Below are 230,686 nucleotides of genomic sequence, written 5' to 3'. Positions count from 1 at the left end.
GTGGGCCGCGCACCTCGATCCCGAGCTCGGCGGGCAGGGTTACGGGCAGCTCAAGCTCGGCCTGCTGCACGAGGTACTGGGGACCAGTGAGCTGGCCCCGTTCGTCTTCGGCTGCCAGGCCCCCGACTCGGGAAACGCCGAGCTGATCGCCGTCGCCGGCACGCCCGCGCAGCGCGAGCGGTGGATGCGCCCGCTGCTCGACGGCGAGCTGCTCAGCGCGTTCGCGATGACCGAGCAGGGCACCGGGTCCGACCCGCGCCAGCTCACGACGTCGGCGCGGCTGGAGGGCGGTGAGGAGGGCGGGGAGTGGGTGATCGAGGGCCGCAAATGGTGCGTCGGCAACGCCGGGCGCAGCGACTTCCACATCGTCATGGCGGTGACCGATCCCGACGCCGACCCCTACCACCGGATGTCGATGATCATCGTGCCGACGACTGCGCCCGGGATCGAGGTCCGCGAGCTCGGCCTGATGAACGACCCGAACCACGACATGCCGGTGTGGTCGCACGCCGAGGTCGGCTACCACGACGTGCGGGTGCCGGCCGAGAACCTGCTGGGTGGCCGCGGCGAGGCGTTCACGTTGGCGCAGAAGCGGCTGGGCCCCGGGCGCATCCACCACTGCATGCGCTGGATCGGGGTGTGCCGCCGCGCGTTCGACATGCTCTGCGAGCGCGCGGTCAGCGTCGACGTCCACGGCGGTCCGCTGGCCGACAAGCAGACCGTGCAGAACTGGGTGGCCGACAGCGCCGCCGCGATCGAGGCCGCGCGGCTGCTCACCCTCAAGGCCGCGTGGACGATCGACCAGGTCGGCGCCTCGGCGGCGCGCACCGAGATCGCCATGATCAAGTACTACGGGGCGGCGGTGCTGCACGACGTCATCGACCGCGCCATCCAGGTCCACGGGTCGCTGGGGTTCTCCACCGACATGCCACTCGAGCAGATGTACCGGTGGGCCCGCGCGGCCCGGATCTACGACGGCCCCGACGAGGTGCACCGGGTGACGGTGGCGCGCAGGCTGCTGCGGAACTACCGGCCGACGCTGCCGCCCACCGAGCACATCCCGACGCGCCGGGCCGCGGCGCTGGAGACCTTCCGCGAGCGGTTCGACGCCCAGGCGGTCCAGTGAGCGGCCGGTCTCCACTGCGCGGGCCCGCGAGCACGACGCCGACACCGCGCGAGCGCGGTGGCGCGGTGGCCGACGTCGCGGCGCCGCTGGCGCGCTGGCTCGACCGGCACGTCGGGGCCCAGGGGCCGTGGCGGAGCGCGCCGCTGGCCGGCGGGAACTCCAACGAGACGCACCTGCTGCGCGGCGGCGACGGGCGGCGCTACGTCCTGCGGCGCCCGCCGCGGGCGGCCGTGTCGTCGTCGGCACACGGCGTCGCGCGCGAGTTCCGGCTGCTCACGGCCCTGCACGGGACGGCGGTCCCGGTCCCGCGACCGATCGCGTTGTGCGAGGACCCGGCCGTGGCGGGCGCCCCGTTCCTGGTCATGGAGCACGTCGGGGACGCGCTGTCGGTCACCGACACCGTCCCGCCGGGCTGGGCGGCGCATCCGGGCGCGCTGACCGCCGCCGCCGACGACCTCGTCGACGCCCTCGCCGCCCTGCACCGCGTCGACCCGGCCGCGGTCGGGCTGACCGGATTCGGCAGGCCCGACGGTTTCCTGCGCCGCCAGCCGGGCCGCTGGTACGCGCAGTGGGAGCAGACCGCGTGCCGACCGTTGCCGGCGATGGGGCCGTTGGCCCGATGGTTGACCGATCGGCTGCCCGACGCCTCGCCGACCGGGTTGCTGCACGGGGACTTCCACCTGGACAACTGCCTGTTCGCCGCGGCCGCGCCGCGGTTGCGGGGCGTGATCGACTGGGAGCTGGCGACCGTCGGCGACCCGTTGCTGGACGTGGGGCTGTTGCTCGCGTTCTGGGGTGACCGGCCGTGCGCGACGGTCGCGATGCCCGCGGTGCAGGGCGTGTCGCGGCTGCCCGGAGCACCGCCGCGCGAGCATCTGCTCGACCGTTACGAGCGTGCGACGGGCCGGCCCGTCGGCGACCTCGCCTACTACCGGGTGCTGGCGCTCTACAAGCTCGCCGCGATCGTCGAGGGCGCTTACGCGCAGTACCGGTCGGGCGTGCTCGACACCCCGTACGCCGCCGCGCTGGAGCACGACGTGCCCGCGCTGCTCGACGAGGCGATGGCGTGTGCCGGACTGGCCGTCGGGCGTCGGTGAGCGGCCGCCTCGCGCGTTTGTGGAGAGCCACAACACCCCGACGACACGGCACTGTGACGGGCGTCGCCCGTCGACCATGCTCGGCGCGTCACCGACTCGATCCGCTGCGCGACGACGCGCACCGACGAGGGAGCCCCCCGTGAGAGACGGCTGCAACTTCGGCCTCTGGTACGACTTCCGCAATCCCGCCGCCTGGCGGCGTCCGTTCAGCTCGGTCTACCGCGAGTCGCTGGACCAGATCGCCTGGGCCGAGCGGCTCGGGCTGGACTCGGTCTGGCTGACCGAGCACCACTTCTGCGACGACGGCTACACGCCGTCGCCGTTCACCCTGGCCGGCGCCGTCGGTGAACGGACGTCGACGATGCGGATCGGGACCAACCTGATCGTGCTGCCGCTGCACGACCCCGTCCGGGTGGCCGAGGACGCCGCCACGGTCTCGTTGCTCACCGGTGGCCGGTTCGACCTGGGCGTCGGGCTCGGCTACTGGGGGCGGGAGTTCGCCGCGTTCGGCCGCGACCTGCGGCACCGGCCGAGCCTGTTCGAGGAGGGCATCGCACTCATCCGGCGCGCGTGGTCGGGTTCGGACGAGCCGTTCGAGGGCCGCCGCTTCAGCTTCCCCGGCGTGCCGGTGACCCCGGTGCCGGAGCAGACCCCGCGGCTGCTCATCGGCGCGATGGCCGATGTGGCGATCGACCGCGCCGCGCGCCTGGGCGACGGGTTCCTCAGCACCCAGAACCATCACCACCAGAGCTACGTCGACGCGCTGGCCCGGCACGACACCCCCGTCGAGCGTGGCCGGATCATGGCCGGCCAGTGGGCCGTCATCGCCGACGACCCGGAGCGCGAGTGGGCCCGCATCGGGCAGCACGCCCTCTACCAGCTCAACGAGTACATCGGCTGGGGTGCGTTCGGCCCGCCCGAGCAGGTCCCGACGTTCGCCGACGCGGACCAGATCGTCGCCGCGGGTGCCTACACGCTGTGGGACCCGGCCACCGCGGTCGACGAGCTGACCCGGATGCTGCTCGACCGTCCCGAGATCGACGACGTGCACTTCTGGGCCCAGCTGCCGGGGGAGAGCGTGGAGAGCGGCAACGCCCGGATCGAGCTGCTGGCCGAGAAGGTCGTCCCGCAGGTCCGGGAGCGGCTGGCCGCGGCCCGCGAGCCCGCGATCCGGTGAGCGGGCGAGCAGTGATGAGCGGGTGAGGGCCCCGATGACGCGGCACCCGCTGCTGATCACCGGTTTCCTCGACCGGGCGGAGCAGATGTTCGGTGGCACCGAGGTCGTCGGGTACGACGGCGGGCGGGAGGTGCACCGCAGCACCTACCGCGACCACGCCCGCCGGGTCCGGCGGCTGGCCGGAGCGCTGGTGGAGCTGGGCGTGCGGCCGGGGGACCGGGTCGCGACGTGCTGCTGGAACCACCACCGGCACCTGGAGCTGTACTCGGCGGTGCCGTTGGCCGGTGGTGTGCTGCACACCGTCAACCTCCGGCTCGGTCCCGACGAGATCGGCCATGTCGTCGGGCACGCCGAGGACACCGTGCTGGTCGTCGACACGTCGCTGCTCCCGCAGGTCGAGCGGGCCCGGCGGGCACGGCCGGAGATGCGTGTCGTCGTCACCGACGGCGACGCCGGACCCGGCACGCTGGCCTACGAGGATCTGGTGGCCGGCGGGGAGCCGGTCACCGGGCCACCGCCTGTCGCCGAGGACGACCTCGCCGCGCTCTGCTACACCTCCGGCACGACGGGCACCCCGAAGGGGGTCGGCTACAGCCACCGCGCGCTGTTCCTGCACACGTTCGCGGCGTGCCTGGCCGACGGGCACGCGATCAGCGAACGCGACACCGTGCTGCACGTCGTGCCGATGTTCCACGCCAACGCGTGGGGCATCCCGTTCGCGGCGCTGATGGCGGGCGCGACCCAGGTGCTGCCCGGCCCGCACCCGTCGGTGGCCGACCTCGCCGCGGCGATCACGGGCGAGCGGGTGACCTACACCGGGATGGTGCCGACCGTCGCGGTCGACCTGGTCGCGCACGCCCGGGCCACCGGCACCGACCTGCACGGCCTGCGCGCGCTCGTGCTCGGCGGCTCCCCGCCGTCCGACGAGCTGCTGCGCGCGCTCGACGCGCTGGGGGTGCCGACGTTCCAGGGCTGGGGGATGACCGAGATCTCGCCGATGGGCACGTTCTCCCGGCCGACCCCGGCGGCCGAGGCCGATCCCGCCGCCCGCCGGGCCGCCGTGCGCACCCAGGGCCGGCTGCTGCCGGGTCTGCAGTGGCGGCTCGTCGACCCCGACGCCCTGCCGACCGGGGACCTGCGCGACGTCCCGCACGACGGCGTCGCCACCGGCGAGCTGCTGCTGCGCGGGCCGTGGGTGGCCGACCGCTACTACCGCGACGAGCGACCCGAGTCGTTCGTCGACGGCTGGCTGCGGACCGGGGACGTCGCGACCATCGATCCCGACGGCTACCTGCGGATCGTCGACCGGGCCAAGGACCTGATCAAGAGCGGCGGCGAGTGGATCAGTTCGGCCGCGCTCGAGCAGGCGGTGCTCACCCACCCCGGGGTCCGCGAGGCCGCCGTCGTCGCGGTACCCCACGAGCGCTGGCAGGAACGGCCGCTGGCCGTCGTCGTCGCCGCGGCGGACACCGCCCCGACCGGGGAGGAGCTGCGGGCCCACCTGGCGGAGCAGGTGCCGCGCTGGTGGCTGCCCGAGCGCGTCGAGTTCGTCGCCGCGCTGCCGCGCACGAGCGTCGGCAAGATCGACAAGCGGGCGCTGCGGAGCCGGTTCGGCGCCGCGGCCCCCGAGCGACCCCCCGTCACCCGTCCAGTGAGGAGCTGACCATGGCCCATCTCGACGTCGAGGGATCCCACCGGATCTACTTCGAGCACCATTCCGGCACCGGCACCCCCGTCGTGCTCGTGCACGGCTGGGCGGTCAACGGGCGCTGCTGGGACACCGTCGCGCCGGCGCTGCGCAGCGCGGGGCACGAGGTCGTCGTGCTCGACCTGCGCTGCTGCGGCCGCTCCGACCTCGACTTCGCCGACGTGTCGATCGACGCGATGGCAGGTGACGTCGTCGCCGTGTGCGAGCACCTGGGGCTGGACCACCCGGTGGTCAACGGCTGGTCCCTCGGCGGTGCCGTCGCGGCGGCCGCCGTCGCGCGGCTCGGCGACGCCGCCGGCGGGCTGGTCCTCACCGGCGGCGCCACCCCGCGCTACACCGCGGCGCCGGACTGGCCCCACGGCGGGACCACCGACGACGTGGAGGGCGTGCTGGGGGCGGCCGCGGCGGACCGGGCGTCGACGTTCCGCGGGGTCACCCAGGCGGTCTGCGCCGTCCCGGTCGGCGACGACGTGAACAACTGGATGTGGGCCATGTTCATGGCGGCCGGGCCGCGGGTCGACGACTCGCTGCGCGACCTCGCCTCGACCGACCAGCGCGACCTGCTGCGCGGGCTGGCCGTTCCGGTGCTGCTGCTGCACGGCCGCCAGGACGCGTTCGTCCCGTTCGACGGCGCCGAGGCCGCCGCGGCGTTGATCCCCGACGCCCGGCTGGTCGCGTTCGACGCGAGCGGGCACGCGCCGTTCCTCGAGGAGCGCGACCGCTACCTGGTCGAGCTCCTCGGTCACCTCAAGCGATGACCTGGCTCGTCACGGGCGGGTCCCGCGGTATCGGCAAGGCCGTCGTCGACAAGGTCGCGAAGGCCGGCGGGCATGTCGCCGTGCTGGCCCGCGGACCCGCGACCACCCCGTACGCGGTGCCCGACCTCGTCCGGGAGATCCCGTGCGACGTCACCAGCAGCGAGGACGTGGCCGCGGCGGTCGCCCGCGTCGCCGACGAGCTGGGTGGCCCCGACGTGGTGGTGAACTGCGCGGGCGCGCACCGCGGCGGGCGGGTCTCCAGCCTCAGCCGGGAGGCGTGGGACGAGGTCGTGGCCACCAACCTGACCGGGGCCTTCGAGATCTGCCGCGCCGTGGTGGGGCGGCTGTCGCCGGGAGCGGCGATCGTCAACGTCGGCGCCGTCGTCGGGTTCCGCGGCTTCCCCGGCGACGCCGCCTACGGCGCGGCGAAGGCCGGGCTCAGCGGCCTGACCCAGGTGCTCGCGGTCGAGCTGGCGCCCGCGCAGGTGCGGGTCAACCTCGTCGTACCGGGTTTCGTGGAGACCGACATGACGGCGGGGCTGAGCGGACCGGCCCGCGAACGGATCCTCGCGGCCATCCCCGCGGGGCGGGTCGGCGATCCCGAGGAGATCGCCGACGTGGTCGTCGCCGTGGCCGGGGCGACCTACATGACCGGCGCCGTCGTCCCGGTCGACGGCGGCCTGCTGGCCTCGTTCGGCGGACTCGCCCGCTGACGCCGGTCCACGACACGTCAACGAAGAACTGTCACCCCAGCAAAGGAGAGTCATGGACGTCGGTGTGCTGCTCGTGTTCCAGAACTGGTTCGAGGACATGAGCGACGAGGAGGTCTTCACCAGCGACATGGAGCTCGGCGTGCTCGCCGAGCAGTACGGGTTCGACTCGGTGTGGTCGGCCGAGCACCACTTCGACGACTACTCGATGTGCCCGGACAACCTGCAGATCATGACCTACCTGGCGGCGCGAACGTCCCGGGTGAAACTGGGGACCGGGGCGGTCATCCTGCCCTGGAACGACCCGCTGCGGGTCGTCGAGAAGACCGTCATGCTCGACCACCTCTCCGGCGGCCGCGTGCTGCTCGGGATGGGCCGCGGCCTGGCGAAGATGGAGTACGAGGGCTTCAACACGCCGATGGACGAGGCCCGCCCTCGGTTCAACGAGGCCGCCGACGTCATCATCCGGGGGCTGCGCAACGGGCACGTCGAGAACGACGGGCCCATCTACAAGCAGGCCCGGGTGAACGTGCGGCCGGCGCCGAGCCCCGACCGCAGCTGGGACGGGCGGCTGTTCGGGGTCGCGATGTCCCCGGACTCGATCCCCGTCGTGGCCGACCTCGGCGCCCAGCTCATGACGTTCATGCAGTACGACACCGCGACCCATGCCGAGGCCGTCAACCGGTGGCGTGAGCTGCACCGCGCCAAGCACGGCACCGAGCCCGGCCCGCCGCTGCTGCAGGACTTCACCTACTGCCACGAGGACCCGGACGAGGCCAAGGCGGTCGCGACGGAGTACATCTCCAAGTACTTCCTGTCGGTGATCAAGCACTACGACTTCGCGGGCAAGCACTGGCGCGAGACCAAGGGCTACGAGACCTACCAGGTCGGCGCGGACATGATCCGCGAGGCCGGGATGGAGGTGGCGGCCAACGCCTATGTCGACGCCAACGTCTACGGCACGCCCGAGCAGATCATCGGCAAGTACGAGGAGCGTCGCGACGCCATGGGCGACTTCATGGCCAACCTCGCCTTCTCCTACGCCGGACTGCCCTACGACAAGGTGCACGCGAGCATGAAGCTGTTCGGCGAGAAGGTCGTGCCGCAGCTGCAGAAGATGAAGGCGCGCACCGGCGCCACGGTCTGAGCGGCGCGCGGTCGCCGGGACGGGCGCGGCACGGCGTTTCCGTCCCGGCGGCGCCGCAGGCAGACTGGATCGCGGCCGGTCCCCGGACGTCGGAGGTGGAGCGCGTGACGAGCTCGGTGGCACATCCGTCGGGGGTGGCATCGGCACGCACGCGCAGCCGGGAACGCGAGGTGATCGCCGCGTTCGCGGAGATCACCACCGAGGCGATCACCGCGCCCGGGCTGGAGGACCTGCTGCAGCTCATCGGCCGGCAGCTGTGCCGGTTGCTGGCCGTGCACCGCTGCTCGGTCTACCTGCGCCGGGGCGACCGGTTCACCGGCGCGGCCGGCCACTGCGAGATCGAGGGCGACATCTCCGCGGCCGTGCAGGCCCAGGAGGCCGGCATCGCCGGTGACGCGTTCAGCCAGGAGGTCATCGCGACCCGGCGCCCGGTGCTGATCAGCGACGTGCCCGCCGACCCGCGCCCCCACCGGCGCACGATGGAGCACTGGCGGGTGCGCGCGATGCTCGGCGTCCCGCTGGTGTTCGACGGCGACGTCATCGGGCTGATCTTCGTCGACAACGTCGAGGAGGAGCACACCTACTCCGACGACGACGTCGGGCTGGCCGAGCTGTTCGGCCGGCTCGCCGCGATCTTCATCCGGCAGGCGGTGCTCAACAGCCGGCTCGCCGCCAAGGCCGCCGAGGTGGTGCGGCAGAAGAACGTCCTCGGCTACCTGGCGACGGTCCACCACAAGCTCACCGATGCCGTCCTCGAGGGCGCGGACATCGGCGCCGTCGTCACCATGCTCAGCGAGCTGGCCGCCAAACCGGTGGTGCTCTACGACGACGCGTTCGGCGTGCTGGCGTGGGCGGCGCCGGCGGCGCTGCGGATGACCGAGCCGCCCGTGCTCGACCGCCGCACGCGCGAACACCCGGCGGTGCGCACGGCGCTGACCGCACTGTCGGCGAGCCGGCCGTCGACGGTCGTGCCGATGTTGCCGGCCGTCGGGTTCGGCCGCCGCCACCAGCTGACCCGGTTGACGATCGAGGGCCGGCCGGGCGGCTATCTGGCCGTCGTCGAGGTCGGCCGTGGTCTCAGCGACCTGGACGCCAAGCTGGCCGAGAGCGGCGCGACGGTGCTGGCCCTGCAGATCCTCTCCGAGCGGCGCCAGATCGAGGCGGAGGGCCAGGCCCGCGACGACTTCCTGTCCGACCTGCTGCGCAGCACGCGCGACGAGGCGCAGCTGCTGCGCCGCGGGCCGCAGTTCGGCATCGACCTGTCCGAGCCGCACGTGATCGTCCGGCTCGCCGTGGGCGGGGGTGTCTCGCAGCTGAGCGCGTCGGCGGGACGAGGGCTGGTGGTGCGCCGCTTCGCCGCGGTGCTCGGCGGGGCCGAGCCGCCCGCGGTCGGGCTGCCCGGAGCGGTGGTCGTGCTCGTGCGGCTCGGGGGGCGGGCCGGCGGGCCGGCCGAGCTGCGCGACCACGTCGCGGAGGTCGTCGCGTCGCTGGGCCCGCAGCTCGACGTGCGGACCGCCGTCGTGTCGCGGGTCTGCAGGGCGGCGGCGGACTTCCCGCGGGCGCACCGCGAGCTGCGCGAGGTCGAGGAGCTCGCCGCGTCGTTCGGGTGGCGCGAGGGCGTGCGCACCGTCGACGAGCTGGGTCTGTTCCGGGTCGTGATGAACAGCGGGCAGGTGAAGGAGGCCCTGCGGTTCGCCCACGACCTGGTCGCGCCCGTGCGCGCCCACGAGGCGGGCGACGGACCGCTGCTGACGACGTGGCGGGCGTTCGTGGCGGCCGAGGGCAAGGTGCAGGCCACGGCGAGGACGCTCGACGTCCACGAGAACACCGTCCGCTACCGGTTGGGCCGCGTCCGCGAGCTCACCGGCACCGACCCGGCCGACCTCGACGTGCTGCTCTCCGCGCGGCTGGCCTTCCAGGTCCTCGATCTCGCGGGCTGGTGAGCCTCAGACCGCCGGGCTGGTGGCCAGCACCCGCACCGCTTCGGCGACGGCCGCGCGCCGGGCCACCCGGACCGCGGCCTCGATGGGGCGCAACGCGTCCCGGCGGGCACCCGCAGCCGACGCCGACAGCGCGCCGCCCGGCTCGTCGACCGACGCCGCGGCGAGGATCGCGTCGACCTCGTCGGCGTGCTGCAGCACCCGCAGCGACTGTCCGGGCATCCCGTCGGGCCACAGCGAGCGGGGCCGGGACCGCAGCGCGGCGGCGATCTCCTCCCGCACCCCGGGCCGGTGCCGCGCGACGCCCAGCGAGGTCAGCACGGACGCGGACCGCCGCACCTGGTCGCGCAGGTCGAACTCGGCGTGGTTGAGCGGCACGTGCTCGGCGGGCGGGACGGGGTCGGGCACCGCGTGCACCGTCCAGCGCAGCACCCCGTCGGCGACCACGGACGGGACCGCGCCGAACCCGGCGTCGGGGAACAGCACGCCCTCGCCCGCGGCGAGCGCCGCGTCGGAGAAGCCGCCGGGGCCGGGCAGGCCGCGGATGTCGCCGGCGACGGGCAGCACGACGCGGGCCTGGCCGCGGGGGGCGGCGCGGCGCAGGGCGGCGAGCAGAAAGGTCACCGACGTGGCGGGGGAGCCGGGACCGGGCAGGTCCGTGGCGGCGGCCGCGGCGTCGTCGGCGGCGAGGACGTCGTGCGCGTCGGCCCAGGGCGCCAACGCGTCGAGCACGTCGTCGGGGGCCGCGGCACCGGCCAGCCAGGCCGATGCCCACACCGTCAGGGTCGCGGAAGCGCGGGACACGGGACTTAGGCTAACCAACGCGGACGGGCGACGACATGACTGCCGGGTGGGTGAACGGTGACCACCCGGGGTGACCGGACGGTTCCCGCCGGTCACGGCCGGTCGACCCGCGCGGCCGTCCCGGCCCCGGCGTGTCGGACCCCGCGGCGGCGGCGGACGCGGGGTACAACCTCGACGTGCCCCTGCGTTCACAGGACTACCGCGGCGCCTTCGGCAGCGACGGGACCCGCGCCACGGTGCGCCGTCGGGTGCCGGAGGTGCCGGCCGAGCCCGGGCTGGTCGTCGAGGACCCGGGCAGCGGGTTCTGCGGCGCCGTCGTGAAGGTCGACGTCCGTGAGGTGACGCTGGAGGACCGGCACGGCAGGCGCCGGGTGTTCCCGCTGCGGCCGGCGGCGTTCCTGTTCGAGGGTGCGCCCGCGACCCTGGTTGTGCCGAAGGCGGCCCCGAGGGGGCCCGGGCGGTCGGCGTCGGGGTCGGTGGCCGTCGCGAACCTGAAGGCGCGCACCGCCCGCGCGTCGCGCATCTGGGTCGAGGGCATCCACGACGCCACCCTGCTGGAGACGGTGTGGGGCCACGACCTGCGGGTCGAGGGCATCGTCGTCGAGCCGATGCACGGCATGGACGACCTCGCCGCGGCGGTCGCGGACTTCGGGCCCGCCCCGCACCGGCGGCTCGGCGTCCTGGTCGACCACCTGGTCGCCGGGTCGAAGGAGACGCGGGCGGCACAGGCGGTCGCGGGACCCGACGTGCTGGTCACCGGGCACCCGTTCGTGGACGTGTGGCAGGCGGTGAAGCCGTCGGTGGTCGGCATCCGGGAGTGGCCGGTGGTGCCGCGCGGCGTGGACTGGAAGACCGGTGTGTGCGCCGCGCTGGGCTGGGGTGAGCCCGCCGACGGCGCGCGGCGGGTGCTCGGGGCCGTGCGCAGCTTCCGGGACCTGGAGCCCGACCTGATCGGCGCCGTGGAGCATTTGATCGATTTCGTCACGGTCGCCGACTGATCTCTGGCAGGATCGGTGTCGTGGGCGCACTGATCTGGCTGATCGCCGGAGTCGCGCTGATCGCGGCGGAGGTGCTCAGCGGCGAGTTCTTCCTGCTGATGCTCGGCACCGGCGCGCTGGCGGCCGCGCTCGGCTCGCTGCTCGGTCTGTCGGTGCTGCCGGCGACGTTGGTGTTCGCGGCCGTGTCGGTGCTGCTGATCTTCGCGGTGCGCCCGGCGCTGCGGCGCCGGCTGGACCGGGCGATCGAGCACCACGCGACGAACACCGAGGCGCTCGTGGGCCGGCACGGCACCGTCGTGGCGGCGGTCCGGGGCGATCACACCGGTGGCCGCGTGAAGATCGGCGGCGACGTCTGGTCGGCGCAGGCCTACGACCACGAGCAGACGATCGAAGCCGGTGCGCGCGTGCGGATCATCGAGATCTCCGGCGCGACCGCGATGGTGCTCGCCGACGACTGAGCGCCGGGCGATACGGTGCGGCCCTTCAAGGTCGCTGGTGACCGTGGGCAGGGAGGGATCGGGGTGGATGGCACGGTGACGCTCGTCGTCGTACTGGTGATCGTGGTGCTGGTGGCGGTGACACTGATCAGGGCCGTGCAGATCATCCCGCAGGCCACCGCCGCCGTCATCGAGCGGCTCGGCCGCTACAAGGCCACCCAGCCCCCGGGGCTGACGTTCCTGGTGCCCTTCGTCGACCGCATCCGCGAGCGCATCGACCTGCGCGAGCAGGTCGTCTCGTTCCCGCCGCAGCCGGTGATCACCCAGGACAACCTGACGGTCAACATCGACACGGTCGTGTACTTCCAGGTCACCGACCCGCGCTCGGCGGTCTACGAGATCTCCGACTACATCGTCGGGGTCGAGCAGATCACCACGACGACGCTGCGCAACGTGGTCGGCGGCATGACGTTGGAGGAGACGCTGACCTCCCGCGACCAGATCAACACCCAGCTGCGGGGTGAGCTCGACGAGGCGACCGGCCGGTGGGGCATCCGCGTCGCGCGCGTGGAGATCAAGGCCATCGACCCGCCGCCGTCGATCCAGGAGTCGATGGAGCGGCAGATGAAGGCCGACCGCGAGAAGCGGGCCATGATCCTCACGGCAGAGGGCGAGCGGGAGTCGGCGATCCGGTCGGCCGAGGGCCAGAAGCAGTCGCAGATCCTCACCGCCGAGGGTGCCAAGCAGGCGGCGATCCTCAACGCGGAGGCCGACCGGCAGTCGCGCATCCTGCGGGCGCAGGGTGACCGGGCCGCGCGCTACCTGCAGGCGCAGGGCCAGGCCAAGGCCATCGAGAAGGTGTTCGCGGCGATCAAGGCGGGCAAGCCGACGCCGGAGCTGCTGGCCTACCAGTACCTGCAGACGCTGCCGCAGATGGCCCAGGGCGACGCCAACAAGGTGTGGCTGGTGCCCAGCGACTTCGGCAAGGCACTGGAGGGCTTCACGCGCATGCTCGGCGCGCCGGGCGAGGACGGGGTGTTCCGTTACCAGCCCAGCCCCGACGACGGGTCGGCCCCGACGAACCGCCCGGAGGACGACGACCCCGGCCTGGAGGGCTGGTTCGACACCCGCACCAGCCCGGAGATCGCCGCCGTCGTGGCCAACGCGGAGGCCCAGGCGCGCCAGGAGATCCCGCCGCTGGGCGCGGAGCCGCCGGCCATCGCCGCCGCCCAGCCCCAGCTGCCGCCGTCGCCCCCGCCCGGTCCCCGGCCGCCGCAGCAGGGTGCCGAGGCGCCGCAGGGCCGGCCGTCGCCGCAGCCGCGCCACGAGCAGCGTGCGCAGGAGTGGCCCGACAACGGGGAGAGCTCGGTGCCGACCCCGCCCGGCGGCTCCCCGGTGGTCCGCCCGGCCGAGCCGGGCCGCGAGCAGGGCGACGACGGCGGCCAGCAGCCCCCGCCCGGCTACCCGGCGCCGCCGCCCGCGCGCTGACCCCGGCCTCGCGGGTCAGGCGAGCGCGAACCCGAACGGCAGCTCGAGGCGGTGCGCGCGCAGCAGGTCGGCGTCGGCGAGCAGGTCGCGCGTCGGGCCGTCGGCCACGACGCGCCCGTCGTCGACGACGACGCTGCGCGGGCACAGCTGCAGCGCGTAGGGCAGGTCGTGGGTGACCATCAGCAGGGTCCGGTCCAGGCGCAACAAGGTCTCGGCCAGTTCCCTGCGCGCCACCGGGTCCAGGTTCGACGAGGGCTCGTCGAGCACCAGGATCTCCGGGTCGCAGGCCAGCACGGTCGCGAGGGCGACGCGTCGGCGCTGCCCGCCCGACAGGTGCAGCGGCGAGCGGTCGGCGTGGCCGGCCATGCCGACCTCGGCCAGCGCCGCGTCCACCCGTGCGGTGAGCTCGGCGCCGGTCACCCCGAAGTTCGCGGGGCCGAACGCGACGTCCTCGCGGACGGTCGGCATGAACAGCTGGTCGTCGGGGTCCTGGAAGACGATCCCGACGCGCCTGCGGATCTCCTGCAGGTTCGGCTTGCGCACCGGCAGCCCCCCGACGGCGACGGTCCCGGCCGTCGGGGTCAGGATCCCGTTGAGCTGCAGCACGAACGTCGTCTTGCCGGCGCCGTTGGGCCCGAGGAGGGCGACGCGTTCGCCGGGGTCGATGCGCAGGTCGACACCGCGCAGCGCCGGGGTCCCGTCGGGGTAGGCGAAGTCGAGGCCGGTGACCTCGAGCGACGCGGTCACGTCGTCACCAGCGCGGTCACGGCGACGGCCGCGGCGACGACCGGGACCGCCAGGCCGCGGGCCCAGTCGACCCGCGCCGCGGCGGCGGCACCCGCGGCCGGCAGGGTCCCCGTCCAGCCTCGGGCGAGCATCGCGAGGTGCACGCGCTCGCCGCGTTCGTAGGACCGGACGAACAGGCTGCCGATCCCGCGGGCGGTGGCGCCCGCCTGCCACAGGAACCGTGGGTCGTGGCCGCGGGCGATGCGCGCCACCCGCATCCGGCGTGCCTCGGCGGCGATGACGTCGGCGTAGCGCAGCATCAGCGTCGCGATCGTGACGACCAGCGCGGGCGCCCGCAGCCGCTGCAGGCCGAGCAGCAGGTCCCGCATCGGCGTCGTGGCGGCGAGGGTGAGCGAGGTGAGGACACCGAGGGTCCCCTTGGCGAGGATGTTCCAGGCGCCGAGCAACCCGGCGTGCGAGAGCGACAGGCCCGCCCACTCGATGCGCGGGTCGGGTCCGGTGAACGGCAGCAGCACCGCGAGCACGACGAACGGCGCCTCGATCAGGGCCCGTCGCGCCAGCCAGCCCGGCGGGATCCGGGCGGCCACCCACACCGCGACGAGCAGCAGCAGGTAGCCGGCGAAGGCGGGGAACGCCTCCCGCGGGGTCGCGACGACGCAGAGCACCGTCAGGAACGCCGCGACGATCTTCACCTGGGCCGGCAGCCGGTGCACGACCGAGGTGCCGGGCAGGTACAGCGGGTGGGAGTGGCCGGCGCCCATCAGTCGGACGGGCCGCGGCGCCGGCGCAGCAGCCGGAACAGACCACCGGCGAGGAGCACCGTGACCAGCACGCCCACGATCCCCGCGATCCCGACCGAGCCCGCCCCGCCGCCGACCGTGTAGTCGGCCAGCGGGCCGGAGCCGAGTGGGTGGTCGGTGGCGTGCTGGGCGACGCAGGTGCCGTCGAGCTGCTCCCCGGCCGGGGTCTCGGTGACCTCGCAGCCGTGCAGGGTGACCGTGTCGAGCCCGTCGGGGGCGGAGCTGGCGAGGTAGGACAGCCCGCCCGCGACGACGAGCGCGACGAGCAGGAACGCGACGAGGAAGCGCGAACGGCGGCGGCCGGCGGTGCTGGGGCGGCTCATGCGCCGCTCCCGTCGCCGCGGCCGGCCGGCTGCGTCACCGCGGCCGGCCGGGGCGCCGTGCGCAGCAGGTGGACGAGGTCGGGCCGGACGGCGGCGACGGCCCCGACGGTGACGGCGGTGATCACTCCCTCGCCGATCCCGATGAGCGCGTGCAGGCCGACCATGAGCGCGAACACGGTCCCCGTCGTGGCGCCCGCGGCGCCGCCGAGCGCGTACTGGGCGACGAACCCGAGCGAGGCGAGGACGGTGCCCGCGAACGCGGCGACGAACGCCGTCGCGAGCAGCCCACCGCGGCTGCGCACGGCGAACCGGCGCAGCGCGACGGCGACGCCCCAGCCCGCGAACACGCCGATCACCGCCATGTTGACGACGTTGGTGCCCAGCGCGGTGAGCCCGCCGTCGGCGAACAGCAGCGACTGCACGACCAGCACGATCGTGATGCACAGCGTCCCGACCCACGGCCCGACCAGGATCGCGACGAGCGCGCCGCCGAGCAGGTGCCCGCTCGCCCCGGGCAGGATCGGGAAGTTGATCATCTGGACGGCGAAGACGAACGCCGTGACGAGCCCGGCCATCGGCGCGGTGCGATCGTCGAGGTCGGCCCGGGCCCGCACCGCGGCCCAGCCGACGAACAGGATCGCGACGGCCCCGAACAGCAGTGACGTCGGGGCGTTCACGATCCCGTCGCTCATGTGCATGGCGACGTGCCTGCTCACCCGGTCTCCTCACGCGTGCAACGGTCCTGGGCGGACGGACGAATCCGTCGCGATGGACAGCGAAGCACGAACCGCGGCCTTGTCGCCAGTCATGTGCGAAAAGCGACGATGTGCGACAACCGCGGATGTGCAGGACGTGGGCGCGCGGGTCAGGCGGTGGCGATGGCCACGTACTTCGTCTCCAGGAACTCGTCGATGCCCACGGTGCCGCCCTCGCGCCCGAGCCCGGACTGCTTGATGCCGCCGAACGGCGCCGCCGGATTGGAGACGAGGCCGGTGTTGAGCCCGACCATGCCGGCCTCGAGCCGCTCGGACACCCGCAGCGCCCGGTCGAGGTCCTGGGTGAACACGTAGTCGACCAGGCCGAAGTCGGTGGCGTTGGCGTCGGCGAGGGCCTGCGCCTCGTCGTCGAACACGGTGATCGGGGCGACGGGTCCGAAGATCTCCTCGCTGTTGAGCCGCGAGTGCGCGGGCACCCCGGTGAGCACGGTCGGGCGGTAGAAGTAGCCGGGGCCGTCGGCGCGCTCCCCGCCGAGGACGACCTCCGCGCCGTGCGCCACAGCGTCGCCGACCAGGTCGACGATCTTGTCGCGGCCCTTGCCGTCGATCATCGGCCCGACCTGCACCCCGTCCTCGGTGCCGCGGCCGACGGTGAGCGCGCCCATCCGGTCGGCCAGCCGCCGGGAGAACTCGTCGGCGATGCCGCGCTGCACGAGGAAGCGGTTGGCCGCCGTGCAGGCCTCGCCCATGTTGCGCATCTTCGCCTGCATCGCACCCTCGACCGCGCGGTCGACGTCGGCGTCGTCGAACACGAGGAACGCGGCGTTGCCACCGAGCTCCATCGACGTGCGCAGCACCTTCGACGAGGCCTGCTCCAGCAGCAGCCGGCCGACCGCGGTCGACCCGGTGAACGACAGCTTGCGGGCCCGCCCGTCGCGCAGGACCGGTTCGACGACGTCGGCGGCGTCGGTCGTGGTGACGACGTTGAGCACGCCGTCGGGGAGCCCGACCTCCTGCAGGATCTGCGCGAGCGCCAGCATCGACAGCGGTGTCTGCGGGGCGGGCTTGACGACCATCGCGCACCCGGCCGCGATCGCGGGGGCGATCTTGCGGGTACCCATGGCGAGCGGAAAGTTCCACGGCGTGACGAACACGCTGACCCCGACGGCCTGGCGCATCACCAGGAACCGGTTGCGGCCGTCGGGGGACACGGCGAAGCCGCCGTCGACGCGCACGGCCTCCTCGGAGAACCAGCGCAGGAACTCGGCGGCGTAGGTGACCTCGCCGCGGGCCTCGGCGAGCGGCTTGCCCATCTCGAGGGTCATCAGCAGCGCCAGGTCCTCGACGCGGGCCAGCACCGCCTCGTAGGCGCGGCGCAGGATGTCGGACCGCTCGCGCGGGGCCATCGCGGCGAACGCCGGCTGCGCGCGGTCGGCGGCGGCGAGCGCAGCGAGGCCGTCGTCGCGACCGGCGTCGGCGACCTCGCACAGCGCCTTCTCCGTCGCCGGGTCCTCGACGACGGTGGTCGCGCCGGATCCCGCAGGGCGCCAGCTGCCGTCGATGAGCAGCTGGTGGGGCACGGAGTCGACGACGGACTGTTCACGATTCGGATCAGTCATGGCCGCGATGCTGCCATCGGCCCGGGGCCCGCGCAGGACGCGCGCTGAGCAGCGGCGGACGTCACACCCACCGCCCCTCTGCCGAACCGGGCGGACTCGGACACCATGGGCCCTGTGACGCAGACCCTGACGCGGTTGCCGGCAATGGTGCCGCCCGCGGCCGAGCTCCCCGCACGCACCGACGCGCTGCGCGCGCAGGTGCGGGAGTTCCTGGCCGCCGAGCGCGCCGCGGGCGCCTGGACGCCGAGATCGGACGTGTGGCTCTCCGGCTGGGACGAGGACTTCTCCCGGCGGCTGGCCGCGCGAGGCTGGCTGGGGATGACGATCCCCACCGCGTACGGCGGGCACGGCGCGTCCCCGCTCGACCGCTACGTCGTGACCGAGGAGCTGCTCGCGGCGGGCGCACCCGTTGCGGCGCACTGGGTCGCGGACCGCCAGATCGGTCCGTCGCTGCTGCGCTTCGGCACCGAGGAACAGCGCCGGCGGTTCCTGCCCGGCATCGCGGCCGGCGAGGTGTACTTCGGCATCGGCATGTCCGAGCCCGACTCGGGGTCCGACCTCGCGTCGGTGCGCAGCCGGGCGACCAAGGTCGACGGCGGCTGGTCGCTGTCGGGAACCAAGGTGTGGACCTCCGGCGGGCATCGCGCACACGCGTTCTTCGCACTGGTCCGGACCTCGCCGCCGGAGGAGGGCAAGCGGCACGCGGGCCTCTCACAGCTGATCGTCGACCTGCACGCCCCCGGCGTCACCGTGCGGCCCATCCCGCTGCTCACCGGCGCCCACCACTTCAACGAGGTGGTGTTCGACGAGGTCTTCGTGCCCGACGAGATGGTGCTGGGGGAGGTCGGCGCGGGCTGGGCGCAGGTCACCGGCGAGCTCGCGTTCGAGCGGTCGGGCCCCGAGCGGTTCCTCTCGACGTTCCCGCTGCTGCAGGCGCTCGTCGGCGAGCTGGCGGGTGCCGACCTCGGGGTCGCGGGACGCCGCGAGCTGGGCTCGCTCGTCGCGCGGCTGTGGTCGCTGCGCCGGATGTCGCTGGCCGTCGCGGGGTCGCTCGCGTCGGGGCAGGCCCCGGAGCTGGCGGCGGCCGTGGTCAAGGACCTCGGGACGCGGTTCGAGAACGAGATCATCGACGCGGCCCGGCTGCTGGTGACGGTGCCACCCGATCCCGGCGCGGACAGCGGGTTCGCGCGGCTGCTGGCCGACGCGGTGCTGCACGCCCCCGGCTTCACGCTGCGCGGGGGGACCAACGAGGTGTTGCGCGGCATCGTCGCGCGGGGACTGGGGCTGCGATGACCGACGTCCACGACGACCTGTCCGACGCGCTGCCCGAGGTCGACCCGGACCTGCTCGAGCTGGCCGGCTCGGTGTTCGCCGACGCCGACGCCACCGGCACCGGGCTCGACACGGCCCTCTGGGACAACCTGGAGCAGACCGGGCTCGCCCGGCTCGCCGTCGCCGAGGACGCGGGCGGCAGCGGCGGCACGCTGCTCGACCTCGCCGCCGTGCTCGTGGAGGCCGGGGCCTACGCGGCCCGGGTGCCACTGGCCGAGACCGATCTGGCGTGCCGCGCCGCGGCCGGGGCCGGGCTGGACGTCCCGGCCGGACCGTTGACCTTCGCCCTCGACCGCGCCGGCGCGCTGGCCGTCGCCGGGGACACGGTGTCCGGGACGCTCGCCCGGGTGCCGTGGGCGCGGTCGGCGGCGGCGGTCGTCGTGCTCACCGGCGGATCCGTCGTGGTGCTCGACCCGGCCGCGGCGACGGTCGTCGAGGGCACCAACGTCGCCGAGGAGCCGCGCGACACGCTCACCTGGGACGGTGCGCGAGCGGCCGTCGCCGCCGCGCCCGAGGGCGCCGCCGGGGAGTTCGCGCTGCGTGCCGCGCTGTGGCGGGCGACGTTGCTGGCCGGCGCCGCGCGGGGGGCGTTGGCCCGCTCGGTCGGCTACGCGGGCGAGCGGGAGCAGTTCGGCCGTCCGATCGGCCGGTTCCAGGCGATCCAGCAGCAGCTCGCGCTCGCCGCGGCCGAGGTCGCCGCGGGCGGGGCGGCAGCCGAGTCCGCCGCGCGCGTCGTCGTCCGCGACGGGATCGCCGCGCCGACCGCCGAGCTGGCCGTCGCCTCGGCGAAGGTCCGCACCGGTGAGGCCGCGACGGCCGTCGCGCGGATCGCGCACCAGGTCCACGGCGCCATCGGCTTCACCCGCGAGCACGACCTGCGGCTCACGACGACCCGGCTGTGGGCCTGGCGCGAGGAGGACGGCACCGACGGCCAGTGGGCGGCCCGCATCGGCGAGCTCGTGCTGGCCGCCGGGCCCGACGGGTTGTGGCCGCTGGTGACCGCCTGACCGTGGGAGCGGTCAGCGCTGCCGGTCGGCGGGCAGCTTCCGGAAGTCCCAGCTGGTGATCTTCTCCGGACGCAGCCGCAGCCAGGCGTGCCGGCCGTCGTGGTGGATCACCCCGCCGTGGTAGCGGTCGGCCATGAGCTGCTCGGGGCCGTCGAGCTCCGGGCACGGCTCACCGGTCCGGGGCGCCTCGCCGACGACCTCGACGCGCCCGCGCAGCTCGACCCCGCGCAGCTCGTTGTAGTCGTGCCCCGCGTCGACGACGGCCGCGATCCGCGGGTCGGCCATCAGGTCGGTCCAGCGCTGGCTGCGCGACAACGACGTCAGCCACAGCGCGCCGTCGTGCCAGGCGTACCAGAGCGGGGTGGCGTGCGGGCCGTTCGTGCCGTTGGTGGCGACGCGGCAGGTCCGCTGCTCGGCGAGGAACGCGTCGATCTCGTCGGGAGTCATGGCGATGGCGCGGGCGCGGCGTTGTTGCTTCACGATCACCGACGCTAGCCGGTCCCGGGCCTCGCGACGGGCGCAGGAAGACTGGCCCCGTGCACCCCGCGCTGGACGCCTTCCTCGCCGACCGGGACCGGCCCACGCCGTACCTCGTGCTCGACCCGGCCGTCGTCGCCCGACGCCACGCCGACGTCGTCGCCGCGTTCCCCGGTGCGGAGGTGCTCTACGCGGTCAAGGCGTGCCCGCACCCCGCGGTGCTGCGCACCCTCGTCGCGGCCGGTGCCGGGTTCGACGCCGCGAGCCCGGCCGAGGTCGACCTGTGCCTGGCGGCCGGGGCCGATCCCGCGCGAATCGGCCTGGGCAACCCGGTGCGCGGGGCCGCGGCCACGGCGGCCGCCCACCGGGCCGGGGTGCGCCGGTTCGTCACCGACAGCGTCGAGGACCTCGACGAGCTCGCCGCGCACGCGCCGGGTGCAGCCGTGCTGGTGCGGCTGCTCGTCGACGACTCGGGCTCGGCGACCCCCTTCTTCGGCAAGTTCGGCGCAACCCCGCAGGTGGCGACGGACCTGTTGCGCGCCTGCGCCTCCCGCGGCCTCGTCGCCGCAGGGGTGACGTTCCACGCCGGTTCGCAGCAGACCCGGCCGACGACCTACGCCGCCGGTGTCGCCGCCGCGCTGGCCGTCGCCCGGGACGCGGGGCTGCAGCATCCGGTGCTCGACGTCGGCGGCGGGCTGCCCGTCGCCTACCGGGCCGACGTGCCGTCGTTCACCGAGTTCGCCGCCGCGATCGGCGGTGTGGACGGCATCGACGCGGCGCAGCTCGTGCTGGAACCCGGCCGGGCGCTCGTCGCGGAGGCCGGGGTGCTGCGCACCAGCGTGCTGCGCGTGTCGCGGCGCCCGGGCGTCGACCACCGGCGCTGGGTGTACCTCGACGCCGGGCGCTACCAGGGGCTCGCCGAGACCGAGAACGAGGCGATCGGCTACCCGCTGCGGGTCCCCGGCCGGGACGGTCCCTGCGGGCCGGTGGTGCTCGCGGGCCCCACCTGCGACGGCGACGACGTCCTCTACCGCCGGACGCCGTACGCGCTGCCGCTGTCGCTGCGGGCGGGCGACCACGTCGACCTCCTGCACGCCGGTGCCTACACCGCCTCCTACGCGTCGGTCGGCTTCAACGGGTTCGGTCCGCTGCCGGTGCACATCGCCCCGGCCCACCCCTCCTGACCCGCCGCAGCCCCTGTGCCGGGCCCGAGGCCCGGCCCGGCCGCAACCTCACTGTCGTCGCCGGGCCGCGGGACGACAGCAGGGTTGCGCTCGACGTGGTGACCGCAGCCTCACCGCTGTGCGGGAGCCTCGGGGAGGGCGGCCCGGGGCTCATCTACTGTCCGGGGACGTGACCGGTCCGCCCGCACCCGTCGGCCTGCACGTCCTCGCCGACCTCGACCGTATCGACCCTGCGGTCCTCGACGACGCCGCCGGGCTGCGCACCGCGCTCGCCGACGCGCTCACCGCGGCCGGGGCGACGGTCCGGCAGGTCGTCGCCGAGGCGTTCGAGCCGCACGGGGTCACGGTCGTGGCGCTGCTGTCGGAGTCGCACGCGTCGGTGCACACCTGGCCCGAGCACGGCCGCGCGCTGGTCGACGTGTTCACCTGCGGCGACGCCGCCGATCCGGAACGTGCCGTCGCGCTGCTGGCGACGGCGCTCGGCGGGACCGTGCGCGAGTCGCGCACCGAGGCCCGCGGCGGCACCCCGCCGGTGCGCGAGCCGATCGCACCGGGCCTGACGCGGGTCTGGGACGTCGAACGCCCCGTCCACCGCGAGACGACCCCCTACCAGCGGATCCTGATCGCCGGGACGGCCCACGGCGTCACCCTCTTCTGCGACGACGAGCGGCAGAGCGCCGAGTCGACCCAGCTCGTCTACCACGAGGCCCTGTTCGTCCCGGCCGCCCTGCTGGCCCGTTCCCGGGCGCGGGTCCTCGTGATCGGGTCGAGCGAGGGCGTCGTCAGCGAGCTGGCCCTGGCCTGCGGGGCCGGCCACGTCGACCACGTCGATCTGGACGCGGCGGCCGTCCGCGCCTGCGCCACGCACCTGCCCTACGGATACGACGAGAAGGCGCTCGCCGCCGCCGAGGCGCACGACGGCCCGGTCCACGTGCACTACGCCGACGGTCTGCAGTGGGTGCGCGGCGAGGGCCCACGCTACGACGTGATCGTCGTCGACCTGCCCGACGAGCGGCCCGACGAGCCCGACAACCAGCTCAACCGGCTCTACGGACGCGACTTCCTCGCCGACTGCCGCGACCGGCTCGCCCCCGGCGGCGTCGTCGTCTCGCAGGCGGGCAACCCCGCGCTCTGGCGGGACGCGACGCTGCGCGCCGCCTGGGCCCGGTTCCACGAGGTGTTCGGCGACGTCGTCTACGTCGGCAGCGACGAGCACGAGTGGTCGTTCCTGCTCGGGCGGGCAGCCGGGGACGATGCCGTCGAAAGGATGCGCGCGGCGCTGCCCGGCCTGCCGTACCGACCGCTCAGCGTCGACGACGAGTTCCTGCGCTCCCGCACGGTGCCGCCGAGGCGGCTGCGGACCCGCTGAGCGCCACGAGCGGGGGAGGCCCCGGCGAGCGGCCTTCCGCGGGACCGCGCCGTGCGCCATGCTCGGTCCGCCCGGCCCGATTCGGGGCCCGCTCCCGGAGGTAGGTCGGACGTGCCCCGTCGCCACGTGTGGAGAGCTGTCGTCTCGTTCGCCGCCGCCGCGGGGATCGCGGCCGCCGGGTCGCTGCTGGCGGCGGCGCCCGCGCTCGCCGCCGAACCCGCGACCGCGGGCCGGTACGTGGCGCTGGGCGACTCCTACACGGCGGGCCCGCTCGTCCCGATCCAGACCGGGCGGCCTGCGGGGTGCCTGCGTTCGACGAACAACTACCCGGCGCTGGTGGCCCGCGCGCTGGCCGTCGCCACGGTGTCCGACGTCAGCTGCAGCGGCGCGACCACCGCGAACCTCGGCGGGCCGCAGCCGACCGGGCTGGGCACCAACGCGCCGCAGCTCGACGCACTGGGCCCCGACGTGTCGCTCGTGACGCTGGGCATCGGCGGCAACGACATCGGGTTCGTGTCGATCATCACCGACTGCGCGACGCGCTCACCGCTGCACCCCACGGGCGCCGCGTGCCGCGACCACTTCACCGCGGCCGACGGCACCGACGAGCTGGCTGCCCGGATCGACGCGACGGCACCGAAGATCGCGGCGGCGTTGGCGGACATCGAGGAGCGGGCGCCCGATGCGCACGTGCTCGTCGTCGGCTACCCGGCGCTGCTGCCCGACACCGGGCCCGGCTGCTTCCCGGTCGTCCCGTTCAGCCCGGGCGACGTCGCGTACCTGCGCGGCGTGGAGAAGGAGCTCAACGCGATGCTCGCCGCGCAGGCCGCGGCGGCGGGCGCGGACTACGTCGACACCTACACCCCGGGCGTCGGGCACGACATGTGCGCGCCGCAGGGCACGCGCTGGATCGAGGGCCTGGTCCCCACCTCACCGGCCGCGCCCGTGCACCCCAACGCCGCCGGCATGCGCGGCATGGCCGACGCGGTGCTCGGCGCGCTGTCCCCGCAGGCCCAGTCGGCGGCGTAGTCCCCGGCGGCACCGGCCCGGGTGTGGCCGCCGGTCACTTCTCCGCGTACGAGCCCACGACCCGGCCCGGGACGGGGATCCGGACCGGGGTGTCGCCGAAGAGCCGGCGGGTCGCGGTGTCGGCGGCGTCCTGCACGAGCCGCGCGGCGAGCCCGGCGCCGTCGGCCGGGCCGTGCAGGAGCACCTCGTCGTGCTGGAAGAAGACCAGCCGGGCCGGGTCACCGGCCGCGTGCAGTGCTGCGCGCAGCTCCGCGAGCAGGACGAGCGCCCACTCCGCGGCCGTGGCCTGCACGACGAAGTTGCGGGTGAACCGGCCCCGCGCCCGGGCCCGGGCGGGCTGTTCGTCGCCCGGCGCCGCCGGCGGGCACGTGCGGCCCAGCCACGACCGGACGATCCGACCCTCTTCGCCCGCCCGCGCGGCCGCCTCGACGACCTCGACGGCGGCGGGGAACCGGCGGCGCAGCAGGGCCAGGTGGGCGCCGGCGTCGCCGGAGGTCTGCCCGTAGATCGCCGACAGCACGGCGAGCTTGGCCTTGGCCCGGCCGTCCGGTCCGGCGCCGCCGAACAGCTCGTGCGCGAGGCCCGCGTACAGGTCGGAGTCCTGGTCGCGGCCACCGGCGCGGGCGAGCGCCGCGTCGCCTGCCATGGCGGCGAGGATGCGTGGTTCCAGCTGCGCGGCGTCGGCCACGACCAGCCGGTTGCCGGGATCGGCGCGGACAGCGGCGCGCACGGCCTTCGGGATCTGCAGCGCCCCGCCGCCGCGGGTGGCCCAGCGTCCGGACACGACGCCGCCGACGACGTACTCGGGACGGAACCGGCCGTCGTGCACCCAGGTCCGCAGCCACGCCCAGCCGTGCGCCGAGTGCAGCCGGGCCAGCTCCTTGTAGGCCAGCAGCGGCGCGACGGCCGGGTGGTCGACCTGTTTCAGCACCCAGGACCGGGTGCTGGGCAGCTCGACGCCCACGCGGCCGAACGCGCGCAGCACCTCTGCGGGGGAGTCGGGGTTGACCGGCCGGCCGAAGGCGGTCGCGATGTCGTCGGCGAGCGCGGCGAGTCGTCGCGGGCGCGCGGACCCGGCCGGGCGCGGGCCCAGCGCCGCGGTCAGCAGCGCGTCGTGCACCGCGGCGTCCCAGGGCAGCCCCTCGGCGCGCATCTCCTCGGCGACGATGCCGCCGGCCGACTCGGCGGCCGCGAGCAGCGCGAGCCGCGCGTCGGCCGCGAGGGTGCGGCGCTGCGCGGCGTGCACCGCGACCAGTGCGGCGAGTGTCTCCGGGCCGGTCGGGGCGGCGCTGCGGAACAGACCGGGCGGCTCGTCGTCGGCCTCCGGGGCGGGGTCCGGCTCCTCGGGCAGCCCGGCGAGTCGGGCGCTCGCGGCCGCGAGTCCGTGCGGGGCGCCGAACCGGCCGGCGGCGGCCACCAGCAGCCGCTCCACGAGTTCGACGTCGTGGGCACGAGCGACCCGCACACCCGCCGCGAGCAGTGCGCGGTAGGTCCGGGCGGTGCGCCACACCCAGCGTGGCGCGCCCTCGTCGAGTGCGGCCACCTCGGCCGGGGTGACGGGACCGGGCGGGTGCAGCGGTGCGTCCGTGTCGTCGAGGCGCTGGATGTGCAGCGGGCCGTCGGGATCGGCGTGGACCGCGACGCGGGGTGCCGGACGGTCGGCGGCCCGGTCGGCCCGGTCGGCGGTAGGAGACGACGGTTCGATGGGGCGACGGTAGCCGCGGGCGCCGACATCGCGACATCGTGGCCGTCGGACACCTGTCTAGGTGGCCGCCCGCGGTCCGACGGCGCGGTGCCGCGCCCGTGCCGGCAGCCCGGCCAGCAGGCCCCGCTGCGGGACGCCGTAGACGTCGACGCCCTGCGTCCCGAGCTCGGCGAGCACGTCCGCGGCGGCCAGCACCCCGGTGACGGCCGCGCGTTCCATCAACCCGCACACCAGCGGCGCCTCGACGAAGTCACCGGCGACCCGGACCCCGCGCGCGTCCGTGCGCACCCCGGGACGGGCGCCCGCGGACCCGGGCGGGAAGGCGGGCGCGGTCGCGTCGACCCGGTCGACGCGGTGCACCTGTGCGGTCCCGGCGGTCTCCGGCCACAGCGCCGCGAGCTCACCCAGCATCCGCTCCACCGCCGCGTCGGGCTCGGTGCAGGCGTAGGAGTGCAGCTCCAGCACGCAGCCGCCCGTCTCGCGGGCCCACTGCGCCGACGGTTCCTCCAGCCGCGAGTACACCGTCACCGAGTCCAGCGTCGGCTCCCCGCTGACGGCGTTGAACACCGCGCGGCCCGGGTCGACGTCGGCGGCGAGCCACACCCTGCTCACGACGAACGGCGGCGCCGTCGTCAGGCCCGCGGTCTGCGCGGCGAGCCGCGGCGCGACGCCGGTGAGCTCGGGTGAGGCGCCCACGACGGCGCGCAGCCCGCCCGGGTCGAGAGCCAGTACGACGTGGCGCGTCGTGCGGGTCGCGCCGTCGTCGAGGGTCAGCGCCCAGCCGGGGCCGTCGGGCCGAAGCGACCGCAGCGCGCAGCCGGTGCGGATCGTCGCGCCCCGGGCCCGCAGGTACTCCGCGAGGGGCGCCCAGATCGCGTGCAGGTGGTCGGTCCGCGGTGCGTCGAACCCGATGCCCGCGGGGTTTCCGAGGAAGTAGAAGTGGAACATCGCGACGAGCTCGGCGGCCGAGAGTCCATCCGGGTCGCAGAAGAAGGACCGCGCGAACGCCTCGAACAGCATCTCCCGTGCCCGGTCGGACACCCGCAGCCCGGCGAGGAAGTCCCCGGCGCTCATGGTGTCGAGCACCTCGGGCGTGCGGGCGCGGTCGAAGGTCAGCAGCTCGGTGCCCAGCGCGACGTCGGCGCCGAGCAGGTCGGCCACGGTCAGGCTCGACGAGCGCGCGAACAACGCCAGCAGGTTCAACGGCGGCGCGGCCGGCAGCCGGCCGAGGTCCTCGGGAGGGAACCGTCGCGAGATCACCGGGTAGCCCTTGACCGGGCGCAGGAACCCGAGCCCGGGATCGATGCGCCGCAACACGTCCCGCCACGTGTAGTAGTGCCGGAAGAACGCGTGGAAGCCGTGCTCGACGACCTGCTCGGTGCCGTCGGGCAGCGTGTGCGGCCACGCGCCCAGCCGACCGCCCAACGTCGCGGCCGCCTCGACGAGCGTCACCGCGACACCGCGCTCGGCGAGGATCGTCGCGGCGCTGACCCCCGCGACGCCGGCTCCGACGACGACGGCCTCGCTGCCGGGCGGGGCCTGCCGTGGCAGGGTGGGGTCGGCGGCCACGAGCAGTCGCGGCCGCATTCGCAGGGGAGCGGCGCGACCGCCGGGGGAGCCCACGCGTGCAGCGTAGAGCGACCCCGTCGGCCGTGCCCGGAGGCGCCGGTCGTGGGCCGGCCGAGGAGGTACGTCGATGACGGTGCAGGTCGGGCGGTACGGCGTCTGGCGACGCGCGAGCGACCTCGACGGGACGCTCGCGAAGCGGATCGAGGATCTCGGGTACGGCGCCATCTGGATCGGCGGCTCCCCACCGGCGGACCTCGCGATCGTCGACGAGCTGCTCGCCGCGACCGACCGCATCGCGATCGCGACGGGCATCGTGAACATGTGGAACAGCCCGGCCGACGAGGTCGCGCGCTCCTACCACCGGATCGCGAGCGCGCATCCCGACCGCTTCCTGCTCGGCGTGGGTATCGGGCACCCCGAGGCCACCGCGCAGTACGCGAAGCCCTTCGACACGATCGTCGGCTATCTCGACGCGCTCGACGCCGCGGACGTCCCGGTCGAGGCCCGCGTGCTCGCCGCGCTCGGGCCGAAGGTGCTGCGGGTCGCGGCCGAGCGCACCGCGGGCGCCCACCCGTACCTGACGACGCCCGAGCACACCCGCGAGGCGCGCGAGATCCTCGGTGCGGGCGTGCTGCTCGCGCCCGAGCACAAGGTCGTCATCGACACCGATCCCGAGCGGGCCCGCGAACTGGGGCGCCCCGCGGTCCGCAAGCCCTACCTGCGGCTGGTCAACTACCGCCGCAACCTGATGCGGCTGGGCTTCGACGAGCAGCAGCTGGACTCGGCGGCCGACGAGGTGGTCGACGCGGTCGTCGCGCACGGGGACGCGGCAGCGGTGGCGGCCCGGCTGCGTGAGCACATCGACGCCGGGGCCGATCACGTGTGCGCCCAGCTGCTCGTCCCGGCCGGCGCCGACCCGGTGCCCGGGCTGACGGAGCTGGCGAGGGCTCTCGGGCTCTGAGCCCGCCGCGTCAGGACCGGTCGGACGGGTACATCTGCGGGCTGGTGATGCCGCAGTGCGGGCAGCGCTCCAGCGCGACCCGCTCGTCGCCGACGCCGTCCGGTTCGCCTGCCGGCGCCGGCGTCCGCCCGGTCCTGACGAACAGGAACGCCACCAGCGCGGCCAGCACCAGCAGGGCGGCGCCGATCACGACGGTGACCCGGTACCCGGCCTCGAAGGCCACGGGATCGGTGTAGGCGTCGCCGGTGATGCCCGCCACGCCCGGGACCACCGCGACCGCGAGCAGGCCGGCCGCGCGCGCGACCGCGTTGTTCACGCCGGACGCGGCGCCCGCGTGCCGGTCGGACGCCGCGTCCAGCACCGTCGCGGTCAGCGGTGCCACCGTCAGCGACAGCCCGGCGCCGAAGACGACGACCGCGGGCGCGACGTCGGTGAGCCACGACGCGCCGGGCCCGATGCGCCCCATGAGCAGCAGCCCGCATGCCGACACCAGCGGGCCGACCGTCATCGGGATGCGCGCCCCGATCCGCTGCGCCAGCGCGCCGGCCCGCGCCGAGAACAGCAGCATCAGCACCGTGACGGGCAGCAGCGACGTCCCCGCCTGCAGCGGGCTGAACCCGCTCACGATCTGCAGGTTGAGCACCAGCATCACGAACACCGTGCCCAGCGCGGCGTAGATCAGCAGCGTCGCGACGTTGGCGGCGGTGAACACACGGTCGGCGAACAGCTCGGGCGGCACCAGCGGATGCCCGGACCGGCGCTCGACCAGGACGAACGCGCCGAGCGCGGCGACGCCGACCACCAGCCCCACGACCAGCGCCGGGGAGGTCCCGGAGCCGAGGCCGGTGAGCGACCACGTGAGGGCGCCGAGCCCGACCGCACCCAGCACCGTGCCGGCGACGTCGAGGTGCGGGGCGGCGGACGGGTCGCGGGTCTCGGGCACGTGCCGGACGGCCACGACGACCACCAGCACGGCGAGCGGCAGGTTGAGCAGGAACACCAGCCGCCAGTCGATGCCGACGAGCCAGCCGCCGAGGAAGGGCCCGACGGCGCCGGCGATGCCGCCCAGCCCGGACCACGCGCCGATCGCCGCCCCACGGTCGCGGCCGTGGAACGACGCGGAGAGGATCGCCAGGCTGCCCGGGGTGAGCAGCGCGCCGCCGACGCCCTGCAACGCCCGGGCCGCGATGAGGGTCTCGATGTTCGGCGCGAGACCGCAGGCCAGCGACGCCAGCGCGAACCAGACGACGCCGATCAGGAAGACCCGCTTGCGCCCGAACCGGTCACCGAGCGAACCGCCGAGCAGGATCAGCGAGGCCAGGGTCAGCGTGTAGGCGTTGACCGTCCACTGCAGACCGGTGAACCCGGCGCCGAAGTCGCGCCCGATCCGCTCGAGCGCGACGTTGACGACGGTGCCGTCGAGCATCGCCATGCCGGAGCCGAGCACCGTGGTGAGCAGTACCCAGCGCCCGGCGGGCGTACGGAGGCGCAGACCCTCGGGCGCGGGGACGGTCATGACGCTCCTGTCGGGACGGAGCCGGCGGACGCGGTCAGCGTAGGCCCGCCGGAAGGTTGCCTGCGGGCTCGTCGCCGGCCGGGCGATCTTGTGCGCCTGATATCACGCTCCGTGACCGAAATGGGCCGAGGACGGCGTTCCCGATCCCGACTCACCGGGTGAACGCGGTCATGTGGAACAGTCCGTGACGAGACCGTCACCGTGTGGCAGGACGGTCGTTGCACCGAGCACGGGTCTGACGGAGGTCGGCGATGGGCGAGCACAGGTGGCGCGGGTCGTCGCGGCCCACCGGAACCGGACCCGCCGGACCCGTGTCGACGGCCCGGCCCACCCGTGCGCGGCGCGCGATCGTCGCCGCGGCCCTCACGGTGGCGGCCGGGCTCGGGGGAGCGGGTGCCGCCCTCGCGGCGCCGTCGGACCCGCCCGCGGCGGCGCCGCCGACCGCCTCACCGTCCGCGCCGGCCGACGGCCGCGCTCTCCGCGCCGACCTGCCGCTCGTCGGGACCGCCCCGCACTCGGCGACGCGCGCTCCTGCCTCGACCCGGGCCGCCGACCCGGCCCCGACGACCGCCACCCGGTCGACCACCGCCCCGACGACCACCACCCGGTCGACCACCGCCCCGACCGGCCCCACCCCGACCGGCCCCACCCCGACGACCACGACCCGCACCACGGCCGCGCCGGCCCCGGTGCGGCCGGAGGGCGTCGCCGGGACGCCCTGCACCGCCACGGCCCGCGCGTGCGTCGACCTCGCGTCGCGGACCGCGTGGCTGCTCGACGGCGACCAGGTCGTCCGCGGCCCGGTGGCGGTCCAGCACGGCGGCCACGAGTACCCGACGCCGGTCGGGACGTTCACGGTGCAGTGGAAGGCCGAGCAGTACACCAGCCGCGAGTTCGGCTCGCCGATGCCGTACTCGGTGTTCTTCGCGCCGGGCGGCGTCGCGTTCCACGAGGGCCGCCAGGACACCCCGTCGGCGGGCTGCGTGAAGCTCGTCCACGACGACGCCGTCGCCTGGTTCTCCTACCTTCAGGTGGGCGACGAGGTGCAGATCCACTGACTGCGGCGCCCGCTGCGGCACGCAACCCGGCGGCGCCCGCGCGGCCCGCACGCGTCGTCGCGAAGATCCGGGCTCGCCCTCTCCGCTTTCGCTTCTACGCAGGGTAGAATCGCAGACGTGCCGAGTCTGGGTGAGTTGGAACGGGCCGTGATGGAGGTCCTCTGGGCCGCGTCCGGGCCCCAGACCGCGCGCGAGGTGCAGGAAGCCCTCGCCGAGCGGGACCTGGCGACGACGACGGTGCTGACGGTGCTCGGTAGGCTCGAACGCAAACAGCTGGTGACGCGCACCCGCGACGGGCGCGCGCATCACTACCAGCCGGTGGCGAGCCGGGAGGACCATGTGGCCGAGCTGATGCGCGACGCGCTGGACGCGGCGCCCGACCGGGGCGCGGCGCTGGCCCGTTTCCTGGGCTCCATCCCGCCCGACGAACGCGCCGCCCTGCGCGACCTGCTCGGCTGACGGCGCGCCGTCAGCCGACGTCCAGGCGTCATCGATGGAGCTGACCGCCCTCGGGCTCGTCGTGCTCGGGGTGCTGCTCGCCGAACCCGTGAGCCGCTCGCTCGCGTTGGCCCGCTGGCCGGCGCGCGACCCCGTGGGCGCGTTGCTGGTGTGGCAGGCGGTGGGGCTCGCGGGCGGGTTGTCGCTGCTGGGCGCGGGCCTGGTCTACGCGCTGGCGCCGCTCGGACAGAACCTGATCCCGGCGGTCGGCGGGCTGGTGCGGTCGATCGGCGGGGGCACGCTGCTGGTGGATCTCGGCGCGCCGCACCTCATCGCGCTCGTCGTGACGGTCCTGCTCGGCGCGCGCCTGCTCCTCGTCCTCATCAGCGTCACGGTCCGGACGCTGCGGGCGCGACGGCGCCACCGTGACCTGCTCGACGTCCTCGCGACGCCGTGGCCGGCCGCCCCCGGCACGCGGGTGCTCGACCACCCGATCCCCGTCGCCTACTGCCTGCCGGGGCGCAGCTCGAGGCTCGTCGTCTCGGCGGGTGTACTGGAACGGCTCGCGCCCGACGGGGTCCGCGCCGTGCTCGCCCACGAGCGGGCGCATCTGACCGAGCGGCACGATCTCGTCGTGCTGCCGTTCGTGGCGTGGGGGGCGACGGCCCCATTCGTGCGCGGCATGGTCTGCGCCCAGCTCGCGGTGGCGGCGCTGATCGAGATGCGCGCCGACGACGTCGCCGCCGGGTGCTCGGCCCAACGGGAGCTCGCCGGCGCGCTGCGTACCGTCGGCGGGTCGGCGCCGTCGGCCGCGTTGAGCTCGTTCACCTCGGCGGTCGACGCGCGGATCGCGCGGATCGCCGCACCGCCCGCCCCGCTGTCGCCGCTGGTGCGGGTCGGGATCCGGCTCGGCGCGGTCGCGCTCGTCGCGGTCCCGACGGTCCTGCTGCTCCAGTTCTGACCGCCGTCACCCCGGACCGCCGTCCCCGGAACCGCGCCGAACCGGCCCAGCAGTAGTCGTGAGTGGCGATGGCCGCCGTGGCGACCATCGCCACTCACGGACGAGCCCGACCTGCCCGCCCCGCCGGCTGCGAAGGCCGGCGTCGAGAGCCGGGGCTCAGCCCATCGACTTCGCGCCGTCGATCGTCTCGCGGATGATGTCGGCGTGCCCCGCGTGCTGCGCGGTCTCGGCGACGATGTGCATCAGCACCCGCCGGACCGACCAGCGCGCGCCCGGCTCGAACCAGGGCGCCTCGGGCAGCGGGTGCGACACGCCGAGGTCGGCCAGCGACGTCACGACCTCGGTGGTGCGGGCGGCGACCCGCTCGTACTCGGCGAGCACGCCCTCCACGGTCTCACCCGGCAGCAGCCGGAATGAGTTGGCGTGGCCCTCGTAGTCGGGCTCCCCGTCCTGCCGGGCCGGGCCGTCGAGGATGAAGTCGACCCAGCTGCTCTCGGTCGCCGCGACGTGCTTGACGAGCCCGACCAGACAGAGCTCCGACACCGTCGGGGTGGCCGTCACCTGCTCCTCGTCGAGCCCACGCAGCGTGTTGACCAGGAAGAAGCGGTGCTTGGCGAGAGTCTCGAGATAGTCCGCCCGTTCGTCGGTGCCGCTCTGCGAGCTGGTGGCCTCGGAGCTGGTGGTCGTGGCGTTCATCGGGGTTCCTCCGGAATGTCCGTCGGGCGTTCTCTCCTGGTGTCGAACCCGACGTTACGGAGGCTTGTGGCCAGATCCTGACCGCAACGAGAACGATCTTCGAGAGATCTCGCGCGCCGCCGCCGGAAGCGTGCGCGGCGTAGCGTGGAACGGTGCCCGTCACACCACCTTCCGATCTTCCCGACACCCTCGCCGCGCTGCGGGCCTCCGGCCACGTGCAGCGCGGCGTCAAGGCCGAGATCCGCGAGAACCTCCTCGCCGCGCTGCGCGAGGGCCGTGACCCCTGGCCCGGCATCGTCGGCTTCGAGTCGACCGTCCTCCCGCAGCTCGAACGCGCCCTGCTCGCCGGGCACGACGTCGTGCTGCTCGGCGAACGCGGCCAGGGCAAGACCCGCCTGCTTCGCTCGCTGACCGGTCTGCTCGACGAGTGGACCCCCGTCATCGCCGGCTCCGAGCTGGGCGAGCACCCCTACGAGCCCATCGCCCCGGAGTCGGTGCGTCGCGCCGCCGAGCTGGGCGACGCGCTTCCCGTCGCATGGCGACACCGCTCGGAGCGCTACACCGAGAAGCTCGCGACGCCCGACACCGCCGTCGCCGACCTGATCGGCGACGTCGACCCCGTCAAGGTCGCCGAGGGCCGCTCCCTCGGCGACCCGGAGACCATCCACTTCGGGCTGGTCCCGCGCGCGCACCGGGGCGTCGTCGCGATCAACGAGCTGCCCGACCTCGCCGAGCGCATCCAGGTCGCGCTGCTCAACGTCATGGAGGAGCGCGACATCCAGGTCCGCGGCTACACGCTGCGGCTGCCGCTCGACGTCCTGCTGGTCGCGTCCGCGAACCCGGAGGACTACACCAACCGCGGGCGGATCATCACCCCGCTCAAGGACCGTTTCGGCGCCGAGGTCCGCACGCACTACCCGCTCGAGGTGGCCGACGAGGTCGCGCTCGTGGAGCAGGAGGCCGAGCTGGTCGCCGACGTGCCACGCCACCTGATCGAGGTCGTCGCCCGGTTCACCCGGCACCTGCGCGAGGCCTCCGCGGTCGACCAGGCCTCCGGCGTCTCGGCCCGGTTCGCGGTCGCCGCCGCCGAGACCGTCGCGGCCGCGGCGCTGCGCCGTGCGGCGATCACGGGGGAGTCCCGCGCCGTCGCCCGGCCGGTCGACCTCGACTCGGTCCCGGCGGTGCTGCGCGGCAAGCTGGAGTTCGCGTCCGGCGAGGAGGGGCGCGAGGAGGAGATCCTCGAGCACCTGCTGCGCCGCGCCACCGCCGACACCGCACGGTTCGCGCTGCGCGGCGTGGACCTGTCCGAGCTGACCGACGCCGTCGGCACCCGCCCGGTCCGCACCGGCGAACGTGTCCCGGCCGCCGAGGTCGTGGCGGCGTTGCCGCAGGTCCCGGCGCTCACCGAGGTCGCGACCCGGCTCGGGGCGTCCGGCACCGAGGACCCGGGACCGATGGCCTCGGCCGCGGAGCTGGCGCTGGAGTACCTGTTCCTGACGCGCAAGCTCGCCAAGGACGAGTCCGACGACGGAGACACGGTCAGCTATGGCTGATGGGCCGGGCGGGAGAAGGCACCGTCGGCGGCGGCGCTACGCCTACGGGCCCTACGCCGGCGGGCCCGACCCGCTGGCGCCGCCGTTCGACATCCGGTCCGCGATGGACCAGATCGGCCGCGACGTCATGGAGGGCAGCTCGCCGCGCCAGGCCCTGCAGGAGCTGCTGCGACGGGGCATGGAGGGCCGCCGCGGTCTCGACGACCTGTCCCGCCAGGTGTGGCAGCGCCGGCGCGACCTGCAGCGCGACAACCGGCTCGACGGCACCCTGCAGCAGGTCCGTGAGCTGCTGGAACGGGCGATGAACGCCGAGCGCGACACCCTGTCCCGTGACGAGGACACCCCGACGTCCGAGGACGCGCGCTTCCGCGAGATGCAGCTCGACGCGCTGCCCACCGACACCGGCGGCGCGGTGCGGGAGCTCTCGGGGTACGACTGGCGCTCGTCGGAGGCCCGCGAGGCCTACGAGGAGATCCGCGACCTGCTCGGGCGCGAGATGCTCGACCAGCGCTTCGAGGGCATGAAGGAGGCGATGCAGAACGCGACGCCGGAGGACGTCGAGCGCATCCGCGAGATGCTCGACGACCTCAACTCGCTGCTGCAGAACCACGCGGAGGGTCGGGACACCACGCAGCAGTTCGCCGAGTTCATGCAGCGGCACGGCGAGTTCTTCCCCGAGAACCCGCAGAACACCGACGAGCTCGCCGACCTGCTCGCCGCCCGGGCCGCGGCGGCACAGCGGATGCTCAACTCGATGTCGGCCGAGCAGCGCGCCGAGCTGATGGAGCTGTCGCAGCAGGCGTTCGGCGACCCGCGGCTGGCCCAGGCGCTCGCGCAGCTCGACGCCAACCTGCAGGGCCTGCGGCCCGGCGAGGACTGGCAGGGCTCCGGACGGTTCCGTGGCGACAACCCGCTGGGCATGGGGGAGGCCACCCGGGCGCTGGAGGAGCTCGGCCGGCTCGACTCGCTCGCCGAGCAGCTCGCCCAGAGCTACCCCGGTGCCCGGATGGAGGACATCGACCTCGACGCCGTCGGCGAGCTTCTCGGCGACGAGGCCCGGGTGGACGCGCGGACGCTGGCCGAGCTGGAGCGCGAGCTGCAGCGCCAGGGCCTGTTCGAGCGGGCGCCCGACGGGTCGCTGCACCTCTCGCCCAAGGCGTTGCGCCGGCTCGGGGAGTCCGCGCTGCGCGACGTCGTCGACAAGATGGGGGCGCGCCGCGGGGAACGCGAGACCCGCCGCTCCGGCGCCGCGGGCGAGGCGACCGGGGCGACCCGGGCGTGGGCGTTCGGCGACACCGAGGCCTGGTCGGTGCCCCGCACCCTGCTCAACGCCCAGCTGCGGCAGGCGGGCGGGGACACCCGCACCCTCGACGTGAGCGACGTGGAGGTCGTCGAGACCGAGCAGCGGACCCGGGCCGCGGTGGCGCTGCTCGTCGACACCTCGTGGTCGATGGTGGCCGAGGGCCGGTGGGTGCCGATGAAGCGCACCGCGCTGGCGCTGCACCAGCTGATCTCGACGCGCTTCCGCGGCGACGACCTCGCGCTGGTCACGTTCGGGCGGCAGGCGCAGACCGTCGAGCTGGGCGAGCTCGTCGGGCTCGACGGCGTGTACGCGCAGGGCACCAACCTGCACCACGCGCTGCTGCTCGCGGGCCGGCACCTGCGCCGCCACCCCGACGCGATGCCCGTCGTGCTGGTGGTGACCGACGGCGAGCCGACGGCACACCTCGAACCCGACGGTGAGGCCTACTTCGACTACCCGCCGAGCCCGTACACGTTGCGCGCCACCGTGTCCGAGATCGACCGGCTCACCGGGCTCGGGGCCGCGTTCACATTCTTCGTGCTCGGCGACGACCCGCGGCTCGCCGCCTTCATGGACGACGTCGCGCGGCGCTGCGGCGGCCGTGTCGTCGCGCCGACGCTCGACGGGCTCGGCGCCGAGGTCGTGTCGGACTACCTACGGACCCGGCGGCGCTGAACCCAGGGCCGACGTTCGCACGGTGTCGCGTGCGAACGTCGGCTCGGATTCCGTCGGGCTTCGCGCCCCCGCCCAGCAGACCTGCAGCTCTGTTCAGCCGACAGCGGCCGCGAGCGCGTTCCGCAGGATCGCCGCACAGACCTCGTCGTTCTGAAGTGCTCCGTTGAAGCAGAGCGAGGCCGCGGCGAATGTCCACCCACCGCCAGGGTGGTCGAAACGGCACATCTGTGCACCGAACGGCTGCGTTCCCTCGGCGAACACCACGGCCATCCCCCCGTCGGGAACCCGATCGGTCTCCCACCCCGACGCGGCGATGTTCGTCGAGTACGTGCCGAACACCGCGCCGTTCGACACCCCCGTACCAGCGAGGAACGGATGATCGGCATCCGTGACCCGGTAGCCGGCGAAGGTCAGGAATCCGTCCGGGGCGAAGTCGACGCCGAGCACGTCGCTCTCCGGGCGTCCGTCCTCGGAGAGGATGTCGCGCGCGCCGTCAGCACGCCGGAAGGTCAGAGCGGTGCCGTCGGCCGACGGCACCACGCGTTCGTACAACCCGTTCCCGCCGGTGTAGACGAGTCGCCCTCCGCCAAGGGTGTAGTCGACGAACGCAGCGCGCATCGAATCCGACAGGTACTCGGGATGAGTGGAGAGCACGACGCCGCGGTAGGGCCGGAGGAGTTCGAGGCCCTCGACATGGACCTCGGCGTCGCTCACGCAGTCGTAGCCGACTCCCTCCTCGCTCATCCATCGGAGCAGCGCGAGGTCGGACTGAAGCAGGTGTGACACCGCCCCGGTCGGGTCGACCTCGGTAGCGGTCGACGGCCGGAGGAATGTCAGCGTCCGCCGGACACCGGCTTGTCCGTCGCTGTACTGGTCGTGACCGCCCCAGTAGTTGTAGGCGTTGTACGTGTACGTCGGGACGACGACGAGCAGGTCTTGGTGAGGCTGACTCGGTCGCACCACGAACACGGCATGCCTGCGGAGGTCCTGCGGTCCGATGAGCTCTACGTCGTAGACACCCGATGTCCAGGAGTCCCGGACCAGCGCGCTGACCGCCACGGGATAGCCACACCCGGTGGACCTGTACCCAGGCGGGAGGATCTGTGGGCCAGGTCCCGGGACGGTGGTGGCGACTCGCCGCACGACCTGTGGAGACGGTACGAGTCGTCGGATTCGGGTGTCGTACGAGTCGAACGACGTCGACACTGCCACCTCGAGGGTCTCGCCAGGGCCGACACACTGACGCATCGGGTAACCCTGTAAAGCGGCGGTCTCCTCGACGGTGAACCCCTGTCCGACCGGGACGCCGCCGGCGGGGGCCGCCCAGTTCGCCGTCACTCCTCCCTGGTCGACGGTCAGGTAGTTGAGCAGTCGGTACCAACGCAGGACGTGATCGAGGTCGGGCGTCGGCGAGGTGTCGAGCGCGACTGCGTAGATCTCGCCGTCGGCTCCCATCGTCCAGGTTCGCAACGACTCCGTCGCCCACCCTGTGCCGACGTCCGCGCGAATGCCGCCGCGCGCCCAGGCACCGGCGCCGTTCGTGCCGTCCCCCGCGAGATAACGCCACCAGGACAGGACCCCGGCGATCTCCGCTCCCATGATGACGCCGGACGGCGCGGCGACGAGCTGAGGAAATCTGTGGAACCCCGTGCCGATCTGCTGCGCCTGACCACCGAATGCCCACGATTCCGGCCCGCTGCTCCCGTCGCCGGCCTCGTAGCGGAGCCACCAGAGACTGCCGTCGGATTTCACTCCGTACAGCACGTCGTCGTAACCGCCCAGCACGCGCGGATAGTCACCGAAGCCGTCATGGATGACCGCGCCCGAAGCGGTGTGCCAGGTGCCGTCGCCACTGCCGCCGTCGGGATCAGCAAGATCGTATTGCCACCAGCGGAGAGTCCCGTCGCCCGAGACCGTGTACAGCTGCCCGGCCGACCCGGCGAGTACCGCGCGAAAGATGTGCCAGTCGGTGCCGATCTCGCGACCCACGCCGTTCGCCCAGCCCGTTCCCCCGGACGTCCAGCCGGCGTGTCGGTACCACCGCAGCGACCCGTCCGCCTGAATCGCGTAGATGACACCGTTACCCGCAGCGACGAGACGGACGAACCGCTGCGCAGGATCGAAGGTCATGATCGCTGCCTCCTCGCCACCCGATCATGCAGCGCGAGAGTCCCACGGCGAGCGACCGTCCGGTAGGGCTGAGCCGCCGACGCTCCCCGGCCTCGGCGCCGAGGTCGTGTCGGACTACCTACGGACCCGGCGGCGCTGACCCCGCCCGTGCCCGGCGGCGCTGCGGACCCGCGCGCCGTCGGGTACAGGTGGGGTCGTGGCTGTCTCCCCGACGGGTGTGTCCGTGGCCGCCGCCCGCCGGGCGCGGCTGGCCGTCGCGCTGACGTTCGCGGCCAACGGGTCGCTGTTCGGGTCGTGGGCACCGCGCGTCCCGGAGGTCAAGGCGCTGCTCGGGCTGTCTGACGGCGTCCTCGGGCTCGCGCTGCTCGCTCCCGGCGCCGGCTCGCTGATCACGCTGCCACTGGCCGGCGGGATCGCGGCGCGCTGGGGCAGCGGCCGGACGACGCGGTGGGCGCTGCCGCTGTTCTTCGCGTCGTCGCTGCTGATCGCGTGGGCCGCTCGTCCGGGTGGCAACGCCGCCGAACTGTTCGGTGCGCTGTTCGTCTTCGGCGCGGCGATGGGCGCGCTCGACGTGCTGATGAACGCCCAGGGCGTCACGGTCGAGCAGGCGTACGGCCGCTCGGTGCTGTCGTCGTTCCACGCGGTGTTCAGCCTGGGTGCGCTCGGCGGGACCGTGATCGGGAGCCTCGCCGCGGGCTGGCACATTCCGCTGGTGGCGCAGTTCGGGGTGCTCGGCGCGGCCTGGCTGGTCGTGGTGCTGCCCGTCGCGCGCGGGTTCCTGCCCGACCCCCCGGTCCCGGAGGACGCCGCGCCGACGCCGGTGTTCGCGCTGCCGCGCGGCCCGTTGGTCCCGCTGGCGATCGCGGCGTTCGCCGTGCTGCTCGCGGAGGGCTCGACGGCCGACTGGTCGGCGGTGCTGCTGCGCGACTCCCTCGGCGCCGGGCCGGCCGCCGCGGGGGCGGCCTTCGCCGCGTTCTCGGCGACGATGACCCTGGGCCGGCTCGTCGGCGACCGGGTGCTCACCCGGTTCGGGCGGCGGCGGGCGGTGCGGTTGTTCGCCGGGTTCGGCGCGACGGGCCTGGCCGCGGGGCTGCTCGTCGCGGAGCTCACGGCGGGTTCGTCGGTCGCCGTCGTCGCGGCGGTCGCGGGGTTCCTGCTGCTCGGCGCGGGCATCTCGATCACCTTCCCCGCCCTGCTCGCCGAGGCGGGCGTCACGGGCCCGCGGGCCGCGCCGGCGCTGGCAGCGGTGTCCTCGGGCGGGTACCTGGGGTTCCTGGTCGGGCCGACGGTGATCGGCGGGCTCGCGGAGCTGACGTCGCTCGGGGTGGCGATCTGGTTCGTCGCGCTGGTCGCGGCGGCGCCGGTGGTCCTGGTGCGCCGGCGGCGCGTCGCACCAGGATCGACGTCGTGACCGACGACCCGGGTTCCGACCGCCGCGCCTGCTGCGACGGCTGTGGCACCCCGTACGACCCGGCCGACCCGTCGGCGGCGCTGGCCTGGGCGCGCCAGTGCGACACCGACGGGACGGTCACCCGGCTCTGCCCGATGTGTGTCCGGGCCCACGCCCGCGACATCGAGGCCCGCCTGCCGGCGCAGTGGTGGACGCCGTGATCCCACGGGCCGCGGTGTTCCCCGGCGTGATCGAGCCGCTCCGTTCCCGGCGGCCCACCGCGTAAGTTGTCCTCATGCAACCCTGGGCTCCGGTCGACGTCCCCCGGCTCGAGGGCAGCGGCCCGCCGCTGCGCCTGCACGACACCTCCACCGGTCGGGTCCGGCCCACCGCTCCCGGGCCAGAGGCCACGATGTACGTCTGCGGCATCACCCCCTACGACGCCACCCATCTCGGCCATGCGGCCACCTATCTGGCCTTCGACCTGGTCAACCGCTACTGGCGCGATCTCGGCCACGACGTGCACTACGTCCAGAACGTCACCGACATCGACGACCCGCTGCTCGAGCGCGCCGCCCGCGACCAGGACGACTGGGTCGTCCTCGGGATGCGCGAGACGGCGCTGTTCCGCGAGGACATGGAGGCGCTGCGGGTCGTGCCGCCGCGGCACTACATCGGCGCGGTCGAGGCCATGGGCGAGATCGCGGAGTTCGTCGGCAAGCTGCTGGCCGGCGGCAGCGCCTACCGCATCGACGACCCCGAGTTCCCGGACGTCTACTTCGACAGCACGGCGAGCGGGCACTTCGGCTACGAGTCGAACTACGACGAGCAGACGATGATCGCCCTGTCGCGCGAGCGGGGCGGCGACCCCGACCGGCCGGGCAAGCGGCACCCCGCCGACGCACTGCTGTGGCGGATGGCCCGCGAGGGCGAGCCGTCGTGGGAGTCCGACCTCGGTGCGGGACGTCCCGGCTGGCACGTCGAGTGCGCGGCGATCGCGCTCAACCGCCTCGGCGACCAGATCGACCTCAACGGCGGCGGCTCCGACCTGATCTTCCCGCACCACGAGTTCGGCGCCGCGCACGCCGAGGCGCACACCGGCGTGCACCCGTTCGCCCGGCACTACGTGCACACCGGGATGATCGGCCTCGACGGCGAGAAGATGTCGAAGTCGCGCGGCAATCTGGTGTTCGTCTCCAAGCTCCGTGCCGACGACGTCGACCCGAACGCGGTGCGGCTCGCCCTGCTGTCCGGGCACTACCGCACCGACCGTGCCTGGACCGACGACCTGCTGGAGGCGGCGCAGCAGCGGCTCGCCCGCTGGCGCGAGGCGGTGACGCTCGACGCCGGACCCGACGCGACCGAGACCGTCGCGAACCTGCGCGCGCACCTGGCCGACGACCTCGACACCCCGCGCGCGCTCGCGGCCGTCGACGCGTGGGCCGGGGCCGCGCTGGAGCGCCGCGGCACCGACGCCGCCGCCCCGGCCACGATCCGCACGGCGGTCGACGCGCTGCTGGGCGTGAAGCTCTGAGGGGACCCCATGGCGCGCAACGTCCTCGGCGGTGAGCTGCAGACCTGCGGCACCGACCCGATGACCGGCTTCTACCGCACCGGCTGCTGCGACACCGGCGCGGAGGACGTGGGCGTGCACACGGTGTGCGCCCGCGTCACCGCCGAGTTCCTCGCGTTCAGCGCGCGGGCCGGCAACGACCTCTCGACGCCGCGGCCCGAGTGGGGCTTCGCCGGGCTGCGGCCGGGGGACCGGTGGTGCCTGTGCGCCGACCGCTGGGCCGAGGCCCACCGCGCAGGGGTGGCGCCGCCCGTCGTGCTGGAGGCGACGCACGCGCGCACCCTCGAATGGGTCGACCTCGCCGACCTGCAGGCGCACGCCGCGACCTGACCGGGCTCAGGCGGTCGTCGGTGCCGTCCCGGTGGGGCCGGTGCCCGTGCCGGGGCCGTCGCCGCCCCGGTCGGCGCGTGGCAGCGTGGGCGGGCCCACGAGCAGCAGCAACGCCGCCGGCACGAGGAACGCGACCGCCGCCTCGGCGTGGTAGATCGGCGTGACGACGACCGGTCCCAGCGCGGCGAAGGCGAACCGGAACGACTGCACCACCGACGTCGCGCCACCCTGGTTCGACCGCGACGAGCCCAGCGCCAGCGCGTTCACCCCGACCAGCACGAGCTGCGTCGCGACGCCGCCGAACGCCCACAGCAGCGCGACCAGCCACACGGCGGGGGAGAGCCCCACCCCGGCGACGACGAGCGCGCCGAGCACGACCCCGGACAGCACGCAGCGCCGCGGTCCGACCTTGTCGACGGCCGAGCCGATGACCCGCGCCGTGAGGATCCCCGCGACCCCGAGCGCGGTGAGCAGCAGCCCGCGGCCCGCCGCGCCGAGCCCGAACGCGTCCTCCAGACGGAGGGCGACGAGGAAGTTCAACCCCGCCACGCACCCCCAGCCGAGGCCGCCGACGAGACCGATGCGCAGCACGTACGGCCGCCATGCACTGCGCAGCCGCGGCCGGGCCCGCGTCGCCGGCCGGGCCGTGGGTGGCAGGCCGACGGCGGCCAGCAGCGCCGCCGCGACCGCGACACCGACGAAGGCCAACCGCCAGTCGAACTCGGCGGCGAGTCCACCCAGCAGCGGCGCCGACGTCTGGCCCGCCGCCTGCAGCGACCCGAACCAGCCCAGCGCCCTGCCGAGCGCCCCCGGTTTCACCGAGCCCGCGACGACGGCCAACAGCAGCGGCGTCGTGAACGCGTTCGCCGCGCCCTGCAGCACGCGCATCGCCAGGAACAGCGGCAGCCACGTCGCGAACACCGCCACCAGCGACGCCACGACGTAGACGAGGTAGGCGGTGAGCACGGCGCGCCGCCGTCCCCACCGCTCGCCGAGCGTGCCCGAGACCAGCATCAGGGCCGCGAACGGCACCAGGTAGGCGGTGACCGAGATCGACGCCGCGCTGGCGGAGATCCCGAAGTCCGCGCCCAGCTCGGGCAGCATCGACACGGTGATGCCGCCGCCGAAGGGGCCGAGGAACGCGCCCCCGAAGACCGCGGCCCGGGCGAGCCGCGCCCGCGGTCCCCGGGGCGGTCCCCCCGGCGTCGGCTGCGGGTGGGACCGTGAGTCGCAGGACGCGCCGGTCAGGAGCCCGAGCTCCCAGAACCGCGACGGCGCAGGTAGCGCTCGAAGTCGGCGGCGATCGCGTCGCCGCTGGCCTCCTCCAGGTCCGAGGCGGCGGCCTGCTCCTCCTCGGAGGCCTGCTCCTCGAGCTGGCGGACGTACTCGCGGACCTCGTCGTCGGCGTCGGCCATCTCCGAGACCGTCCGCTCCCACTCCTCGGCCTGCTCGGGGAGCCCGCCGAGCGGGACCTCGACGTCGAGGACCTCCTCGACGCGGTGCAGCAGCGCCACCGCGGCCTTGGGGACCCGCGCCTGCGAGACGTAATGGGGCACCGAGGCCCAGAACGACACCGCCGGCACCCCGGCCTCGACGCACGCCTGGTGGAAGACCCCGACGATGCCGGTGGGTCCCTCGTAGGACGACGGCTCGACCCGTAGCTCGCCCGCCGACCCGCGGTCGAAGGAGAACCCGCTGATCGGGGTCGGCCGGGTGTGCGGTGTCTCGGTCTGCATCGCGCCGAGCGTGATGACCTTCGTCACTCCGAGGGCCTCGACGTAGCCGAGCAGCTCGGCGCAGAACGAGCGCCAGCGCAGGTTCGGCTCGATGCCGTTGAGGAGGACCACGTGGCGGTCCGTCCCGGGCAGCGTCGCGACCGAGAGCCGCGTCGTCTGCCACTCGACACGTCTGCTCACGCCGTCGGAGAGCCGTACGAGGGGGCGTGTGACCTGGAAATCGTAATAGTCCTCGGGGTCGATCGAGTCCAACGGCGTGGCATCCCAGCTCAGCTCGAGGTGTTCCAGCGCCGTGCTGGCCGCCTCGCCGGCGTCGTTCCAGCCCTCGAACGCCGCGATCATCACCGGCTCGTTGAGCTCGGGGAGATCGGGCCGTGGGTCTCGGCCCGGCACGCGATCGGTCATCGGGCCAGCCTACGGCGGACGGGCGCGCGGCGACGGCCCCGGTCGCCCGGCGGCTAACCTTGTCGCCGTGCCCGAACTGAACCCCGATGGTCACGACACGTCGTTCCTCGACACGCTCGCTCGGCGTGTCGTCGTCGCCGACGGCGCGATGGGCACCATGTTGCAGGCCGCGGACCTGACGCTCGACGACTTCGCCGGTCTCGACGGCTGCAACGAGATCCTCAACGACACCCGGCCCGACGTCGTCCGCCGCATCCACACCGGCTACCTGGAGGCAGGGGCCGACGCCGTCGAGACCAACAGCTTCGGCGCGAACCTGCCCAACCTCGCCGAGTACGACATCGCCGAGCGCATCCGCGAGCTGGCGGAGAAGGGCGCGCGGCTGGCCCGCGAGGCCGCCGACGAGCTGTCGACGCCCGACCGGCCGCGCTACGTGCTGGGCTCGGTCGGGCCGGGCACCAAGCTGCCCACCCTCGGCCACGAGAGCTTCGCCCGGCTGCGCGACGCCTACACCGAGTGCGGCATCGGCCTGCTCGCGGGCGGCGCCGACGCGTTCGTCATCGAGACCTGTCAGGACCTGCTGCAGGTCAAGGCGGCCGTGCTCGGTGTGCGGCGCGCGATGGCGGCCGAGGGCCGCCGGATCCCGATCATCACCCAGGTCACCGTCGAGACCACGGGGACGATGCTGCTGGGCAGTGAGATCGGCGCGGCGCTGACCGCGATCGAGCCGCTCGGCGTCGACCTCATCGGGCTCAACTGCGCCACCGGCCCCGCCGAGATGAGCGAGCACCTGCGGACGCTGTCCAAGCACGCTCGCATCCCGCTGTCGGTCATGCCCAACGCCGGGCTGCCGCAGCTCGGGCCGAACGGCGCGGTCTACCCACTCTCGCCCGACGAGCTGGCCGAGGCGCTCTCGACGTTCGTGCGCGACTACGGGCTGCGGCTCGTCGGCGGCTGCTGCGGCACCACCCCCGACCACGTGCGTGCGGTGTCCGAGGCCGTCGCCGCGGTGACGCCCGCGGTGCGCGACCCCCGCCCCGAGCCGGGCGTGAGCTCGCTGTACGCCTCGGTGCCGTTCCGCCAGGACACGTCGGTGCTCATGGTGGGGGAGCGGACCAACGCCAACGGCTCCAAGGCCTTCCGCGAGGCGATGATCGAGGAGCGGTGGGAGGACTGCGTCGCGATCGCCCGCGAGCAGACCCGCGACGGCGCGCACATGCTCGACCTCAACGTCGACTACGTGGGTCGCGACGGTGTCGCCGACATGGCCGAGCTCGCCGGCAGGCTCGCGACCGCGTCGACCCTGCCGATCATGATCGACTCGACCGAGACCGAGGTCGTGCAGGCCGGGCTGGAGCACCTCGGCGGCCGCTGCATCGTCAACTCGGTCAACTACGAGGACGGCGACGGTCCCGGGTCGCGGTTCCAGCGCACGATGGCCGTCGTCCGCGAGCACGGTGCCGCCGTGGTCGCGCTCTGCATCGACGAGGAGGGGCAGGCCCGGACCGCGGAGTGGAAGGTCCGGGTGGCCGACCGGCTCATCCGGGACCTCACCGCCAACCACGGCATGCGCGTGGAGGACATCGTCGTCGACGCGCTGACGTTCCCGATCACGACGGGCCAGGAGGAGGTCCGCCGCGACGCCCTGGAGACGATCGAGGCGATCCGCGAGCTCAAGCGGCAGTACCCGACCGTGCAGACCACGCTCGGCATCTCCAACGTCTCGTTCGGGCTCAACGCCGCCGCCCGCCAGGTGCTGAACTCGGTGTTCCTGCACGAGTGCGTCACGGCCGGGCTCGACACGGCCATCGTGCACGCGTCGAAGATCCTGCCGATGTCGAAGATCCCCGACGAGCAGCGCTCGGTGGCACTCGACCTCGTCTACGACCGGCGCCGCGAGGGTTACGACCCGCTGGCGCGGTTCATGGAGCTGTTCGAGGGGGTCACGGCGTCGTCGGCGAAGGCCGGCCGCGCCGAGGAGCTCGCGGCGCTGCCGCTGTTCGAACGGCTGGAGCGGCGCATCGTCGACGGTGAGCGGGTCGGCCTGGAGGCCGACCTCGACGCCGCGCTCGAGGAGCGCCCGGCGCTGGAGATCATCAACGACGTCCTGCTGTCCGGCATGAAGACCGTCGGCGAGCTGTTCGGGTCGGGCCAGATGCAGCTGCCGTTCGTGCTGCAGAGCGCCGAGGTCATGAAGACCGCCGTCGCCCACCTCGAGCCGCACATGGAGAAGACCGACGCGGCGGGCAAGGGCACGATCGTGCTGGCCACGGTCAAGGGCGACGTGCACGACATCGGCAAGAACCTGGTCGACATCATCCTGAGCAACAACGGCTACACCGTGGTCAACCTGGGCATCAAGCAGCCCATCTCGACGATCCTGTCCGCCGCGCAGGAGCACGGAGCCCACGCCGTGGGCATGTCCGGGCTGCTGGTCAAGTCGACGGTGATCATGAAGGAGAACCTCGAGGAGATGAACTCCCGAGGGGTGGCCGAGCAGCTGCCGGTGCTGCTCGGCGGCGCCGCGCTGACCCGCTCCTACGTCGAGAACGACCTGGCCGAGCTCTACCGGGGCCGGGTCTCCTACGCCCGCGACGCGTTCGAGGGGCTGCGGCTCATGGACGCGACGATGGCCAGGGCCCGCGGGGACGCACCCGCCGTCGACCCGGCCGAGGAGCAGAAGATCGCCGAGCGCAAGGCCCGGCACGAGCGGTCCAAGCGGATCGCGGCCAAGCGCCGGGCCGCCGAGGCCGAGGCCGCGGGACCGCTGCCGGAGCGTTCGGACGTCGCCCTCGACAACCCGCTGCCGACGCCGCCGTTCTGGGGCACGCGCGTCGTCAAGGGCATCGCGGTCGCCGAGTACTCCGGGATGATCGACGAGCGCGCCCTGTTCCTGGGCCAGTGGGGGCTGCGCGGCGCCAAGGGCGGGTCGGGCCCCTCCTACGAGGAGCTCGTCGAGACCGAGGGCAGGCCGCGGCTGCGGTACTGGCTGGAGCGGCTCGCCACCGAGGGTGTGCTCGCCAACGCCGCCGTCGTCTACGGCTACTTCCCGGCCGTCGCGGTGCGCGACGAGCTCGTCGTGCTCACCGAGCCGCGAGCCGACGCGCCCGAGCGCCACCGCTTCGCCTTCCCGCGCCAGCGCCGCGACCGCCACCTGTGCCTGGCCGACTTCTGGCGCCCACGTGACCTCGCGATCGCCGCCGGTGAGATCGACGTGCTGCCGCTGCACCTGGTGACGATGGGCCAGCCCATCGCCGACTACGCCAACGAGCTGTTCGCCAAGGACTCCTACCGCGACTACCTCGAGGTCCACGGCCTGGGCGTGCAGCTCACCGAGGCGCTGGCCGAGTACTGGCACCGCCGGGTCCGCGAGGAGCTGACCTGGTCCACCGGCCGCACGCTGGCCGAGGACGACCCCGACGACGTCGAGGACTTCTTCAAGCTCGGCTACCGCGGCGCCCGCTACTCCCTCGGCTACGGCGCCTGCCCGAACCTCGAGGACCGCACGAAGATCGTCGAGATGCTCGAGCCGGGCCGGATCGGGGTCGGGCTGTCCGAGGAGCTGCAGCTGCATCCCGAGCAGTCCACCGACGCGCTCGTGGCCCACCACCCGGAGGCGAAGTACTTCAATGCGGGGTAGCACACCGGCCGCCGTCCTGTTCGACATGGACGGCACGCTGGTCGACTCCGAGAAGCTCTGGGACCGTTCGCTCGTCGACACCCTCGCCCGGCTGGGCGGGGGACCGCTGACCGACGAGGCCCGGCGGGAGACCGTCGGCGGGAACCTCGAGTTCAGCGTCCGCGTGCTGCTGCGCGAGGCCGGTGTCGAGGCCACGCCGGCGCAGGTGGCGGAGACGGCCGGGCACCTGGTCGCGCGGACCGAGGAGCTGTTCGTGCGGGGGCTGCCCTGGCGGCCGGGCGCCCGTGAGCTGCTCGCCGCCGTGCGGGCGGCCGGGCTGCCCGCGGCGCTGGTGACCAACACCGGCCGCCGGCTCACCGACCTCGCGCTGCGCACCATCGGCACCGAGTGGTTCGCGGCGACCGTCTGCGGCGACGAGGTCGAGCACGGCAAGCCGGCGCCCGACGTCTACCTGCGGGCGGCCGAGCTGCTCGGGGTGCCGATCACGGAGTGCCTGGCCGTCGAGGACTCCCCGACCGGGGCGCTGGCGGCAGCGACCGCGGGTGCGGCGGTACTCGTCGTTCCGTGCGAGGTGCCGGTGCCCGCCGCGCCCGGCCGCGTGCACCGCGACACCCTCGCCGGCCTCGACGTCGACGGGCTCGCCGCGGCGTTCCTCACCGTTCGTGTCGGCGCGGTCACCGGTGCGCGGTAACCGGTCGTCGATACCCTTCTGACCTGGGTGTCCCTCTCGTCGCTGTGCCATCCGGCGCAGCACGGCCCCCGGTGGAAGCACGACCCCGTCCCCGATTCGTGGGCCGTCACGACGACGGACGACACTGGACGGGGAAGGAGATACTCGACGTGAAGACATTCGACGGGCTCTTCGCCGAGCTCAGCGAGAAGGCGGTGTCCCGCCCCGAGGGCTCGGGCACGGTCGCGGCCCTGGACGCCGGAGTGCACGCACAGGGCAAGAAGCTGCTCGAGGAGGCCGGCGAGGTCTGGCTGGCCGCCGAGCACGAGTCCGACGACGCGCTGGCCGAGGAGATCTCCCAGCTGCTCTACCGGGCCCAGGTCATCATGATCGGGCGTGGGATCCGCCTCGAGCACGTCTACAAGTACCTGTGACCGACATTTGAGAACAGCCCGATCCGATGCAGCTCGAAAGTAGGAAAGCCATGCTCCGCGTCGCGCTCCCGAACAAGGGCACCCTCGCCGAGCCCGCGTCGACGATGATGCGTGAGGCCGGCTACCGGCAGCGCTCCGACTCCCGCGACCTCAGCATGATCGACGAGGAGAACCAGATCGAGTTCTTCTACCTGCGGCCGAAGGACATCGCCACCTACGTCGGCTCGGGCGACCTGCAGCTGGGGATCACCGGCCACGATCTCATGGAGGAGTCCGGCAGCCAGGTCCAGTCGGTGCTGGCGCTGGGGTTCGGCGCCTCGAAGTTCCGCTTCGCGGCCCCGGCCGACCGCGACTGGAAGATCGAGGACCTCGACGGCAAGACCATCGCGACGTCCTACCCGCGGCTGGTGCGCTCCCACCTCAGCGGCAAGCGGATCGGCGCGAACATCGTCAAGCTCGACGGCGCCGTGGAGATCTCGGTGCAGCTCGGCCTGGCCGACGCGATCGCCGACGTCGTGTCCTCGGGCCGCACGCTGCGCCAGCACGGCCTGAAGATCATCGGTGACCCGATCGCCGAGTCCGAGGCCACGCTCATCGAGCGCGAGCCGCGGCTCGACCGGCACGAGTCCGACGAGGTCAAGGGCCTCAAGAAGGTGTTCACCGAGCGGCTGCGCGGCGTCGTCTACGCCCGGCAGTACCTGATGCTCGACTACGACTGCCCCAAGGCCGTCCTCGAGCAGGCCACCGGGATCACCCCCGGCCTCCAGTCCCCGACGATCGCTCCGCTGGAGCGCGAAGGCTGGGTCGCCGTCCGGTCGATGGTCACCAAGAGCAGCGCGAACGCGATCATGGACAAGCTGGCCGCCATCGGCGCCCGCGCCATCCTCACCTCGGAGATCCGCTCCTGCCGAGCGGTCGACGGCCGCGACGTCTGAGCCGTCCCCGCCGGCCGGGACGGCTCAGCGGGGCGCGACCGTCAGGGCCTGCGCGACGCGCCCGGTGTGACCGGCCTCGTCGTGCAGCACCGCGGACACGGTTCCCGCACCCGCCGGGCCGATGACCGTGGTCGCGTCGACGCCGATCCACTCGCCCGTCGGCGGCCGGTGGACGTGCAGCGACAGCTCGGTGTTGAGGAACAGCCAGTCCCGCACGTCGAGCGCCGAGCCGATCCCGTTCGCTGAGTCGGCGGCCACGACCAGCCGTTGCAGCGGTGTCGGCTGCTCGCCCGCGACGAGCGGCACCCGCTGCCGGCACCACGCCGTGCCCGGCCCGGGCTCGCCGAGTCCGCCCGCGAGCATCCGCCAGTCGATGGTGTCGACGAACCCCGGCAACCAGCGGTCGGGGCGCTGCTCGTAGGGCGTCGCGGCCTCGGGTCCCGGGAGGTCGGGTGCGGCCCCGACCGTCACCTCCGAGGTGTCGGCCCGGACGTAGCGCCAGCCCCGGGCCTGCAGCACCGTCCGGCCCCCGGCGACGAGCTCGGCCTGCAGCAGCTCGATCCGTCTGCCCGGTCGCAGCACCTGGGTCGAGACCTCGACCTCGCCTGCCGGGATGGGGCCCAGCACCTCCGTCGTCAGCCGGGCCAGGCGCAACGGGACGTCGGGGTCGGGGGAGGGCCACCGCTCGATGGCGCGGGCCAGCAGCGCCGACGGCGGGCCTGCGTGCTGGGCGTCGGCGAACCAGGGGCCCGTCGTGGAGAAGGTCGCGCGGAACCGCCGGTCCTCGCCGTCGAGCGGGAGGTAGTAGGGCTCCCCACCGCTCTCGGTGCTGCTCTCGGTGTCGGTCACGTCCCGATCATGCCGAGTCGGCCGCGAACCCGACGCGGCCGGGTGGGGCGGCGCGGCCGGGCGCGCCGGCGGTCCGCGGGCGCGCCGGCAGGACACTCGGGGGTGCGCCGGTTGCGCGCGCTCGGGCAGGCTCCGACGGTCGGGCGGTCTCCGATGGTCGGGCGGAGCGCTCGACCCGGCCGGCGACGTGCCGACTCGCGTGGTCGCGCCCGACGCCGGTGGCGCCGGCTGCTCAGCCGTCGTCCGGGAGCGGTTCCTCGTCGGTGCTCGGCCAGCCCGGGTACGGCGGCGGGGTGCCGCCCCACTCCGGGCAACGTTCGCGGTGCCGGCAGAACCGGCACATGCCGCTGCGCCGGGGAGGGAAGTCGCCCTCGCGGCCGGCGGTCCGGATCGCCGTCCAGAGCGCGTCGAGCACCCGGGCGAAGCGGCGCAGCTCGTCGGCGTCGGGGGAGTAGCTCAGCCACTGGCCCGCGGGCAGGTAGAGCAGCCGGAGCTCGTCGGGGACGGTGCCCCGCAGCTGCAGCAGCGCCAGCGCGTAGAACTTCAGCTGGAACATCGCCGCGGCCTCGCCGCTCTCCTGCGGGATCCGCCCCGTCTTGTAGTCGACGACGCGCAGCCCGCCGCCGGGCAGCACGTCGATCCGGTCGACGAACCCGCGCAGCAGCAGCCCGCCCCCGGGGCCGCGCTCCGCACCGGACCCGGCGTCGGGTCCGGTCCCGGGTCCGGTCTCGGGTCCGGTCTCACGGCCGGGGAGGAGTGCGGGGCCCAGCTCGGTCTCGACGAGCAGCTCGACGGACTCGGCCTCGACGGCGGCCGGGTCCTCCAGCACGAAGTACGCCTCGACCAGGTCGTGGACCGACGCGAGCCAGCGCGCGAACCCCGCGTCGGCCGGGACCGGCCGGTCTTGGCCCTGCTCGGCCACCTGCTCGGAGCCGTCGGGCTCACGCGCGAGCGGCTCGCCCCCTGCAGCCGGGTCGACAGAGGCCGGGTCGGGTGTGGCGAACAGGGCGTCGGCCAGGCCGGGCGACGAGATGACGAGGTCGACCCAGGCGGGACCGACCATGGCCGTGGCGGCCTCCCGGGTGCGTTCGGCGGCGGGCAGCGCGAAGAGCCGCTCCAGCACAGCGTGCACGAGCGTCCCGCGGACCTGCGGCCGGCCGGGGAGCTCGGGCAACCGGTCGATCGCGCGGTAGCGGTACAGCAGCGGACAGGTCCGGAAGTCGACGGCGCGCGACGGCGACAGCGCGGGCCGGCGCCGCGGCCGCGGCTGCCCGGGGGCCGCCGCCGCGTCGCGCCGGGGGGCCGGGACGCGGGTGCGGGGCGCGGCCGGGCTGCCCGTCGTGCACACACCCGGCTCGGCCACATGAGCACCGTATGCGCACGCCCCGACACTCCCGGACGCCACCCGAGCACCGAAGGGCGGTGTGCCCACGTCGAGGCGGCTCGGGGGCGGCGGGTTCGCACCGGATAGCGTTGCGCCCCGTGCCCGACCCCGCCACCGACCTCGCACCCGAGGCCCTGCAGACCCCGCCGGACGTCCCGGCCACGCCGGATCGGCAGGCTCCGGACGCCGACGCCCTCCCCCGGCGCGGCGGCCCGTTCCGCCCCGGCGACCGGGTCCAGCTGACCGACCCGAAGGGGCGCAAGTACACCGTCCTGCTCGAGGAGGGCGGCCAGTACCACACCCATCGGGGAGGTCTCGCGCACGACGACCTGATCGGCAAACCCGAGGGCAGCGTCGTCGTCTCGCCGGTCGGCACCCCGTACCTGGCGCTGCGCCCGCTGCTGGCCGACTACGTGCTGTCGATGCCGCGCGGCGCCGCGGTGATCTACCCCAAGGACGCCGCCCAGATCCTGATGTGGGGCGACGTCTTCCCGGGCGCGCGGGTGCTCGAGGCGGGCGCCGGCTCGGGCGCGTTGACGTGTTCGCTGCTGCAGGCGGTCGGGCCCGCGGGCACCGTCACGTCGTACGAGATCCGCGAGGACCACCTGCGACACGCCGAGACGAACGTCGAGAAATTCTTCGGTGATCATCCACCCAACTGGAGCTTGCGTCTCGGCGATCTGAACGGTCACGACGGCGCCGCCGAGCCCGTCGACCGCGTCGTCCTCGACATGCTCGCGCCGTGGGACGTGCTGGAGACGGTGCGCTCCGCGCTGATCCCGGGCGGGGTGCTGGTCGGTTACGTGGCGACGACGACCCAGCTGTCCAAGCTGACGGAGACGCTGCGCGAGATGCAGTGCTGGACCGAGCCGCAGGCATGGGAATCGCTGGTGAGGCCGTGGCACGTGGTCGGCCTGGCGGTCCGTCCGGAGCACCGCATGATCGGTCACACAGCGTTCCTGGTGACGGCCCGCCGGCTCGCCGACGGCGTCGTCCCACCCCGCCCGCAGCGCAGACCGACCAGTCGCTGACGACGTTCGGACGAGCGTCGGGCGACTCCGCGGTTACCGAGCCGAGACGGGGGAACGGAGTCAAGGTGCCGACCGGCTGAGTGGCGGATCACCGATTCGCCGCAACACCCATACGGCGCTGCCCAGGTACCGTATGGAAACGGAACACGGAGGGAGGATGCCGTGAACCCCTTTGACGGTCCCGGCACGCACGGGGCGGGTGACCCGGGGAACCTGACCCCCGCTGAAGCCGCCGCGCAGATCCGATTCCTCGAGGAAGAGGTCGCGCTCCTGCGCCGGAAGCTCACCGAATCCCCGCGGCAGACCCGCGTGCTCGAGCAGCGGTTGGCCGAGTCGGCCAGCCGGCTCTCCCAGCTCAGCGCACGCAACGAGAAGCTGCAGGAGACCCTTCGCGAGGCACGGACCCAGCTCGTCGCGCTGCGCGAGGAGGTCGAACGGCTCGCACAGCCGCCGAGCGGCTACGGCGTCTTCCTGTCCCGCTACCCGGACGAGACCGTCGACGTGTTCACCTCGGGGCGCCGGATGCGCGTCGCGGTGTCGCCCGCCGTCGAGACCGCCGACCTGCAGGCGGGGCAGACGGTCCGGCTCAACGAGGCGCTCACCGTGGTCGAGGCGGGCGACTTCGAGCGCATCGGCGAGGTGTGCGCGCTGCGCGAGGTGCTCTCCGAGCCCACGGCCGACGGCCTGGCCGGGCGTGCGCTGGTCGTCGGCAACGCCGACGAGGAGCGGGTCGTGTGGCTGGCCGCGCCGCTGACGCTGGCCACCGACCACCCCGACTTCGTGCCGCTCAAGCCCGGCGACTCGCTGCTCGTCGACTCCAAGGCCGGTTACGCCTACGAGCGGGTGCCCAAGGCCGAGGTCGAGGACCTCGTGCTGGAGGAGGTGCCCGACGTCGCGTACGAGGACATCGGCGGTCTGTTCCGGCAGATCGAGATGATCCGCGACGCCGTCGAGCTGCCGTTCCTGCACGCCGAGCTGTTCCGGGAGTACGAGCTGCGCCCGCCCAAGGGCGTGCTGCTCTACGGGCCCCCCGGCTGCGGCAAGACGCTCATCGCCAAGGCGGTCGCCAACTCGCTGGCCAAGAAGATCGCGGCCCAGCGCGGCGACGACCCCGACGAGGGGCGGGCGTTCTTCCTCAACATCAAGGGCCCGGAGCTGCTCAACAAGTTCGTCGGCGAGACCGAGCGGCACATCCGGCTGATCTTCCAGCGGGCGCGGGAGAAGGCGTCGGCCGGCACCCCGGTCATCGTCTTCTTCGACGAGATGGACTCGATCTTCCGGACCCGCGGGTCGGGTGTCTCCTCCGACGTGGAGACGACGATCGTGCCGCAGCTGCTCGCGGAGATCGACGGCGTCGAGGGCCTCGAGAACGTCATCGTCATCGGCGCGTCGAACCGCGAGGACATGATCGACCCCGCGATCCTGCGGCCCGGCCGGCTGGACGTGAAGATCAAGGTCGAGCGGCCCGACGCCGAGGCGGCGCAGGACATCTTCTCGAAGTACCTCACCGACACCCTGCCGATCCACGTCGACGACGTCGGGGAGTTCGCGGGCAGCCGCAAGGCGACCGTCGACGCGATGATCCAGCGCGTCGTCGAGCGGATGTACGACGAGTCGGAGGAGAACCGCTTCCTCGAGGTCACCTACGCCAACGGTGACAAGGAGACCCTGTACTTCAAGGACTTCAACTCGGGCGCGATGATCCAGAACATCGTCGACCGGGCGAAGAAGTCGGCGATCAAGTCGGTGCTGGAGACGGGCCAGCCGGGCCTGCGGGTCCAGCACCTGCTCGACGCGATCGTCGACGAGTTCGCCGAGAACGAGGACCTGCCCAACACCACCAACCCGGACGACTGGGCGCGCATCTCGGGCAAGAAGGGCGAGCGGATCGTCTACATCCGCACGCTGGTCACCGGGAAGAACACCGAGACCGGGCGCGCGATCGACACGGCGTCGAACACCGGCCAGTACCTGTAGCCGCGGTTCGCGTCAGTACGTCCGCACCTGTCCGCGAGACGGGCCCGCCGGAGCGATCCGGCGGGCCCGTCCGCGCGGGTGGTCAGGCGACGCGCAGCAGCGTCAGGTCCGCGTCGACGTCGAGGGTCCGGGCCACGATCAGCCGGCCTGCGGGCACCCCCGCCGCACACCGGTCGACGACCATCCAGGCCCGGACCCGGGTCACGCCGCGGCCCGACTCGACGGCGGCGACCTCGACAGCAGTGGGTGTCTCGACGTCGCGCACCCGCAGCGTGCCGGGCGCCGTCGTCGTCCCGTCGGCGAGCTCGCCGGTCCAGGTCAGCTCCGGGAAGGTGGCGGCGTCGAGGAACCGGTGGCCGCGGACGTCGGCGTCACGGCGCCGGTTGCCGGTGGTGAACGACCCGGCGTCGGCGACGACACGTACCCGCGCGACGCCGTCGGTGACCACGGCCTCCCCGTCGAGCACGGCGAACGTGCCGGTGACCGTGACCATGCCGAACTCCCGGACCCGGAACGCGAGCGTGCTGCGCGTCGGTGCGATCCGGTGCCGGCCGGGGGCGACCCCGCGCACCCCCGAGCCGTCGTGGACCGTCGGTGCCGGGCGCGCGGTCACGACGACACCTCGAAGATCTCGACGTGGTCGGGGCCCGGGAGCAGGGCCGGGTCCTCGCCCGGCAGCAGCTCCATCGTCGTGATCCGGCGGAAGCCGCTCTCCAGTGCCGGTTGGTCGACGGTCATGACGACCACGACCTTGCGGCGGCGTTCGGGCTGCCACAGCCGCAGCACCCGGACGGTGCTCGTGGCGTGGGCGGCCATCTCCGGTCCGATCCGGTCCCGCTCCGCCCGGTCCGCCGCCTGCTTGACCGCGGGGGACATCGGCCCGGTGAACGTCACCACCGAGGCGATCGCGGCCTTCCCACCCGCCGGGCCGACGACGTCGTCGGCCTCGACGACGTAGGCCTCGGCGCCGGGGTCGCCCGCGGCGTCGTGCAGCCGCAGGACGACCTCGCGCGGTCCGGCGATCTGGCGCAGCGCGATCTCCTCGGCGGCCGGCGCCGGGGACGTCGCGGCGGGCGGGAGCATGGTGGCGAACATCGGCGACCTCCGGAGCGGTGGTGGACGGGGCCCTCGCCCCGCCGTCGGGAGCCACCGTCGCGCGGTCCGAGGCGATGCGGATCCGTGCCGCTACGGACGTCGCTACCGAACCGGCCCGTGCTCGGCCACCCACCCCGCCACCTGGGCCCGCCGGGCGAGGCCGAGCTTGCCCAGCACGTTGGCGACGTGCGACTCGACCGTCCGCTCGGACAGGACGAGCCGGCCGGCGATCTCGCGGTTCGTCCGGCCCTCGGCCAGCAGCGTGGTGATCTCGCGCTCGCGGGGGGTGAGCCCGGTGCGGTCCTGACGGGCCCGCCGGATCGTGACGAGGACGCCGTCGGCCCGGCACAGCTCCTCGGGCATGCCCAGCCGCCGGGCCGTCGCCGCGGCCCGCTCCGCATGCCCCGCCGCGGCGTCGAGCCTCGCGAGGTCGAGCCGCGCGGGGTCCTGGACGAGCAGGCCGGCCAGCGCGATCTCCGACATGGTCCGGTAGGGGAGCGCGCCCGCCCTGTCCTCGGCGACGACGGCGGCCTCGAGGTGGCGGATCGCCTCGTCGCGCGACCCGGCGGCGGCCGTCGCGACGCCGAGGACGCGGGAGACCGATCCGTCGCAGCGCACGGACCCCGAGCCACCCGCGATGAAGTAGCCCGCGTACGGCGCCAGCAGCCGGGCGCACACCGCCGCGACGTCGGTGTCGCCGAGGTCGGCGCCGAGCTGGGCGGTCGACGCGACGGTCGGGAGCCAACGTCCGTCGTGAGGGAGGTCCTCGAGCACCGGTCGCAGCCGGTCGAGCCAGTACCGGGCGCCGACGGTGTCGCCGACGGCGGCGAGCATGGAACCGGCGTGCGCCTGGAAGATCGGCATCGTTCCCGCGTGCCGGGCCGCGTCCTCGAGCGCGGGCACGAGCTCGCCGGCCCGTCCCTGCAGCCGGTGCAGCTCGGTGCGGAACGCGGTGTCGATCGCGACCGCGCTGCGGTCCTCGGTCCGGCGCGCCCAGTCCAGCGCGGTGTCGGCGGCCTCCTCGGCCTCGACGAATCGGCCCTGCAGCAGCGCGACGGCCGCGGTCATCCGGTGCCGGTGCCAGTGCGCCAGCGGCCAGCCGAGCTGCTCGGCGAGCACCGCCAGCCGGGCCAGCTCGCCGTCGACGGTCTCGATCGTCCCGAGCTGGAGGGCCGCGTCGATACGCCAGATCGAGCCCCACAGCCCGGCGTCGGCCGGGTGCGTGAGCCCGGCCATCCGACGGGCGATCTCGAGCCGCTCGGCGACGCCGTCGGGGCCGCTGGCGGCATGCTGGCGCGCCCGCAGCGCGTCGAAGAGGGCCAGCCCGTCGCCGCTGCGCTCGGCGAGCCGGAACGCCTCGGCCGGGTCGTCGCCGAGCTCGTCGAACCCGAGGACGTCGGCGGCGGCCAGCGCGCGCTGCGCGAGGACGCGGGCGCGCGTGGCGTCGTCGTCGGGGGTGTGGGCGGCGAGCGCGGACAGGGCGCGTCCGGCCAGCTCGAGGACCGTCGTGTTGACCGGCCCGCCCAGTCCCCTGACGACGAGGCTCGCCCGGGCGAGCACCGCCGCACGGGCCGGGCCGTCGAGCCCCGCGGCGAGGTCGGCCGCGGTCGTGCACCGGTGGTTCGCCGCCTCGGCGAGCCCCGCGGCGAACTCGGCCTCCGCGGCGGCCAGCAGCAGGGCGCACCGGTCGGCGTCGGCGACGCCGGGCAGCGCGAGCGCGGCGTCGAGGACCGCCGCGGCGCGGTCGGGGACGGCCCGGGAGCCGGCCGCGGCCGCGAGGCACGCCCGGACCGCGGCGGCCCGGGACGGCTCGTCGGTCGCCGATGCGAGCAGGTGCGTCACCGGCTCCCCGGGCATGGTGCCCGCGGCGACGGCGGCGGCCGCCGCCCGGTGCACCGCGACCCGGCGACCGGCGGGCAGCCCGGCGTAGACGGCGTCGCGCAACAGCGCGTGCGGGAAGGCGTGCCGGTCGGGTGCCGGTCCGCTCGCGACGAGCAGCCCGGCCCCGGCGGCCTCGTCCAGGGCGGCCAGCGCGTCGTCGGCACCGAGCCCGCACAGCGCGGCGAGCTCGGCACAGCCCACGGCGTCGCCGGCGACGGCGGCCGCCCCGACGGCCTCGCGGGCGGTGGGGGAGAGCCGCGAGAGCCGCTCGGCGGTGATGTCGGCGAGACTCGCGGGGATCCCGAGCGGCCAGCCGGGCCGGGCGGGCGGGCTGTCGGCGAGACCGGCCGCGCGGAGCGTCGCGACGAGCTCGCGGACGTGCAGCGGGACCCCGCCCGACAGCTCCAGCAGCACCGGCCGCCACCCGGGGTGTACGTCGGCGGCGACCGCGGCGATCTCGGCGCCGCTCCACGTCCGCAGGTCGAGCCGGCGAGCCCCGGCCCGGTCGAGCGCGACGAGACCGGCCCGCAGTGCGGGCGGCCGTTCGGTGCTGCGGTAGGTGCCGACGGCGAGCACGCCGGGGCGCCCGGTGACGTGGGCGAGCAACGCGAGGGTGGCCTCGTCGGCCCAGTGCAGGTCCTCCAGGACGACGACGGTCCCGCCGGGCCGGTCCTGCAGGCCGCGGGCGACGGTCTCGAAGGCGCGCAACCGCTGCCCGCGCAGCGCGGCGACGTCGCCGTCGGCCTCGGGGAGCGCGGCGAGGACGTCGTGCTCGGGGCGGCCGTGCAGCACCTGCCACCACGGCCACAACGGGGGCGTCCCGATCTCGGGCCCGGTCCGCCCGGTGAGGACGACCGTCCCGGCCTCGCGGGCCCAGCCCGCGACGGCGCCGGCGAGCGTCGTCTTGCCGATGCCCGGCTCGCCCGCGAGCAGCACGGTGGTGCCGATGCCGGCCCGGCAGTCGTCGAGCGCGGCCCTCAGCGCGGCGGTCTCGGACTCCCGGCCCACGAGCGGCACGCCCGGAAGTGTGGCAGGTGTCCGATCCGTTCACGACGGGCCGCGGCGGCCGGTCCTACCGTCGGCTCCCATGAGCATCTGCGCACGTCTGGACGTCGTCGGCATCGTCACCGCGGACATGGCCGCCGCGCTGGCCTTCTACCGGCTGCTCGGGGTCGCCGTCCCCGACGGCGCCGACGCCGAGCCGCACGTCGAGGTGGCCCTGCCCGGGGGCGTGCGGCTGGCGTTCGACTCCGAGGCGACGATCCGTTCGTTCCATCCCGACTGGGTTGCCCCCGCGTCGGGTGGTGGCCGGATCGGCCTGGCGTTCCTGCTCGACGACCCGGCCGCCGTCGACGCCGCCTACGCCGAGCTCACCGCAGCGGGGCACCGCGGGGAGCTGGCGCCGTTCGACGCGTTCTGGGGGCAGCGCTACGCCACCGTGCTCGACCCCGACGGCAACGGCGTCGACCTGTTCGCGCCGCTCCCGACGGTCGGCTGACCCCGGCGCCGGGAGTCCCGGCCCGGCAGCCGGGCCGTCCGCGGAGTCACCGGCGGAGTCACCGGCGCGGTGTGGGGTCCCCGGTCAGGGAGTCCGCCGCAACGCGCCGACGGTCGTGCCCGCGAGGTCGCGCACCTCGCGGTGCAGGTGCGGCTGGTCGGCGTAGCCCGCCGTGGCCGCCACGTCCGCGGGCGCCCGCCCCGCCGCCAGGAGGGCGACGGCGGCGCGGAAGCGCAGCACGCGGCGCAACGTCGCGGGCCCGTAGCCGAACGCGGCCCCGGCGCGGCGGTGCAGGGTGCGGACGGTCCACCCCAGGGCCTCGGCGGTGTCGGCGACCGAGCGGCCGGCGGCGATGTGCCGGGCGGCGACGCGGACGGCCGGGTCGGGGGCACCGCGGTCGGCCCGGAGATCGCGGGTGAGCCGGGCCAGCGCGCTCAGCGGGTCGGTCCCGGCCGCGACCCGCTCCGTCGTCCTGCGTGCCGCGAGCGGGTTGAGCTCGGTGAGCGGCACCCGCTGGTCGCGCAGCGCGGTGGCCGGTACGCCGAGCAGGGTGGGCGCGACCCCGGGGCGCAGGCGCAACCCTGCGGTGGCCGAGCCGGGGGAGCGGGTGACGGCGTGGGCGGCGGTGTCGGGCCCGGCGACGACGACGCACCCGTCGAGCCACACGAGGTCCATGCACCCGTCGGGCAGCACCGTGCCCGACGAGACCGCGGCGTCGGCGGGCACGTCGACCCGCCAGCCGCACTCGACCCCCGGACGCAGCGACGGCGGCGCCGGGACCTCGCGGTATCCGGTCACGTGTTGCTCCTATGTCAAGCGGCGACCGGTTGGGGACCGGTCGTTGTGCTTGTGGTGGTGTGCAGGAGGTTGAACACGACGCGGGCGAGGCGTCGTTTGAGGGCGCGCAGGGCTTCCATCTTCGTGTTCCCCATCTCGAGCCGTCGCTGGTAGTAGGTGCGGCCGGGAGTGTCGGGCAGGCGGGCCTGGGTGACCGCGATCCGGTGTAGCGCAGCGTTGAGCTGCCGGTTCCCGCCGCGGGCGAGGCGGTGACGGTTCGTGCGCCCCGACGATGCCGGTATCGGCGCCACGCCGGCGTGCATGGCGAAACAGGCCTCGGACCGAAACCGGGACATGTTCGCCACCTCACCAATGATTTTTGCCGCGGTCAGTCCGGCCACCCCGGGCACGGCCTGCAGCTGCGGCGCGACCTGCTCGACCAGCCGTGACAGCTCCCGCTCCAGCGCGTTGACCCGCACCGTGACCGCGCGGATGTCGGCCAGCAGCTCGGCGGCGATCCGCGCCACCATCTGCGACTGCGGCGCCGGAGGGTGCTGGCCCAGCCAGGCCAGCAACCGGTCCAGCACGCGCAGCCGGTCCAGGCCGCGGGAGGGAATGTCGAGGTCGGGGTCGAGCTCGTGCAGGTGCCAGCGCACCCGGTTCTGCATCCGGGTCCGCTCGGCGACGAGGTCCTCACGATGGTCGACCAGCAGCTTCAACTCCCGCGAGGTCCGGTCGTGCTCGGCGGCGGGCAGGTCGGGCTCGCGCAGCGCGGCGCGGGCGATGGCCAGCGCGTCGATCGGGTCGGACTTGCCCCGGGTGCGGGCAGCGGCCCGGGCTCCGGCCATCAGCTTGGGCGGGACCCGCACCACCCGCTCACCCGCGGACAGCAGCGCCCGTTCCAGCCGGGTCGAGACGTGGCGGCAGTCCTCGATCGCCCACATCCGCCCGCCCGGGTGGTGTGCCCGGGCCCAGCGCACCAAGGCGGCATGGCCGCGATCGCGGGCGGGTACGGTCTTCTGCCCGATCTCGCGGCCGATCTCGTCGACCGCGACCGTCGTGTGGGTGTCCTTGTGGACGTCGACTCCCAGCACCACCATGGGTGGCGTCACCTCTTCTCATCTCGGAGGGACGGCTGGGCCGGCCGGCGGACACGTCTCAGTGGGGGCGCGGCCACGCTCCTATCAAGTCACGCCGGTCGGCCCTGACCAGCGGTGATCGGCACAACGCATGCACTCCAACCCCACACAGGGGCGGCACCGACCGTAGGAGCCAGATCACCACCGGCCAGGATCCCAACCACCGCAACAGCGGCAATCCCACCCTGACACTGAGTCGACCGTAGCGGCAGGCACCGACACCGGCCGGCGCGTCGCGGGGGTGCGGAGCAGGGATCCGCGGCGACCGGACTTGACCCCCGCATGATGTATCTACAACACTGGAGCGGTGAGCAGCTCGTCGATCGAGGAGATCGTGCAGGACTGCCTGGCGGTCCGCGTCCGCCTGATCGGGCGGGCCGTGACGGCGCTCTACGACGGGGCGCTCGACGGCCACGGCGTGACCATCGCCCAGCTCAACCTCCTGGCCGCGCTCGGCCGGATCGGCCCCTGCCCGCCCGCGACGCTCGGCGCGACGCTGCAGCTGGAGCGGTCCACGGTCAGCAGGAACCTGGGACTGCTCATGCGGCACGGCTGGATCGAGGCCTGCTCGTCGGACGCGAAGGGCGTCCGTGAGGTCGCGATCACCCCGGCGGGCCGCGCCAAGATCGAGTCCGTGGTCCCCGCGTGGCGGCGCGCCCAGGAGCAGGCTGCGGAGCTGCTCGGGACGGCCGGCGTCCTGGCGATGCAGGAGATGGCGGCCGACCTGGGATACCCGCCGACCCGCTGACCCGCCGGGCGACAGCGGCGCACCGAGTCCTGCGCGCCGACCCGACGTCGCACGCACATGTTGTATATACACCAAGGAGGAGCTCATGATCACAACGTTCGCGGACAAAGTGGTTCTGGTGACGGGAGCATCGCGCGGGATCGGCCGGGCCGTCGCCCTCGCGTTCGCCCGGGAGGGCGCCACGCTCGTGCTCGCGGCCCGCTCGGCGGAAGGGCTCGCCCAGGTGGAGAGCGAGGTGCGCGCTCTCGGCGGCGAGGTGCTGTCGGTGCCGACCGACGTCACCGATCCCGCCGCGGCGGCAGCGCTGGTCGACTCCGCGCTGAGCCGCTTCGGCGGCGTCGACGTGCTGGTGAACAACGCCGGGATCGGGCGGGTCGGCGGCGTCGAGGACCCCGCCTTCGGCGACGACGTCCGACAGACGCTGCAGGCGAGCCTGTTCGGGACGATCGACCTCACGCGGTGCGTCCTGCCGAGCCTGCGGCGACGCGGGGGCACCGTGGTCACCATGTCGTCGGTGATGGGCCGCAAGGCTTTCGCGCGCTTCGGCTCGTACGCGATCGTGATGCACGCGGTCTCGGCGTACTCCGACAGCCTCCGCCAGGAGGTCGCCGGCGACGGCGTCCGGGTGTCGGTGATCCATCCGGCACTGACCGCCACGGACCTGCTGCGGGACGTTGCCGAGGCGGACCTGCCGGCCCCGTTCCGGCACATGACCCCGCTGCCGGCCGAGACCGTGGGGAACGCCGTGGTGGCGGCGGTGCGACACCGACGGCGACGGGTCGTGCTGCCACGGCGGGCGAACACGCTGCTGCTGGGCGAGGCGCTGTCGCCTCGGATCGGCGACGCGATCGCCAGGGCGCTCACGGTGCGGCCGGTCGCTGCTCTCCTCCGGATGAGCCGCGGAACGACCTACCACGAGACCGTGCTCGGGCAGCCGGCTCCGTAGCCGGGGATCCGGGGGCGAGACAGCGACGGCGGCGCCGGCCGCTCGCGGTCTCCGGTCAGGTCATGACCGTCGCCGCTGGCACCGACACCGCCGGAGCGCTGTGGGGAGGGACGTACGTGCCGGCGAACCGGCGCCGGGGCCGAGGCCCCGCGGGGAGCCCGATCAGGCGTTGCGGAGCACGGCCTCGATCTCGAGGCTGATCTGCACCTTCTCACCGACGACCACGCCGCCGCCGTCGAGCGGCATCGAGATGTCGACGCCGAAGTCGTTGCGGTTGATCGTGGTGGTGGCGGTGAAGCCGGCGCGGGTGCCGCCGTAGGCGTCCGGGCCGAAGCCGCCGACCTCGACGTCGAGGGTGACGGGCTTGGTGACGCCCTTGATGGTCAGGTCGCCGTCGACGAGCAGGCCCTCCCCGCCGGCACGCACCGCGGTGGAGCGGAAGGTCCACTGCGGGTGGGCGTCGGTCTCGAAGAAGTCGGCGGAGCGGATGTGCGCGTCGCGCTGCTCCTGGTTGGTGTCGATGGAGCTGGCGTCGATGGTGACGGAGACGCTGGAGGACTCGAGGGTCTCGCCCGTGGTGATCTCGCCGGTGAAGGCGCCGAAGCGGCCCTTGACCTTGCTGACCATCATGTGGCGGACGCTGAACGAGATGTCCGAGTGGGCGGTGTCGATGTCCCAGACACCCGCGATGTAACCGGGGATCTGAGTGGTGGCGGCGGTCATGTCGTCCTCCGTAAGATTGGTTGAGCGCTCATCTGTTGAGAGCTACGCTAGTACTCATCAGTTGATGGTTCAACCATAGAGGGAGTGACGTGGAGCACACACGCTGGCTCGACGACGACGAGCAACGGACCTGGCGTGCGTTCCTGTCCGCGACCCGCCTGGTGTTCGACCGCGTCGAGCGCCAGATGTCGCAGGACTCCGGGATGCCGCAGACCTACTACGAGCTGCTCGTCCGGCTGTCGGAGGCACCGGGCCGGACCCTGCGGATGAGCACGCTCGCCGACAACGCCCTGTCCTCGCGCAGCCGGCTCTCGCACGCGGTCGCCCGGCTGGAGGAGAACGGCTGGGTGCGCCGCTCGACCTGCGCGACCGACCGGCGCGGCGCCTTCGCCGAGCTCACCGACGAGGGCATGGCCGCGCTGGAGGCCGCGGCGCCCGGGCACGTCGAGACCGTCCGGGCCACCGTCTTCGACCCGCTCACCCGTGCCCAGCAGCACGCACTGCGGGAGGCGAGCGAGGCGCTGGTCGCGGCCCTGGCCCCGGGCCGGTGGCCGATGTCGGGCGACACGGGCGCGGTGCAGGCCCGGGCGCCGGAGCAGACCGCCCCGGAGCAGACCGCACCGGAGCAGGCGTGACGACCTCCGCTCCCGGCTACCGGGTGGTGTCGCGAGGGTCTCGCCGTCGCCCGGCGGTGTCCGCACCGGCCGCGTCATAGGGTGGACGTCATGGCAGACACCCATGTCGACGTCCTCGTCCTCGGCGCCGGTCCCGGCGGTTACGTCGCAGCGATCCGGGCCGCGCAGCTCGGCCGCAGCGTCGCCGTCGTGGAGGACCGCTACTGGGGCGGCGTCTGCCTGAACGTCGGCTGCATCCCGTCGAAGGCGTTGCTGCGCAACGCCGAGCTCGCCCACATCCTCACCCACGAGAAGAAGACGTTCGGCATCTCCGGGGACGTCTCGCTCGACTACGGCGTCGCGTTCGACCGCTCCCGCGTCGTGGCCGACGGCCGCGTCAAGGGCGTGCACTTCCTGATGAAGAAGAACAAGATCACCGAGATCGACGGGCGCGGCACGTTCGTCGACGGGCACACCGTCGAGGTCGCCCTCAACGACGGCGGGACGCAGACCGTCACCTTCGACGACGTCATCATCGCCGTCGGCACCGAGACCCGGCTGCTGCCCGGCACGTCGCTGTCGGACAAGGTCGTCACGTACGAGGAGCACATCGTCACGCGCGACCTGCCGCGCAGCGTGATCATCGCCGGGGCCGGCGCGATCGGGGTCGAGTTCGCCTACGTCATGGCCAACTACGGGGTCGACGTGACGATCGTCGAGTACCTCGACCGGCTGCTCCCGCTCGAGGACGCCGAGGTGTCCAAGGAGCTGGCCAAGCACTACCGCAAGCTCGGCGTCACCGTCCTGACCTCGACGAAGGTCGAGTCGATCGACGACTCCGGCGCGCAGGTGAGCGTCCGGGTCTCCGACGCGAAGGGCGAGCGCGAGCTCGTCGCCGACAAGGTCGTGCAGGCGATCGGGTTCAAGCCGCGCACCGAGGGCTACGGCCTGGAGAAGCTGGGCGTGCAGCTCACCGAGCGCGGTGCGATCGCCGTCGACGACTTCATGCGCACCAACGTCGAGCACGTCTACGCGATCGGCGACGTCACCGCGAAGCTGATGCTCGCGCACGTCGCGGAGGCCCAGGGCGTCGTCGCCGCCGAGACCATCGCGGGCGCCGAGACGATGGAGCTCGACTACGTGATGATGCCGCGGGCCACCTTCTGTCAGCCGCAGGTCGCGAGCTTCGGCTGGACCGAGGCGCAGGCCCGCGAGCTGGCCGACGAGAAGGGCTGGAAGGTCGTCGTCGCCAAGTTCCCGTTCACGGCGAACGGCAAGGCCCAGGGCCTGGGTGACGCGTCGGGCTTCGTCAAGCTGATCGCCGACGAGACCCACGGCGAGCTGCTCGGCGGGCACCTCATCGGCCCCGAGGTCACCGAGCTGCTCCCGGAGCTGACGCTGGCGCAGCGCTGGGACCTCACCTCGCACGAGCTCGCCCGCAACGTGCACGCCCACCCGACGCTGTCGGAGGCGCTGCAGGAAGCGATCCACGGCCTGGTCGGCCACATGATCAACTTCTGACCCACGGACCGGCTCGCCGGCCCAGCCACGTCTCGACGAGCACCCGGCTGTCGGGCGCGAACGGCCAGCCCGGATCGGCCAGCCGCGCCCGCAGCTCGGACAGGGGCATCCACCAGCCCGCGCTGACCTCCGACGGCTGGTGCACGACCGGGCCGTCCCAGCGCGCCTCGAACGCGAACAGGTGCGTCCGCAGCCCGTCGGGACCGCCCAGCCCCGGACCGGGTCCGGACTCCCAGGACGCCGACACCAACGGGGTCAGCGGCACGTCGCGGACACCGAGCTCCTCGCCGAGCTCGCGGACGGCCGTGGCCTCCGGCGTCTCGCCCGGACCGACGACGCCACCGGCGATGCAGTCGTGCATCCCCGGCATGACGAGCTTGGCCTCGGACCGGCGGTGGACGTAGACCCGGGCGCCGTCCCCGCTGCGCAGCACGACCCCGGCACTGGCGTGCCACAGCGACCTCGCGTAGACCTCACCGCGGACGGCGACCCCGACCTGGTGCCCGGCGGCGTCGTAGAGCGCGATGAGCTCGGCGGCGGGGTCGTCGGCAGGCACGTCGCCGAGTCTCGCAGGGCCGCGTGTGCCGCTCACCGCCCCCGGCACCCCGCGCACGCGGGATAGGCTCGTCACATGCACTCTCGTGTCGTCGCCGGGGCCGGTTCGTGACAGCCCGCCGCATCATGGGCACGGAGGTCGAGTACGGGATCTCCGTCCCGGGTGACCCGACCGCCAACCCCGTCATCACGTCCACGCAGGTCGTCCTCGCCTACGCCGCCGCACAGGACATCCCCCGCTCGCGCCGCGCCCGCTGGGACTACGAGGTCGAGTCGCCGCTGCGCGACGCGCGCGGGTTCGACCTGTCGGCGCCCACGCTGGCCCCGCAGAACGACTCCGAGCTCGACGACCTCGGCGCCGCCAACGTCATCCTCACCAACGGCGCCCGGCTCTACGTCGACCACGCGCACCCCGAGTTCTCCACGCCCGAGGTCACCACCCCGCGCGACGTCGTGGTGTGGGACAAGGCGGGGGAGCGGGTCATGGAGGAGGCGGCGATGCGCGCGGCCACCGTGCCCGGCGCCCCGCGGATCCAGCTGTACAAGAACAACATCGACGGCAAGGGCGCCAGCTACGGCACCCACGAGAACTACCTGATGTCGCGGCAGACGACGTTCCCGTCGATCGTGTCCGGCCTCACGCCGTTCTTCGTCTCGCGCCAGGTCGTGTGCGGGTCGGGCCGGGTGGGCATCGGCCCGTCGAGCGACGAGGTGGGCTACCAGCTCTCGCAGCGCGCCGACTACATCGAGGTCGAGGTCGGGCTGGAGACGACGCTCAAGCGCGGCATCATCAACACCCGCGACGAGCCGCACGCCGACGCCGACAAGTACCGCAGGCTGCACGTCATCATCGGCGACGCCAACATGAGCGAGTACTCCACGCTGCTCAAGGTCGGCACGACCGCGATCGTCCTCGACATGATCGAGAAGGGCGTGCGGTTCGACGACATGCGGCTCGCCGAGCCCGTCAAGGCGGTGCACCGGATCAGCCACGACCCGTCGCTGACCACCACCGTCGACCTGCTCGACGGCCGGAAGATGACCGGCCTGGACATCCAGCGCGTCTACTTCGACAAGGCCCGCGAGCACGTCGAGGCCCAGCAGGGCACCGACGTCGACCCGCACACCGCCGAGGTGCTGCAGCTGTGGGGCGTGGTCCTCGACGACCTGGCCCGCGACCCGATGAGCACAGCCGACCGGCTCGACTGGACGGCCAAGCTGCGGCTGCTGGAGGGCTACCGCGAGCGCGACGGCCTGGGCTGGAACGCCGGCCGGCTCGCGCTGGTCGACCTGCAGTACTCCGACGTGCGGATGGGCAAGGGCCTCTACAACCGGCTCGCCGCCCGCGGCTCGATCAAGCGGCTGGTCACCGAGGAGGAGATCACCGCGGCGATGCAGGCCCCGCCGGAGGACACCCGCGCCTACTTCCGGGGCCGCTGCCTCGAGCGCTACCCGGCCGAGGTGGCCGCGGCGTCGTGGGACTCGGTCATCTTCGACCTCGGCCGCGAGTCACTGGTCCGCATCCCGACGCTCGAGCCGCTGCGCGGCACCCGCCGGCACGTCGGCGAGCTGATCGACGGCTCGCGGACCGCCGAGGAGCTCGTCGAGGCCCTGACCCGCGGCTGACCGGGCGCCGGCAGGCCCGTCCCCCGACCCACCCGGAGGGTGGGACGCGCCGACCCGGCGCGGCCCGATCACGGGCGTGTCGGCGATCCGGTCGGTACTGTTGACGTACCGGACCCCGGTCCGGCGCAGCAGTTGGCGGCGTCCCCGGGACCCAGGCGCAAGGAGGAGACGGCCATGTCGCAGGAGCAGACCAAGCGTCAGGGCGGTGGCGGCGGAGACGACGAGGACGGCGCCGGCGCCGAAGCGGCGGGCCAGGAACGTCGCGAGAAGCTCGGCGAGGACGTCGACACCATCCTCGACGAGATCGACGACGTCCTGGAGGAGAACGCGGAGGAGTTCGTCCGCGCCTACGTCCAGAAGGGCGGCCAGTAGCCGCTCTCGTGGCCCCGGCCGGTGCGCGCCGGCCAGGCCGCGCGCAGTACCGTGCCGCCCGGTGGGCCGGTCAGTACAGGCCGGTTCGCCGGGCGGTGTGACGCCGCCACCGGGGCACACCCGCGGGGGACGTCACGATCAGGGACCGGGAGCCCGACGAGGGTTGCCGGCCGCACGAGGGAGAGGTACGCACCCGACCATGGACCACCGGTCGCCGTTCGACGCACGACACCCCGGCCTGCTCGACCCGTTCACCGCCCCGGCGACCGCGTCGTTCACCGACTACGTCGCCGCCACCGCGCCCCACCTGCTGCCCGGCCGGTCGACGCACGCGCAGGCGGCGGCGCACGGCGCCGCGGGCCTGGACGTCCCGCACGGCACCACGATCGTCGCACTCGTCTGCGCCGACGGCGTCGTCATCGCGGGCGACCGGCGCGCGACCGCGGGCAACGTCATCGCCCAGCGCGACATCGAGAAGGTCTTCGTCACCGACTCCTACTCGGCGGTCGGCATCGCCGGGTCGGCCGGTATCGCGCTGGAGATGGTGCGGCTGTTCACCGTCGACCTCGAGCACTACGAGAAGATCGAGGGCGTGCCGCTCTCGCTCGACGGCAAGGCCAACAAGCTCGCCGGGATGGTCCGGCAGAACCTCGGCGCCGCGATGCAGGGCTTCGTCGTCGTGCCGCTGTTCGTCGGCTACGACACCGACGCCCCGGACGCGTCGAAGGCCGGCCGCATCGTCACCTACGACCCCACCGGCGGCCGCTACGACGAGTGGCTCGGCTACTACTCGGTCGGCTCCGGGTCGGTCTTCGCGAAGTCGGCGCTGAAGAAGTTGCACGACCCCGCGAACGACCTGGCGACGACGATCCGCACGGCCGTCGAGGCGCTCTACGACGCCGCCGACGACGACACCGCCACCGGCGGCCCGGACATGGTGCGCCGCATCTACCCGATCGTCGTGAGCATCACCGCCGAGGGCGCCCAACGGCGTTCCGAGGAGGAGATCGCCGGCGTCGTCGACCAGGTGATCGCGGGCCGCACGGAGAAGCCGGGCGGCTGACCGTGGCCCCCGCTTCGACGCCCCCAGCCTCGACGCTCGCAGCCCTGTCTCCCGCCGGGGCCGCGCACGACCTCACGACCCTGGAGCGCTCCCCGTGACGATGCCGTTCTACTCCTCCGTCGACCAACTCCTGCGCGACCGCTCGGAGCTGGCGCGCAAGGGGATCGCCCGCGGGCGCAGCGTCGTCGTGCTGACCTACGCCGGCGGCGTGCTGTTCGTCGCGGAGAACCACTCGACCGCGCTGCACAAGGTCTCCGAGATCTACGACCGCATCGGCTTCGCCGCCGTCGGCCGCTACAACGAGTTCGAGAACCTGCGCACCGGCGGCATCCGCGCCGCCGACGTCCGCGGCTACTCCTACGACCGCCGCGACGTCACCGGCCGCTGGCTGGCCAACGTCTACGCGCAGACCCTCGGCACGATCTTCATCGAGCAGCAGAAGCCGTTCGAGGTCGAGCTGTGCGTCGCCGAGGTCGGTGAGGACACGGGGTCCGACCAGCTCTACCGCATCACCTACGACGGGTCGATCACCGACGAGCCGCGGTTCGTCGTGATGGGCGGTCAGACGGAGCCGATCAGCGCCAAGCTCGGCGAGACGTTCGAGCCGGGCCAGGAACTGGCCGACGCGATCGCCGTCGCCGTCGGCGGGTTGCAGGCCGTGGCCGCGCCGGGCAACGGCGCGGCCGCCGAGGAGCGCGTGCTCGGGGTCGGTGCGCTGGAGGTCGCCGTCCTCGACCGCGGCCGGCCGCGGCGTTCCTTCCGCCGGATCACCGGCAACGCGCTGCGCGAGCTGCTGCCCGCCGCCAATCGCGGGACCCAGGACGACGCGCCCGAGGTCGGCGGCGACGACGCCCCGGCCGCGTCCGGCGCCGAGCCCGACACGACCCCGGAGTCGTGACGTGCCCGCTCCCTTGACCTGAACCCGGGTCGAGGGAGCACGGTGGGGGCATGGCCGTCGAGCTGAACCACACGATCGTCCATGCGGGGGACCAGGACGCCGAGGCGGCGTTCGTCGCCGACGTGCTCGGGTTGCCCGCGCCGACCCGGTACGGGCCGTTCACCGTCGTCGCCGTCGCCAACGGTGTCAGCCTGGACTTCATGACCTCCGGCGAGACCACGGCACAGCACTACGCGTTCCTGATCAGCGAGCGCGAGTTCGACGAGGTCGCCGCCCGGCTCGCCGCGGGCGGCGTCGCCACCTGGGCCGATCCGTGGCATCGCAGGCCCGGGCACAACACCGACCACGGCGGGCGCGGCATGTACTTCGACTCGCCGAGCGGGCACGTCCTCGAGGTCCTGACGGCGCCGTATGCCTGATCGCCCGTGAGCGGCGGGCACCGCGCCGCCGCTGGGGCCGCCGCTGGGCTCGCCGACCGTCAGGAAGGGCACTTTCCCGCAACTGGGTTGCGGGAAAGTGCCGTTCCTGCACGATCCGGGCCCACGAAGGATCCGGGCCCGCGCAGGGTCAGGAGTAGGTGCGCAGCTCCACGCCGTTGCCATCGGGGTCGCGCAGGTAGATGCCCCGGCCCTGGCCGCGGGCACCGAACAGCGACCGCGGACCCTCGACGCCGTGCGCGGTCGCCAGCTCCGCGAGGTCGGCGCCCTCGACGACGAGCGCCATGTGGCCCATGTTCTCCCCGTCGCGCTCGCCGCGCTGCACGTCGACGATCGTGTCCGCGCTGACCCGCAGCGACGCGAACGGCACCTCGCCGCGCCGCCACTGCTCCAGCCGCAGGACCTCCAGCCCGAGCACGTCGCGGTACCAGGCGAGGAGCCGCTCGGGGTCGGGGGAGACGAGCACGACGTGGTCGAGGGCGGTGACGCGCACGCCGTTCACAGCACGATCCGCTCGTCCCCGGCGTAGACGTTGCACGTCTCGCCGCGCAGGAACCCGACGAGCGTCATGCCCGTCTCAAGGGCCAGCTCGACGGCCAGCGACGACGGCGCCGACACCGCCGTCATCATCGGCACCCCGGCCATCACCGCCTTCTGCACCAGCTCGAACGACGCCCGTCCCGACACCATCAGCACCGTCCCCGTCGCGGGGATGCGGCCGTCGAGCAGCGCACGCCCCAGCACCTTGTCGACGGCGTTGTGCCTACCGACGTCCTCCCGGGCCACGAGCAGCTCGCCGTCGGCGGTGAACAGGCCCGCGGCGTGCAGCCCACCGGTCGAGGAGAACACCTTCTGCGCCTCGCGCAGCGCGTCGGGCAGCGTGACGATCGTGCGGTAGTCGACGCGCACCGGGTCGGCGGCGGGGGGGAAGCGGGACTTCAGCTTCACCGCGTCGAGGGAGGCCTTCCCGCACACCCCGCACGACGACGTCGTGTAGAAGTTGCGCTCCAACGAGGTGTCCGGCGGTTCCACACCCGGCGCCAGCGCGACGTCGAGGACGTTGTAGGTGTTGCGGCCCTGGTCGTCGACCGAGTCGCAGTACCGCGCGGCCAGCAGGTCCTGCGGCGAACCGATCACGCCCTCGGTGAGCAGGAAGCCGTGCGCGAGCTCGACGTCGTGTCCCGGGGTGCGCATGGTGACCGACAACGGACTGCCGTCGACGCGGATCTCCAGCGGCTCCTCGGCGGCCAGCGCGTCCGGCCGGCGACGCTGCTGCCCGTCGGGCCCGATCCGCAGCACCGGTCGTCGCACCGTGACCCGACCCATGTCCACTCCCGTCCGGTGGACCTGCGCGGACCACCCACTGCCCAGCGTAGGAGCCCGCGGCCCGCCGTGTCGCGCCGGTGATCGACCGGAGCTCGCCCGGACGTCGCACGGAGACTCCGGCCGGCGGCGCGCGAGCCCGGCGCGCACGGCCACCGTCCCGGGTCACCGCGCCGCACACCCGCGAACGAGGACGGCGACACCGACTCCGGCGGCGCCGCCGCCTCGCTAGCATCGCCGCCCATGGGCATCGGCGGACCGGGGACCGCGCGGACCGCACGGACGGCGGGGATCGTGCTCGCGGGCGGACGGTCGTCGCGGATGGGGACGGCGAAGGCCGAGCTGGACTGGCACGGTGTCCCGCTGGTGGCCCGGGTCGCCGCGCTGGTGGCCCGGGGGGTCGGCGGGCCCGTCGTCGTGGTCCGCGCGCCGGCGCAGCCGCTGCCGCCGCTGCCCAGGCGGGTCGAGGTCGTCGAGGACCCCGTCGAGGGCCGCGGTCCGCTGCAGGGCATCGCCGTCGGGCTGGCGGCGCTCGCCGACCGCGCCGACGCCGCGTTCGTCACCGCCACCGACCTGCCGCTGCTGCACCCCGCCTACGTCCGCCGCGTGCTCGCGCTGCTCGGCGGGCCGGACGCGCCCGACGTCGTCGTCCCGCAGGTGCACGGCTTCCCCCAACCGCTCGCCGCCGCCTATCGCACCACGCTGTCGGCACTGGTCACGAGCCTGGTCGCCGACGGGGTGCTGCGCCCGCCCGACCTGTTCGAGCGTTGCCGCGTGCTCAGGCCCGACGAACCCGCGCTGCTCGCCGATCCGGTGCTCGCCCGGCTCGATCCCGATCTGGACTCGCTGCTCAACGTCAACACTCCGCAGGACTGGGCGGCGGCACTCGCCCGGCAGGCGCCGCGGGTCCCGGTCGCCGAGAGCGCAGCGGTACGCGCCCACACGCTGGGCGAGGCACGAGCCGCCCTGGCCGTCCGGGTGGGTACCGATGCGGCGGTCGTGCTCGCGGACGCGTGCCGGGCGAGCACCGCCGCCGACGACCCCGACACCCCGCTGGTCACCGGTGACGTCCTGGGCGTGCGGGCCGGACCCGGCCCGGCCCGCGTCGTCGCCGAGGACAAATCCGGCCGACCCGACTGACGACCGTCCGCTGCGGGCATATCGTTGAGGGGCCACCGTCGACCCGTGGAGGAACGATGCCTCGCCGTCCCCGTCACGTGCGGATCACCGAGCCCCTGGTGCGTGAGAACGGCGTACTGCGGCCGGCGACATGGGACGAAGCCCTCGACCGTGCCGCCGCCGGGTTCCGCGGCCGCACGCCCGACGAGTTCGGGATGTTCAGCTGCTCGAAGGCCACGAACGAGATGAACTACGCGGCCCAGAAGTTCGCCCGCGTGGTGATGGGCAGCAACAACGTCGACTCCTGCAACAGGACTTGACACGCTCCCAGCGTCGTCGGTCTGACGGCAGTCTTCGGTGCCGGCGGCGGCACCTCCGCCTACGTCGAGGCGGAACACGCCGACCTCCTCGTCCTGTGGGGCTCCAACGCGCGTGAGACCCACCCGATCTTCTTCCACCACGTCCTGCAGGGGCTGCGCAACGGCACCCGCCTGTACTCGGTCGACCCGCGGCGCACCTCCACCGCCCGCTGGGCCGACGGGTGGCTCGGGCTCGACGTCGGCACGGACATCGCGCTGGCCAACGCCATCGGCCGCGAGATCATCCACGCCGACCTGGTCAACCACGCGTTCATCGAGCGCGCGACCACGGGTTTCGACGACTACGCACGCACCGTCGAGCCGTACACGCTGGAGCGGGCCGAGCAGATCACCGGGGTCGACGCGGGGCTGATCCGCGAGCTCGCCCACGCCTACGCCCGCGCCGACCGCGCCCAGATCTGCTGGACGCTGGGCATCACCGAGCACCACAACGCCGCCGACTACGTGTTCGCGCTGATCAACCTCGCCCTCCTGACGGGCCACGTCGGCCGCTACGGCTCGGGGCTGGTACCGCTGCGCGGGCAGAACAACGTCCAGGGCGGCGGGGACATGGGCGCGATCCCGGCGAAGCTGCCCGGTGGCTACGACCTGGGCGACGAGACGGCCCGGGCCCGCTTCGAGGCCGCGTGGGGAGTGCCGGTCTCGCCGAGGCCCGGCATGCACCTGTCGCAGATGTTCGAGGCGATGGAGGCCGGCACCCTCAGGACGCTGTACTGCATCGGCGAGAACCCGGCCGAGTCCGAGGCCAACGCCGCGCACGCCCGGCACCTGCTCGAGTCGCTCGACCACCTGGTGGTGCAGGACATCTTCCGGACGGCGACGGCGGAGCTGGCCGACGTGGTGCTGCCCGCGGCGGCGGACTGGTGCGAGTACGAGGGCACCGTCACCAACAGCGAGCGGCGGGTGCAACGGGTCCGCAAGGCGATCGACCCGCCCGGCCAGGCCCGCCCCGACACCCACATCATCTGCGCGATCGCCGACCGCCTCGGCCACGACTGGGGCGAGCCGACGGCCGAGCAGGTGTGGGACGAGCTGCGGTCGCTGTCGCTGGACTGGCACCACGGCATGAGCTACGCCCGGCTGGACGAGCACGGCGGGCTGCAGTGGCCGTGCCCGACCCTCGACCACCCCGGCACGCCGCTGATGCACGCCCGGCTGTGGTCGGACGACCCGGCCGAGCTGGGCAGGCCCGCTCCGTTCACCGCGGTCGAGCACGTGCCACCCGTGGACGCGCTCGACGAGGACTTCCCGATCCGGCTCACGACGGTCCGGTTGCTCGACGCCTACAACTCCGGGGTGCAGAGCGGCGGGTACTCCTCGCCGATGCGCCGCCGGGAGTCGCTGCGGATCGACCGGGAGGACGCCGCGCGCCTCGGCATCGCCGACGGCGAGCGGGTGCGCGTCGTGTCGCGACGCGGCGCGGTCGAGGCGCCGGTGGCGCTGGACCCGTCGCTGCGGCCCGGGCTGGCGTCGTTCACCCCGCACTTCTCCGAGGAGGTCGACACCAACGTGCTGACCAACGACGCCTGGGACCCCAAGTCCGGGACCTCGGAGTTCAAGGCGACCGCGATCCGGATCGAGAAGCTTGCGGACTCCGGGGAGCCGCGGCTGCCCGCCGCCGGCAGCTGAGTAAGGAGGCACGTGGACCTGCGTCTGTCGGCGGCCGAGGCCACCGCGGAGGAACGGGCGGCCGTCGACGCCCTGCTGGACCCGCTGCTGGGCCCGCGTGAGGTCGACGACCGCGCCGGACCCGACTCCGGGCACGAGGCCCGCGGCCGCCGCCACCTGCTGCTGCCCGCCCTGCACGCGGTGTCCGACGCGGTCGGGTACCTGTCGGAGGGCGCGCTCAACCACGTCGCCACCCGGCTGTCGGTGCCGCCCGCCGACGTCTACGGCGTGGCCACGTTCTATGCGATGTTCACCGTCGAGCCGCGCGCGCGGCGGGTCGTGCACGTGTGCGACGACGTCGCCTGCGGGCCCGTGGGTGGGGAGGACCTGGCCGCGCGGCTGACGGCCGACCTCGGCCCCGAGGGCGTCGGCGAGGAGGCCTGCTGGGTACGCAGCCCCTGCCTCGGCCTGTGCGAACGCGCGCCCGCGGTCATGTTCCAGGTGGCGGGGGAGCCGGACTTCAGCCAGGCCCCCGCGCACGCCGACGACGTCGTCGCGGCCGCCCGCGGCGGCGCCACCGCGGTCGAGGCCGACGCGGCCTTCGCCGACCCCCGCGTGAGCGTCCCGCAGACCCGCGCGCCGCGCGGGGAGGGGCTGCGGCTGTTGCGGCGCATCGGTGTCGTCGACCCGGGCAGCCTCGACGACTACCGCGCCCACGGCGGCTACGAGGCCCTCCGCCGCGCCGTCGAGCTGGGCGCCTCCCGCGTCGTGCGGGAGCTGAAGGACTCGGCGCTGACCGGGCGCGGTGGTGCCGCGTTCCCCACCGGCGTCAAGTGGGAGGGCGTGGCCACCGCGCAGGTCCGCCCGCACTACCTGGTCTGCAACGCCGACGAGTCCGAGCCGGGCACGTTCAAGGACCGCGTGCTCATGGAGTACGACCCGTTCGGCCTGGTCGAGGCCATGACGATCGCCGGCTGGGCCACCGGCTGCGAACGGGGCTACCTCTACATCCGCGGCGAGTACCCGCTGGCCACGCGACGCCTGGAGCACGCGATCGAGGAGGCCCGCCGCCGCGGCTTCCTCGGCGCGGACGTGCTGGGCGAGGGCTTCACGTTCGACATCGAGCTGCGCCGCGGCGCGGGCGCCTACATCTGCGGCGAGGAGACGGCGCTGCTCAACTCGATCGAGGGGTTCCGCGGGGAGCCGCGCAACAAGCCGCCGTTCCCGAGTGTGTCGGGACTGTTCGGCAAACCCACGGTGATCAACAACGTCGAGACGCTGTACAACGTGTTGCAGGTCCTCGACGTCGGCGGCCCGGCATTCGCCTCGGTCGGCGCGGAGCGGTCCACCGGAACGAAGCTGTTCTGCGTCGCCGGCTCCGTCGCCGTCCCCGGCGTCTACGAGGTCGAGTTCGGCACCACGTTGCGGGAGCTGCTCACCCTCGCCGGCGGGCTGCGCGGCGAGCTGCGCACGATCCTGCTGGGCGGCGCGGCGGGCGGGTTCGTCATGCCCGACCAGCTCGACGTCCCGCTGACCCTGGAGGGCGCCCGCGAGATCGGCGCGACGCTCGGCTCGGGTGTGGTGCTCGCGTTCGACACCGACGCCGACCTGGTCGCGACCCTGCGCCGGATCGCCGCGTTCTTCCGCGACGAGTCCTGCGGGCAGTGCGTGCCGTGCCGGGTCGGGACGGTCCGCCAGGAGGAGGCGCTGGCTCGGCTGGAGCGCGGTGCCCCGCTCGGCGACCGTGAGACCGAGCTCGCCCTGCTCGACGACCTCGCCCGCGTCATGCGCGACGCGTCGATCTGCGGGCTGGGCCAGACCGCCCCGGCGGCGGTGCAGTCGGCGTTGTCGCTGCGGCTGCTGTCGTCGCCGGCCGATCCGTCCACCAACGGCCACAGGAGGGTCGGACCATGACAACCGCGCCGGTGATGCTGGGCGAGATCAAGCGGGTCGTCACGCTGACCGTCGACGGCCGCGAGGTCCGCGTCCCCGAGGGGTCGACGATCCTGCAGGCCATGAAGGCCGAGGGCACGCCCGAGCAGGCCGACACCCCGACCCTGTGCTGGGCACCGAACCTGACGCCGATCAACGCCTGCCGGGTGTGCGTCGTCGAGGTCGAGGGCTCGCGGGTGCTGGTGCCGTCGTGCGCGCGCACCGTCGAGGACGGCATGCAGGTGCGCACCGACAGCGAGAAGGTGCGGCACTCACGCAGGATGGTCCTGGAGCTGCTGGCGTCGTCGGTCGACATGAGCCAGGCCGGTGCCGACGTCGCCCGCTGGATGCAGGACTACGGCGTCGACGCCGACCGGTACGGCCCGCCCGCGCCGCCCGCCGCCGCGGGGGAGCGCGACCGCCGCCACGCCGGGCACCACCACGCCCCGGACGGCTCGCACGCCGAGACCGTCGCCCAGCCCGTCAAGGTCGACAACGACCTCTACGTGCGCGACTACTCCCGCTGCATCCTCTGCTACAAGTGCGTCAAGGCGTGCGGCACCGACGCCCAGTTCACCTTCGCGATCTCCGCGGCCGGCCGCGGGTTCGACGCCCGCATCGCCACCGAGTTCGACGCCGAGCTGCCCGACTCCGCGTGCGTCTACTGCGGCAACTGCATCGGGGTGTGCCCGACCGGGGCGTTGAAGTCGGTCCGCGAGCACGAGCTGCGTGAGGCCGATGACTGGGATCCCGAGGAGGAGACCGTCACGACGACGATCTGCTCGTTCTGCGGTGTCGGCTGCAACCTGGAGCTGCACGTGCAGCAGGGCTCGATCGTCAACGTCACCTCGCCGGCCGACCACTCGGTCACCCACGGCCACCTCTGCGTCAAGGGCCGGTTCGGGTTCCAGCACGTCCAGAACCTCTGAGAGCGCGGCCGGGATCTTCCGGGGCCCCGCGGGCACGGCAGGGTGGGTGGACGGCTGCCCCGAGGAGGGACGCATGACGCTCTACACCGACATCCCGACCCGATCCGAGATCGACGCCCTGGTGCAGGTGGACGAGGTTGCCGCCGTCTCGATCTACCTGGAGACCGCGCCCGAGTCCTCTGGGGACGCTGAGCGGATCGCGTACAAGAACGGGGTCCGGGAGGCGTTGGCCCAGCTGGGTGACGTGGACCGGAAGGACCACGAGGCGCTGGCGGAGCAGCTCGCCGTCCTGGAGGACGAGGACTCCGAGGACTTCTGGCGGCACCAGGCCCGCAGCCTGGCCGTGTTCGCGACGCCCACCTCGTTGCGCAGCTTCCGGCTGCCGAACCGGCTCGCACCACGGGCGGTCGGGGGGACCCGGTTCCTCGTCATGCCGCTCATGCGGGCCGTGACGTTCCCGCAGACGGCGTTCGTGCTGGCACTGGCGCAGGGGTCGGTCCGGCTGCTGGAGACCGTGCCCGACGCGCCGCCACGGGAGGTACGCGTCCCCGACATGCCCACCGACGTGGCGAGCGCGGTCGGCAAGTCGTCGATCAAGGACCGGGCGCCCATCCGCCGGCTGCAGGGCTCGGAGGGGCAGAAACTGCGGATGGCCCAATTCTCCCGGCTGGTCGACGCCGCGCTGCGCGAGGTGCTGCCGGGCCACGGGGTCCCGCTGGTCGTGGCCGCGACAGAACCGCTCGACAGCATCTTCCGCGCCCACTGCCGCTACCCGGACCTGGTGCCGCACAGCGTGCCCGGCAACCCGGAGGGGCGCGGCGACGGCGAGCTGGTCACCGAGGCGCGGACGGTCCTCGACGGCTGGTACGCCGACCGGCTGGAGCAGGAGAAGCGGACCTTCGCCGAACGCTCCGAGCAGGGCCGCACCTCGATCGACGTCGCCGAGCTGGCCCGCTTCGCGACCCGGGGCGCCGTGGAGACGCTGTTCGTCGACATCGACGCCGAGGTGCCCGGGCATGTCGACCCGCTCGGCGAGGTGACCTTCGCGGCGCCGGACACGGACGGCTCGAGCGGTGTGGTCGACGAGATCGCGCGGCGGGCGTGGCTCTCGGGCGCCCGGCTGCTGGCCGTGCGGCGCGAGGACGTCCCGCAGGGCGGGGACGTCGCTGCGACCCTCCGCTACGCCCCGCCGGCCTGAGTCCCGGCCGGCTACCCGAGGTAGGGACGGTCGCGTCCCGACCACTGCTCCTCGTCGCGCCGGTACACCGCGATCGGCTTGTCCGCGACGCGAAAGGTGTAGCGGCCCGCCTCCTCGACGACCTCGCCGTCGGTCGCGAGCATCCCGGGCACCCGCAGCTCGACGTCGAGATGGTCGACCTCCCGCTGCACGTAGACCCGGCTGTGCCCGAGCGCGCCCAGCATCAGCGCGAGGAAGGCGCGCAGCCGGGAGAACCGGACGTCGGCGCGGATCCAGCGGACGTCGAGCAGGCCGGAGTCCAGCGTCGGCCGCCACGCCGGGACCATGCCCCGCGGGTGGTACGGGCCGTTGCCGACGAAGAGGAACCAGACGGTGTGCCACCGGTCCTCGACCTTGACCTCGACCCGCTCCGAGCGGCGCAGCACCGTCAGCAGTGCTGCGACGAACGCAGGCCACTTCCCCCACCGCGGCTGCCACTTCTCGCGCAGCCGCACGAGCTCCGGGTAGGAGCCGATGCTGGCGGTGTTGAGGAACCAGCGGGTGCGGGTCACCTCGGAGCTGTAGGGGTCCTCGCCGCGGCCGGGGTGCGCCTCGACGAGCGCGAGGTCGACGGCGACGGCCTCGCCCGCCTGCGAGGCGTCGACGGCCTCTTGCAGGTCGTAGACGCCGACGTCGCGGGCGAAGTGGTTGAGCGTGCCCGCCGGGACCAGCACCAGCGGCAGCCCGTGCCGGTGCGCGACGGCGGCGACCGCGCCCACGGTCCCGTCGCCCCCGGCGACGCCGACCGCACGCACCCAGCCGTCGACCTGGGCGAGCGCGTCCTCGAGCTGGTCGCCGATGTCGAGGCCCGGCCGGACGCGCAGCACCCGCGCCTGCGGCAGCTCGGCCTCGATGTCGTCGCCCGGGTCGACGCCCTGCTCGCCCGCGTTCGGGTTGACGATCATGACCAGACCCCGGCCCGCCGGCAGCGGGTCGACGGTGTCGACCGGCCGGGCGCGGGCCTCGTCGCTGCGCCGCACCGGCCACCACCGTTGGGTGAGCAGCGCGACGCCGGATCCCAGCGCCGCGCCGGCCAGCACGTCGGAGGCCCAGTGCACCCCGACGTGCACCCGCGAGTACGCGACGGCCCCGGCGAGCGGCGCGACGGCCAGCCCGAGGCGGGGGCTCTCCAGCGCGACGGCGGTCGCGAACGCCGCCGCGGACGCCGCATGCCCTGACGGAAAGGAGGAGGACGTCGGCGGATCGTCGATGGTCTGGTAGGCGGGCAGCTCGCGTGCCGCCGGACGGCGCCGCGGCAGCAGCGGCTTGAGGACGGCGTTGGCGGTCAGGCTGGCCCCGGCGATGCCCAGGACGCCGCGGGTCGCGGCCTTACGACCCTTGCCCTTGCGTGCCGCGAGCACCGCACCGACCGCGAACCACAGCACGCTGTGGTTCGCCGCGGGCGACAACACCTTCATCGCGGTGTCCAGTGCGCCGGGCGGGCGCGCGGCGATACGCCGCGAGATGTCGCGGTCCCACACGTCGATCCGGCGTAACGGCCGGGTGCCCGCGACCTTCACCCGAGGGTCGACGCGCCGCAACCTGTCCCACACAGACGTGACCCTAGAGGCGCTTCTCCGCTTACGCTGAAGGGCATGCAGCGTCGGATCTACGGTGTCGAGACCGAGTTCGGGGTCACCTGCACCTTCCATGGCCAGCGCCGGCTCTCGCCGGACGAGGTCGCCCGCTATCTGTTCCGGCGCGTCGTGTCCTGGGGGAGGTCGTCCAACGTCTTCCTGCGCAACGGCGCGCGCCTCTACCTCGACGTCGGATCCCACCCCGAGTACGCCACCGCCGAGTGCGACTCGCTCACCCAGCTCGTCGCCCACGACAAGGCCGGCGAACGCATCCTCGAGGACCTGCTCGTCGACGCCGAGCGCCGGCTGGTCGACGAAGGCATCGGCGGCGACATCTACCTGTTCAAGAACAACACCGACTCCGCCGGCAACTCCTACGGCTGCCACGAGAACTACCTCGTCGCCCGCCAGGGCGAGTTCTCCCGGATCGCCGACGTGCTGTTGCCGTTCCTGGTCACGCGCCAGCTCATCTGCGGCGCCGGCAAGGTCCTGCAGACCCCGCGTGGCGCGGTGTACTGCCTGTCCCAGCGCGCCGAGCACATCTGGGAGGGCGTCTCCAGCGCCACCACCCGGTCCCGGCCGATCATCAACACCCGCGACGAGCCGCACGCGGACGCCGAGCGCTACCGCCGGCTGCACGTCATCGTCGGCGACTCCAACATGTCCGAGGTGACGACCCTGCTCAAGGTCGGCTCGGCCACGCTCGTGCTGGAGATGATCGAGGCAGGCGTCCAGTTCCGGGACTTCACCCTCGACAACCCGATCCGGGCGATCCGCGAGATCAGCCACGACCTCACCGGGCGGCGCACGGTCCGGCTCGCGGGGGGCCGGGAGGCCAGCGCGTTGGACATCCAGCGCGAGTACCACGCCAGGGCCGTCGAGCACCTGCAGGCCCGCGGCAGCGAGGACCGCACGATGGAGCGGGTCGTCGAGCTGTGGGGCCGGGTGCTCGACGCCGTCGAGACCCAGAACCTGTCGCTGATCGACCGCGAGATCGACTGGGCGATCAAGCACCGGCTCGTCGAGCGCTACCGGCAGCGGCACGACCTGGACCTCGCGCACGCCCGTATCGCGCAGCTCGACCTGGCCTACCACGACATCCGGCGCGGTCGCGGGCTGTTCGACCTCTTGCAGCGCAAGGGCACCGTCGAGCGGGTCACCGACGACGGCGAGATCGAGGCGGCCAAGGACACCCCGCCACAGACGACGCGCGCGAAGCTGCGCGGCGACTTCATCGCGGCGGCCCAGGCGGCCGGGCGCGACTTCACCGTCGACTGGGTGCACCTCAAGCTCAACGACCAGGCCCAGCGCACCGTGCTGTGCAAGGATCCCTTCCGGGCGGTCGACGAGCGCGTCGACCGGTTGATCGCGTCACTCTGAGCCGCGGCTCGTGAGTGGCGATGGTCGCCGTGGCGACCATCGCCACTCACGGGGAACCGGCCGGCGGCGCGCCACCGCAGGCACCGGGGCGGCTACCGGCATGATCTGCCGATGGTCGTCGAGGTGCTCGCCGTGGTCGTCGTCGCGCTGGTCGCGCTCCTGCACCTGTACATCCTGGTGCTGGAGATGTTCCTCTGGCGCACGCCCAGGGCCCGGGCGGCGTTCGGCACCACCCCGGAGTTCGCCGAGGCGACCGCGACGCTCGCGGCCAACCAGGGCCTCTACAACGGGTTCCTCGCGGCCGGGCTGATCTGGTCGCTGATCGCGGGCGGCGACCTCGGGCACGCCGTCGCCCTGTTCTTCATGGCGTGCGTGCTGGTCGCGGGCGTCTACGGCGGGCTCACCGCCTCGCGGCGCATCCTGTTCGTCCAGGCTGCGCCCGCGGCGGTCGGGATCGTGCTGCTGCTCCTGGCCTAATGGCCGACCCGAGCCCGCGGGCCCGTCACTCGACGCCGGGCATCATCTTCCGGCGCAGGTCGGCCAACATGTCCTGCACCGGCGCCGCCGCGGGCCCGGCGCTGTCGGGCGCCGAGCCGATGCCCATCGCCGTCAGCAGCTCCGACGCGGCCTTCGCCGGGTCGCCGTGCTCACCGAGCACCGGGTGCAGGCCCAGGTCGGCGAGGTGATGGAACACCAGGTTGACGACGCTCCACGGGTTGAAGGTCTCCTGGCCGTCCGCCTCGCTCATCGTGCTGCCTCGCTCCTGTGCTTCCGGGATCGTTCCGACGTGCGCCGGGTCACAGGGAGCCTTTCCCCGCACGGGCCGGGCGTCAAGGCGGCGCGGCGTCGCAACATGAGACACCGCCCGGGCCCGGCCCGCCCCCGCCCCACACGGGCGGGTGGTGTGCGACCGTTCCCGCCCTTCGCGGCATGCCCGCGGGGCCACGGCCGTACGATGCCGACGTGTCCGCCGCCCGCGCCGAGCGACTGGTCAACCTGGTCCTCTGCCTGCTCTCGACCCGGCAGTACCTGTCGGCCGAGCGGATCCGCGACACCGTCCCCGGCTACGCCGACGCGCCCAGCGACGAGGCCTTCTTCCGCATGTTCGAGCGCGACAAGACGGAGCTCCGCGAGCTCGGGATCCCGCTCGAGACCGGCCGCCGGTCGACGTTCGACACCACCGACGGCTACCGCATCGCCCGCCAGGACTACGAGCTCGGCGACATCGACCTCGACACCGAGGAGGCGGCGGCCGTCGCGCTCGCCGCCCGGCTGTGGGACTCCCCGGAGCTGGCGGGCGCCGCGCACGGCGCGCTGGTCAAGCTGCGGGCCGCGGGCGTCGACGTCGACGAGTCCGGCGGCCCTGTCCAGCCCCGGGTGCGGGCCACCGACGCGGCGTTCGCCCCGCTGATGGCCGCGGTGCAGGCCGGTCGCGTCGTCACGTTCGACCACCGCCGCGGCGGCCCGACCGGCGAGGTCGTGCGGCGCACCGTCGAGCCGTGGGGGATCGTGTCCTGGCGCGGTCGCTGGTACCTCGTCGGGCACGACCGCGACCGCGACGACGTCCGCTCGTTCCGGATCTCGCGCATCCTCGAACCGGTCACGGCGCTCGGACCGGCGGGCGCGGTGACCGTTCCTCCCGGCGTCGACCTGCTGGCCAAGGTCAAGGCCGGGTTCGCGGCGCCGCCCGTGGCCGGGACCGCCCGAATCTGGGTGTCGGCCGGGCACGCGCACGGGTTGCGCAGGCTGGGCCGGGTCGTCGCCGCCCGCGAGCTCGACGGGCAGCCGGGGGAGGAGCTCGAGCTGGAGCTGCGCAGCGTCGACATCGTGTCGCGCTGGCTCGCCGGGCACGGCCCCGACGTCGTCGTCCTCGACCCGCCCGAGCTGGCCGCGGCGGTCCGGCGGCGCTGGGCCGGGGCCGCGCGGGCCCACGGCGCCAGGGTCCCCGCCGCCGAGGCGGCGCACACGTGAGCGGGCGTGCCCCGTGAGCGGGATCGCCGAGCGGCTCCCGCGGCTGCTGTCGCTGGTCCCCTACCTGCTGGCGCGGCCGGGCATCCGGATCGCCGAGGCCGCCGCCGACTTCGGCACGACCGAACGCCAGCTGCGCCGCGACCTCGAGCTGCTGTGGATGTGCGGGCTGCCCGGCTACGGCCCCGGCGACCTCGTCGACCTCTCCTTCGCGGGCGACACCGTCACCGTCACCGAGGACGCCGGCATGCGCCGGCCGCTGCGGCTGACGACGGCCGAGGCCACGGCGCTGCTCGTCGCGCTGCGCTCGCTCGGTGACGTGCCGGGCATCGTCGACACCGCGGCGGTCCGGCGGGCCACGGCGAAGATCGAGCAGGCCGTCGGCGACGCGGGGCTGGCGGGCGTGGCGGTCGACCTCACCCCCGAGGAGCAGGCCACGACCGCCGCGGTGCGCGGCGCCCTCGAACGCGGCCACGCCATGCGGATGACGTACTACACCGCGGGTCGCGACGCCGTCTCCCGCCGCACCGTCGACCCGATGCGGCTGCTGCTCGTCGAGGGCCGCGGCTACCTCGAGGCCTGGTGCCGGCGCGCCGAGGGCGTCCGGATGTTCCGGCTCGACCGCGTCGAGGCCGTCGAGGAGCTCGACGAGCCCGCCGCGCCCCCGCCCGGCGCCGAGCCCACCGACGTGTCCCACGGCGTCTTCACCGCGCGCGAGGACCACCGCACCGCCGTTCTCGAGCTGCTGCCCGAGGCCCGCTGGCTCGCCGAGTACTACCCGGTCGAGGAGGTCGTCGAGGACCCGTCGGGCGACGGGCGGGCCACCGTCAGCCTGCGTTACGCCGACCCCGGCTGGCTCGTGCGGCTCGTCCTGGGCCTCGGGGGCGGCGCCCGCATCCTGGAGCCGCCGGAGCTCGCCCGGGCCGTGGCCGACCGGGCCGTGGCGGCGCTCGCCGCCGCCGAACCGACGAACGAAAGGTCCTGATGAACGCCTACGGGGTCGCCGGCATCGTCGCCGGCGCGGCGCTGCTGCTCCTGCTGCTCGTCGCGGTGCCGCTGCTGGTGCGGCTGCGCCGGCTGGCGCGCGAGGCCGGGTCGCTGCGCGCGGTCGTCGGCGCCGGGACCGGCGCGCTCGCCGCGCTCCGTACCACAGTGCGGACGGACAGGGGTGCGCCGAACGACTGAACCGGCCGCGTCCGGTACCGTTCCTGCTGGGGTCGGGCACGTCGGCCCCCACCACGGGACCAGAGTCGGAAGGACCCCTCATGGGCAGCCTCGGTGGCTGGGAGATCGTCATCATCATCGGTGTCCTGGTCCTGCTCTTCGGCGCGAAGAAGCTGCCGGACATGGCCCGGTCGGTCGGCCAGTCCGCGCGCGTGTTCAAGGGCGAGATGAAGGGCATGAAGAGCGACGACGAGGCCCGCGACGCGGGCGCCGCGCCGCAGACCCCGCCCGCCGCCCTGCCGCCCACCCCGCCGGCGGCCGCGCCGCAGGCGGAGAACCCCGCGCCGAGCAGCACCCAGGGGCGTCCCGACAGCACGAACTGACGCACCCCGGTGGCCGGCCTCCTGCCGCGGCGCCGTCGGAAGCTCAACCCCGACGGCACCATGACGCTCATCGAGCACCTCTACGAGCTACGCAACCGGCTCGCGATCGCGCTCATCGCCATCGCGGTCACCACGGTGTTCGGCTACATCTGGTTCGAGGTCGCGATGTTCGGCCTGCCCAGCCTCGGTGAGCTGCTCAAGACCCCGTACTGCTCCCTGCCCGCGTCCTCGCGGGCGGTGTTCACCGCCGACGGCTCCTGCACCCTGCTGGGTACCGGCCCGTTCGACCAGTTCACCCTGCGGCTCAAGGTCGGCGCCACGGCGGGCGTCGTGCTGGCCTGCCCGATCTGGCTGTACCAGCTGTGGGCGTTCATCACTCCCGGCCTGTACGCCAAGGAGCGCAAGTTCGCGCTGACGTTCGTCTCGGTCGCGGCCGTGCTGTTCCTCGCCGGTGCCGTGCTGGCGTTCTTCGTGGTCTCCCAGGGCCTGTCGTTCCTGCTGACGATCGGCAGCAACGTCCAGACCACCGCGCTGACCGGCGACGCCTACTTCGGCTTCGTCATCGCGCTGCTGCTCATCTTCGGGGTGAGCTTCGAGCTGCCCCTGCTCGTGGTGATGCTCAACCGGATCGGCGTCGTCAGCTACGACAAGCTCCGCAAGTGGCGCCGCGGGCTGATCTTCGGGCTGTTCGTCTTCGCCGCCATCGCCACACCCGGCCAGGACCCGATCTCGATGACGGCGCTCGCGCTCGCGCTCACCGTCCTGTTCGAGTTCGCGATCCAGCTCGCTCGGCTCAACGACCGCAAGAAGGCCAGGCTGCGGGCCGCGGAGGGCTGGGACAGCTGGGATCCCGACGAACCGTCGCCGATCGACACCACGCCCAGCCGGATCGAGCCGGCCGCACCCGTCGCCCCCTCGGCGCCGGTCACCTCCTCGGCGCCGGCGACGCCGGCCGCCCACCCGAAGAACGACCTCGACGACGTCACCTGACGCCGGTGCGCCGGCGCCGCGGCGACGCCGGTCGGCGCCCGCGCGGGGCGTCCGGGCGGTGGCCGGCCGGGGGATGTGACAGCCTGGTCGCGTGGCCAGCAGTCCTGCTGAGGCGTACGCCGCAGCGAAGTCCCGCGTCGCGCGGCCCCGGCTGACCGAGTTCGTCGCCGGGTTGTCCTTCGAACTCGACGGTTTCCAGCGCGCCGCGTGCGACGCGCTCGAGGACGGGCACGGCGTGCTCGTCTGCGCGCCGACCGGCGCCGGCAAGACCGTCGTCGGCGAGTTCGCCGTCCATCTGGCCCTCGCCCAGGGCCTGAAGTGCTTCTACACGACACCCATCAAGGCGCTGTCGAACCAGAAGTACGCCGACCTCGTCGCCCGGCACGGCGAGTCCGCCGTCGGGCTGCTCACCGGCGACACCTCGGTCAACGGCGACGCCCAGGTCGTCGTCATGACCACCGAGGTCCTGCGCAACATGATCTACGCCGGCTCGCGGCACCTCGACCAGCTCGGCTACGTCGTCATGGACGAGGTGCACTACCTCGCCGACCGCTTCCGTGGGGCGGTCTGGGAGGAGGTCATCCTCCAGCTCCCCGAGCACGTCGCGCTGGTCAGCCTGTCCGCGACGGTGTCCAACGCCGAGGAGTTCGGCGACTGGCTGGTCACCGTCCGCGGGGACACCACCGTCGTCGTCGACGAGCACCGGCCCGTGCCGCTGTGGCAGCACATGATGGTCGGCAACCGGCTGCTCGACCTGTTCGTGCAGAGCGGCGCCGCCGACGACCCCACCGCCGCCGAGCTGCGCGTCGACCCCGACCTCGTCCGCCAGACCCGCGAGCTCGACCGGCAGTCCTCGACGGCGGTGTGGGACCGGGGCCGTCGCGGCCGCCAGGGGTCCGCGCCGCGCCGCGTCGGGTTCCGGCCGCCGTCACGGGTCACCGTCATCGACCGGCTCGACCGCGACGGGCTCCTGCCCGCGATCACGTTCGTCTTCTCCCGCAACGGCTGCGACGCCGCGGTCGGGCAGTGCGTGCGGTCGGGGTTGCGGCTCACCACCGACGACGAGGTCGCCGAGATCCGGCGCATCGTCGAGAAGCACACCGGCGACCTCCCGCAGGGCGACCTCGGGGTCCTGGGCTACTGGGAGTGGCGCGAGGGCCTCGAACGCGGCATCGCCGCGCACCACGCCGGCCTGCTGCCCGCGTTCAAGGAGACCGTCGAGGAGCTGTTCGTCCGAGGTCTCGTGCGGTGCGTCTTCGCCACCGAGACCCTGGCGCTCGGCATCAACATGCCGGCCCGGACCGTCGTGCTCGAACGCCTCGTCAAGTACAACGGCGAGGCCCACGTCGAGCTGACACCGGGGGAGTACACGCAGCTCACCGGCCGGGCCGGCCGCCGCGGCATCGACGTCGAGGGCCACGCCGTCGTGGTGTGGCAGCCCGGCGTCGACCCGGAGCGCGTCGGCGGGCTCGCCTCCACCCGCACCTACCCGCTGCGCAGCTCGTTCCGGCCCGGCTACAACATGGCCGTCAACCTGCTCGCCCGGCTCGGGGCGCAGCGCTCGCGCGAGCTGCTGGAGATGTCGTTCGGGCAGTTCCAGGCCGACCGTTCCGTCGTCGGCATGGCCAGGCGCATCGAACGCAACGAGGAGACCCTCGCGGGGTACGCGTCGTCGATGGAGTGCCACCTCGGAGACTTCGCCGAGTACGCAGCGTTGCGGCGCAAGGTCTCCGACCGGGAGAAGGCCTTGTCGCGGCAGGGCGTGGCCGACCGGCGGACCGCGGCGGCGGAGTCGCTGCGGGCGCTGCGACCCGGCGACGTCATCGCCGTCCCCGGTGGCAAGCGGTCCGGGCTGGCGGTCGTCATCGACCCGGGCGTCGACGACGACGGCGACGTCCGGCCCCTCGTCGTGTCCGAGGACCGCTGGTCCGGGCGCCTGTCGGCTGCCGACTTCCCGACGCCCGTCGAGGCGCTGGGCCGGGTCAAACTGCCCCGCCACGTCGACCACCGGTCTCCCCGCGGCCGTCGCGACCTCGCGTCGTCGTTGCGCAACACCGGGATCCAGGCGCCGCCGCCGCAGCGCAGGCGTGGCCGGGGCAACGCCCACGACGATCCCGAGCTCGCGACGCTGCGCCGCGCCCTGCGCGCCCACCCCTGCCACGGCTGCGCCGACCGCGAGGCCCACGCCCGTTGGGGCGAGCGCTACCACCGGCTCGACCGCGACACCGAGCAGCTGCGGCAGAAGGTGCGCGCGACGACGCACTCGCTGGCCCGCCAGTTCGACCGGATCCGGGCGCTGCTCGACGAGCGCGGCTACGTGCGCGCCGACGCCGACGGGGAGAACGCCGTCACCGAGCACGGCGAACGGCTGGCCCGCCTGTGGGGGGAGTCCGATCTGCTCGCCGCCGAGTGCCTGCGCCACGGTGTGTGGGAGCGGCTGACCGCGCCCGAGCTCGCCGCCGTCGTGTCGGCGCTGGTCTACGAGTCGCGTCGGGACAACGGTCCGGTCCCGCGGGTTCCGGCCGGGGCGGTGTCGGAGGCCCTGGCCGACACGGTCCGGCTGTGGGCGGACCTGGAGTCCGACGAACGTCGTCACCGCATCGACCGCACCCGCGAGCCCGACCTCGGGTTCGCGTGGCCGGTGCACCGGTGGGCGCGCGGGGAGTCGCTGGCCCAGGTCCTCGCCGCGGCGGAGCAGAACGGTCACGAGCTCTCCGCGGGCGACTTCGTCCGCTGGTGCCGGCAGGTGCTCGACCTGCTCGACCAGATCGCCGGGGTCGTCGGCCGGTCGACGTCCTTCGGCCGGGTCGCGGTCGAGGCCGCCGCCGCGGTCCGGCGGGGCGTCGTCGCCGCGGGGGTGGCGTAGGCGGTGCGGCGCCGCACGACGACACCCGATCGGGCCGCCCGGTTCGCCCGGTCCGCCTGCCGGGGCACCGGTCCTTGTGCTTTGATCCCCGGGTCACGACGTGGCACGCCGGACCGGGTGACGGTGCCTGTCGCGCAGGTGTTCGGCGCGCGGACGGCTGCCCGACGGCGCAGTCGCAACGAGGAAGGTCTGCCATGAGCAACCCCCCGCACAGCGGCGACGACGCAGCGCGGGAGCGCGACGAGGCCGCCCGCGCCGCGGGCCCGCAGACGTCCTCGACCGACGCGTCGCAGACCGCGGGTTCGCAGACCGCGGGTTCGCAGACCGCGGGTTCGGAGGCCGCGGGTTCGGGGGCTCCTGGTTCGGGTGCTCCTGCCGGGGACTCGGACGCCGACGCGGGCGTCGACTCGCCGACGCTGCAGCAGGGCGTGCCGGCCGCGACGCCGTCGTCACCGGCCGACGTCGAGGCGACCGGCGAGACCGCGGCGCAGATCCCGGCGCAGGGCGGCGAAATCCTGCAGCCCGGAGCCTCCGCGCACCCGGGGGAGCCTGCGGCGGGATCGCCGCAGGCCGCGGTGCCACCGCAGGGCGCACCGGGACAGGCCGCCGCGCAGGCGCAGACGTGGGGCGCCCCGGCCGCGGACCAACCGGCGGCGCAGGCCCAGCCGCCGGCGCAGGGCCAGCCGCCGGCGCAGGGCCAGCCGCCGGCGCAGGGCCAGCCGCCGGCGCAGGGCCAGCCGCCGGCGCAGGGCCAGCCGCCGGCGCAGGGCCAGCCACAGGTTCAGGGCCAGGAGGCCGGTCCGTGGGGACAGCAGCAGCCGCCGACGCAGTGGGACCAGCAGCAGTGGGGGACGCAGCCGGGCTGGGGGCAGCAGCCGCCGCAGCAATGGTCCCCGCCGGCGCAGGACGCGCAGCCGGTGTGGGACCCGCAGCGCGGGCAATGGGTGCACCCGGCGTGGTTGCAGCAACAGCCCGCCCAGCCGTACCAGCAGCCCGCCCAGCCGTACCAGCAGCCCGGGACCGCTGCTCAGCAGCAGTACCCGCAGCAGAACCCGTACGCGCAGCCGGGCCAGTACCCGCAGCAGAACCCGCACCCGCAGGCAGGCCAGTACCCGCAGCAGGGGCAGTACGGGCAGCAAGGCGTCCCGACCGAACAGCAGACCGGCCAGCAGTGGGCTCAGCCACAGGCGGGAGGCTGGGCACAACCGGCTGCCGACCCGCAGCCGGCGACCGCGCCCGGTCGGACCGACACGAGCCCCGATCCGGCGACCACGTCCCCGGGGGCCGGCGAGAGCACGCCGGCCGCGTCGTCGGCACCGTCCGACCCGGGGTCGTCGTCGGGGGAGCAGGCCGGGACAACCGCGCAGTGGGGTCACGCGTCGGCCGACGCCGGCACCCAGTACGGCGGCGGTGCGTCACCGTGGGCGCCGGCGGCTGCGGCCGGGGGAGCCGCGGCGGCTGCGGCGGCCGACGGCGCGGACGACGCGACCGGCGCCCCGCCCGAACCGGCGGCCTCGTCGACCGACGGCGCCACGGGCGTCGACCGCGGCACGGGTGGCGAGAGCGGCCCGGGTGGCGAGAGCGGCGCGGGATTCGACAGCGCGGCGACGCAGCACCTGCCCTCGTCGGCAGCCGCACAGTGGGGGCAGCCGGCAGGGCACACCGGCGGCGAGCAGCCCACCGCCCAGTTCGCAGGCGGCGACCAGCAGTGGGGCGCCCAGCAGCAGGCGGCGTGGGGCGCCGCGCCCGGCCAGACCGACCCGTGGGCGCAGCAGAACCGACCGGGTGCCTGGGGAGCCGGTCAGGGCGAGGCCCCGCAGCAGGCCTGGTCGCAGGCGGGTGGCTCGGCCGCGGCGTGGGGCCAGCAGCCTCCGCAGCCGGGGCAGCAGTGGGGGCAGCAGCAGGGGGGCGGCACCGTCGAGACGCCACGCAAGCGGCGTGCGCTGCCCTGGATCCTCGTCGGTGCGCTGGTCGTCGTCGCCGCCGTCGCGGCGGTCCTGCTGTTCTGGAAGCCGGGCTTCGTCGTGACCCGCGTGTTCGACCAGACCGCGCTGCAGGCGGGCGTCGAGAAGGTGCTGACGACGGACTACGGCCACCAGGTCTCCGCCGTCAGTTGCCCCGCGAACCGCGAGGTCAAGAGCGGCGACACCTTCCAGTGCTCGGCGACCGTCGACGGCGAGCCGAACACGCAGGTCCCGATCCACGTGACCAGCAGCGAGGGGAACTACGAGGTCGGGCGGGTCTGACCGCCGGCGCCGCCCGCAACTGACCGCGGGCCCCGGGCCCGCGGGGAGCCCACGCGTGCGGCCCCCTGGGCCCACGAGCGCTGCCCGGTGCCGCGGGCGCAGGCGGGAGCTGCCGGGCGCGCCCGGGCGGCGTGGCGTGGTTCGTGCCGTGACGCAGGTCCGAGGGCCCGGGACTCCGGCGTCTGGATGTCCGGGCTGTCGACCGGCTGGCGGCTGTGACGCCGTGCAACGGCCGGCTGCCGAGGGCACGGCTGTGAACCGGCCGGGCCGCGGCGGGCGGCGCCGACCCCGAAGTCTCATCCCGGTGGGCCGCCGCGTGGGCCCGGCGCGACCCGTCAGCGGGCCAAAGCCGCCACCAGCCGATCGACGGACCCGGCCAGCCCCCACGTCGACGCCAGCTCCGCCAGTCGGGCCGGGTCGGCCGGTGCGCTCGGCAGCGTGTCGTCGCGGTCGAGCTCGACCGGCGCGTCCAGCGCGACCCGCACGACCGGCTCCACGACCGCCAGGTACGGCTTGGCCGCGGCCAGCTTCGACCGCACCGGCGGGCTCAGCCGCTTGTCCCCGGGGTCGTCGACCGCGTTGCGCAACTGGTCCCACGACTCGAACCGGCTGACGAGGGTCGCCGCCGTCTTCGCCCCCACCCCCGGCACGCCGGGCAACCCGTCGGACGGGTCGCCGCGCAGCATCGCCATCTCCGCGTAGGCCTCGCCCGCGCGGTCGACAGGGACGCCGTACTTCTCCGCGACCTCCTTCGGGCCGAGGGTCTCCGCCTTCGCGAGCCCACGCCCGACGTAGATCAGCCGGACCGGCGTCGGCTCCTCCCGCACGACCTGCATCAGGTCGCGGTCACCGCTCACGACCGACACCGCGTCGGTCCGCTCGCGCCCCGCGAGGGTGCCGATGACGTCGTCGGCCTCGTGGCCCACCGCACCGCCGGTGGCGATCCCCGCCGCGGCGAGCACCTCCAGCAGGATCGGGACCTGCGGCGCGAGCGTGTCGGGGACCTCCTCGGGGACGCCGTAGGGCACCGTGTCGCGCTCCGTGCCCGCGACCCGGTGCGCCTTGTACGAGGGCAGTGCGTCCACCCGGAACCTCGGCCGCCAGTCGAGGTCGAGGCACGCGACGAGACGGGTCGGGCGGCGCTCGGCGACCAGCCGGGCGACCATGTCGGTGAACCCGCGCACGGCGTTGACGGGTGTGCCGTCGGGGGCCGTGATCGACTCCGGCACGCCGTAATAGGCGCGGAAGTACATGCTCGCGGCGTCGAGGAGCATCAGCGTCGGTGGCGGCGTCACCCAGGCAGCTTGCCAGGCAGCCCGCCCGCGCCGCGCGCGACCGGCCGGACGCACCGGCGCCGGTGCAGCCGGGCCGGGGCCACGGACACATCGCCGACCGAACCGGCACGGCACACAGCAACACCGGCACCCGGCAACACCGGCACCCGGGCGCCGCGTCACGACCCACGGCCCGGCTCTGGTCCGCTCCGGGCCACCCCGGCATAGTCTGCGGGCATGACTCCGGCCGTACCCACCGAGCTGCTCGCCGACCGGCTCCGCCGCGCCGGCGAGGTCGCCGCCGAGCAGGGCGTCGACCTGCTGCTGATCACTCCCGGAACCGACCTGCGCTACCTGATCGGGGCCGGCGGCGAGTCCCACGAGCGGCTCACGTGCCTGGTCGTGCCCGCGGCCGGGCACCGCGCGCCGCCCGCGATCGTCGTGCCGCGTCTCGAGGCCCCCGGCTACGACGGGCTCCCGCTCGCGGACCTGGGCGTCGACGTCGTCACCTGGACAGATGGCGAGGACCCCTACCTGCTGGTCAGCGACCTGGCGGGCGGACCGACGCGGATCGCGGTCGCCGACACCATGCCCGCGGTGCACGTGTTCGGGGTCCGCGACGCGCTGCCCGACGTCACCCAGCGGCTCGCGGGACCCGTGATCCGCGAGCTGCGGATGCGCAAGGACGCCGCCGAGGTCGCGCAGTTGCGCGACGCCGGGGCCGCCATCGACCGGGTGCACGCCCGGATGGCGGAGTTTCTGAAGCCCGGCCGGACCGAGGCCGCGATCGGTGCGGACATCGCCGCGGCGATCGTCGAGGAGGGCCACTCCAGCGCGGCGTTCGTCATCGTCGGATCGGGGCCCAACGGCGCGAGCCCGCACCACGACGTGTCGGACCGGGTCGTCGAGCGCGGCGACGTCGTCGTCATCGACATCGGCGGCCCGCTGCCCGGCGGCTACTACTCCGACTCGACCCGCACCTACGCGGTGGGCACCGCACCGTCGGCCGAGATCGCCGAGACCTATGCGGTGCTGCAGGACGCCCAGGAGCGTTCCGTCGCCGCCGTGAAGCCCGGCGTGACCGCCGAGGAGGTCGACGCCGCCGCCCGTGAGCCGATCACCGCCGCCGGGTTCGGGGAGAAGTTCGTGCACCGCACCGGCCACGGCATCGGGCTCGACGTGCACGAGGACCCCTACATCGTCGGCGGGAACTCGCTGCCGCTCGAACCGGGTATGGCGTTCAGCGTCGAGCCCGGCATCTACGTCGACGGCGTGTGGGGCGCGCGGATCGAGGACATCGTCGTGGTCACCCAGGGCGGTTGCGAGCGGCTCAACGCCCGCCCGCGCGACCTGGTCGTGCTCGACTAAATGGCACGCCCCGGCCCCGGCCGGGACGGGCGCGCTCACGCCGTCACCGCCGGGACACTCGGGTGCAGCGTGCCGTCGGCCGTCGCGAGGCACACCGCCCGCGGCGCGCCGCCGCGCACGAACTCGCCCAGGCAACGTCCGATCTCCGCGTGCCCGGCGGCGCGGGGATGGAACGACTCCTGGAACAGGTGCCGGCCCGGCGCGTCGAGCCGGTCGTCGACGAGGGCACGCGCGTCGACGGTGAGCCGCCGCTGCCACTCCTCGGCCGGCGAGCTGCGGCTGCAGGCCTCCCGGCCCTCGGTGGCCCGGGACAGGTCGAGGAACCGGGCCCCGGCGCGGGCGGCGATCGGGGCGAGGGCCGCCGACAGCCGGGGGAACGCGACGGTCCGTGTCCAGCCCGCGTCGGGCCGGCTGAACGGGCAGCCGCGGGCGCCGTGCAGGGCATCCATCCGCTCGGTGACGGGTGAGCCGTAGGACAGCAGCACGAGCACGTAGTCGGCCTCGGTGTACCCGGCGCCGCGCATCGCCGCCCGCACGTCGGCGACCGCGCCCTCCACCTCCGGGACCATCGCCGCGACCCGCGCCTCCCACTTCCCGCCCACGGTCTCGCGGCACGGCCCGACCGTCGGGTCGACGAACGTCCGGATGCACGCCACGGCGACGTCGCCGAGCGCGGGGGCGTCGTTCGCGCCGACCTGCAGCGTCACCGTCCGCACCCGCTGCGTCGCGGCGAGCGCGGCCAGCCGGGCGGCCTGCGAGCCCTCGGTGTGGTGTGCGCCGGACCCGAACCGCACGTCCCGCGACGCCGCGCCCGAGCACGCCAGGTTCACCGACCGCTCGCCCAGTCCGGCGTGGTGCACGTAGGCGGCGGGGGAGCGGTGGCACCAGTCGCCGGCCTCCCCGCGGGTGCCGGGCTCGTAGTCGCCCGCGCCCTCGCCGGAGGCGGCGCTGTCGCCGAGCGCGACGACGGTCGAGGGTCCGGCCGGCGGTCCGGTACCCGGGGCGGCCGCCGCGGCCCGGCCGGCGAGGAGCACCCCGAGCACCGGCACGACGAGCAGTACGGCGAGCGTCGCGCCGCGTGGAAAGTTGATCACGTCCGGGGACGCTAACGCCGGGGACACCGTCGTCGGGGACGCCGACGCCGGTCTGTGGACACCCCGGTCACTTGTGGACAACCGCCTCGTCACCAGCCCGACCCCGAGCCGCGGGCCGGAGGTCCGGGGCAGGATCGGGGGCTTCCCCGAGGCCCCGGGCATCCCAGCGGGGCATCGTGGACGTCAGCGGCGAGAGACGCCGCACCTGGAAGGAGCCAGCCCGTGACGACCACCACCCTGACCCGCCCGGAGAACGGCCGGATGATCGCGGGAGTGTGCGCCGGACTCGCCGAACGGTTCGGCTGGAACGTGGGCACCGTCCGGCTGCTGTTCCTGCTGTCGTGCCTGCTGCCCGGGCCGCAGTTCGTCATCTACCTCGTGCTCTGGGTCCTCATCCCGCGCCGCGGCTGGTGAGAACCCGGTGGGCGGCTGCCGGGCCGCTCGTGCGCGGCTCGTGAGCCGTCCGTGCCGGCGCCGGTGGGGGCGGGCGCCGGCACCGGGGCACCCGTCGGGTAGACCTGGCGGGTGCCCCGCACCCTGCTCGTCGGCGTCCGGATCCTCGATCCGGGAGGCGCTGCCGTGGCCGGTCCGGCCGCGGTGGAGATCGACGGCGACGCCGTCACCTGGGTCGGGCCGGCGGCCGCGGCCGCCGCGCGCGCCCCCGGGGCGCAGGTCCTCGACCTCGACGGCACCACCCTCACCCCGACGTTCGTCGACGCCCACGTCCACGCCACCTCGTCGGGGCTGCTGATCGACGGGCTCGACCTCGGCGGCTCCCGCAGCGCCGAGGACTGCCTCGACGCCGTCGCCGGCTTCGCCCGCACCCACCCCGACGGCGTCATCTGGGGCCACGGCTGGGCCCAGGACGACTGGGTCGATCCCACGCCGCCGGGCCGGGCCGCGCTCGACCGCGCCACGGGCGGGCGGCCCGCGTACCTCACCCGGGTCGACGTCCACTCCGCGCTGGTGTCCTCGGCGCTGGTCGACCGGGCCCGCGACGCGGTCGGTGCCGCCGGCTGGTCGGCGGCCGGCCCGCTGACGGCCGAGGCACACCATCTCGTGCGGCGCGCGGCGCTCGGTGCGGTGACCCGCGACCAGCGCGACCGGGCCCAGCGGGCCTTCCTCGGCGCCGCGGCGCGGGCCGGTGTCGGCACCGTCCACGAGTGCGCCGGACCGCTCGTCTCCGGCCGCGAGGACCTCGCCGCGCTGCTCGTCCTGGACACCGGCGTCGACGTCGTCGGGTACTGGGGCGAGGCCGTCGACACCGCGCGGGACGCTCGCGCCCTGCTGGCCGCCACGGGCGCACGGGGACTGGCGGGGGACCTGTTCGTCGACGGGTCGATCGGCTCGCGGACCGCCGCGCTGCGGACGCCCTACACCGACGCGCCCGAGCACTGCGGACGCACCTATCTCACGCCGGAGGCCGTGACCGCCCACCTGGTCGCCTGCTCGACGGCCGGCGTGCAGGCCGGATTCCACGTCATCGGCGACGCCGCGGCCGACATCGTGTTCGACGCGCTCGCCGCCGCGGCACGGGCGGTGCCCGTCGAGATGGTGCGCGACGCCCGGCACCGCCTCGAACACCTGGAGATGCCCGACGCCGCGCGGCTCGGCCTGCTGGCGGAGCTCGGCGTCGTGGCGAGCGTGCAGCCCGCGTTCGACGCGGCGTGGGGCGGCCCCGCCGGCCTCTACTCGGCCCGGCTGGGTGCCGAGCGCGCGGCCCGGATGAACCCGTTCGCCGCGTTCGCGGCCGCGGGGGTGACGCTGGCGTTCGGCTCGGACTCGCCGGTCACCCCGCTCGACCCGTGGGGAGGGGTCCGTGCCGCGGTGGACCACGGCACGCCGGGGTACGGCGTCGACCCGGCGACGGCCCTCGCCGCGCACGTCACCGGCGGCCATCACGCCGCCCGCAGCACCGACCCGCTGGCGGGCCGGATCATCGCGGGCGCGCCGGCCGGCTACGCGGTGTGGGACGGCGATCCGCTCGCGGGCGCCGCGACGTGCCTGCGCACCGTCGTCCGCGGCCGGCTCCTGCACGACGCACACGGCCACGGCCGAGGACCCGGCGGACTCGCCGCCGCCGGGGGCTGACCTCACCCGCGCAGAAGTGGGGTGTGCCCCACTCCGGGGGCGCCGGGCGCTCTGGCATCATTCTTCCCGTGAACACGTGGACCAGCACCCGCCCCCAGGGCGTCTGCTGTCCGGGCTGTTGTCGCTGTCTCTGTCACAGCTGACCCCCGGACCAGTCCACCCTGCCGCCACCGCGGCACCTCACACCCTGCGAGCCTGCGATGATCCGCACCCCCGACCTCACCGGTCACACCGTTCTCGCCCTGCACGCCCACCCCGACGACGAGTCGATCTTCACCGGCATCACGCTGCGGCGCCTCGCCGACGCCGGCGCCCGCGTCGTGCTCGTCATGGCCACCAACGGCGACATGGGCGAGTCCCGGACCCCGCTGGGCGCAGGCGAGACCGTCGCCCGCCGCCGCGTCACCGAGCTCGAGGAGTCCGCCGCGCTGCTCGGGGTCGACCGCCTCGTGCTGCTCGGCCGCCGCGACTCCGGGCTGCCGGGCTGGGCCAGCGGCCGCCACCCGCTCGCGCTCGCGGCCGCCGAGCCGCTCGCGCTGGCCTCGCGCGTCGCCGAGGTGGCCGACGCCGAGGGTGCCGACACCCTGATCTACGACGACGAGTCCGGCATCTACGGCCACCCCGACCACCGGATGGCGCACACCGTCGGCGCCATCGCCGCCGAGCTCACCGGCGCCACCGGCTACCGGATGACCGTCGACCGCGAGCACCTGCACCTCGCCGCCCCCGACGGTCACCTGGTCCACGGCGCCGCGCGCTCCGCGCAGGTCGGCTTCGGTCGCACCACGGCCGAGATCACCCTCGCCGTCACCGGCGACCAGCGGCACCTCGACATCAAGCGCGCGGCGATCGCCGCGCACTCGTCGCAGATCGGTCCCGAGCACCTGCCGGCCGACCTCGCGCCCGCCTACGGCTACGAGTGGTTCGTCCGCAGCGGCCGCCCGGGCGTGCTCGACGCCCTCGGCAACGCCCACCTGCTCGCCGGCACGATGGCCGCGGCGGCCTGACCTCATCCGGACCCCATCACCGCGGGCCGTAGGCTCTGCGGGTGGCCGCACCCACCCTCGACGCCGGGACGGCACCCGAGCAGCCGACGCCGGCACGCGGACCCGCTCGCGCGGCGCTGCTGCTGCGGCTCGTCGTCGCCGCCGGGGCCGGCGCCCTGCTGTACGCGAGCTTCCCGCCGCGGACGGTGTGGTGGCTCGCCCCGATCGCGTTCGCCCTGCTGGGTGCCGTTCTGCGAGGCCGCCGGGCCCGGGCCGGGTTCGTGCTGGGCCTGGTGTTCGGTCTCGGTTTCCTGCTGCCGCTGCTGCACTGGACGGGGGGCTACGTCGGGGCGCTGCCGTGGGTCGCGCTGTCCGTCGCCGAGGCCGTCTTCATGGGAGCGGCCGCGGCGGGGATGGCCCGGGTTTCGCTGCTGCCGGCCGGGCCGCTCTGGGCGGCGGCGGTGTGGATCGCGGGCGAGGCCGTGCGCAGCCGGGTGCCGTTCGGCGGGTTCCCATGGGGGCGGATCGGGTTCGGCCAGCCCGACAGCCCGCTGCTGCCGGTCGCGTCGGTCGGCGGTGTGACCCTCCTCGGCTTCGTGACGGTCCTCGGGGGCCTCGCCATCGCCGACATCGCCCGCAGGCTCTCCGAACCCGGACGGCAACGGACCGCGGTGTGGCCGGCGTTGCTGCTCGTACTGGCGATCGCCTCCGGGCCGCTCGCGCTGCTGGCACCGGTCACCCGCACCGCCCCCGACACGACGACGACCATCGCCGCGGTCCAGGGCAACGTGCCGCGGCTGGGCCTGGACTTCAACTCGCAGCGGCGCGCCGTCCTCGACAACCACGTCCGGGTCACCGAGCAGTTGGCCGCCGACGTCGCCGCGGGCCGCCAACCGCAGCCCGACATCGTGGTGTGGCCGGAGAACTCCAGCGACATCGACCCGTTGCAGAACCCGGACGCGGCACTCGAGATCGACCAGGCGGCCGCCGCGATCAAGGCCCCGATCCTCGTCGGGGCGGTGCTGGTCAACCCCGACGGCCGGACGACCTCGAACTCCGCCCTGGTGTGGCAGCCGGGGCTGGGCGTCGTCGAGCGCACCGACAAGCGCCGGGTGATGCCGTTCGGCGAGTACATGCCGTGGCGCTCGTTCTTCCGGCTGTTCTCCTCCTACGTCGACCGCGCCGGGAACTTCGTGCCGGGGCAGGGCAACGGCGTGGTCGACATGGCAGGGGTGCAGGTGGGCGTCGCGATCTGCTGGGAGATCGCGTTCGACGACCTCGTCGACGACAGCGTCGAGGCGGGCGCGACGGTGCTCGCCGTCCCCAGCAACAACGCGACGTTCGGCCTCTCGGAGATGACGTTCCAGCAGCTGGCGATGTCGCGGGTGCGGGCGGTCGAGCACGACCGCTCGGTCATCGTGGCGACGACGTCGGGGGTCTCGGCGACGATCACGCCGAGCGGCACGGTCACGGCGTCGACCGGGCAGTTCGTGCCGGGCGTGCTGGTCGATCGAACCGACCTGAGGTCCACGACTACGCTGGCCACCCGGCTGCGGTCGGTGCCCGAGTGGACACTGACCGCCGTGGGCGTACTGGCGATCGGCGCCGCGGTGTTCCTCGCGCGGCGCCGTCGCCCGTTCGTGGCCGGCAGCACAGTGGCGGGAGAGCCGCACGACGCGGCCCCCGAGGCAGGAGAGGACGGACATGGCTGAGCCCGCGGGGCCGGTGCTCGTGGTGATCCCGACGTACCAGGAACGGGAGAACCTCGCCCCGATCGTGAAGCGGGTGCACGCGTCGGTCCCGGAGGCCGATGTGCTCGTCGTCGACGACGGCAGCCCCGACGGCACCGGCGAGCTGGCCGACGAGCTGGCCGCCGCCGACGAGCGCATCCGGGTGTTGCACCGCACCGAGAAGGCAGGCCTCGGCGCCGCCTACGTGGCCGGGTTCTCGCTGGCACTCGAAGGCCCGTACCAGGTGGTCGTCGAGATGGACGCCGACGGCTCGCACGCCCCCGAGGACCTGCCCGAGCTGCTGGAGGCCCTGGAGTCCGACGGCGGCGCCGACCTCGTGCTGGGCTCGCGCTACGTGCCGGGCGGGCGGGTGGTCAACTGGCCGGCGCACCGCCAGCTGCTCTCGCGCGGCGCCAACCTGTACGCACGGCTCGCCCTGGGCGCGCCCGTCAAGGACATCACCGGCGGGTTCCGCGCGTTCCGGCGCCAGGTCCTGGAGGACCTCGACATCACGACGGTCGCCTCGACCGGCTACTGCTTCCAGGTCGACATGGCGTGGCGCGCGCAGCAGGCGGGCTTCCGGATCCGCGAGGTGCCGATCACCTTCACCGAGCGCGAGCTGGGGGCGTCGAAGATGAGCGTCGAGGTGATGGCCGAGGCGCTGTGGCGGATCGCGGGCTGGGGCGTGTCGCACCGGCTGCGCCACGTCCGCCGCGCGCTGGCCCGCGCCTGACCCGGGCCGGACACGGAAACGCCGGAGCCGGGCCCCACGGGAGGTGGCCCGGCTCCGGCGTCACGCGGCGTCCGGTTCCTGCGACAGCCGCGGTACTACATCAGGCGATCTCGGCCCGCCGCTCGCGCAGCAGCTCGAGCCGCTCGGAGAGCAGCTCCTCGAGCTCACCCAGGGAACGGCGCTCGAGGAGCATGTCCCAGTGGGTGCGCGGCGGCTTCGACTTCTTCTGCTCGGGCTCGGCCCCATCGACCCGCTTACCGAGGCCACCCTGGGGGGACTCCCAGGTGGCGGGGGCCTCCGCGTCGTTGGCGAAGGGCACCTCGAACTCGTGACCGTTCGGCGACACATAGCGGACGATCTGCCGCGGCGCGAGATCGTGGTTGCGGTCGGTCTCGTAGCTGACGGCCCCGAGCCGGCTGCCACGGAGCACGCGGTCGGCCATGCGTCATCCTCCCGTCCTCAGCCGAGGGACTGCGTCCCTCGACGTTTGCGTACCTGCCACACGGTGTAACGTCGCCGGTACAGGCGTCATTCCCATTCGAGGGGCGCCCGACCAGGTGTCGGTCAATGTCGACCGTCGCCCGATGCGTGGCGCCCGACACGAGAGTGTTCACCATCCAGGCCTCTGACACACGTGGTTGTGACGCGTCAGCTACTTGTGACTTGACTCACCGCCGTTCTGTCACTTGTTCACACAGCCGAAAAGTCGCGTTACGCGTCGGCCGTCTCGGGCTCCGGGCGCTGGGCTCCGGTCCGCTCGGGCGGGTGCACCTTCCACATCGCGAGCAGGCCCGCGAGCAGCACGACGAGGATGCCGACGATGCCCGCGCGGTCGGAACCGAACCAGAACGTGAACGCGCCGACCAGCGTCGGCGCGAGGAACGAGACCGCGCGACCCGTCGTCGCGTAGAGGCCGAAGAGCTGGGCCTCGCGACCGGGCGGGGCCAGCAGCGCCATGTAGGTCCGGGCCGACGCCTGCGCCGGTCCGACGAACAGGCACAGCGCGAGCCCGAAGATCCAGAACATCGTCGGACCCGAGACCAGGCCGAGTGTCGTCCCGAAGACCAGCAGCCCGATGAGCGACCCGATGACGACGGCCTTCGGGCCGACCCGGTCGTCGATCCAGCCCGCGGTCAGGGCACCGATCGCCGACACGATGTTCGCCGCGACGCCGAAGATCAGCACGTCGCCCGGGTCGATGCCGTAGACCGTCACCGCCAGGACCGCGCCGAAGGTGAAGATCGCGGCGAGCCCGTCGCGGAACAACGCGCTGGCACCGAGGAAGTAGACGGTGTGCGGCGCGTGCCGGTACAGGTCGCGCAGGTCCAGGAACAGCCGCCTGTACGAGGCCACGACACCGAGCCGCACCTCGCGCGCCCGCGCCGGCGGCTCGGGGACGGTGAGGAACAGCGGGATCGCGAACAGCGCGAACCACGCGGCCGAGACGAGCGCGACGACCCGGATGTTGAGCCCGCCCCCGGTGCCGACGCCGAGCGCGCCGCCCTCGCCCGCGATCAGCCCGACGTAGACCAGCAGCAGGAGCACGATCCCGCCGAAGTAGCCCATCGACCAGCCGAACCCGGAGACCCGTCCGATGGTCGCCGGGGTGGAGACCTGGCGCAGCAGCGCGTTGTAGGACACCGACGCGAGCTCGAAGCACACCGAGCCGATCGACAGCAGGACCAGGCCGAGCCACAGGTAGTGGTAGTCGTCGCGGACGGCGAACATGGCCGCCATGGACGCGACCGTCACCGCCGTCCAGATACCCACCGACACCTTGCGCCGGCCGCCGTCGGCACGCTGTCCGATGACGGGGGCGAGCAGGGCGATGAACAGCCCGGAGATCCCCAACGACCAGCCCAGCCAGCTGTTCGCGCTGATCGATCCCGGCAGGTCCTTGCCGACGGAGTCGGTCAGGTAGACGGAGAAGACGAAGGTGAGGATCACCGCGTTGAACGCCGCGGACCCGGAGTCCCACAGCCCCCACGCCAGCACCCGGCGACGGGGCACCCGGACCGGCGCGGGCGGTTCCAGCGGGGCGGCGGTGCTCACGCGCGCAGCGTAGCGGCGCGACCGCCCGTGAGGTCCGGTTTCAGGCCGCCCACACGCCGCGGTCCTGCAGGACGTCGCGCAGCACGTCGGGACGGTCGGACAGCAGTCCGTCGACGCCCATGTCCAGCAGCTCGCCCATCTCGTCGGCGTCGTCGACCGTCCACACGTGCACCTCGCGATCGGCGGCGTGGGCGATCGCGAGCAGCGCGGCGTCGACGACGGTGAGCGCGCCGAACCGGCGGGGCAGCTGCGCGAGCCCGCCGACGACCGGCGGCAGCACCGGCATTCTGGCGAGCAGCGACAACGGGTCGGGCAGCGCGCCCAGCCAGGCCCGGCCGCGCAACCCGAACGCCGACAGCTGCGCCATCGACGTCAGCAGCTTGTCGCCGGCGGCGATCCTGGCCCGGCGCAGCCAGCGCTCGTCGAACGAGCCGAGGCAGACCCGGTGCCACGCGTCGGCCCGGTCGAGGACGTCGAGCGTGGGCAGCACCGCGGCCGCGGACTTGATCTCGATCGTGACCCGGGTCGTCGGCGGGAGCTCGGCGAGGACCCGGTCCAGTCGCGGCACCGGCTCCCGGCCCCCGACGCGGGCGCGGGCGATCTCGGCGGCCGGCAGCTCCGCGAGCAGCCCCGCCCCGTCGGTCGTGCGGTCCAGGGAGCGGTCGTGGTGGACCATGACGACGCCGTCGGCGCTGGCGTGCACGTCCATCTCGAGATAGCCGAACCCCTCGTCGACGGCACGGTGGAACGCCGCCAGCGTGTTCTCGCAGCCCGTCAGGTCGCCCAGGTGCCAGCCGCGGTGGGCGTACGCGCGGGGGAACGGCCCGTCGAAGTAGGGGTGACGCGTCACGACGTCAGCCTGCCAGCTCGGACCGATCAGCCGCGACGAGGAAGGCGTGGCCGTTCGGTGAACAGCAGCGGCGCCATCAGGTCACCGTGCTCGGCGATGCGCCCGGGCAGGTCGTCGAGGGTGAACACCAGGTCGTCGACGGTGCGGCAGGCCCGGACCTCGTCCCAGGTCACCGGCGTCGCGACGGTGGGGCGGGGCCGGCCGCGCAGTGAGTAGCTCGCGATCGTCGTCTTCGCGGGGTTGTTCTGGCTCCAGTCGACGAAGACCTTGCCGCGGCGGCGCGCCTTCGCCATCACGTCCGTGACCGTGCGGGGCGACTCCCCGGCCACCGTCGCAGCGATGTCGCGGGCGTACTCGGCGGTCCGCTCGGCCCGCGAGACGGTGACGGGCACGTACAGCTGCAGGCCCTTGCTGCCGCTGGTGCGCGGGTGGGCGCTGAGCCCGTCGGCGGCGAGCAGGTCGGCGATGCGCTCGGCGACGCGGCAGCAGTCGACGACGTTCGCCCCCTCGCCCGGGTCGAGGTCGAACACGACGAGGTCGGGCAGGCCGCGGCCGCCGCGCGGACCGACGCGCCACTGCGGGACGTGCAGCTCCAGCGCCGCGAGGTTCGCCGCCCACGCCAGGCCCTCGGCGTCGTCGAGCAGCGGGAAGTCGGCGGACTCCGACCGCCCGCCCGGCGTGCCGACGCGCGCGGTCCGGATCCAGCCCGGCGCGTGCCGGGAGACGTCCTTCTCGAAGAACGACGGCTTCTCGACGCCGTCGGGCCAGCGCACCATCGTGACGGGCCGGTCGCGCAGGTGCGGCAGCATCACCTCGGCGACGGCCAGGTAGTGGCCGAGGACCTGCGCCTTGGTCGTCCCGGTGAGCGGGTAGAGCACCTTGTCGGGGTTGGTCAGCCGCGCGCGGCCGACACCGTCGCGCCGCCCCGGCCGCGCGGCCGTCGCGGGGCGGTCCCGGCGGGCGGCGGGTGCGGGCGCCGTCGTCGCCACCTCGATCCAGTCGTCGCTGCGCCTGCCGGGCCGGTAGGGGGAGTCACCGCGCTTCGCGACGACGAACGGCAGGCCCTGCTCGGCGGCGGCGTCGACGACCGCCTGCCCGGCGTCGCGGTAGGCCGGGGCCGGGCGCCACGCGGGGCCGACGAGCTCGAGGCCCTCCAGCAGCGCCAGCCGGTCGGCGAACGGGACGTCGAGGGTGTCGCGCCCGTCGAGGTGCAGCAGGTCGCCGATCCAGAGCACGGCGTCGCGACGTGGGTTGCCGACGAGCTCCGCGTCGAGCAGCAGCGGGGTGGCCCCGACCGTCGGCCCGAACGCCCGCAGCGCCGGCACCTCCAGCTCGGCCCCGTCGGCGTCGGTGAACCGCGCGCGGCCGCCGTCGACCCGCACGACGACGCGTTCGCCGCCGAACCCGACCTGCAGCCACCAGCCGTCGCCGAGGGGGAGCGGACCGGGGGTGGCGAGCATCGGCAGCGTGTCGCGCGGCAGCGGGTCGCGCGCGGTGCCGGGATCCGAGCGCCGCAGGATCCAGCCGTCGCGACGCTCGCGGTCGCTGCGCACGAACACGAACCGGCCGCGGGCGCGCTGGCCCTGCAGGACGACGGCCACCTCCCGCGCCGACCACTTCTCGGTCCGGTAGGTCCCGGCGTCCCAGATCGTCATCGTGCCGGCGCCGTACTCGCCCGCCGGGATCTCGCCGGAGAAGTCGAGGTACTCCATCGGATGGTCCTCGGTGCGCACGGCGAGCCGGACCGTCTCCGTGTCGACCGGCAGGCCCTTCGGCACCGCCCACGAGACCAGCACGCCGTCGCGCTCCAGCCGGACGTCCCAGTGCAGCGCGCTCGCGTGGTGCTCCTGCACGACGAACCGGCCGCCGTCGTGGTCGGACCCGTCGGCCGCCGGATCGGTGTCGGGCACGGGCTCCGGGGTGCGCGACCGGTCGCGCTTGCGGCGGTACTCCTCCAGCGGCACGAGCGTCAGGCTAAGAGCCTTGTGTGACGGCGATCCGAATGCGAACATAGGCTTGCCTGACCGTCGCAAAGGATCACCTTCATGTATGTGTGTATCTGCGCAGCCGTCACCGAGACGGAGCTGCGGACGTGCATCGACAGCGGTGCGCGCACCGTCGACGAGGTCGGCGACGCCTGCGGTGCCGGCACCGGCTGCGGCGGGTGCGTCGACACGGTCGACGTCTTCCTGGCCGCCACGAGGTGCCCGTCGCACATCGCCGGTCTGCCGATGACGGCCTAGCAACGGTCGGAGAACCCGGCGAAGTTCGGAAAGGTGACCGAAATACAAGGTCAGCCTATGTTCTGGGTAGCCGGTCCTGCACGCTTCGTGTGATCGCGTGAACCACTAGCCTCACCCCCATGCGAGGCGACCCAGAGATCATTTCCCTGCTCAACGAGCAGCTCACGAGCGAGCTCACGGCCATCAACCAGTACTTCCTGCACGCGAAGATGCAGCAGAACTGGGGTCTCACGAAGCTCGCGTCGTACACGCGCGCCGAGTCGATCGACGAGATGCGGCACGCCGAGAAGATCACCGACCGGATCCTGTTCCTGGAGGGTCTGCCGAACTACCAGCGGCTCTTCCAGCTGCGGGTCGGCCAGACCGTCCGCGAGCAGCTGCAGTCCGACCTGGCGATCGAGCTCGAGGTGGTGGAACGCCTCCGCCCGGGCATCGCGCTGTGCCGGTCCAAGGGCGACATCACGACGGCGAACATCTTCGAGGAGATCCTCGCCGACGAGGAGCACCACATCGACTACATCGAGACCAACCTCGAGCTGATGGACAAGCTGGGCGAGCAGCTCTACCTCGCCCAGCTCGTCGACCAGCCGCCGACGCCGGGCTGATCCGGCCGGTCCTCGCGACCGTCGCCCGTCGGCACCACGCCGGCGGGCGACGCGGCACGTTCGAAGGTATGTTCGAACGATGAGCGACCGAACCCGCACCGAGACCGCCACCGGGACGACCACCACCGGGACCACCGCCGCCGGCCCGGCCGCGAAGGACCCCGACGAGTGGGCCACCGGCGACGAGCCGATCACCGGCCCGCAGCTGTCGTACCTGGAGACGTTGCTGCAGCAGGCCGGCCGGGAGCGCACCGACGACCTGGCCTCGCTGAGCAAGGCCGAGGCGTCGAAGCGCATCGACGAGCTGCAGGCGGTCACCGGCCGCGGCCGCTGACCGCCCGGCGCCGCGGACGCTTCGCACGGGCGGATCGTCGGCTTCGCGTGGCACGATCACATCCGTGACCGGCAGCCGCCCCACCGAGCCACAGCACCTGCAGGACCTCGTCCGGCTCCGTCGCGTCCGCGACCGCATCGACCGCGAGTACGCCCAGCCGCTCGACGTCGAGGCCCTGGCCCGCGGCGTGCACATGTCGGCGGGTCACCTCAGCCGCGGCTTCCGCGCGGCCTACGGCGAGTCCCCGTACTCCTACCTGATGACCCGCCGGATCGAGCGCGCGATGGCGCTGCTGCGCCGCGGAGACATGAGCGTCACGGAGGTGTGCTTCGCCGTCGGCTGCGCGTCGCTGGGCACGTTCAGCACCCGGTTCACCGAGCTCGTCGGTATGCCGCCGAGCGTCTACCGGCGCAGCCAGGCCGATGCCACGGCGGGAATGGTCCCGTGCGTCTCCAAGCAGGTCACCAGACCGGTCAGGAATCGAGAAGCGCCGGCTGCGGGCGCGCCCCTAGCGTGACCGGCATGGACATCACCATTCACTCCAGCTTCCTCCCGCACGACGACCCCGAGGCCGCGCTGGCCTTCTACCGCGACGCACTCGGGTTCGAGGTGCGCCTCGACGTCGGGTACGACGGCATGCGCTGGATCACCGTCGGGCCGGTCGGCCAGTCGACATCGATCGTGCTGTACCCGCCGCAGGCCAACCCCGGGCTGACCGACGACGAGAAGCGCACGATCGAGGAGATGATGGCCAAGGGCACCTTCGGGAGCGTGCTGCTGGCCACCAAGGACCTCGACAGCACGTTCGAGAAGGTGCAGGCGACCGACGCCGAGGTCGTCCAGGAGCCCACCGAGCAGCCCTACGGCGTGCGCGACTGCGCGTTCCGCGATCCCGCGGGCAACATGGTCCGGATCCAGGAGCTGCGCTGATCCCCGCGGCTCGCGTCCGACCACCGCGCGACCCCGCCGGCCCCTCGCCGACGGGGGTCGCGCCGCACGGCCGCGCCCCGTCACACCCGAGGGAGACACGATGAGCACCGCCACGCGACCGGGCACGACGACGCCCTCGCAGCACGCCGCCGACAGTCACGACCTCATCCGGGTCCACGGAGCGCGGGTCAACAACCTCAAGAACGTCAGCGTCGAGCTCCCCAAGCGCCGGCTGACGGTGTTCACGGGCGTCTCGGGCTCCGGGAAGAGCTCGCTGGTCTTCCACACGATCGCCGCCGAGTCCCAGCGGATGATCAACGAGACCTACAGTGCGTTCGTGCAGGGGTTCATGCCGACGCTCGCGCGCCCCGACGTCGACGTCCTGGACGGGCTCACCACGGCGATCATCGTCGACCAGCAGCGGATGGGCACCGACCCGCGCTCCACCGTCGGCACGGCCACCGATGCCAACGCCTTGCTGCGCATCCTGTTCAGCCGCCTCGGCGCCCCGCACATCGGCTCACCGCAGGCGTTCTCGTTCAACGTGGCCTCGATCAGCGGCGCGGGTGCCGTCACGATCGAGAAGGCGGGTCGCACGGTCAAGGAGCGCCGGGAGTTCAGCATCACCGGCGGCATGTGCCCGCGCTGCGAGGGCCGCGGGTCGATCAACGACATCGACCTCACCGCGCTCTACGACGAGACCAAGTCGCTCAACGAGGGCGCGGTCATGATCCCCGGCTACAGCATGGAGGGCTGGTACGGCCGCATCTTCCGCGGCTGCGGGTTCTTCGACGCCGACAAGCCGGTCGCGAAGTTCACCAAGCGCGAGCTCGCCGACCTGCTCTACAAGGAGCCCACCAAGATCAAGGTCGACGGCATCAACCTCACCTACTCGGGGCTCGTCCCGTCGATCCAGAAGTCCTATTTGTCCAAGGACATCGACGCGCTGCAGCCGCACATCCGTGCCTTCGTCGAGCGCGTCGCCACGTTCACGACCTGCCCGGAGTGCGACGGGTCCCGCCTTTCCGAGGCCGCCCGCTCCTCGAAGATCAAGGGCATCTCGATCGCCGACGCCTGCCGGATGCAGATCAGCGACCTCGCCGAGTGGGTCCGCGACCTCGACGAGCCGTCGGTCGCCCCGCTGCTGACGACGCTGCGCCACACCCTGGACTCCTTCGTCGACATCGGGCTCGGATACCTGTCGCTGGAGCGCCCGTCGGGCACCCTCTCCGGCGGCGAGGCCCAGCGCACCAAGATGATCCGGCATCTCGGCTCGTCGCTGACCGACGTCACCTACGTCTTCGACGAGCCCACGATCGGCCTGCACCCGCACGACATCGCGCGCATGAACGACCTACTGCTCCAGCTGCGCGACAAGGGCAACACGGTGCTGGTCGTCGAGCACAAGCCGGAGGCGATCGCGATCGCCGACCACGTCGTCGACCTCGGGCCGCTCGCGGGGAGTGCCGGTGGCGAGGTGGTGTTCGAGGGCAGCGTCGAGGAGCTGCGGGCCAGCGGCACGCTCACCGGACGCCACCTCGACGACCGTGCGACGCTCAAACCGTCGGTGCGGTCGTCGACGGGCGCCATCGAGGTCCGGGGCGCCACCACGCACAACCTGCAGGGTGTCGACGTCGACATCCCGACGGGCGTGCTCGTCGTCGTGACGGGTGTGGCGGGCTCGGGCAAGAGCTCGCTGATCCATGGCTCGGTCGTCGGTCGCGAGGGTGTCGTCGCGATCGACCAGGGCGCCATCCGCGGCTCGCGGCGCAGCAACCCGGCCACCTACACGGGCCTGCTGGAGCCGATCCGCAAGGCGTTCGCCAAGGCCAACGGGGTGAAGCCCGCGCTGTTCAGCGCCAACTCCGAAGGTGCCTGCCCGAACTGCAACGGCAACGGCGTCATCTACACCGACCTGGCGATGATGGCCGGCGTCGCGACGACCTGTGAGGTCTGCGAGGGCAAGCGCTTCGACGCCGCCGTGCTCGAGTACCACCTGGCCGGCAAGGACATCAGCGAGGTGCTCGCGATGTCGGTGGCCGAGGCGGTCGAGTTCTTCGCCGCGGGCGACGGGAAGGTTCCGGCCGCGCACCGGATCCTCGCGCGGCTCGCCGATGTGGGCCTGGGCTACCTGCGGATCGGGCAGCCGCTCACGACCCTGTCCGGCGGTGAGCGGCAGCGCCTCAAGCTGGCGACGCACATGGGGGAGAAGGGCGGCGTCTACGTCCTCGACGAGCCGACGACCGGCCTGCACCTCGCCGACGTCGAGCAGCTGCTCGGGCTGCTCGACCGGCTCGTCGACGACGGCAAGTCGGTGATCGTCATCGAGCACCACCAGGCCGTCATGGCGCACGCCGACTGGATCATCGACCTCGGTCCCGGTGCGGGCCACGACGGCGGCCGGGTCGTCTTCGAGGGCACCCCGGCCGATCTCGTCGCCGCCCGGTCGACCCTCACCGGCGAGCACCTGGCGGCCTACGTCGGCGCCTGAGCACCGGGAGTCAGGTCAGGACACCCGACCACGCTGAGCACGGTCCCGGGGCTCCGGTGCAGCGCCACCGGACCGCCGACGACCAGCGGGCCGACGAAGGAGGGCGGAACATGTTCATCGACCGCTCGACTTTCCGGCAGATGGAAGGGGCGGTCCGCACGGCCGCCGGAGACCGCACGATGCCCACTGGAGGCGACCATGCCCATCGCCGATCTGCCCACGGCGGACGTCCCCGTCCTCGACGACGACCCGTTCGACCTCGACGTCCTCCTCGATCCCTACGACTTCCACCGCCGGCTCCGCGACGCCGGGGGCGTGGTCCGCCTGTCCCGCTACGGGATCTACGCGTCGGGCCGGTTCGCCGAGGTCGACGCCGCGCTACGGGACTGGGCGTCGTTCGTCTCCGGCCGCGGCGCCGGGATGAGCGACTTCGCGCGCGAGAAGCCCTGGCGGCCGCCGAGCCTGCTGCTGGAGGCCGACCCACCGGACCACACGGTCGTGCGCAAGGCCATGAACGGTGTGCTGTCGCCCCGCTCGGTCCGCGCGTTGCGCGAATCCTTCCGTGCGCCGGCCGAGCAGCTCGTCGAGCAGCTGGTGGAGCGAGGCACCTTCGACGCCGTCACCGACCTCGCGTCCGTCTACCCGCTGCAGGTCTTTCCCGACGCGGTCGGGTTGGGCCCGGACGGGCGGGAGAACCTGCTGCCCTACGGCGGTCTCGCGTTCAACGCGTTCGGCCCGGACAACGAGCTGCGCCGCGCGGCCCTGGAGTCGGCGGCACCGGTGCAGGCGTGGGTGCTCGAGCAGTGCCGGCGGGAGAATCTCGCACCCGGTGGGCTCGGTGCGCGGATCTGGGAGGCCGCCGACCGCGGTGAGATCAGCCACGACCAGGCGCCGCTGTTGGTCCGATCGCTGCTGACCGCCGGGCTCGACACCACCGTCCACGGGCTCGGCAACACGCTCTACGCGTTGAGCAGGCACCGCGAGCAGTGGCGGCTCCTGCACGACGACCCGGCGCGCGCCAAGTTCGTCTTCGACGAGGCGCTGCGCTGGGAGTCGCCGGTGCAGACGTTCTTCCGGACCACGGTGCGGCCCACCGAGTTCGCCGGGACGACGATCCCCGAAGAGACGAAGGTCCTGCTGTTCCTCGGCGCCGCCAACCGCGATCCGCGGCGCTGGGGCCCGGACTCGGACAGCTTCGACATCGCCCGGCACGCGGCAGGCCACGTCGCGTTCGGTATGGGCGTGCACCGATGCGTGGGGCAACTGGTGGCCCGGCTGGAGGCCGAGCTGGTGATCGAGGCGCTGGCGCGGCGGGTGCGCACGCTCGAGCCCGCAGGGGACCCGGTTCCGACGCCGAACAACACCCTCAAGGGCTGGGCACGCGTGCCTGTCGCGGTGTCACCGGCGTGACCCCCCGCGCCGCCGGCCGGCGGGACCGGGCCGAGGAGGGCGGCGCGCTCGTCGACAAGCTCGACAAGGCAGCCGAGGCCGACCGCGCCCCGGGCCGCACCGGGCTCGACCGTTCCTGACGGGCGCCGTCAGCCGCCCCGGTGGCCCGTCCGGTAGCGGCCGGGGGTGGTTCCGACGACGCCCGTGAACGCGGCGATGAAGCTGCTGGGGTTCGACCAGCCGCAGGCGTGGGCGATGTGGTTGATGTCGTGGCCCTCGGCGAGCAGCACCAGGGCGTGGTGGACACGCAGCTGCGTGCGCCATTCGTAGAAGGTCATTCCCAGCTCGGAGCGGAACAGCCTGCTGAGGGTGCGACCGCCCGCCCCGACCGCCCTCCCCAGCTCGGCCAGCGTGGCGTCGTCCGACGGCGTCGCGTGCAGTATCCGGGCGACGGCGCGGAGCCGGTCGTCGTGCGGCTCCGGGAGGTGCAAGGGCTGCTCGTGCGAGTCACTCAGCTCGTCGACGAGGACCCGGAGGAGGCGGGCGCGCGCGGCGCGGCTGCGTCCACCGGGCGCGGTGCCGTCGAGGGCAGCACCGGCGCCGGCGGCGCCGGCGGCGCCGGCCTCGTGCGGACCGGTCAGGGCGAGCACGACCTCGCGGGCGAGACCGGAGGCGGCGAAGACGGCGGGCCGGTCCGGCACGAGCCGGGCCAAGGCGGGGGAGAGGAAGAGGATCCGCATGTCGGTGTCGCCGTGGGCGCGGTGCCGGTGGGCGGATCCGGCCGGGGTCCAGGCGATCCGGTTGGCGGGCACGATCGACGTGCCGCGCTCCGTGTGCACCGCGAGGACGCCGACGGCGGCGTAGACCAGATGCCCCCGTGCGTGGGATGCCACCGTGCTCGCACCGCCGGACGGCCAGAGATGCCGGCCACCCGACGGCCACACGTGCGACGTCGCAGCGGTCGACCGGGGTTGGCGGCGAACAGGCATCGGTTGGCAATGTAGCGGTGGGCCGCCACCCCGTCGTCGGCCGAGACTGCGTCCGTGCGGTGCAGCCCGCGGTCGCGCAGCGGCCTCGCTGCACGGCGTGGCATCGCGGCAGCCGTCCCGATGCCGTCACGACACAGGAGACACGCATGGCGACGTTCGTGCTCGTGCCCGGCGCCTGGAAGGGCTCGTGGTCGTACGAGGCGGTGGTCCCGCTGCTGGAGCGCGCGGGCCACACCGTCCACGCACTGACCCTGACCGGTCTGCGGCCCGACGACGACGGCCCCACGGTCGCGGCCGCCAACCTCGACACGCACGCCGACGACGTGGTGCGGCACCTCGATCGTCACGACATGACCGACGCGACGCTCGTCGGCCACAGCTACGCCGGCATGGTGATCGCCGCGGCCGCCGACCGTGCGGGCGGGCGAATCGCACGTCTTGTGCACCTCGACGCCTACGTCCCGCACGACGGCGAGTCGTGCTGGTCGTCGACCAACGACCACTTCCGGGAGCTGTTCGCCGACGGCGCCGGCGGCACCGGCTACACCGTGCGTCCGCCGGGCGGCGGCGACCCCCGCCGCCGTCCCCATCCGCTCGGCTCGTTCCTGCAGCGGGTCCGGCTCACGGGCGCGCACACCCAGGTGCCCCGTCGCGAGTTCGTCTACTGCGCGGGATGGGAGGACCCGACGCCGTTCGCCGAGCTCCGCGCCCGGCTCGGGGCCGATCCGGGGTGGCAGGTGCACGACCTTCCGACCGGCCACGACGCGATGCACGAGGCCCCCGAGGCGGTGGCGGCGCTGCTCATCGGGGGCGAGACGGCAACGGAGCTCCACGATCTCGTCCGGCAACGGCACCCGGCGTGACGGATGCCGGACAACCGGCGCGTCCGACCCCGGACCGTCCCGCCGGCCCCGGGAACGGGTGCCGGCCGGTCAGCCCGGTGCCCCGCCGCAGTCGGCGAGGACCTCGGCCAGGACCGTCGCCTGGCTCGTCGGGAGGTCCTTGCTCGCGGTCAGCAGTGTCACCGGACCGCGCGCGGCGACCTCGGCCAGGTGTCGCAGCGCGCGGCGCTGGTCCCCGGTGGTGAGCTCGGCGCGGTAGCGGCGCCGGAACTCGGCGAACTTCGCCGGGTCGTGGCCGTACCAACGGCGCAGGCCGGTCGACGGGGCGACGTCGCGGCACCATTCGTCGAGCCGGGCGTCGGCCCTGCCCAGGCCCCGGGGCCAGAGCCGGTCGACCAGCACGCGTGCGCCGTCGTGCTCGGTCGGCGGATCGTAGACGCGGCGCGTCCGGACCTGCGCCGGCCTGCGCAGCCGCCCGCCTTCGTTCTCCCAGGCCAGTTCAGCCGGCGTCACGGCACGGCCCGGTCCTCGGCGTTCCCGGACTCGGCCGGGAACGCCGACTGGGGCTGGCGCGACGAGACGGCCTTCAACGTCGCCTCGAGACCCGTCGCCGGGTCTGCGCCCCGACCGTCGGCAGGACCGGCGGTGGCGGCGTCGGCCGGGGTCGACCGTTCGAGAAACCGCAACAGCTCCACCGGGAACGGGAGGACCAGCGTGGAGTTCTTCTCCGCCGCCACCTCGACGACGGTCTGCAGCAGCCGCAGCTGCAGCGCGGCCGGGTGCGTGGTCATCACCTCGGCGGCCTCGGCGAGCTGGCGCGAGGCCTGCAGCTCGCCCTCGGCCGTGATCACCCGGGAGCGCCGCTCGCGTTCGGCCTCGGCCTGCCGGGACATCGACCGCTTCATCGACTCCGGCAGGACCACGTCCTTGATCTCCACGCGGTCGATGTGCACACCCCACCCGACCGCCGGATTGTCGATCATCAGTTCGAGGCCCTGGTTGAGCCGCTCCCTGTTCGACAGCAGGTCGTCCAGCTCGCTCTTGCCGATGATCGATCGCAGCGACGCCTGCGCCACCTGCAAGATCGCCGAGCTGTAGTCCTGCACGTCGACAGCCACCCGCATCGGGTCGACCACCCGGTAGTAGACGACGGCGTCGACCCGGACGGTGACGTTGTCGGAGGTGATGCCGTCCTGCGCGGGGATGGGCAGCGTGACCACCTGCAGGTTGACCTTCTGCAGGCGATCGGCGACCGGGACGAGGAGCGCGATCCCCGGGCCCAGCGGTTGCGGACGCACCCGGCCGAACCGGAAGACCACCCCCCGCTCGAACTCCTGCACCACCCGCACGCTCGTCGAGACGCCCAGCAGACACAGTGCTCCCACCGCGAGCACGATCCAGAGAACGACCATCAGATGCCTCCGATCAGGAGATTCGATGCCGCCCCGGGCGCGGCCGGGCGCCGGCACAGCCGGGTGGGGAGGACGTCACATGGGGTAGGACCCGATGAAGGCGTCCGGATAGCGCCAGGCCAGCCACACCAGCCCGGTGCTCAGCACCGCCGCCACGGCGCCGACGGGACTGCCGAGCACCAGCAGCAGCACCCCCAGCGTCACGGCCACGGTGAGTGCGATCCGGTTCCCGCGTCGTCGCCGGAAAGTCGACGACATCCGCTGCTGCCCGCGATCGAACCTCATGACGAACTCCGGGTCCTCCATCGAGAGGTTCCGTTCGAGCTCGTCCAGCGTGCGGTGGTCATGTTCGTCGAACACCACGCACCTCCTACTTCACAGGCACGTCCAGCACGTTATATCGTAGTACGATAGAAATCGCAAGAACGGTCTCTCGCGGCCCGGAACGCGGCCTGATCAGGAGGACCTTTGCCGCCACCGCCCTTGACCAAGCAGGACTTCGAAGCCCTGGCTCGGTTCCGCTTCGGTATCCGGCGCTACCTGCGGTTCAGCGAGGAGATCGTGCGCCGGCACGGCATCAGCCCGCAGCAGTACCAGCTACTCCTCGCGCTCAAGGGGTTTCCGGGGCGTGACTGGGCCACGGTCGGGGAGCTCGCCGAACGCCTGCAGCTGCGCCACCACAGCACCGTCGAGCTGGTGAACCGGGCCCAGGGACAGAAGCTTGTGCGGCGGGCCCCGGACCCGGACGACGCCCGCATGGTGCGGGTGGGCCTGACGTCGCAGGGGGAGCGAGCCCTCGCCGAACTGAGCGCCCTGCACCGCAGCGAGCTGGAGCGCATGGGCACCGTTCTCGCCCTGCCCAGCTGGGAGGCGCCGGAACCCGCCGAGCCGACGGGCCCATGAGCAACCGCCACACCCGCGGCACGTCGAGTACTCCTGCGTGGCGACCATCGCCACGCACGACCCCTTGTCGTGTGCAGCGCGCGCACGACGGCCGGATCGTCGGCGACCTGGCCGCCACGCCTCCGGGCCGGCGGCGAGCACGTCGTGCCGGCGGTGGCCGAACGGGCGGCTCGGGTCAGCCGACCGGCGTCCGGGCGCCGAGCCGGTCGAGCCACTCTGCGGTGTGCGCCGGATCCGAGAGCACGTGCCACATCGCGGCCGGGTCGTCGAAGTTGTCGATGAAGGCGTCGGCCACCTGCTGGTGGCGGGCCGCGGCGCCGAGCAGGTCCTGCGCTCTACGACGCGATCCCGGCCGCGGAGCGCAGCCTCTTGCACTCCACCGCCGCCCGGCAGCTCGCCGAGGCCGGGGTGCGGAGAGCGTCGCGCCGCACGCCCTGGCCGGGGAGCCCCGGGAGGACGGCGCGGTCGTCGACCTGCTGCGTCGGGCCGCGGCGCGCAGCCTCGACCGCGGGTGCTCGATCTGCTCGCCCGGTACGCGCCCGGCGTCCGCGAGCAAGGCCGCCCGTCCGGTCGTGGAATGGACCAACGCGTTCATGCAGCCCCCGCCGCCGCACGCCCAGGTCGAGCTCGGCGAGCGCGGCGGCGTCGCGCAGCGATGTCGCCGTGCCGAGCACAGCGACCGCGCGGGCCAGCCGGTATGGGCAGCCCTGCGCAGCCGGCGCCGGACGGACGCCGAGATCGATGGCGGCCCGCAGGGGCGCCACGGATGCGCTCGGCGGGGGAGGAGCCGCGGAACACCGGGTTGCTGGTCGAGCGGTGTCGGTAGTGCGATGTCGAGGCCTGTCAAGCAGACGCTGACGAACACCAGGCCAGTGACATGTGCAGGTTTTCTGTCGGCCCGGGAGTCGCGGGGGGAACGTTATGACAATGCGTGTCCTCGTCCCGAGGGCCAAGGGGGAGTAGGGATTGCCCCCGCGGGAACGGGGGCCCGCTCGCTGTCCCGCGGTTCGCGAAACGGGCAAAGTTCTTCTCATCGGACGGAGCGACACGAAAGTCTCTCCCCATACGAGAAGCGACGGAGCCCCCAAATGTTCAAGAGCACCTGCCCCTCCAAGTCCGGCCACGACAAGTGGAACGACGGCGGCGGCTACGGCGGCAAGAACCACGACAAGTACGACGACAAGTGGGGCGGCTACGGCGGCGGCAAGCACCACGACAAGTACGAGGACAAGTGGGGCTGCCACGACAGCAGGTCCGACCACTACGAGAACGACAAGTGGGACTGCGACTCGAAGTACGACCGCAACGACAAGTGGGACGACGACAAGTGGGGCTGCCACGACGACAAGTACTCCCACCGCAACAGCTGACCGGTCCTCTCGTGGGGGGAGGATCGATCAGGAAGCGGTTACGCGCCCGGGCGATGGGCCTCGCCCCGGGCGCGTACCCGTATGTGCGGCGCCACCGGCCAGACCCGGGCGGCCGCCGCCCGAAATCAGACGGCGAGCTGAGACGTCATCTCTGCCAGGCCCTTCTGCAGGGTCACGTCAGGCGTGTAACCCAGTTCGGTCCTCGCGGCGGTGATGTCGTAGGAACGGTCGCGGCCGGTCCAGCTGACGAGCCAGTTCGTCAGCGGGGGAGCCGTCTTTCGGCAGTCGTCGGCGACTGAATCCGAGCGCACCTCGGCGGACCTTCCCAGCTGGGCTCGGTGTTCGACGGATTGCTCCTTCATCGCGGCGGCGAACGCCGGACGTCCGGGTCCGGCGCAGCGGCCGCGACGCGATACGCGATCGTGAGGCCGACGACGTCGAGGGTCCGGACAGGGCGACTCGCCGGGCGGCGTGATCGCATGCGCATGACCCCGGGTGAGAGTCTCACCGTTGAGCAGTAGGGAGCTGAGGAGTGGCAGCACAGGGTTCGGCCGCACCGGGCGCGTTGACCGACGAGGACGTGGCGGCGGTACGCGACGACGTGTCAGCCGGGAAGACGGTGACGGTCTGGTTCACCGCTGCCGCTGTCGGGGTGCCGGCGGGCGGATCCGCCAAGGTCGTGGCCGTCGGTGACATCGCTGAGGGCGACTTCATTCAGGTCCGCCCCGCGGGCTCGCGTGACGCGCTGTTCTGCTCGCCGGGCGAGCTCACACGCAGTCGACCCGCCCGCAGGCCGGCATCGTCGCGGCAGCGCCGGGAGAAGGCACCGGACGAGGCGACGACACCCCAGGAACCACCGATGCTTCCCAGCAGCGCACGGCGGGCCGACAGGCCCTCGACATCGACGTCGAGGGCGCCGTCGGTGCCGGCGCCCGACGTTCCCGGGACGCCGGACGGCACGGTGGAGAGAGCCGCGAGGAAGCCCCGCGCTCGTCGGCGCGCCGAGCACCCAGGACCCTTGACCGTCAACCTGACCTCGACCGTCGAGGGTGAATGGACGGTCGAGGTGCTGGCAGGCACGAGGAAGATCGTGACGCCGACGCCGGTCCCGGCCACCGACGTTGCCGCCGTCTCTCGCTCCCTCCCGCCCGCGGTGGCCGAGGCGATGATGTCGGCGTTGGCGGAGGCTCGTCGGCAACAGGAGGAGCGGGTCGCGCACCTGCGCGCGGAGCTCGACGCCGCCCAACGAACGCTCGAGCAGTTCCGCGTCGACTGAGGACCCCACGGGATATCGCCCATGAACTCCCGCAACTTATGACAAGACGAGCCCGGGTCTCGACGGTCGCCGTAACCAGCCCGCGCGCCGCCCTCGCCGCACACATCGACCGTGGAGTGCTGCGTCAACGCAGGACGCCTCAGCGGCCACCGCGAGGGCGACACCCTCGAGCCGGCTGTCAGTGCATGGGGCGTCACGCCCAAGGGCGCGCCGACCTGCGGCCATCGCCATCGGCCGGGAGTTCTTGCATCAGATGCAGACTCCCGTGCGTTATCAGCCGATAATCGACGTTATGACAGATAGAGGGAGCATCATTGCATCGGATGCACGATGCGGGGCTCCTTCGCAGCCGCCCCAGGCCCGCAGCCGCGGCCAACGCGATCCTGCTCCGCGCTGCCAGCCCGGCCGCGGAAGTCCGCCGCCGCGCCCAGGATTCCAGCTGGGCTCGCTCATCGTCGGTCAGCTCGATCCGCGCCGGCTCCGGGCCCCGAGTCGAGATCTCAACCTGTACAGCATAGTTGACATTGACTAGTCATGCCTGGATAGTTGATTTCGGCTAGTCGAGGAGGGGTTGTGGCGCGGAAGCGGAAGGTCCGGAACTTACTGGGGCTCGCCGTGCTGGCGTACCTGCTGCAACGGCCGATGCACCCCTACGAGATCAGTCGCACGCTGCGCGACAACGGCGATGACCGCAGCATCAAGTTCAACCACGGCTCGCTCTACATGGTCGTCGGGCAGCTGGCGAAGGCGGGCTTCGTCGAGCCGCGGGAGACCAGTCGCGAGGGGCAGCTGCCCGAGCGCACCGTCTACGCGCTCACCGACTCCGGCCGCGCCGAGCTGCACGACTGGCTGGCCGATCTCGTCGCGGAGCCAGGGCACGAGTACCCGCAGTTCGTCGCGGCGCTCTCGCTGGTCGCGGCGCTGCCACCGGGCGAGGTCGTCGCACTGCTGGGGCGGCGTCGCGCGCGGCTCGCCGCCCTCCGCGCCGAGATCGTCGCGACGGTCGACGAGGCATCGGCTCGCGGCGTCCCGGAGCTCTTCCTGGTCGAGGAGCAGTACCGGCTGGCCTTGCTGGACGCCGAGGCGGCCTTCGTCGACGGGTTCGTCGCGCGCACCACCGATCCCGACTCCGGCTGGGGGCCGGAGTGGGCCCGGTTCCACCGCACCACCTTCGGACAGGGGGATCCCTCATGAACGACACCCGCACGGCTCTCGTCGTGGGCGGCGGCATCGCCGGCCCGGTAGCGGCGATGGCGCTGGCCAAGGCCGGCATCGAGGCCACGATCGTCGAGGCCTACCCCGGTGGCGCCGACGGCGTCGGCGGGGCCCTGGGCCTGGCGCCCAACGGGATCAACGCGCTGGCGGTCGTCGGCGTCGACGAGGCGGTCCGGGCGGCCGGGCAGCCGATGGTCGCCATGGTCCTGCAGAGCGGCACCGGCAAGCGGCTCGCCGAGCTGCGCACCGCGCCCGACCTGCCGACGCCGCAGTTCGTCAACCGCCACGATCTCTACCGCGCCCTGCACGACGAGGCCGAACGCCGAGGCGTCCGGGTGAGCTTCGGCAAGCGGCTCACCGGCCTGCACGACGACGGCGCCGCCGTCACCGCGCGGTTCGCCGACGGCACGACCGCCACCGCCGACGTACTGGTCGGCGCCGACGGCCTCCGCTCGGCGGTGCGCCCCCTGATCGACCCCGCCGCTCCGGGCCCCCGCAACTGCGGGCTGCTCAACGTCGGTGCCGCGGTGCCCGACACCGGGCTCGCCCCAACGGCCGGCGCGATGCACATGATCTTCGGGAGGCGGGCGTTCTTCGGCTACCAGGTCTTCGACGACGGCAGCGGCGGCTGGTTCGCCAACCTCCCCGACCAGCGCCGAATGACCGCCGCGCAGGCCCGCGAGCTGGGTGTCCCGCACTGGCGGAACGTGTTGCACACGGCATTCGCCGACGACCGCGGTCCGGCGCTCGACCTGGTCGACCGCACGGCCGACGACGACCTGCTACTGCTCGGCGCCACCGAGGACCTGCCCTCGGTCCCGACGTGGAGCCACGGTCGGGTCGTGCTCGTCGGCGACGCCGCACACGCGACGTCGCCCAGCTCGGGTCAGGGCGCGTCGCTGGCCGCGGAGAGTGCCGTCGAGCTGGCCCGTTGCCTGCGCGACCTACCGCACACCGAGGCCTTCGCCGCCTACGAGACGATCCGCCGGCCCCGGGTGGAGAAGATCATCGCGATGGCAGCACGGACCAACAGCGCGAAGGCAGCGGGACCGGTGGGCCGCGTGCTGCGCGACGCGCTGTTGCCCACGGTGATGCGCCGGTTCGTCACGCCGGAGAAGACGGCGTGGCGCGACGCATACCGAATCGACTGGGACACACCGGTCTCGACCGTCGCGGTCGCAGCCTGATCGCAGCATGCGTACTCCGAGCGGCGGAGACGACTCTGGCGCCGAGCATCGCCGCGAACACCAGGATGTTGCGGAGGCCGATGACCCGGCCGGCCGAGATCATCCCGGCCCGGTGTCCGACGAGGAGCACGACGACGGCGCCACAATTGCGACCACCATCTCGTCGAGCGCGCGGGCAGCAGCGTGCCGGCATCGCACTATCCGTCGAGGCTTCCGACCCCGCGGTCGACGCCGGCGATGGCGACATGGCCTCGAGCACGTCCATGCGTGATTTGACTGAACTCGCCCCTCGGCCCGGGTCGAGGTCAACGCCCCTTCCTGCGCACCGCGCGTAGTCGGAGCAGGATGGCCTGGTTCGCCGCACACGGAGCCATCGTCGAGCGAGTCCTCACCGACAACGCCAGGCCCATTGGGTCGGACGACGCTGGACCGAGACCTGCACCCCGCTCGGGATCAGGCGCCGGTTCACCCGCCGGCACTGCGCGCGGACGAACCGGAAAAGCTGCGGTTCATCCGGACCCTGCTCGACGAGTTCGCCAACGCCCGACCCTCGCTGTCCAACACCGGCCGGCTGTCGGCGATCATGAAATTCCCTGCTCGAGTGGGTGTCGCGATCACGTAATTCCCTACCGCGATCACGGAATTCCCGTGGGGACGACGTACGCGCTGCGGCGTGTTGTCGGGGGCCTGGTCCTCGCAGTGCCCAGCCTGCGCGGTCGACGTGTGTGTCGACGGCGAGGGACCCGCGATGGCGAGGAGAAGTTTCACCGTGATCGACGTGACCGAGATCTTGGTCCACTGGTATGCGGGGCGGCCAAAGACCGAGGTGGCCGCCTCGTTGGGGGTGGACCCAAAGACGGTGCGCAAGTATCTGGCCCCGGCCGAGGCCGCCGGGTTCGTCCCGGGCGGGCCGCCGGTGCCGTCCGCCGAGTGGGCTCGGCGGGTGCGGGAGTGGTTCCCGGAGCTGGTCGACACCACGTTGCGGCAGGTGTCCTGGCCACAGATCGAGCCCCACCGCGACTACATCGTCACCCAGCTCGAGGCGGCGGTGACGGTGGCGACGATTCACCAGCGGCTGCGTGACGAGCGGGGCCTGGAGGCGTCGGTGGCCAGCCTGCGCCGCTGGGTGCGGGCGAACCTGCCTGAAGAGTCCCGCCGGCAGCAGGTACGGGTGCTGCGCCCGGACGACGTGGTGCCAGGCTCGGAGGGCCAGGTCGACTACGGCAAGCTCGGGATGTGGATCGACCCGCAGTCCGGCCGTCGACGGGCGGTGTGGGCGTTCGTGCTGGTCCTGGCCTGCTCACGACACATGTTCGTGCGCCCGGTGCTGACCATGGACCAGCGGGAGTGGACCCGGGCCCACGTGGACGCGTTCGCATTCTTCGACGGTGCGCCGGCCCGGCTAGTGCCCGACAACCTCAAGACCGGGGTCGATCGTCCGGATCTCTACGACCCGCTGCTCAACCGGTCCTACGGGGAGCTCGCCGAGCACTACGGGGTGCTGATCGACCCGGCCCGGTCGCGCAAGCCGCGGGACAAGGCGCGGGTGGAGCGCCCGATGCCCTATGTCCGGGACAGCTTCTGGCGCGGCCGTGAGTTCGCCAGCCTGGCCCAGATGCAGGCCGCGGCGCTGCGCTGGTGTGTCGAGGTCGCCGGCACCCGGGCCTGCCGGCCGCTGGACGGAGCCGCGCCCGGGGCGGTGTTCGCGGCGGTCGAGCAGCCGGCGCTGCTGCCGTTGCCGCGTAGCGAGTTCGAACTCGCATCGTGGTCGCGGCCGAAGGTCGGCCCGGACATCCACGTCAAGGTCGGGAAGAAGACGCTCTACTCGGTGCCCTGGCGGCTGATCGGCGAGCACGTCGACGTCCGCGAGACCCCGACCACGGTGCAGATCTTCCACGACGGCGTGCTGGTCAAGACCCATGTCACCAAGCCGTGGGGACGACAGACCGACACGGCCGACTACCCGCCGGAGAAGATCGCGTTCCACATGCGCACTCCAACCTGGTGTCGAGACCGCGCCGCCGAGGTCGGCGACGCTTGCACCCGGGTGGTCGACGAGTTGCTGGAGGTCAACGCGCTGTTCCGGCTGCGCGCCGCGCAGGGGGTGCTCGGGCTGGCCGACCGCTACGGGCCGGCCCGTCTGGAAGCGGCCTGCGCCCGCGCGGTCGAGGTCGGTGACCCGACCTACCGCACCGTCAAGGGCATCCTGGCCGCGGGCACCGAGGCACGGGCCGTGGTCCGCGCCTCCGGGGACGGCGGCGCCGCCGCGCACCTGCATGGACCCGAGCGCCTGTTCGCCGACCCGCCGGACGTCGTCGCGTCCCCGGCGGACGTCGTCCCCTCGACCGCCACGTCCGCGAACGTCGTCCCCCTGTCCATCGCGTCCGTCCCTGGCACCAAGAGCTCACACCCGAAGGCGCGGCAGCGGTGAGCGCCGACGACGGACTGCGCGGGGCGCTGCGGGCGCTGAAGTTGTCCGGGATGCTCGACACCCTTGACGCCAGGTTGGCTCAGGCCCGCGCCGGCGAGCTCGGCCACCTGGACTTCCTCCAAGTCCTCTGCCAGGACGAGGTCGCCCGCCGCGACCAGGCCGCGTTCGCGCGCCGGCTGCGCCGGGCCCACTTCGAAGAACAGGTCACCCTGGAAGGCTTCGACTTCCACGCCAACCCGAAGCTGCCCGCCGCGCAGATCCGAGACCTGGCCGCGCTGCGCTGGCTCGACGCCGGCGAGTCGGTGATCCTCACCGGGCCGGTCGGAGTCGGCAAGACCTTCGTCGCACAGGCCCTCGGTCACCAGGCCATTCGCCACGGCGCCGACGTCCGGTTCGCTAAGACCAGCCGAGTCCTGGCCGAGCTCGCCGGCGGCCACGCCGATCACAGCTGGGCCCGCCGGCTGCGCGAGCTCGCCCGCCCCGCCGTGCTGATCCTCGACGACTTCGGCATGCGCGAACTCACCGCCGCCCAGGCCGACGACCTCTACGAGCTGATCAACGAACGCGCCGGACGGTCGCTGGTGCTGACGTCCAACCGCTCCCCGGTCGACTGGTATCCGCTGTTCCCGAACCCGGTCGTCGCCGAGTCCTTGCTCGACAGGTTGATCAACACCAGTCACCACATCCACATGAACGGCGCCAGCTACCGACCACGCAAGCGTCCCGGCCGTGTCCCGCTGGCCGCAGAGCAAGAAGCCGGGTAGAACACAACCACGGACCAGACCGCCTAGGGAATAACTTGATCACCGCCCTACGGAATTGCCTGATCGTCCACAGCCGGCTTGCCGCACTCGACAGCTGGGCTCAGGACTACCACAGTCGGCGAGCCCAGTCCGCCATCGGCGGCCTCCCACCGATCCCCGACTCGCCAGCCGCACTCGATCAACAACCTTGCGGGTCACCACACTTGACGAGCGTTGCGTGGAGCGGGGCGCGGCGGTTCGCCCACGGCCGGGCCTCCTCCAGCTGGGCGGCCAGGCGCAGGAGCGTCGCCTCGTCCCCGAACCGGCCCAGGAAGTGAACTCCGATCGGTAGGCCTGCAGCGTTCCAGCTGAGCGGCACCGACATCGCCGGGTTCCCGGTGATGTTCGCGACGACCAGCGGGTACGCCACCGTGCTGGCGCCGCGCTCGGCTGCACGCAACGGTTCCTCGCGCGTCGAGGTGATCTCGCCGAGCAGCGCGGGCGGCTCGGACATCGTGGGGGTGAGCCAGGCGTCGAAGCCGGTGAGGAACCGCGCGACGGCGCGGGCGAAGGCCTGGAGATCCGTCACCGCGAGGAGGTGGTCGGCCGCGCTGACCTGCCGGCCTCTCCCCCAGTAGGCGCGGGTCAGCGGGTCCAGCTCGTCGGGGCCGGGTCGGCGGCCGAGGCGGCGGGCCCAGTAACCGATGATCCATGCCGTCGCGCTGTCGAAGACGGTCCCGATCGCGGCCCCCACGGTCTCGTCGAGCCCGGGTAGGTCGGCCTCGACCACCTCGTGACCCAGCGAGGCGCACAGCGCGACCGCATCATCGAGCGCCGCGACGCAGTCGCGATGGCCAAGCGCTCCGCCCGGCGTCCGTGGGCTGTACGCGATGCGGAGCCTGCCGGGATCGGCGCCGACCTCCGCGAGCAACGGCCTGGCCAACGGCGGGGCCGGGTATGGATCGCCGAGCATGGGGCCCGCTGTGGCGTCGAGCAGCGTCGCGCTGTCGCGCACCGAGACCGTGAGCGCGTGCTCGACGGCCCATCCGCACACCGCGTCGCCGTACTCAGGGCCGAGAGGGACGCGGGCCCTGGTCGGTTTGAGCCCGAACAGCCCACATGCCGCAGCCGGGAATCGCAGCGAGCCGCCCAGGTCGTTGCCGTGCGCCATCGGTACCATCCCCGACGCGACGGCGGCGGCCGAACCGCCGCTCGACCCGCTCGTCGAGTATGCGGGGTCCCACGGGTTGCGGGTGGGGCCGTACAGGGCCGATTCGCACGTCGGGGCCATCCCGAACTCGGGCGTGCTGGTCCTGCCGAGCACCACGAGCCCGGCCCGCTGCAGCCGCGTGACCAGCTCGGAGGTGTAGCTGGAAACGTGGTCGCGCAGGAACAGCGAGCCCTCGTGGAACGGCGTGCCCTCGATCTCCACGACCAGGTCCTTGAGCAGGTACGGCACCCCCGCGAACGGCCCGCTGGGGACACCGGTCCGCACGGCGTCCCGCGCGTGCTCGAACATAGGGAGGGCCACGGCGTTGAGCTGCGGGTTCAGCCGCTCGATGCGCTCGATCGCCGCGTCGACGAGCTCCGCCGCCGACACCTCGCCGCTGTGCACGAGCTCGGCTTGTGCGGTGGCGTCGAGGCCGGCCAGGTCGGTGGCGAGAGTCATCGCAACACCGTCTTCCCGGCGACGGCGTAGTGGACCTCGCCCAGCGGCTGGATCCGCGGCTGCGGAAGTCCCGCTGCCGCGACGCCCGAGCGGAACTCGGGGCTGACGGCGAATCGTTCGAAGTCCGCCCTGCTCGGGCAGCCGTCATAGACGGTGATGCCGGACCCCGTGACGACGCAGGCGTGCAGGTCGAACATGTCGGGAGGGAAGCCCTCCTGCATCCGGTCGTAGGCCGGCACGAGCGTCGTCGGGTCGCCGTCGAAGTGGTAGGCGCTGAGGAACATGGTCTTTTCTCCTCCTTCGGTGGGTCCACCTGACGGGCGCGAGTTCCGGCCTAGCGGCCCGCGAGGTCCGATCTCGCGCCGCAGAGAGGACGGAACAGCGAACCGGAGGTGCACGATGAACACCGCAACCGAGGAACGGACACCCGACACCGTGGTCGGCCAGCTCGTGGACGAGCTGGCGGGCTCGCTGGGCGTGCTGCTCGTCGCGCTCGGCACGCGCGCGGGGCTGTGGAAGGAGCTGGCCGGCGCCGGGCCCATGACCGCGGCCGAGCTGGCCGGCCGCACCGGAGTCGCAGAGCCGCTGGTGCGTGAATGGTGCCGGGCGCAGGCCGCCGGGGGCTACTTGACCTACCAGCCGAAGGACGGGACGTTCATGCTGCCCGACGGGGTGGCGGGCGCGCTGCTGCGCGGACCCGGCCTCGCGATGGTGGATGCCTGCACCGACATGTTCCGCTCGATGGGCGCAGGCTTCGACGAGTTCGCCGCCGCGTTCGCGGCCGGCCGCGGCTTCGGCTGGCACCGCCACGACGCGCTGTTCTGGCACGGCAGCGACGCGCTGACCCGGGTCGCGCTGCCGCCGGAGCTGATCGGTGCCGCGCTCGATCAGCTGGGGTCCGTGACGGCCACGCTGGTCACCGGTGGCTCCGTCCTCGACGTCGGCGCGGGGTACGGCACGCCGACGCTCGCCGTCGCGGAGCACTTCCCTGCTGCGCGGGTGCTCGGCGTCGACTACCACGAGGCATCTGTGGCGCACGCACGCGCGACCGCAGCGGACGCCGGCATGGCCGACCGGGTGCGGTTCGAGGTAGGGACGGCCACCGACCTGCCCGGCGCCGACTACACGCTGGTCACGTTCTTCGACTCGCTGCACGATCTCGGCGATCCGGTCGGCGCGCTAGTCCAGGCCCGCGCCGCGCTGGCCCCCGACGGCGCGGTGATGCTCGTCGAGCCGCTCGCCGCCGACCGCGTAGAAGACAACCTGACGCCGTCCGGCCGGATGTTCTACGCGGTGTCCACGTTGATCTGCACACCCAACGCCGTCTCCCAGACCGCCGGCACCGGCGGTCCGGCGCCGCTGGGCACGCAGGCCGGCGAGGCACTGCTGCGCGAGACCGCGGCGGCCGCCGGGTTCACCCGCGTACGCAGGCTTCCCGTCGAGGCCCCGCTGAACCTGGTGCTGGAGCTGCGCCCCTGACCGGTCGATGATGGGCGTCCCATGGGGATCCTGCGGCCCACCCGGCTGGTCGGCCGGGACGCGGCACTGGCCACGACCGGTGCCGCGCTGGCGGACGCTCTCGATGGGGCTGGCGGGCTGCTGCTGGTGGCGGGCGAACCGGGCATCGGCAAGTCGGCCCTGCTCGCCGAGCAGGCGAGACGAGCCGTCACCACAGGGGTGCGGGTGCTGCGGGGTGTCGGCTGGGAGGGGGCCGGCGCGCCGCCGTACTGGCTGTGGACACAGGTGCTGCGCGATCTGGATCCCGCCGCGACCAGCGTCTTCGAGCACGCCACCGCCCGCGGCGACGCGGCGGAGGGCCGGTTCCGGCTCTTCGAGGCGGTGCGCACCGCGCTCGCGGCAGCTGCGCCGCTGCTCGTGGTGCTCGATGACCTGCAGTGGGTCGACGACGACGAGCTGCGCCTCCTGGAGCTGTTGAGCAGGGGGCTGTCCACCGACCGGGTGCTGCAGCTCGGCGCCTACCGCGATCGCGAGGCCGGTCCGTCGCTACGGGCGCTCGCCGCGTCCGCGCCTGCGTTGCCGCTCACCGGCCTCGACGCGGACGGCGTCGAGGCAGTGATGGCGGTGGTCGCCGGGCCCGTCCCGGACGCCGAGTTGGCCTCGGCGGTGCACGCGCTGTGCGGCGGCAACCCGTTCTTCGTCCGCGAGGTGACTCGGCTGCTGGTCGCGAGCGGGAGCTGGTCGGCGGTGGCCGTCGCCGAGGGGCACGCCGTTCCGGCCGCGGTCCGCGACGCGTTGCGGATGCGCCTGGCGCTGCTCTCCCCGGAATGCGTCGGCCTCCTGGAGCTGGCCGCCGTCGCCGGTCTCGACATCGACGCGGCGCTCCTGGCGGAGGTGGGTCCCGACGACCTGATGGCCGTCTCCGTCCTGCTGGAGGAGGCCGAGCACGCGAGGGTGCTCGTCGCGACCGACCGGCGGTGGCGGTTCGCGCACGACCTCTACCGTGAGACGGTGCTGGCCGACGTCGCGCCGGCCCGGCGCGCCGAACTGCACGGCGTCCTCGGAGGCGCCCTGCTCGCCCTCTCGGCAGGCGGGGCCGACCCGGCCGCCGTCGGCGGAGCTGCGCGGTTGGCCGCACACTTCGTCGCCGCCGGGCCCGCCGCCGCGCAACAGGCCCTGCACTGGTCGGTACTGGCGGCGCAGGAGGCGACGGCGCGACTGGGGCACTCGGACGCCGCCCGTCACTACACCACGGCGCTCGGCCTGCTGCGCGACGTCGAGGCCGACCCGGCCCGGCGCGTGGAGCTGCTGCTCGGGCTCGCCGACGCCCGGGCCCGCGCCGGCGAGCCCGACGCCACCCGCGAGGCCTACCTACGGGCCGCCGCCCTGGCCCGGCGCTGCGCCGATCCCGCCGCCCTCGCCGCGGCGGCATTGGGCATCGCCGCGCTCGGCGCGCGCTCCGGCACCGACGATCCGGTCGGGGTCGCGTTGTTGGAGGAGACCGCCGGACTGCTTGCGCACCGCGACGACGCCGCCTTGCGCTCCAGGGTGCTCTCCGCGCTCGCGCGCGCGGTGTTCCACAGCGCGCCGGAGCAGGCCCTCGCGCGCGCCGCCGCCGCCGCTGCCGAGGCGGTCGACGTCGCCGGCGGCGACCCGGCCGCGCTGGCCCACGCGCTGCTCGCCAGGCACGACGTCATGTGGGCTGCCGGCACCGGCTCGATGCGGCTGCCGATCCTCGATGAGCTACTCGCGGCGGCCGAGAGGGCGGCCGACCAGGATCTCGCCGCGGAGGCGGTGCTGCTACGAGCCGGCGCGCTGATCGAGCAGGGCAACCCCGACGGGGTTGCTGAGCTCGGTCGCTATGTGCGGCTCGCGGCGCGGCTCGGCCACGCCAGGGGTCGGTGGGGGGCGCTGAGCAGGCGAGCGACGCTCGCCGAGCTCTCAGGACGGGTGGAGGAGGCGACCGCGGCCTCGGCGGAGGCGCTGGAGCTGGGCAGGGCGATCGGGCTGCCTGACGCCGACGGCGTGTTCAGCACACTGCGCGGGTCGCTCTGGGCTCTCGGCGGCCCCCTCTCCCCGATCGCGGACTTCCTGCCGGCTGCCGACCCGCTGTGGCCGATGTACCCCCTAATGGAGGCGTGGCACCACGTCTCCTCGGGCGACCGCGCCGCGGCGGCTGCTGCCATCCGCGGGTTCTCCATGCGGGTGCTCCCCGATGCGTACGACCTGGAGATCGCAGCGGCCGCTGCCGTCGTGTTCTCCGCCGTCGGAAGCACAGAGCAGCGCGAATCGGTCCATCGCATGCTCGCTCCGCACTCCGGCCTGCACGTCGTCGTCGGGGGCTGCGCGGCCTACCACGGCGCCGTCGACCACCACCTGGGCACGCTCGAGGTTGCGCTCCGCCGGACCGCGGCGGCGACCGAGCACTTCACCAACGCGATCGCCCAGCACGACCGGCTCGGCACCGCGGCATGGGCGGAACTAAGCGCGACGGCGCTAGAGCAGCTGCGCCCCGCCGAGCCACCGCGCGACGCGTTCCGGCTGGTGGACAGCGTGTGGCGGCTCGCGTTCGACGGCCGTGAGGCGCACCTGCCCGACTCGAAGGGGCTCGGCGACATCGCGACCTTGCTCGCCGTCCCTGGCCGCCCGGTCCACGTGTTCACCCTGCTCGGCCGGGAAGCCCCCGCGACGGGCGCCGACCCCGTGCTCGACCGCCGAGCAGTCGCCGACTACCGGCGCCGGCTGGCCGAGCTCGACGCCGAGATCGCGGAGTCGGACGGCGACAATGCCGAACGGGCCTCCGCGGAACGCGAAGCGTTGATCGCCGAGCTGCGCGCCGCGACCGGGCTCGGCGGGCGAGCGCGCCGGCTCGGCGACGAGACCGAACGCGCACGCAAGACCGTGACCGCCCGCATCAGGGATGCGTTGCGCCGGATCGAGCGCGTCCACCCCGAGCTCGCCTCCCACCTGCGCGAGGGCGTGCACACCGGCACCACCTGCAGCTATGCGCCCGACACCCCGCGCCGGTGGACAGGCAGTACTTCCGGGGTCGCCGACTGACCTCGCCGCACCCCTGCCCGACCGGTCTCCTCACCCGAGTCGAAACCTTGAGGTAGTTCCAGTGGGCCTCCGGCAAGAGGTTCCGTGCACTGAACGGTCAGGTCATCTGCTGGACACGTAACAGGCCTGAGCGTCCACGGCTAGTGGCGGCAACGTCCATGCCTGCAGACGCCACGTGTTTCAGTACTGCGCTCCGGAACGGGCCGCCGTAGCGCGTGATAGGCAGCACAATCATGTAGATGATCAAGCGCGGCGTCGGTGTTTGCTCCCTGACGAACGGCCGCGGCTGGGGCACGGCGTCCGAACGTGAACCGGAGCGCACCCTGCGTGACCTTTCGTGGCGGCTACGCCAGCGTCGAGGGGGTGCCTCGCGACAACGGCGTCGTCGTCCTCGGCCACCCGGAGGACGATCCGGAAGGGCGCGGCGGACACCGCCGCAACGGCCGCGCTGCGGACCGCGTGACGGTCCGTCCGGAGGCCGCCGACCGTCTCGTCGGCAGCCTCCGGACCGGGTCGCCGCGGACGGAACCGGCCCGGAGGCGCGCTAGCCAGGCAGCGCTCCGAGCGCGACGAACCGATCCCGATCAGGCCCGGACGGCCGAAAGGCCCGGCCCTGCTGGTCCTCCCCCACCTCCGGCGGCCGCACGGCACTCGGGTGCGTGTCGCGCGGCGGGTCGGTCACCTGCGAGCGGGCGAGACGGCCACGGGCTCGCGGTGCGCCTCGTGGTGGTTGGCGTTCTTCGGAATCGCGAGGACCTCGCGGGTGCGGGCGTCGACGGCCGCGTCGGAGAGCACGCCGTTGGCCGCGAGCACCGTCTCCAACGCGGTCACCCAGTGCTCGTAGTAGCTCCACGGCTCGCCGGCTCCGCCCGCCTCCCACTGCTTGATCGCCTGGATCAGGGAGAGCTGGAACTCGCTCCACTCGTACTTGCCGTTGTGGTACGCCGCCACGGCCATCGCGAACGCGCGCAGCTCCCACGGCTCGGCGAACATGCGCTCGTCCGGCCCGCCGCCCGGCAGGTCGCAGACCAGTGCCTCCACCCGGCGCCGGGCGTCCCCGAGCTCGGTCGCGTCGGGTCGGGTCACGGCGTGCCCACCGGACCCACACCGATCATCGAGTCCCGGGTGACGAGGGCGGCGAGCTCGAACGCTCCGAGGCCCTCGGTCCCGGCCGGACGTTGCGGCAGCACCCAGTAGCGAAGTTCGGAGCTCGAGTCCCAGATCCGCACCTCGACGTCGTCCGGGATCGGGAAGCCGAAGTCCTCGGCGAGCACCTTCCGCGGCTCACGCACGATCCGCGAGCGGTACGCGGGGGCCTTGTACCAGTTCGGGGGAAGCCCGAGCACCGGCCACGGGTAACAGGAGCACAGTGTGCAGACGATGACGTTGTGGACGGTGTCGGTGTTCTCGACCACCACCATCTCCTCGCCCTGCAACCCGCCGATGCCCATCTCGGCACAGGCCGCGGACGCGTCGGCGAGGAGCCGCTGCTTGAACTCGGGGTCGGTCCAGGCGCGGGCGACGACCTGCGCGCCGAGCTGCGGGCCGACCTCGTTCTCGTAGATCTCGGCGAGGCGGTCGACCGCCTCGGTGGTCATGATCCCCTTCTCGATCAGCATGGCCTCCAGGGCCTTGACCCGAGCGGTGATCTCCTCCTGCGTGCGCAGGGGGGTGTCGGTGGGCTGAGCCATCGGAGGTCCTTTCAGGACGCAGTGGTGAGGTAGGGCTCCCACACGTCGAAGTAGACGGTGTTGTTCGGTTCGGCGGTGCCGGGGCCCCACAGCTCCTCGGCGGTGAAGCGCACCGTGTAGAGGTGCTCCGGGGCCTCGGGTCCGTCGTTGCCCGCACTGTCCGGGTAGATCGCCGCGCCGTGGGCCGCGGTGATTTCCCCGGTGCGCCCGCGGATGTAGCGGGCCCGGCGGGTGTGGCCGTAGGGGCTGTCGGCGATCACGGTCACCTTGTCACCCACCGCGAACCGCGCCTCCTTGTCGGTCGGACGGTTCGCGGGTGCCCCGCTCTTGACCACGGCGTCGACGAACGCGAGCAGGTCCGGGTCCTCGCGCTCGGGCAAGGGCGCGTCCGGATTGTCCAGGAAGAACTGGGTGCGCGCGTCCAGCTCGGCGGGGTCGATGACGCCCTTCTGCGCACCGCGGTCCTCGATGACGTGCACCCAGTGCTCGTAGTAGTTGGACAGCAGGTACTCGGCCGGATCCATCTTCTCGATGCTGTGCCGGAAGGAGTCGACGCCGAAGAAACCCGCCCGGAAGCAGTTGGAGAACATGGCAAACGCTGCCTTCTCCCACTCCGCGCGGAAGACCGGCTCGTTCTCGATGGTCTGGACCTTGCCCAGCCCGTCCGTGCCGCCGAGGTCGAAGACACCGTTCATGCGGACGCTCCCGTCGTGATCGGCGGCGCGGGGAAACCGCCCCGCGCCTGTTCGTAGGTGTGCGCGACCCGCAGCACGGTCGCGTCGTCGAAGTGTTTCCCGACGATCATCAGCCCGGCCGGGAGCCCGCCGACGAGCTCCGTGGGGACGCTGCAGGCCGGGTGGCCCGTGACGTCGAACGGGGCGGTGTTGGCGATCATCGACAGTGCGGTGTCGAGGTAGGTGCCCAGATCGGCGTCCGTCGCCGGGATCTCGCGCGCGGTGTAGGGCAAGGTCGGCATCACCAGCACGTCGTGCTCGGCCAGCGCCGCGTCGTAGGCTGCGCGCACCTCGGGAACGAGGTTCTGGGCCATCGCGTAGTAGGCACCGCCCGCCACGGCGAACGTGTGCCGGCCGGACATCGCGACGAGCTTGACCGTCTTGGACAGCTCGGCGCCACGTTCGGCGCGCCCGCGCCGGTAGTGCGCGATCAGTTCCGGATCGTAGAGCCCGGACCAGTTCATCCCGTAGGCGTTGCCGTCCACCATCTGGCGGGCGGCGCCCTCGGTCGCGATCACGTTCCAGACGTGCATCGCCTCGAGGTGCCACGGGATCGAAACCTCCTCCGCAGCGAGGCCCACCGAGCAGAGGACCTCGACGGCGGCCCGCACCGCAGCGTCCACCTCCGGATCAGAGTTCGGGTGTCCGAACCCCTCCGTGACGACGCCGATCCGCAGGCCCGCGGCGGACTCGGCCAGGGCGGCCGAGTAGTCGACCTTCTCCACCGACGTCGGCTGCCGCGGGTCCTGCCCGTCGGGACCGGCCAGGACGTCGAGCATCAGGGCGGCGTCGGCCACCGTGCGGGTGATCGGACCCAGATGGTCGATCGTCGTCTCGATCGGGAAGGCGCCGGTGTAGGGCACCAGCCCGAACGTCGGCTTGTGCCCGACGGTTCCGCAGAACGAACTGGGGATCCGCACCGAGCCGCCCTGGTCGCCGCCGAGCGCGAGATCGACCTCGCCGGTCGCGACCAGCGCCGCGCTGCCCGACGACGAACCACCGGCGTTGCGCGCAGGGTCCCACGGGTTGCGCACGGGATGCGGCTTCGAGGTGAAGCTGGCCCCGGAGAAGCAGAGGTCCTCGCAGACCGCCTTGCCGGTGATCACCGCGCCCGCGTCGAGCAGGCGCCGGACCGTGGTCGCGTCCCGGGTCGGCACGAAGCCCTCGACGGTGGCGGACCCGTTGGCCATCGGCACGCCGGCGACCGACACGTTGTCCTTGATCGCGACCGTCCGCCCGGCGAGCGGCCCGTCGGCGGCACCGCGGATCTCGGTGGTGACGGCCCAGGCGTTCAACGGGTGCTCGCCGGCCTGCCAGTCCCGCGTCGGGGCGGTCGGGGCGGAACGGCGGTAGATCGCCTCCACGGCGTCGGACGAGGCGAACGTCGCTGTGACAGCGGGCGCGAACTCGGCAAGTTCGGCATCCGAAAGGCCCAGGTCGGCGCCCAGTTCGGCGAGTCGCGCGAGATCAGGTGGGGGAACAGCCATGAGGCCTCCAACGGCGGAGAAGGGTGTCGGCAATCTATGGAGGCTCGGCCTGGTATGTCAACGATTCGCGACATGTTGACGCGTTACGGGGAGATGACCACCCGAAGATCGGTTCCGACTGCCTCGGCGACGTGGATTCGCTGACCGACGATCCCGTTGCCGTCGAGGGTGACCGTGCCGCGGGGCAGCTCGAAACGGACGTCGTGCATCGCGCGGGCGACGGCGTGCGGCTCGTCGGTGCCTGCCTGGGCCGCCGCGGCGAACCACATGTGGACGCCCTCGAACACGGACTCGCTCAAGGTCGACAGGGGCGGCGCCCATTGACCGAAACGCTCCCGGTAACGGTTGAGCAGCGCTGAGTTGCGCTCGGTGTCGAGCGACTCGACGTAGCCGGACACGGTGTGCAGGCCCGCCGTCGCCTCGGTGCCGATCCGGGCGAGTGTGGACTCGTCCATGGCCGGCGCGAGCGTGAGGCACCGCCGGTGCAGGCCGCGCTCGTAACACTCGCGTTGGAACGCCGCGGCGTCCGCGCCGACGAACGTGGACAGCAGGAGATCCGCGCCGGAGCGCTCGACGGCCTCGATGATCGCCGCGAAGTCACTGGTACCCAGAGGGGCCAGCCGCTCACCGACCAGACTGCCGCCGAGCTGGGGAAGTACCTCGCGGGCGACCGTGTGCGTGCTGCGCGGCCAGCAGTAGTCGTTGCCCGCGAGGAACCAGCGGCGCCCGCCCGCGGCCCGCATCATCGGGCCGGCAGCTGCGGCGAGCTGGTCGACCGGACGCTCGCCGAGCTGGACGCGCAGGGCCCCGGCGATGCCGCCTTCGTTCATCAGTGTCTGGATGAGCAGGACGTCGGCGTCGGCCATGGCCCGCGACACGGCGACGAAGGTGGCCGATGTCGTCGCGACCAAGATGGTGCGGCAGCCGGCGGCGACGAGCCGCCGAGCCTCGCGGGCGCCCGTGGCGGGATCGGTGGCGTCGTCGCCGATCACGAGGTCGACGGGGCGGCCGTGCAGCCCGCCGTCGGCGTTGATCTCCTCCAGCGCGAGCGCAGCCATGTTGTCCGAGGCCGCGGCGAAGAGGTTGCCGGGCCCGGACTTCGAGGTCAGCAGGCCGAGTGCGGGGTTCTCGCACGGGACGCTGCGCACCACGTGCCCGCGGCGCCGCAGCAGCCACTCCAATCCCTGCTGGTCGAGCTCGGACTGCAGCCGGACCCGGGTCCCGCTGCCGTGCGCGGAGAACCGCAACACCGTGCGGCCGCGCCAGGGTTGGTCGTGGACGATCTCGATCAGGCGGCCCGAGGTGACCGCGCCGATCCGGCCGAGGATCTCGACCGGCGCAGCATCCCCGTCGAGCGGCGCGCGCAGCGTCACCGCGACGCCGGGAGCGACCCGATCGCACACGGCGTCGAACACCCACCCAGCACCGGCACCGGCACCGAACAGAGCGAACACCACGCTCGGCGGCGCGGACACCTGTTCCTGCGCGGTCAACGTGAGGACGGACATCGGGCCCCCAGGGATGTGCGGGAACGACAGATTCTGCTGTCAGGGAGTGCCCGGATTGTGCACTGCGCGCCGACCATCCAGCTCGTCGTCCGGCACGGCGCCTCCCACCGACTGCAGGCCAGCCCGGAAGACGTTGTGGAGGAGGCTGAGGACGTCCCTGGCCGAGCCTGCGGAGTCGATCGAGTAGAAGCGGAAGCGTCCCTCGCGACGCTCGCTGACCAGGCCGGCGACACGCAGCACCTTGAGATGCATCGACACGGCGCTGCGCCCCACGCTGGTGATGCGGTCGGCGATCGCCCCCGCACTGCACTCGTCCTCTGCCGCGAGCACTCCGAGAATCTCCCGCCGGATGGGATCTGCGAGGGCGTCGAACGCCAGATTGGCATCCACGACGCCTCCCGATCTGTCACGCACGGTTGACACGATAGACGACGGCGTTCCTCCCAACACCTGAACATGTCAGCTAATATTGACGGAGACGGTCGCGGGTGATGGCGAGGCCGAGCGGACGCGGCGGAGCAGGCCCGACGGCCAACTGCCGCGCCGCTCCTCCGCGCGAGGGCGGGTCACCCACACGGCGACCGCCCTGCCGAGGGTCGCCCGGATCCGACGGTCCCGGGTCGTGCGTCCTCGTGGCTCGACCGGAAGCGGGGCCGAGCCACGTCGAACATGGTGCGAGCCGCCTCGGTGATCGGTGTGACGAGGTTGATCGGGTTGCCGTCGAGGTCCCGGACCAGCAGGGCCGGCAGGTCAGAGGCAAGCTGACCGCCGGGCCCCGGCCACCAGCGGATCGACGGCGAGCCGATCGTGCTGGGCCGCTACCGGATCGAGACCCGCGGGCGCTCACGGCAGCTCGTCCTCAGCTGCCGGACGGCGCGGCACAACCTCGTTTCCGCCTGCGGCGGTCTCGGTGACGAGCCAGTGGTGACCTCGGGGTGAGGACGAGATCGTCGGCGGCTAGGGCGTGTCCTGTAAGTCCGTGCGCAGCCACAACACCGCGGCGGCGATGACGATCTCCGCTCGGAAGCAGGCGGCGCGTTTGGCGTAGCGGGTGGCCAGGTCGCGGAACTGTTTGAGGCGGTTGAAGCAGCGCTCGACGACGTTGCGGCCGGCGTAAACGACCGGGTCGAACCCGGGAGGTCGTCCGCCGCGTGAGCCTTTCGCTGCGCGGCGGGCGATCTGGTCGGCGCGGTAGGACGCGCTCAATGAGCACGTGTCGTACGTGGACGGTCAGGCGGGCGTTACGACAAGCCACACCCCACTCGGGGGCTCTCCCTTGTTCAACTGTCCCGACCGTGTGTCGAGACGATCAGATCGTCACCAATCTCCTGGCCGGGTACACCTAGTAGCTACCCACCGCCGACCTGGCCAACAGCCTGAATAGCACCAGATCGAATACGAGCGACTACCGGCAGTGCGTAGGAGTGTGCCGGCGCGCTACCCGCTTGCTCCACCAGTCGAGGCGTCGGCGCCCGACGTCGATGCGGACGTCAGGCGGGCCGTCGCAGGAGGCGGGCGCCGCGGTGGAGTAGCCCGGTGGCCACCGCGACCCAGATGGCGAACGCGTCCCAGAACAGCACCAGCGCCACCGTGGTCAGGGCCGCCAGCGGCCAGCTCCGAGCCGTCGCGGACGAGGCGGCCGACAGCATGCCCAGCGGGAACACCGCCGCCCACCAGGTTCTGTCGTAGGTCAGGAAGCCGGGCAGCTTCCCCGCCGTCCACACCTGGGCGACCAACAGCGGCACGATCCACGCCAGCGCCGCCACCTGACCAACCACGGTGAGCCCGTGGGCCACCTCCGCGCCCGTGGTGATCCGGAGCGCGGCGAGCGCCTGCTGCACGTGGTCGCCGGTCAGGGCGCTGATCGCGAGCGCGCCCATCAACACCCAGCTGTCCGGGGTGACCTCCGCGGGCACGAAGGGTGTGGAGGTGAGCCTCCACCCGACCAGGGCGACGAGCAGCAGGTAGAGCAGTATCGCGAGTAGCCACAGTGCCGCGGCCGCGGCGAGCAGTACGGCGGCATGCAGGCGGACGGACAGGTCGGCGACGACGGTGGCCAGGCCCGCGGTGGCGACGGAGACCAGCAGCCACGCGCCGTGCACCTGGTCGCGCAACTCCCGCGGCCGTCGCGCGCGGACATCGCGCACGGCGAGTGGTAGCAGCACCAGCCAGGCCGCGAATCCCGCTCCCCCGAGGAGGTCCACCGCCCATGAGGGACCCCCGAAGAGCCCCTGCACCGCTGTGGCCAGCACCGTGGCCGCTGCCACGAAGGTGAACGCCCGCAGCACGACGTCCGGCGCCAGCGACTCCTGGCGCATCCTGCGGACACCGCCGCCGGCTCCGACCACAACCCACCCGAGCAGCCCGACGAACGCGGCCGCCGCGATCCCGAACAGGACGAGCGCGAGCGGACGTGCGGCGCAGCTGTTCGCCGCGACGGCGAGGATTCCTGTTGCCATCACCCCTGCGAACGCGTCCGGCGCGGGCCCGTGTCGCGTCATGTCATGAGCAACGACGGTGGCGCCGATTCCGACGAGCGAGCCACGGGCCGGACCGCGCGGCGTCGGCGAGCGGAGACCTCGGCGCTGCGGTTCCTCATGCCTTCGTCCTACCCCCTGCCCGGGCTTCACGGGGCGGCTCGGCGTCGCGGCCGACTATCAGCCGAATGTTCCGACCTGTGTCATCGTTCCGACGGTCGGAGCGAGCAGCTGAGGGCCCCCAGGGGCGCGTACCCGCGTCGAGGGTGCACTCACCAGCCACCGATCCAGCCGTCGAAGATTCCGTGGGGCTCGGCGGCGGGTTCGCTGGATCGTCCTTGCAGGAAGTCGAAGTCGCAGCCGGTGTCGGCCTGGGTGACCCGTTCGGCGTAGAGCGCGCCGTAGCCGCGCCGGTAGGCCACCCGGGCCGGTTCCCCGGCCCGGCGCCGGCGGCGGGTGTCGAGCTCGGCGTCGTCGACCTCCAGGTGCAGCACACCGGCGCGGGCGTCGAGCCGGATCACGTCACCGTCCTCGACCAGCGCGAGCGGGCCGCCGACCGCCGCCTCCGGGGCCACGTGCAGCACCGTGGTGCCGTAGGCCGTGCCACTCATCCGGGCGTCGGAGACCCGGACCATGTCGCGGACACCCTCGCGCAGCAGCTTCTGCGGGATCGGCAGCGCACCCCACTCGGGCATCCCCGGTCCCCCGACCGGCCCGGCGTTGCGCAGCACGAGGACGGTGTCGGCGGTGACCGGCAGGTCGGGATCATCGATGCGCGTGCGCAGGTCGTCCATGTCGTGGAAGACCAGCGCCGGCCCGGCGTGGACCAGCAGTTCCGGGCTGGCTGCGCTGCACTTCACGACGGCCCCGCCGGGGGCCAGGTTGCCCCGGACCACGGCCAGCCCGCCCGGTGGCTGCACCGGATCGCACAGCGGGCGGACCACCTCGCCGTCGACCGGCGGGGCGTCGGCCAGGTTCTGCCCCAGCGTCTGCCCGTTCACCGTCATCGCGTCCAGGCGCAGCAGCGGCGCGAGCTCGCCGAGCACGACGGGCAGCCCACCGATCTCGAACAGCTGCTCGACCAGGTGCTCCCCCGCCGGGCGCACGTTCGCGATCAACGGCACGGTCGCGGCGATGTCGTGGAAGTCCTGCAGCCCCAGCGAGACCTCGGCCCGCCCGGCCAGCGCGAGCAGGTGCAGGATCACGTTCGTCGACCCGCCCAGTGCGACCAGCACGGCGATCGCGTTGTGGAAGGCGTCCGCGGTGAGGATCTGCGACGGGCGCACACCCTGCTCGGCCAGGCGCACCGCGGTGCGCCCGCAGTCCTCGGCGACGTGGCTGCGCCGGGCGTCGGTGGCCGGGACCGCGCTCGCGCCGGGCAGGGTCATGCCCAGGGCCTCGACGACCGCCGAGACCGTCGAGGCCGTCCCCATCTCCGGGCAGTGCCCCACCGACGGGCCCGCCGAGGCCTCCAGGGCCTCGTACTCGGCCTGCGACATCCGGCCCGCGCGCACGTCGTCGACGTAGCCCCACAGGTCGGTGCCGACCCCGATCCGGCGCCCGCGGAAGGTCGCCGGGTTGGCCGGCCCACCCGGGACCACGATCGTCGGGACCTGCGCGCTGGCCGCGCCCATGAGCTGGGCGGGCATCGTCTTGTCGCACCCGCCGAGCATCACCACCGCGTCGAACGGGTAGGCGCGCAGCGACTCCTCGACGTCCATGGCCATCAGGTTGCGGAACAGCATCGTCGTGGGCTTCATCAGCTGCTCGCCCAGCGAGATCGTCGGGAACTCCACCGGCACCCCGCCGGCCTGCAGGACCCCGCGGCGCACACTGTCCGCGAGCGCCCGCAGGTGCAGGTTGCAGCTGATCAGCTCCGACCAGGAGTTGCAGATCCCGACCACCGGGCGCCCGTCGAAACTCGCCCGCGCGAACCCCGACGCCCGCATCGCGGTGCGGTGCACGAACCCGGGCACGTGCTCACCGGAGAACCAGCGGGCACTGCGCAGCTCGCCCATCAGCCCGCGGGCGGCGGGGAGATCCGCACACCGGAGTCCACGGTGGCGGCCAGCTCGCGCAGGATCGCGGCCTGCCGGACCTTGTGCACGACGAGCCGGTCGTGGAACTCGGCGTCGGTGTAGCCGTTGTACATGACCTCCTCGGACTCACCGGGTTCGATCTTGAAGTAGACCGGGGACGCGACCCGGGCGATGTCGGCCGCCTCCCACAGCCGGGTCATGCCGCCGAAGGAGTCGAAGGTGATCGCCCAGATGTCCAGCGGCACCGTGGCGACCGAGCGGATCGCGCTGAGCACGGGCCGGCTCAGGTCGCCCACCGGGTTCACGCTGTCGGCGCCCAGCTGCTCCAGCACCCGCACCGACGCCGGGTTGGCGTGCCCCGCGTAGACGGACACCTTGAAGAAGGCGTCCTCCGGGATGTCGCCGCGCGCACGCGCCGTGTTGAGCACGTCCAGCACGCCCTCGTCGATCACCAGCAGCCCGCGCAGTCCGGCGTCGAAGATCCGCAGGACGTCGTGCAGCAGGTACCGGATGTTGTCGACGCCACGGATCCTCTTGCCCGTGGTGATGCCCTCGCGGCTGGTCAGCTGCCGGCCGGAGTCCCAGCCCGCGCGCGGCCCGGGGCACGCCACGACCTCGATGCCGTTCTCCGCCGCGAGCTGCCCGAACGCACGCAACTCACCCTTGTCGAGCAGGGTCGCCCCACCACCGAAGCAGATGATCCGGTGGACGAAGACCTCGTGGCGCTTGGCCTCGGTCAGCAGCACCTCCAGGTTGGACAGCCGCTCGACGCCGGACACCTCGAGCCGGAACTGCCCGCCGTCGGCGAAGGTCCGCGCCGAGGTCGGCAGCTCGTGGTTGTCGCTGGTGGGCAGCCCTTGTGCCGCCAGGATGGACTCGGGGGTCACACTCGTGCTCATCTCACTCCTCGCTCACACCCTCACGGAGCCTGCTGGTCTCCGCCTCGTCCACCTGCCCGTCGCGCACGGCGACCCCGTAGACCTCCCGGGCCCGCCCGGGGGTGATCCAGCCCTCGCGCACGTCGTGGGCCACGCTCGCCGCGTCCCGCGTGCGAGGCGGGCCGTAGCCGCCGCCCCCGCAGCTCTCCGACACCACCGTCTCCCCCGGCGCCAGCTCGACCAGCCCGCTGACCGGTAGCTCCTGCAGCGTTCCGTCGGCCCGGCGCAGGAGCTGCCGAGCCACCGCGCCCGCGGTGCCACCCGCGGCCCCCGCGGCCGGATGCACCGCGCCGTCGCTGCCGTAGCTCACGGTCAACGGGGCCGTCGTCGGCCCGTACTCGACCAGCGCGCCCGGCGCGCCCCGGAACGCGCCCGCCCCTTCGGTGTCGGGGAGGATGCGCTGCTGCGCGACACGGATCGGATGGTGGATCTCGTCGATCTCCACACTGTCACGCAGCATCATCCCGGCGTTGCCCGCGTGCCCGAAGGTCAGCCAACCGTCCGCCCACGGAGACCCCGGCCCACCGGTCACCCCGGGGAACAGGATCTGGTTCACGAACGGGGTCCCGCCGGTGCGCGGGTCGACACCGGAGATCACCGCCCACGCCGGCGGCTGCACCAGCCCCGCCTCGGCCATCCCCACCCCCGGCCCGAGCTCGGCGATCGCGCGCTGCACCAGGTTCGTCACCCGGTCCGCGACATTCGTCGTCGCCACCGAGCAGCTGGCCGGGTGCCGAGGGATACCCACGACGCAGTTCTCCCGCAACAGCACCTCGACCCGCCGCAGGCTGCCCGCGTTCGCCGGCACCGACACCGGCAGCGAGTTGAACACCCCGACCAGCGCCGAGCTGGCCGACGTGCTCTCGGTCAGGTTCAGCCCACACGGCTGACAGTCCGGGTTGTCCCGCAGGTCCACGCTCACCCGGCCCGCGGCCGGGTCGACGTCCACGGTCACCGAGACCGGGACCCCGTCGGGCACCCCGGGGAACGGATCGTGCGCACCGCCCAGGGTGAGCCGCCCACCCGGCAGCCCCGCGATGGCCTCGGCGACCCGCTGCTCGGAGAAGTCGAACCACTCCCGCGCGTAGCGGTCCAGCTCGTCCCAGCCGACGTCGGCGGCGAGCTTCTCGACCTCCCGCTCCCCGATCCGCGCCGCCCCGACCATGGCCAGGTAGTCACCCCACCACTGGTCCGGCACCCGGATCCGCATCCGGCACATCCGGATCACGTCGTCGACGTCGGTGAACTCACGCTGCACCCGCACCGCGGGAAAGATCAGCGCACCCTCCTCGTAAACGTCGACGGCCGAGGTCGAGTACGTCGTCGGCGTCCCGTTACCGCAGTCGGCCTGATGCGCCTTCACCAGCACCGTGAACCGGTGCCGGCCCGCCGGGTCGACCACCGGCACGAGGATGCAGTGATCCGCGGCGTGGGAGTTGCCGTGATAGGGCGAGTTGTGCAGGTAGGCATCCCCGCGGCGCAGGTCCGGATGCTGCTGCGCGGTGTAGGCGGCCATGAGATCCGGGCCGCGCATGACGTGCACCGGCAACGACTCCGCCGTCGCGAGCAGCTGCGCGTCCCCGGTCAGCACGCAGCAGGAGAAGTCGCGGGCGGTGTTGATGACGCCGGACCGGGCAGTCCGCGCGAGGGTGTTCGCCATCGCCCGCACCACCTGCTCCATCCGGCTGGTCAGCACCGCCAGCTGCAGCCCGTCGAGGGTCCCCCCGGTCCCCTCGGCCCCCTGGGTCTTCTGGGTCTTCTGGGTCTTCTGGTTCTCCTGGGTCATCGGTCGGCTCCGTTCCGCCGCAGGATCAGCGCTCCGGTCGAGGCCCGGGTCGCGGTCGCGCCCGGGTCGACGACGACCACCGTCACCGGCGTCTCCACGATCGCGGGACCGGCGACCACCTCCCCCGCCGCGATGTCGTCATGCGCCCGGACCACGGCGTCGAACCGGCCGTGCCCCGGGAAGTGGACCGGCCGGCTGCGGGGTGCCCGCGACCGCGCGGGACCGCTCTCGACCTGACCCAGCGGGGTGCTGCGGGTGCGGCACGAGGCCCGGACCCGCCAGCCGACGACCTCCACGACCGAGGTGGGGTCGCTGATCGCGAACAGCTTCTCGTGCATCTTGTGGAAGGCGTCGGCGAGCGCCTCGACGTCCGCCGCGGTGGCGATCCGCAACGTCGGCAACGGCACCTCCACCTCCCACACCTGGTGCGGATAGCGGGCGTCGGCGAACAACCGCACGTCGGCGAGCTCGCCGGCCACCCCGGTCGAGGCGACGAACTCCCTCGCGCGCTGCACCAGCCCGTCGATCACCGCCCCGACCCGGTCGTGGTCGAACTCGTGCGTGCTCGCCGGACACGCCGCCGCGAAGTCCGACGAGAGATCCGAGATCGCCGCCCCCGCCGCGCTGAGCACGCTGCCGGTGTCCGGGATGACCGCCGCAGCACAGCGCAGCCGCGACGCGATGGCGACCGCGTTGAACCCGCCCGCCCCACCCCCGGCGACCAGCACCGCCGCGGCCGGATCGATACCCTGGGCCACCGTGGTGTCCTCGATCGCGCGCACCATGTGCTCGGTCGCCAACTCCATGACCGCCGCGGCGGCCTGCACCGTCGTGAACCCCAACGGCGCCGCGATCCGCTCCGCGATCGCCCGCTCGGCCGCCGCGATGTCCAGCGTCACCCGCCCGCCCAGGAAGTACCCCGGGTCCAGGTAGCCCAGCACCACGGCGGCGTCGGTGACCGTCGGTTCCGTGCCGCCCTGGCCGTAGCAGACCGGACCCGGCCGCGCCCCCGCACTACGCGGGCCGACGGTGAGCAGCCCGGACACAACCGCGGCGATACTCCCCCCGCCCGCCCCGACGCTCTTGATGTCGATCGAGGGCAACCCGGTCATGTGACTCAGATACGGCGCACCCAGCCACGACTCACGGGTGAACGACACGTCCCCGTCACGGACCACGCCGATGTCGTAGCTGGTGCCACCGGTGTCGGTGACCAACACCGTCTGATGCCCCGTCGTGCGGTCCACCACGTCGCGCCCGGCGATCGGCGCCATCGCCGGACCGGACCCGATCACGTGCACCGGCGCCGCCGCCACCGCCGCGGAGTCCATCACCCCACCCCCGGAGGTCACGATGAGCAGCCGGCCGACCAGCCCCTCCGCGCTCAGCCTGCGCTTCATGTCCTCCAGATAAGCGGTCATCAACGGCTTGAGCGACGCGTCGAGCACGGTGGAGCAGGCCCGCCGGTACTCCCGCACGATCGGGTTGAGCCGGTGCGAGAGCGTGTACGGCACACCGGGCGCGTGCTGCTCGACCAGCTCGCCGACCCGCACCTCGTGGGCGGGGTTCGCCACCGACCACAGCAGGCAGACCGCGATCGCCTCCACCCCGGCCGCCACGATCTCCCGCAACTGCGCGACCAGCGCCGCCTCGTCCAACGCCGTCACCACCGCGCCGTCCGCCCCGACCCGCTCGGTGACCTCCCAGGTCAGCGCGCGCGGCACCAGCGGAGCAGGGTACGGGCGGGTGAAATCGAACGGATCCACCCGCCCACCCTCACGGAACAACAAGACATCCGGGTGCCCACGCGTGGTCAGGAACGCCGTCCGGGCCGTCGTCCCGGTCAGGATCGCGTTCAGCGCGCGGGTGGTGCCGTGCACGAACGTGTCGGTGCCGGCCAGCAGGTCCCGTCGGCCGATGCCGATCTCCGCCGCCGCGAGGTCGACGGCGGCGAGGATGCCCTGGATCGGGTCGTCGACCACCGTGGGGCTCTTCACGATGTGGACCCGCTCGGTCCACCGGTCCTCCAGAACCAGATCGGTGAACGTCCCACCCATGTCGGTAGCGATGGTGTACCGGTCCCCGGCCATCAGTTGTCGTCCTCCCGAACGGGGGCAGGGATCTTGCCGAAGTCGAAGCTGATCGTGCGGTCCACGACGACGTGGTCGCCCGCGAGGCGCCCGAGCACGAGCGCGGCCCGCACGCCCGAGTAGGAGGGCTCCCGTTCGTAGGCCACGCAGACCTGCGTGCCGTCGGGCGGGAGGGGGCGCGCGGTGGCCGCGGTGAGTGCGACGCCTGTCCCCAGCCCGCGGCTGCCGACCAGGATCGCGGTGGGGTCGCCGTGCTCGTCGAGGTGCGCCAGCACACCGGCCTCCTCGTCCTGGACGAACGCGTCGACCTCGGCCGGGGTCATCCGGACGTCATGCCTGGGCATCGGTGGCCTCCAGCAGGGTCACGTCGGTCAGGGGCACCCGGAACCAGCGCCGCCGTCCGTTCAGCGACCAGATGGGGTCGCCGGGGACGGGTGCCGTCACCCCCGGGAGCAGGTAGGCGGGTTCAACGGTGGCGGGAGGCGGGTCCGCGTCCTCAGGGAGCAGTTCGGCCCGGCCGCGCACGAGCACACCGGGCGGGCGCGGCGCGCCTGCCCCGCACTCGACCACCACGACGGCGACCGCCGGGTGGCGGATCATGTTCCGCGCCTTCGCGGACTTGAGGTAGGTGTTCATCCAGAGCCCGTCCGCGCGGTGGAACACCGAGATCGGGTGCACGACGGCAGCGCCGGCCGCCGTCCGGGTCGCGAGGAAGCCGCGCGTGCCCGCCTGCAGGATCGCGTGCGCGCGATCCTGCGCCTCACGAGCCGTCCTGCTCGCCGCGCCGGTCATGACGGGTCCGCGAGGGTGACCGTGAAGGCGGCGAGATCGTCCTCGCGAGTCATCCGGTCGTACTCGACGACCGTGTACGGGCACTGGGTGACGACCCGGCCCGACGGCGCGCGGTAGTAGCGGCTGCCCTCGACCTGCCAGGCCCGCACCGCCCCGATGTCGGCCTGGACCTGCGCGTTGTACGCGGCGACGACCTCGGGCCGGACCTCCATCGCGCGCACATCGTTCTTGAGCACGTAGACCGTCTTGCCGACGATGTAGCGGGCCTGCGTCTCGAGCTTGTCGATGATCGAGCCGCCGTTGGTGTTGGGCCCGTAGAGCATGAACAGGTTGGGGAAGTTCTCGACGGTCATGCCCAGGTAGGCGTAGGCCCCCTCGGCCCACTGGTCGCGCAGCGCGGTCCCACCGCGGCCGACGACGTCGACGACCGAGAGGAACCTGTGGGCGTGGTAACCGGTGGCGAGCACGATGTGGTCTGCCGGGTGCTCCCGGCCGTCCGCGGTCCGGATCCCGTTCGCGGTGACCTCCGTGATCGGGCTGGTCACGAGCGTGACGTCCGGCCGGTTGAAGGCCTCGTAGAACTCCGAGGAGAGCAGCGGCCGCTGCGCGCCGAGCTGGGCGGTGGGGCGCAGGGCCTCCCGGACCGCGGGGTCTCGGACGGTGTCGAGGTTGGCGAGCGCCTTGGCCGCCTGCTCGGCCGTCTTGGCCTCGTTGTTCAGGTCGGCGAACAGCTCGTCCAGCTCGCGGGCGGCCTGCGCACGCCCCGCCTCGACGACCGACCGGTCCACACGGCGGCTGCGCTTGTCCTCCTCCGTGTAGCGGCCGTGGTCCTTCGGGAAGACCCAGTTCGACGTGCGCTGGAAGACGGTCAGGTGCCCGGTGTGCGGGGCGATGGTCGGTACGACCTGGGTGGCGCTGGCCGCGGTCCCGACGACCGACACGCGGCGGCCGGCGAGGAACCCGAGATCGGCGTCCGGCCACTCCGCGGTGTGGGTGACCGGCCCCGTGAAGGTGTCCAGGCCGGGGATGGCGGGCACGACGTGCTCGTTGAACATGCCCACCGCACCCACCAGGACCCGCGCGATCCAGCGCCCGCCCCGCGAGTCGACGATGGTCCAGCGGGCGCTCTCGTCGTCCCATCGTGCCGAGACCACATGGGTGTCGAGCCGGATCGCGTCCCGGACGCCGAACCGGTCGACGGCCGCCTCCAGGTACTCCACGATCTCCGCACGGGTGGCGAACGGTCGTTCCCACTCGTGGTCGAGGAAGAAGCTGTAGGAATACAGGTCGGTCGGGACGTCGCAGGACAGGCCTGGATAGCGGTTGTTGAACCAGGTCCCGCCGACGCCGGCGGACTTCTCCAGGACCACCACGTCCTCGATCCCGGCCTGGCGCAGCTGGATCGCGGTGCAGATCCCACCCGGCCCGGCACCGATCACGACCACGTCCGTACCGACCTCAACGGCCTCGCCGCTGTTCGCTCCCACGAGGGCGCCTCCTGCTCGTCCGGATTGAGAACGGACGATAGCTAGTCGGATTCAGTCACGTCAAGATTGGATCCAGATATGACGCCTTCGGATCGGCACGGCCCGCCCGGGTGCCCTTCGACGGCCCGACAGAACGGGCTCCGACGGGCATACGTCCTGAGTTGCCTTGATGTATCCACGACGCAACGTTTAGGATCCAGTCCGTGGGAGTCGTCGATCGAAAGGATGTCACGGCCGGCCGCGGCACGACAGCGCGGCGGGCGGACGATCACGACCTCGTCGACTCCCTGGTCGCGGTGCTCCAGGAGCGGATCAACGCCGGGCAGATCCCCGTGGGCAGCTGGCTGCGACAGGAGGCCCTGGCGAAGGACTTCGGCGTCAGCCGCATGCCGGTCCGCGAGGCCTTGCGGCAGCTGCAGGCACGGGGTGCCGTCGAGCTGATCGCGAACCGTGGCGCGCGGGTGCGGCTGCCCTCGACCCTCGACATCATCGAGGTCTACGAGCTGCACGCGATCCTGCAGGGGCACGCGGGCGCGGCGGCCGCGGAGCTGATCACCTCCGAGCAGCTCGACCGGCTCGCGGCGGCCGACGCGATGTTCCGCCGGGCGGTCGAGGAGCTGCGCACCGCGGACGGCGACACCTCGCCGGCCCAACAGCTGTGGCAGGAGGCGAACACCGACTTCCACCACGTGGTCATCGAGGCGGGCGGCAACAGGCACCTCTCCGTGGTGCTCGAGACCCTGCACCACAAGGTGCCCCACAATCTCACCTGGCTCGCCCTGGGCAACGACGTCCGCCGGCTCGAGAAGGACGCGGCGGAGCACGCCGGGATCCTCGAGGCCATCGGCCGCGGGGACGCCGCGACGACCCGTGCCCGGCTGACCGAACACGTCCGACGCGCGAGCGACCTGCTCGTCCGCAGGGTGGACGAGATCGGGCGGGCCGGTTCCGCGCGCCGCCGGTGAGGCCGGTCGGCGCCGCACTCCCCCTCTGAACAGTGCTGTCCACGGGTCGCCCGGTCCTAGACTCGGCATTCCGCGACACCGGCCGAGGGACGAGGGATGACGAAGATCCGCAGCAGGCAGCAGCTCGTCGAGGCGGCGGCCGAGGTGTTCGCCGACAAGGGCTACGCGGCGACCCGGATCGAGGACATCGCCGCCGCGCTCGGCGTCATGCAGGGCAGTCTCTACTACCACGTGGGCAGCAAGGCGGCACTGCACCGGCTGGTGGTGCTGCATCACCTCCGCCTGCTGACCGCGGGGCTCGACGCGATCGTCGCGTCCTCGGCCGAGCCCGCGCAGAAGCTCCGGTCGGCCATCCTGGGCCACCTCGCACACGCCGAGCAGCACCTGATCGAAGCCCCGGACTGGTTCAGCGACCCCACGCGCTCGGCGGACATCACCGAGGACGAGATCGCTGAGCACCGCGAGGCGGTGCTGCGCTACCGCGCCGGCTGGGCGGCGATCGTCGAGGAGGGCATGGCCCGTGGCGAGATCGCGGCGGGCACGGATGCGACGGCCGTCGCCATCTCACTCGTGAGCATGTGCGACTACGTGTCGTACTGGTTCCGACGCGACGGCGCCCGACGGATCGAGGAGGTCGCGGCGCTGCAGCACGAGATCGTCTGGTCGGGGATCTCCGCACCTCGCGTCGACGCGGACCGGCCCTCCACTTCTCGAGGCTGATTCGAATCGCGGCTATGCTGCAGCCGTCGCCAGCGAGGCGGGGGTGGGGGCGCAGACCGGATGACCAAGATCCGCAACCGGCAGCAGGTCGTCGACGCCGCCGCGAAGGTGTTCGCCGACAAGGGCTACGACAACGCCCGAATCGAGGACATCGCCAAGGAGCTCGGTGTCCTGCAGGGCAGTCTGTACTACCACGTCAGCAGCAAGGCGGCACTGCTCCGCCTCGTGACCCGCCAGCAGTTCACCGAGGTCGTGGTCACGCTGGAGAAGGTCGCGGCGGGCCGGGAAGCCGCGCGGGACAAGCTCAAGAAGGCCATCCGGGCACAGCAGCGCTACGTCGACCGGCACCGCACTGCCTCGCCCCGCTGGTTCACCGACGCGCACGACCCGCGCCGCACCGAGATCGAGGCGGAGGAGGACGCGCGCCTGCTCTCCCGCTACCGCGAGGCCTGGAAGTCGATCCTCAAGGACGGCATCGCCGCAGGTGACATCTCCCCGTCGATCGATCCCACGGTCACCGTGCTGACGTTGCTCGGCATGTGCATCGCCCCCGCGGCCTGGCCGCCGCCGGGGCCGGGCCGCGCCCCCGGCACGCTGGCCGCCCTCCAGCTCGACATGATCTGGTCGGGCCTGTCGGCCGGGCCCGCCGCGGACCCGGACGGCGTCGCTCCGGCCTGAGCGAGGAGGCGTCGGCCGGGGCCTCCGCGCTCCGCCGGACCGTGTCGGACTCCTGACCTCGACGTCGCTTGACCCGGTTCGTGTCGCATGCCATATTTCGAAGGCGATTCGAATTGATGGCGGGTAGGCCAACCCTGGCGTTCGGTACCCGTACGGCTCTGCCCGGAGTGGACGCGCCGCCGCTGACGGCCGGCGGTCCACGCCGTTCCCCGTCCCGCCCGCACTCCTCGGGCCCGGCGTCTTCCGTCGAGAGGATCAGCATGCCCACGCACGGTGTCCCCACGTCGAACGATCCACCGGCCGCACCGGACGGCGCCCTCACCGCGGGCGCGGTCGCCGCGGAGCCGCGCGGCTCGCTGACGACGCTCGTCCTGCTGGTGCTCGGCGTCTTCTCCTATCTCACGATGGAGATGATGGTCGCTCCGATCGTCCCGTTCGTGCAGCAGGAGCTCGGGATCACCCCGTCCCAGAGCGCCTGGATGCTGACGGGCCTGCTCGTCGTCGGCGCCGTCTGTCTCCCGCTGGCGACCCGGTACGCCGACATCGCCGACAAGAAGAAGGTCTTCCTGGTCGTCCTCGGACTCTCCGGGATCGGTGCGGCCATCGCCGCTCTCGCCACGACCGCTCCCCTCCTGATCGCCGGTCAGATGCTCCAGGGCGTCGGCGTCGCGGTCGTTCCGATCGCCATCGGCATCATGCGCGACAGCCAGCCCCTGAGCAGGGCCCGCACCGCCAACACGATCTTCGTCGTCAGCGGTGGCCTCGGTGCCGCGGTCGCATATGTGGCCGTCGGCCCGATCGTCACCCACCTGCACTACTCCTACATCTACTGGTTCCCGACGATCGTCATCGCCGCCGTGGTACTGGTCGGTCTGCGCGCTCTTCCCAGCTGCCCGCCGGTCGCCGGTGGCACGGTCGACTGGACCGGCGCGGTGCTCCTCGGCGCCGCCCTGGTCGCGCTGCTGCTCGGTCTGACGTTCCCCACCAGCCTGGGCTGGGGTTCTCCGCTCGTCCTGGGCCTGCTGGTGCTGACGATCGCGCTGCTCGCGGTGTTCGCGGTCGTCGAGCGCCGGCACCCGTCCCCGTTGGTCGACCTGCGCGGACTCGCCGAACGTGAGGTCCTCGGCGTCATGTCGATCAACACGGCGCACTCGATCGCCACCTTCGTGATGTACGTGATCCTGCCGACCCTCGCCCTGCTGCCGGTCGCGATCGGGTACGGCATGGGCGGCGACGCCTCGACCGCGGGCCTCGTCCTGCTCCCGTACGCCCTGCTGGTCGTCGTGGCCGGACCGACCGCACAGCGGCTCGAGCCGCTGCTGGGGCGCCGCGGCACCATGATTCTCGGTGCCGTACTGATCGTCGCCGCCGGTCTGGTGCTGCTCGGGATCGGCAGCGCGCCGTGGACGCCGTACCTCTGCTCCGCGTTGATGGGCCTCGGTCTGGGCATCGGGTTCACCCAGTCGCTCAACACGATCGTCCGGGTCGTGCCCGCGGAGCGCGTCGCCAGTGCCAGCGGCGCGGTCTACGTCGTCCGGTCGGTCGGCGGCGTGCTGGGCGGCCAGATCGCCGGGGCCATCCTCTCCGCAGGCCTGACCGCCGCCGGCGCGCCCTCGTGGGGCGCGATCCTCGCCAACGTCCTGCTCATCGTCGCGCTCGGCGTGGTCAGCATCGGCCTGAGCTACCTGCTGGCGAGCCGGCGTTCCACGGCGACGGCCGCGGCCGTCCTGACGCCTGCGCAGGCCTGACCCCTGCCGGGTCGGGGCCCGCTGTGCAGAGCGGCGTCGGGAAGGGTCCGTGCTTCCCGACGCCGTCGTGGACCCGCCGCCCCGCAGGAGACCTACCCGTGACGGGCGCCGGCCGGCCCGTCGCGGCTGCTCCACCGCACCCCGGCGCGCCGTGAGCCGCCGGATCCGCATCCCCGCCGGCGTCCGACCGGCGACACGAGAGGACGACACCACGATGGCCGACGACTTCCTGAGGGATGTGCTGGAGAAGCACATCGCGGAGGGCTCCGACAACACGATCTGGTGGGACGAGGAACGGATCCCGCTCCACACCATCGACCAACGCGTCACGGACGTGATGAGCCTGAAGGGACGCAAGGCGGTCGTGACCGGTGGTGCCGGGATCAACCTGGGACAGGCCATCGTGAACCGGCTCGCCGGGCTCGGCGCCGACGTCGCGATCGTCGACCAGGAACCGGAGAAGGCGGCGGCGCTGCAGGTGTCCTGGGGTCGTCGCCCCGGCCCCTCCGCCGAGGAGCTGGCCAAGACCGTCGCCGACCGTTGGGGCGTGGAGGCGGTCGGGATCTACGGGGACGCCCTCGACCCCACCGGGATCCGGGCGATCCTGGCGGAGGCGAACGAGCGGCTGGGCCGGATCGACATCCTGGTCAACAGCGCGGTGGCGACGTACGTGGGCGAACTGGCCACGGTCACCCCCGAGCAGATCGACAGCGCGATCGCAGGGACGCTGGCCGCGCCGATCCACTCGTGCCGCGCGGTCCTCGACTACATGATCCCCCAGCGCTACGGCCGCATCGTCAACATCGGTTCCGAGGCGAGCCGCACCGCCCTGCCCGACCTGGGCCTCTACGGCACGCTCAAGGCCGGCGTCGCCGAGTTCAACCGTCACCTCGGCAAGGAGGTCGCGAAGTACGGCGTGTTCGTGAACGGGGTCAACGCGGGCAGCATGTGGGGCCCGAACCGTGAGCTGCTGCCGGACACGTGGCAGACCCTCTACGACCACGGCCGGACCGCGATCCAGCGCTACCAGCTGCCGGAGGAGGTCGCCAACATGGTGGCGTTCCTGGCCTCGGACGCGGCCAGCTCGATCGTCGGCACCACCGTCGACGTCGGCGGTGGGATGTCGCTGTGACGACCTCCGGCGAGCTCCTCGACGAACCGCGGGGTCTCCACGCCTCCACCGGAGGCTCCGGACCGCGGACACGGTGAGCTCGCCGGACGGAGGTGCCGTGTCCGTCCGTCTGCCCTGCACGCCGCGACGCCGGCGGCGCAGGGCAGGCGGGCGGCGAGGCATCCCGCTCCCGACGTGTACCCCGACGTCGACACACAGTTCACCGGTGGGACGTCGGGGATCGCGGCCGCCGTGCGGGGCTCCCCGTCGCCGCGGAGGCGGTCGCGCCGGTGCGCGGGCGTACCCGCACGGCGATCCCGCGGACGGCGTCGCCGGTGCGGATGGCGACCCCGTCCGCGGGATCTCGGATCGGTCCTCGCCGGGGACGGTCAGCCGGCCCGCAGGACGCGGGCCAGCCACGCGGTGCGGCGCTCGACCGCCGCGACCGAGATCGCGGCGTCGGGCGCATAGATCTCGAAGCAGTGATAGGCGCCCGGCCACACGTGCAGCTCGGCGTCGCCACCGGCGGCCCAGATGCGGCCGGCGTAGCCCACGGCCTCGTCGCGGAAGGTGTCCACCGAGCCGACGTCGACGAACGCGGGGGGCAGGCCGGCGAGGTCGGTCGCCCGGGCCGGGGCGGAGTACGCCCCGACCGCCGGGCCGCCGCAGCGCGCGCCGAGCCGGGCGCGCCAGGCGGTGCGGTTGGCCGTGCGGTCCCAGACACCGACGCCGTCGAGCTGGCGGCTGGCCGGGGTGAGCTCCCGGTCGTCGAGCATCGGGCACAACAACAGCTGCCCGACGGCCCGGGGGCCACCGCGGTCGCGGGCCAGCAACGCGGTCCCGGCGGCGAGCCCGGCGCCGGCGCTGTGCCCGGCGAGCACGATCCGGGACGGGTCGATCGCCAGCTCCGCAGCGTGCTCGACGGTCCACACCAGACCCGCGTAGCAGTCCTCCACCGCCGCGGGATCCGGGTCGGCCGGAGCCAGCCGGTAGTCCACGGAGACGACGGGCACGCCGAACTCCCGCGCCCAGGCCAGCGGCAGGTCGAGGCCGAACCGGTGGTCGCCCAGGACGACCCCGCCCCCGTGGATCCAGTAGAGCGCCGCAGCACCGCGTGGGGTGCCCGGCGGGCGCGCCACGAGCAGCTCCAGGTCGGGGACGCCGCTGCGGGGCACCGTCACGGTCCGGATCGCGACGCCGTGCCGCTCGGCGATGACAGTGAGCGGCTCCGCGCCGGCGGCGACGGCCTCGCGCAGCGGGCCCAGCATCTCCGGGGTGACGGTCGTCGGGACGTCCGGGGTCGCCGCCAGGACGGCGGCGAGCTCGGCGTCGAGGGGTGGGTGCAGCGCCGAGGGAGCCCCGGTGGCGCCGTTCCCGCGCGGGCCGCCCGCGGTCGTACTGTCCACTGTCCTCATTCCGTCCGGTCCGCGTGTCGCGTCGTCCGCAGGAGTCCTGTCGGCCGACCACGACGGGGCCCGCGCACCTCGCACACCGTTCGACGACCGGTCACCCGAGCTCGAGCGGGCGACCGTCGGCGTCCAGGTCCTGGTCGAAAGGCAGCTGGAAGAGGCGGATGGCGTTGCCGCGCACGATTCGGTAGGTGACGGCCGGGTCCACGCCGGCGAACTGGTCGGCGAGGTGGCTGCGGGTGTGCGGGTACGGGCCGTCGCTGTGCGGGAAGTCGACCTCGAACATCAGGTTGTCGACGCCGATGTGCTCGGCGCTCGCGATCGCGTGCTTGTCGGCGAAGATGCAGCCCCACATGTTGCGCCGCACGTAGGTCGAGGGCTTCTCCTTGAGCTTCTCCTCCCCCAATGCCCAGGTGTGGTGGGCGTAGGCGTGGTCCATCCGCTCCATGGCGTAGGGGATCCAGCCGGCCTGCCCCTCGGAGTAGGCGAGCTTGAGGCGAGGGAACCGGTCGAGCACGCCGGAGAAGACGAAGTCCGCCATCGAGGCGTAGGAGTTCGCGAACTGCATGACCGGCAGCAGCAGCAGGGGGGCCCGCGGCGGGAGCGGCATCAGCAGTGACGACGAGCCGATGTGCATGCAGACCACCGTCTCGGTCTCCTCGCATGCGGCGAAGAACGGGTCCCAGTTGCCGCCGTGGATGTCCGGGTAGCCCAGGTGCCCCACGACCTCGCTGAAGGCGACCGCGTGCACACCACGGGACGCGTTGCGCCGGACCTCCTCCGCAGCCAGCCGGGCGTCCCAGAGCGGCACGACCGGGACCGGGACCAGCCGCCCGCCCGAGTCGCCGGCCCACTCCTCGACCTGCCAGTCGTTGTAGGCACGGATCAACGCCACACCCAGCTCGCGGTCGTTCTCGGTCTCCTCGCTGAACGCCTGCCCGCAGAACCGTGGGAACGAGGGGAAGCCGAGCGACGCCTCGACGCCCTGCTCGTCCATGGCCTGCATCCGGGCCTTCGGGTCGTAGCAGGCGGGGTCCATCTCGTCGAAGGTGACGGGCTCCTTGTCGCGCAGCTCGGCCGACGTCTCGACGTCCTTGAGCACGACGACCGCGCGCCGCGGCACGTACACGGACTTGCCGAACACCCAGACGTCGCTGGGCATGCCGTCGGGGTCCTCCTCGTAGCCGAAGAGGTCGGTGTCCATGCTGATCATCCGCCGCTCGACGCGCGGGGCCCCGTACCGGAACTTCGCCGGTAGCCACTGCTCGAACAGGTGCGCGGGCTCGACCAGGTGGTCGTCGACAGAGATGATCTTGGGAAGCTCGGACGAGCTCATCGGTTCCTCACCCTCGGGTAGTGCTGCCGGACGGGACGGTGCCGTCGGGAAGCGGTGATCCGTCGAAGACGAGGCCCCGGTAGCGGCCCTCGGCACGCCACTGCTCCACGATCCGCTCGAAGCGCCACACACCGGGCGCGTAGGGACCGTTGCGACGGAAGGCCTCGACGTTCGGGTTGCCTTCGTTGTTGTAGTAGCCCGGCGTGCAGGTGGCGAGGAACTCGCCGTTGCGACGGGCGGACTCGATCACGTGCTGTACCCAGTCCTCCTCGGCCTCCTGCTCGACGTCGACGGCCCCGGCGCCCGCGGCCCGCGTGGTCGCGACGACGTCCGCGATGTGTCGTGCCTGCACGTCCAGGAGGTGGGTCTGGTTCGAGGAGATTCCTGCCTGGTTGATGGCGACGATGAAGAAGTTCGGGAACCCGTGCGTCTGCATCCCGTAGAGCGTCGAGATGCCCGCGGAGAACTTCGCGCTCAGCGTGGCGCCGTGCCGCCCGACGACGTCGTAGCCGAGCCGCCGCGAGAACGGCACGCCGACGTGGAAGCCGCTGGCGAAGACGATGCAGTCGACCTCGTACTCGATACCGTTGGCGACGACGGCGGTCCCGGTGATCTTCTCGACGCCCTGGCCGTCGGTGTCCACCAACGTCACGTTGGGCCGGTTGAAGGTCGGCAGGTACTCGTCGTGGAAGGTCGGACGCTTGCACAGCGCCCGGTAGTACGGCTTGAGCGCCTCGGCGACCTCGGGGTCCTCGACGACCTCGTCGACCCGTGCCCGCACGGCCTCCATGACCTCGAAGTCCACGTCCTCGTCGAGCACCCCGCCGTGCAGCGCGCGGTTGCGGAAGATCCTGGTCCAGCCGTCGTTCACGAGATCCTCCCCGACCTCCTCCCCCGCGATGAACCCGGAGAAGTTGCGGACGCGCTCGCGCTGCCAGCCCGGCTCCAACGTCGCGACCCACCGCGGGTCCGTCGGCCGGTTGTCCCGGACGTTGACCGCGGAGGGCGTGCGTTGGAAGACGTAGAGGTGTTCCGCGCTCGCGCCGAGGTGCGGGACGGCCTGGATCGCCGTGGCGCCGGTGCCGATGATCGCGACCCTCTTGTCGGCCAACCCGGTGAGGTTCCCGTAGGCGTCCCCGCCGGTGTACGCGTAGTCCCACCGCGTCGTGTGGAAGGAGTGCCCCTCGAAGTTCTCGATCCCGGGGATACCCGGGAGCTTGGGCAGGTCCATCGATCCCGCGGTCATCACGACGAACCGGGCGCGGAACCGGTCACCCCGGTTGGTGGTCACGGTGTAGCGCTGCTCCGCCTCGTCCCAGCGCACGTCGACGACCCCGGTGTGCAGCAGGGCGTCCCGGTAGAGGTCGAAGTGCCGCGCGATCCGCCTGCAGTGCTCGTGGATCTCCGGGCCCTTGGCGTAGCGCTCGGTGGGGATGTACCCCGTCTCCTCCAGCAGCGGCAGGTAGATGTACGACTCGGTGTCGCACGCCGCGCCGGGGTACCGGTTCCAGTACCAGGTCCCGCCGACGTCACCGCCCTGCTCGATCAGCCGCACGGTCGCGACGCCGGCCGCCCGAAGCCGGGAGCTCACCAGCAGGCCGCCGAACCCGCCACCGATGACCGCGACCTCGACCGCGTCCGTGACGGGTTCGCGCTCGACCACTTCGGTGTACGGGTCGACCAGGTAGTGCTCGAGCTCGTCGGTGATCCGGCGGTACTGGGCGGATCCGTCGGGTCGCAGCCGCTTCTCGCGTTCCTGCCGGTACTTCTCACGCAGGGCGTCCGCATCGAAATCGGGATCGGTCCGGTACTGCTCAGTCACGAGGGGCGTCCTTTCGCCGCGCGGGCGGCGTCGGTGTCGCGCGGGGTGCCTGGCGCGCAGGATGTCGACGTACTTCGACGATGTCGGGGAGGCCGCCACGGCCCGGGTGGCGGGCGATCGGCGTCACCGGGCAGCGCCGAGGTCGAGCGGCTGCCAGCCGATGAGGGACCGGAGGAGCGCAGTCGCTTCCGGGTCGTCCGCCGGCGCGGGGTCACCGGTGCGCACGAAGGCCCCGAAGGCACCGCCATACCCCTCCCCCGACCTGTGCGGCGTACGGACCACCGCCGTCGAGAAGCGCTCGGCAGGTCGATCCTGGCCGCACCGCCAGACCGTCCACATCGTCAGCCCGGCGCCGCGCTCGGCGCAGGTGCTGCCGACCAGCACGTCGACGGAGGTCGGGGCGGTGTGCAGCAGCTCGGTCAGGTCGCCGAAGGGGAGGTCGTCGTGGGCCACCAGGCCGAACGGCAGGTGACCCTCCGGTTGGCCGAGCGCCGCCTCGGCCCGGACGATCGCCTCGGCGTCGATCTCGCGCAAATCCCCCCGCGCGGCAGGATCCGCCTCGAGGACGTCGAGGAACGCGGCACCGACCCGTGCAGCTTGCGCCGGGGTCTGGACCCGGATCGGCGGGGCGCCGACCGGCAGCACCAGCCGCCGCACGAGCGGGCTGGTGCGAGGCAGGCCGGCGAGCAGCGCGGCGGCGTGCGCGCCCTCCCCCCGCCCGGAGACCGTGATGGTCGTGGGGTCCCCACCGAACGCCCGGGCATGCGTCGCAACCCAGGTCAGGGCCTCCATCTGGTCCAGGAGTCCGAAGTTGCCGTTGCCGAACCCGTCCCGCAGCGCGGTGAGATCGAGATAGCCCAGCGCGCCGGTGCGGTGGCGCGGCGCGACCACGACGACCCCGTGCTCGGCTGCGAGGCCCGCGCAGAACCTGCGCGACCAGCCGTCATGAGCCCTCCGCTCGTCGTCGAGCCACACGAGCACCGGTCGATCTGCCGCGTCCACCGGGGTCCAGACGTCGAGCGTGAGCCGGGTGGCCTCGACGAACGCGGCACCGAGGCCACCTCGGAGGGAGCCACCGAGCGGCGACCACGAGTCGGAGCGCGGGCAGGGCGCCGGCGGGGCAAAGCGCAGGAAGCTCACCGGCGGAGCGGCGTACGGGAGCCCGCAGAACGCGCGGACCTGCGGGAACCTCCGGTGTCGCCTTCCCTGGACGGGCCCCTCGGACAGGGCCACCGTCGGTGTGGCGGTCAGGTACGGCACGGCGGCCTCCTTTCCGTCACCGAGCAGACGACGGGCGGATCCGCCTCGTCGGTCCCTCGAGCGACGACACCACGATAGCGATCGGATTCATTGATGTCTATATTGGATCCCATACGTGGCAACGCACTACCTCCCGCCCGAACCGCCGTGAGAAAGCGGGGGCTCCCCCCGATTCGTGGGAGCATACGGAGTGCCACCCCACTTGTCGAGACCGCCGTCACAGGCCTTTACGCCCGCACCCTCTGCCAGAGCGGGGCACCCCATTCGCGCCGGGCAGCAGGTGAAGACGGGCGGGTCGAGCAGGATCGCGCCGCGGAACCGGCCGCCGCGCTGCGGCGCTGCGCCGGATCGGCCGACTCCGCGCACGCGCTCGAACGCCGCTCGCCCGGGTCTCGTGCACTGCACGCCCACCCCTCGGGCCTACTCTCCGGCATCCCCTGGCCGGGGCCTGCCCCGGGGGCGCTCATTCCGAGGTCGCGGGGGTGCCGTCGGAGAGCAGGTCGATCCCGCCGGGTTCCCCGGCGCCCGACGGGTCGAGGGTCTCGCGGGGCGAGCCCCGGAGACAGGTCGCGGGGCGGCATCCCTTCCCCGCGCGCCCGGCCGGCCGGTCGCGGTCGCAACGAGGCCGCGAGCCCGCATGCGAAGCGGCGCAACGCCACGGCCCGGCCCACCCCCACGGCGCCGCGCCCAAGGCCCGACGCACCGCCCGCCCGCGGCGTCGGGCCGGAGTGCAGCCGGGCCGAACTCCTCCCCCGGCGGCGCCTCGATCGCGAGGAGCCACGCAGTCGCCCAGGACGAAGCTGCGGCCGATCGGCCGAGCGCCGGCGGTGTCGCGCGGCAGGTGCGGGCGCGACACCCGAGTGCAACCTGACGGTCGTGAACCGGCCGACACGCAGCACTGCGGTTGCGCCCCACATCCGGAGCGCAACCTGACCGTCGCGAACCGGCCGACACGCAGCACCGGGGTTGCGTCCCGCACTACGAGAGCAACCGTCCGGCGGCGTGGCAGCGGGTGCTCGCTGGTTGGTCGGGCGGCGAGGTTCGCCTCGACGGCCAGGCCCGGTACGGCAGCGTCCCGGTGGCGTCACTCCCCGCGCAGGTTCTCCGGCAGTGGGGCGTCGAGGGCGTGCATCCGCGGGAGCACCTCGGCGGCGAAGAGCCGCATCGAGCGCTCGGCGGTCTCCGCGGACATACCGCCGAACCGCGGGTTGACGATGAACTCGACCGCGCCGGTCTTCTGCTGGATGAACCGCAGCTTCTCGACGACCTGGTCCGGTGTGCCCCAGGCCTGCGGGCGCGCGGCGAACTCCAGCATCTGCGCGTCCTTCGCCGGGTCGGTGCCCGGGCCGAGGTAGGGCGGCACCGTCGCGTAGTGCTCGTAGCCCTTGACCCCGATGAACTGTGACGGGTCGTCGAGGCCGTACTGCTTGGCGCTGCTGTTGTAGCTCTCCAGCATGTGCTTCGACATGACCGCCCAGGCCTCCTCCTCGGTCTCGAAGCAGGCGAGCATCACCTGGACCGAGGGCTGGGTGGGTTCGAGACCGTTGGTTCGCCGGATCTTGTTGACCTGCTGGATGTCCTCGGCGTACTCGTCCCAGCTCTTCGTGTTCGTCATGATCACGCCGTTGCCGGAGTTCGCCACGATCGGCAGCGTCTCGGGGCTCTGCCAGGCGATACGCATCCGCTCGAGCAGCCGCTCGGGATTGCGGAACCCGGGCCGGATCGAGGTCTCGGGGATCTGGAAGTACTCACCCTCGAAGGAGAACCACTCGTTGGTCAGCGCCCGGCGCAGGATCTCCAGCGACTCGGCGAACCGGCCGCGAGCGTCCTTCATCGGCACCCGGAACCGGTCGAACTCGTGCTTGGCCGCACCCCGGCCGAGGCCGATCGTGAGCTGCCGACCCTGCAGCATGTTGTCGAGCACGCTGATCTGGTCGACGACCGCCAACGGGTCGTACCAGGGCAGGACGACGACGATCGAGCCGAACTCCAGCCGCGAGGTCTTCCCGGCCATGTAGGTGAGGTGCTGCAGCGCCCCGCCGGTCATCGCGTACGGGCTGAAGTGATGGTCGACGGCCCAGTAGGAGTCGAACCCGAGGGGCTCGACGAGCCCGGCGAGGTGGAGGTCCTCCTCGTAGATCTGCTGGTCGGTCACCGCCGGCGGGCCGGGCCGCCTCGACTTGAAACGGTCCCAGTCCGCGTAGTTCTGGAAGTAGAGATGGACACCGATCTTCATGGTCACTTCCTCGACGAGTCCGACGATGGGCCGCGGGCGGAGTGGTTGCCGAGGGCTCAGGCGCAGCAGCAACTCGAATCCGATTTGAATCTGGCCGAGCCAGCGTCGCAGGCGCCTGCATCCGCGTCAAGACCGTAACGGGGGACTACCCCACTTGACGGCGCCGCCGCTGCGGGTGTTCGATTCCGACTCGTCTTCGAACCTACTCCGGTTCGAAAAACTCGCTTCGACGCTGTCGTCCCAGAGGAGCCCGCGGTGCCCGACCAGACCCTGACGACCACGGCAGACCCGCTGATCGGTGGCCTGCGGTTCGCGGAGGCACCTCGCTGGCACGCGGGGTGGCTCTACTTCTCCGACATCTTCGCCCATCGCGTGCTGCGCGTCGACGAAGCCGGGACCCTGGAGACCGTTCACCAGTTCGACGACGGGGTGCGGCCGTGCGGCCTGGGCTTCCTCCCCGACGGCAGGCTGCTGATCGTGAACATGGCGCGCCCCGAGATCCTCCGGCTGGACGCGCCGGGACAGGTCGCCGTCCACGCCGATCTGTCCCACCTGGCCGTCGGCGGGCTCAACGACATGGTCGTCGACGACCGGGGCCGGGCCTACACGGGCTCGATGGGCACCCACGATCCCGCCGCCCCGCGCCCGGTCGATGCGGACGGCCGGGTCATCCTCGTCGATCCGGACGGGTCCGCGCGCGTCGTCGCGACCGAGGTCGACGACCCGAACGGCCCGGTCCTGCTGCCCGACGGCACCTACGTCGTCGCCTCGTTCCCGTCCGCGCAGCTGATCGGTTTCGACCGCGCCGCCGACGGCACACTGACGAACCGCCGGGTGTGGGCCGAGCTGGCCCCGGGCAGCGCCGACGGCATCGCCGCGGATGGCGCGGGCGCGATCTGGACGGCCTCGCCGTTGCAGGGCGTGGTCCGTCGGGTGCTGGAGGGCGGCGAGATCACCGACGTGGTCACGATCTCCGACGACGTCACCGCGAAGCTGCCGCTGGCGTGCGCCCTCGGCGGCCACGACGGGCGGACCCTGTTCGTGTTGTGCCTGCTCGGCGGGGTGGAGGCGATCGCCGCCGGCACGACCGGGTCCGTCGTCGAGACGGTCCGGGTCACCGTCCCCGTCCGGTAGGGAGACCACTGTGGAGTTCGGGCTCTACTTCGCCCAGCAGCTCCCCCGCCCCTGGGGGCGCGACGCCGAGCTGGACCTGTTCCAGGAGAGCCTCGACCAGGTCGAGCTGGCCGACCGCCTCGGGTACGGCTACGCCTGGGCCCCCGAGCAGCACTTCCTCGAGGAGTATTCGCACTCGTCGGCGCCCGAGCTGTTCCTGGCCGCCGCCGGCCAGCGGACCCGCACGATCCGGTTGGGCCACGCCGTCGTCCTGATGCCCCCGGGGTACAACGAACCGGCGCGGGTCGCCGAGCGGATCTCCACCCTCGACCTGCTCACCCGCGGGCGTGTCGAGTTCGGGATCGGGCACTCCAAGACCCGGGTCGAGCTGGAGGGCTTCGGCGTCGACCCGTTGCTGCGCCACGAGATGTCGCTGGAGGCCCTGGGTCAGGTCACGGAGATGATGGCCCGCGAGCCCTATCCCGGCCACGCCGGCACGCACTTCTCCATGCCGGCCCGCAACGTCGTGCCGAAACCCGTGCAACGGCCGCATCCGCCGCTCTGGATCGCCTGCTCGGACGACGAGACGGTCCGGCTCGCCGCCCGGCTGGGGATCGGTGCGTTGGCCCACTCGTTCTTCGACGCGGCCGAGGCGAAGGCTGTCGTCGAGGACTACATCGAGACGTTCAAGCGCGACTGCGTGCCGATCGGGCACACGGTGAACCCGCGGGTCGCCACGATGGTGCCCTTCCACTGCCATCTCGATCCCGAGGTCGCGCGCACCAGGGGTGAGCGGGCCGGGAGCTTCTTCACCTATGCGGTGCGCCATTACCACGTGTTCGGCCGGCATCGACCCGGCGTGACGAACGTGTGGGAGCGATCGGAGGTCGTCCGCGAGGAGCTGGGCGGGTCGATCCCGCACCGCGGCGGCCACGCCATCGGCTCCCCCGCCGAGCTCACCGAGCGGTTGCGCGAGTACCAGGAGGCCGGGATCGACCAGACGATCCTGCTCCACCAGTTCGGGCGGCTGCCCTACGACCAGGTCCGGGAGTCGCTGGAGTTGTTCGCCGCGGAGGTCATGCCCGCGTTCGCCGCCGCGCACGCGGCGATCCGGGCGCGGCGGGACGCGGAGCTGGCCCCCTACGTCGACGCGGCCCTGGCCCGGCGGGAGCGGGCGACGCCGGGAGCGGTCCCGCTCGTCGACGCGTACGGGTTGAGCCGGCCGCCGCTGGAGGATCCCGATGCCCATCCACCCCACGTCCGCGACATCCTGGGCGAGCTCGCGCGGATGGCGGCCGTGGCACGGCGCCTCGACTCCTGAGCGCGCCCTCAGCAGGGGTGGATGCCCGCCAGCGCGAGGCGCACCAGGCGTCGCGCGGTGGCGGAGTCCTTCTCGGTCGCCGTCCCGATCGCGTTCATCAGGGTCATCAGGTCCTGCCCGGTCACCCCGGGCCGCACGACTCCTGCCTCGGCGGCGCGGTCCACCAGGACCTGAAGCTCGTCGATCAGCCGGTCCGTCACACAGATGTCGTCCGCCGAGAGCCCGTCCCCGTCGGGGCCGGCGAGGGCGATCCCGAGGCCGCGGTTGTCCGCGATGTAGGCCGTGGTCTCCTCGATCCAGACGTCGAGCTCAGCGGCCGGGTCCACCCCCGGCTGAGCCGCGGCGTGGCCGCACAGCTGCTCGACGCCCTCCCGGTACACCGCCTCCAGCAGCAGGTGCCGGGAGGGGAAGTGCCGGTGCAGGGTCGCCGAGCCGAGACCCGCGCTGCGGGCGATCTCCTCGAGCGACGCCTGGGCGCCGTCCCGACGGATCAGCTCGGCGGCGGCCGCGATCAGCCGCTCGCGGTTGCGGCGGCCGTCCGCGCGCAGGGTCTTCGTCGCAGGCACGGCGCTCCTCTCCTCGACAAGCGGGGTGGCCCTCGATATCGTAGCCCCAAGCATAAACGGGGTGGTACCCCATTTATGATGATCGAGCACAGGAGCCCACTCATGAGTGAATTCGTACTGGTCACGGGCGCGACGGGGCAGCAGGGCGGCGCCGTGGCACGAGCCCTCGTCGCGGCCGGGACGCCGGTCCACGCCCTCGTCCGCGACCCGGACAGCCCCCGCGCCCGGGCGCTGACCGACCTCGGCGTCGAGCTGGTCCGCGGCGACCTGGACGAGCCGGAGTCGCTGAAGCCCGCCCTCGACGGTGCCCGCGGCCTGTTCTCGATCCAGAACCCGGACTTCACCGATCTGGCCGGGGACACCGAGATCGTCCGCGCCCGGGCCCTCGCCGCGGCCGCCGCGGCGGCGGACGTCCCGCAGATCGTCCACACCTCGGCCTCAGGGGCCACCCGCCTCATCGACGAGGAGCGCTGGGGCCCGTTCGTCCGACACGCGTTCCGGGTCAAGGCCCTCACCGAGGACGCGCTGCGCGAGGCGGGCGCAGCCTCGACCACGATCCTGCGCCCGTCGGCCTTCCTGGAGAACTTCCTGGCGCCGTCGTACTTCTACGCGCCGGGATCGAGCGAGAAGCTCCTCGTCGGCTACGACGTGGACGTCCCGCAGGCCTTCGTCGCGGTCTCCGACATCGGAGCGGCGGCGGCCGCCGCGTTCGCCGACCCGGACCGGTTCGACGCCGTCGAGCTGGAGCTGGCGAGCGAGCGGATCAGCCTGCGCGAGGCCGCCGCGACCCTGTCCCGGGTGTGGAAGCGGCCGCTGACGCTGCCGGAGAGCCGCGACGCGGCGATCGCGGACGGACTCGCCGAGGTCTTCCAGCAGTCGCAGGGCTACCTGAGTGCCCACCCCGCGCCGGCGTTCCCGGAGTACCAGCGTGTGTTCGGCCTGGAGCCGACATCCCTGGAGGAGTGGGCGCACCGCGTCGCCTGAGCCGGTTCCCGCGGACGGACACGTCGGCTCGGGAGCACGGCGGCCGGCTCGCGGACCGCCGCCGAGACGTCACACCCGGTTCGAGACAGCCGAACACGAGGGATCGACGAACACTACCGCGACCGTCCGCGGATCGCGGTCGCCGTCTCGTCCGGCCCGGCCGAACCGGGTCCGGTACCCGGGCCGAGGGCACGGAGGTGCACCGACGACTTCGACCGCCCACGAATTTGGTCGGCGGGCCCGAGACGAGACGCCGACCTGTTCCCGGGCGAGGTCCCCGAGGTCGAGGACCGCCCGGCGACGCCGTGTCCCCGGTCCGCCCCGCGGTACGGCGACACGTCGTTCGGGCACGGCGCGCTCAGCGGCCCGTCCATCTCGGAGACCGCTTCTCCAGGAAGGCGCGGGCCCCCTCGGCGGCGTCCGCGGAGGTGCGCACACTCATGGCGAGGTCCGCCTGCCGCGCGAACCCCGCGGCGTCGGCCGACCAGCCTGCCGCCAGCACCTGTTTCGTCGCGGCAACCGCGAGCGGCCCGTTCGCGGCGATCCGGGCCGCCAGATCGCGCGCGGTCGCCAGGGCCTCCCCCTCGGCGACGAGGCGGTTCACCATCCCGAAGCCGTGCGCGTCGACGGCGGAGAACCGGTCGCCGAGCAGCGCGATCTCCATCGCCCGATGGTGCGGGACCCGGCCGGACAGCCGCAGCAGTCCGCCGCCCGCCGCGATGAGTCCCCGCTTCACCTCCGGCAGCCCGAAGACCGCGGACCGAGCCGCGACCACGAGGTCGCAGGCCAGCACGATCTCCATGCCGCCACCCAGCGCGGGGCCCTCGACGGCGGCGATCAGCGGCGTCGTCGGCGGTCGTTCCACCAGCCCGGCGAAGCCGCGACCCTCGACGCTGGGCCGCTCGCCGGTGCCGAACGCCTTGAGATCCATCCCGGCGCAGAAGAAGCCGCCCGCGCCCGTGAGGATCCCGGCGCGCAGCTGCGGATCGGCGTCGAGCCGGTCCATCGCTGCGGCCACCCCCTCGGCCACGGCGCGGTTCACGGCGTTGCGGACCCGCGGCCGGTTGATCGTCACCACCAGCACGCCGTCGGCGGCCTCGACCAGCACCGCGTCCTCCGACGTCGACGAGCCGCTCATGCCCGGACCCCTCCCAGTACCGCGTCGGTGTGCTCGCCGAGCCGCGGCGTCGGGGTGGTGCCGGCGGGGACGAAGCCGCGGTACCGGGCGGGGGTCCGGACCGCGAGCTCGGTGCGGGCCCCCTCCCCCACCGTGACCGCCAGGGCCGCCTCGGTGAACGCCGCCGACCGGATCACGGACCTCCACGTACGGACCGGCGAGGCCATCACCCCCGCAGCGGTGAGGACCTGCACCCACTCGGCCACGGTGTGCCCGGCCAGTGCGTCCTCCAGCGCGGCGGCCAGCTCGACCGGGTGGCGCGCCCGTTCGACCTGGTCGACGAACCGGGGGTCGGTGCGCAGGTCGGGGCGACCGAGGGCCTCGGTGAGCAGCGTCCAGTGCCTGGGCACGTAGGCGAAGAGCATCAGCCACCCGTCCGCGGCGCGGAACGGACCGGACGGGGCGACGGCCAGCGACGCCCGCCCGGTCTCGGTCAGGTGGGCGTGTTCCGGCGCGGTGTGCAGCTGGCGCGTGATGTGCGGAGCCTGCAGGCTCACCGCGACGTCGTAGAGGGCGACCTCGACGACGTCGCCTTCTCCATGCCGCTCGCGGGCCAACAGCGCGGCCAGGATCGCCTGCGCCAGTACGTGCCCGGCGGCGGCGTCGACGACGGTGGGCGCCGGCAACAGGGGCCTGCCGTCAGCCCCGGTCAGGCCGGTGAGCAGGCCGGACTCGGCCTGGATGAGGGCGTCGATGCCCGGTCGCCGGTGCTGCTCGCCGTCGCCGGAGAAGGCGCACAACGAGGCGTGGACGAGCCGGGGGTTGCGCCGGCGCAGCACGTCCGCGCCCAGCCCGAGCCGGTCGAGGACGCCGGGACGGAAGCCCTGCACGAACACGTCCGCGGTATCGGCCAGTGCCAGCAGCCGCGTGACGTCGTCGGCGTTGCGCAGGTCGAGGACCACGGACTTCTTGCCGCGGTGATGGGGCAGGAAGTACGGCCGCAGCTCCTCCTGGCCCGGGATCGTGGAACGGATGTTGCGGCCGGCCTCACCGCCGGGCGGTTCGATCTTGACGACCTCGGCGCCGAGGTCGACGAGCACCTGCCCGGCGAGCGGGCCCGCGACGTTGGACGTCAGGTCGAGGACCCGCATCCCGGACATCGGGCGGCGGTCGGTCACGGTCCCTCCAGGGTGCCGACGGGGTACGACGCACCCTCGGCCGGGTGCGCGAAGGTGATCCGGACGGGCGATCCGGCCACGGGGGTCGCCGGTTCCGCCCCGGTGAGCCTGACCTGCAGCCACGGGCCCTCGGCCAGCTCGACGAGTGCGGTGCGGAACGGCAGCGAGTCGGCGAAGGCCGGATGTGGCGCGGCGTGCACGACGGCCCAGGACACGAGGACGCCGCGGCCCGCGGCGGGGACCCATTCCAGTGGGCCGCAACAGGTCGCGACCTCCGGTGGGTGCCAGGTGCCGCAGGAGACGCAGCGCGGGAGCAGCAGCCGGTCCCGGGCGGCGGCGGCGAAGAAGGGCGCGGTCGCGGAGTCGGCCTCGATGGCGGGTCCGGGGACGGTCATCGTCGCTCCTCCCGGGGGTGCGGGGACAGGATCACGGTCGAGTGGTGGTCGAGGATGCCGCCGTTGCCGCTGACCATGATCACGTCGCGACGGGAAACCTGGCGTTCGCCCGCGTGGCCGCGGGCCTGGGTCACGGCCTCGGTGAGCGGTGTCATGCCCCAGAGGTAGTAGCCGGAGAGCTGGCCGCCGCCGGTGTTCACGGGCAGCGGGCCACCGGGAGCGGTGTGGCCGGCGGCGACGAAGGGCCCGCCCTCGCCCTTGGCGCAGAAACCGTAGTCCTCCAACGTGACGACGACGGTGTAGGTGTAGCAGTCGTAGAGCTCGAGCAGGTCGACGTCGGCCACCCGCAGCCCCGCCCTGCGCAGTGCCTCCGGGCCGGCGGTCGCGGCGCCCGTCGTCAGGCCGAAGCCGGACCCGCGCGTGGCCGGCTGCCCCGGGTGTCCCTGCGCGAGGCCGAGGACGTGCACGGGTGGCTGAGCGAGGTCGGCCGCCCGATCCGCCCGGGTGACGACGACCGCGGCGCCACCGTTGGACACCAGGCAGCAGTCGAGCAGGTGCAGCGGTTCGGCGATCCACCGCGAGGCCTGGTGCTGTTCGAGGGTGAGCGGCTCGCGCTGCTGCGCAAGGGGGTTGAGCGCGGCCCACCTCCGCTGCGCGACGGCGACTGCGCCCAGCTGTTCGCTCGTGGTGCCGTAGGCCTGCATGTGCCGACGGGCGGCCAGCGCGTACTGGACCGTCGGGTTCCCGCCCGCGACCGTGCGCAGCGCGGCGGCGCCGCTCAGCGCGTACCGGCGACGACCGGCGTAGGCGGCCCCGGCCGACTCCCCCGCGCGGAGCGGGGCATCGGCGAAGACACAGGCCACGACGTCGGCGAGGCCGCACGTCACGGCCGCGGCGGCATGGCCGAGCATCGCCCCGGCGCTGGCGCCGAAGGCCTGCATCTCACTGAGCAGACGCAGGTCGCGCAGGCCGAGCCTGCGCTGCAGGGAGACGTCGACGTCTCGGGTCGTGCCCGAGCTGACCAGCAGCCCGTCAACGTCGGCGAGGGTGAGCCCGGCGTCCGCGACCGCGCGCCGCACCGCGTCCGCGACGAAGTCGGGGGCACTGCGGCCGTAGACCCGGCCGACGTCGGTGATCCCGAGGCCGACGATCGCGGCGTCCATCCGGGAGCCCTTCCGTTCTGTTTCATATTTGGAACACAGTGCTAAATTTGCAACGTGACTGTAGAAACGTCTCCGGACGGGCGTCAAGGCTCGCCCGCCGTCGACTCGGCCGCGCGAATCCTCGAGCTGCTCAGCCGCTACCGCACCCGGACCAGCACACTGTCCGAGATCGCAGCCGCGCTGGAGCTGCCGAAGAGCACGGTGCTGCGGATCCTGCGGACGTTGCAGGCGCACTCGCTCGTCCACCACGACGCGGAGACGCGCCGCTACCAGCTCGGGTTCTTCACCGCCGTCCTCGGGTCACGCGCCGCCGAGGGTCTGGACTCCTTCACCAGAACGCGCCCGTTCCTGACCGAGATCAGCGAGCGGACCGGCCTGACCGCGGCGCTCGTCCAGCGGGTGTCGGCGGACCGGCTGATGTACGTGGCCGAGCAGCACGGCGCCGGGCCGAGCACGGTGCACATCTCCGTCGGCAACCGGTTCCCGATGTTCGAGGTCTCCTTCGGCCGGTGGTGGGTCGCCTTCAGCACACCGGCGGAGCGGGAGGCGCTGGTCCCGGCCGCCCTGCCGGCGGTGACCGACCGCACCCCCACGGACCGGGAGGCCTACCTGCGCGACTGCGCCGCCCTCGGGTCACGCAGCGTGCTGGTGACCCGGGACGAGTACATCCCCGGCGTGTTCACCTCCTCATGCGCCGCCCTGGACCCGCGGGGACAGCTGGAGGGCGTGGTGGTCGCCCTCGGCTTCTCGCAGTCCGTGGACGGCCCCGCCGAGCAGGCCGTGCACACGGTGATGACCGACGTGGCCACTCGGCTCAACGCTCACATCTGACGTTCTGAATCCAATAATTACGATATCGGATCCCATCGTGTAGCCTGGAGTACACCGCGACCTCCGGGAGACCACATGCCTCAAGACCTGCCGTTCGCCGAGCTGGTGGTCGTCGATCTGAGCCAGGGCATCGCCGGCCCCCTCGCCACGATGATGCTCGCCCAGTACGGCGCCACCGTCATCAAGGTGGAACCGCCGGGCGGGGACTGGCTGCGTGCCCCCGCGCAGGTTCCGGGCGGCAACACCGGGGTCACGGTCTCGGGCAACATGGGCAAGCGCAGCATCTGCGTCGACCTCAAGTCGGCGCGCGGCGCGGAGATCCTGCGCCGGCTCGTCACCGGCGCCTCGGTGTTCGTCGAGTCCTTCCGTCCAGGGGTCGTCGGCCGGCTCGGCTTCTCCTACGACGACGTCACGGCGCTGAACCCGGAGATCGTCTACGCCTCCGTCTCCGGTTTCGGCCAGTCCGGCCCGCACGCCCACCGGCCCGCGATGGATCCCGTCCTGCAGGCCTACTCCGGACTCATGACCGAGCACGGGACCTTCCTCGACGGCCCGCACCGGCTGATCACGATCCCGGTGGACCTGACTGCGGCGCTGTTCACCTTCTCGGCCCTCTCGGCGGCGTTGTACGGCAAGCGGGTCCACGGCAAGGGCACCTACCTCGACCTGCACCTGCTGCAGGCCGCGGCCTGGCTGGACCTGCACGCGCTGCACGAACGGCTGCTCCACGACGGGCGGCTCGCTCCCCAGCCGACGATCTACGGCAACTACCGCACGGCCGACGGCGAGATCTTCCTCGCGGCCATGAACGAGACCGAGTGGGCACGCGTGCGCGCCGTCCTCGGGGACGACGAGCGCCTGCTGGCCGACCGCTTCCGCCCCTACGGGGCCCTGCGGGCCCCCGAGCCGCACACCGGCGCGTCGGCGGAGCTGCGCGCCCTGGTGGCCGAGCTGCTGCTCGCGGGGTCCACCGCGGACTGGGTGGAACGGTTCAACGCCCACCGGATCATGTGCGCGCCGGTCAACGACTCGGTGGGCTTCCTGCGGGAGCCGCACGTGGAGCAGCTCGGGCTCTTCGAGCACCTGACCCAGCCGGGCATCGACCGTCCCGTGCCGATCCCGGGCCTCCCCGGCCCGCTCCCGATCCGCGACGGCTCCCGGCGATCGGTGTCGCCGCTGGCCGGTGCCGACACCGCGGACGTGCTCGCCGAGTACGGGTTCTCCCCGGCGGAGGTCGACGAGCTGCTGGCGGCCGGGGTCGTCACCTCCTTCGCGCCCGCGACCGCCACCGCCGAGTAGGCGGCCGGGGCTCACGGGGCGAACACCACACCCGCCCCGTGCAGCCGGTCGATCTCGGCGGACGAACGGCCGCTGAGGCCGAGCAGCTCGCGGGCGCCCTCGCCCAGCGCAGGTGTGCGCGCGACGGCTGTGGCGGTGGGCCGCGCGGCGCCGGGCGGCCCGACGCGCAAGGGTGCCGCAGGGGCGTCCACGACCGAGCCGTCCGGGTGCCGCATCGGCACCACCCCCGCACGCTCCCGCACATGCGGCAGCTGCAGGCCCTGTGCCACGGTGAGTACCGGTGACACGCAGACGTCCTGGTCCGCGAAGAGTGCGAGCCACTCCGCCCGCGGCCGGGTCGCGAGCACACCGGCGACGACGCCGCGCAACCGGTCCTGACGGGAGCGGTCGTACTGCGCGCCCTCGTCGTCGATCCCGGTGAGCGCGCAGAACCGCCGCCAGAAGCGCTCCTCGAGCGCGGCCACCGCGAGCAGCTCACCGTCGGCGCAGGTGTACACGGCGTAGCAGGCGAGCTCGCCGTTGAGCATGCTGGTCCGGGGGCCGACGTCGAGGCCGAGCATGAGGGCCTGCGCCTGGGCGACGACCAGCGCGAACATCGCGCCGTCGAACAGCGAGGACTCGGCGACGAGCCCCGTCCGCGTCCGGCCCGCCTGGTGCACCCCGCTCACCGCGGCGAGCGCGGCCAGGCTCGCCGCCACCCAGTCCGCGACCTGCACCGGCGCCGGGGCCGGTCGATCCTGGCGAGCCATCGACAGCACCCCGGCCATCGCGGCGTAGTTCAGATCGTGGCCGGCGGTGGCGGACAACGGCCCGCCCGAGCCGTAGCCGGGCAGCGTGACGTAGCTCAGTGCGGGATTGCGCTCACGCAGTGCCTCGGCGCCCACGCCGAGCCGATCGGCCACCCCGGGTCGCATGCCCTCGACCACGACGTCCACCACGGAGGCCACGGCGAGGTAGGCCTCCCGGCCCTCCGGCCGACGGACGTCCACCGGGAAGCTCTTCTTGCCACGGTCGAACACGAGGTGGTTGACGCCGACCCCGCGCACCAGCGGCTCCATGGTCCGGGCGTTGTCGCTGCCGTCCACCGGCTCGACCTTCCAGACCTCGGCCCCCAGCTCGGCGAGCAGCCACGTGGTGATGCAGCCGACACCGATCCAGGAGAAGTCGAGCACCCGGACACCGGCGAGCGGACCGGCCACCACGGTCAGGGCACCAGCGACGTGCGGACGCCGTACGACTCCACCAGCCGCCCCGCCTCGTCCTGCTCGTAGAGCAGGGCCGACGAGTGCCGGAACACGACCTCGACCCGGTCCTCGGGACCGAACGGCCAGGCGCGTGCCTTGCCGGAGGCAACGATCCGGCTGTCCCCGACCTGCACGATCCAGTCGCTGCTGTCCCCGCTGTACACGACGTCGGTGACGACGCCCGGGAGCCGTCCGACGTCGGGATCCGCGGGGCCGGCACCGGGTGCGGCGAGGCCCACCTCGGTCGCACGCAGGTAGAGATCGAACCGGGTGCCCGGCAGCTCACCGGCGGCGGGCAGGTCGAGGCGGACGTCGCCGCCGCCGACCACCCAGCGCGCATCCGGGTCCCGGACCAGTTCCAGCCGGTTGCCGATGCCGAGGAACCGGGCGACGTAGGCGCTCGCGGGCCGGGAGAACAGGCTCGCCGGATCGGCCAGCTGCTCCACCTTGCCCTCCTTGAGGACGGCGACGACGGTGCCCAGCTGCATGGCCTCGGTCTGGTCGTGGGTGACGTAGAGCCCGGTGAACCCGAGCGTGCGGTGCAGGTCGCGCAGCTGGTGGCGCAGCTGCGCGCGCAGGCGGTAGTCGAGGTTGGACAGTGGCTCGTCGAACAGCATGAGCCCCGGGCGGGCCACGAGCGCGCGGGCGAGCGCGACGCGCTGCTGCTGCCCGCCGCTGATCGCGGACGGGAGACGTTCGGCCAGCATCTCGCACTCGACCAGCGCGAGCGCCTCACGTGCCTGCCGGCTGCGCTCCTGGCGCGCGATGCCCCGGACCCGCAACGGGTAGGCGACGTTCTGCTCGACGGTCATGTGCGGCCAGAGCGCGTAGTTCTGGAAGACCATGCCGATGTCCCGCTTGTGGGTGGGCACCTGGATGCGCCCGTCGCGCCCGAACATCAGCCGGCCGCCGATCTCGATCGTGCCGCCGTCCGGTGTCTCCAGACCGGCCACGCAGCGCAGGAGGGTGGTCTTGCCGCAGCCGCTCGGCCCGAGCAACACCACCAGCTGACCCTCCGCGACGGTGAGACTCAGGTCGTCCACGGCCCGCACCCCGGCGGAGCCGAACGTCTTCATCAGCCCGTCGATCCGTACTTCGCTCACTCGGTGCTCCAGGAGTGTGAGGGACCCCTGTGAGTGGGGACAGTCGCCTGGCGACCATCGCCACTCACAGGGGTTCAGATCTTGTCGACGGTGTTGCCGCCGGCGATGAGCCATGAGATGCCGATGCCGACCAGCGTCACCGCGAGCATGAGCAGTGACAGGACCGCCACGTTCGGCGCTGTGCCACTGACGGTCTCGTCGTAGAGCAGCGAGCCGATGACCCGCCGCGTCGGGGAGGTCACCATGAGGGACACGGTGAACTCGTGCGCGACGATGATCGTGATCAGCGCGGCGGACACTCCCAGCCCGCTGCGGATCAGCGGGAAGGTGATGCGCCATGCCGTGCTCAGCGAGCCGGCCCCGGAGACCCGCGAGGCCTCGGAGTACTCGGGCCCGATCGCCGTGAGGGCGGAGAGCTGCGGCCGGATCGCGAAGGGAATCGTCAGGGTCACGTAGGCGACGACGACCATCGCGGTGGTGCCGTACAGGGTGAACGGCGGCTCGGAGTAGGTGAAGAGGAACGCGAAGCCGAGCAGGGACACCGGCATGCAGAGCGCGATGCTGGCGAGGACGTCGATGGGCAGCCGGATCACGCCGGGCACCCGGGTGCGCCGCAGCAGCGCGACCGAGACGAGGTAGCTCAGCGGCAGGACCGCCACCAGCGTCAGCAGCAGCGCGGTGAGCGTCGTCGTAATCGCGTCGACCGTGTTCTGGTTGCCCCACACCGCCGCCCAGTTGTCCAGTGTGAACGTCGACGGGGTGATCCGGCCCGACCAGAACGGCGACAGGGAGACGGAGACGAGCGCGACGAGCGGCAGGACGACCGCGACGACGAGGTAGGTGACGATCGGGACGAGGGCCCAGCCCGAGGTCTTCAGCCCGACCTGGCGGGTGCGGGCCGAGACGGACACGTAGCGCCGTTCGTCACGCAGCGCGCGGCGTTGGATCAGGATCACGCCCAGCCCGATGACGAGCAGCGGGAACGCGAGCGCTCCGCCGAGGGCGTAGTCGACCGGGTAGTCGGCGGAGACCTTGTAGACGGCCGTGCTGACGACGTCGATGCGGTCCGGGGTGCCCAGCAGAAGCGGGACGGTGAACTGCCCGAGCGCCAGCAACAGCACGATCGCGGTGGAGTACACGAGCGCGGGCCGCATCATCGGGAGGGTGACCGTGCGGAACGTCCGCCACGGGGACGCGCCGCATGCCGCGGCCGCGGCCTCGAGCTCGGCACCGCGCTGCCGCAGGCTCGCGCTGACGAACATGAACACGAACGAGGTCAGGATCGTCCCGGCCATCAGGATGATGCCGGTCATGGAGTACACGTCCAGCGGCCCGCTGTCCCCCGAGCCGACGCCCCACTCCCGCAGGTACTGGTTGATGATCCCGGTTCGCGGCGACAGCAGGTAGGACCAGCCCTGGACGCTCGCGACCGAGGGCATCAGCAGTGGCACGACCGGCAGTACCGACATCACCTTGTACCACCGCGGCGGCACTCGCGTGATGCACCACGCGAGACCGGTCCCGGCCACCACCGCGACGATCGTCGAGCCGACCGCGATGATCACCGTGTTCAGATAGACGCGCCCGAGATCGCGGTAGCCGAGCAGCCGGTCCACCGCCCCGGACAGGTCCTCGGCGACCCGTGCCTCGAGCTTGATCAGGGGCCAGAGGATCAACGCGGCCATGAGGAGCGCGAGCAGCGCCCATCGTCGGCCTGCGGGTTTCGCCCGGGACCCGGCCGGCGTCTGCGCCGGCCCCGTCGCGGCGTTCCGTTCCTGCGTCAGCGTCACGTCTGGAGTCCTCACTCGCGGTTGCACGGACACGGACCGGCGGGCCGCGCGCGGACGCGTCCGTCCGCGGCCCGCCGGGTCCGCTCAGCCGAGCCGCATCTTCGCGTTCCAGAGGTCGGTCACCCAGGTCTTCTGCTCGGGGCTCAGCACCCCGTCGACGACCGTCGCGCCGTCCGGGATGGAGCGCATCGTCGCCGGGACGGTGCCCAGGTCGGCGAGGGCGAGGGGGGTGAGCAGCGAGCCGCTGCCGTTGAGCGCGATCTGGCCGGCGGGCGAGAGCAGCCAGTTCTGGAACACCTGGGCGGCGTTCGGGTGCTTGGCCCAGCCGACCACGGCCGCGGTCACCGGCGTCGAGATGACGGGGTCGAGGGTCACGAACTTGACCGGCGCACCCTTGGCCGCGAGCGCCTCGATCGTGCCCTTGATGCTGTAGGCACCGACGGCGACCTCACCGGAGGCGATGTCGGTGGCGATCGTGGAGGGCGTGGTGTACAGCCGGGGCTCGAGACCGGCGAGCTGAGCGACCGCGCCGTCCCCGCCCATCTCCTTGGCGGCGAAGTACCACCACTGCTCGGCGGCGGGCGAACCGGTGCCCGGGACGATCCCCAGCGCTCCCTTGAGCTGCGGCTGGAGCAGGTCCTTGTAGGTCGTCACCGAGGGGTTGCCGAGCTTCGCGAGCTGTTCGGTGTTGATCCCGGCACCCAGCGGGGTCGCGGCGACCAGGACGTAAGCGCCGTCGGCGTAGACGTGCTCGCTGCCCTTCCAGTACTTCTCCAGGGCCGGACCGGTGGAGGCGACCAGCGCCCCGCGGTTCGCCTCGAGCCAGGGCTTGGTGGAGACGGTGATGACGTCCGCACCGACCACGCCACCCCCCTTCTCGGCGTCGAGCTTGGTCGTGAGCTCGCCGGAGGTGTACTTGGAGACGACGAGCTTGATGTCGGGGTAGGCCTTCGCCCACGCGGCCTCGAACGCAGGGTTGACGCCGTCGGAGTTGCTGTAGAGGACGACCTGGCCCTCCTGACGGGCGGCGTCGACCACGGACTGCCATGCCGGTCCGCCGCCCTCGTTCGGGTCGATCGCGGATCCGGCCGTCTCGGCCTGGCCACCGCCGGACCCGCAGGCGGCGGCCAGCAGCAGTACTCCTGTGGCGAGGGCCGCCAGGACGGCGGACCCGCGCTTTCGGGGAGAGAGCCTCATTGCCGTCCTTCTCCTCATCTTCGGGGCACGGACGGCGGCTGCCGGCGACCGGATTCGCACCGATGATCGGTACGGGAGAACCGGACAGCGTGCAGCAACTCGTCCGTTGAGGTGGGGCGTGCTGACCGGCTGGGACACTGACGCTTCGCTGGTTACACTTGTCCCTGCAACGTAGCCAGAATCGTATCGAGCGGATACTTTTCCGTCAATATTGGATCCGAACTGAACACGGCCGGTAGCGCCCACAGCGGTTGCTGCAGGTGCCGTTCGCGCTGCGGCCTGCGCGGCCGGCGTTCCACGACGGGCTCGCCGCGACCCGGCCGGCCGCGTCGCGCAGAGCGGGGCGCCCTGGCTGTCAGCCGCGCAGGGCGGCCGCGAGCCACTCGAACGCCGGTGCGGCAGGCTGCCGGGCGGGCCACCCGTTGAGCACACCGAGCAGCACCCAGTAGCGCTCGACCCGACGGTCGGTGAACGTCTCGAGCCGGCCCGCGAGCGCGAGGCGCCCGGCCCGGTCGAGCCCGCCCGCGCCGACGCGGGCGAGTACCTCCTCGGCCGCCGCACTGCCCGCCACCACGCCCGCGGCGAGCGCCGCGCCGCAGTGCTCCACCACCAGTGCCGCGTCCGGCCCGGGGTCCTCGGGCACGGTCTGCGACGAGCCGACGACGGCCATCTCGCGCACCCGGGCACGGAAGGACTCGTCGCCGACGAGCTCGGCCAGCTGCACCCAGGCCTCGACCTGCTCGGTCGTCGGATCGTCGGGCAGCTCGGCGGGCAGACTGCGCATGGCGGTCGCGATGCCCGATCCGGGCGCGTCGGGATCCGTGCCGGCGAAGGTCGCGTCCACGAACTCGTCGATCAGCTGCTGCCGCTGCGCGGCGGACAGTGTGGCCAGGTCGTTCATCAGTGCCATCTCCCTCTCTGTGTGGTCGCCGCGCGCGAGCAGCGTGCAGATCGCACGCTGGGTCCGTAACGCGCGGATGCGGTCGTCGATCGCGCGGACGTGGGCGGCGGCGACCTCGTCGACGCCGCGGGTGCGGTCGAGCACCGCACGCACGGCATCGAGGCCCAGGCCGAGCTCGCGCAACGTGCGGACCAGGTCCAGCCTGGCCACCGCGGACGCGTCGTAGCGCCGGTAGCCGGCTGCCGAGCGGTCCGTCTCGGGCAGCACGCCCTCGTCGGACCAGAAGCGGATCGTGCGGGCGGACACGCCCGAGCGGCGCGCGAGCTCCCCGATGGTCAGGCCGGTCATGACGGGAAGCCTGAACCTTCCAGTGGGTGGAAGGTCAAGCCCGATCCGCAGCGGCGCCGTCGGTACCCCCGACGCCGGGCGTCCGGGTCGTCCTCGAGGACGTGGTGGTCGTGCGGCGCGAGCGACGGGGCCGCCGGACCGGGACCCACGAGCGAACGGGCCCGGTCGTGTCCCGGTTCGCCGATCCCGACCGCAGAGACACCGGAGATCGGGTGCGGCGGGCGCTACCTCCCGGGCGGAGCGAGATGAGCCAGGCAGGCGCCGGGTTCCTCGAAGGGCACCAGGCTCGTGACCGAGACCGGAGCCTTCAGCTCCGCGAGCGCGCCCTGCATCAGGCCCAGATGTACCCGGCAGACCAGATCACGCTGCGGAACGGCGAGCTCGAGGAACGGGCAGTGCCGCAGCCGCACGACGTCCGGCCAGTCGGCCGCGTCCACGCCGTCGGGCCGGGTGTGGACCGGTTCCGGGGCGAAGTCGAGGTCGCCGAGCATCGTGAGGAGCTGGGTCAGGGCTGCGTCCGGGCGAACCGCCCGCGCCGGAGCCGGCCGGGGAGCCAGGTAGGCGCCCCAGGCACGGCCCGCGGTCGTCGCCTCGTCGGCCGCATCCTCACCGCGGAGCTCGAGGTGGCTCAGCAGGATCTCCGCGAGCAACTGGTAGCGGCGGGCGGTGCCGCGGGCCTGTCCGGGCCGGGCCCGGTAGGTGTGGCGCGGGCGGCCGCGCCCGGCGGGAGCACCCGTCGCGCAGTCGAGCACACCGTCGGCGACCAGCGCGTCGAGGTGGAACCGTGCCGTGTTCGGGTGGATGCCGGCCGCGCGCGCGACCTCGCCCACCTCGACCGGTTCGAGGGCCTGCTGCACGATCTCCAGGATCTGCTCGCGGCGCTCACTCATCGGCCGCGGCCTCCGCCGGGTGCTCGGACAGGCCGCTCACCAGTACGGTGTCGGCCGCGAGGGGCCCCAGCTTCGCGGCCCCGCCCGGGCTGCCGAGCGGGGCGGCGCGCCCGGGAAGGGCCGTCGTGAAGAAGGCGGCGTTGTCCTCGAGGTGGGCAGCCCAGCGGTCGGGCAGGTCGTCCTCGTAGAAGATCGCCTCGACAGGGCACACCGGTTCGCAGGCCCCGCAGTCGACGCACTCGTCAGGATGGATGTAGAGGGACCGTCCGCCCTCGTAGATGCAGTCGACCGGGCACTCGTCGACACATGCCCGGTCCTTGACGTCGACACACGGCAGCGCGATCACGTAGGTCACAGGTCTCCTCCTCGCGACGTGCCCCATTAGACACGAAAAACTCTTGTAAAAATAGTTTCCTGTTGGTGGACTTCCTGGTGATGCCACCGGCGCACATCGACCGTCCGGGAACCGACAGCCGGAGGCGGGCAGACAGGAGCGCGACATGTCGTCAGCAACCGATATCCACATCCTGGGCACCGAAGACGACCCGGCACGGCGAGCACAGACGCTGCTCCTCGACCGCGACGCGGAGATGCTCGCCGACCTGGCGGCGAAGGTCGAGCTCGCCACCGGGTTCGGCCTCCCGTTGGCACGCAGGGAGGAGACCCAGGACTCACTGGTCGAGTTCTGCTCGTCCCGGCTGCGCCGGCACATGGAGGCGACCGATCGCGTCCTCTACGCGGTCGCCGCCGGTGCCGAGGAGACCCGGCTGCTCGTGCGGTCCCTGCGGCTGCAGCACGAGATGATCCGGAGTCGCGTCGCCCGCCTCGGCCGGGCGGACACGGCCGACGAGCTGAACGAGGCCGCCCATGCCGGGCTGACGCTGCTGCGGTGCTGCGCCGAGATCGAACGCCTCCTCCTGTTGCCGGCACTCGCCGAGCTGCCGGGAGTCGATCTCGCGGACCTGGCCGAGGACGTGGTCACTCTCCTGACGTGGGGGCACCTCGAGATTCCCGAGGTGCTCGACGTCCGCGAAATCCCCCACGGACGACGCCACCCCCGCATCTTCGGCATCTATGCCCGCCTCGCACCCGGAGAGTCGTTCGTCCTGGTCAACAACCACGATCCGAAGCCGCTGCACCGACAGTTCCAGGCCACCTATCCGGACCAGTTCGACTGGACCTACCTGGAATCCGGTCCCGCGCGGTGGCGTGTCCGGATCACCAGAACACTCCCGGAGGCCTGACCCTCCGTGAGGCCCCATCCCCGAACCGGGTCCCCGGGACCGAGCGCGTCCCCAGAAACGACCGGGTGCCGGCCATCCGCACGTCGAGGTCCTCGGACGGCACCGAGGCCCGCGACAGCGCGCGGTAGGCGTCCTGCACCGGAGGTACCTGCCCGCGGTGCCGGCCGCCGGCGTGGTCGTCGCTCACATCTACCGCGAAGAGGACCGCGCCGGTCCCCCGCGTCCGCGACACCGCCGTCCCGACGACTCGTGGATGCGGCAGCCGGGCTGCCCGAGCTCGGCAGTCCCACCACCGACCATGCCCGCGACGAGCCGCGGCGGGCAGGTCGCGGGTCCGCAACCTCGGCCGGGTCCGCGTTCCACCACTCGGTAGATCTCGCGCATCGTCCGCTCGGTCGGGGGCGCGCCGCGACGCGGGCCCGCCGGTAGGTAGGAGCGAGCCGGTCGGCGAGCTCGCCGCCGACGGCCTGGCCGGCTGCCGTCGGTGCGTCGTGCACGCCACCGTCTTCGGCCGCCGACTCTCGGCAGCGTACAGCGCGAGCCGCCCGGCCGATCCGGACGGCCACACCGCTCCCATAGCCCTGCCACCGCTGCGACGTTGCCGGGCTTCGGCAGGCAAGGCGCGGATTGTCGGTACGTCATCGCCCGTGCGCCGGCGCCGGTTCCGGGGCACCGTGGACGACGTCCAGGTCGGCTACTCCCGCATGCAACCCGACGCCCGACTCCGACGCGAGGCGCCGGGCCGCGACGCACGAAAGGAAACCCTCGTGACGGCCCAACGGCTGCCCCGGCTCGACCCCGACACGAACGGTCGCGTCGTGCGCGATCCTGGGACGGCTCGCGACCTGCCCGCAGCGGGGCGGCACAGCAGCCGGCCCACCCGGTTCGCGGCCGGCTGGAGGGCATGAGGTGGCAGTGATCCCGGCGCTGCTGCGGCTGCGCCTCGCCGTTCATGCCGACCTCGCGCACGCCGAGGCCGTCGCACTCGCCGCGATCGCGATCCACGTGCCGGCGAGCCTGGAACTCGACCTCATCCCTGCGCCCGACGCCCGTCCCGGGGTCGGCACGGGGTCGATGCGTGTCTGGACGTACTCGCTGCGGCTGCGCGCAGGATCGTTGCGGTCGGACGTCGGGCCGGAACAGCTCGTCGACGCCGCGGGGCATGCAGCCGACCAGGCTCTGCTCGCCGAGTACGGCGCACCCGCCGCGGCAAGCGCGGTACCGGTCCGCCCCGCCGGGCAACTCGCGATGTGCCGGCGCGCCGCGGTCGGGATCCCGGCCCGTCCCGGCATCGGCTGATCCGCCACCCCTGGTCCGCCCGCCAGCAGCAGGCGCCGCGGAGAGCGTGACGGCCACGGCGACACCGAGGACGGCGGCCAGCAGGAGCCGGACGAGCCACATCGGCATGCCGCTCCCCCTCTCCACGGTCCTCGACGTCCACCGGCCGGGTCGTGGTGCTCAGGTCGGGACGTGGGTGTCGGCGCCGCCATCGGGTCCAGCACCCGATCTCGGGCGCGCCCGTTCCCGTAGCCGGTCGCGCGGTCGCCCCCGAGGGCGCGACCGGCGTCAGGGCTCGACCAGCCCGGCCCTGATCGCGCACCTCGCCAGGTCCAGCCTGTGATGAACAGCGTCTCGGCGATCTCCTTCGACGAGTGGTCGGGATCGCCGTACAGCAGGCCACGGGGTTCGTCCGGAGCGATCCGGCAGCGCCCCCGCCGGTGCCGGGATCTCGCTGTTCAGCAACGGACTTCGCGCGTTGGACCAGGTCGAGCCCGGCGACGCGGTACGTGCGCTCGGCACACCTGGCCGTCCCGTCCGGGCTGCGCACGCCCGACGGGCGCTGGCTGCTCGGCGCCGCCGACGACACCGGACCGGAGTTCGTCGTCGTCCACCGCGCCGAGCTGCACCGCATCCTCACCACCGCCGCCCCGCCGGTTCGTCCGGCCACCGTCACGCGGGTCGACACGCCCGTCCACTCGGCGACGGTCGTGACCGACACCGGTGAGACCACCGAGTTCGACCTCGTGATCGGCGCCGACGGCGTCGGCAGTGCGATCAGACGTACCTGGCCGGAGGACCCCGGCATCCGCTATGCGGGCTACACCGACTGGCGCGGCGTGACCGACGGTCCGTTCGAGACCCCCGCGGCCGGGGAGACGCTCGGGCGTGGCGGGCGGTTCGGGATCGCCCCGATGCCCGACGGGCGCGTCTACTGGTACGCCACCGCGTCGGCACCGGCCGACTGGCGGGTGCCCGACGAGCGGGCCGAGCTGATCCGCCGGTTCGGTGGCCGGCACGAGCCGATCCCCGCGCTGGTGCACGCCGCCGCGCGGATGCCGTCCGCCGCAACGACATCCTCGACCTGGCCGCGCCGCTGTCCACACTGGTCCACGGCCGGGTCGCGCTCGGGGGCGACGCCGCGCACGCGATGACGCCCGACCTCGGGCAGGGCGGCAACCAGGCGCTGGAGGACGCCGTCACCCTCGCCGCGCTCGTGGCCCGCGAACCGGGGATCGACGCCGCGCTGGCCCGCTACGACACGACGCGGCGAGCACGAACGGCCAAGATCGCCCGCCGCTCACGGCAGATCGGCAGTGTCGCCCAGGCGCGCGGCCGGCTGACGGGGGTCGCCCGGGACACCGTGCTCCGCCTGACGCCCGCGACCCGGGTGGCCCGCGCCGCCGACCGGCTGCAGGCCTGGTGCCCGCCGTCCTGACCGCGCCGACGCCGCCTCACGCGCAGCCGGTGAGCGCCGCGGCCCGGATCGCGGGACGGTCCGGCTTGCCCTGCTCGGTGAGGGGGACACGGTCGACGGGCAGGACGTGCAGCGACCCCGCCACCTCCGGCCCGTGCGCGGCGGACACCGCGACACGACACGACTCGCCGTCGACGGTCATGCCCTGCCGAGCCTCGACCGCGGCGATGCGCACGTCCCGCTCCGGGTCGGTGACCAGTACCGCGTACCGCACCGACGGCAGCCGGCACAGCGTGTCCTGCAGGTCCACCGTGGCGACCCCGTCCGGCGCGCCGATGTCGGACTCGCGGCCGAGCACCCGCAGCATGCCCTCGGCGTCGAGCTCGCCGAGGTCCCCGGTGCGGTACCAGCCGTCGGCGTCGACAGGAACACCGCGCCGGCCCCGATCACGTGGGCCGCGTACCGCACGGCGAGCGCCTCCGGGCGGTTCGGGGCCAGCAGCGCGACGAGGTCACCGCGGCCGACGCCGAGGCGGTCGAGTGCCCGCGCCGTCCGCCGGATCGTGGCCAGCAGCTCGGAGCCGGTGGTGTCGACGTCGTCGCGGCGCAGCACGGCCCGCTCCCCCGCCGCCTCGAGCACGGCGACGAGGTCCTCGATGTACACGGTCACGGTGTCCTCCCGATGTCGGTGGCGACACCGTCGCAGGCGCGGCTCCAACTCCGGTCCAACCCGCGCGACCGCGGCTCGTCGGTACGCATCCGCTCGACGACGCCGGACGCCTCACCCCGTTGCAGCGGGAGGCGCTCGACAGGACGCGCGTCGGATCCCCCCCGCGGGCGGCTCCGGGACGTGCGGCGCCGCGGCCGGCGCACGGTGGCGCCGGCCGCGGCGGTGCGGCGTCGTCAGCCGGGGGTCGGGATGATGTTGTTGTTCATCTGGAAGAAGTTGTCCGGGTCGAGGTCGGCCTTGATCCGGCCGAGGCGACGCAGGTTGCGGCCGAACGCGGTGTCGGTGCCGGCCTGCAGGGGCTCGTCCTGCCTACCGGTGAAGTTCAGGAACACCCGGCCGTTGCCGTACTTCGTCATCTCCTCCCAGGCCGACCGGCCCCACGCGATCGCGGCCTCGTCCTGCTCCGGGTCGCTCCACATCGTGTCGAACGAGACCATCCACGGCGAGGTCCGTTCGGCGAACGCGGTGGCCTCCGGGTCCACGGCGTGTACGGCGCCGCCCAGCCGGAACGTGTTGACCAGGGTGATCGGACCGGGCCGGTCCGCCGCGCGCCGGGCGAGGGTGTCGATCGCGTCGTCGGAGAGCTCGTCGAGGTACTGGGACTTCCAGTAGGCCCGCAGCGCGCCCCGGGGGAAGAAGGGGTCGAACGAGGCCTGGACGACCGCGTAGGGCATCGGCTGGGACAGGTCGAACAACGGTGTGCCGAGCTCGCGCAGTGGCTGCAGCACCCGCATCCCCTCGTCCGGGTCGGGTCCGCAGTGGACCGCGGCGACGATCGCGACGGGCCGGTCGTGGATGATTTCGGGCATGCCGGGGGCCGCCGGGAAGGTCATCGTCACGACGAACGTGGTGACCTCGTCCGGTGCGGCGGCGGCGTACTCGCGCCAGCTGCGCTCGACCGTGCCGAGGTCCTCCAGGGGGTACATGACGCCGGCGAACGCGACGATCGGGCCGACCGGGTGCAGCCGAAACGTGAAGGAGGTGACGACGCCGAAGTTGCCGCCGCCGCCGCGGATCGCCCAGAACAGGTCGGCGTCGTCGGTCTCGGACGCGGTCCGCACGCTGCCGTCGGCACACACCACCTGTGCCTCGACGAGGTTGTCGCAGGACAGGCCGTACTTCGCGTTCAGGTGGCCGTAGCCGCCGCCCAGCGTCAACCCGGCGACCCCGGTCTCGGACACCCGCCCGAGCGGTGTCGCCAGTCCGAAGGCCTGGGTCTCCCGGTCGACGTCGCCGAGGAGCGCCCCGCCCTGCACCCTCGCCAGCCTGCGCTGCGGGTCGACCATCACGCCGCGCATGCCCGACAGGTCGATCAGCAGGCCGTCGGGGACGCTCGACAGCCCCGCGACGGAGTGGCCGCCCGCCCGGACGCCGACCAGCAGCCCCCGTTCGCGGGCGAAGCGCACCGCCTCGACGACGTCCGCGGTCCCGGTGCACCGCGCCGTCAGCGCGGCGGGGTCGCCGTACATGGCGTTCCACTCCGGGCACGGCTCGGGCGCACCCGGGTCGGTGCCGCCGAGCACGACGGTCCCGCGCAGGGCCGCGTCGAGCTCGTCGAGAACGTCGTCGGACAGGTGCTCGCGGGCACCGTCGGCCCGCAGGAGCGTGACGGTCATGGCGCACCTCTCAACCCGGCCGCCCCGTGGGCGGCCGCGTGACGTGCCGATCGCGGAAGCGAGCGGGTGGATGAAGGCACGGCCGTGGGCGGGCCAGGCTACCGTTCCCGGCACCGGGCCGAACGGGCCGATCGGCCCGGTTGTGCGGCGGCCCGCTGCGCCGGACGACGGCACAACCGGGTGGTGTGCGGTGACCGTCCCGGTCCATCCTGGGGTGATCGGGCACGGGGGGCCGACATGAGGGTCGTCATCGCGGGAGCCGGGATCGGTGGGCTGACCACCGCCCTGCGCCTGCACCGGGAAGGGATCGACTGCGACGTCTACGAGCAGGGCGAGCAGCTGCGCGAGCTCGGGGTCGGGATCAACGTGCTGCCGCACGCGGTCAAGGAGCTCGCGGCGCTGGGCCTGCTCGACCGGCTGGACGCGGTGGCGATCCGGACCACCGAGCTGTCCTACCGGCACCGGTTGGGGCAGGAGATCCTGCGCAGGCCCTGCGGGCTCGACGCGGGGTTCGCCCTTCCGCAGTTCTCGCTGCACCGGGGCCGGCTGCAGGGGGTGCTGCTGCGGGCGGTGCGCGAGCGGCTCGGTGCCGACGCGGTCCGGACCGGGCACCGGGTGGTCGGCGTCGAGCAGGACGCGGACGGGGTGCGGCTGCGGTTCGCCGGCCGGTCCGACGAGGCGGGCGGTGACGTCCTCGTCGCCGCCGACGGGATCCACTCGACGGTGCGGTCGCTGCTGTTCCCCGACGAGGGCCCGCCGCGGTGGAACGGCGTCATGATGTGGCGCGGCGCCACCGACTGGCCGGAGTTCGGGGCGGGCCGGTCCATGCTCGTAGCCGGCGGGACCGCGGCGAAGCTGGTCGTCTACCCGATCGGCGAAGGCCTGCGGCCGGGCACGAAGCTCACCAACTGGGCCATCTGCATCCGCACCGGCCGACCGGGTGACCCCCCGCCGGACCGGCAGGACTGGTCGCGCCCGGCCGACCGGGCCGACCTGGAACGGCACGTCGACCGCTTCCGCCTCCCGCACGTCGACCACGTCGGTCTCGTCCGGGCGACCCGCGAGGCCTTCGAGTTCCCCATGTGCGACCGCGACCCGCTGCCCCGCTGGACGCACGGGCGGGTGACCCTGCTCGGCGACGCCGCCCACCCGATGTACCCGATGGGCTCCAACGGCGCGGGCCAGGCCGTCCTCGACGCGGCCGCCCTGGGCGCGTGCCTCACCGGGCACGCCGACCCGCAGCGGGCACTCGCGGCGTACGAGGACGAACAGCTGGCCGCCACCGCCGAGGTGGTCCTGCGCAACCGGGTGGGCGGGCCGGAAGGCGTCATCGACGAGGTCGAGCGGCGCGCGCCCGACGGCTTCTCCCGGCTGGAGGACGTGATCGACGCCGCCGAGCTCGAGGCCGTCGTGACCGCCTACGCGCAGCTGACCGGCGCCTCCGCCGAGCAGGTCAACCGCTGACTCAGGCCCCCTCCACCGAGCCGGGCGGCAGGAACTGCACGTCGCACTCGGCGGACAGGCGCACCACCTCGTCCGGGTCGGTGAGGTCGTGGAGCTTGTCGAACAGCTCGGCGAGCCGGCCGGCCGGGCTCACCCAGAACAGCGCGCGGGTCGGTGCCTCGCCGCGGTTGTAGTAGGCGTGCGGGAGGTTGCGCGGCATCCGGACGGTGTCCCCGGGACCTGCCGTCTCCCACTGCCCGTCGAGGTAGAGGGTGAACACCCCGTCGAGGACGTAGATGTGCTCGTCCTGGGTGGGGTGCACGTGCGGTGGCACGCCGGTGCCGGGCGGGTCGAAGGTCTCGAACGCGAAGCTCGACTCACTGGCCGCCTTCATGAGGTAGGTGTGCCCGAGCACGTTCCACACCCGCTTCTGCATGCCCTCCTTCGCGAGCGTGATGCCCTTGGGCAGTGGGCCGAGCACGATCTCGTCGCCGAACATGACGCCTCCTGACGGCTGGTTCGCTGTCCGCTTGACACTGCGCACCCCGACTCCCCGCACTCTGCGCCATGGGGCCGCGGATGTACATGCGGACGCGAGCGGCCGGCCGCGTCCGCCCAACCGAAACGTAACGCGGCGCAACGTGCCGGCAACACCACGACACCCCTCGCGAAACACCCCGCCGCAACTCTCGTATCCGAAGTTCGTATACGAGATCGCCTCACCGCGAGTACCCGCGAAGGAGTGTCCACCATGACGGCGCACCCGCCCGGCACGACGGAAGACCCCACGGTCGTCGGAGGATTCGTTCCGGTCGTCGACGTCGACGGCCGTGACGGATCGCCCGCGCGCCGCCGCGAGATCGCCCGGGCCATCGACACCGCATGCCGCGAGTCCGGGTTCTTCGGGATCGTCGGGCACGGCGTGGATCTCTCGCTGATCCAGCGCATGCACGACGTCACCGTCGACCTCTTCTCCACCCCCGACGCGGAGAAGGCGGCCCTGCTGGTCCCCCCGGACGACCCGACGCTGCGCGGCATCTTCGCCCGCGCCGGTTCGGTCTCCGCCGCCGAGGACATCACGACCTCGCCGGACCTCTGCGAGCTGTTCACGATGAACCAGCTCGGCGAACCGGGTGTCGCCGAGGTCGCCGGCCTGGGTGACGCCTACGACGTCTGGTCGCGGCCCAACGTCTGGCCCGAGCGGCCGGCGGGGTTCAAGGAGACCTGGCTCGAGTACTACCGGCAGGTCTCCGACCTCTCCGCCGACCTCATGCGGCTCTGCGCCCTCGGGCTCGGGCTCGACGAGGAGTTCTTCACCCCCTTCGTCGACATCCACAGCTCGAACCTCACCGCGAACTGGTACCCGCCGGTCGACACCGACCCGCTGCCCGACCAGTACCGCAAGGGCCCGCACAGCGACTGGGGCACGCTGACGATCCTCTACCAGGACAACTGCGGCGGTCTGCAGGTCTTCGACAAGGCGGGCGACTGGATCGACGTCCCGGTCGTCGAGGGCGGGTTCGTCGTCAACATCGGCGACCTGATGGCCGTCTGGACCAACGACGAGTGGGTCTCCACCAAGCACCGGGTGCTGGCGCCGACCGGTGAGATGGCCCGCAAGCCCCGGGTGTCGCTGGCCTTCTTCCACCAGCCGAACTGGTCGGCCGACATCGAGTGCCTGCCGTCGTGCCAGGGGCCGGGCAAGCCCGCCAAGTACGCACCGACGACGTCGGGCGCCTACCTGCTGCAGAAGATGGAGAGCGCATTCGGATCCGCGGAGTGAGCGACATCCTGCAGCCGGGCGACGCCCACGGGGACGTGCTGCGGCTCGACCGCGTCACGAAGTCGTTCCCCGGGGTCCGTGCCCTGCGCGACGCGAGCTTCACGGTGGCCTCCGGCGAGGTGCACGCGCTGCTCGGCGAGAACGGAGCCGGCAAGTCGACGCTGATGAAGATCGCCTGCGGCGCACTGGCGCCCGACGCCGGCACCGTCCACATCGGCGGCGTCGCACTCGGCCGGCACACCCCGCAGGCGGCGCGGGCGCTGGGGCTGCGGGTCCTGCACCAGGAGCGCCAGATCGCGGCGCACCTGTCGGTCGCGGAGAACGTCCTGCTCGACCGGGTGCCCACCGGTCCGCTCGGGCTCGTCGGCAGGCGACGCACGGAGCGGGCCGCCCGCGCACTGCTCGACGAGCTGGGCATCGGCCTCGACCCGGGGCGCTCGGCGGCGGACCTGAACGCCGCCGAGGCGCAGCTCGTCGCGCTCGCGCGGGCCCTGTCCGCCGGCGCGACGGTGCTGGTCCTCGACGAGCCGACGGCGTCGCTGCAGGGCGACGAGGTGCGCGTGCTGTTCGACATCGTGCGCACGCTCGCCGGGCGCGGGGTGGGGATCGTGTTCATCTCCCACCACCTCGACGAGGTCTACGCGATCGCCGATCGCGTCACGGTGATGCGCGACGGGGCCGTCGCCGGCACGGTCCCCGCGGCCGGCACCCGCCCCGACCAGCTCACCGCCATGATCTTCGGCCAGTCCGTGGACGTGTCGCGGGCCGCGGTCCGCGCGGGCCTGCCCGTCGTCGTGCGCGGCGAGCCGCTGGTCGAGGTCGAGAACATCCACCTCGGCCGGACCGTCAACGGCGTGAGCCTGACGATGCACGCCGGCGAGGTCGTCGCGCTCACCGGTCCACTCGGCAGCGGCGCGTCCGAGGTGGCGCAGCTCGTCGCGGGTGCCCGCGGGCCGTCGGCCGGCCGGATCACCCACGCGACCGGTGCCGCGCGGACCCGCCCGCCCCGGACGCGGCGCGACCACGCGAGGTGCGGCGTGGCGTTCCTGCCGGCCGATCGCAAGCACGCGGGGGTGCTGCTGGAGCACTCGGTCACCGAGAACGTCGCGCTGGGCGACCGGGCGACGTCACGGCGTGTCCTGCTCCGGCGGCGCGAGGACCGGCGCCGGGCCGCCGAGCAGGTCCACCGGCTCGGCATCCGCGTCGCCGACGTCCGGCAGCGGGTGCAGACGCTCTCGGGCGGCAACCAGCAGAAGGTCGTCCTCGGCCGCTGGTTGGCGGTGCGCAGCAGGGTGCTCGTGCTCGACGAACCGACCGCCGGCGTCGACGTCGCGGCGAAGGTCGAGATCTACCGGCTGCTGCTGGCCGCCGCGGCCGACGGCGCCGCCGTCCTCATCGTCTCCTCCGACTTCGAGGAGATCCACGCACTCGCCGACCGGGTCCTGGTGGTGTGCGACGGCCGCGTCGTCGCCGAGCTCCCGGGCCACGAGGCCGACCCGCACCGGGTCATGCAGATCGAGATGGAGGGGCGGTCGGCATGACGGTCTCGGAAGAGCAGGTCACCGCAGGAGCACTCGCCGAGCCGCCCGCCGGTCCGCGCAGGTCGATCCTGACGCGGCGGGGCGGGCCGAACGACCTCCTGCGGTCGGCGCTGCCGCTGGTCGTCGTGATCATCGCGTTGTCGCTCTTCACGAACTCGCACAACGCGTCGTTCCTCACCGGCGACAACATCGACAACATCCTGGTGCAGAGCGCGGTGCTGGGCATCCTGGTGGTCGGGCAGACGTTCCTGATCATCGGCGGCGAGGTCGACCTGTCGGTCGGCAGCATGGTGTCGTTCACCAGCGTGCTCGGGGCCTGGATGTACACCCACGGCTGGTCGCCGGTGGTCGTCGCGGTGACGCTGCTGGTCGTCGGTACGGGGGTCGGGCTCCTGTGGGGCCTGCTGGTCGCCCACGTGGGCGTTCCCTCGTTCATCCTCACGGTCGGCGGGCTGGGCTTCTTCTCGTCGCTGGCGCTGATCCTGTCGCAGAACCGGCCGATCAGCGTGGCCAGCGTGCTGGGCAACCTCGGTTTCGCGACGTGGCTGGGCCTGCCCGCGCTCGCGGTGATCTTCCTCGCCGTCTGCGTGGTCGGTGCCGTCGTCCTGCACTCCACCCGGTTCGGCAGGCAGGTGTTCGCGGTGGGCTCCTCCGAGCAGACCGCCTTCCTCGCGGGCCTGCCCACCAAGCGGATCAAGGTGACGCTCTTCGTCGTCAACGGCCTGCTGGTCGGGCTGGCCGGCATCGTCCAGCTCGCGCGGCTCAGCGCGGGCGACCCCACCTCCGGCGCCGGGCTGGAGCTGTCCTGCATCGCCGCCGTGGTGCTCGGCGGAGCCGCCCTCACCGGCGGCCGTGGCTCGATGATCGGCGGGCTGCTCGGGACGCTGCTGTTCGGCGTCATCTCGGCCTCGCTGGTGTTCCTGAACATCGGCGGGTCGTGGAAGGACTTCGTCACCGGCGCCGTCCTGATCTTCGCCGTCACGATGGCCGCCGCGTCGTACAAGCGCGGCAGGCGCAGCACCGACACGGCGCGCACGAGACGGAGGTTGCTGTCCCCCGCGACCGGAAACAGCACGACGCGTACACCGCGCCGCTGACACCGCGCCGCGCAGCGGCGACCCGCACGCTCCCCGTCCTCGCGACGACCGAGGCACCACCCCACCCCGAAGGAGTTCGTCATGCCCATTCCCGGCCGCCGCACCGCGGGCCCGTCCGCTCTGCTCGCCGCCTCCCTCGAGCGCCGCAGGTTCCTGCGGCTCGGCGCCGCGGGCACCGCGCTGGGCGCGCTCGGGCTGACCGGCCTGGTCCAGGCCTGCGGTTCCCCGGACGGCCCGTCGACGGCGACCGGCAGCGGAGGCGGCGGCACGAAGGTCATCGGCATCTCGCTCAACGTCGCGAACGCCTACTCCTCCTACGTCGCCGAGGGCGTCTACCAGGCGCTGAAGGGCGGCGGCTACGACGCGCGGATCGCGGTCAACAACGCCAACAGCACCACGGAGCTCACGAGCATCCAGAACCTCGTGTCCGCGGGGATCGCCGGGCTCGTCGTCCTGCCGGTCAACGCCGACACCGCGGCCAACGCCGCCAAGCTGTGCGCGGGCAAGGGCATACCCTGCGGTATCGCCCAGTGGCCGACGAAGACCGCCGACGCTCCCGCCACGGCGATCGCCTGGGCCGACTGGACCCAGAAGGGCCGGGACATGGGCGAGTACATCAAGGCCCACGCCAGACCCGGGAAGCTGATCGTCGTCCAGGCGATCCTCGGTCAGCAGTACACCGAGCTCATCGACGCCGGCCTCGACGAGTCGCTCGCCGGCAGCGGCTTCACCGTCGCCGTGCGCGAGCAGGGCTTCTACGACCGCACGAAGGCCACGAACATCGTGCAGAGCGGCCTGCAGGCCCACCCGGACGCCACCGGGATCCTCACCTACGCCGCCTCCATGGGCGACGGCGTCGCGCAGTACCTGCAGTCGATCAAGAAGTCCGACGTCGTGCACGTCAGCAGCGACTGCGACGAGGAGATGCTGACCTGGCTCAGGACGCCCTACCTCGCGGCGACGTCGTTCCACTCCGCCGCGCAGAGCGGCCTGCTCGTCGCGCAGGCCGTGCGCACCAAGATCGAAGGAGGGTCACCGACCTTCCTCAACGAGTTGACATTGGCGACCGCCACGGGCGACAACATCGGTGACGTCATCGCCACGACGCCGTTCGAGTACCCGGAGTTCGCCGGAAAGGTGACCGTTCAGTGACCGCAGTACCCCAGCTCCGCCGGCAGTCGGACGTGTCGCGGTGACCGTCGTCGACATCGTCAAGCGCACGACCAGCAGCCCCGACGACACCGCACTCGTGAAGACCCTCGCCGACGCCGGCTACTCGACCGCGGACGTGGTGGCGCTCGTCGCGAAGACCGAGGGCAACGGCTGCGTCAACGACTTCAGCCGCACGCTGGCCGACCACACCTGGGACGCCGTGCTGCCCGCCGACGCCGTCACGGTGTTCTCGGGTGGGACCGAGGGCGTGCTGAGCCCCCACGCCTCCGCGTTCGTCGGCACCGACCGGCCCGCGGCCCCCGAGGGCGCGCTCGTCGCCGCCGTCGGCCGCACCGCGTCGATCCCGATCGCCGACCTCGGGCGCGCCGGACAGGTCCGGGCCGTCGCCGCCCGCGTCCGCGAGCTCTGTGCGGACGCCGCGCTCGAGCCGGGCGACGTCCACCTCGTCCTGGTCAAGTGCCCCCTGCTGACGACGGAGTCGATCAGCCGCTGCCTCGCCGACGGCGTCGAGCCCGCGACCCGTGACACGCTGCGTTCCATGGCGATGTCGCGGGCGGCGAGCGCGCTCGGTGTCGCCGTCGCACTCGGTGAGATCAGCGAGCCGGACGCGGCGGCGGCGCTGCGGGGCGAGGCCGACGTCTGGTCGTCGGTGGCGTCGATCAGCTCCGGCGCCGAGCTCGACGACTGCCACATCCTCGTCCTCGGGAACTCACCCGCGGCGCACGGTCCGCTGCGCGCCGTGCACGGTGTCATGCGCGACGCGATGGACGCCCGGACGGTCCTCGACCTGCTCGACCGGGTCAGCGCCGACGGGGGTGAGGTCGTGCAGGTCCTCGCGAAGGCCGAGGCCGACCCGTCGGGCTCGATCCGCGGCAGGCGCCACACCATGCTCACCGACTCCGACCTGTCCTCGACCCGGCACGCCCGCGCGGCCGTCGGGGGGCTGCTGGCAGGTCTCGTCGGCGACAGCGCCATCTACGTGTCCGGTGGCGCGGAGCACCAGGGCCCGCCCGGTGGCGGTCCGGTCACCGTCGTCTACCGGGTCGCGTCGTGATCGGGGACCGGCCTGCGGCGCCGCCGGCGGAGCCGGACGCGACGCACTCCCCCAAGCCGCTGCGCGACCTGATCGCCGACTCGATCCGCGAGCAGGTGATCACCGGTGCGATCAAGCCCGGACGGCGCATCCGCGAGGACGAGATCGCCCAGGATCACGGGGTGTCCCGGGTACCCGTGCGGGAGGCGCTGCAGAAGCTGGAGAGCGAGGGCTACCTGACCCTCACCCGGTACCGGGGCGCGACGGTGACCATGCCCTCGGCCGAGCGGGCCCTGCAGGCCATGGAGGTCCGGCGGGGGCTGGAGGTCATGGCCGCGCGGCTCGCGGCCCGCGCCCGCGGCGGGCCCGCCGCGGCCCAGCTGGTGCGGCTGGTCGAACGCGGCAGCCGGGCGGTCGACGAACGCCGCTACAAGGCCATCCCCGAGCTGGTCTCCCGGTTCCACGAGCTCGTCGCCGTGGCCAGCGGGAACCCCGAGATCGTCCAGATCCTCGCGCTCTACCGCGGCAAGGTGGACTGGATGTTCTCCGTCGACCTCGAGGACCGCGCGGAGGGCTCGTGGGACGACCACGCCGCGATCCTCGAGGCCATCCTCGCCGGCGACGAGGAGCTCGCCGGCAGGCGGATGGACGAGCACACCAGCAAGGACGAGGACGCGTGCCGCAGGCACGTGCACCAGGAGGGCACGGCCGCACCGGCGGCCGGCCGCCGGGCCCGCAGCACCAGGACGTCGACGGGAGGCCGATGATGACGACGCCGCACCAGATCGTTGCCGATCCCTACACCTGGCCCTACGACGGCGCGCTCGACGTCGCCCGCACGGCGCTGCTGTGCATCGACTGGCAGACCGACTTCTGCGGGCCCGGCGGCTACGTCGACGCGATGGGCTACGACCTGCAGCTGACCCGGGCCGGGCTGGCCCCGACGGTCGCCGTGCTGGAGGCGGCGCGCCGGGCCGGCATGCAGGTCGTCCACACCCGGGAAGGGCATGTGCCCGACCTGTCGGACTGCCCGCCGAACAAGCTCTGGCGGTCCCGCAGCATCGGCGCCGGCATCGGCGACCCCGGGCCGTGCGGCCGGATCCTGGTCCGCGGGGAGCCGGGCTGGGAGATCGTGCCGGAGGTCGCCCCCGTCGCCGGCGAGTGGGTGATCGACAAGCCCGGCAAGGGCGCCTTCTACGCCACCGACCTCGACCTGCGGCTGCGGACCGCGGGGATCACCCACCTGATCCTCACCGGCATCACCACCGACGTGTGCGTCCACACGACGATGCGCGAGGCCAACGACCGCGGGTACGAGTGCCTGCTGCTGCGCGACTGCACCGGCGCGACCGACGTCGGCAACTACGCCGCGGCCCTGCACATGGTCACGATGCAGGGCGGGGTCTTCGGGGCGGTCGCCGCCTCGGCCGACCTGCTCGCCGTGCTGGACCCGGCCGCGGACGGACCCGCGTGATCGGGACGGCCGACGTGGGCGACCCGGCCGTCACCAGCGAGGTGCTGGCCGTCTTCGAACGCTACGAGGACGCGCTGGTCGCCGGTGACGCGGCGACGCTCGACGCGATGTTCTGGGACAGCCCCGACACGATCCGGTTCGGTGTCGCCGACCGCCAGCGCGGGTTCGGCGAGCTGGCCGCCTGGCGGGCGACGCAGGGGCCACTGCCGGGCCGCGAACGCCGGCAGACCCACGTCGCGACGTTCGGGGCAGATCTCGCCGTGGTCACGACCCTGTTCTCCTATCCGGGGCGCCCTTTCGAGGGCAGGCAGTCCCAGACCTGGGTCCGGCTGGCCGAAGGGTGGCGCATCGTGTCGGCGCACGTGTCGGAGACGCCGGTCCCGCCGGATGCGCTCGATGGGTGAGGTCGTCGACCGGGCGCTGCGGGCGTTGAAGGCCGCCCACGGCGGCCCGCCGGAGGTCTGGATCACGCTGCGCGACGAGGACGCCGTCGTCCGCAGCGCCACCGAGGTGGAACGACGGGTGGCCGACGGGCAGCGGCTGCCGCTCGCGGGCATGACCGTCGCGGTGAAGGACAACATCGACGTCGCCGGCGTCGAGACGACGGCGGGGTGCCCGGCCTACGCGTACCTGCCCGCCGGCGACGCCCCCGCCGTGGCAGGGCTGGTCGCGGCCGGCGCCGTGGTGATCGGCAAGACGAACCTCGACCAGTTCGCCACGGGACTCGTCGGGACCCGGTCCCCGTACGGGGTCGTCCGCAACGCCGTCGACCCGCGGTACGTGTCGGGCGGCTCGAGCTCCGGGTCGGCCGTGGCGGTGGCCCTCGACCAGGTCGACGTGGCGCTCGGCACCGACACCGCGGGATCGGGCCGGGTGCCGGCGGCGTTCAACGGCATCGTCGGGCTCAAGCCCACCCGCGGGCTGCTCAGCACCCACGGGGTCGTCCCGGCCTGCGCCTCGCTCGACTGCGTGTCGGTCTTCGCCCGCTCCGTGCCCACCGCGCACGCCGCCGCCGTGGCCGCGTGGGCGGGCGACCCGTCCGCGGCCGATCCGGGGCGCCGGCCGCCGGCCCGGCCGCCGGGCCGCGTCCGCACCGTCGGCGTCCCGGACCCGGCCGAGCTCGACCTGTCCGACGAGTACCGCCCGGCGTGGGAGGCCACGGTCGAGCGGCTGCGGGCCGGCGGGGTCACCCTGCGGCCGCTCGCCATGGCCGACCTGCTCGCCGCCGGTGCCCTGCTGTACGAGGGCGGCCTGGTCGCGGAACGCTACGCCGCAGTCGGCGCCTTCCTGGCCGCCCACCCCCACGAGGTGGACCCGACGGTGCGCGCGATCATCGGCTCGGCCGCCGAGGTCCCGGCGCACCGGCTGGCCGCGGACCTGCACCGGCTGGTCGAGCTGCGGCGGCGGACCGCCGAGCAGTTCCGGAGGTTCGACGCGTTCGTGCTGCCCGCGACCCCGCTGCACCCGCTGATCGAGGAGGTGGCGGCGGATCCGGTGGGGGTCAACCAGCGGCTGGGAACCTACAACAACTTCTGCAACCTGCTCGACCTGTGCGCCCTCACCCTGCCGGCGGGACGCACCTCCGCCGGGCTGCCGTTCGGGGTGACCGTCTACGCCGGCGCGTTCGCCGACGCGGCGCTCGTGGAGTTCGGCAGCGCGTTCACCGGGGACGCGCCGGGTCCCTATCCCGTCCCGCCGCGCCCGCTGGGGACCCCGGACACGCCGCACCGGGTCGCGGTGGCCGGCGCGCACCTGCGGGGGCAGCCGCTGAACGGGCAGCTGCTGCAGCTCGGTGCCCGGTTCCTCGAGCAGACCACGACGGCGCCGAAGTACCGGCTCTACGCCCTGCCCACGGAACCCGCCAAGCCGGGACTGGTGGCGACCGACGACGGGGACGGCGTCGCCGTGGAGGTCGAGGTGTGGGCCATGAGCGACGCCGGCTTCGCGGACCTGGTCGCGAGCGTGCCGCCGCCGTTGGCGATCGGGCGCGTCGAGACCGCCGCGGGTGACGCGCTGCCCGGGTTCGTGTGCCAGGCCGGGCAGCGTCGCGGCGCCGACGACATCAGCGCGTACGGCGGATGGCGGGCGTACCTGCGGGGCGACCAGGGCTGAGGGCAGGGGCGACGCCGGGGCCGCACGCTCCACGCGGCCCGGCGCGCACGCGGCGGGCCGGACGCGGTCACGCCGACGTCGTGGCCGCCGCCGGTCCGTGCCGGGCCGCCGTTTCCGCGGCGGTCGCCGTCACCCCGCGGACGTGCGCACGACCGCCACCGGGCAGTGCGCCGTCCGCAGCAGGCTCCGGCACAGCCGGCCCGCCGGGCCGCCGAGGCTGCGGCGTCGCGGCTGCACCCCGACGACGAGCAGTGCCGCCCCCGAGGACGCGGTGACCAGCGCCGACTCGGCGTCGGCGGGATCGGCGACGTGCCGGATCGGCACCTGTGGGTCGCCGCCGGCGATGCGGTCGTCGGGTGGGACCGCGACGCAGCCGGCATGCACGACGAGCAGCCCGCTCCCCCGCCGCCGGGCTTCCTCGTAGGCGAAGGCCGTCGCCCGGCGGCCTGCGGCCGAGCCGTCGGCGGGCACCACGACCCCGGCGGTGTCGGCCCCGGCGCGGTCGGTTCGCGGCTCGATCTCGCCGCGGACCACGACGACCGGGCACAGCGCCGTCGCGGCCGTCGCGGCGGCGACCGACCCGAGCACGACGGTCCGCATCGGCCCCCGCCCGCGGGTGCCGACGACGACCAGCCCCGCCCACTCCGACTCCGCGTGCAGCGCCACCGGCGCCGAGCCGCCCCGCACCTGCCGGACGATCTCGACACCGGGCGCCACGTCCGCCGCGACGTCGGCCGCCTCGTCGAGCGACTCGACCGCGGCGCCCGCGATGGCGTCCCGGGCCCGCGACGGGCCGACCTGGTCGAGGCCCATCGGCTGGAAGACCGGCGCGACCGTGGCGATGACCAGCCGCAACGCCCCTCCGCGGCGGACGGCCTCGCGCGCACCCCAGCGGACGGCACGCAGCGCGGGCTCCGTCCCGTCCACCCCCACGACGACGGTCCGACGGATGTAGGCGATCAGCTCGCCCGCCACGACGTCAGAGCCCGTCCAGGACGCCGCGGACCCACGCCGGGGCGCGGTCCTCGGCGGGGGCGTCGCACCCGGAGACGTCGGCGTCGGCGCGCGGCACGTCGGCGCGCGCCCGCGTCCCCGGCGGGCGGCCGAGGGCGCGGTGGCGGACGAGGACGTCGGGCACGTCGTCATCGTGGCCCGTCGTCCCCCGCCGCGCACCCCCCGGACGGCCCTCATCCCGCGCGGCGGTCGAGCGTCTGCCGGACCCCCGGCACGTCGGCGATCATGGCGATGCCGAGCAGCAGGACACCGCACACGACCTGTTCGATCTTCAGCCACACGGGGAAGGCCCCCGGCACGGCCACGACGACGACGATCGCGACGACCATGATCGCGGTGACCAGCCGCAGCCGCAGGAGGGCCCGTCGGGATCCGGCCGCGGCGCGGCGGGCGAACGCGAACGTGAGCACCGCGCTCGCCGCGACGATGACGCCGCGGATCCACACCGCGGGGGTGACGGCAGCGGGGTCGTTGCGCAGCAGCACGATCGCCACCACGCCGGCCACGCTCAGGACCAGGTAGGCGGTCGCGAGGCGGACGGCGGTCCGCCATGCCGGGGTCGGGACGGCACGCTGCGCGGTGAGGTTCTCGCTCATGGTGGGCTCCTGTCGGCCGGGGGCTCTCCCCGTCGGTGACGACCCTGCGCCTCGGCACCGGTCGGCCACATCTGCGCGGAGTTCGATCTCCGCGGCAGGGCCGGGTGCACCCGTGGTCGGAGACCGGTCTCCACCGCAGGGTCGATGCCCGGCCGCACGCGCGGCCGTAGGGTCGGAGCGTGCCGACGACCGAGTCCGCCACCGCGCCGGCGGTGGCCCGGCTGCAGCAGGTCCGCGGGGGCCAGGAGGCGCTCGTCCGGCGCCTCACGCTGTTCGCGCCGGTGGTCCTGGTGCTGTTCGTCGTGGCCGCCTACTACGCCGCCCCGGGGCTGGGCCTGCGCGGACCTGCGCTGCTCGTCACGGTCTCGACCGCGCTGTTCGTCGTCGCGGTGCTGGGGCGCAACGCGACGACGGCGCGCTCGCCCGCGCACCTCGGCTTCGTCGGGGTGCTCGTCGCGACGTCGGTGGCGTTGATGTGCGTGCAGCCCGCGGGTCCCGGACCGGCGGGGATGCTGTTGGCGGTGCTGTGCGTCGCCCGGCTGCTGCCGGTCCGGGTCGGTGTGCCGGTGCTCGTCGTCGGGTTCGTCGGCCTGGAGGTCTTCGAGACCGTCACCGGCCAGCAGTACGTGACGATCCTCGTGCTCGGCTCGCTCGCCGCGCTGTACGGGCTGATGTACCTCGCCCACCGGCTCGTCGCGGCGAACCGGCAGGCCGAGCGGCTGCTCGCGGAGCTGCACGAGAGCCGGCTGGCGCAGGCGCAGGCGGCGGGTCTCGCGGAGCGGCAGCGGCTGGCCAGGGAGATGCACGACGTGCTCGCGCACTCGTTGTCCGGGCTGATGCTGCAGCTCGAGGGGGCCCGGATGCTCGTCGAGGGCGACCCGGCGGACCCGCGGCTGCGCGCGACCGTCGAGCGGGCCCATCACCTGTGCCGCACCGGGCTCGACGAGGCACGCCGCGCGATCGGCACCCTGCGCGACGACGACCTGCCCGGTCCCGAACGCCTACCGGCGCTGGCCGAGGCCTTCGGGCGCGACCACGGCGTCGCGTGCGACTACGTCGAGACGGGCACCCCGCAGGAGCTGGGGTCGCAGGCCCGGCTCGCGGTCTACCGCGTGGCCCAGGAGGCGTTGACCAACGTCGCCCGGCACGCCGCGCCCGACCGGGTCGAGATGCGACTGGACTGGACGGGCCGTGGCCGGGTCCGGCTGACGGTCGAGGACGTCGGGTCCGGGAACGCGGGCGGGTCCGGGGCCGCCGGCGGTGGCGGGTACGGGCTCACCGGGATGCGCGAGCGGGCCGAGCTGCTCGGCGGCACCCTCGACGCCGGGCCGACCGGCCACGGCTTCCGCGTCACGCTGGAGGTTCCCGTCGGCGCCGAGGTGGCCGCGTGAGCGGCGACGGTGGCGACGCGCGGCCGATCCGGGTCGTCGTCGCCGACGACCAGCGGGTCGTGCGCGAGGGGCTGACGATGGTCCTGGGGCTGATGCCGGAGCTGGAGGTCGTCGGGGCGGCGTCCGACGGCGCCGAGGCCGTGGCCCTCGCCGAGCGGCTGGACCCGGACGTCGTGCTGATGGACCTGCGGATGCCGCGCTGCGACGGCGTCGAGGCGACCCGGCTGCTGCGCGAACGCCGGCCGGGGGTGCGCGTCGTCGTGCTCACGACGTACTCCGACGACCGCTCGGTCCTCGACGCGCTGCGGGCCGGCGCCCGCGGCTACCTCACCAAGGACGCGGGCGGCCCGGAGATCCGCGAGGCGCTGCGCCGGGTCCTCGACGACCGGGCGGCGATCGACCCCGCGGTGCAGCACCATCTCCTGGAGGCGCTCGCGGGCGGCCGGCCCGAACCGGTTCCCGTTGCGCCGCAACGCCCGGCGGGGCTCACCGCGCGCGAGGCCGAGGTGCTGACGCTCGTCGCCGAAGGGTTGTCCAACGCCGAGATCGCGCGCCGGCTCGTCGTGTCGGAGGGCACGGTCAAGTCGCACATGAACCACCTGCTGGCCAAGATCGACGCCCGCGACCGGGCGCAGGCCGTGGCGTTCGCCTACCGCAACGGGCTCGTCGCACCCCCGACGGCTAGTTGGCGCGACGGCCCCATGCGGTGACCATCGGTGAGGTGGCCAGATCCGGGACCCGCCCGGCGACGACGTTGCCGAGGTGCTCGTCGATCTCGGCGGCGGTGGCGATGCCCCCCGCGACGAGCCGGTCGCGGATCTGCTCGACGGTGGCGACCTCGAGGGTGACGCAGGCCGGTCCGGTGATCGGGAAGTACGCGTCGGCCCCGACCTCGTGCAGGCCGTGTTCGCGCAGCAGCCGCGGGAGCGTCCGCCCGTAGGCGAGATCGGCGCCGCGGCCGGCCATCAGGGTGCGGAAGCCGTGCCGCAACCGGTTGGCCAGCTCCTGCTCGGGGCCGTACTCGTCGGGACACAGCAGCGGCTGCAGCCCGGGGTCGGCCTCCTCGAGCACCAGCACGCCGCCGGGGCGCAGCGCCGAGACCATCGAGGCGACCGCGCGGGCCCGCTGCGGGACGTGGGTCAGCACGAGCCGGGCGTGGACGAGGTCGAACCCCGTGCCCGGCGGCTCGTCGCGGCCGACGTCGTGGCGCAGCATCCGGACCGGCCCGTCCGGCGCGTCGAGGCCCGCGAGCCACGAGGTGTCGATGTCCGTCGCGACGACGAGCCCGGCCGCTCCGACGCGGGCGGCGAGCCCCGCGGGGACGCCCGGACCGCCGGCCCCGACCTCCCAGCAGCGGGCCCCGGGCCCGACGCCGAGCCGGTCGAGATGCCGGAACGTCGAGGGGTCGAACAGCTCCGCGAGCGCGTCGAACCGCGTCCCGGCCTGCGCGTGCGCGTTGGCCAGCAGGTAGCCCTCGTCGGACGGCACGTCCCGATCCTTGCGCACGCGGCTCGCCGGGACCCCGTTCCCGATCGACCCACCCTGTGACCCGAGTCACGTAGTTACTAGGAATTTCGTAGCGGCTCGGTTCCTTGGAGTCGACATGACCGCTCTTCAGGACATTCCTGCGCTCCCCGTCCTCGACGACGCCGCCCGTGCCCTGCTGTTCACCGAGGCCCGCACAGCGAACACGTTCGCGCCGGTCCCGGTGCCGGACGAGACCCTGACCGCGATCTGGGAGCTCGCGAAGTGGCCGCCGACCGCGGCGAACACCCAGCCGCTGCGCGTCACGTTCGTCCGCTCCGACGAGGGCAAGGCCCGGCTGGTGCCGCTGATGGCCGAGGGCAACCAGGAGAAGACCCGGACGGCCCCCGCCGTCGCGCTCCTGGCCGCCGACGTCGAGTTCCACGAGTTCACCGACCGGACGTTCCCGATCCGCCCCGAGCTGAAGGACAACTTCGACGCCGCGGGCGTCGAGGGCCGCGAGGCGATGGCCCGCTTCAACGCGACCCTACAGGCAGGCTACTTCCTGCTCGCGGCGCGCGCCCACGGGCTGGCCACCGGCCCGATGGCCGGGTTCGACGCCGACGCCGTCACCGAGGAGTTCTTCCCCGGTGGCCGCCACCGCGCCCTGCTCGTGGTCAACCTCGGCCTGCCCGGCGACAACCCGTGGTTCGACCGGCTCCCCCGGCTCCCCCACGACGACGTCATCTCCTGGGCCTGAGCCCACCACGCACGACGACGTCGGCGTCCGGGACCCGGCAGGCCGCGGCGGGGGCCTGGAGGTCAGCAGGAGCCGCCGGGTACCTCGGGGAGGTACTCGGCGGCCCACTGCGAGATCTGGTCGAGCGCGGGCATCAACGCCTCACCCCGCGGCGTGAGCGCGTAGGACACCGAGACCGGCGGGCCCTCGCTGACGGTCCGCACGATCAGCCCGGTGGCGGCGAGGTCGCCCAGGCGGTCGGACAGCACCGAGTCGCTGATCCCCACGACCTCCCGCGCCAGCTCCCGGAACCCGGCCGGACCGCTGCCCAGCGCCCGGAGCAGGATCGCGTTCCAGCGCTTGCCCAGGAAGGCGAACGCCCTGGTCAGCGACGCATCGGCGCGCACGCACGCGGCGTGGTCCACGTGCGTCGCGGAGAGGGGTGCGGCCGTCGCGCCGGCGCCCGGATGGTCGCTCATGTCCCTTCCCACGCTAGCACCGCCGCCCTCTCCGAGGCCGTGCGCGAAACCGTGAACCACCGGCCGGCGCACGACCCGTCCCGGTCAGCCCGATCCGGGGTCAGCCCCGCCCGGCCGGCCCGGTCCGACGAACGACTCCAGCCGGTCCACCAGCTCGACCGGCCGGCTGAGCGCAACCAGGTGCCCGCCCGGTATCTCGTCGAACGGCACACCGAGCCGCTGCGCGACCTGCGCGCGCTGGAAGTCCACGGGGAAGAACCGGTCGTCGCGGGCCTGCAGGAAGCGGGTCGGCACGTCGGGCCAGCGGTCGAGCGGCCACGCCGACGCGAACGGGGCGCCCGTCTGGTCCGGCTCGCCCCGGCGCACCGCCTCCGCGCGCACGTCCGCCGGCACGTCGTGCATGAAGGCCTCGAAGAGGTCCTCGATGTCCCAACCGTCACGACACGCCTGCGCGCGCCGGGCCTCGCGGAAACCCGAGGTCTCCCACCAGTCGCCGGGTACCTCCCCCGGCTGCGGGATCATGGCGTTGAGCAGGACGAGCAGGTCGACCCGCGTCCGCGCGCAGACCAGCGGCGCGGTCAGCCCGCCCATCGACTGCGCGACGACGAACGTCCGCCCGCCGCCGCCCGTCCGCTCGCGGTGCGCCGCGAGCGCGGCCACGACGACATCGGCGTACTCGTCGACGCCCGCCGACTCGTCGCCGGCCGGCAGGTCCACCGCGACCGCGGCGTACCCGCGCCGCTGCAGCTCGGGCACCACCAGGTGCCAATACCACGCCTCACCGCCCGCGCCCGGGACGAGCACCCAGGTGTCGGCCGGTCGGTCGGAGCCGGTCATACGGCTGCCCCCTTCGTCGCCACACCCATGTGACGACGAAGGGAGCCTTCGCTCATCGGTACCCGCGACGGTCGTCGGCCGGACCGCGGCCCGTCAGGCCGCCGTCATCGTCTTGACGGTCAGCTGCGGGCCGGGCGGGTTGCCCGCGCAGCCGGTCTGGTTGTTCATCGCCACGAACAGCGAGGCCGTCTCACCCGGCGGGTAGACGCGCAGGCCGCGCACCGGCGTCGGCTGGCAGACCGCCGCGTCGAAGTTCGCGACCTGGACGAACTGCACCTGCGCCTGCGCCGACCGTCCCGGTGCGATCGGGACCTCCGGTCCGCGCGGACCCGACATCTCCGCGGCGGGCCCGACCTGGTGGCCGTCGTCGCCCGCGACGTAGGAGACACCCGGGAACCCGGTGAGCTCGCAGGTCCGGTTGCCCTTGTTGGTGAAGATCAGCGGCTGGAACACCGAACCGGCCCCGGCGTCGCCCTGGCCGAGGGACAGGCTGAGCTCGCCGGCCGTGCAGCGCGGGACGCCGTTGCCACCACCACCCGTGCCGCCACCACTGCCGCCTGTGCCGCCGCCGGTGCCGGCCGGCGTCGCCGGCGCTGCCGTCGCGGCCGGCGCGCTCGTCGTCGCGGCCGGTGTCCCGCCGTTGACCTCGTCCGATCCACCCGAGCACCCGGCCAGCACGACCGCGGCCAGCAGTGCGGCCGCAGCGCCCCCGACGCGGACCCCGACGCGGCTCCCCCATGTGCGCGTGGACATCCCGATCACCCCCGTCTGATCGTGTCTTCCTCTGTGTAGACGTCAGGCGACGACGAGAGGTTGCTCTCACGCGCCGAACGGCGAGCTGATCTTTGCAGACCATGATCGACCGGACGCCGCCGGGTGTGGGACGCATCGCAGCGGCGGGCACCGCGCCCCGGCGGGGAGGAGGCCTAGTGTCGGTGCGTGCCGAACCGCCGCGTCGACCGCGCGCGACCGTGACGACGGGCCAACTGCTGCTCCTCGTCGCAGCCGGGTTCGGCGCCGGGCTGTCGGGCTCCATGGCGGGGCTCGCGTCGCTGTTCTCCTACCCGGCGCTGCTGGCCGTCGGGTTGCCCCCGACGACCGCGAACATGACCAACACCGTCGCGCTGCTCGCCAGCAGCGTCGGGTCGGTCGCGGGCTCGCGTCCCGAGCTCGCAGGGCAGGGCGCGCGGGTACGGCGGCTGGCGCCGCTGGTCGTCGTGGGCGGGGCGATCGGGGCGGCGATGCTGTTCCTCACCCCCGCCGGGAGCTTCGAGAAGATCGTGCCGTTCCTGGTGGGCGGGGCGTCGCTGGTGCTGCTGTGCCAGCCCCGCATCCGCGCCGCCGCGGCGAGGGAGGCCGACGGCGGGCCCACGCGCACCGGGCGGCTCCTCGTCCTCGGCGGGATCGGCCTCGTCGGGGTCTACGGCGGCTACTTCGGCGCGGCGGCCGGAGTGCTGCTGCTGGCGTTGCTCCTCATCGGCCTGCCCGTGTCGCTGCTGCAGGCCAACGGGCTGAAGAACGCCCTGCTGGGGCTCGCCAACGGCACGGCCGCGGTCGCGTTCGCCGTGGCGGGCGACGTCCGGTGGGCGGCGGTGGTGCCGCTCGCCGCCGGCGTGCTCGTGGGGTCGTGGCTGGGTCCGGCGATCGCCCGCCGGCTCCCGACGACGCTGTTGCGCACCGCGATCGGGCTCGCCGGCCTCGGCCTCGCCGTGAAGCTCGGGCTCGACGCGTTCTGAGACCGGGCCGTGCGGTCGCGGCCCGCGAAGCCCCGGCGCGGCCGAGCCACGGGTGCCGGGTCAGCGCCGCGCGGTGCCCGCCGTGACCGGGCCCTGGGCCGACGTGCCGTTGCGGCGCAGCCAGTCGTCGAGGTTGCGGTGGATCGTCGGCAGGTCGGGCCGTTTGCCGGCCTCGTTGCGCATCGCCGACTTCAGCAGCGACAGGTGGTGGCTGCGGCGCGGCAGGTGTGTCAGCTTCGCACCGGCCGCCGCGGCCCGCAGTCCCGAGACGGCGTCGGGGTGACCGCCGCGGGGCGGGAAACCCGCGAGCGCGTAGGACACCGTCGCGGCGAGCTGCCAGCAGTCCGACGCCGGAGTGGCCTTGCCGCCGCCCGCGACCTCCGGCGCCAGGTAGTCGGGGGTGCCGAGGACGTAGCCCGCCATCGTGAGCGTCGAGTCGCCCGTGCGCCGGGCGATGCCGAAGTCGATCAGATGCGCCACCCCGGCGGGATCGACGATGACGTTGCCCGGCTTGACGTCACGGTGCAGCACGCCGTGGGAGTGCGCGGCGTGCAGCGCGCCCGCGACCCCGGCCCACACGCGGGCGGCGGCGACGTCGTCGAGCGTGCCGTGCTGCTGGACCAGCTCGCCCAACGACATGCCCTGCACGTACTCCATGACGATGACCATGCCGTCGAGGCCCGCGAGCCCCGGGTCGCTGCGGGCGTGCACGAGATCGAGGATGCGCACGCAGTTGGGGTGTCGCACCGCGGCCAGGGCGGCGGCCTCGCGGCGGATCCGCTCCTCGGTCTCGGCGTCGGGCGCGTGCGCCGCCTTCAGCGCGACGGTGATCCCGAGCTTGGCGTCGCGGGCCAGCACGACCCGGCCGAACCCGCCCGCGCCGATGCGCCGGATCGGGCTGAACCGGGCGCCGCGGGCGGGGCCCGGTACGGCGGCGGCCGGGAAGGCGTTGCCCGGGACGGGTCCGGGGGTGGGCGCGACGAGCGTGCGCGGCGGCGGCACCCGCGACCCGGTCGGGGCGACGGGCGGCGGCACCGGGCGCGTGGGCGGGCGTTGCGGCGCGGCGACGGCGGCACGCGGCCCCGGCACGGGTCCCGACGCCGGAGCACCGGCAGGCGCGGGTTCGCGTCGGAACGCCGCCGACCGGTCGCGCCGCGACGTGCGGGCGGCCGGATCGAGCGAGCGGGCGACGACGTCGTGGCCCGGTTTCCCGGCCATCGCGGTGAGCACCACGCCGATCAGCGCGCCGGTCGCCATCCCGACCCACAGGTGCTCCGACGAACCGGCCGGGCTGCCGACGGTCACCAGGGCGAGGCCGATCAGCGGCACCCAGAAGAACCGGGCGGGCCACGACGGGCCGCGCCGCAGCGCGAGCCGGGCCTGGGCGGCGACGAACAACGTCGTGACGATCGGGACGAGGACCAGCAGCAGCACGGCGATCGCGAGGCGCACCGGATCGGACGGGTCGAACGCGTCGCCGACCGAGCCCCGGCCCAGGTAGGTGGACTGGGCACCCGCGACGCACACCGTGGTCCCCAGGGAGCGGACGGCGGTCGCCGACAGGCCGGGGACCGATCCGCCCGCGGCCGCCGCGGCGAAGACCTGGCCGACGGCCGAGAACACCAGCAGCGGCAGCACGCCGCAGGTGAGCACGCCGGCGGCGATGAGCCCGGTGGACTCGACGGGGCCGTAGCGCGACCCGATGCGCCGCCGCCAGAGCGCGACCGACACCGCTCCGACGGTCGGCAACAGGCCGACGCCGATGCCGAGCAGCGTCGTCGCCCACGCCCAGGAACCCGGGCAGACCTCCGGGCTGACGATCCGGCGCAGGCCGTCGAGCAGCCCGGCGAGCAGCGCAGCCACCGCGTCCACGACTCGTCGCCTCCCCCAGGTCCCGTCGAGACCACTATGTCAGGCGCGGACCGCCGCGCGCCGCAGCGCTCGCCACGCGACCGGGTGGCCGCGCCGGGACATTCGCCGGGCGGATCTCCTGGCCTGCAGGAACACCGAGCGGTGCCGCATCGTGCGACGGGCGGCCCCGACCTGACACCGGGCCGGTCACGAGGCAGCCTTGGAGGCTCCGACGACCCCGGCCGGAAGGATCCCTCCCGTGGGCCTGACCCGCACCACCGGTCCCCTGTCCCCCACCGCGCCCGCCACCGCGAACTACGTGATCGACGGGCCGCCGCACAAGCTGCTCGCGCATCCGTTCGGGCGCCGCGTCCGCGCGGTGCTCGGCGGCCGCACGGTCCTCGACACCCGTGACGGGCTGCTGCTGCACGAGACCGCGCTGCTGCCGGTGCTGTACGTGCCGTTCGCCGACATCGACGCGGCCGTGCTCGAACCGTCCGCGCACACGACGCACTGCCCGTTCAAGGGCGACGCCGCCTACCACTCGCTGCGGGTGGACGACCGGTTCGTCGAGAACGCCCTGTGGTCCTACCCCGACCCGAAGCCCGCCGCGGCGTGGCTCGCCGGGCACGCGGCGCTGTACTGGACGGCCGCCGACGCCTGGTACGACGAGGACGAGCAGGTCTACGCCCACCTCACCGACCCGTACACGCGCATCGACATCCGGCCGACGTCGCGGACCGTCGAGGTGCGCCACGGCGACACCGTCCTCGCGCGCAGCGAGCACCCGACGATGCTGGCCGAGACGGGGCTGCCGCACCGGTACTACCTGCAGGAGAGCGACGTCGCCGCCACGCTGGAGCCCAGCCCGACCCGCACCCGCTGCCCCTACAAGGGCGAGGCGGGCTACCGCTCGGTCCGCCTGCCCGACGGACGGCTGCTCGCCGACGCCGCATGGGTCTACCCCGAGCCGCTGCCCGAGGCGGCACGGATTGCCGGGCTGCTGTCGTTCGCGCACGACGAGCTGACCGTCCTGGTCGACGGCACCCCCGTCTGACGGCGGGGCTCAGACCCGGTCGGTGCCCGGGTTCGCCGCGTCGTCGACGAGCAGGGCCTCCAGGGCGGGCAACGCGTCGTGCACCGCGGCGAGCTGGGCGGCGTCGAGCCTGCCGAGGCGGCGGGCGACCAGCGCCGTGCGGTGGTTGCGCACCTCCTTGAGGACCTCGGCGCCCTTGGCCGACAAGGTGATCAGCACCCCGCGGGCGTCGTCGGGGTCGACCGTGCGCACGACGAGCCCCTGGTCGTCGAGGGCGGCCAGCACCCGGCTCATCGTCGGCGCGGTGACGGCCTCGCGGCGGGCCAGCTCGGAGAGCCGCAGCGGGCCCCGCTGCTCGACGGTGACCAGCGCGGACAGCTGCAACGGCGGCACCGACTCCCGGCCGTCGATACGGATGCGCCGGTTCAGCCGCCCGACGACGAGCCCCAGCCGCGCGGCCAGCGCGGTGTGCGTGTCGTCGTCGGGTGGGTCGTCGGCCATCCCGGGAGTCGCATGCGTCATACCCGGCACCTCCGGGCCCGCCACATCGGCACCGCCTTGCATCCACCCATCGTGCCAGCAGTGCCCCCGGACCCCGACGCGGGCTCGCCGGTCGCGACCGTCCGGACGTGCGATGACACCTCCGGACGGCGGCGGGCTGGGGTGTCAGACCTTGCGCAGCCGGATGCCGGTGACCGCGTGGTCGGGGCCCTTGCGCAGCACCAGGCTCGCCCGGCCCCGCGTCGGGAGGATGTTCTCCTCCAGGTTCGGCCCGTTGATCTCCGCCCAGATCGACTCGGCCCGCGCGACCGCAGCCGGGCGGTCGAGTGCGGCGTAGCGGCGGAAGTAGGACGCGGGATCACGGAACGCCGTCTCGCGCAGTTTCAGGAACCGGCTGACGTACCAGCTCCGGATGTCGTCGGTCGCCGCGTCGACGTAGACGGAGAAGTCGATGAAGTCGCTGACCGCCAGTGCCCCGCCGCGCGAGAGGCTCGGCTGCGCCGGCTGCAGCACGTTGAGGCCCTCGACGATCAGGATGTCGGGCCGGTGCACCACGAGCTGCTCGCCGGGCACGATGTCGTAGACCAGATGCGAGTACACCGGCGCGCGGACCTCGGCCTGTCCCGCCTTGATCTCGGTGATGAAGCGCAGCAGCGCGCGGCGGTCGTAGGACTCGGGAAAGCCCTTGCGCTGCATGAGACCCCGCCGTTCGAGCTCGGCGTTGGGGTGGAGGAAGCCGTCGGTCGTGACGAGCTCGACGCGGGGATGCTGCGGCCAGCGGGCGAGCAGCAGCCGTAGCAGGCGCGCCGTCGTCGACTTGCCCACCGACACCGACCCGGCGATCCCGATGACGAACGGGGTGCGTGCCGTCGTGCCGCCGAGGAAGTTGCGGTAGGCGCGGTAGAGCCGCCCGCCCTCCTGGACGTGCAGCGTGAGCAGCCGCGACAGCGGCAGGTACACCTCGCGGACGTCGTCGAGGTCGACGTGGTCGCCGAGACTGCGGACCTGCTCGAGCTCGTGCGCGGTCAGCGGCAGCGGTGTCGTCGCGCCGAGGCGCGCCCATGCCGCCCGGTCGAAGTCGACGAACGGGGACGCCGCGCCGTTGCGCGTGCCGGTGGCCCGGGTCACCGGAACACTGCCCTCTGCCGTCGTCGGCCGCACCACGTGGACATGGTGGTCCAACCTAGACGCCGACGTCGCGGCTCGGCCTCGTGAGATCGGTCGCACCGATCTCCGCGCGCCGCGCCGAAACCGCGCCGACACCCCCGCGCCGAAACCCCCGCGCCGACACCCCCGCGCCGACACCCCCGCCGCGCCGGAACAGCGCCGCGCCCGACACGGCGCGCGGACACCGCGGGTCCGGGCACGATGACGGGGTGACCCCCGTCGCGCTCGACCCGCAGGCCGTGCTCGCCCACCGGCTCGCCGTGCACGGGCTCACCTGGCGCACCGCCAGCCGGGTCGACGAGCTCGCCGTCTGCGACCTGGGCGTGCAGGACACCCCGCCCGGCGCGCTGCGCGCCGCGGTCTCGGCCCGGCTGGCGGTGCCGCTGCCGCCCGCCGCCGACGTCACCGCGGGCGGTGCGCTGACCCTGGTCTGGTCGTTCCGCGGGGCCCCGCACCTGCACCGCAGCGCCGACCTGCCGCTGCTCGCCGCGGTGGGCCGGCCCCGCGACGACGCCGACGCGATGGCGCGGCTGGCGTGGCAGCGCAGACGTCTCGCCGAGGCCGGGGTCACCGGCGAGGGCGCCTACCGGGAGGTGGCCGAGGCCGTCGCGGCGGTGCTCGCCGCGGAGGGGACCGTCACCAAGTCCCGGCTCAGCGCGCAGGTGACCACGCGGATCCGGCCGGCGCTCGCACCGTTCTGCCGGCCCTGCGACACCCGGCACGTCTCCGAGCAGCTGCTGCGCCTCGCCGCGCTGCCCGCGGGGATGCGGCTGGTGCCCGACAGCAGGCCGCTGACGTTCGAGGCGATCCCCGGCTGGGCGGGCCTGCCCGCCGCCACGGGGCCGACGGCTCCGCTGCAACGCACCTATCTGCGCCTCTTCCCCGGCGGTTCGCTCGCCGACGTCGCCGACTTCCTCGGGGTGGCCAAGCCCGTCGTCGCCGACGCGCCCGCCGCGGATCTCGTGGACGTCACCGTGGGCGGGCGGCCCGGGCTCGTGCGCGCCGAGGACCTCGACACCGTCCGCGCCGACGCCCCCGAGCCGGGGCTGCGGCTGCTCGCGCCCTCGGACCCGGTGCTGCAGGGCCGCGACCGCGCGCTGCTCGTCCCCGACCCCGACCACCGCAGCCGGCTGTGGCGCCCGCTCGGCAGCCCCGGGCTGCTGCTCGCCGGGACCGAGGCGGCCGGCGTGTGGCGGCCGCGGCAGAAGCGCACGCTGGAGATCGGCGTCACCGCGTTCCGGCGGCTCACCAGGGCCGAACGCACCGCGCTCGAGGAGGAGGCGCAGCGGCTGGCCGTCGTCCGCGGCAAGGCCGAGGCGACGGTCACCCTCGCCTGATCACCTGGGCGCCGTCGCGGGCGACGCCCTACACTCGGCGCCTCCGCACCCGCACGTGCGGCGGCCCGTCCGACAGTGTCCCGAGGAGCAGCAGTGCCCAGCGCACGGCCCGGTGACCCGGGCTGCGGTCGACCGCCACGCCCGCCCCGGAACCTCTCTCCCGCGTCCCCCGCCAGGAGCACCGTCCGATGACGGTCCTGCTGTCCGTGCTCGGCCTGGTCGCCGTGCTCGCGCTGACGTTCGGCACCGCCGTGGCCGTCGCGTCGGAGTTCTCGCTGACCGCGCTGGAGCGCAGCCAGATCGAGGCGCACGTCGCCGAGTCGGGCGATCGGCGCGCGATGGCGCTGCAGCGCGCGCACCGCGAGCTGTCGTTCCAGCTCTCGGGCAGCCAGCTGCTGATCACCGTGACGACGCTGGCCACCGGCTACATCGCCGAACCCGCGATCGCCGAGCTGATCCGGCCGGGCCTGGACGCCACCGGCATGTCGCCGGGCTGGTCCGCCGGTCTCGCCACGGCGCTCTCGCTGGTGCTGGCCACGACCCTGTCGATGGTCTTCGGCGAGCTGGTGCCCAAGAACATCGCGATCGCCCGCCCGCTGGTGACCGCGCGCGCGGTCGTGTGGGTGCTGGCCGGGTTCTCCGCGACGTTCCGCTGGCTGATCAACGGGCTCAACCGGACCGCCAACGGCGTCGTCCGCAAGCTCGGCGTGGAGCCCGCCGAGGAGCTGCGCTCGGCCCGGGCCCCGCACGAGCTCAGCTCGCTCGTGCGGGCCAGCGCCGCCCACGGCACCCTCGACGCCGGAACGGCGACGTTGCTGGACCGCTCGTTGCGGTTCACCGACCGGGTCGCCGAGGACCTGATGACCCCGCGCGTGCGGATGGAGGCCCTCGACGCCGACGACACCGTCGCCGACCTCGTCCTGCTGTCGCGGACCAGCGGCTTCTCCCGCTTCCCCGTCCGCGACGGCGACCCCGACACCGTCCTCGGGCTGGTCCACGTCAAGCAGGCCTTCGGGATACCGGCGGCCGAGCGCGTGCACACCGTCGTCCGCGACCTCGTCCAGCAGGCACCGACCGTCCCCGAGTCCCTCGACGGCGACGCGCTGCTGACCCGGCTGCGCACCGCCGGCCTGCAGATGGCCGTCGTCGTCGACGAGTACGGCGGCACGGCCGGGCTCGTGACGCTGGAGGACCTGGTCGAGGAGATCGTCGGGGACGTCCGCGACGAGCACGACCGGGCCGAGCAGCCGACGGTGCGCCCGCTCGGCCGCGACTCGTGGGTGGTCTCGGGCCTGCTGCGCGCCGACGAGGTCGCCGACGCCACCGGCTTCGACATGCCCGAGGGCGACTACGAGACGCTCGCCGGCCTGGTACTGGCCCGGCTCGGGCGGATCCCCGACGTCGGCGACGACCTCGTCGTCGACGGGTGGCGGCTGACCGTGATGCGCCGCGACCGGCACCGGATCGCCGAGCTGCGGCTGGCCCGCCGCCCGGCGGAGGCGGAGGCCGTCGATGGGCGGTGACCTCCTCGCGCTGCTCGCGGCCGTCCTGCTGCTGCTGGCCAACGCGTTCTTCGTCGGCGCCGAGTTCGCGCTGATCTCGGCCCGGCGCGACCGGCTGGAGGCCATGGCCCACGCGGGCGACGCCGCCGCGCGCACGGTGCTCGCGGCGAGCGCGGACCTGTCGCGGATGCTCGCGGCGTCGCAGCTGGGCATCACCATCGCCTCGCTGCTGCTCGGCCGCCTCGGCGAGCCCGCTGTCGCGCACCTGATCGAGCGCCCGTTCGACCTGCTCGGCCTGCCCGAGGGGCTGTTGCACCCGATCGCGTTCGCGTTGTCGCTGGCGATCGTCGTCGTCGCGCACATGGTGCTCGGCGAGATGGTGCCCAAGAACATCGCCATCGCCGGGCCCGAGCGGACCGCCGCGCTGCTCGTCCCGCCGTTCCTGGTGTGGACGCGCGTCGCGAGCCCGTTCGTCTCCGCCTTCAACTGGATGGCGAACTCGGTGCTGCGGCTGCTGCGCATCGAGCCGCGCGACGAGCTGGAGGCGGCCTTCACCAGCGGCGAGCTGGCCGAGATGATCTCCGACTCACGACGCGAGGGCCTGCTCGACGACGAGGAGTCCAGCCGCCTGGCCCGCACCCTGCACTCCGCCGAGGCCACGGTCGCCGACGTCGTCGTCCCGCTCGACGAGCTGGTCACGCTGTCGGCCAGGCCGACGGTGGGGGAGGTCGCCGCCGTCGTCGCCGAGACCGGGTACTCCCGCTTCCCGCTGCGCGCCGACGGCCGGCTCATCGGGTACCTGCACGTCAAGGACATCCTCGACGTCGTCGACGACCCGGCCGCCGTCGTCCCCGGCTCGCGGGTGCGCGGGCTGCCGGAGGTTCCCGCCGACGCCCGGCTCGACGAGGCGCTCGCCGCCCTGCGCAGCGCGCGCGCCCACCTCGCGCGGGCCGTCGACCCGCAGGGCAGCACCGTCGGCCTGGTGGCGATGGAGGACCTGGTGGAGGCCTACGTCGGGACGGTGCGCGACTCGACCCACACCGCGCCCGACCCGCAGGCCTGACCCCATGTCGTGACGTCTTGACCTCGACCTCGGTTCAGGTGCGACCGTGGCGGGCGTCATCCGCATCCACCCGCAGCGGATCCTCGCCTACGGCATCGAGGAGGGCGGCCCGGGCGCCCGCTGGGTCGCCCGCCCGGAGCCCGCCGCCGGGCCGGGTACCGTCGCCGGGTGACCGCAGCCCCGTCCGTCGCCACCGCGCGCGGCCCCGCCGTCGTGCTCGACGGCGGGCAGTGGCGCGAGCGGGCCCGGGCCCACCGCGAGCGGATGGCCCGCTGGACCGGACCGCACCGCGAGCGGCGCCGCCGCGGCGAGGCCCATCCGGTACTGGACTTCCTCTTCACCTACTACTCGCTGCGGCCCGCCCAGCTCGAACGCTGGGACCCCGGCCCCGGCGTCGCCCTGCGCGACGCCGCGGAGTTCCTCGACCGGCCCGGCTACGTCTGCGGGCCCGCCGGCGTCGTCCTCGACGTCGCCGCCCTGCCCCGGCTGCGCTCGACCGCGGAGTTCGTCGGCCGGCTGCTGCGTGCGACCGCGTCGCGGCCGGCGCGGCTGGGCTGCTTCGGCCTGCACGAGTGGGCCATGGTCTACCGCAGCGACGCGCCCCGCCACCGGGCCGTCCCGCTGCGGCTCGGGGCCGCCGGCACCGACGCCGTCGTCGAGTCACTGCCCGTGCAGTGCACGCACTACGACGCGTTCCGGTTCTTCACCGACGGCGCCCGCCCCCGCAACGCGCTGACCCCGACGCGGGAGACCCAGGTCGCGCTGGAACAGCCGGGGTGCCTGCACGCGACGATGGACCTCTACAAGTGGGCGTACAAGCTCGCCCCGGGGTGCCCGTCGGACCTGCTGGGCGACTGCTTCGAGCTGGCCGCCGACGTCCGCGAGCTGGACATGCGCGCGAGTCCCTACGACCTCGCCGCCCACGGCTACGCACCGGTCCGGATCGAGACCCCCGCGGGCCGCGCCGAGTACGCCCGGCTGCAGGCGGCCTTCGCCGAGCGCGCCGCGCCGCTGCGCTCCCGCCTGATCGCGCTCTGCGAGCGCCTGTGAGTGGCGATCGTCGCTGTGGCAGTCGCTGTGGCTACGACCGCCACTCACGACCTCACGCGTACGCCGAGACCGGCTGGCAGGAGCAGACGAGGTTGCGGTCGCCGTGCGCGCCGTCGATGCGCCGCACCGGCGGCCACACCTTGCGGTCGTGCACGCCGGGCGTCGCCCCCGTCGGGTACGCCGCGAGCTGGCGCGGGTACGGGTGGTCCCACTTGTCGGTCAGGCACGCGGCGGTGTGCGGGGCGCCGCGCAGCGGGTTGTCCTCCACCGGCCACTCCCCCGATGCGACGCGGTCGATCTCGCCGCGGATGCCGATCATCGCGTCGACGAACCGGTCGATCTCGGCGAGGTCCTCGCTCTCGGTCGGCTCGACCATGAGCGTGCCCGCGACGGGGAACGACATCGTCGGCGCGTGCAGCCCGTAGTCGGCGAGCCGCTTGGCGACGTCGTCGACGGTGACGCCGGTCGACTTCGTGATGGCGCGCAGGTCGAGGATGCACTCGTGGGCGACGCGCCCGTCGGCTCCGGAGTACAGGACGGGGTAGTGCTCGCGCAGCCGGGCCGCGACGTAGTTGGCCGCCGCCACGGCCGTCAGGGTCGCCCGGCGTAACCCGTCGACGCCCATCATCCGGATGTAGGCCCACGAGATCGGCAGCACGCCCGGGCTGCCGTACTCCGCGGCCGAGACCGCACCGACCTTGCCGCGCCCCGGCAGGTACGGGGCGAGGTGCTCGGCCACCGCGACCGGCCCGACCCCCGGTCCGCCGCCGCCGTGCGGGATGCAGAACGTCTTGTGCAGGTTGAGGTGGCTGACGTCGCCCCCGAACGCACCCGGCCGGGCCAGCCCGACGAGGGCGTTGAGGTTGGCGCCGTCGACGTAGACCTGCCCGCCCGCCTCGTGCACCGCATCGCACACCTCGCGGACCGCGGCCTCGTACACGCCGTGCGTCGACGGGTAGGTGATCATCAGCGCGGCGAGGTTCTCACGGTGCGCCGCGATCTTGGCGCGCAGGTCGTCGAGGTCGACGTCACCGCCCGGGCCGGTGGCCACGACGACGACGCGCATCCCCGCCATGACGGCCGACGCGGCGTTGGTGCCGTGCGCGCTCGCGGGGATCAGGCAGACGTCGCGATGGGCCTCGCCGCGGTCGCGGTGGTAGGCCGCGATCGCGAGCAGCCCGGCGAACTCCCCCTGACTGCCGGCGTTGGGCTGCAACGACACCGCCGCGTACCCGGTCAGCTCGGCGAGCCAGCGCTCCAGCTGCGCGACCAGCTCCAACGTGCCCGCGGCGTCGGCGGCCGGGGCGTGCGGGTGCAGGTCGGCGAACTCCGGCCAGGTGATGGGCTCCATCTCCGCGGTCGCGTTGAGCTTCATCGTGCACGAGCCCAGGGGGATCATCGTGCGGTCGAGCGCGAGGTCGGCGTCGGCGAGCCGGCGCAGCCAACGCATCAGGGAGGTCTCCGACCGGTGCGCGTGGAACACCTCGTGGGTCAGGTACTCCGACTCCCGGACGAGCCCGCCGGGCAGCGCGTCGGCCGTCGCCGCGTCGAGCGCCGCCACGTCCTCGACGGCCACCCCGAACGCGGCCCACACCGCCTCGACGTGGGCGACGGTCGTGAGCTCGGAGCAGGCGATCCCCACCACGTCGTCGTCGACCCTGCGCAGCAGGATCCCCGCGTCGTGGGCGGCGTCGACGACGTGCCCCGCCCGGCCCGGGACGCGCGCCTGCACCGTGTCGAAGAAGGCGTCGTGCACGACCTCGACGCCTCCGGCGCGCAACCCGGCGGCCAGCACGGCGGCCATCCGGTGCGCGCGGGTCGCGATGCGCCGCAGGCCGTCCGGACCGTGGTGGACGGCGTAGCAGGCGGCGACGACGGCAAGCAGCACCTGCGCGGTGCAGATGTTGCTGGTCGCCTTCTCCCGGCGGATGTGCTGCTCGCGGGTCTGCAGGGCCAGCCGCAGGGCGGGATGCCCGTCGGCGTCGCGGGACATGCCGACGAGCCGGCCCGGCAGCTGGCGGGAGAACTCCTGGCGCACCGACAGGTACGCGGCGTGCGGGCCACCGAAGCCGAGCGGCACGCCGAAGCGCTGCGTGGTGCCCAGCACGGCGTCGGCGCCCAGCTCACCGGGCGGGCGCAGCAGCGTCAGCGCCAGCAGGTCGGCCGCGACGGCGACGAGCGCGCCGCGCTCGTGCGCAGCCTCGATCAGCGCGGTCGGGTCGCTGACGGCGCCCGAGGCGCCCGGGTAGCTCAGCAGCACCCCGAACAGCTCGCCGTCGGGCAGCCCGGCGGCGAGGTCGGCCACGACGAGCTCGATGCCCAGCGGTGCGGCGCGGGTGGCGAGGACCTCCAGCGTCCGCGGCAGGGTGTCGGCGTCGACGACGAACCGTGGGCTCCGTGACGTCCCCGCCTTCCCCGCGCGGCGCAGCAGCGTCATCGCCTCGGCGGCGGCGGTGGCCTCGTCGAGCAGCGACGCGCCCGCGACGGGCAGCCCGGTCAGGTCGGCGACGGCGGTCTGGAACGTCAGCAGCGCCTCGAGCCGGCCCTGGCTGATCTCGGGCTGGTACGGGGTGTAGGCGGTGTACCAGGCGGGGTTCTCCAGCACGTGGCGGCGGATCACCGGCGGGGTGACCGTCCCCGAGTAGCCGAGCCCGATCATCGGGACGGTGAGGGTGTTGCGCTCCGCGAGCGCGCGCAGCTCGGCGAGCATCTCCTGTTCCGACGCCGGGGCCGGCAGGCCGGTCGCCTCACCGGCGCGGTCGCGGATCGACGCCGGGACCGTGGCGTCGGCGAGGGCGTCGAGGGAGTCGAGGCCGATCGCGGCGAGCATCGTCGCCAGTTCGTCCTCCCGCGGCCCGACGTGCCGCTCGACGAACGCGACGCCGCGTTCCAGGGAGACGAGGGACTCGCGCGGGGCGGTCGTGGCGCTGGTGGGGGTCGGGCTCATGGGGTCGACCTCTCGGGCGGCGGGCGCGGGCGTACTGCCCTCCCCCTCTGTCCCCGCTCCGTGACCGGAGCGCCTGAGAGATTCACCCGCGCGAGCGCGGGCTTTCCCCGTCGGCGGACGACGGTGACCCGGCGTCGCTTTCCAGAGGCGTCTCGCCCACGCGGTCCTGGTGCCTGAGAGGTTCCGGGGAGGAGTTGCTCCTTCGGCGCCCGGCACGTTCCGGGCTCTCCCGCGCGGGATCGGCGACTACGCGCGCCATCCTAGCCCCCAGCGGGGCCCGGGAGGGGCTCCGGAACTGTTCGACACGGTCGCGCCCCACCGGTCGGGTCGTGAGCGGCGCTCGTCGTGAGTGGCGACCATCGCCACTCGCGGTCCGCTGTCGGCGTTTCTAGCTGATCGCGCGGCGCGCCCGGCGGCGCGACAGCTCGTCCTCGGGGGCGTCGTCGACGGTGCCACCGTCGGCCCGCTCCACGGGGAAGTCCTTGATCGAGCCGCTGATCTCGCGCATCGCGCCGGAGACCGCGATGCCGAAGACGCCCTGCCCACCCTGCAGCAGGTCGACGACCTCCTCGGGCGAGGCGCACTCGTAGACGGTCGTGCCGTCGCTGAACAGCGTGATGCCGGCCAGATCTCTTATCCCGCGGCGCCGCAGGTGCTCGACCGCGACGCGGATGTTCTGCAGGGACACCCCGGCGTCGAGCAGGCGCTTGACGACCTTGAGGACCAGCACGTCCTTGAAGGAGTACAGCCGCTGGCTCCCGGAGCCGGCGGCCCCGCGGATCGACGGGACGACGAGGCCGGTGCGGGCCCAGTAGTCCAGCTGGCGGTAGGTGATGCCGACGACCTGGCACGCGGTCGGCCCGCGGAACCCGACCAGCTGGTCGGGCATGCCGTCGAGACCTTCGCCCACGAGGGGGTCAGGGAAGAGCTCGCCCTGTTCGGGCGCGTCGGGCGGCGACGCGTCCACGGCACTCCTTCCCGTCGGGTCGCGACGACCGCGAATCCCGTTCATCCACCCAACCGAACGATGCCGACCGTAAGCAAATGTGAGCAGTCGGTCAACGCGCCGCGCCGGTGGCGTCACCCGATCACGGGCGTGTCGGCCGGCGGGCGCCGCCGCGTCAGCCCGGCTGGGCGCCGCGGAAGTCCTCCGGCGAGACCGAGTCGAGGAACTCGCGGAACTTCTCGACCTCGTCCTCCTGCTCGTCGGGGATGACGAGCCCCGCCTCGGCGAGCACGCTCTCGTCGGCGTGGATCGGCACCCCGATCCGCAGCGCCAGCGCCACGGAGTCGCTCGGCCGCGCCGACACCTTCACGCCGCCGTCGAAGATCAGCTCTGCGTAGAAGGTGCCCTCCTGCAGGTCGGTGATCCGCACCTGCTCGAGTCGTCTGCCGAGGGCGCCGATCACGTCCTTCAACAGGTCGTGGGTCAGCGGGCGGGCCGGCTTGACGCCCTGCTGCTCCAGTGCGATCGCCGTCGCCTCGACCGACCCGATCCAGATCGGCAGGTACCGGTCGCCGCTCGTCTCCCGCAACAAGAGGATGGGCTGGTTGGCGGGCAGTTCGACCCTGACTCCCACGACGCGCATCTCGCTCATACGTCGCCTCCTCACCCATCGTGCGTCCGCGCTCCGTCCGCGTTCCCGGACCAGCCGGGCCGGGACCCGACCGCGTCCGCGAACCGTGCGGCGTCTGACGGTGATGACGCTACACGGGCCGCCTGCCCGACGCGCGCCTCCGGACGGGCAGTTCGCCACAGGATCGGTGTGTTCGGCAACCCTCGCCGACCCGGCGCGACCTGGCCGCCGGGGCCCGGACGCACCACGGCCGGCCCGTCGCGGTGCGTGACGACGCCGGGCGTGTCACACCGGATCGGGCCGGCCGTGGTGTCGGAGCGGACGCGGCGTCACTGACCGCCGGGCTCGCGGGCGCCGGTGAGGAAGATCAGCCGGAACTTGCCGATCTGCACCTCGTCGCCGTTGGCGAGGACCGCGGTGTCGACCGGCTCGCGGTTGACGTAGGTGCCGTTGAGGCTGCCGACGTCGACGACGACGAAGTCGCCGTCGCGGCGGAACTCCGCGTGCCGCCGGGAGACCGTCACGTCGTCGAGGAAGATGTCGCTGTCGGGGTGCCGGCCGGCGCTCGTCGTCGGCCGGTCGAGCAGGAACCGCGACCCGGCGTTGGGCCCGCGCTTGACCACGAGCAACGCCGACCCGGGGGGCAGCGCGTCGAGGCCGGAGACCGGCTGGTCCTGCGCCGGCTGCTCGACGTCGGCGAGGAAGTCGGCCCGGAAGACCGAGGTCGTCTCCGGTGCGCGCTCCGGCGGGACGCCGGGGCCGTCGTTCGTGGTCACCTCGGGCTCTCCTCCTGCGATGTGCTGGGCGCGGGCCGCAACGGCCCGCGTCGCGGGAAACCTACCCTGCCGGACCGACGTCGGCCGGGCCCGATCGGGGCCGACCGGTGTCGCCCGCCCGGGTCGCCCCGCCGGGCACGTCGTCGTGTCCGGGGGTCGGTTCGCGACGGAGCCTAGACCTCGTGCGGACCCGGCCGTGCCCGGGTTCCGGACGGTGCCGGACCGGCCCCGGGGCCGGTCGTCGGCGTCGGCGTCGGCGTCGGGACGGGCGTACGCAGGGCCTTCACGAACTGGGCCAGGTAGAGCAGTCCCGACCACAGGTACAGCGCCACGCCCCAGCCCGCGAAGGCGTAGCCGAACGGTCGCGCGAGGTCGGCGAACCAGTTGTGGCCCTGGCCGAGCAGCAGCAGCGGGAACGCGTAGAGGAGCTGGAACGTCGCGGCCTTGCCGAGGTAGGTCACCACGAACGGGCCGTACCCGCGGCGGCGCAGCACGGGCAGGCACAGACCGAGCACGACGTCACGGGCCACCAGCAGGATGACGGCCCACCATGGGACGACGTCGCGGAAACCCAGCGCCAGCAGCGCGGCCAGGATGTAGAGCCGGTCGACGGCCGGGTCGAGCACGGCGCCCAGCCGCGAGTACTGGTCCAGCAGCCGGGCGAGCTTGCCGTCGAGCCAGTCGGTGACCCCGCCGACGGCGAGCACGAGGATCGCCCAGCCGTCGGCGTGCGGCCCGAGCAGCAGGTAGAGGAACAACGGGACGCCGAGCAGGCGCAGCACGCTCAGTGCATTGGGGACGGTGAGCACCCGGTCCGCGGAGGAGGGCACCGACGACGCGTCGGACACGCGGGGAGCCTACGTCGCACGGTCGCGGCCGGTGCTGCGGACGGTCCCGCCGGCGCGGCACGATGGGCCCATGGACGCGACGACGCTCCGGCAGACGCAGGCCCCGCTCAAGCAGCGCTACCGCGACGACCCCGGCGCCGCACTGGTGACGCTGCGCGCCGACGGTGAGCTCGACGGCTCCGGTGTCGCCTGCAGGGTGCGCACCGCGACCGCGCTCGCGGAGGCCGGCCTGCACCCGGCGACCGGCGGCGACGGCACCCAGCTGTGCTCGGGCGACATGCTGCTCGAGGCGCTCGTCGCGTGCGCCGGGGTGACGTTGCGCGCCGTCGCGACGTCGCTGGGGATCGAGGCGACCGGCACCGTGCACGCCGAGGGCGACCTCGACTTCCGCGGGACGCTCGGCGTCGACAAGGAGGCCCCCGTCGGGTTCCGCGACGTCCGGCTGCGCTTCGACCTGGTCACCGACGCCGACGACGACCAGGTCGCCACGCTGGTGAAGCTGACCGAGCGGTACTGCGTCGTCCTGCAGACGCTGCGGTCCTCCCCCGCCACGGCGGTCGAGGTGACCACCTCCGGGGGCGGCCGGTGAGGGGCGCGCAGGCGCTGCTGCACACGCTCGTCGACGGCGGTGTCGACGTCTGCTTCGCCAACCCCGGCACGTCGGAGATGCACTTCGTCGCCGCACTGGACGACGTCCCCGCCATGCGCCCGGTGCTGACGCTGTTCGAGGGTGTGGCCACCGGGGCCGCCGACGGCTACGGGCGGATGACCGGCCGGCCCGCGTCGGTGCTGCTGCACCTGGGGCCCGGGCTGGGCAACGGGCTGGCCAACCTGCACAACGCGCGCCGCGCGGGCACGCCCGTCCTCACCGTGGTGGGCGATCACTCGACCGCGCACAAGGCCTACGACGCACCGCTGGACTCCGACATCGACGCGGTCGCGGGCACGGTCTCGCGGTGGGTGCGGCGCAGCGCCACCGCCGCCGACGTCGGCGCCGACACGGCCGCGGCGGTGGCCGCCGCGCTCGGCCCGCCGAGCGGGGTCGCGACGCTCATCCTGCCCGCCGACGCGTCCTGGGACGAGGGCGGCGCACCCGCCGCGGTCGCGACGCCGGCCGCGGCCGGGCGGGGCGCGCTCGACGCCGACGCGCTGGAGGCGGCCGCGAAGGCACTCACCGGCGGCGAGCCGTGCGTGCTGCTGATCGGCGGGGACGCGGGCCTGGCCGAGGGCGCCCGCGCGGCGGCCCGGATCGCCGCCGCGACCGGGGCCACGCTGCTCGCCGAGACGTTCCCGCCGCGGGCCGAGCGCGGCGGCGGCATCCCCGCGGTGCCCCGGCTGTCCTACGTCGGCGACGTGGCCCGCCGCCAGCTCGGCGGCGCCCGTCACCTCGTCCTCGCCGGGGCCCGCAGCCCGGTGACCTTCTTCGGCTACCCGGGCCGGTCCGGCGACCTCGTGCCGGAGGGCTGCTCCGTCGTCACCGTCGCCGGCAAGGACGGGCCCGCGGCCACGGCGCTGGCGGCGCTGGCCGATCTCGTCGCCCCGGACGCCGAGGCCCCGGTCGAGCCGGGCCGCCGCCCCGACCTGCCCACCGGGGACCTGACCGCGGCCGCCGCCACCGCCGTCATCGGGGCGCTGCTGCCCGAGGGCGCGATCGTCGTCGACGAGGCGAACACCTCCGGCGTGGGCCTCGGGCCGGCGACCGCGGGCGGCCCGCGGCACGACTGGCTGACCCTGCCCGGCGCCGCGATCGGGTTCGGGACCCCGGCCGCCGCCGGTGCCGCCGTGGCCTGCCCGGACCGTCCGGTCTGGTGCCTGGCCGCCGACGGTGCCGCGATGTACACGATCTCCGCGCTGTGGACGCACGCGCGCGAGGGCCTCGACGTGACGACCGTCGTCTACAACAACGCGGCCTACGCGGTCCTGCGCGCCGAGCTCGCGCAGGTGGGCGCCCAGCTCGGCGGCGCCGGCGCGGGTGCCGCGGCCCGCAGGCTGCTCGACCTCGACGACCCGACGCTCGACTTCGTCTCCCTCGCCCGGGGCATGGGGGTGCCGGCCCGCCGGGCCCGGACCGCCGAGGAGCTCGCCGACGCGCTGCGCGCCGCCGCGGCCGAACCGGGCCCGCACCTGGTCGAGGCGCTGGTGCCGCCGGTCGCACGCTGACCGCGGACCCGCCCGCTCGTGGGGCGCGGCGGGCGCCGGGCCCGCCGCCGCAGCCGGTCGGGGCCCCGCCCGGGCTGTCACGGTCGGTCGGAGCGGCTACGGTCCGCTCATCGCCCGGACGTGGCGCTTCGGCGCGTGGTGGGCCGTTCGACGGCACTGAGCGGCAGGTCACCCGCCATACAGTGGGAGCGAAAGGTCACGCAGAGCCTCCGGTTGGGTGCAGATGACGAGATCGACGCACGACGTGTCGCCCGGCGATCACGTGTGCGCGGTCCCCCTCAGCGAGGAGCAGCTCTGGGAGGTCTCGGCCGACTTCGTCGCCGACGGGCTGGACCGCAACGAGCAGGTCCTCTACTTCGACGACGGCACCGCCGAGGGCGTGCTCGGGCGCCTCGCCGACGACCACGTCGCCGTCGAGGGCCCGCTGGGTACCGGGCAGCTCGCGATCGTGCCCGCCGAGACCACCCGGGCGATCTTCCACACCCCGCTGCCGGAGGCGCGCGAGATGATGCTCGCGCGCATCGACGAGTCCGCGGCCGCGGGCTGGGCGGGCTTCCGGATGACCGGCCAGATGAGCTACGGCGTCGACCGGCAGTGGCCGACGACCTTCGTCGAGTACGACAGCGGGCTCGACGGCCTGGTCCGCGACCGCGGCATCACCGCGCTGTGCCTCTACGACCGGCGTCGCTACTCCGACGAGCAGATCGAGCGGATGCGCGACGTCCACCGGAAGGAGCTCAGCGTGCCGACCGCCTACGACGACGGCCTGCTGCGCGTCGTCCGCACCGGCCTCACCTCGGCGCGGCTCGCGGGCGAGGTCGACCACAGCAACCGGCCCGCGATCGCGCGCCTGCTCGAGTCCACCCTGGACGACGCACTGCGGTCGCACTCGGCGCCCACCGAGATCGAGCTGAACCTGGCCTCGCTGCGGTTCATCGACGTCGCGTCCGCGGTCAGCCTCGTGCACGCCGCCGAGGGCTTCCCCGACACCCACCGGCTGGTGCTCACCAACGTGCGGCCCGGCGTCGTGCGCGTGCTGGACCGTTGCGGCGCACCGTTCGCGGCGCAGCTGACGGTGCGGGAGGCGCCCGGGCGGTCGGGGGTGCCCGGCGCGATCCGCCCGGCGGGCGGCCGGCACCGCGGCGGCGGCACCGCGGGCGTCGACGCCGACGAGACCCTGCCCGACGAGACCCTGCCCGACGACGGACCCGCGCTGCGGGAGGCCCGGTGAGGGTCGAGACCACCCGGACCGCGTCGCCGGTCCGGCTACGGCACGCGTGCGGTGTGCACAGCGGCGCGGACGACCTCGTCGACCAGACCGCACCCGTCGTGTCCGATGCCGCCCGACGCGGCGAGACGATCGCGCTGGCCGTGGGCCCGGGCACCGAGGCGGCCCTGCGGGCGGCTGCGGGCTCGGCGCGCGTGGTCACGCTGGGTCCGGCCGTCCGCAGCCGGGGCTCCGGGCAGACCACCGCCGCGCGGCTGGCCCGGACGCTGCGGGCGCTGACGTCGGAGGCCGGGGCCGTGACCGCGGTGTCCGAGCACGACAGCGACCTCGACGGGATCGACGGCCGGTACTGGACCGAGTTCGACGCCGCGGTGAACGTCGCGCTCACCGACCTGCCGGTCAGCCTCTACTGCTTCTATCCCGAGCTGCCGCTGCACTCGGAGATCCTCTACGGCGCCCTCGCGAACCATCCGCTGGTCTTCGAGCAGGGCCGGCTGCGGCTCAACGACGGGCACCGCGCCCCGCGCGACGTGCTGGCCGGGATGCCCGCCGCCCCGCCGATCCTGCTCGGCGCACCGGACCTCGACATCGTCTTCACCGCCTGGCAGCTGCACGAGGTCCGCGCCGCGGTGACCGACCTGGCGACGGCGACGGCCTTCGACACCGCGCGCTGCGAGGACGTGGTGCTCGCGGTCAACGAGATCGCGACGAACGCCGTCGAGCACGGATCCGGCGAGGCCCGGATCGCGCTGTGGATCGCGGGCGACGGGCTGGTGGCCGAGGTGCACGACACCGGCGACACGCTGAGCGAGCCGCTCCCGGGCCTGCGCGCCCCGCACCCGGCCGATCCGCGGGGCCGCGGTGTGTGGATCGCGCGCCAGCTCTGCGACGTTCTGCACGTCTGGGCGGATCGTTCGGGCACCCACGTCCGGATGCACGCGGCGCCGTGAGCTAACATCGTTATGCGTCGCGCGACACGCCCCCTCACCTGGGCGTGAAACTGTGACGAAACGACAAGCCGAAGCCCCTTGGCAAGTCCGCGACGCCGGAGAAGACTCGGTCGCGCCCGCCGGGTGCCCGAGACGTGCTCTCAGGACCTGCCAGGGGTTTGACAACACTCGAGACATTCTCACGGGGACAGACCATGTCTGACGATCAGCGCCGATCCCGCATGCACGCACCCGGACTTCGTGTCACGGTGCTGGGTGCGTTCACCCTGACCCGGGACGGGGTGGCCGAGGCGTTGAGCGTCGATGCCCGTCGGGTGGTCGCGTATCTGGCGGTGCACCGCCGTCCCCAGCCGCTGCGCACCCTGGCGGCCGACCTCTGGCCCGGGGTGCGCCCGGACTCCGCCGCCCGGCTGCTCGCCGAGGCGCTCGACGACGTCGCGGTACCCGGGCTCCTCGTCACCGGCGGGTCCGCCGGCGAGCCGACCGTCGCGCTCGGTGCGGGGGTCGCGGTCGACCTCGACGAGGCCATGGCGCTCGTGCGGACGCTGCCCGAGCTGCCGCCGACCGAGGTCACCGAGACCGACGCGCTGCGCGCCGACATCCTGCCGTCCTGGACGGCGCCGTGGATCGCCGTCGAGCGCGAGCGCTTCCGCCAGCTGCGGCTCAACGCACTCGAGGACCTCAGCATCCGGTTCAGCGCTGCCGGCCGCCACGAGGAGGCCGTCGAGATCGCCCGGGTCGCCGTCACCGCCGCGCCCAGCCGGGAGAACGCCCGCCGCGCCCTCATCGAGGCGCACCTCGCCCAGGGCGACCTGGCCGCGGCCGTCGCCGAGTACGACGACTACCAGGAGCTGCTGCGCTCCAGCGTCGGCGGGCCCGTCGGGTCCGGTCTCGACGTGCTGTTCCCGCCGTCGCCGGCGTGGCCGGTGCTGCGCGCGTTCCGTCGTCCCGTCCCGCGCTCCGCCGTCGTCCTGCCCGGCCTGCGCGCGGGCCGGCCGCCGGCCGGTCGGCGCCTCGTCGCGGGCGGGTCGGTGCCCGGCTCCGGCCGCTGACCCGCGGCCCGCCACCGCCACACTCCCGAGCACGCCCCCACGGTCCGCCGCGGGGGCGTGTTGCGTGTCCGGGCCGACGTCAGCGGGGACCGGCGTTGCGGCGCAACGACCACGTGAGATCGACGGCCGCGAACACCGCGAGGACGACGAGCACCACCCCGAAGAACGGGTAGTTCAGGAAGAACACCAGACCCGCGCCGACGACGAGCACCACGAGCAGCACCAGCGGCGTGCACGTGCGCATCGTGCGCAGCCGCGCGACCCTGCGCAGCCGGGCGGCCCGCTCGTCGTCGGGCGTCGGGGCGTCGGGGTCAGGAGGGGTCGCGTGCATCGCCCCCGGGTCTACCCCACGTCGGCGGACACGAACACCGGACGCGCGACGCCGTCACCCGGATCGCCCAACGGGCACTGTGTCCGGTTCACCCGACGCCGACGAACGGCACCTCGAACGCGACCTCTGTGCCCGACCTGCCGGGACGCACGACGACGCCGGCCGCCACCGCGCGGATCATCGCCAGCCCGCGGCCACGGCGGCCGGGGTCGGCCGGCGGCCGGCGCCAGCGGCCCCGGTCACGGACCCGTACCGCGATGACCCGGCCGTCGTAGGCGCGGCCGCCGGCCAGCAGGCACAGCGCCACCTCGACGACCGTCCCGCCCCGCCCGGCCGGCTCCGTCTCCCGGTAGGCGTGCTCGACCCCGTTGGCGGCGGCCTCGCCGACGGCGAGCTGGAGGTCGCCGACGGTGGCCTCGTCGGCGCCGAGCCCACCGGCCCAGTCGACCACGGCACGGCGCAGCCCCGACAGCCGCGCCGCATCGGCCGGGATGGTGAGGACGAGCTCGGCCGCGGGTGGCACGTCCGCTCCGTGCGCGACGTCGACGCCGCCGCTGCCGCGACGCCCACCCGTCGTGTCCCCCACCGGCCCTCGCATCCCCTCCAGGGCCGCAGGCCCCTCCGGCACGGATCCGCGTTCGACCGATGCAGCCGCAGCCCGGTTCACGCGATGTACTTCGTCAGGGGTGGCCGGGATGTGACACCGTCAAACGTGCGGCCCCCGGGCGGGGGAACCCGCGCCCGGGGTGTCGTCCCGCGTCGGACGCGCGCCGCGCGCGTCAGCCCAGCTCACGCAGCCGCGGCAGCACGTCCTCGGCGAACTGTGACAGGAACCGCTCCTGGTCGTGTCCCGGGCCGTGGAACACCAGATGCGTCAGCCCGGCGTCGACGTAGGGTGTGATCTGCGCGAGCGCCTCGTCGGGGGTCGAGGCGACGATCCAGCGCTTCGCGACCTGCTCGATCGGCAGCTCGTCGGCCAGCCGCTCCATCTCCGCAGCCGAGTCGACCGAGTGCTTCTGCTCGGCCGTCAGCGACAGCGGCGCCCAGAACCGGCAGTTCTCGAGCGCCTGGTCGGCGTCGCGGTCGTAGGACAGCTTGATCTCGATCATGCGGTCGATACCGGCGGCGTCGCGCTCCGCGGCCGCCGCGCCCTCCTGCACCGCCGGGATCAGCTTCTCGGTGTAGAGGTCCATCCCCTTGCCCGAGGTGCAGATGAAGCCGTCGCCGGAGCGACCCGCGTACTTCGCGACGACCGGCCCGCCCGCCGCGATGTAGACCGGCACCGGCTCCTTGGGCCGGTCGTAGATCTTCGCGTCGACGAGGGTGTAGTAGTCGCCGTCGACCGACACCGAGTCCTCGGTCCACAGCGCACGGATGAGCCGGACCGCCTCCCGCAGCCGGGCGAACCGTTCCTTGAACTCCGGCCACTCCCGGCCGGACACGGCGATCTCGTTGAGCGCCTCGCCGGTGCCGACGCCGAGCGCGACCCGCCCGTCGAACATCAACGCCATGGACGCGAACGCCTGCGCGATGACGGCCGGGTTGTAGCGGAACGTGGGGGTCAGCACGCTGGTGCCGATCTGCACCCGGCTCGTCCGCTCCCCCACCGCCGCCATCCAGGTGAGCGCGAACGGCGCGTGCCCGCCCGTGTCGCGCCACGGCAGGAAGTGGTCGGAGGTCCAGACGCTGTCCAGGCCGACCTCCTCGGCGCGCACCGCGTACTCGACGAGATCCCGCGGTCCGAACTGCTCCGCCGACGCCTTGTAGCCGATCCTCAGGGCCACGTACCCGTCCTCTCCGTCCGTCCACCACCGTCGCGGGGGTGCGTTGTCGTTGATACACCGCGCACCGGCTCCGGGCGCAGGGTTCGGTGAGCGGAACGACACCACCGGGTGCCGGTCGCAGCCGCGACGGGCCGTGCCGAGCCGGCACGGCGCGGTTCCCGCCTGCTCCTAGGATCGCGCACATGGCTCCCCGGGATCCCGCGCAGGTGCTCCATCAGGTCTTCGGTTACGAGGACTTCCGCGGGGACCAGCGCGAGATCGTCGAGCACGTCAGCGGCGGCGGCGACGCGCTCGTGCTCATGCCCACCGGCGGCGGCAAGTCGCTGTGCTATCAGATCCCCGCGCTGGTACGCGACGGCACGGGTGTGGTGATCTCGCCGTTGATCGCTCTCATGCAGGACCAGGTCGACGCGCTGCGGGCGCTCGGCGTGCGGGCCGGGTTCCTGAACTCCACGCAGGGCCCGCAGGAGCGCCGCGACACCGAGCGGGCGTTCCTCGACGGCGAGCTCGACCTGCTCTACCTGGCGCCGGAGCGGCTGCGGGTGGCCTCGACGGCCGACCTGCTCGACCGAGGGCGCATCGCGCTGTTCGCGATCGACGAGGCGCACTGCGTCTCCCAGTGGGGCCACGACTTCCGGCCCGACTACCTCGCGCTGTCCGAGCTGCACCGGCGCTGGCCCGACGTGCCGCGCATCGCCCTCACCGCCACCGCGACCCGCGCGACGCACACCGAGATCGCCGAACGGCTCGACCTCACCGACGCCAGGCACTTCGTCGCGAGCTTCGACCGGCCCAACATCCAGTACCGGATCGTGCCCAAGGCCGAGGAACGCCGCCAGCTGCTGGAGCTGCTGCGCGCCGAGCACGCGGGCGACGCCGGCATCGTCTACTGCCTGTCGCGGCGCAAGGTCGAGCAGGTCGCGGAGTTCCTCACCGCGCAGGGGATCACGGCGCTGCCCTACCACGCGGGGCTGGAGGCGCCGGTCCGCGCGGCCAACCAGGCGCGGTTCCTGCGCGAGGACGGCGTCGTCATGGTCGCGACGATCGCGTTCGGCATGGGCATCGACAAGCCCGACGTGCGGTTCGTCGCCCACCTCGACCTCCCCAAGTCCGTCGAGGGCTACTACCAGGAGACCGGCCGCGCGGGCCGCGACGGGCTGCCGTCGACGGCGTGGCTGGCCTACGGGCTGGGCGACGTCGTGCAGCAGCGCAAGATGATCGACGAGTCCGAGGGCGACCTGGCGCACCGCCGCCGGCTCACCCAGCACCTCGACGCGATGCTCGCCCTGTGCGAGACGGTCGAGTGCCGGCGGGTGAACCTGCTCGCCTACTTCGGCCAGGCCGGCGAGCCCTGCGGCAACTGCGACACCTGCCTGACCCCACCGCAGACGTGGGACGGCACCGTCGCCGCGCAGAAGGTGCTCTCGACGGTGTGGCGGCTGAAGAAGGAGCGCAACCAGAGCTTCGGCGCCGGGCACGTCGTCGACATCCTGCTCGGCAAGCAGAGCCCGAAGATCAGCCAGCACCGCCACGACGAGCTGTCGGTCTTCGGGGTCGGGTCCGACCTGCGCGACAGCGAGTGGCGCGCGGTGATCCGGCAGCTGCTGGCCCGCGAGCTGCTCGCGGTCGGCGGCGCGTACCAGACGCTCGCGCTCACCGAGACCAGCGGCGAGGTGCTGCGCGGCGAGCGCACGGTCGCACTGCGCCGCGATCCCGAACGCGCGGCGCGGGCCTCGCGCAGCAGGTCCGCGAGCGCCGCGGTCGCCCTGCCGGCCGAGGCGGCCGGGCTGTTCGAGCGGCTGCGCGCCTGGCGCGGCGCGGCCGCGAAGGAGCAGGGCGTCCCCGCCTACGTGATCTTCCACGACGCGACGCTCCGCGAGATCGCCACCGGCGCCCCCGCGACGCTCGCCGAGCTCGGCCGGGTCAACGGCGTCGGCGAGGCCAAGCTCGCCCGCTACGGCGAGCAGATCCTCGAGACGCTCGCCGCCGCGGGTCCGGCGTAGCGTCGTCCGCGTGGAGGCGAACGAGCGGCCACCCGTCGTGGGCCTGACGGCCTACCGGGAACGCGCGCGGTACTGGTTCTGGGACCACTCGGCCACGCTGCTGCCCGACACCTACGTCGAGATGGAGGTCGCCGCCGGTGGCGCGCCGGTGCTGCTGCCGCCGGACCCGGCAGCCGTCGGCGCCGTCGAGCGGCTCGACGCGCTCGTGATCACCGGCGGCTCCGACCTCGATCCCGCGCGCTACGGCGCGCTCCCGCACGAGAAGACCCAGCCGGCCCGGCCCGGGCGCGACGCGACGGAGCTCGCCGCGGTCCGCGCGGCCGTCGACCGCGGCATCCCGGTGCTCGGGGTGTGCCGGGGCGCGCAGGTGCTCAACGTCGCGCTCGGCGGGACCCTGCACCAGCACCTGCCCGATCTCGGGGCCACCGCCCACGGCGCCAGGCCCCCGGAGTTCGCGACCGTCGACGTGGCGCTCGACGCGGGCTCGACCGTCGGCCGGCTCCTCGGCGACCGCGTGACGGTGCGCTGCCTGCACCACCAGGCCGTCGACCTGCTCGGCGAGGGCCTGCGGGTCACCGCGCGCGCCGCGGACGGGGTCGTCGAGGCCGTCGAGCTCGGCGGGCACCCGTTCGTCGTGGGTGTGCAGTGGCATCCCGAGCAGGACGGCGCCGACCTGCGGCTGGTGCGGGGCCTCGTCGAGGCGGCCGCCCGGACGCGGGACCGGTGGGAGGCCCCCGGGCACGCCGTCAGCGGGGGCGCAGGCGCTTGAGCATCCGCGGCAGCTCGCCGGTGTGCACGACGGTCAGCCGCTGCGTCGCGCGCGTCAGCGCCACGTAGACGTCGTTGGCGCCGCGCGGTGACTCGGCCAGCACCTCGGCGGGCTCGACGAGCAGCACCGCGTCGAACTCCAGGCCCTTCGCCGCGGTGATCGTCAGGACGAC

At 73.6% G+C, this 230,686-nt stretch carries 217 protein-coding genes, 2 pseudogenes and 1 riboswitch (2 of these 220 cut by a window edge); of the genes and pseudogenes, 121 read left to right on the top strand and 98 right to left on the bottom strand.

Going from position 1 to position 230,686, the window contains the following annotated elements; genetic code table 11:
- From PSED_RS16950 to PSED_RS16915, 8 genes are all read left to right on the top strand, one after another.
- A protein-coding gene (locus PSED_RS16950) for an acyl-CoA dehydrogenase family protein (RefSeq protein WP_013675476.1) crosses the window boundary here: on the top strand, positions 1–1,126 show its 3' portion. It extends 164 nt beyond the left edge of the window; the window shows 1,126 of its 1,290 coding nt (coding positions 165–1,290); its start codon lies beyond the left edge, outside the window; the stop codon is at positions 1,124–1,126.
- Positions 1,127–1,191: 65 nt separating this feature from the next.
- Entirely contained in the window at positions 1,192–2,223 is a 1,032-nt protein-coding gene (locus PSED_RS16945; RefSeq protein WP_158511318.1) for a phosphotransferase family protein, read from the top strand.
- Positions 2,224–2,362: 139 nt separating this feature from the next.
- Entirely contained in the window at positions 2,363–3,400 is a 1,038-nt protein-coding gene (locus PSED_RS16940) for an LLM class flavin-dependent oxidoreductase (protein WP_013675474.1), read from the top strand.
- A 34-nt stretch (positions 3,401–3,434) separates the two neighbouring features.
- Complete coding sequence (locus PSED_RS16935) at positions 3,435–5,063, top strand: long-chain fatty acid--CoA ligase (protein WP_013675473.1); 1,629 nt, start codon at positions 3,435–3,437, stop codon at positions 5,061–5,063.
- A gap of 2 nt (positions 5,064–5,065) precedes the next feature.
- Positions 5,066–5,866 (top strand): alpha/beta fold hydrolase, encoded by an 801-nt coding sequence (locus PSED_RS16930; protein ID WP_013675472.1) that lies wholly within the window; start codon positions 5,066–5,068, stop codon positions 5,864–5,866.
- Entirely contained in the window at positions 5,863–6,579 is a 717-nt protein-coding gene (locus PSED_RS16925) for an SDR family NAD(P)-dependent oxidoreductase (RefSeq protein WP_013675471.1), read from the top strand. Before PSED_RS16930 ends, PSED_RS16925 begins: the two co-directional genes overlap by 4 nt.
- A 52-nt stretch (positions 6,580–6,631) precedes the next feature.
- On the top strand, positions 6,632–7,723 hold the full coding sequence (locus PSED_RS16920) for an LLM class flavin-dependent oxidoreductase (RefSeq protein ID WP_013675470.1): 1,092 nt from the start codon (positions 6,632–6,634) through the stop codon (positions 7,721–7,723).
- A gap of 104 nt (positions 7,724–7,827) precedes the next feature.
- Positions 7,828–9,666: a helix-turn-helix domain-containing protein gene (locus PSED_RS16915; RefSeq protein WP_013675469.1), complete on the top strand. Its 1,839-nt coding sequence runs from the start codon at positions 7,828–7,830 to the stop codon at positions 9,664–9,666.
- Between the two features lie 3 nt (positions 9,667–9,669).
- Here the strand turns inward: PSED_RS16915 and PSED_RS16910 are convergent, their stop codons facing one another.
- Complete coding sequence (locus tag PSED_RS16910) at positions 9,670–10,467, bottom strand: hypothetical protein (RefSeq protein ID WP_013675468.1); 798 nt, start codon at positions 10,465–10,467, stop codon at positions 9,670–9,672.
- A 182-nt stretch (positions 10,468–10,649) separates the two neighbouring features.
- Between PSED_RS16910 and PSED_RS16905 the strand changes: the two genes are divergently transcribed.
- The 3 genes from PSED_RS16905 to PSED_RS16895 all read left to right on the top strand — a co-directional run bounded on the left by PSED_RS16905 (position 10,650) and on the right by PSED_RS16895 (position 13,390).
- On the top strand, positions 10,650–11,465 hold the full coding sequence (locus tag PSED_RS16905; RefSeq protein ID WP_049803697.1) for a DUF3097 domain-containing protein: 816 nt from the start codon (positions 10,650–10,652) through the stop codon (positions 11,463–11,465).
- 20 nt (positions 11,466–11,485) lie between these two features.
- Positions 11,486–11,923, top strand: a complete 438-nt coding sequence (locus PSED_RS16900; protein WP_013675466.1) for an NfeD family protein — start codon at positions 11,486–11,488, stop codon at positions 11,921–11,923.
- A 63-nt stretch (positions 11,924–11,986) separates the two neighbouring features.
- On the top strand, positions 11,987–13,390 hold the full coding sequence (locus PSED_RS16895; protein ID WP_013675465.1) for an SPFH domain-containing protein: 1,404 nt from the start codon (positions 11,987–11,989) through the stop codon (positions 13,388–13,390).
- Between the two features lie 15 nt (positions 13,391–13,405).
- Here the strand turns inward: PSED_RS16895 and PSED_RS16890 are convergent, their stop codons facing one another.
- The 5 genes from PSED_RS16890 to PSED_RS16870 form a co-directional block, all read right to left on the bottom strand.
- Entirely contained in the window at positions 13,406–14,137 is a 732-nt protein-coding gene (locus PSED_RS16890) for an energy-coupling factor ABC transporter ATP-binding protein (RefSeq protein WP_013675464.1), read from the bottom strand.
- Complete coding sequence (gene cbiQ, locus PSED_RS16885) at positions 14,134–14,898, bottom strand: cobalt ECF transporter T component CbiQ (RefSeq protein ID WP_013675463.1); 765 nt, start codon at positions 14,896–14,898, stop codon at positions 14,134–14,136. Before cbiQ ends, PSED_RS16890 begins: the two co-directional genes overlap by 4 nt.
- Positions 14,898–15,260 (bottom strand): PDGLE domain-containing protein, encoded by a 363-nt coding sequence (locus tag PSED_RS16880; RefSeq protein ID WP_013675462.1) that lies wholly within the window; start codon positions 15,258–15,260, stop codon positions 14,898–14,900. Before PSED_RS16880 ends, cbiQ begins: the two co-directional genes overlap by 1 nt.
- On the bottom strand, positions 15,257–15,976 hold the full coding sequence (locus PSED_RS16875) for an energy-coupling factor ABC transporter permease (protein WP_013675461.1): 720 nt from the start codon (positions 15,974–15,976) through the stop codon (positions 15,257–15,259). Before PSED_RS16875 ends, PSED_RS16880 begins: the two co-directional genes overlap by 4 nt.
- A gap of 149 nt (positions 15,977–16,125) precedes the next feature.
- Entirely contained in the window at positions 16,126–17,595 is a 1,470-nt protein-coding gene (locus PSED_RS16870) for an NAD-dependent succinate-semialdehyde dehydrogenase (protein WP_013675460.1), read from the bottom strand.
- 105 nt (positions 17,596–17,700) lie between these two features.
- Here PSED_RS16870 and PSED_RS16865 point away from each other — a divergent pair, with 105 nt between their 5' ends.
- Both PSED_RS16865 and PSED_RS16860 read left to right on the top strand, forming a co-directional pair.
- Positions 17,701–18,888, top strand: a complete 1,188-nt coding sequence (locus PSED_RS16865) for an acyl-CoA dehydrogenase family protein (protein WP_013675459.1) — start codon at positions 17,701–17,703, stop codon at positions 18,886–18,888.
- Complete coding sequence (locus PSED_RS16860; RefSeq protein ID WP_013675458.1) at positions 18,885–19,934, top strand: acyl-CoA dehydrogenase family protein; 1,050 nt, start codon at positions 18,885–18,887, stop codon at positions 19,932–19,934. The genes PSED_RS16865 and PSED_RS16860 overlap by 4 nt, the downstream gene beginning before the upstream one ends.
- 12 nt (positions 19,935–19,946) lie before the next feature.
- Here PSED_RS16860 and PSED_RS16855 read toward each other — a convergent pair whose 3' ends face one another.
- A complete protein-coding gene (locus tag PSED_RS16855; protein WP_041761442.1) occupies positions 19,947–20,414 on the bottom strand; it encodes a pyridoxamine 5'-phosphate oxidase family protein in 468 nt (155 codons plus the stop codon).
- Between the two features lie 56 nt (positions 20,415–20,470).
- Between PSED_RS16855 and PSED_RS16850 the strand changes: the two genes are divergently transcribed.
- The 3 genes from PSED_RS16850 (at position 20,471) to PSED_RS16835 (ending at position 23,993) form a co-directional block, all read left to right on the top strand.
- Positions 20,471–21,595, top strand: a complete 1,125-nt coding sequence (locus tag PSED_RS16850) for a type III PLP-dependent enzyme (RefSeq protein ID WP_013675456.1) — start codon at positions 20,471–20,473, stop codon at positions 21,593–21,595.
- 169 nt (positions 21,596–21,764) lie between these two features.
- On the top strand, positions 21,765–22,964 hold the full coding sequence (gene speD / locus PSED_RS16840; protein WP_013675455.1) for an adenosylmethionine decarboxylase: 1,200 nt from the start codon (positions 21,765–21,767) through the stop codon (positions 22,962–22,964).
- Between the two features lie 111 nt (positions 22,965–23,075).
- Complete coding sequence (locus tag PSED_RS16835; protein WP_013675454.1) at positions 23,076–23,993, top strand: SGNH/GDSL hydrolase family protein; 918 nt, start codon at positions 23,076–23,078, stop codon at positions 23,991–23,993.
- Positions 23,994–24,027: 34 nt separating this feature from the next.
- Here the strand turns inward: PSED_RS16835 and PSED_RS16830 are convergent, their stop codons facing one another.
- Positions 24,028–25,698: a bifunctional 3'-5' exonuclease/DNA polymerase gene (locus tag PSED_RS16830; protein WP_083845206.1), complete on the bottom strand. Its 1,671-nt coding sequence runs from the start codon at positions 25,696–25,698 to the stop codon at positions 24,028–24,030.
- Between the two features lie 57 nt (positions 25,699–25,755).
- The gene (locus PSED_RS16825) at positions 25,756–27,321 is read right to left on the bottom strand and encodes an FAD-dependent oxidoreductase (protein ID WP_158511317.1); all 1,566 of its coding nucleotides are present in this window, start codon (positions 27,319–27,321) and stop codon (positions 25,756–25,758) included.
- Between the two features lie 73 nt (positions 27,322–27,394).
- Between PSED_RS16825 and PSED_RS16820 the strand changes: the two genes are divergently transcribed.
- The gene (locus tag PSED_RS16820) at positions 27,395–28,228 is read left to right on the top strand and encodes a TIGR03620 family F420-dependent LLM class oxidoreductase (protein WP_013675451.1); all 834 of its coding nucleotides are present in this window, start codon (positions 27,395–27,397) and stop codon (positions 28,226–28,228) included.
- A 10-nt stretch (positions 28,229–28,238) separates the two neighbouring features.
- On the opposite strand, the gene PSED_RS16815 is transcribed toward PSED_RS16820, so the two are convergent.
- Positions 28,239–29,744 carry an MFS transporter gene (locus PSED_RS16815; RefSeq protein ID WP_013675450.1) on the bottom strand — a complete coding sequence of 502 codons (1,506 nt, stop codon included), beginning with the start codon at positions 29,742–29,744 and terminating at the stop codon, positions 28,239–28,241.
- A 251-nt stretch (positions 29,745–29,995) separates the two neighbouring features.
- Between PSED_RS16815 and PSED_RS16810 the strand changes: the two genes are divergently transcribed.
- From PSED_RS16810 to PSED_RS16800, 3 genes are all read left to right on the top strand, one after another.
- Positions 29,996–30,802, top strand: a complete 807-nt coding sequence (locus PSED_RS16810; protein WP_013675449.1) for a L,D-transpeptidase — start codon at positions 29,996–29,998, stop codon at positions 30,800–30,802.
- 117 nt (positions 30,803–30,919) lie between these two features.
- Positions 30,920–31,261 carry a BlaI/MecI/CopY family transcriptional regulator gene (locus PSED_RS16805; protein ID WP_013675448.1) on the top strand — a complete coding sequence of 114 codons (342 nt, stop codon included), beginning with the start codon at positions 30,920–30,922 and terminating at the stop codon, positions 31,259–31,261.
- A 34-nt stretch (positions 31,262–31,295) separates the two neighbouring features.
- Entirely contained in the window at positions 31,296–32,201 is a 906-nt protein-coding gene (locus tag PSED_RS16800; RefSeq protein ID WP_013675447.1) for a M56 family metallopeptidase, read from the top strand.
- Positions 32,202–32,357: 156 nt separating this feature from the next.
- Here the strand turns inward: PSED_RS16800 and PSED_RS16795 are convergent, their stop codons facing one another.
- Positions 32,358–32,897, bottom strand: a complete 540-nt coding sequence (locus PSED_RS16795) for a DinB family protein (protein ID WP_013675446.1) — start codon at positions 32,895–32,897, stop codon at positions 32,358–32,360.
- A gap of 152 nt (positions 32,898–33,049) precedes the next feature.
- Here PSED_RS16795 and PSED_RS16790 point away from each other — a divergent pair, with 152 nt between their 5' ends.
- Positions 33,050–34,450: an ATP-binding protein gene (locus PSED_RS16790; RefSeq protein WP_013675445.1), complete on the top strand. Its 1,401-nt coding sequence runs from the start codon at positions 33,050–33,052 to the stop codon at positions 34,448–34,450.
- The gene (locus tag PSED_RS16785) at positions 34,443–36,428 is read left to right on the top strand and encodes a vWA domain-containing protein (protein WP_013675444.1); all 1,986 of its coding nucleotides are present in this window, start codon (positions 34,443–34,445) and stop codon (positions 36,426–36,428) included. Before PSED_RS16790 ends, PSED_RS16785 begins: the two co-directional genes overlap by 8 nt.
- 93 nt (positions 36,429–36,521) lie before the next feature.
- Here PSED_RS16785 and PSED_RS16780 read toward each other — a convergent pair whose 3' ends face one another.
- The gene (locus tag PSED_RS16780; RefSeq protein ID WP_013675443.1) at positions 36,522–38,558 is read right to left on the bottom strand and encodes a N,N-dimethylformamidase beta subunit family domain-containing protein; all 2,037 of its coding nucleotides are present in this window, start codon (positions 38,556–38,558) and stop codon (positions 36,522–36,524) included.
- Between the two features lie 196 nt (positions 38,559–38,754).
- Here PSED_RS16780 and PSED_RS16775 point away from each other — a divergent pair, with 196 nt between their 5' ends.
- The 4 genes from PSED_RS16775 to PSED_RS16760 all read left to right on the top strand — a co-directional run bounded on the left by PSED_RS16775 (position 38,755) and on the right by PSED_RS16760 (position 41,851).
- Positions 38,755–39,969, top strand: a complete 1,215-nt coding sequence (locus PSED_RS16775; RefSeq protein ID WP_013675442.1) for an MFS transporter — start codon at positions 38,755–38,757, stop codon at positions 39,967–39,969.
- Positions 39,966–40,169, top strand: a complete 204-nt coding sequence (locus PSED_RS16770; protein ID WP_013675441.1) for a hypothetical protein — start codon at positions 39,966–39,968, stop codon at positions 40,167–40,169. Before PSED_RS16775 ends, PSED_RS16770 begins: the two co-directional genes overlap by 4 nt.
- Positions 40,170–40,243: 74 nt before the next feature.
- Positions 40,244–41,482 carry a cysteine--1-D-myo-inosityl 2-amino-2-deoxy-alpha-D-glucopyranoside ligase gene (mshC, locus tag PSED_RS16765; RefSeq protein WP_013675440.1) on the top strand — a complete coding sequence of 413 codons (1,239 nt, stop codon included), beginning with the start codon at positions 40,244–40,246 and terminating at the stop codon, positions 41,480–41,482.
- A gap of 9 nt (positions 41,483–41,491) precedes the next feature.
- A complete protein-coding gene (locus tag PSED_RS16760) occupies positions 41,492–41,851 on the top strand; it encodes a DUF2237 family protein (RefSeq protein WP_013675439.1) in 360 nt (119 codons plus the stop codon).
- A gap of 6 nt (positions 41,852–41,857) precedes the next feature.
- Here PSED_RS16760 and PSED_RS16755 read toward each other — a convergent pair whose 3' ends face one another.
- Both PSED_RS16755 and PSED_RS16750 read right to left on the bottom strand, forming a co-directional pair.
- Entirely contained in the window at positions 41,858–42,955 is a 1,098-nt protein-coding gene (locus PSED_RS16755; RefSeq protein WP_233899052.1) for an MFS transporter, read from the bottom strand.
- 140 nt (positions 42,956–43,095) lie between these two features.
- Positions 43,096–43,992 carry a PAC2 family protein gene (locus PSED_RS16750; RefSeq protein ID WP_013675437.1) on the bottom strand — a complete coding sequence of 299 codons (897 nt, stop codon included), beginning with the start codon at positions 43,990–43,992 and terminating at the stop codon, positions 43,096–43,098.
- 67 nt (positions 43,993–44,059) lie between these two features.
- Between PSED_RS16750 and metH the strand changes: the two genes are divergently transcribed.
- The 4 genes from metH to hisG all read left to right on the top strand — a co-directional run bounded on the left by metH (position 44,060) and on the right by hisG (position 49,671).
- On the top strand, positions 44,060–47,632 hold the full coding sequence (gene metH, locus PSED_RS16745; protein WP_013675436.1) for a methionine synthase: 3,573 nt from the start codon (positions 44,060–44,062) through the stop codon (positions 47,630–47,632).
- Complete coding sequence (locus PSED_RS16740) at positions 47,622–48,323, top strand: HAD family hydrolase (RefSeq protein ID WP_013675435.1); 702 nt, start codon at positions 47,622–47,624, stop codon at positions 48,321–48,323. The genes metH and PSED_RS16740 overlap by 11 nt, the downstream gene beginning before the upstream one ends.
- Positions 48,324–48,472: 149 nt before the next feature.
- Positions 48,473–48,736: a phosphoribosyl-ATP diphosphatase gene (locus PSED_RS16735; protein ID WP_013675434.1), complete on the top strand. Its 264-nt coding sequence runs from the start codon at positions 48,473–48,475 to the stop codon at positions 48,734–48,736.
- Positions 48,737–48,786: 50 nt separating this feature from the next.
- Positions 48,787–49,671: an ATP phosphoribosyltransferase gene (hisG, locus tag PSED_RS16730; protein WP_013675433.1), complete on the top strand. Its 885-nt coding sequence runs from the start codon at positions 48,787–48,789 to the stop codon at positions 49,669–49,671.
- Positions 49,672–49,695: 24 nt separating this feature from the next.
- Here the strand turns inward: hisG and PSED_RS16725 are convergent, their stop codons facing one another.
- Positions 49,696–50,520 (bottom strand): thioesterase family protein, encoded by an 825-nt coding sequence (locus PSED_RS16725; RefSeq protein WP_013675432.1) that lies wholly within the window; start codon positions 50,518–50,520, stop codon positions 49,696–49,698.
- A 232-nt stretch (positions 50,521–50,752) separates the two neighbouring features.
- Complete coding sequence (locus tag PSED_RS16720; RefSeq protein WP_233899464.1) at positions 50,753–51,763, bottom strand: RecB family exonuclease; 1,011 nt, start codon at positions 51,761–51,763, stop codon at positions 50,753–50,755.
- Between the two features lie 239 nt (positions 51,764–52,002).
- On the opposite strand from PSED_RS16720, the gene PSED_RS16715 reads away from it, so the two are divergent.
- Positions 52,003–52,935 (top strand): tRNA (adenine-N1)-methyltransferase, encoded by a 933-nt coding sequence (locus tag PSED_RS16715; protein WP_013675430.1) that lies wholly within the window; start codon positions 52,003–52,005, stop codon positions 52,933–52,935.
- A gap of 162 nt (positions 52,936–53,097) precedes the next feature.
- Positions 53,098–54,912, top strand: a complete 1,815-nt coding sequence (arc, locus tag PSED_RS16710) for a proteasome ATPase (protein WP_013675429.1) — start codon at positions 53,098–53,100, stop codon at positions 54,910–54,912.
- 82 nt (positions 54,913–54,994) lie between these two features.
- On the opposite strand, the gene PSED_RS16705 is transcribed toward arc, so the two are convergent.
- The 3 genes from PSED_RS16705 to PSED_RS16695 form a co-directional block, all read right to left on the bottom strand.
- Entirely contained in the window at positions 54,995–55,525 is a 531-nt protein-coding gene (locus PSED_RS16705) for a YceI family protein (protein WP_013675428.1), read from the bottom strand.
- Entirely contained in the window at positions 55,522–56,007 is a 486-nt protein-coding gene (locus PSED_RS16700) for a hypothetical protein (protein ID WP_013675427.1), read from the bottom strand. Before PSED_RS16700 ends, PSED_RS16705 begins: the two co-directional genes overlap by 4 nt.
- Before the next feature lie 102 nt (positions 56,008–56,109).
- Positions 56,110–58,905: a LuxR family transcriptional regulator gene (locus PSED_RS16695; protein ID WP_013675426.1), complete on the bottom strand. Its 2,796-nt coding sequence runs from the start codon at positions 58,903–58,905 to the stop codon at positions 56,110–56,112.
- A 70-nt stretch (positions 58,906–58,975) separates the two neighbouring features.
- Between PSED_RS16695 and PSED_RS16690 the strand changes: the two genes are divergently transcribed.
- Positions 58,976–59,386: a VOC family protein gene (locus PSED_RS16690; protein ID WP_013675425.1), complete on the top strand. Its 411-nt coding sequence runs from the start codon at positions 58,976–58,978 to the stop codon at positions 59,384–59,386.
- A gap of 84 nt (positions 59,387–59,470) precedes the next feature.
- On the opposite strand, the gene PSED_RS35330 is transcribed toward PSED_RS16690, so the two are convergent.
- Positions 59,471–60,184: a DUF6597 domain-containing transcriptional factor gene (locus PSED_RS35330; RefSeq protein ID WP_013675424.1), complete on the bottom strand. Its 714-nt coding sequence runs from the start codon at positions 60,182–60,184 to the stop codon at positions 59,471–59,473.
- 14 nt (positions 60,185–60,198) lie between these two features.
- The gene (locus PSED_RS16675) at positions 60,199–61,263 is read right to left on the bottom strand and encodes an IS110 family RNA-guided transposase (RefSeq protein WP_013673384.1); all 1,065 of its coding nucleotides are present in this window, start codon (positions 61,261–61,263) and stop codon (positions 60,199–60,201) included.
- 346 nt (positions 61,264–61,609) lie between these two features.
- Between PSED_RS16675 and PSED_RS16670 the strand changes: the two genes are divergently transcribed.
- Complete coding sequence (locus PSED_RS16670; protein WP_041759742.1) at positions 61,610–62,050, top strand: MarR family winged helix-turn-helix transcriptional regulator; 441 nt, start codon at positions 61,610–61,612, stop codon at positions 62,048–62,050.
- Between the two features lie 85 nt (positions 62,051–62,135).
- Positions 62,136–62,996, top strand: coding sequence for an SDR family oxidoreductase (locus PSED_RS16665; protein WP_013675422.1), 861 nt, complete (start codon positions 62,136–62,138; stop codon positions 62,994–62,996).
- Between the two features lie 162 nt (positions 62,997–63,158).
- On the opposite strand, the gene PSED_RS16660 is transcribed toward PSED_RS16665, so the two are convergent.
- On the bottom strand, positions 63,159–63,719 hold the full coding sequence (locus PSED_RS16660) for a YceI family protein (protein ID WP_013675421.1): 561 nt from the start codon (positions 63,717–63,719) through the stop codon (positions 63,159–63,161).
- An 89-nt stretch (positions 63,720–63,808) separates the two neighbouring features.
- Here PSED_RS16660 and PSED_RS16655 point away from each other — a divergent pair, with 89 nt between their 5' ends.
- Positions 63,809–64,354, top strand: coding sequence for a MarR family winged helix-turn-helix transcriptional regulator (locus tag PSED_RS16655; protein ID WP_013675420.1), 546 nt, complete (start codon positions 63,809–63,811; stop codon positions 64,352–64,354).
- A 90-nt stretch (positions 64,355–64,444) separates the two neighbouring features.
- The gene (lpdA, locus tag PSED_RS16650) at positions 64,445–65,854 is read left to right on the top strand and encodes a dihydrolipoyl dehydrogenase (protein WP_013675419.1); all 1,410 of its coding nucleotides are present in this window, start codon (positions 64,445–64,447) and stop codon (positions 65,852–65,854) included.
- On the opposite strand, the gene PSED_RS16645 is transcribed toward lpdA, so the two are convergent.
- Positions 65,844–66,410: an NUDIX domain-containing protein gene (locus tag PSED_RS16645; RefSeq protein ID WP_013675418.1), complete on the bottom strand. Its 567-nt coding sequence runs from the start codon at positions 66,408–66,410 to the stop codon at positions 65,844–65,846. The genes lpdA and PSED_RS16645 overlap by 11 nt on opposite strands.
- A gap of 125 nt (positions 66,411–66,535) precedes the next feature.
- Here PSED_RS16645 and dop point away from each other — a divergent pair, with 125 nt between their 5' ends.
- The 5 genes from dop to PSED_RS16620 all read left to right on the top strand — a co-directional run bounded on the left by dop (position 66,536) and on the right by PSED_RS16620 (position 70,787).
- Positions 66,536–68,035 carry a depupylase/deamidase Dop gene (gene dop / locus PSED_RS16640; RefSeq protein WP_013675417.1) on the top strand — a complete coding sequence of 500 codons (1,500 nt, stop codon included), beginning with the start codon at positions 66,536–66,538 and terminating at the stop codon, positions 68,033–68,035.
- Positions 68,036–68,209: 174 nt separating this feature from the next.
- Positions 68,210–68,407 (top strand): ubiquitin-like protein Pup, encoded by a 198-nt coding sequence (locus tag PSED_RS16635; protein WP_013675416.1) that lies wholly within the window; start codon positions 68,210–68,212, stop codon positions 68,405–68,407.
- A 199-nt stretch (positions 68,408–68,606) separates the two neighbouring features.
- Positions 68,607–69,470: a proteasome subunit beta gene (gene prcB, locus PSED_RS16630; RefSeq protein WP_013675415.1), complete on the top strand. Its 864-nt coding sequence runs from the start codon at positions 68,607–68,609 to the stop codon at positions 69,468–69,470.
- 94 nt (positions 69,471–69,564) lie between these two features.
- Entirely contained in the window at positions 69,565–70,368 is an 804-nt protein-coding gene (gene prcA / locus PSED_RS16625) for a proteasome subunit alpha (RefSeq protein WP_013675414.1), read from the top strand.
- Positions 70,369–70,418: 50 nt separating this feature from the next.
- Positions 70,419–70,787 (top strand): VOC family protein, encoded by a 369-nt coding sequence (locus PSED_RS16620; protein WP_013675413.1) that lies wholly within the window; start codon positions 70,419–70,421, stop codon positions 70,785–70,787.
- Between the two features lie 148 nt (positions 70,788–70,935).
- Here the strand turns inward: PSED_RS16620 and PSED_RS16615 are convergent, their stop codons facing one another.
- A complete protein-coding gene (locus PSED_RS16615) occupies positions 70,936–71,307 on the bottom strand; it encodes a VOC family protein (protein ID WP_013675412.1) in 372 nt (123 codons plus the stop codon).
- Positions 71,304–72,131 carry a formate dehydrogenase accessory sulfurtransferase FdhD gene (fdhD, locus tag PSED_RS16610; RefSeq protein ID WP_013675411.1) on the bottom strand — a complete coding sequence of 276 codons (828 nt, stop codon included), beginning with the start codon at positions 72,129–72,131 and terminating at the stop codon, positions 71,304–71,306. Before fdhD ends, PSED_RS16615 begins: the two co-directional genes overlap by 4 nt.
- 240 nt (positions 72,132–72,371) lie before the next feature.
- Between fdhD and mobA the strand changes: the two genes are divergently transcribed.
- The 5 genes from mobA to PSED_RS16585 all read left to right on the top strand — a co-directional run bounded on the left by mobA (position 72,372) and on the right by PSED_RS16585 (position 79,294).
- Positions 72,372–73,268: a molybdenum cofactor guanylyltransferase gene (gene mobA, locus PSED_RS16605; RefSeq protein WP_013675410.1), complete on the top strand. Its 897-nt coding sequence runs from the start codon at positions 72,372–72,374 to the stop codon at positions 73,266–73,268.
- Positions 73,269–73,324: 56 nt separating this feature from the next.
- Complete coding sequence (locus PSED_RS16600) at positions 73,325–75,256, top strand: formate dehydrogenase H subunit alpha, selenocysteine-containing (protein WP_013675409.1); 1,932 nt, start codon at positions 73,325–73,327, stop codon at positions 75,254–75,256.
- Between the two features lie 12 nt (positions 75,257–75,268).
- Complete coding sequence (locus tag PSED_RS16595) at positions 75,269–77,149, top strand: NAD(P)H-dependent oxidoreductase subunit E (protein WP_013675408.1); 1,881 nt, start codon at positions 75,269–75,271, stop codon at positions 77,147–77,149.
- Positions 77,146–78,096 (top strand): 2Fe-2S iron-sulfur cluster-binding protein, encoded by a 951-nt coding sequence (locus tag PSED_RS16590; protein WP_013675407.1) that lies wholly within the window; start codon positions 77,146–77,148, stop codon positions 78,094–78,096. The genes PSED_RS16595 and PSED_RS16590 overlap by 4 nt, the downstream gene beginning before the upstream one ends.
- 73 nt (positions 78,097–78,169) lie before the next feature.
- Positions 78,170–79,294: a baeRF11 domain-containing protein gene (locus PSED_RS16585; RefSeq protein WP_013675406.1), complete on the top strand. Its 1,125-nt coding sequence runs from the start codon at positions 78,170–78,172 to the stop codon at positions 79,292–79,294.
- A gap of 11 nt (positions 79,295–79,305) precedes the next feature.
- Here PSED_RS16585 and PSED_RS16580 read toward each other — a convergent pair whose 3' ends face one another.
- A complete protein-coding gene (locus tag PSED_RS16580; RefSeq protein ID WP_013675405.1) occupies positions 79,306–80,886 on the bottom strand; it encodes a bifunctional phosphatase PAP2/diacylglycerol kinase family protein in 1,581 nt (526 codons plus the stop codon).
- Positions 80,887–80,928: 42 nt separating this feature from the next.
- Between PSED_RS16580 and pafA the strand changes: the two genes are divergently transcribed.
- Together pafA and PSED_RS16570 are read left to right on the top strand one after the other, a co-directional pair.
- Positions 80,929–82,290: a Pup--protein ligase gene (gene pafA, locus PSED_RS16575; protein ID WP_013675404.1), complete on the top strand. Its 1,362-nt coding sequence runs from the start codon at positions 80,929–80,931 to the stop codon at positions 82,288–82,290.
- A 111-nt stretch (positions 82,291–82,401) separates the two neighbouring features.
- On the top strand, positions 82,402–82,767 hold the full coding sequence (locus PSED_RS16570; protein WP_013675403.1) for a DUF1304 domain-containing protein: 366 nt from the start codon (positions 82,402–82,404) through the stop codon (positions 82,765–82,767).
- Positions 82,768–82,792: 25 nt separating this feature from the next.
- Here the strand turns inward: PSED_RS16570 and PSED_RS16565 are convergent, their stop codons facing one another.
- The gene (locus PSED_RS16565) at positions 82,793–83,038 is read right to left on the bottom strand and encodes a hypothetical protein (protein WP_013675402.1); all 246 of its coding nucleotides are present in this window, start codon (positions 83,036–83,038) and stop codon (positions 82,793–82,795) included.
- Positions 83,039–83,253: 215 nt separating this feature from the next.
- Between PSED_RS16565 and PSED_RS16560 the strand changes: the two genes are divergently transcribed.
- From PSED_RS16560 to PSED_RS16530, 7 genes are all read left to right on the top strand, one after another.
- A complete protein-coding gene (locus tag PSED_RS16560) occupies positions 83,254–84,261 on the top strand; it encodes a helix-turn-helix transcriptional regulator (protein WP_041759736.1) in 1,008 nt (335 codons plus the stop codon).
- Positions 84,262–84,274: 13 nt separating this feature from the next.
- Positions 84,275–85,243 (top strand): helix-turn-helix transcriptional regulator, encoded by a 969-nt coding sequence (locus PSED_RS16555; RefSeq protein WP_013675400.1) that lies wholly within the window; start codon positions 84,275–84,277, stop codon positions 85,241–85,243.
- A complete protein-coding gene (locus PSED_RS16550; RefSeq protein ID WP_013675399.1) occupies positions 85,243–85,443 on the top strand; it encodes a hypothetical protein in 201 nt (66 codons plus the stop codon). Before PSED_RS16555 ends, PSED_RS16550 begins: the two co-directional genes overlap by 1 nt.
- 80 nt (positions 85,444–85,523) lie before the next feature.
- The gene (gene tatA, locus PSED_RS16545) at positions 85,524–85,805 is read left to right on the top strand and encodes a Sec-independent protein translocase subunit TatA (protein WP_013675398.1); all 282 of its coding nucleotides are present in this window, start codon (positions 85,524–85,526) and stop codon (positions 85,803–85,805) included.
- Positions 85,806–85,865: 60 nt separating this feature from the next.
- Positions 85,866–86,795, top strand: coding sequence for a twin-arginine translocase subunit TatC (gene tatC, locus PSED_RS16540; RefSeq protein ID WP_049803694.1), 930 nt, complete (start codon positions 85,866–85,868; stop codon positions 86,793–86,795).
- A gap of 91 nt (positions 86,796–86,886) precedes the next feature.
- Positions 86,887–89,661 (top strand): DEAD/DEAH box helicase, encoded by a 2,775-nt coding sequence (locus PSED_RS16535; protein ID WP_013675396.1) that lies wholly within the window; start codon positions 86,887–86,889, stop codon positions 89,659–89,661.
- A gap of 194 nt (positions 89,662–89,855) precedes the next feature.
- Entirely contained in the window at positions 89,856–91,907 is a 2,052-nt protein-coding gene (locus PSED_RS16530) for a DUF4333 domain-containing protein (protein WP_013675395.1), read from the top strand.
- A 335-nt stretch (positions 91,908–92,242) separates the two neighbouring features.
- Here PSED_RS16530 and PSED_RS16525 read toward each other — a convergent pair whose 3' ends face one another.
- Positions 92,243–93,181 (bottom strand): 5'-3' exonuclease, encoded by a 939-nt coding sequence (locus PSED_RS16525; RefSeq protein ID WP_013675394.1) that lies wholly within the window; start codon positions 93,179–93,181, stop codon positions 92,243–92,245.
- A gap of 237 nt (positions 93,182–93,418) precedes the next feature.
- Between PSED_RS16525 and PSED_RS16520 the strand changes: the two genes are divergently transcribed.
- Entirely contained in the window at positions 93,419–94,549 is a 1,131-nt protein-coding gene (locus tag PSED_RS16520; protein ID WP_013675393.1) for a M24 family metallopeptidase, read from the top strand.
- 35 nt (positions 94,550–94,584) lie between these two features.
- On the opposite strand, the gene PSED_RS16515 is transcribed toward PSED_RS16520, so the two are convergent.
- A complete protein-coding gene (locus PSED_RS16515; RefSeq protein WP_041759732.1) occupies positions 94,585–95,643 on the bottom strand; it encodes a GDSL-type esterase/lipase family protein in 1,059 nt (352 codons plus the stop codon).
- A 222-nt stretch (positions 95,644–95,865) separates the two neighbouring features.
- Here PSED_RS16515 and PSED_RS16510 point away from each other — a divergent pair, with 222 nt between their 5' ends.
- From PSED_RS16510 to PSED_RS16490, 5 genes are all read left to right on the top strand, one after another.
- Positions 95,866–96,057 carry a PspC domain-containing protein gene (locus tag PSED_RS16510; RefSeq protein WP_013675391.1) on the top strand — a complete coding sequence of 64 codons (192 nt, stop codon included), beginning with the start codon at positions 95,866–95,868 and terminating at the stop codon, positions 96,055–96,057.
- Between the two features lie 111 nt (positions 96,058–96,168).
- Complete coding sequence (locus PSED_RS16505; protein WP_143770503.1) at positions 96,169–97,734, top strand: amidohydrolase; 1,566 nt, start codon at positions 96,169–96,171, stop codon at positions 97,732–97,734.
- Positions 97,735–97,934: 200 nt separating this feature from the next.
- Positions 97,935–98,741 carry a PIG-L deacetylase family protein gene (locus tag PSED_RS16500; RefSeq protein WP_013675389.1) on the top strand — a complete coding sequence of 269 codons (807 nt, stop codon included), beginning with the start codon at positions 97,935–97,937 and terminating at the stop codon, positions 98,739–98,741.
- Between the two features lie 41 nt (positions 98,742–98,782).
- Positions 98,783–100,432 (top strand): apolipoprotein N-acyltransferase, encoded by a 1,650-nt coding sequence (gene lnt / locus PSED_RS16495; protein WP_013675388.1) that lies wholly within the window; start codon positions 98,783–98,785, stop codon positions 100,430–100,432.
- Positions 100,425–101,183 carry a polyprenol monophosphomannose synthase gene (locus PSED_RS16490; RefSeq protein WP_013675387.1) on the top strand — a complete coding sequence of 253 codons (759 nt, stop codon included), beginning with the start codon at positions 100,425–100,427 and terminating at the stop codon, positions 101,181–101,183. Before lnt ends, PSED_RS16490 begins: the two co-directional genes overlap by 8 nt.
- A 100-nt stretch (positions 101,184–101,283) precedes the next feature.
- Here PSED_RS16490 and PSED_RS16485 read toward each other — a convergent pair whose 3' ends face one another.
- From PSED_RS16485 to ligD, 4 genes are all read right to left on the bottom strand, one after another.
- The gene (locus tag PSED_RS16485) at positions 101,284–101,625 is read right to left on the bottom strand and encodes an RNA polymerase-binding protein RbpA (protein ID WP_013675386.1); all 342 of its coding nucleotides are present in this window, start codon (positions 101,623–101,625) and stop codon (positions 101,284–101,286) included.
- A 269-nt stretch (positions 101,626–101,894) separates the two neighbouring features.
- Complete coding sequence (locus PSED_RS16480; RefSeq protein WP_013675385.1) at positions 101,895–103,235, bottom strand: MFS transporter; 1,341 nt, start codon at positions 103,233–103,235, stop codon at positions 101,895–101,897.
- A gap of 40 nt (positions 103,236–103,275) precedes the next feature.
- Positions 103,276–104,085, bottom strand: coding sequence for a glycerophosphodiester phosphodiesterase family protein (locus PSED_RS16475; protein WP_013675384.1), 810 nt, complete (start codon positions 104,083–104,085; stop codon positions 103,276–103,278).
- A 26-nt stretch (positions 104,086–104,111) separates the two neighbouring features.
- The gene (ligD, locus tag PSED_RS35515; protein WP_202946379.1) at positions 104,112–106,049 is read right to left on the bottom strand and encodes a non-homologous end-joining DNA ligase; all 1,938 of its coding nucleotides are present in this window, start codon (positions 106,047–106,049) and stop codon (positions 104,112–104,114) included.
- Positions 106,050–106,130: 81 nt separating this feature from the next.
- On the opposite strand from ligD, the gene PSED_RS16460 reads away from it, so the two are divergent.
- From PSED_RS16460 to PSED_RS35320, 8 genes are all read left to right on the top strand, one after another.
- Positions 106,131–106,328 carry a (2Fe-2S)-binding protein gene (locus PSED_RS16460; RefSeq protein WP_013675382.1) on the top strand — a complete coding sequence of 66 codons (198 nt, stop codon included), beginning with the start codon at positions 106,131–106,133 and terminating at the stop codon, positions 106,326–106,328.
- A 119-nt stretch (positions 106,329–106,447) separates the two neighbouring features.
- Positions 106,448–106,933, top strand: coding sequence for a bacterioferritin (bfr, locus tag PSED_RS16455; protein ID WP_013675381.1), 486 nt, complete (start codon positions 106,448–106,450; stop codon positions 106,931–106,933).
- Positions 106,934–107,012: 79 nt separating this feature from the next.
- Positions 107,013–107,267: a DUF3072 domain-containing protein gene (locus PSED_RS35325; RefSeq protein WP_013675380.1), complete on the top strand. Its 255-nt coding sequence runs from the start codon at positions 107,013–107,015 to the stop codon at positions 107,265–107,267.
- 64 nt (positions 107,268–107,331) lie between these two features.
- Positions 107,332–107,784: a helix-turn-helix transcriptional regulator gene (locus PSED_RS16445; RefSeq protein ID WP_013675379.1), complete on the top strand. Its 453-nt coding sequence runs from the start codon at positions 107,332–107,334 to the stop codon at positions 107,782–107,784.
- Between the two features lie 5 nt (positions 107,785–107,789).
- Positions 107,790–108,197: a VOC family protein gene (locus tag PSED_RS16440; RefSeq protein ID WP_041761422.1), complete on the top strand. Its 408-nt coding sequence runs from the start codon at positions 107,790–107,792 to the stop codon at positions 108,195–108,197.
- Between the two features lie 100 nt (positions 108,198–108,297).
- Complete coding sequence (locus PSED_RS16435; RefSeq protein WP_013675377.1) at positions 108,298–110,688, top strand: ATP-binding cassette domain-containing protein; 2,391 nt, start codon at positions 108,298–108,300, stop codon at positions 110,686–110,688.
- 198 nt (positions 110,689–110,886) lie between these two features.
- Positions 110,887–112,098: a cytochrome P450 gene (locus tag PSED_RS16430; protein ID WP_013675376.1), complete on the top strand. Its 1,212-nt coding sequence runs from the start codon at positions 110,887–110,889 to the stop codon at positions 112,096–112,098.
- Positions 112,095–112,217: a hypothetical protein gene (locus PSED_RS35320; RefSeq protein ID WP_013675375.1), complete on the top strand. Its 123-nt coding sequence runs from the start codon at positions 112,095–112,097 to the stop codon at positions 112,215–112,217. Before PSED_RS16430 ends, PSED_RS35320 begins: the two co-directional genes overlap by 4 nt.
- Before the next feature lie 9 nt (positions 112,218–112,226).
- On the opposite strand, the gene PSED_RS16425 is transcribed toward PSED_RS35320, so the two are convergent.
- On the bottom strand, positions 112,227–112,970 hold the full coding sequence (locus PSED_RS16425) for an AraC family transcriptional regulator (RefSeq protein ID WP_013675374.1): 744 nt from the start codon (positions 112,968–112,970) through the stop codon (positions 112,227–112,229).
- A gap of 242 nt (positions 112,971–113,212) precedes the next feature.
- On the opposite strand from PSED_RS16425, the gene PSED_RS16420 reads away from it, so the two are divergent.
- Complete coding sequence (locus PSED_RS16420; protein WP_013675373.1) at positions 113,213–113,929, top strand: alpha/beta fold hydrolase; 717 nt, start codon at positions 113,213–113,215, stop codon at positions 113,927–113,929.
- 69 nt (positions 113,930–113,998) lie between these two features.
- Here PSED_RS16420 and PSED_RS16415 read toward each other — a convergent pair whose 3' ends face one another.
- From PSED_RS16415 to PSED_RS16405, 3 genes are all read right to left on the bottom strand, one after another.
- Positions 113,999–114,421, bottom strand: a complete 423-nt coding sequence (locus PSED_RS16415; protein ID WP_013675372.1) for a DUF488 domain-containing protein — start codon at positions 114,419–114,421, stop codon at positions 113,999–114,001.
- Positions 114,418–115,320 (bottom strand): slipin family protein, encoded by a 903-nt coding sequence (locus tag PSED_RS16410; protein WP_013675371.1) that lies wholly within the window; start codon positions 115,318–115,320, stop codon positions 114,418–114,420. The genes PSED_RS16415 and PSED_RS16410 overlap by 4 nt, the downstream gene beginning before the upstream one ends.
- Positions 115,321–115,395: 75 nt before the next feature.
- Entirely contained in the window at positions 115,396–115,680 is a 285-nt protein-coding gene (locus PSED_RS16405) for a DUF3040 domain-containing protein (RefSeq protein ID WP_013675370.1), read from the bottom strand.
- Positions 115,681–115,788: 108 nt separating this feature from the next.
- On the opposite strand from PSED_RS16405, the gene PSED_RS16400 reads away from it, so the two are divergent.
- A complete protein-coding gene (locus tag PSED_RS16400; protein ID WP_013675369.1) occupies positions 115,789–116,223 on the top strand; it encodes a MarR family winged helix-turn-helix transcriptional regulator in 435 nt (144 codons plus the stop codon).
- A 335-nt stretch (positions 116,224–116,558) separates the two neighbouring features.
- Here PSED_RS16400 and PSED_RS16395 read toward each other — a convergent pair whose 3' ends face one another.
- The gene (locus tag PSED_RS16395; protein ID WP_041759730.1) at positions 116,559–116,987 is read right to left on the bottom strand and encodes a hypothetical protein; all 429 of its coding nucleotides are present in this window, start codon (positions 116,985–116,987) and stop codon (positions 116,559–116,561) included.
- Positions 116,988–117,311: 324 nt separating this feature from the next.
- Here PSED_RS16395 and PSED_RS16390 point away from each other — a divergent pair, with 324 nt between their 5' ends.
- A complete protein-coding gene (locus PSED_RS16390; protein WP_013675367.1) occupies positions 117,312–117,593 on the top strand; it encodes a hypothetical protein in 282 nt (93 codons plus the stop codon).
- Positions 117,594–117,718: 125 nt separating this feature from the next.
- On the opposite strand, the gene PSED_RS16385 is transcribed toward PSED_RS16390, so the two are convergent.
- Both PSED_RS16385 and PSED_RS16380 read right to left on the bottom strand, forming a co-directional pair.
- Positions 117,719–117,904: a hypothetical protein gene (locus PSED_RS16385; RefSeq protein WP_202946378.1), complete on the bottom strand. Its 186-nt coding sequence runs from the start codon at positions 117,902–117,904 to the stop codon at positions 117,719–117,721.
- Positions 117,905–118,307: 403 nt separating this feature from the next.
- Entirely contained in the window at positions 118,308–118,553 is a 246-nt protein-coding gene (locus tag PSED_RS16380; protein WP_049803428.1) for a hypothetical protein, read from the bottom strand.
- On the opposite strand from PSED_RS16380, the gene PSED_RS35315 reads away from it, so the two are divergent.
- Complete coding sequence (locus tag PSED_RS35315) at positions 118,453–118,869, top strand: DUF6319 family protein (protein WP_267895049.1); 417 nt, start codon at positions 118,453–118,455, stop codon at positions 118,867–118,869. The two genes, PSED_RS16380 and PSED_RS35315, sit on opposite strands and share 101 nt — an antisense overlap.
- Positions 118,870–119,227: 358 nt before the next feature.
- Here the strand turns inward: PSED_RS35315 and PSED_RS16370 are convergent.
- Positions 119,228–119,368, bottom strand: a pseudogene (locus PSED_RS16370) (IS630 family transposase); the annotation flags it as partial.
- A gap of 74 nt (positions 119,369–119,442) precedes the next feature.
- Here PSED_RS16370 and PSED_RS16365 point away from each other — a divergent pair.
- From PSED_RS16365 to istB, 4 genes are all read left to right on the top strand, one after another.
- Positions 119,443–120,063 carry a PadR family transcriptional regulator gene (locus PSED_RS16365; RefSeq protein WP_013675365.1) on the top strand — a complete coding sequence of 207 codons (621 nt, stop codon included), beginning with the start codon at positions 119,443–119,445 and terminating at the stop codon, positions 120,061–120,063.
- Positions 120,060–121,271, top strand: coding sequence for an FAD-dependent oxidoreductase (locus PSED_RS16360; protein WP_013675364.1), 1,212 nt, complete (start codon positions 120,060–120,062; stop codon positions 121,269–121,271). Before PSED_RS16365 ends, PSED_RS16360 begins: the two co-directional genes overlap by 4 nt.
- Positions 121,272–122,040: 769 nt before the next feature.
- Positions 122,041–123,702, top strand: coding sequence for an IS21 family transposase (istA, locus tag PSED_RS16355; RefSeq protein ID WP_013675363.1), 1,662 nt, complete (start codon positions 122,041–122,043; stop codon positions 123,700–123,702).
- A complete protein-coding gene (istB, locus tag PSED_RS16350) occupies positions 123,699–124,466 on the top strand; it encodes an IS21-like element helper ATPase IstB (protein WP_013675362.1) in 768 nt (255 codons plus the stop codon). Before istA ends, istB begins: the two co-directional genes overlap by 4 nt.
- A gap of 178 nt (positions 124,467–124,644) precedes the next feature.
- On the opposite strand, the gene PSED_RS16345 is transcribed toward istB, so the two are convergent.
- Positions 124,645–126,114 carry an amidase gene (locus PSED_RS16345; protein WP_013675361.1) on the bottom strand — a complete coding sequence of 490 codons (1,470 nt, stop codon included), beginning with the start codon at positions 126,112–126,114 and terminating at the stop codon, positions 124,645–124,647.
- On the bottom strand, positions 126,111–126,398 hold the full coding sequence (locus tag PSED_RS16340) for a hypothetical protein (protein WP_013675360.1): 288 nt from the start codon (positions 126,396–126,398) through the stop codon (positions 126,111–126,113). The genes PSED_RS16345 and PSED_RS16340 overlap by 4 nt, the downstream gene beginning before the upstream one ends.
- Positions 126,399–126,513: 115 nt before the next feature.
- Between PSED_RS16340 and PSED_RS16335 the strand changes: the two genes are divergently transcribed.
- Together PSED_RS16335 and PSED_RS16330 are read left to right on the top strand one after the other, a co-directional pair.
- Positions 126,514–127,593 (top strand): class I SAM-dependent methyltransferase, encoded by a 1,080-nt coding sequence (locus PSED_RS16335; RefSeq protein WP_013675359.1) that lies wholly within the window; start codon positions 126,514–126,516, stop codon positions 127,591–127,593.
- A 21-nt stretch (positions 127,594–127,614) separates the two neighbouring features.
- Complete coding sequence (locus tag PSED_RS16330) at positions 127,615–130,632, top strand: AAA family ATPase (protein ID WP_013675358.1); 3,018 nt, start codon at positions 127,615–127,617, stop codon at positions 130,630–130,632.
- A gap of 678 nt (positions 130,633–131,310) precedes the next feature.
- Here the strand turns inward: PSED_RS16330 and PSED_RS16325 are convergent.
- The 15 genes from PSED_RS16325 to PSED_RS16255 form a co-directional block, all read right to left on the bottom strand.
- The gene (locus tag PSED_RS16325; protein WP_013675357.1) at positions 131,311–131,718 is read right to left on the bottom strand and encodes a nitrile hydratase accessory protein; all 408 of its coding nucleotides are present in this window, start codon (positions 131,716–131,718) and stop codon (positions 131,311–131,313) included.
- Complete coding sequence (gene nthA / locus PSED_RS16320) at positions 131,715–132,323, bottom strand: nitrile hydratase subunit alpha (protein ID WP_013675356.1); 609 nt, start codon at positions 132,321–132,323, stop codon at positions 131,715–131,717. The genes PSED_RS16325 and nthA overlap by 4 nt, the downstream gene beginning before the upstream one ends.
- Positions 132,324–132,334: 11 nt before the next feature.
- Complete coding sequence (nthB, locus tag PSED_RS16315; protein ID WP_013675355.1) at positions 132,335–133,018, bottom strand: nitrile hydratase subunit beta; 684 nt, start codon at positions 133,016–133,018, stop codon at positions 132,335–132,337.
- Positions 133,015–134,544 carry an amidase gene (locus tag PSED_RS16310; RefSeq protein WP_013675354.1) on the bottom strand — a complete coding sequence of 510 codons (1,530 nt, stop codon included), beginning with the start codon at positions 134,542–134,544 and terminating at the stop codon, positions 133,015–133,017. The genes nthB and PSED_RS16310 overlap by 4 nt, the downstream gene beginning before the upstream one ends.
- 83 nt (positions 134,545–134,627) lie before the next feature.
- The gene (locus PSED_RS16305) at positions 134,628–136,052 is read right to left on the bottom strand and encodes a substrate-binding protein (protein WP_013675353.1); all 1,425 of its coding nucleotides are present in this window, start codon (positions 136,050–136,052) and stop codon (positions 134,628–134,630) included.
- Positions 136,053–136,091: 39 nt separating this feature from the next.
- A complete protein-coding gene (locus PSED_RS16300; protein WP_013675352.1) occupies positions 136,092–136,442 on the bottom strand; it encodes an ArsR/SmtB family transcription factor in 351 nt (116 codons plus the stop codon).
- A 567-nt stretch (positions 136,443–137,009) separates the two neighbouring features.
- Complete coding sequence (locus PSED_RS16295; protein ID WP_041759722.1) at positions 137,010–137,258, bottom strand: transposase; 249 nt, start codon at positions 137,256–137,258, stop codon at positions 137,010–137,012.
- Positions 137,259–137,542: 284 nt separating this feature from the next.
- A complete protein-coding gene (locus PSED_RS16290; RefSeq protein WP_013675351.1) occupies positions 137,543–138,553 on the bottom strand; it encodes a tellurite resistance/C4-dicarboxylate transporter family protein in 1,011 nt (336 codons plus the stop codon).
- Positions 138,554–138,801: 248 nt separating this feature from the next.
- Positions 138,802–140,547, bottom strand: coding sequence for a dihydroxy-acid dehydratase (locus PSED_RS16285; RefSeq protein WP_013675350.1), 1,746 nt, complete (start codon positions 140,545–140,547; stop codon positions 138,802–138,804).
- Positions 140,547–141,467: a hypothetical protein gene (locus PSED_RS16280; protein ID WP_013675349.1), complete on the bottom strand. Its 921-nt coding sequence runs from the start codon at positions 141,465–141,467 to the stop codon at positions 140,547–140,549. The genes PSED_RS16285 and PSED_RS16280 overlap by 1 nt, the downstream gene beginning before the upstream one ends.
- Position 141,468: 1 nt before the next feature.
- Entirely contained in the window at positions 141,469–143,292 is a 1,824-nt protein-coding gene (locus tag PSED_RS16275; RefSeq protein ID WP_013675348.1) for a hydantoinase B/oxoprolinase family protein, read from the bottom strand.
- Positions 143,289–145,382: a hydantoinase/oxoprolinase family protein gene (locus PSED_RS16270; RefSeq protein ID WP_013675347.1), complete on the bottom strand. Its 2,094-nt coding sequence runs from the start codon at positions 145,380–145,382 to the stop codon at positions 143,289–143,291. Before PSED_RS16270 ends, PSED_RS16275 begins: the two co-directional genes overlap by 4 nt.
- Complete coding sequence (locus PSED_RS16265; RefSeq protein ID WP_013675346.1) at positions 145,382–145,726, bottom strand: hypothetical protein; 345 nt, start codon at positions 145,724–145,726, stop codon at positions 145,382–145,384. The genes PSED_RS16270 and PSED_RS16265 overlap by 1 nt, the downstream gene beginning before the upstream one ends.
- Entirely contained in the window at positions 145,713–146,174 is a 462-nt protein-coding gene (locus tag PSED_RS16260) for a pyridoxamine 5'-phosphate oxidase family protein (protein ID WP_013675345.1), read from the bottom strand. The genes PSED_RS16265 and PSED_RS16260 overlap by 14 nt, the downstream gene beginning before the upstream one ends.
- On the bottom strand, positions 146,171–147,661 hold the full coding sequence (locus PSED_RS16255) for a flavin-containing monooxygenase (RefSeq protein ID WP_013675344.1): 1,491 nt from the start codon (positions 147,659–147,661) through the stop codon (positions 146,171–146,173). The genes PSED_RS16260 and PSED_RS16255 overlap by 4 nt, the downstream gene beginning before the upstream one ends.
- A gap of 203 nt (positions 147,662–147,864) precedes the next feature.
- On the opposite strand from PSED_RS16255, the gene PSED_RS16250 reads away from it, so the two are divergent.
- From PSED_RS16250 to PSED_RS16230, 5 genes are all read left to right on the top strand, one after another.
- Positions 147,865–148,626, top strand: a complete 762-nt coding sequence (locus PSED_RS16250) for a GntR family transcriptional regulator (RefSeq protein ID WP_013675343.1) — start codon at positions 147,865–147,867, stop codon at positions 148,624–148,626.
- Positions 148,627–148,722: 96 nt separating this feature from the next.
- On the top strand, positions 148,723–149,346 hold the full coding sequence (locus PSED_RS16245; RefSeq protein ID WP_013675342.1) for a TetR/AcrR family transcriptional regulator: 624 nt from the start codon (positions 148,723–148,725) through the stop codon (positions 149,344–149,346).
- A gap of 60 nt (positions 149,347–149,406) precedes the next feature.
- Positions 149,407–150,024, top strand: a complete 618-nt coding sequence (locus PSED_RS16240) for a TetR/AcrR family transcriptional regulator (RefSeq protein WP_013675341.1) — start codon at positions 149,407–149,409, stop codon at positions 150,022–150,024.
- Positions 150,025–150,284: 260 nt separating this feature from the next.
- Positions 150,285–151,772 (top strand): MFS transporter, encoded by a 1,488-nt coding sequence (locus PSED_RS16235; RefSeq protein ID WP_013675340.1) that lies wholly within the window; start codon positions 150,285–150,287, stop codon positions 151,770–151,772.
- 214 nt (positions 151,773–151,986) lie between these two features.
- Positions 151,987–152,904, top strand: a complete 918-nt coding sequence (locus PSED_RS16230) for an SDR family NAD(P)-dependent oxidoreductase (protein ID WP_013675339.1) — start codon at positions 151,987–151,989, stop codon at positions 152,902–152,904.
- Between the two features lie 368 nt (positions 152,905–153,272).
- Here PSED_RS16230 and PSED_RS16225 read toward each other — a convergent pair whose 3' ends face one another.
- From PSED_RS16225 to PSED_RS16205, 5 genes are all read right to left on the bottom strand, one after another.
- A complete protein-coding gene (locus tag PSED_RS16225) occupies positions 153,273–154,298 on the bottom strand; it encodes an alpha/beta hydrolase (protein ID WP_013675338.1) in 1,026 nt (341 codons plus the stop codon).
- Positions 154,299–154,389: 91 nt separating this feature from the next.
- Complete coding sequence (locus PSED_RS16220; RefSeq protein ID WP_013675337.1) at positions 154,390–155,628, bottom strand: amidohydrolase family protein; 1,239 nt, start codon at positions 155,626–155,628, stop codon at positions 154,390–154,392.
- Positions 155,629–155,635: 7 nt separating this feature from the next.
- Positions 155,636–157,450 carry a flavin-containing monooxygenase gene (locus PSED_RS16215; RefSeq protein WP_013675336.1) on the bottom strand — a complete coding sequence of 605 codons (1,815 nt, stop codon included), beginning with the start codon at positions 157,448–157,450 and terminating at the stop codon, positions 155,636–155,638.
- Positions 157,451–157,573: 123 nt separating this feature from the next.
- Positions 157,574–158,710 (bottom strand): carboxylesterase family protein, encoded by a 1,137-nt coding sequence (locus tag PSED_RS16210; protein WP_013675335.1) that lies wholly within the window; start codon positions 158,708–158,710, stop codon positions 157,574–157,576.
- Positions 158,711–159,794: 1,084 nt separating this feature from the next.
- Entirely contained in the window at positions 159,795–160,946 is a 1,152-nt protein-coding gene (locus PSED_RS16205) for an LLM class flavin-dependent oxidoreductase (protein WP_013675333.1), read from the bottom strand.
- Positions 160,947–161,201: 255 nt separating this feature from the next.
- Between PSED_RS16205 and PSED_RS16200 the strand changes: the two genes are divergently transcribed.
- Both PSED_RS16200 and PSED_RS16195 read left to right on the top strand, forming a co-directional pair.
- The gene (locus tag PSED_RS16200) at positions 161,202–162,080 is read left to right on the top strand and encodes an SMP-30/gluconolactonase/LRE family protein (protein WP_013675332.1); all 879 of its coding nucleotides are present in this window, start codon (positions 161,202–161,204) and stop codon (positions 162,078–162,080) included.
- 10 nt (positions 162,081–162,090) lie between these two features.
- Complete coding sequence (locus PSED_RS16195) at positions 162,091–163,380, top strand: LLM class flavin-dependent oxidoreductase (protein WP_013675331.1); 1,290 nt, start codon at positions 162,091–162,093, stop codon at positions 163,378–163,380.
- Positions 163,381–163,388: 8 nt separating this feature from the next.
- Here PSED_RS16195 and PSED_RS16190 read toward each other — a convergent pair whose 3' ends face one another.
- On the bottom strand, positions 163,389–163,946 hold the full coding sequence (locus tag PSED_RS16190) for a TetR/AcrR family transcriptional regulator (RefSeq protein ID WP_013675330.1): 558 nt from the start codon (positions 163,944–163,946) through the stop codon (positions 163,389–163,391).
- 102 nt (positions 163,947–164,048) lie between these two features.
- On the opposite strand from PSED_RS16190, the gene PSED_RS16185 reads away from it, so the two are divergent.
- Positions 164,049–164,930 carry an NmrA family NAD(P)-binding protein gene (locus tag PSED_RS16185; protein WP_013675329.1) on the top strand — a complete coding sequence of 294 codons (882 nt, stop codon included), beginning with the start codon at positions 164,049–164,051 and terminating at the stop codon, positions 164,928–164,930.
- A 358-nt stretch (positions 164,931–165,288) separates the two neighbouring features.
- Here PSED_RS16185 and PSED_RS16180 read toward each other — a convergent pair whose 3' ends face one another.
- Genes PSED_RS16180 through PSED_RS16165 form a run of 4 tightly spaced genes read right to left on the bottom strand, consistent with a single transcriptional unit; the run spans position 165,289 to position 168,783 of the window.
- Complete coding sequence (locus PSED_RS16180) at positions 165,289–166,068, bottom strand: crotonase/enoyl-CoA hydratase family protein (protein ID WP_013675328.1); 780 nt, start codon at positions 166,066–166,068, stop codon at positions 165,289–165,291.
- On the bottom strand, positions 166,065–167,225 hold the full coding sequence (locus PSED_RS16175) for a CaiB/BaiF CoA transferase family protein (protein ID WP_013675327.1): 1,161 nt from the start codon (positions 167,223–167,225) through the stop codon (positions 166,065–166,067). The genes PSED_RS16180 and PSED_RS16175 overlap by 4 nt, the downstream gene beginning before the upstream one ends.
- On the bottom strand, positions 167,222–167,620 hold the full coding sequence (locus tag PSED_RS16170; protein ID WP_013675326.1) for a Zn-ribbon domain-containing OB-fold protein: 399 nt from the start codon (positions 167,618–167,620) through the stop codon (positions 167,222–167,224). Before PSED_RS16170 ends, PSED_RS16175 begins: the two co-directional genes overlap by 4 nt.
- Complete coding sequence (locus PSED_RS16165; protein WP_013675325.1) at positions 167,617–168,783, bottom strand: thiolase C-terminal domain-containing protein; 1,167 nt, start codon at positions 168,781–168,783, stop codon at positions 167,617–167,619. Before PSED_RS16165 ends, PSED_RS16170 begins: the two co-directional genes overlap by 4 nt.
- A 54-nt stretch (positions 168,784–168,837) precedes the next feature.
- On the opposite strand from PSED_RS16165, the gene PSED_RS16160 reads away from it, so the two are divergent.
- Entirely contained in the window at positions 168,838–169,614 is a 777-nt protein-coding gene (locus tag PSED_RS16160) for an IclR family transcriptional regulator (protein ID WP_013675324.1), read from the top strand.
- Positions 169,615–169,689: 75 nt separating this feature from the next.
- Positions 169,690–170,913 carry a CaiB/BaiF CoA transferase family protein gene (locus PSED_RS16155; protein WP_013675323.1) on the top strand — a complete coding sequence of 408 codons (1,224 nt, stop codon included), beginning with the start codon at positions 169,690–169,692 and terminating at the stop codon, positions 170,911–170,913.
- An 11-nt stretch (positions 170,914–170,924) separates the two neighbouring features.
- On the opposite strand, the gene PSED_RS16150 is transcribed toward PSED_RS16155, so the two are convergent.
- The 7 genes from PSED_RS16150 to fdxA all read right to left on the bottom strand — a co-directional run bounded on the left by PSED_RS16150 (position 170,925) and on the right by fdxA (position 178,741).
- Positions 170,925–172,112, bottom strand: a complete 1,188-nt coding sequence (locus PSED_RS16150) for a CaiB/BaiF CoA transferase family protein (RefSeq protein ID WP_158511315.1) — start codon at positions 172,110–172,112, stop codon at positions 170,925–170,927.
- Between the two features lie 5 nt (positions 172,113–172,117).
- Positions 172,118–173,260 carry an ABC transporter ATP-binding protein gene (locus PSED_RS16145; RefSeq protein WP_013675321.1) on the bottom strand — a complete coding sequence of 381 codons (1,143 nt, stop codon included), beginning with the start codon at positions 173,258–173,260 and terminating at the stop codon, positions 172,118–172,120.
- 74 nt (positions 173,261–173,334) lie between these two features.
- Positions 173,335–175,050 carry an ABC transporter permease gene (locus PSED_RS16140; RefSeq protein WP_013675320.1) on the bottom strand — a complete coding sequence of 572 codons (1,716 nt, stop codon included), beginning with the start codon at positions 175,048–175,050 and terminating at the stop codon, positions 173,335–173,337.
- A gap of 84 nt (positions 175,051–175,134) precedes the next feature.
- Positions 175,135–176,247, bottom strand: coding sequence for an extracellular solute-binding protein (locus PSED_RS16135; RefSeq protein WP_013675319.1), 1,113 nt, complete (start codon positions 176,245–176,247; stop codon positions 175,135–175,137).
- 355 nt (positions 176,248–176,602) lie between these two features.
- Entirely contained in the window at positions 176,603–177,496 is an 894-nt protein-coding gene (locus PSED_RS16130; RefSeq protein WP_013675318.1) for a helix-turn-helix domain-containing protein, read from the bottom strand.
- A 224-nt stretch (positions 177,497–177,720) separates the two neighbouring features.
- Positions 177,721–178,386 carry a helix-turn-helix transcriptional regulator gene (locus PSED_RS16125; RefSeq protein ID WP_013675317.1) on the bottom strand — a complete coding sequence of 222 codons (666 nt, stop codon included), beginning with the start codon at positions 178,384–178,386 and terminating at the stop codon, positions 177,721–177,723.
- Complete coding sequence (gene fdxA, locus PSED_RS16120; RefSeq protein ID WP_013675316.1) at positions 178,379–178,741, bottom strand: ferredoxin; 363 nt, start codon at positions 178,739–178,741, stop codon at positions 178,379–178,381. The genes PSED_RS16125 and fdxA overlap by 8 nt, the downstream gene beginning before the upstream one ends.
- A 145-nt stretch (positions 178,742–178,886) precedes the next feature.
- Here fdxA and PSED_RS16115 point away from each other — a divergent pair, with 145 nt between their 5' ends.
- From PSED_RS16115 to PSED_RS16100, 4 genes are all read left to right on the top strand, one after another.
- Complete coding sequence (locus PSED_RS16115; protein WP_013675315.1) at positions 178,887–179,630, top strand: DUF2249 domain-containing protein; 744 nt, start codon at positions 178,887–178,889, stop codon at positions 179,628–179,630.
- Positions 179,631–180,539: 909 nt separating this feature from the next.
- A complete protein-coding gene (locus tag PSED_RS16110) occupies positions 180,540–180,929 on the top strand; it encodes a hypothetical protein (RefSeq protein WP_013675313.1) in 390 nt (129 codons plus the stop codon).
- 488 nt (positions 180,930–181,417) lie between these two features.
- On the top strand, positions 181,418–182,062 hold the full coding sequence (locus tag PSED_RS16105; protein WP_049803425.1) for a flavin-dependent monooxygenase: 645 nt from the start codon (positions 181,418–181,420) through the stop codon (positions 182,060–182,062).
- Positions 182,059–182,346 carry a flavin-dependent monooxygenase gene (locus PSED_RS16100; protein ID WP_049803424.1) on the top strand — a complete coding sequence of 96 codons (288 nt, stop codon included), beginning with the start codon at positions 182,059–182,061 and terminating at the stop codon, positions 182,344–182,346. Before PSED_RS16105 ends, PSED_RS16100 begins: the two co-directional genes overlap by 4 nt.
- Positions 182,347–182,362: 16 nt before the next feature.
- Here PSED_RS16100 and PSED_RS16095 read toward each other — a convergent pair whose 3' ends face one another.
- The 3 genes and pseudogenes from PSED_RS16095 to PSED_RS16090 form a co-directional block, all read right to left on the bottom strand.
- Positions 182,363–182,692 (bottom strand): class I adenylate-forming enzyme family protein, encoded by a 330-nt coding sequence (locus tag PSED_RS16095; protein ID WP_041759713.1) that lies wholly within the window; start codon positions 182,690–182,692, stop codon positions 182,363–182,365.
- A 65-nt stretch (positions 182,693–182,757) separates the two neighbouring features.
- Positions 182,758–182,937 (bottom strand): annotated as a pseudogene (locus PSED_RS35660) (AMP-binding protein); the annotation flags it as partial.
- Positions 182,938–183,227: 290 nt separating this feature from the next.
- Entirely contained in the window at positions 183,228–184,670 is a 1,443-nt protein-coding gene (locus tag PSED_RS16090; RefSeq protein ID WP_013675312.1) for an FAD-binding oxidoreductase, read from the bottom strand.
- Between the two features lie 237 nt (positions 184,671–184,907).
- Here PSED_RS16090 and PSED_RS16085 point away from each other — a divergent pair, with 237 nt between their 5' ends.
- Positions 184,908–186,134, top strand: a complete 1,227-nt coding sequence (locus PSED_RS16085) for a flavin-dependent oxidoreductase (protein WP_013675311.1) — start codon at positions 184,908–184,910, stop codon at positions 186,132–186,134.
- 1 nt (position 186,135) lies between these two features.
- Here the strand turns inward: PSED_RS16085 and PSED_RS16080 are convergent, their stop codons facing one another.
- Entirely contained in the window at positions 186,136–186,612 is a 477-nt protein-coding gene (locus PSED_RS16080) for a cupin domain-containing protein (protein ID WP_013675310.1), read from the bottom strand.
- Positions 186,613–186,864: 252 nt separating this feature from the next.
- On the opposite strand from PSED_RS16080, the gene PSED_RS16075 reads away from it, so the two are divergent.
- The 9 genes from PSED_RS16075 to atzF all read left to right on the top strand — a co-directional run bounded on the left by PSED_RS16075 (position 186,865) and on the right by atzF (position 196,326).
- Entirely contained in the window at positions 186,865–187,896 is a 1,032-nt protein-coding gene (locus tag PSED_RS16075) for an isopenicillin N synthase family dioxygenase (RefSeq protein ID WP_013675309.1), read from the top strand.
- A complete protein-coding gene (locus PSED_RS16070; RefSeq protein WP_013675308.1) occupies positions 187,893–189,437 on the top strand; it encodes a sugar ABC transporter ATP-binding protein in 1,545 nt (514 codons plus the stop codon). The genes PSED_RS16075 and PSED_RS16070 overlap by 4 nt, the downstream gene beginning before the upstream one ends.
- Positions 189,434–190,534, top strand: coding sequence for an ABC transporter permease (locus PSED_RS16065; RefSeq protein WP_013675307.1), 1,101 nt, complete (start codon positions 189,434–189,436; stop codon positions 190,532–190,534). The genes PSED_RS16070 and PSED_RS16065 overlap by 4 nt, the downstream gene beginning before the upstream one ends.
- Positions 190,535–190,615: 81 nt before the next feature.
- Positions 190,616–191,686 carry a sugar ABC transporter substrate-binding protein gene (locus tag PSED_RS16060; RefSeq protein WP_013675306.1) on the top strand — a complete coding sequence of 357 codons (1,071 nt, stop codon included), beginning with the start codon at positions 190,616–190,618 and terminating at the stop codon, positions 191,684–191,686.
- A 40-nt stretch (positions 191,687–191,726) separates the two neighbouring features.
- Positions 191,727–192,761: a cyanuric acid amidohydrolase gene (gene atzD / locus PSED_RS16055; protein ID WP_013675305.1), complete on the top strand. Its 1,035-nt coding sequence runs from the start codon at positions 191,727–191,729 to the stop codon at positions 192,759–192,761.
- Positions 192,758–193,507 carry a GntR family transcriptional regulator gene (locus tag PSED_RS16050; RefSeq protein ID WP_013675304.1) on the top strand — a complete coding sequence of 250 codons (750 nt, stop codon included), beginning with the start codon at positions 192,758–192,760 and terminating at the stop codon, positions 193,505–193,507. Before atzD ends, PSED_RS16050 begins: the two co-directional genes overlap by 4 nt.
- Positions 193,507–194,214, top strand: a complete 708-nt coding sequence (gene biuH, locus PSED_RS16045) for a biuret amidohydrolase (protein ID WP_013675303.1) — start codon at positions 193,507–193,509, stop codon at positions 194,212–194,214. Before PSED_RS16050 ends, biuH begins: the two co-directional genes overlap by 1 nt.
- On the top strand, positions 194,211–194,618 hold the full coding sequence (locus PSED_RS16040) for an AtzH-like domain-containing protein (protein ID WP_013675302.1): 408 nt from the start codon (positions 194,211–194,213) through the stop codon (positions 194,616–194,618). Before biuH ends, PSED_RS16040 begins: the two co-directional genes overlap by 4 nt.
- On the top strand, positions 194,611–196,326 hold the full coding sequence (gene atzF, locus PSED_RS16035) for an allophanate hydrolase (RefSeq protein WP_013675301.1): 1,716 nt from the start codon (positions 194,611–194,613) through the stop codon (positions 196,324–196,326). Before PSED_RS16040 ends, atzF begins: the two co-directional genes overlap by 8 nt.
- Positions 196,327–196,455: 129 nt before the next feature.
- Here atzF and PSED_RS16030 read toward each other — a convergent pair whose 3' ends face one another.
- Genes PSED_RS16030 through PSED_RS16020 form a run of 3 tightly spaced genes read right to left on the bottom strand, consistent with a single transcriptional unit; the run spans position 196,456 to position 197,936 of the window.
- The gene (locus PSED_RS16030) at positions 196,456–197,301 is read right to left on the bottom strand and encodes a universal stress protein (RefSeq protein ID WP_013675300.1); all 846 of its coding nucleotides are present in this window, start codon (positions 197,299–197,301) and stop codon (positions 196,456–196,458) included.
- 4 nt (positions 197,302–197,305) lie between these two features.
- Positions 197,306–197,464: a hypothetical protein gene (locus PSED_RS16025; protein WP_013675299.1), complete on the bottom strand. Its 159-nt coding sequence runs from the start codon at positions 197,462–197,464 to the stop codon at positions 197,306–197,308.
- Positions 197,465–197,513: 49 nt separating this feature from the next.
- Positions 197,514–197,936 carry a hypothetical protein gene (locus PSED_RS16020; protein WP_013675298.1) on the bottom strand — a complete coding sequence of 141 codons (423 nt, stop codon included), beginning with the start codon at positions 197,934–197,936 and terminating at the stop codon, positions 197,514–197,516.
- A 179-nt stretch (positions 197,937–198,115) separates the two neighbouring features.
- Here PSED_RS16020 and PSED_RS16015 point away from each other — a divergent pair, with 179 nt between their 5' ends.
- Both PSED_RS16015 and PSED_RS16010 read left to right on the top strand, forming a co-directional pair.
- Positions 198,116–199,327: a sensor histidine kinase gene (locus tag PSED_RS16015; RefSeq protein WP_013675297.1), complete on the top strand. Its 1,212-nt coding sequence runs from the start codon at positions 198,116–198,118 to the stop codon at positions 199,325–199,327.
- Positions 199,324–200,037, top strand: coding sequence for a response regulator (locus tag PSED_RS16010; protein WP_013675296.1), 714 nt, complete (start codon positions 199,324–199,326; stop codon positions 200,035–200,037). The genes PSED_RS16015 and PSED_RS16010 overlap by 4 nt, the downstream gene beginning before the upstream one ends.
- Here the strand turns inward: PSED_RS16010 and PSED_RS16005 are convergent.
- The gene (locus PSED_RS16005; RefSeq protein ID WP_013675295.1) at positions 200,009–200,815 is read right to left on the bottom strand and encodes a methyltransferase domain-containing protein; all 807 of its coding nucleotides are present in this window, start codon (positions 200,813–200,815) and stop codon (positions 200,009–200,011) included. The genes PSED_RS16010 and PSED_RS16005 overlap by 29 nt on opposite strands.
- Positions 200,816–200,930: 115 nt before the next feature.
- On the opposite strand from PSED_RS16005, the gene PSED_RS16000 reads away from it, so the two are divergent.
- Positions 200,931–201,551, top strand: coding sequence for a malonic semialdehyde reductase (locus PSED_RS16000; protein ID WP_013675294.1), 621 nt, complete (start codon positions 200,931–200,933; stop codon positions 201,549–201,551).
- Positions 201,552–201,613: 62 nt separating this feature from the next.
- Here PSED_RS16000 and PSED_RS15995 read toward each other — a convergent pair whose 3' ends face one another.
- From PSED_RS15995 to PSED_RS15985, 3 genes are all read right to left on the bottom strand, one after another.
- Entirely contained in the window at positions 201,614–202,009 is a 396-nt protein-coding gene (locus tag PSED_RS15995; protein ID WP_013675293.1) for a winged helix-turn-helix transcriptional regulator, read from the bottom strand.
- An 84-nt stretch (positions 202,010–202,093) separates the two neighbouring features.
- The gene (locus PSED_RS15990) at positions 202,094–202,846 is read right to left on the bottom strand and encodes an alpha/beta fold hydrolase (RefSeq protein ID WP_013675292.1); all 753 of its coding nucleotides are present in this window, start codon (positions 202,844–202,846) and stop codon (positions 202,094–202,096) included.
- A gap of 93 nt (positions 202,847–202,939) precedes the next feature.
- Positions 202,940–203,599, bottom strand: coding sequence for a DUF4232 domain-containing protein (locus PSED_RS15985; protein ID WP_013675291.1), 660 nt, complete (start codon positions 203,597–203,599; stop codon positions 202,940–202,942).
- A 218-nt stretch (positions 203,600–203,817) separates the two neighbouring features.
- Here PSED_RS15985 and PSED_RS15980 point away from each other — a divergent pair, with 218 nt between their 5' ends.
- Positions 203,818–204,582 carry a sulfite exporter TauE/SafE family protein gene (locus PSED_RS15980; protein WP_041761372.1) on the top strand — a complete coding sequence of 255 codons (765 nt, stop codon included), beginning with the start codon at positions 203,818–203,820 and terminating at the stop codon, positions 204,580–204,582.
- Between the two features lie 60 nt (positions 204,583–204,642).
- Here PSED_RS15980 and PSED_RS15975 read toward each other — a convergent pair whose 3' ends face one another.
- On the bottom strand, positions 204,643–206,454 hold the full coding sequence (locus PSED_RS15975) for a serine/threonine-protein kinase (RefSeq protein WP_013675289.1): 1,812 nt from the start codon (positions 206,452–206,454) through the stop codon (positions 204,643–204,645).
- A 238-nt stretch (positions 206,455–206,692) separates the two neighbouring features.
- On the opposite strand from PSED_RS15975, the gene PSED_RS15970 reads away from it, so the two are divergent.
- A complete protein-coding gene (locus PSED_RS15970) occupies positions 206,693–207,490 on the top strand; it encodes a DUF427 domain-containing protein (protein WP_013675288.1) in 798 nt (265 codons plus the stop codon).
- A 9-nt stretch (positions 207,491–207,499) separates the two neighbouring features.
- Here the strand turns inward: PSED_RS15970 and PSED_RS15965 are convergent, their stop codons facing one another.
- Together PSED_RS15965 and coaA are read right to left on the bottom strand one after the other, a co-directional pair.
- The gene (locus PSED_RS15965) at positions 207,500–207,991 is read right to left on the bottom strand and encodes a MarR family winged helix-turn-helix transcriptional regulator (RefSeq protein ID WP_013675287.1); all 492 of its coding nucleotides are present in this window, start codon (positions 207,989–207,991) and stop codon (positions 207,500–207,502) included.
- A 144-nt stretch (positions 207,992–208,135) separates the two neighbouring features.
- Positions 208,136–209,098: a type I pantothenate kinase gene (gene coaA / locus PSED_RS15960; protein ID WP_013675286.1), complete on the bottom strand. Its 963-nt coding sequence runs from the start codon at positions 209,096–209,098 to the stop codon at positions 208,136–208,138.
- A gap of 248 nt (positions 209,099–209,346) precedes the next feature.
- Here coaA and PSED_RS15955 point away from each other — a divergent pair, with 248 nt between their 5' ends.
- From PSED_RS15955 to PSED_RS15940, 5 genes are all read left to right on the top strand, one after another.
- Positions 209,347–210,474: a DNA glycosylase AlkZ-like family protein gene (locus tag PSED_RS15955; protein WP_013675285.1), complete on the top strand. Its 1,128-nt coding sequence runs from the start codon at positions 209,347–209,349 to the stop codon at positions 210,472–210,474.
- Positions 210,475–210,662: 188 nt separating this feature from the next.
- A complete protein-coding gene (locus PSED_RS15950; RefSeq protein WP_013675284.1) occupies positions 210,663–211,997 on the top strand; it encodes a hemolysin family protein in 1,335 nt (444 codons plus the stop codon).
- Positions 211,987–213,039: a hemolysin family protein gene (locus tag PSED_RS15945; RefSeq protein ID WP_013675283.1), complete on the top strand. Its 1,053-nt coding sequence runs from the start codon at positions 211,987–211,989 to the stop codon at positions 213,037–213,039. The genes PSED_RS15950 and PSED_RS15945 overlap by 11 nt, the downstream gene beginning before the upstream one ends.
- Positions 213,040–213,085: 46 nt before the next feature.
- Positions 213,086–213,211, top strand: coding sequence for a hypothetical protein (locus PSED_RS35310; protein WP_013675282.1), 126 nt, complete (start codon positions 213,086–213,088; stop codon positions 213,209–213,211).
- Complete coding sequence (locus PSED_RS15940) at positions 213,208–214,089, top strand: hypothetical protein (RefSeq protein WP_013675281.1); 882 nt, start codon at positions 213,208–213,210, stop codon at positions 214,087–214,089. Before PSED_RS35310 ends, PSED_RS15940 begins: the two co-directional genes overlap by 4 nt.
- Positions 214,090–214,141: 52 nt before the next feature.
- Here PSED_RS15940 and gcvP read toward each other — a convergent pair whose 3' ends face one another.
- The 5 genes from gcvP to clsA all read right to left on the bottom strand — a co-directional run bounded on the left by gcvP (position 214,142) and on the right by clsA (position 220,237).
- Positions 214,142–217,036 (bottom strand): aminomethyl-transferring glycine dehydrogenase, encoded by a 2,895-nt coding sequence (gcvP, locus tag PSED_RS15935; protein WP_013675280.1) that lies wholly within the window; start codon positions 217,034–217,036, stop codon positions 214,142–214,144.
- A 151-nt stretch (positions 217,037–217,187) separates the two neighbouring features.
- Positions 217,188–217,278, bottom strand: a riboswitch (glycine riboswitch).
- A gap of 146 nt (positions 217,279–217,424) precedes the next feature.
- Positions 217,425–218,048, bottom strand: coding sequence for a MerR family transcriptional regulator (locus tag PSED_RS15930; RefSeq protein WP_013675279.1), 624 nt, complete (start codon positions 218,046–218,048; stop codon positions 217,425–217,427).
- A 109-nt stretch (positions 218,049–218,157) separates the two neighbouring features.
- Positions 218,158–218,634 carry a bifunctional nuclease family protein gene (locus tag PSED_RS15925; protein WP_013675278.1) on the bottom strand — a complete coding sequence of 159 codons (477 nt, stop codon included), beginning with the start codon at positions 218,632–218,634 and terminating at the stop codon, positions 218,158–218,160.
- A 308-nt stretch (positions 218,635–218,942) separates the two neighbouring features.
- Positions 218,943–219,389 carry a glycogen accumulation regulator GarA gene (garA, locus tag PSED_RS15920; protein ID WP_013675277.1) on the bottom strand — a complete coding sequence of 149 codons (447 nt, stop codon included), beginning with the start codon at positions 219,387–219,389 and terminating at the stop codon, positions 218,943–218,945.
- 173 nt (positions 219,390–219,562) lie between these two features.
- The gene (clsA, locus tag PSED_RS15915; RefSeq protein ID WP_013675276.1) at positions 219,563–220,237 is read right to left on the bottom strand and encodes a cardiolipin synthase ClsA; all 675 of its coding nucleotides are present in this window, start codon (positions 220,235–220,237) and stop codon (positions 219,563–219,565) included.
- A gap of 70 nt (positions 220,238–220,307) precedes the next feature.
- Between clsA and PSED_RS15910 the strand changes: the two genes are divergently transcribed.
- The 5 genes from PSED_RS15910 (at position 220,308) to PSED_RS15890 (ending at position 225,627) form a co-directional block, all read left to right on the top strand.
- Positions 220,308–220,826 carry an OsmC family protein gene (locus PSED_RS15910; RefSeq protein ID WP_013675275.1) on the top strand — a complete coding sequence of 173 codons (519 nt, stop codon included), beginning with the start codon at positions 220,308–220,310 and terminating at the stop codon, positions 220,824–220,826.
- Positions 220,823–222,397 (top strand): acetolactate synthase large subunit, encoded by a 1,575-nt coding sequence (locus tag PSED_RS15905; RefSeq protein ID WP_013675274.1) that lies wholly within the window; start codon positions 220,823–220,825, stop codon positions 222,395–222,397. The genes PSED_RS15910 and PSED_RS15905 overlap by 4 nt, the downstream gene beginning before the upstream one ends.
- A 223-nt stretch (positions 222,398–222,620) precedes the next feature.
- A complete protein-coding gene (locus PSED_RS15900) occupies positions 222,621–223,628 on the top strand; it encodes an MEDS domain-containing protein (protein WP_013675273.1) in 1,008 nt (335 codons plus the stop codon).
- Entirely contained in the window at positions 223,625–224,575 is a 951-nt protein-coding gene (locus tag PSED_RS15895) for an ATP-binding protein (protein ID WP_013675272.1), read from the top strand. The genes PSED_RS15900 and PSED_RS15895 overlap by 4 nt, the downstream gene beginning before the upstream one ends.
- Before the next feature lie 194 nt (positions 224,576–224,769).
- Positions 224,770–225,627 carry an AfsR/SARP family transcriptional regulator gene (locus PSED_RS15890; protein WP_013675271.1) on the top strand — a complete coding sequence of 286 codons (858 nt, stop codon included), beginning with the start codon at positions 224,770–224,772 and terminating at the stop codon, positions 225,625–225,627.
- Between the two features lie 79 nt (positions 225,628–225,706).
- On the opposite strand, the gene PSED_RS15885 is transcribed toward PSED_RS15890, so the two are convergent.
- The 3 genes from PSED_RS15885 to fgd form a co-directional block, all read right to left on the bottom strand.
- A complete protein-coding gene (locus PSED_RS15885; protein WP_013675270.1) occupies positions 225,707–225,958 on the bottom strand; it encodes a hypothetical protein in 252 nt (83 codons plus the stop codon).
- An 88-nt stretch (positions 225,959–226,046) separates the two neighbouring features.
- Entirely contained in the window at positions 226,047–226,544 is a 498-nt protein-coding gene (locus PSED_RS15880; protein ID WP_049803422.1) for an ATP-binding protein, read from the bottom strand.
- Between the two features lie 193 nt (positions 226,545–226,737).
- Complete coding sequence (gene fgd / locus PSED_RS15875) at positions 226,738–227,742, bottom strand: glucose-6-phosphate dehydrogenase (coenzyme-F420) (RefSeq protein WP_013675268.1); 1,005 nt, start codon at positions 227,740–227,742, stop codon at positions 226,738–226,740.
- A gap of 182 nt (positions 227,743–227,924) precedes the next feature.
- On the opposite strand from fgd, the gene recQ reads away from it, so the two are divergent.
- A complete protein-coding gene (gene recQ / locus PSED_RS15870; RefSeq protein ID WP_013675267.1) occupies positions 227,925–229,745 on the top strand; it encodes a DNA helicase RecQ in 1,821 nt (606 codons plus the stop codon).
- A gap of 10 nt (positions 229,746–229,755) precedes the next feature.
- Positions 229,756–230,514, top strand: coding sequence for a gamma-glutamyl-gamma-aminobutyrate hydrolase family protein (locus PSED_RS15865; protein ID WP_013675266.1), 759 nt, complete (start codon positions 229,756–229,758; stop codon positions 230,512–230,514).
- Here PSED_RS15865 and PSED_RS15860 read toward each other — a convergent pair.
- Positions 230,492–230,686 carry the 3' portion of a HelD family protein gene (locus PSED_RS15860; protein ID WP_488656643.1) on the bottom strand. 2,163 nt of this gene lie beyond the right edge of the window, so 195 of the gene's 2,358 nt are visible here — the last part of the coding sequence; its start codon lies beyond the right edge, outside the window; it ends in the stop codon at positions 230,492–230,494. The two genes, PSED_RS15865 and PSED_RS15860, sit on opposite strands and share 23 nt — an antisense overlap.

Source organism: Pseudonocardia benzenivorans CB1190 (assembly GCF_000196675.2).
Classification (GTDB): Bacteria; Actinomycetota; Actinomycetes; order Mycobacteriales; family Pseudonocardiaceae; genus Pseudonocardia; species Pseudonocardia benzenivorans.
The sequence above is the reverse complement of the archived record's forward strand: the minus strand, read 5'-3'. Positions and strand labels throughout refer to the sequence as shown.

Coding starts and splice junctions, on each gene's coding strand:
- PSED_RS16930 (WP_013675472.1), top strand. CDS start 5,066: ATGGCCCATCTCGACGTCGAGGGATCCCACCGGATCTACTTCGAGCAC.
- PSED_RS16550 (WP_013675399.1), top strand. CDS start 85,243: ATGAACGCCTACGGGGTCGCCGGCATCGTCGCCGGCGCGGCGCTGCTG.
- mobA (WP_013675410.1), top strand. CDS start 72,372: ATGGGCATCGGCGGACCGGGGACCGCGCGGACCGCACGGACGGCGGGG.
- pafA (WP_013675404.1), top strand. CDS start 80,929: ATGCAGCGTCGGATCTACGGTGTCGAGACCGAGTTCGGGGTCACCTGC.
- PSED_RS16795 (WP_013675446.1), bottom strand. CDS start 32,897: ATGAACGCCACGACCACCAGCTCCGAGGCCACCAGCTCGCAGAGCGGC.
- PSED_RS16635 (WP_013675416.1), top strand. CDS start 68,210: ATGTCGCAGGAGCAGACCAAGCGTCAGGGCGGTGGCGGCGGAGACGAC.
- PSED_RS16360 (WP_013675364.1), top strand. CDS start 120,060: ATGAACGACACCCGCACGGCTCTCGTCGTGGGCGGCGGCATCGCCGGC.
- PSED_RS16665 (WP_013675422.1), top strand. CDS start 62,136: ATGATCACAACGTTCGCGGACAAAGTGGTTCTGGTGACGGGAGCATCG.
- PSED_RS16060 (WP_013675306.1), top strand. CDS start 190,616: ATGCCCATTCCCGGCCGCCGCACCGCGGGCCCGTCCGCTCTGCTCGCC.
- PSED_RS16520 (WP_013675393.1), top strand. CDS start 93,419: ATGACTCCGGCCGTACCCACCGAGCTGCTCGCCGACCGGCTCCGCCGC.
- tatA (WP_013675398.1), top strand. CDS start 85,524: ATGGGCAGCCTCGGTGGCTGGGAGATCGTCATCATCATCGGTGTCCTG.
- PSED_RS16340 (WP_013675360.1), bottom strand. CDS start 126,398: ATGTTCCTCAGCGCCTACCACTTCGACGGCGACCCGACGACGCTCGTG.
- PSED_RS16880 (WP_013675462.1), bottom strand. CDS start 15,260: ATGAGCCGCCCCAGCACCGCCGGCCGCCGCCGTTCGCGCTTCCTCGTC.
- PSED_RS16485 (WP_013675386.1), bottom strand. CDS start 101,625: ATGGCCGACCGCGTGCTCCGTGGCAGCCGGCTCGGGGCCGTCAGCTAC.
- PSED_RS16095 (WP_041759713.1), bottom strand. CDS start 182,692: ATGCTGCGGGTGCTCGGCCGCGAGTCCGACATCGGCGCGCCGGACGGG.
- PSED_RS16305 (WP_013675353.1), bottom strand. CDS start 136,052: ATGTCCGTCCTCACGTTGACCGCGCAGGAACAGGTGTCCGCGCCGCCG.
- PSED_RS16920 (WP_013675470.1), top strand. CDS start 6,632: ATGGACGTCGGTGTGCTGCTCGTGTTCCAGAACTGGTTCGAGGACATG.
- PSED_RS16280 (WP_013675349.1), bottom strand. CDS start 141,467: ATGAGCACGAGTGTGACCCCCGAGTCCATCCTGGCGGCACAAGGGCTG.
- tatC (WP_049803694.1), top strand. CDS start 85,866: ATGACGCTCATCGAGCACCTCTACGAGCTACGCAACCGGCTCGCGATC.
- PSED_RS16345 (WP_013675361.1), bottom strand. CDS start 126,114: ATGACTCTCGCCACCGACCTGGCCGGCCTCGACGCCACCGCACAAGCC.
- PSED_RS15890 (WP_013675271.1), top strand. CDS start 224,770: ATGTCTGACGATCAGCGCCGATCCCGCATGCACGCACCCGGACTTCGT.
- PSED_RS16755 (WP_233899052.1), bottom strand. CDS start 42,955: ATGCTGCCCGAGCTGGGCGCGGACTTCGGGATCTCCGCCAGCGCGGCG.
- PSED_RS16020 (WP_013675298.1), bottom strand. CDS start 197,936: ATGAGCGAGAACCTCACCGCGCAGCGTGCCGTCCCGACCCCGGCATGG.
- PSED_RS16500 (WP_013675389.1), top strand. CDS start 97,935: ATGATCCGCACCCCCGACCTCACCGGTCACACCGTTCTCGCCCTGCAC.
- PSED_RS16570 (WP_013675403.1), top strand. CDS start 82,402: ATGGTCGTCGAGGTGCTCGCCGTGGTCGTCGTCGCGCTGGTCGCGCTC.
- PSED_RS16125 (WP_013675317.1), bottom strand. CDS start 178,386: ATGAGTGAGCGCCGCGAGCAGATCCTGGAGATCGTGCAGCAGGCCCTC.
- PSED_RS16690 (WP_013675425.1), top strand. CDS start 58,976: ATGAGCATCTGCGCACGTCTGGACGTCGTCGGCATCGTCACCGCGGAC.
- PSED_RS16065 (WP_013675307.1), top strand. CDS start 189,434: ATGACGGTCTCGGAAGAGCAGGTCACCGCAGGAGCACTCGCCGAGCCG.
- PSED_RS16460 (WP_013675382.1), top strand. CDS start 106,131: ATGTATGTGTGTATCTGCGCAGCCGTCACCGAGACGGAGCTGCGGACG.
- PSED_RS16285 (WP_013675350.1), bottom strand. CDS start 140,547: ATGGGCGAGCTGCGCAGTGCCCGCTGGTTCTCCGGTGAGCACGTGCCC.
- PSED_RS16865 (WP_013675459.1), top strand. CDS start 17,701: ATGGGCCCTGTGACGCAGACCCTGACGCGGTTGCCGGCAATGGTGCCG.
- PSED_RS16585 (WP_013675406.1), top strand. CDS start 78,170: ATGACGCTCTACACCGACATCCCGACCCGATCCGAGATCGACGCCCTG.
- PSED_RS16100 (WP_049803424.1), top strand. CDS start 182,059: ATGACGCCCGACCTCGGGCAGGGCGGCAACCAGGCGCTGGAGGACGCC.
- nthB (WP_013675355.1), bottom strand. CDS start 133,018: ATGAACGGTGTCTTCGACCTCGGCGGCACGGACGGGCTGGGCAAGGTC.
- PSED_RS16815 (WP_013675450.1), bottom strand. CDS start 29,744: ATGACCGTCCCCGCGCCCGAGGGTCTGCGCCTCCGTACGCCCGCCGGG.
- PSED_RS16785 (WP_013675444.1), top strand. CDS start 34,443: ATGGCTGATGGGCCGGGCGGGAGAAGGCACCGTCGGCGGCGGCGCTAC.
- PSED_RS16935 (WP_013675473.1), top strand. CDS start 3,435: ATGACGCGGCACCCGCTGCTGATCACCGGTTTCCTCGACCGGGCGGAG.
- PSED_RS16820 (WP_013675451.1), top strand. CDS start 27,395: ATGACGGTGCAGGTCGGGCGGTACGGCGTCTGGCGACGCGCGAGCGAC.
- PSED_RS16240 (WP_013675341.1), top strand. CDS start 149,407: ATGACCAAGATCCGCAACCGGCAGCAGGTCGTCGACGCCGCCGCGAAG.
- PSED_RS16490 (WP_013675387.1), top strand. CDS start 100,425: ATGGCTGAGCCCGCGGGGCCGGTGCTCGTGGTGATCCCGACGTACCAG.
- PSED_RS16660 (WP_013675421.1), bottom strand. CDS start 63,719: ATGACCGCCGCCACCACTCAGATCCCCGGTTACATCGCGGGTGTCTGG.
- PSED_RS16430 (WP_013675376.1), top strand. CDS start 110,887: ATGCCCATCGCCGATCTGCCCACGGCGGACGTCCCCGTCCTCGACGAC.
- dop (WP_013675417.1), top strand. CDS start 66,536: ATGGGCACGGAGGTCGAGTACGGGATCTCCGTCCCGGGTGACCCGACC.
- PSED_RS16205 (WP_013675333.1), bottom strand. CDS start 160,946: ATGAAGATCGGTGTCCATCTCTACTTCCAGAACTACGCGGACTGGGAC.
- recQ (WP_013675267.1), top strand. CDS start 227,925: ATGGCTCCCCGGGATCCCGCGCAGGTGCTCCATCAGGTCTTCGGTTAC.
- atzF (WP_013675301.1), top strand. CDS start 194,611: ATGGGTGAGGTCGTCGACCGGGCGCTGCGGGCGTTGAAGGCCGCCCAC.
- PSED_RS16090 (WP_013675312.1), bottom strand. CDS start 184,670: ATGACCGTCACGCTCCTGCGGGCCGACGGTGCCCGCGAGCACCTGTCC.
- PSED_RS16420 (WP_013675373.1), top strand. CDS start 113,213: ATGGCGACGTTCGTGCTCGTGCCCGGCGCCTGGAAGGGCTCGTGGTCG.
- PSED_RS16860 (WP_013675458.1), top strand. CDS start 18,885: ATGACCGACGTCCACGACGACCTGTCCGACGCGCTGCCCGAGGTCGAC.
- fdhD (WP_013675411.1), bottom strand. CDS start 72,131: ATGGGTCGGGTCACGGTGCGACGACCGGTGCTGCGGATCGGGCCCGAC.
- PSED_RS16165 (WP_013675325.1), bottom strand. CDS start 168,783: ATGGACGCCGCGATCGTCGGCCTCGGGATCACCGACGTCGGCCGGGTC.
- PSED_RS16760 (WP_013675439.1), top strand. CDS start 41,492: ATGGCGCGCAACGTCCTCGGCGGTGAGCTGCAGACCTGCGGCACCGAC.
- nthA (WP_013675356.1), bottom strand. CDS start 132,323: ATGGCTCAGCCCACCGACACCCCCCTGCGCACGCAGGAGGAGATCACC.
- PSED_RS16170 (WP_013675326.1), bottom strand. CDS start 167,620: ATGACCGTCCCCGGACCCGCCATCGAGGCCGACTCCGCGACCGCGCCC.
- bfr (WP_013675381.1), top strand. CDS start 106,448: ATGCGAGGCGACCCAGAGATCATTTCCCTGCTCAACGAGCAGCTCACG.
- PSED_RS16530 (WP_013675395.1), top strand. CDS start 89,856: ATGAGCAACCCCCCGCACAGCGGCGACGACGCAGCGCGGGAGCGCGAC.
- PSED_RS16750 (WP_013675437.1), bottom strand. CDS start 43,992: ATGACCGATCGCGTGCCGGGCCGAGACCCACGGCCCGATCTCCCCGAG.
- PSED_RS16085 (WP_013675311.1), top strand. CDS start 184,908: ATGAGGGTCGTCATCGCGGGAGCCGGGATCGGTGGGCTGACCACCGCC.
- PSED_RS16135 (WP_013675319.1), bottom strand. CDS start 176,247: ATGAGGCTCTCTCCCCGAAAGCGCGGGTCCGCCGTCCTGGCGGCCCTC.
- PSED_RS16440 (WP_041761422.1), top strand. CDS start 107,790: ATGGACATCACCATTCACTCCAGCTTCCTCCCGCACGACGACCCCGAG.
- PSED_RS16870 (WP_013675460.1), bottom strand. CDS start 17,595: ATGACTGATCCGAATCGTGAACAGTCCGTCGTCGACTCCGTGCCCCAC.
- lpdA (WP_013675419.1), top strand. CDS start 64,445: ATGGCAGACACCCATGTCGACGTCCTCGTCCTCGGCGCCGGTCCCGGC.
- PSED_RS16800 (WP_013675447.1), top strand. CDS start 31,296: ATGGAGCTGACCGCCCTCGGGCTCGTCGTGCTCGGGGTGCTGCTCGCC.
- PSED_RS16335 (WP_013675359.1), top strand. CDS start 126,514: ATGAACACCGCAACCGAGGAACGGACACCCGACACCGTGGTCGGCCAG.
- PSED_RS16435 (WP_013675377.1), top strand. CDS start 108,298: ATGAGCACCGCCACGCGACCGGGCACGACGACGCCCTCGCAGCACGCC.
- PSED_RS15925 (WP_013675278.1), bottom strand. CDS start 218,634: ATGAGCGAGATGCGCGTCGTGGGAGTCAGGGTCGAACTGCCCGCCAAC.
- PSED_RS35325 (WP_013675380.1), top strand. CDS start 107,013: ATGAGCGACCGAACCCGCACCGAGACCGCCACCGGGACGACCACCACC.
- PSED_RS15990 (WP_013675292.1), bottom strand. CDS start 202,846: ATGACCGGCTCCGACCGACCGGCCGACACCTGGGTGCTCGTCCCGGGC.
- PSED_RS15910 (WP_013675275.1), top strand. CDS start 220,308: ATGGACGCGACGACGCTCCGGCAGACGCAGGCCCCGCTCAAGCAGCGC.
- PSED_RS16130 (WP_013675318.1), bottom strand. CDS start 177,496: ATGACCGGCCTGACCATCGGGGAGCTCGCGCGCCGCTCGGGCGTGTCC.
- PSED_RS16310 (WP_013675354.1), bottom strand. CDS start 134,544: ATGGCTGTTCCCCCACCTGATCTCGCGCGACTCGCCGAACTGGGCGCC.
- PSED_RS16565 (WP_013675402.1), bottom strand. CDS start 83,038: ATGAGCGAGGCGGACGGCCAGGAGACCTTCAACCCGTGGAGCGTCGTC.
- biuH (WP_013675303.1), top strand. CDS start 193,507: ATGACGACGCCGCACCAGATCGTTGCCGATCCCTACACCTGGCCCTAC.
- PSED_RS16620 (WP_013675413.1), top strand. CDS start 70,419: ATGGCCGTCGAGCTGAACCACACGATCGTCCATGCGGGGGACCAGGAC.
- PSED_RS15945 (WP_013675283.1), top strand. CDS start 211,987: ATGGGCGGTGACCTCCTCGCGCTGCTCGCGGCCGTCCTGCTGCTGCTG.
- PSED_RS16180 (WP_013675328.1), bottom strand. CDS start 166,068: ATGAGCGGCTCGTCGACGTCGGAGGACGCGGTGCTGGTCGAGGCCGCC.
- PSED_RS16590 (WP_013675407.1), top strand. CDS start 77,146: ATGACAACCGCGCCGGTGATGCTGGGCGAGATCAAGCGGGTCGTCACG.
- PSED_RS16675 (WP_013673384.1), bottom strand. CDS start 61,263: ATGGTGGTGCTGGGAGTCGACGTCCACAAGGACACCCACACGACGGTC.
- hisG (WP_013675433.1), top strand. CDS start 48,787: ATGCTCCGCGTCGCGCTCCCGAACAAGGGCACCCTCGCCGAGCCCGCG.
- PSED_RS15995 (WP_013675293.1), bottom strand. CDS start 202,009: ATGAGCGACCATCCGGGCGCCGGCGCGACGGCCGCACCCCTCTCCGCG.
- prcB (WP_013675415.1), top strand. CDS start 68,607: ATGGACCACCGGTCGCCGTTCGACGCACGACACCCCGGCCTGCTCGAC.
- PSED_RS16330 (WP_013675358.1), top strand. CDS start 127,615: ATGGGGATCCTGCGGCCCACCCGGCTGGTCGGCCGGGACGCGGCACTG.
- PSED_RS16275 (WP_013675348.1), bottom strand. CDS start 143,292: ATGACCCAGGAGAACCAGAAGACCCAGAAGACCCAGAAGACCCAGGGG.
- PSED_RS16115 (WP_013675315.1), top strand. CDS start 178,887: ATGTCGTCAGCAACCGATATCCACATCCTGGGCACCGAAGACGACCCG.
- PSED_RS16810 (WP_013675449.1), top strand. CDS start 29,996: ATGGGCGAGCACAGGTGGCGCGGGTCGTCGCGGCCCACCGGAACCGGA.
- PSED_RS15950 (WP_013675284.1), top strand. CDS start 210,663: ATGACGGTCCTGCTGTCCGTGCTCGGCCTGGTCGCCGTGCTCGCGCTG.
- PSED_RS16000 (WP_013675294.1), top strand. CDS start 200,931: ATGACCGCTCTTCAGGACATTCCTGCGCTCCCCGTCCTCGACGACGCC.
- PSED_RS16390 (WP_013675367.1), top strand. CDS start 117,312: ATGTTCAAGAGCACCTGCCCCTCCAAGTCCGGCCACGACAAGTGGAAC.
- PSED_RS16230 (WP_013675339.1), top strand. CDS start 151,987: ATGGCCGACGACTTCCTGAGGGATGTGCTGGAGAAGCACATCGCGGAG.
- PSED_RS16265 (WP_013675346.1), bottom strand. CDS start 145,726: ATGCCCAGGCATGACGTCCGGATGACCCCGGCCGAGGTCGACGCGTTC.
- PSED_RS16080 (WP_013675310.1), bottom strand. CDS start 186,612: ATGTTCGGCGACGAGATCGTGCTCGGCCCACTGCCCAAGGGCATCACG.
- PSED_RS15965 (WP_013675287.1), bottom strand. CDS start 207,991: ATGACGCATGCGACTCCCGGGATGGCCGACGACCCACCCGACGACGAC.
- PSED_RS16525 (WP_013675394.1), bottom strand. CDS start 93,181: ATGCTCCTCGACGCCGCGAGCATGTACTTCCGCGCCTATTACGGCGTG.
- PSED_RS16700 (WP_013675427.1), bottom strand. CDS start 56,007: ATGTTCGCCACCATGCTCCCGCCCGCCGCGACGTCCCCGGCGCCGGCC.
- gcvP (WP_013675280.1), bottom strand. CDS start 217,036: ATGAGCCCGACCCCCACCAGCGCCACGACCGCCCCGCGCGAGTCCCTC.
- PSED_RS16185 (WP_013675329.1), top strand. CDS start 164,049: ATGAGTGAATTCGTACTGGTCACGGGCGCGACGGGGCAGCAGGGCGGC.
- PSED_RS16075 (WP_013675309.1), top strand. CDS start 186,865: ATGACGGCGCACCCGCCCGGCACGACGGAAGACCCCACGGTCGTCGGA.
- PSED_RS16740 (WP_013675435.1), top strand. CDS start 47,622: ATGCGGGGTAGCACACCGGCCGCCGTCCTGTTCGACATGGACGGCACG.
- PSED_RS16235 (WP_013675340.1), top strand. CDS start 150,285: ATGCCCACGCACGGTGTCCCCACGTCGAACGATCCACCGGCCGCACCG.
- PSED_RS16260 (WP_013675345.1), bottom strand. CDS start 146,174: ATGACCGGCGCGGCGAGCAGGACGGCTCGTGAGGCGCAGGATCGCGCG.
- PSED_RS16925 (WP_013675471.1), top strand. CDS start 5,863: ATGACCTGGCTCGTCACGGGCGGGTCCCGCGGTATCGGCAAGGCCGTC.
- cbiQ (WP_013675463.1), bottom strand. CDS start 14,898: ATGGGCGCCGGCCACTCCCACCCGCTGTACCTGCCCGGCACCTCGGTC.
- PSED_RS16290 (WP_013675351.1), bottom strand. CDS start 138,553: ATGACGCGACACGGGCCCGCGCCGGACGCGTTCGCAGGGGTGATGGCA.
- PSED_RS16225 (WP_013675338.1), bottom strand. CDS start 154,298: ATGAGGACAGTGGACAGTACGACCGCGGGCGGCCCGCGCGGGAACGGC.
- mshC (WP_013675440.1), top strand. CDS start 40,244: ATGCAACCCTGGGCTCCGGTCGACGTCCCCCGGCTCGAGGGCAGCGGC.
- PSED_RS15900 (WP_013675273.1), top strand. CDS start 222,621: ATGACGAGATCGACGCACGACGTGTCGCCCGGCGATCACGTGTGCGCG.
- PSED_RS15985 (WP_013675291.1), bottom strand. CDS start 203,599: ATGTCCACGCGCACATGGGGGAGCCGCGTCGGGGTCCGCGTCGGGGGC.
- PSED_RS16245 (WP_013675342.1), top strand. CDS start 148,723: ATGACGAAGATCCGCAGCAGGCAGCAGCTCGTCGAGGCGGCGGCCGAG.
- PSED_RS16220 (WP_013675337.1), bottom strand. CDS start 155,628: ATGAGCTCGTCCGAGCTTCCCAAGATCATCTCTGTCGACGACCACCTG.
- PSED_RS16780 (WP_013675443.1), bottom strand. CDS start 38,558: ATGACCTTCGATCCTGCGCAGCGGTTCGTCCGTCTCGTCGCTGCGGGT.
- PSED_RS16270 (WP_013675347.1), bottom strand. CDS start 145,382: ATGGCCGGGGACCGGTACACCATCGCTACCGACATGGGTGGGACGTTC.
- PSED_RS15930 (WP_013675279.1), bottom strand. CDS start 218,048: ATGAACGGGATTCGCGGTCGTCGCGACCCGACGGGAAGGAGTGCCGTG.
- PSED_RS15885 (WP_013675270.1), bottom strand. CDS start 225,958: ATGCACGCGACCCCTCCTGACCCCGACGCCCCGACGCCCGACGACGAG.
- PSED_RS35315 (WP_267895049.1), top strand. CDS start 118,453: ATGCTTCCCAGCAGCGCACGGCGGGCCGACAGGCCCTCGACATCGACG.
- PSED_RS16155 (WP_013675323.1), top strand. CDS start 169,690: ATGCCTCAAGACCTGCCGTTCGCCGAGCTGGTGGTCGTCGATCTGAGC.
- PSED_RS16410 (WP_013675371.1), bottom strand. CDS start 115,320: ATGGTCGTTCTCTGGATCGTGCTCGCGGTGGGAGCACTGTGTCTGCTG.